208 protein-coding genes, 5 tRNA genes and 2 pseudogenes (2 of these 215 running past the window's edge) are annotated in these 225,955 nt (G+C 65.4%); 108 read left to right on the forward strand and 107 right to left on the reverse strand.

Translation table 11 applies throughout. The features are described 5' to 3' along the window. The 4 genes from ppk1 (IHE49_RS02035) to IHE49_RS02050 form a co-directional block, all read right to left on the reverse strand. Window positions 1-2,006, reverse strand: partial view of a polyphosphate kinase 1 gene (gene ppk1 / locus IHE49_RS02035; RefSeq protein WP_192154442.1) — the 5' portion only. 88 nt of this gene lie to the left of the window's left edge; the window shows 2,006 of its 2,094 coding nt (coding positions 1-2,006); the start codon lies at window positions 2,004-2,006; the stop codon falls past the left edge of the window. Between the two features lie 54 nt (window positions 2,007-2,060). After that, window positions 2,061-3,320 (reverse strand): phosphate regulon sensor histidine kinase PhoR, encoded by a 1,260-nt coding sequence (gene phoR, locus IHE49_RS02040; RefSeq protein ID WP_192154443.1) that lies wholly within the window; start codon window positions 3,318-3,320, stop codon window positions 2,061-2,063. A 237-nt stretch (window positions 3,321-3,557) separates the two neighbouring features. Then, on the reverse strand, window positions 3,558-4,247 hold the full coding sequence (gene phoB, locus IHE49_RS02045; protein WP_192154446.1) for a phosphate regulon transcriptional regulator PhoB: 690 nt from the start codon (window positions 4,245-4,247) through the stop codon (window positions 3,558-3,560). Window positions 4,248-4,330: 83 nt separating this feature from the next. Beyond that, entirely contained in the window at window positions 4,331-5,956 is a 1,626-nt protein-coding gene (locus IHE49_RS02050) for a M48 family metalloprotease (RefSeq protein WP_192154447.1), read from the reverse strand. A gap of 237 nt (window positions 5,957-6,193) precedes the next feature. Here IHE49_RS02050 and grxC point away from each other — a divergent pair, with 237 nt between their 5' ends. The 4 genes from grxC to IHE49_RS02070 all read left to right on the forward strand — a co-directional run bounded on the left by grxC (window position 6,194) and on the right by IHE49_RS02070 (window position 9,441). Next, window positions 6,194-6,457 carry a glutaredoxin 3 gene (gene grxC, locus IHE49_RS02055; protein ID WP_192154448.1) on the forward strand — a complete coding sequence of 88 codons (264 nt, stop codon included), beginning with the start codon at window positions 6,194-6,196 and terminating at the stop codon, window positions 6,455-6,457. Then, window positions 6,454-6,852, forward strand: a complete 399-nt coding sequence (locus tag IHE49_RS02060; RefSeq protein WP_192154449.1) for a carboxymuconolactone decarboxylase family protein — start codon at window positions 6,454-6,456, stop codon at window positions 6,850-6,852. The genes grxC and IHE49_RS02060 overlap by 4 nt, the downstream gene beginning before the upstream one ends. Window positions 6,853-7,155: 303 nt before the next feature. After that, window positions 7,156-8,169 (forward strand): isocitrate dehydrogenase, encoded by a 1,014-nt coding sequence (locus tag IHE49_RS02065; RefSeq protein ID WP_192154450.1) that lies wholly within the window; start codon window positions 7,156-7,158, stop codon window positions 8,167-8,169. A 123-nt stretch (window positions 8,170-8,292) separates the two neighbouring features. Next, a complete protein-coding gene (locus IHE49_RS02070) occupies window positions 8,293-9,441 on the forward strand; it encodes an AraC family transcriptional regulator (RefSeq protein WP_192154452.1) in 1,149 nt (382 codons plus the stop codon). Here IHE49_RS02070 and IHE49_RS02075 read toward each other — a convergent pair. The 10 genes from IHE49_RS02075 to IHE49_RS02120 all read right to left on the reverse strand — a co-directional run bounded on the left by IHE49_RS02075 (window position 9,407) and on the right by IHE49_RS02120 (window position 18,010). Continuing rightward, window positions 9,407-10,795 (reverse strand): serine hydrolase, encoded by a 1,389-nt coding sequence (locus IHE49_RS02075; RefSeq protein ID WP_192154454.1) that lies wholly within the window; start codon window positions 10,793-10,795, stop codon window positions 9,407-9,409. The genes IHE49_RS02070 and IHE49_RS02075 overlap by 35 nt on opposite strands. 17 nt (window positions 10,796-10,812) lie before the next feature. Further along, window positions 10,813-11,280 carry a hypothetical protein gene (locus IHE49_RS02080; protein WP_192154456.1) on the reverse strand — a complete coding sequence of 156 codons (468 nt, stop codon included), beginning with the start codon at window positions 11,278-11,280 and terminating at the stop codon, window positions 10,813-10,815. Window positions 11,281-11,400: 120 nt separating this feature from the next. After that, on the reverse strand, window positions 11,401-11,862 hold the full coding sequence (locus IHE49_RS02085) for a carboxymuconolactone decarboxylase family protein (protein ID WP_192154458.1): 462 nt from the start codon (window positions 11,860-11,862) through the stop codon (window positions 11,401-11,403). A gap of 47 nt (window positions 11,863-11,909) precedes the next feature. Next, window positions 11,910-12,827, reverse strand: a complete 918-nt coding sequence (gene sigJ / locus IHE49_RS02090) for an RNA polymerase sigma factor SigJ (protein WP_192154460.1) — start codon at window positions 12,825-12,827, stop codon at window positions 11,910-11,912. 59 nt (window positions 12,828-12,886) lie between these two features. Further along, window positions 12,887-13,825, reverse strand: a complete 939-nt coding sequence (locus IHE49_RS02095) for an aspartyl/asparaginyl beta-hydroxylase domain-containing protein (protein WP_192155391.1) — start codon at window positions 13,823-13,825, stop codon at window positions 12,887-12,889. A gap of 65 nt (window positions 13,826-13,890) precedes the next feature. Continuing rightward, complete coding sequence (gene thiD, locus IHE49_RS02100; protein ID WP_225578103.1) at window positions 13,891-14,664, reverse strand: bifunctional hydroxymethylpyrimidine kinase/phosphomethylpyrimidine kinase; 774 nt, start codon at window positions 14,662-14,664, stop codon at window positions 13,891-13,893. A 156-nt stretch (window positions 14,665-14,820) separates the two neighbouring features. After that, window positions 14,821-15,114, reverse strand: coding sequence for a GIY-YIG nuclease family protein (locus IHE49_RS02105; RefSeq protein WP_192154463.1), 294 nt, complete (start codon window positions 15,112-15,114; stop codon window positions 14,821-14,823). Window positions 15,115-15,165: 51 nt separating this feature from the next. Further along, window positions 15,166-16,545: a PhoH family protein gene (locus tag IHE49_RS02110; protein WP_192154465.1), complete on the reverse strand. Its 1,380-nt coding sequence runs from the start codon at window positions 16,543-16,545 to the stop codon at window positions 15,166-15,168. 82 nt (window positions 16,546-16,627) lie between these two features. Then, window positions 16,628-17,089: a peroxiredoxin gene (locus IHE49_RS02115; protein WP_192154466.1), complete on the reverse strand. Its 462-nt coding sequence runs from the start codon at window positions 17,087-17,089 to the stop codon at window positions 16,628-16,630. A 360-nt stretch (window positions 17,090-17,449) separates the two neighbouring features. After that, complete coding sequence (locus tag IHE49_RS02120) at window positions 17,450-18,010, reverse strand: ACT domain-containing protein (protein WP_192154467.1); 561 nt, start codon at window positions 18,008-18,010, stop codon at window positions 17,450-17,452. Window positions 18,011-18,093: 83 nt separating this feature from the next. On the opposite strand from IHE49_RS02120, the gene dapA reads away from it, so the two are divergent. Both dapA and IHE49_RS02130 read left to right on the forward strand, forming a co-directional pair. After that, window positions 18,094-19,020 carry a 4-hydroxy-tetrahydrodipicolinate synthase gene (dapA, locus tag IHE49_RS02125; protein WP_192154468.1) on the forward strand — a complete coding sequence of 309 codons (927 nt, stop codon included), beginning with the start codon at window positions 18,094-18,096 and terminating at the stop codon, window positions 19,018-19,020. Between the two features lie 51 nt (window positions 19,021-19,071). Then, entirely contained in the window at window positions 19,072-19,632 is a 561-nt protein-coding gene (locus tag IHE49_RS02130; RefSeq protein ID WP_192154469.1) for a hypothetical protein, read from the forward strand. Window positions 19,633-19,762: 130 nt separating this feature from the next. Here the strand turns inward: IHE49_RS02130 and fdxA are convergent, their stop codons facing one another. Both fdxA and IHE49_RS02140 read right to left on the reverse strand, forming a co-directional pair. Then, window positions 19,763-20,086 carry a ferredoxin FdxA gene (gene fdxA / locus IHE49_RS02135; protein WP_192154471.1) on the reverse strand — a complete coding sequence of 108 codons (324 nt, stop codon included), beginning with the start codon at window positions 20,084-20,086 and terminating at the stop codon, window positions 19,763-19,765. Window positions 20,087-20,605: 519 nt separating this feature from the next. Continuing rightward, window positions 20,606-20,681: transfer RNA gene (locus IHE49_RS02140), tRNA-Glu, on the reverse strand. Window positions 20,682-20,825: 144 nt separating this feature from the next. Here IHE49_RS02140 and pcnB point away from each other — a divergent pair. The 5 genes from pcnB to panD all read left to right on the forward strand — a co-directional run bounded on the left by pcnB (window position 20,826) and on the right by panD (window position 24,908). Next, window positions 20,826-22,178: a polynucleotide adenylyltransferase PcnB gene (gene pcnB, locus IHE49_RS02145; protein WP_192154473.1), complete on the forward strand. Its 1,353-nt coding sequence runs from the start codon at window positions 20,826-20,828 to the stop codon at window positions 22,176-22,178. Further along, on the forward strand, window positions 22,175-22,672 hold the full coding sequence (folK, locus tag IHE49_RS02150; protein WP_192154475.1) for a 2-amino-4-hydroxy-6-hydroxymethyldihydropteridine diphosphokinase: 498 nt from the start codon (window positions 22,175-22,177) through the stop codon (window positions 22,670-22,672). Before pcnB ends, folK begins: the two co-directional genes overlap by 4 nt. 46 nt (window positions 22,673-22,718) lie before the next feature. Next, a complete protein-coding gene (gene panB / locus IHE49_RS02155; protein ID WP_192154477.1) occupies window positions 22,719-23,549 on the forward strand; it encodes a 3-methyl-2-oxobutanoate hydroxymethyltransferase in 831 nt (276 codons plus the stop codon). Window positions 23,550-23,574: 25 nt separating this feature from the next. After that, window positions 23,575-24,420, forward strand: coding sequence for a pantoate--beta-alanine ligase (gene panC / locus IHE49_RS02160; RefSeq protein WP_192154479.1), 846 nt, complete (start codon window positions 23,575-23,577; stop codon window positions 24,418-24,420). 101 nt (window positions 24,421-24,521) lie between these two features. Then, window positions 24,522-24,908, forward strand: coding sequence for an aspartate 1-decarboxylase (gene panD, locus IHE49_RS02165; protein ID WP_192154483.1), 387 nt, complete (start codon window positions 24,522-24,524; stop codon window positions 24,906-24,908). A 244-nt stretch (window positions 24,909-25,152) separates the two neighbouring features. Here the strand turns inward: panD and IHE49_RS02170 are convergent, their stop codons facing one another. The 3 genes from IHE49_RS02170 to IHE49_RS02180 all read right to left on the reverse strand — a co-directional run bounded on the left by IHE49_RS02170 (window position 25,153) and on the right by IHE49_RS02180 (window position 27,773). Further along, complete coding sequence (locus IHE49_RS02170) at window positions 25,153-25,908, reverse strand: MetQ/NlpA family ABC transporter substrate-binding protein (RefSeq protein WP_225578161.1); 756 nt, start codon at window positions 25,906-25,908, stop codon at window positions 25,153-25,155. 180 nt (window positions 25,909-26,088) lie between these two features. Next, window positions 26,089-26,772 carry a methionine ABC transporter permease gene (locus tag IHE49_RS02175; RefSeq protein WP_192154487.1) on the reverse strand — a complete coding sequence of 228 codons (684 nt, stop codon included), beginning with the start codon at window positions 26,770-26,772 and terminating at the stop codon, window positions 26,089-26,091. Further along, on the reverse strand, window positions 26,769-27,773 hold the full coding sequence (locus tag IHE49_RS02180) for a methionine ABC transporter ATP-binding protein (RefSeq protein WP_192155393.1): 1,005 nt from the start codon (window positions 27,771-27,773) through the stop codon (window positions 26,769-26,771). The genes IHE49_RS02175 and IHE49_RS02180 overlap by 4 nt, the downstream gene beginning before the upstream one ends. 78 nt (window positions 27,774-27,851) lie before the next feature. On the opposite strand from IHE49_RS02180, the gene IHE49_RS02185 reads away from it, so the two are divergent. Then, a complete protein-coding gene (locus IHE49_RS02185; RefSeq protein ID WP_192154489.1) occupies window positions 27,852-28,337 on the forward strand; it encodes a glutathione peroxidase in 486 nt (161 codons plus the stop codon). 6 nt (window positions 28,338-28,343) lie between these two features. Here IHE49_RS02185 and dacB read toward each other — a convergent pair whose 3' ends face one another. Continuing rightward, window positions 28,344-29,885, reverse strand: coding sequence for a D-alanyl-D-alanine carboxypeptidase/D-alanyl-D-alanine-endopeptidase (gene dacB, locus IHE49_RS02190; protein WP_192154491.1), 1,542 nt, complete (start codon window positions 29,883-29,885; stop codon window positions 28,344-28,346). Window positions 29,886-29,974: 89 nt separating this feature from the next. Here dacB and IHE49_RS02195 point away from each other — a divergent pair, with 89 nt between their 5' ends. After that, entirely contained in the window at window positions 29,975-30,457 is a 483-nt protein-coding gene (locus IHE49_RS02195) for a peptidylprolyl isomerase (RefSeq protein ID WP_192154493.1), read from the forward strand. 21 nt (window positions 30,458-30,478) lie between these two features. Further along, a complete protein-coding gene (locus tag IHE49_RS02200; RefSeq protein ID WP_192154495.1) occupies window positions 30,479-31,651 on the forward strand; it encodes an NAD(P)/FAD-dependent oxidoreductase in 1,173 nt (390 codons plus the stop codon). On the opposite strand, the gene IHE49_RS02205 is transcribed toward IHE49_RS02200, so the two are convergent. The 4 genes from IHE49_RS02205 to IHE49_RS02220 all read right to left on the reverse strand — a co-directional run bounded on the left by IHE49_RS02205 (window position 31,648) and on the right by IHE49_RS02220 (window position 33,873). Continuing rightward, the gene (locus tag IHE49_RS02205) at window positions 31,648-32,109 is read right to left on the reverse strand and encodes a GNAT family N-acetyltransferase (RefSeq protein WP_192154497.1); all 462 of its coding nucleotides are present in this window, start codon (window positions 32,107-32,109) and stop codon (window positions 31,648-31,650) included. The genes IHE49_RS02200 and IHE49_RS02205 overlap by 4 nt on opposite strands. 106 nt (window positions 32,110-32,215) lie before the next feature. Next, window positions 32,216-33,298, reverse strand: a complete 1,083-nt coding sequence (locus tag IHE49_RS02210; RefSeq protein WP_192154499.1) for a phospholipase A — start codon at window positions 33,296-33,298, stop codon at window positions 32,216-32,218. Window positions 33,299-33,329: 31 nt separating this feature from the next. Then, complete coding sequence (locus IHE49_RS02215) at window positions 33,330-33,497, reverse strand: hypothetical protein (protein WP_192154501.1); 168 nt, start codon at window positions 33,495-33,497, stop codon at window positions 33,330-33,332. Between the two features lies 1 nt (window position 33,498). Next, window positions 33,499-33,873 (reverse strand): hypothetical protein, encoded by a 375-nt coding sequence (locus IHE49_RS02220; RefSeq protein WP_192154502.1) that lies wholly within the window; start codon window positions 33,871-33,873, stop codon window positions 33,499-33,501. Window positions 33,874-34,105: 232 nt separating this feature from the next. On the opposite strand from IHE49_RS02220, the gene IHE49_RS02225 reads away from it, so the two are divergent. Then, complete coding sequence (locus IHE49_RS02225; protein WP_192155395.1) at window positions 34,106-35,275, forward strand: crosslink repair DNA glycosylase YcaQ family protein; 1,170 nt, start codon at window positions 34,106-34,108, stop codon at window positions 35,273-35,275. Window positions 35,276-35,522: 247 nt separating this feature from the next. On the opposite strand, the gene IHE49_RS02230 is transcribed toward IHE49_RS02225, so the two are convergent. Further along, a complete protein-coding gene (locus IHE49_RS02230) occupies window positions 35,523-35,861 on the reverse strand; it encodes a hypothetical protein (protein WP_225578162.1) in 339 nt (112 codons plus the stop codon). A 241-nt stretch (window positions 35,862-36,102) separates the two neighbouring features. On the opposite strand from IHE49_RS02230, the gene IHE49_RS02235 reads away from it, so the two are divergent. From IHE49_RS02235 to IHE49_RS02270, 8 genes are all read left to right on the forward strand, one after another. Further along, window positions 36,103-36,312 (forward strand): cold-shock protein, encoded by a 210-nt coding sequence (locus IHE49_RS02235; RefSeq protein WP_192104674.1) that lies wholly within the window; start codon window positions 36,103-36,105, stop codon window positions 36,310-36,312. Between the two features lie 342 nt (window positions 36,313-36,654). Next, window positions 36,655-36,864, forward strand: a complete 210-nt coding sequence (locus IHE49_RS02240; protein ID WP_077482570.1) for a cold-shock protein — start codon at window positions 36,655-36,657, stop codon at window positions 36,862-36,864. 171 nt (window positions 36,865-37,035) lie between these two features. After that, window positions 37,036-37,935 carry an alpha/beta fold hydrolase gene (locus IHE49_RS02245; protein WP_192154504.1) on the forward strand — a complete coding sequence of 300 codons (900 nt, stop codon included), beginning with the start codon at window positions 37,036-37,038 and terminating at the stop codon, window positions 37,933-37,935. Between the two features lie 54 nt (window positions 37,936-37,989). Then, window positions 37,990-39,048: an NADH:flavin oxidoreductase/NADH oxidase gene (locus IHE49_RS02250; protein ID WP_192154506.1), complete on the forward strand. Its 1,059-nt coding sequence runs from the start codon at window positions 37,990-37,992 to the stop codon at window positions 39,046-39,048. Window positions 39,049-39,060: 12 nt separating this feature from the next. After that, complete coding sequence (locus IHE49_RS02255; RefSeq protein WP_192154508.1) at window positions 39,061-39,930, forward strand: pirin family protein; 870 nt, start codon at window positions 39,061-39,063, stop codon at window positions 39,928-39,930. Between the two features lie 10 nt (window positions 39,931-39,940). Next, complete coding sequence (locus IHE49_RS02260; RefSeq protein ID WP_192154510.1) at window positions 39,941-40,243, forward strand: DUF962 domain-containing protein; 303 nt, start codon at window positions 39,941-39,943, stop codon at window positions 40,241-40,243. Window positions 40,244-40,764: 521 nt separating this feature from the next. After that, the gene (locus tag IHE49_RS02265) at window positions 40,765-41,301 is read left to right on the forward strand and encodes an N-acetyltransferase (protein WP_192154512.1); all 537 of its coding nucleotides are present in this window, start codon (window positions 40,765-40,767) and stop codon (window positions 41,299-41,301) included. Beyond that, complete coding sequence (locus tag IHE49_RS02270) at window positions 41,298-41,624, forward strand: non-heme iron oxygenase ferredoxin subunit (RefSeq protein WP_192154513.1); 327 nt, start codon at window positions 41,298-41,300, stop codon at window positions 41,622-41,624. Before IHE49_RS02265 ends, IHE49_RS02270 begins: the two co-directional genes overlap by 4 nt. Before the next feature lie 66 nt (window positions 41,625-41,690). On the opposite strand, the gene IHE49_RS02275 is transcribed toward IHE49_RS02270, so the two are convergent. After that, window positions 41,691-42,491, reverse strand: a complete 801-nt coding sequence (locus tag IHE49_RS02275; RefSeq protein ID WP_192154515.1) for a MipA/OmpV family protein — start codon at window positions 42,489-42,491, stop codon at window positions 41,691-41,693. Between the two features lie 136 nt (window positions 42,492-42,627). Here IHE49_RS02275 and IHE49_RS02280 point away from each other — a divergent pair, with 136 nt between their 5' ends. The 3 genes from IHE49_RS02280 (at window position 42,628) to IHE49_RS02290 (ending at window position 48,509) form a co-directional block, all read left to right on the forward strand. Next, window positions 42,628-43,326, forward strand: a complete 699-nt coding sequence (locus tag IHE49_RS02280; protein ID WP_192154517.1) for an MtnX-like HAD-IB family phosphatase — start codon at window positions 42,628-42,630, stop codon at window positions 43,324-43,326. A gap of 54 nt (window positions 43,327-43,380) precedes the next feature. Continuing rightward, window positions 43,381-44,781 carry an aminotransferase class III-fold pyridoxal phosphate-dependent enzyme gene (locus tag IHE49_RS02285; protein WP_192154519.1) on the forward strand — a complete coding sequence of 467 codons (1,401 nt, stop codon included), beginning with the start codon at window positions 43,381-43,383 and terminating at the stop codon, window positions 44,779-44,781. Between the two features lie 884 nt (window positions 44,782-45,665). Next, on the forward strand, window positions 45,666-48,509 hold the full coding sequence (locus IHE49_RS02290) for a protease pro-enzyme activation domain-containing protein (protein WP_192154521.1): 2,844 nt from the start codon (window positions 45,666-45,668) through the stop codon (window positions 48,507-48,509). Window positions 48,510-48,986: 477 nt separating this feature from the next. Here IHE49_RS02290 and IHE49_RS02295 read toward each other — a convergent pair whose 3' ends face one another. Together IHE49_RS02295 and IHE49_RS02300 are read right to left on the reverse strand one after the other, a co-directional pair. Next, window positions 48,987-50,219 (reverse strand): beta-ketoacyl-[acyl-carrier-protein] synthase family protein, encoded by a 1,233-nt coding sequence (locus IHE49_RS02295; protein WP_192154523.1) that lies wholly within the window; start codon window positions 50,217-50,219, stop codon window positions 48,987-48,989. Next, complete coding sequence (locus IHE49_RS02300) at window positions 50,219-50,491, reverse strand: phosphopantetheine-binding protein (protein ID WP_192154525.1); 273 nt, start codon at window positions 50,489-50,491, stop codon at window positions 50,219-50,221. Before IHE49_RS02300 ends, IHE49_RS02295 begins: the two co-directional genes overlap by 1 nt. Window positions 50,492-50,586: 95 nt before the next feature. Between IHE49_RS02300 and IHE49_RS02305 the strand changes: the two genes are divergently transcribed. After that, complete coding sequence (locus IHE49_RS02305; RefSeq protein WP_192154527.1) at window positions 50,587-51,657, forward strand: GNAT family N-acetyltransferase; 1,071 nt, start codon at window positions 50,587-50,589, stop codon at window positions 51,655-51,657. After that, complete coding sequence (locus IHE49_RS02310) at window positions 51,650-52,528, forward strand: hypothetical protein (RefSeq protein ID WP_192154529.1); 879 nt, start codon at window positions 51,650-51,652, stop codon at window positions 52,526-52,528. The genes IHE49_RS02305 and IHE49_RS02310 overlap by 8 nt, the downstream gene beginning before the upstream one ends. Before the next feature lie 179 nt (window positions 52,529-52,707). Here the strand turns inward: IHE49_RS02310 and IHE49_RS02315 are convergent, their stop codons facing one another. The 5 genes from IHE49_RS02315 to IHE49_RS02335 all read right to left on the reverse strand — a co-directional run bounded on the left by IHE49_RS02315 (window position 52,708) and on the right by IHE49_RS02335 (window position 56,097). Then, complete coding sequence (locus IHE49_RS02315; protein WP_192154531.1) at window positions 52,708-53,925, reverse strand: DegT/DnrJ/EryC1/StrS family aminotransferase; 1,218 nt, start codon at window positions 53,923-53,925, stop codon at window positions 52,708-52,710. A gap of 13 nt (window positions 53,926-53,938) precedes the next feature. Further along, the gene (locus IHE49_RS02320; RefSeq protein ID WP_192154533.1) at window positions 53,939-54,340 is read right to left on the reverse strand and encodes an EamA family transporter; all 402 of its coding nucleotides are present in this window, start codon (window positions 54,338-54,340) and stop codon (window positions 53,939-53,941) included. Continuing rightward, complete coding sequence (locus IHE49_RS02325; protein WP_192154535.1) at window positions 54,337-54,711, reverse strand: EamA family transporter; 375 nt, start codon at window positions 54,709-54,711, stop codon at window positions 54,337-54,339. The genes IHE49_RS02320 and IHE49_RS02325 overlap by 4 nt, the downstream gene beginning before the upstream one ends. Before the next feature lies 1 nt (window position 54,712). Continuing rightward, window positions 54,713-55,549: an alpha/beta fold hydrolase gene (locus tag IHE49_RS02330; RefSeq protein ID WP_192154537.1), complete on the reverse strand. Its 837-nt coding sequence runs from the start codon at window positions 55,547-55,549 to the stop codon at window positions 54,713-54,715. 158 nt (window positions 55,550-55,707) lie between these two features. After that, a complete protein-coding gene (locus IHE49_RS02335; protein ID WP_192154539.1) occupies window positions 55,708-56,097 on the reverse strand; it encodes a cytochrome c in 390 nt (129 codons plus the stop codon). Window positions 56,098-56,177: 80 nt separating this feature from the next. On the opposite strand from IHE49_RS02335, the gene IHE49_RS02340 reads away from it, so the two are divergent. Continuing rightward, window positions 56,178-56,972, forward strand: a complete 795-nt coding sequence (locus tag IHE49_RS02340; RefSeq protein WP_192154541.1) for a tRNA threonylcarbamoyladenosine dehydratase — start codon at window positions 56,178-56,180, stop codon at window positions 56,970-56,972. A 23-nt stretch (window positions 56,973-56,995) separates the two neighbouring features. Here IHE49_RS02340 and IHE49_RS02345 read toward each other — a convergent pair whose 3' ends face one another. The 4 genes from IHE49_RS02345 to gluQRS all read right to left on the reverse strand — a co-directional run bounded on the left by IHE49_RS02345 (window position 56,996) and on the right by gluQRS (window position 60,650). Continuing rightward, window positions 56,996-57,508, reverse strand: coding sequence for a GNAT family N-acetyltransferase (locus IHE49_RS02345; protein ID WP_192154543.1), 513 nt, complete (start codon window positions 57,506-57,508; stop codon window positions 56,996-56,998). A 27-nt stretch (window positions 57,509-57,535) separates the two neighbouring features. Continuing rightward, on the reverse strand, window positions 57,536-58,885 hold the full coding sequence (locus tag IHE49_RS02350) for a diguanylate cyclase (RefSeq protein ID WP_343227523.1): 1,350 nt from the start codon (window positions 58,883-58,885) through the stop codon (window positions 57,536-57,538). Window positions 58,886-58,963: 78 nt separating this feature from the next. Then, window positions 58,964-59,704, reverse strand: a complete 741-nt coding sequence (locus IHE49_RS02355; protein ID WP_192154545.1) for a beta-ketoacyl-ACP reductase — start codon at window positions 59,702-59,704, stop codon at window positions 58,964-58,966. Window positions 59,705-59,786: 82 nt separating this feature from the next. Next, the gene (gene gluQRS, locus IHE49_RS02360) at window positions 59,787-60,650 is read right to left on the reverse strand and encodes a tRNA glutamyl-Q(34) synthetase GluQRS (protein WP_192154547.1); all 864 of its coding nucleotides are present in this window, start codon (window positions 60,648-60,650) and stop codon (window positions 59,787-59,789) included. Between the two features lie 116 nt (window positions 60,651-60,766). On the opposite strand from gluQRS, the gene htpX reads away from it, so the two are divergent. The 3 genes from htpX (at window position 60,767) to htpG (ending at window position 63,902) form a co-directional block, all read left to right on the forward strand. Then, complete coding sequence (htpX, locus tag IHE49_RS02365) at window positions 60,767-61,669, forward strand: protease HtpX (RefSeq protein ID WP_192154549.1); 903 nt, start codon at window positions 60,767-60,769, stop codon at window positions 61,667-61,669. A gap of 46 nt (window positions 61,670-61,715) precedes the next feature. After that, the gene (locus IHE49_RS02370; RefSeq protein ID WP_192154551.1) at window positions 61,716-61,922 is read left to right on the forward strand and encodes a hypothetical protein; all 207 of its coding nucleotides are present in this window, start codon (window positions 61,716-61,718) and stop codon (window positions 61,920-61,922) included. A 96-nt stretch (window positions 61,923-62,018) separates the two neighbouring features. Beyond that, the gene (htpG, locus tag IHE49_RS02375; RefSeq protein ID WP_192154553.1) at window positions 62,019-63,902 is read left to right on the forward strand and encodes a molecular chaperone HtpG; all 1,884 of its coding nucleotides are present in this window, start codon (window positions 62,019-62,021) and stop codon (window positions 63,900-63,902) included. Between the two features lie 116 nt (window positions 63,903-64,018). On the opposite strand, the gene IHE49_RS02380 is transcribed toward htpG, so the two are convergent. Then, the gene (locus IHE49_RS02380; protein ID WP_225578105.1) at window positions 64,019-64,612 is read right to left on the reverse strand and encodes a hypothetical protein; all 594 of its coding nucleotides are present in this window, start codon (window positions 64,610-64,612) and stop codon (window positions 64,019-64,021) included. Window positions 64,613-64,719: 107 nt separating this feature from the next. Next, the gene (locus IHE49_RS02385; protein WP_192154555.1) at window positions 64,720-65,037 is read right to left on the reverse strand and encodes a 2-hydroxyacyl-CoA dehydratase; all 318 of its coding nucleotides are present in this window, start codon (window positions 65,035-65,037) and stop codon (window positions 64,720-64,722) included. A gap of 120 nt (window positions 65,038-65,157) precedes the next feature. Between IHE49_RS02385 and IHE49_RS02390 the strand changes: the two genes are divergently transcribed. Beyond that, window positions 65,158-66,063, forward strand: a complete 906-nt coding sequence (locus tag IHE49_RS02390; RefSeq protein WP_192154557.1) for an AEC family transporter — start codon at window positions 65,158-65,160, stop codon at window positions 66,061-66,063. Here IHE49_RS02390 and IHE49_RS02395 read toward each other — a convergent pair. Continuing rightward, window positions 66,060-66,692, reverse strand: coding sequence for a trimeric intracellular cation channel family protein (locus tag IHE49_RS02395; RefSeq protein ID WP_225578106.1), 633 nt, complete (start codon window positions 66,690-66,692; stop codon window positions 66,060-66,062). The genes IHE49_RS02390 and IHE49_RS02395 overlap by 4 nt on opposite strands. A 28-nt stretch (window positions 66,693-66,720) precedes the next feature. Here IHE49_RS02395 and IHE49_RS02400 point away from each other — a divergent pair, with 28 nt between their 5' ends. Together IHE49_RS02400 and IHE49_RS02405 are read left to right on the forward strand one after the other, a co-directional pair. Continuing rightward, the gene (locus tag IHE49_RS02400; RefSeq protein ID WP_225578107.1) at window positions 66,721-67,137 is read left to right on the forward strand and encodes an RNA-binding S4 domain-containing protein; all 417 of its coding nucleotides are present in this window, start codon (window positions 66,721-66,723) and stop codon (window positions 67,135-67,137) included. Window positions 67,138-67,251: 114 nt separating this feature from the next. Next, entirely contained in the window at window positions 67,252-67,800 is a 549-nt protein-coding gene (locus IHE49_RS02405; RefSeq protein ID WP_192154559.1) for a response regulator, read from the forward strand. A 139-nt stretch (window positions 67,801-67,939) separates the two neighbouring features. Here the strand turns inward: IHE49_RS02405 and IHE49_RS02410 are convergent, their stop codons facing one another. Continuing rightward, entirely contained in the window at window positions 67,940-68,290 is a 351-nt protein-coding gene (locus tag IHE49_RS02410) for a hypothetical protein (protein ID WP_192154561.1), read from the reverse strand. A 511-nt stretch (window positions 68,291-68,801) separates the two neighbouring features. After that, on the reverse strand, window positions 68,802-69,392 hold the full coding sequence (locus tag IHE49_RS02415; protein ID WP_192154563.1) for a TetR/AcrR family transcriptional regulator: 591 nt from the start codon (window positions 69,390-69,392) through the stop codon (window positions 68,802-68,804). A 107-nt stretch (window positions 69,393-69,499) separates the two neighbouring features. On the opposite strand from IHE49_RS02415, the gene IHE49_RS02420 reads away from it, so the two are divergent. From IHE49_RS02420 to IHE49_RS02430, 3 genes are all read left to right on the forward strand, one after another. Beyond that, complete coding sequence (locus IHE49_RS02420; RefSeq protein ID WP_192154565.1) at window positions 69,500-70,135, forward strand: glutathione S-transferase family protein; 636 nt, start codon at window positions 69,500-69,502, stop codon at window positions 70,133-70,135. A gap of 28 nt (window positions 70,136-70,163) precedes the next feature. After that, on the forward strand, window positions 70,164-70,748 hold the full coding sequence (locus IHE49_RS02425) for a dihydrofolate reductase family protein (RefSeq protein ID WP_192154567.1): 585 nt from the start codon (window positions 70,164-70,166) through the stop codon (window positions 70,746-70,748). A gap of 78 nt (window positions 70,749-70,826) precedes the next feature. After that, entirely contained in the window at window positions 70,827-71,405 is a 579-nt protein-coding gene (locus IHE49_RS02430) for a response regulator (RefSeq protein WP_192154568.1), read from the forward strand. An 82-nt stretch (window positions 71,406-71,487) separates the two neighbouring features. Here the strand turns inward: IHE49_RS02430 and katG are convergent, their stop codons facing one another. Further along, a complete protein-coding gene (katG, locus tag IHE49_RS02435) occupies window positions 71,488-73,647 on the reverse strand; it encodes a catalase/peroxidase HPI (RefSeq protein WP_192154569.1) in 2,160 nt (719 codons plus the stop codon). A 162-nt stretch (window positions 73,648-73,809) separates the two neighbouring features. Next, a complete protein-coding gene (gene mutS, locus IHE49_RS02440) occupies window positions 73,810-76,431 on the reverse strand; it encodes a DNA mismatch repair protein MutS (protein WP_192154571.1) in 2,622 nt (873 codons plus the stop codon). Window positions 76,432-76,505: 74 nt separating this feature from the next. Between mutS and IHE49_RS02445 the strand changes: the two genes are divergently transcribed. The 6 genes from IHE49_RS02445 to IHE49_RS02470 all read left to right on the forward strand — a co-directional run bounded on the left by IHE49_RS02445 (window position 76,506) and on the right by IHE49_RS02470 (window position 82,383). Next, window positions 76,506-77,015, forward strand: a complete 510-nt coding sequence (locus tag IHE49_RS02445; protein ID WP_192154573.1) for a CinA family protein — start codon at window positions 76,506-76,508, stop codon at window positions 77,013-77,015. Window positions 77,016-77,139: 124 nt separating this feature from the next. Next, on the forward strand, window positions 77,140-78,174 hold the full coding sequence (gene recA / locus IHE49_RS02450; RefSeq protein WP_192154575.1) for a recombinase RecA: 1,035 nt from the start codon (window positions 77,140-77,142) through the stop codon (window positions 78,172-78,174). Between the two features lie 393 nt (window positions 78,175-78,567). Beyond that, on the forward strand, window positions 78,568-79,062 hold the full coding sequence (locus IHE49_RS02455) for a regulatory protein RecX (RefSeq protein ID WP_192154577.1): 495 nt from the start codon (window positions 78,568-78,570) through the stop codon (window positions 79,060-79,062). 47 nt (window positions 79,063-79,109) lie between these two features. Then, window positions 79,110-81,761 carry an alanine--tRNA ligase gene (gene alaS, locus IHE49_RS02460; RefSeq protein WP_192154579.1) on the forward strand — a complete coding sequence of 884 codons (2,652 nt, stop codon included), beginning with the start codon at window positions 79,110-79,112 and terminating at the stop codon, window positions 81,759-81,761. A 256-nt stretch (window positions 81,762-82,017) separates the two neighbouring features. Then, window positions 82,018-82,218, forward strand: coding sequence for a carbon storage regulator CsrA (gene csrA / locus IHE49_RS02465; protein WP_192154581.1), 201 nt, complete (start codon window positions 82,018-82,020; stop codon window positions 82,216-82,218). Between the two features lie 72 nt (window positions 82,219-82,290). After that, a tRNA-Ser gene (locus IHE49_RS02470) sits at window positions 82,291-82,383 on the forward strand. A 463-nt stretch (window positions 82,384-82,846) separates the two neighbouring features. Here the strand turns inward: IHE49_RS02470 and IHE49_RS02475 are convergent. Together IHE49_RS02475 and IHE49_RS02480 are read right to left on the reverse strand one after the other, a co-directional pair. Then, entirely contained in the window at window positions 82,847-84,220 is a 1,374-nt protein-coding gene (locus IHE49_RS02475) for a sigma-54 dependent transcriptional regulator (RefSeq protein ID WP_192154583.1), read from the reverse strand. Further along, window positions 84,217-85,920, reverse strand: a complete 1,704-nt coding sequence (locus IHE49_RS02480; protein WP_192154585.1) for an ATP-binding protein — start codon at window positions 85,918-85,920, stop codon at window positions 84,217-84,219. Before IHE49_RS02480 ends, IHE49_RS02475 begins: the two co-directional genes overlap by 4 nt. 261 nt (window positions 85,921-86,181) lie before the next feature. On the opposite strand from IHE49_RS02480, the gene IHE49_RS02485 reads away from it, so the two are divergent. The 8 genes from IHE49_RS02485 (at window position 86,182) to asnB (ending at window position 94,778) form a co-directional block, all read left to right on the forward strand. Then, the gene (locus tag IHE49_RS02485) at window positions 86,182-87,285 is read left to right on the forward strand and encodes a porin (RefSeq protein WP_192154587.1); all 1,104 of its coding nucleotides are present in this window, start codon (window positions 86,182-86,184) and stop codon (window positions 87,283-87,285) included. Window positions 87,286-87,330: 45 nt separating this feature from the next. Next, a complete protein-coding gene (locus tag IHE49_RS02490; protein WP_192154589.1) occupies window positions 87,331-87,792 on the forward strand; it encodes a hypothetical protein in 462 nt (153 codons plus the stop codon). Between the two features lie 171 nt (window positions 87,793-87,963). Then, window positions 87,964-89,052 carry a glycosyltransferase family 9 protein gene (locus IHE49_RS02495; RefSeq protein ID WP_192154592.1) on the forward strand — a complete coding sequence of 363 codons (1,089 nt, stop codon included), beginning with the start codon at window positions 87,964-87,966 and terminating at the stop codon, window positions 89,050-89,052. A gap of 119 nt (window positions 89,053-89,171) precedes the next feature. After that, a complete protein-coding gene (locus IHE49_RS02500; RefSeq protein ID WP_225578108.1) occupies window positions 89,172-90,704 on the forward strand; it encodes a glycosyltransferase family 39 protein in 1,533 nt (510 codons plus the stop codon). A 32-nt stretch (window positions 90,705-90,736) separates the two neighbouring features. Then, a complete protein-coding gene (locus tag IHE49_RS02505) occupies window positions 90,737-90,991 on the forward strand; it encodes a lipid-A-disaccharide synthase N-terminal domain-containing protein (RefSeq protein ID WP_192155403.1) in 255 nt (84 codons plus the stop codon). A 5-nt stretch (window positions 90,992-90,996) separates the two neighbouring features. Then, on the forward strand, window positions 90,997-91,305 hold the full coding sequence (locus IHE49_RS02510; protein WP_192154596.1) for a lipid-A-disaccharide synthase N-terminal domain-containing protein: 309 nt from the start codon (window positions 90,997-90,999) through the stop codon (window positions 91,303-91,305). After that, window positions 91,302-92,825, forward strand: coding sequence for a glycosyltransferase family 39 protein (locus tag IHE49_RS02515; protein ID WP_192154598.1), 1,524 nt, complete (start codon window positions 91,302-91,304; stop codon window positions 92,823-92,825). Before IHE49_RS02510 ends, IHE49_RS02515 begins: the two co-directional genes overlap by 4 nt. Before the next feature lie 42 nt (window positions 92,826-92,867). Continuing rightward, window positions 92,868-94,778 (forward strand): asparagine synthase (glutamine-hydrolyzing), encoded by a 1,911-nt coding sequence (asnB, locus tag IHE49_RS02520; protein WP_192154599.1) that lies wholly within the window; start codon window positions 92,868-92,870, stop codon window positions 94,776-94,778. Window positions 94,779-94,964: 186 nt separating this feature from the next. Here asnB and IHE49_RS02525 read toward each other — a convergent pair whose 3' ends face one another. The 4 genes and pseudogenes from IHE49_RS02525 to IHE49_RS02540 all read right to left on the reverse strand — a co-directional run bounded on the left by IHE49_RS02525 (window position 94,965) and on the right by IHE49_RS02540 (window position 97,116). After that, window positions 94,965-95,324, reverse strand: a complete 360-nt coding sequence (locus IHE49_RS02525; protein WP_192154601.1) for a metalloregulator ArsR/SmtB family transcription factor — start codon at window positions 95,322-95,324, stop codon at window positions 94,965-94,967. A gap of 66 nt (window positions 95,325-95,390) precedes the next feature. Next, window positions 95,391-95,509, reverse strand: a pseudogene (locus IHE49_RS02530) (arsenate reductase ArsC); the annotation flags it as partial. A gap of 12 nt (window positions 95,510-95,521) precedes the next feature. Next, a complete protein-coding gene (gene arsB, locus IHE49_RS02535; protein WP_192154603.1) occupies window positions 95,522-96,610 on the reverse strand; it encodes an ACR3 family arsenite efflux transporter in 1,089 nt (362 codons plus the stop codon). Further along, entirely contained in the window at window positions 96,607-97,116 is a 510-nt protein-coding gene (locus tag IHE49_RS02540; RefSeq protein ID WP_192155405.1) for an arsenate reductase ArsC, read from the reverse strand. The genes arsB and IHE49_RS02540 overlap by 4 nt, the downstream gene beginning before the upstream one ends. 141 nt (window positions 97,117-97,257) lie before the next feature. Between IHE49_RS02540 and arsH the strand changes: the two genes are divergently transcribed. Beyond that, window positions 97,258-98,046, forward strand: a complete 789-nt coding sequence (arsH, locus tag IHE49_RS02545; RefSeq protein ID WP_192154612.1) for an arsenical resistance protein ArsH — start codon at window positions 97,258-97,260, stop codon at window positions 98,044-98,046. A gap of 285 nt (window positions 98,047-98,331) precedes the next feature. Here the strand turns inward: arsH and IHE49_RS02550 are convergent, their stop codons facing one another. The 6 genes from IHE49_RS02550 to IHE49_RS02575 all read right to left on the reverse strand — a co-directional run bounded on the left by IHE49_RS02550 (window position 98,332) and on the right by IHE49_RS02575 (window position 104,769). After that, window positions 98,332-99,255, reverse strand: a complete 924-nt coding sequence (locus IHE49_RS02550) for an HlyD family efflux transporter periplasmic adaptor subunit (RefSeq protein ID WP_192154614.1) — start codon at window positions 99,253-99,255, stop codon at window positions 98,332-98,334. After that, a complete protein-coding gene (locus IHE49_RS02555) occupies window positions 99,252-100,001 on the reverse strand; it encodes an ABC transporter ATP-binding protein (protein WP_225578109.1) in 750 nt (249 codons plus the stop codon). Before IHE49_RS02555 ends, IHE49_RS02550 begins: the two co-directional genes overlap by 4 nt. Next, the gene (locus IHE49_RS02560; protein WP_192154617.1) at window positions 99,998-101,128 is read right to left on the reverse strand and encodes an ABC transporter permease; all 1,131 of its coding nucleotides are present in this window, start codon (window positions 101,126-101,128) and stop codon (window positions 99,998-100,000) included. Before IHE49_RS02560 ends, IHE49_RS02555 begins: the two co-directional genes overlap by 4 nt. Beyond that, entirely contained in the window at window positions 101,128-102,516 is a 1,389-nt protein-coding gene (locus tag IHE49_RS02565; RefSeq protein WP_225578110.1) for an efflux transporter outer membrane subunit, read from the reverse strand. Before IHE49_RS02565 ends, IHE49_RS02560 begins: the two co-directional genes overlap by 1 nt. A 136-nt stretch (window positions 102,517-102,652) precedes the next feature. Beyond that, entirely contained in the window at window positions 102,653-104,086 is a 1,434-nt protein-coding gene (locus IHE49_RS02570) for a sensor histidine kinase (RefSeq protein ID WP_192154619.1), read from the reverse strand. Continuing rightward, entirely contained in the window at window positions 104,083-104,769 is a 687-nt protein-coding gene (locus tag IHE49_RS02575) for a response regulator transcription factor (protein ID WP_192154621.1), read from the reverse strand. The genes IHE49_RS02570 and IHE49_RS02575 overlap by 4 nt, the downstream gene beginning before the upstream one ends. Before the next feature lie 294 nt (window positions 104,770-105,063). Between IHE49_RS02575 and IHE49_RS02580 the strand changes: the two genes are divergently transcribed. Together IHE49_RS02580 and IHE49_RS02585 are read left to right on the forward strand one after the other, a co-directional pair. Continuing rightward, on the forward strand, window positions 105,064-107,334 hold the full coding sequence (locus tag IHE49_RS02580) for a M1 family metallopeptidase (protein WP_343227524.1): 2,271 nt from the start codon (window positions 105,064-105,066) through the stop codon (window positions 107,332-107,334). Window positions 107,335-107,336: 2 nt separating this feature from the next. Then, complete coding sequence (locus IHE49_RS02585) at window positions 107,337-108,212, forward strand: hypothetical protein (RefSeq protein WP_343227525.1); 876 nt, start codon at window positions 107,337-107,339, stop codon at window positions 108,210-108,212. A gap of 158 nt (window positions 108,213-108,370) precedes the next feature. Here IHE49_RS02585 and IHE49_RS02590 read toward each other — a convergent pair whose 3' ends face one another. Further along, the gene (locus IHE49_RS02590; protein ID WP_192154624.1) at window positions 108,371-108,913 is read right to left on the reverse strand and encodes a GNAT family N-acetyltransferase; all 543 of its coding nucleotides are present in this window, start codon (window positions 108,911-108,913) and stop codon (window positions 108,371-108,373) included. A gap of 18 nt (window positions 108,914-108,931) precedes the next feature. Continuing rightward, entirely contained in the window at window positions 108,932-109,396 is a 465-nt protein-coding gene (locus IHE49_RS02595) for an SET domain-containing protein (protein WP_192154626.1), read from the reverse strand. 93 nt (window positions 109,397-109,489) lie between these two features. On the opposite strand from IHE49_RS02595, the gene IHE49_RS02600 reads away from it, so the two are divergent. From IHE49_RS02600 to fghA, 8 genes are all read left to right on the forward strand, one after another. Continuing rightward, window positions 109,490-110,920 (forward strand): M20 family metallopeptidase, encoded by a 1,431-nt coding sequence (locus tag IHE49_RS02600; RefSeq protein ID WP_192154628.1) that lies wholly within the window; start codon window positions 109,490-109,492, stop codon window positions 110,918-110,920. 44 nt (window positions 110,921-110,964) lie between these two features. Continuing rightward, the gene (locus IHE49_RS02605; RefSeq protein ID WP_192154630.1) at window positions 110,965-111,657 is read left to right on the forward strand and encodes a YggS family pyridoxal phosphate-dependent enzyme; all 693 of its coding nucleotides are present in this window, start codon (window positions 110,965-110,967) and stop codon (window positions 111,655-111,657) included. Window positions 111,658-111,898: 241 nt separating this feature from the next. Further along, window positions 111,899-112,708 carry a C40 family peptidase gene (locus IHE49_RS02610; RefSeq protein ID WP_343227526.1) on the forward strand — a complete coding sequence of 270 codons (810 nt, stop codon included), beginning with the start codon at window positions 111,899-111,901 and terminating at the stop codon, window positions 112,706-112,708. A gap of 195 nt (window positions 112,709-112,903) precedes the next feature. Continuing rightward, window positions 112,904-113,566, forward strand: coding sequence for a rhomboid family intramembrane serine protease (locus IHE49_RS02615; protein ID WP_192154631.1), 663 nt, complete (start codon window positions 112,904-112,906; stop codon window positions 113,564-113,566). 14 nt (window positions 113,567-113,580) lie between these two features. Then, window positions 113,581-114,948, forward strand: a complete 1,368-nt coding sequence (locus tag IHE49_RS02620) for an amino acid permease (RefSeq protein ID WP_192154633.1) — start codon at window positions 113,581-113,583, stop codon at window positions 114,946-114,948. A 149-nt stretch (window positions 114,949-115,097) separates the two neighbouring features. Further along, window positions 115,098-115,388, forward strand: a complete 291-nt coding sequence (locus tag IHE49_RS02625; RefSeq protein WP_192154635.1) for a metal/formaldehyde-sensitive transcriptional repressor — start codon at window positions 115,098-115,100, stop codon at window positions 115,386-115,388. A 48-nt stretch (window positions 115,389-115,436) separates the two neighbouring features. Next, entirely contained in the window at window positions 115,437-116,546 is a 1,110-nt protein-coding gene (locus IHE49_RS02630; protein WP_192154637.1) for an S-(hydroxymethyl)glutathione dehydrogenase/class III alcohol dehydrogenase, read from the forward strand. A gap of 368 nt (window positions 116,547-116,914) precedes the next feature. Next, entirely contained in the window at window positions 116,915-117,751 is an 837-nt protein-coding gene (gene fghA / locus IHE49_RS02635) for an S-formylglutathione hydrolase (protein WP_192154639.1), read from the forward strand. 139 nt (window positions 117,752-117,890) lie between these two features. On the opposite strand, the gene rapA is transcribed toward fghA, so the two are convergent. Further along, complete coding sequence (gene rapA / locus IHE49_RS02640) at window positions 117,891-120,740, reverse strand: RNA polymerase-associated protein RapA (RefSeq protein ID WP_192154641.1); 2,850 nt, start codon at window positions 120,738-120,740, stop codon at window positions 117,891-117,893. A gap of 229 nt (window positions 120,741-120,969) precedes the next feature. On the opposite strand from rapA, the gene IHE49_RS02645 reads away from it, so the two are divergent. The 6 genes from IHE49_RS02645 (at window position 120,970) to IHE49_RS02670 (ending at window position 128,241) form a co-directional block, all read left to right on the forward strand. Further along, window positions 120,970-121,587: a GspH/FimT family pseudopilin gene (locus tag IHE49_RS02645; RefSeq protein WP_192154643.1), complete on the forward strand. Its 618-nt coding sequence runs from the start codon at window positions 120,970-120,972 to the stop codon at window positions 121,585-121,587. Next, a complete protein-coding gene (pilV, locus tag IHE49_RS02650; protein WP_225578111.1) occupies window positions 121,584-122,075 on the forward strand; it encodes a type IV pilus modification protein PilV in 492 nt (163 codons plus the stop codon). The genes IHE49_RS02645 and pilV overlap by 4 nt, the downstream gene beginning before the upstream one ends. Continuing rightward, window positions 122,072-123,136 carry a PilW family protein gene (locus IHE49_RS02655; protein ID WP_192154645.1) on the forward strand — a complete coding sequence of 355 codons (1,065 nt, stop codon included), beginning with the start codon at window positions 122,072-122,074 and terminating at the stop codon, window positions 123,134-123,136. The genes pilV and IHE49_RS02655 overlap by 4 nt, the downstream gene beginning before the upstream one ends. Before the next feature lies 1 nt (window position 123,137). Then, on the forward strand, window positions 123,138-123,725 hold the full coding sequence (locus tag IHE49_RS02660; protein WP_225578112.1) for a PilX N-terminal domain-containing pilus assembly protein: 588 nt from the start codon (window positions 123,138-123,140) through the stop codon (window positions 123,723-123,725). Window positions 123,726-123,822: 97 nt separating this feature from the next. Then, a complete protein-coding gene (locus tag IHE49_RS02665; RefSeq protein WP_192154647.1) occupies window positions 123,823-127,749 on the forward strand; it encodes a PilC/PilY family type IV pilus protein in 3,927 nt (1,308 codons plus the stop codon). A gap of 3 nt (window positions 127,750-127,752) precedes the next feature. Then, window positions 127,753-128,241, forward strand: a complete 489-nt coding sequence (locus tag IHE49_RS02670) for a type IV pilin protein (RefSeq protein ID WP_192154649.1) — start codon at window positions 127,753-127,755, stop codon at window positions 128,239-128,241. A gap of 3 nt (window positions 128,242-128,244) precedes the next feature. On the opposite strand, the gene IHE49_RS02675 is transcribed toward IHE49_RS02670, so the two are convergent. Both IHE49_RS02675 and IHE49_RS02680 read right to left on the reverse strand, forming a co-directional pair. After that, the gene (locus tag IHE49_RS02675) at window positions 128,245-128,922 is read right to left on the reverse strand and encodes a Fe2+-dependent dioxygenase (protein WP_192154651.1); all 678 of its coding nucleotides are present in this window, start codon (window positions 128,920-128,922) and stop codon (window positions 128,245-128,247) included. Between the two features lie 211 nt (window positions 128,923-129,133). After that, the gene (locus tag IHE49_RS02680; RefSeq protein WP_192154655.1) at window positions 129,134-131,476 is read right to left on the reverse strand and encodes a catecholate siderophore receptor Fiu; all 2,343 of its coding nucleotides are present in this window, start codon (window positions 131,474-131,476) and stop codon (window positions 129,134-129,136) included. A gap of 230 nt (window positions 131,477-131,706) precedes the next feature. Here IHE49_RS02680 and panE point away from each other — a divergent pair, with 230 nt between their 5' ends. Next, window positions 131,707-132,633, forward strand: coding sequence for a 2-dehydropantoate 2-reductase (panE, locus tag IHE49_RS02685; RefSeq protein WP_192154657.1), 927 nt, complete (start codon window positions 131,707-131,709; stop codon window positions 132,631-132,633). Window positions 132,634-132,751: 118 nt separating this feature from the next. On the opposite strand, the gene IHE49_RS02690 is transcribed toward panE, so the two are convergent. From IHE49_RS02690 to IHE49_RS02705, 4 genes are all read right to left on the reverse strand, one after another. After that, window positions 132,752-134,884: a M13 family metallopeptidase gene (locus IHE49_RS02690; protein WP_192154659.1), complete on the reverse strand. Its 2,133-nt coding sequence runs from the start codon at window positions 134,882-134,884 to the stop codon at window positions 132,752-132,754. A gap of 126 nt (window positions 134,885-135,010) precedes the next feature. Next, window positions 135,011-136,810 carry a M14 family metallopeptidase gene (locus tag IHE49_RS02695; RefSeq protein WP_192154660.1) on the reverse strand — a complete coding sequence of 600 codons (1,800 nt, stop codon included), beginning with the start codon at window positions 136,808-136,810 and terminating at the stop codon, window positions 135,011-135,013. Between the two features lie 108 nt (window positions 136,811-136,918). Then, window positions 136,919-137,581, reverse strand: a complete 663-nt coding sequence (locus IHE49_RS02700; protein ID WP_192154661.1) for a DUF502 domain-containing protein — start codon at window positions 137,579-137,581, stop codon at window positions 136,919-136,921. A 44-nt stretch (window positions 137,582-137,625) separates the two neighbouring features. Beyond that, window positions 137,626-138,681 (reverse strand): tellurite resistance/C4-dicarboxylate transporter family protein, encoded by a 1,056-nt coding sequence (locus IHE49_RS02705; protein ID WP_192154662.1) that lies wholly within the window; start codon window positions 138,679-138,681, stop codon window positions 137,626-137,628. 125 nt (window positions 138,682-138,806) lie between these two features. On the opposite strand from IHE49_RS02705, the gene IHE49_RS02710 reads away from it, so the two are divergent. Together IHE49_RS02710 and IHE49_RS02715 are read left to right on the forward strand one after the other, a co-directional pair. Next, window positions 138,807-139,328, forward strand: a complete 522-nt coding sequence (locus IHE49_RS02710; RefSeq protein ID WP_192154664.1) for a sigma-70 family RNA polymerase sigma factor — start codon at window positions 138,807-138,809, stop codon at window positions 139,326-139,328. Between the two features lie 2 nt (window positions 139,329-139,330). After that, window positions 139,331-139,996 carry a hypothetical protein gene (locus IHE49_RS02715; protein WP_192154666.1) on the forward strand — a complete coding sequence of 222 codons (666 nt, stop codon included), beginning with the start codon at window positions 139,331-139,333 and terminating at the stop codon, window positions 139,994-139,996. A gap of 315 nt (window positions 139,997-140,311) precedes the next feature. Here IHE49_RS02715 and IHE49_RS02720 read toward each other — a convergent pair whose 3' ends face one another. Then, complete coding sequence (locus IHE49_RS02720) at window positions 140,312-141,295, reverse strand: helix-turn-helix domain-containing protein (protein WP_192154668.1); 984 nt, start codon at window positions 141,293-141,295, stop codon at window positions 140,312-140,314. A gap of 423 nt (window positions 141,296-141,718) precedes the next feature. Between IHE49_RS02720 and IHE49_RS02725 the strand changes: the two genes are divergently transcribed. After that, window positions 141,719-142,225 (forward strand): hypothetical protein, encoded by a 507-nt coding sequence (locus IHE49_RS02725; RefSeq protein WP_192154670.1) that lies wholly within the window; start codon window positions 141,719-141,721, stop codon window positions 142,223-142,225. Window positions 142,226-142,358: 133 nt separating this feature from the next. Here the strand turns inward: IHE49_RS02725 and IHE49_RS02730 are convergent, their stop codons facing one another. Together IHE49_RS02730 and trxA are read right to left on the reverse strand one after the other, a co-directional pair. Continuing rightward, entirely contained in the window at window positions 142,359-142,811 is a 453-nt protein-coding gene (locus IHE49_RS02730; protein ID WP_192154672.1) for a DUF4442 domain-containing protein, read from the reverse strand. Between the two features lie 74 nt (window positions 142,812-142,885). Continuing rightward, complete coding sequence (gene trxA, locus IHE49_RS02735; RefSeq protein WP_192154673.1) at window positions 142,886-143,743, reverse strand: thioredoxin; 858 nt, start codon at window positions 143,741-143,743, stop codon at window positions 142,886-142,888. Window positions 143,744-143,855: 112 nt separating this feature from the next. On the opposite strand from trxA, the gene IHE49_RS02740 reads away from it, so the two are divergent. The 8 genes from IHE49_RS02740 to nadD all read left to right on the forward strand — a co-directional run bounded on the left by IHE49_RS02740 (window position 143,856) and on the right by nadD (window position 152,422). After that, on the forward strand, window positions 143,856-144,500 hold the full coding sequence (locus IHE49_RS02740) for a paraquat-inducible protein A (RefSeq protein ID WP_192154675.1): 645 nt from the start codon (window positions 143,856-143,858) through the stop codon (window positions 144,498-144,500). After that, window positions 144,497-145,129, forward strand: coding sequence for a paraquat-inducible protein A (locus tag IHE49_RS02745; protein WP_192154677.1), 633 nt, complete (start codon window positions 144,497-144,499; stop codon window positions 145,127-145,129). The genes IHE49_RS02740 and IHE49_RS02745 overlap by 4 nt, the downstream gene beginning before the upstream one ends. Beyond that, the gene (locus tag IHE49_RS02750; protein WP_192154679.1) at window positions 145,122-146,783 is read left to right on the forward strand and encodes an MlaD family protein; all 1,662 of its coding nucleotides are present in this window, start codon (window positions 145,122-145,124) and stop codon (window positions 146,781-146,783) included. Before IHE49_RS02745 ends, IHE49_RS02750 begins: the two co-directional genes overlap by 8 nt. Then, a complete protein-coding gene (locus tag IHE49_RS02755; RefSeq protein WP_192154681.1) occupies window positions 146,780-147,391 on the forward strand; it encodes a PqiC family protein in 612 nt (203 codons plus the stop codon). Before IHE49_RS02750 ends, IHE49_RS02755 begins: the two co-directional genes overlap by 4 nt. 73 nt (window positions 147,392-147,464) lie before the next feature. Further along, entirely contained in the window at window positions 147,465-150,110 is a 2,646-nt protein-coding gene (leuS, locus tag IHE49_RS02760) for a leucine--tRNA ligase (protein ID WP_192154685.1), read from the forward strand. 5 nt (window positions 150,111-150,115) lie between these two features. Continuing rightward, on the forward strand, window positions 150,116-150,655 hold the full coding sequence (gene lptE, locus IHE49_RS02765) for an LPS assembly lipoprotein LptE (protein ID WP_192154686.1): 540 nt from the start codon (window positions 150,116-150,118) through the stop codon (window positions 150,653-150,655). Then, window positions 150,655-151,671 (forward strand): DNA polymerase III subunit delta, encoded by a 1,017-nt coding sequence (gene holA, locus IHE49_RS02770; RefSeq protein WP_192154687.1) that lies wholly within the window; start codon window positions 150,655-150,657, stop codon window positions 151,669-151,671. Before lptE ends, holA begins: the two co-directional genes overlap by 1 nt. Before the next feature lie 112 nt (window positions 151,672-151,783). Next, window positions 151,784-152,422: a nicotinate-nucleotide adenylyltransferase gene (nadD, locus tag IHE49_RS02775; protein ID WP_192154688.1), complete on the forward strand. Its 639-nt coding sequence runs from the start codon at window positions 151,784-151,786 to the stop codon at window positions 152,420-152,422. A 15-nt stretch (window positions 152,423-152,437) separates the two neighbouring features. On the opposite strand, the gene IHE49_RS02780 is transcribed toward nadD, so the two are convergent. The 3 genes from IHE49_RS02780 to IHE49_RS02790 all read right to left on the reverse strand — a co-directional run bounded on the left by IHE49_RS02780 (window position 152,438) and on the right by IHE49_RS02790 (window position 156,579). Further along, window positions 152,438-153,997, reverse strand: a complete 1,560-nt coding sequence (locus tag IHE49_RS02780; RefSeq protein ID WP_192154690.1) for an FAD-dependent monooxygenase — start codon at window positions 153,995-153,997, stop codon at window positions 152,438-152,440. A gap of 110 nt (window positions 153,998-154,107) precedes the next feature. Then, window positions 154,108-154,725: a peptide-methionine (R)-S-oxide reductase MsrB gene (msrB, locus tag IHE49_RS02785; RefSeq protein ID WP_192154691.1), complete on the reverse strand. Its 618-nt coding sequence runs from the start codon at window positions 154,723-154,725 to the stop codon at window positions 154,108-154,110. Window positions 154,726-154,851: 126 nt separating this feature from the next. Beyond that, on the reverse strand, window positions 154,852-156,579 hold the full coding sequence (locus tag IHE49_RS02790) for a cytochrome c biogenesis protein CcdA (protein ID WP_192154692.1): 1,728 nt from the start codon (window positions 156,577-156,579) through the stop codon (window positions 154,852-154,854). A 64-nt stretch (window positions 156,580-156,643) separates the two neighbouring features. On the opposite strand from IHE49_RS02790, the gene IHE49_RS02795 reads away from it, so the two are divergent. From IHE49_RS02795 to IHE49_RS02835, 9 genes are all read left to right on the forward strand, one after another. Then, window positions 156,644-157,360, forward strand: a complete 717-nt coding sequence (locus IHE49_RS02795; RefSeq protein ID WP_225578115.1) for an RNA polymerase sigma factor — start codon at window positions 156,644-156,646, stop codon at window positions 157,358-157,360. Window positions 157,361-157,365: 5 nt separating this feature from the next. Next, window positions 157,366-158,016 (forward strand): NrsF family protein, encoded by a 651-nt coding sequence (locus tag IHE49_RS02800; protein ID WP_192154693.1) that lies wholly within the window; start codon window positions 157,366-157,368, stop codon window positions 158,014-158,016. Between the two features lie 354 nt (window positions 158,017-158,370). Continuing rightward, window positions 158,371-158,670, forward strand: coding sequence for a pentapeptide MXKDX repeat protein (locus IHE49_RS02805; protein WP_192154694.1), 300 nt, complete (start codon window positions 158,371-158,373; stop codon window positions 158,668-158,670). 103 nt (window positions 158,671-158,773) lie between these two features. Further along, a complete protein-coding gene (locus IHE49_RS02810; RefSeq protein WP_192154695.1) occupies window positions 158,774-159,856 on the forward strand; it encodes a nitronate monooxygenase in 1,083 nt (360 codons plus the stop codon). A gap of 105 nt (window positions 159,857-159,961) precedes the next feature. After that, the gene (gene rsfS, locus IHE49_RS02815; protein WP_192154699.1) at window positions 159,962-160,348 is read left to right on the forward strand and encodes a ribosome silencing factor; all 387 of its coding nucleotides are present in this window, start codon (window positions 159,962-159,964) and stop codon (window positions 160,346-160,348) included. A gap of 298 nt (window positions 160,349-160,646) precedes the next feature. Then, window positions 160,647-161,117 (forward strand): 23S rRNA (pseudouridine(1915)-N(3))-methyltransferase RlmH, encoded by a 471-nt coding sequence (gene rlmH / locus IHE49_RS02820; protein ID WP_192154700.1) that lies wholly within the window; start codon window positions 160,647-160,649, stop codon window positions 161,115-161,117. Window positions 161,118-161,154: 37 nt separating this feature from the next. After that, window positions 161,155-161,649, forward strand: coding sequence for an HXXEE domain-containing protein (locus IHE49_RS02825; RefSeq protein ID WP_225578168.1), 495 nt, complete (start codon window positions 161,155-161,157; stop codon window positions 161,647-161,649). Window positions 161,650-161,680: 31 nt separating this feature from the next. Further along, entirely contained in the window at window positions 161,681-162,130 is a 450-nt protein-coding gene (locus tag IHE49_RS02830) for a GNAT family N-acetyltransferase (RefSeq protein WP_192154704.1), read from the forward strand. 11 nt (window positions 162,131-162,141) lie between these two features. After that, window positions 162,142-162,714, forward strand: a complete 573-nt coding sequence (locus tag IHE49_RS02835) for a Maf family protein (protein WP_192154706.1) — start codon at window positions 162,142-162,144, stop codon at window positions 162,712-162,714. Here IHE49_RS02835 and IHE49_RS02840 read toward each other — a convergent pair. Continuing rightward, the gene (locus IHE49_RS02840; protein WP_192154708.1) at window positions 162,702-163,499 is read right to left on the reverse strand and encodes a CPBP family intramembrane glutamic endopeptidase; all 798 of its coding nucleotides are present in this window, start codon (window positions 163,497-163,499) and stop codon (window positions 162,702-162,704) included. The genes IHE49_RS02835 and IHE49_RS02840 overlap by 13 nt on opposite strands. A gap of 170 nt (window positions 163,500-163,669) precedes the next feature. On the opposite strand from IHE49_RS02840, the gene IHE49_RS02845 reads away from it, so the two are divergent. Beyond that, window positions 163,670-165,208 (forward strand): TerC family protein, encoded by a 1,539-nt coding sequence (locus IHE49_RS02845; RefSeq protein WP_192154710.1) that lies wholly within the window; start codon window positions 163,670-163,672, stop codon window positions 165,206-165,208. Between the two features lie 594 nt (window positions 165,209-165,802). Here IHE49_RS02845 and IHE49_RS02850 read toward each other — a convergent pair. Both IHE49_RS02850 and IHE49_RS02855 read right to left on the reverse strand, forming a co-directional pair. Continuing rightward, window positions 165,803-166,030, reverse strand: coding sequence for a hypothetical protein (locus IHE49_RS02850; RefSeq protein WP_192154712.1), 228 nt, complete (start codon window positions 166,028-166,030; stop codon window positions 165,803-165,805). A gap of 89 nt (window positions 166,031-166,119) precedes the next feature. Further along, window positions 166,120-166,515, reverse strand: a complete 396-nt coding sequence (locus IHE49_RS02855) for an MAPEG family protein (RefSeq protein ID WP_192154714.1) — start codon at window positions 166,513-166,515, stop codon at window positions 166,120-166,122. A gap of 98 nt (window positions 166,516-166,613) precedes the next feature. On the opposite strand from IHE49_RS02855, the gene IHE49_RS02860 reads away from it, so the two are divergent. Continuing rightward, on the forward strand, window positions 166,614-167,495 hold the full coding sequence (locus IHE49_RS02860; RefSeq protein ID WP_192154716.1) for a neutral zinc metallopeptidase: 882 nt from the start codon (window positions 166,614-166,616) through the stop codon (window positions 167,493-167,495). Window positions 167,496-167,565: 70 nt separating this feature from the next. Here the strand turns inward: IHE49_RS02860 and ppk1 (IHE49_RS02865) are convergent, their stop codons facing one another. Both ppk1 (IHE49_RS02865) and IHE49_RS02870 read right to left on the reverse strand, forming a co-directional pair. Further along, window positions 167,566-169,716: a polyphosphate kinase 1 gene (gene ppk1, locus IHE49_RS02865; RefSeq protein ID WP_192154718.1), complete on the reverse strand. Its 2,151-nt coding sequence runs from the start codon at window positions 169,714-169,716 to the stop codon at window positions 167,566-167,568. 219 nt (window positions 169,717-169,935) lie between these two features. Then, window positions 169,936-170,733, reverse strand: coding sequence for a helix-turn-helix transcriptional regulator (locus IHE49_RS02870; protein WP_192154720.1), 798 nt, complete (start codon window positions 170,731-170,733; stop codon window positions 169,936-169,938). Between the two features lie 144 nt (window positions 170,734-170,877). Between IHE49_RS02870 and IHE49_RS02875 the strand changes: the two genes are divergently transcribed. Further along, a complete protein-coding gene (locus IHE49_RS02875) occupies window positions 170,878-172,113 on the forward strand; it encodes an MFS transporter (protein ID WP_192155421.1) in 1,236 nt (411 codons plus the stop codon). 190 nt (window positions 172,114-172,303) lie between these two features. Here IHE49_RS02875 and poxB read toward each other — a convergent pair whose 3' ends face one another. From poxB to IHE49_RS02910, 7 genes are all read right to left on the reverse strand, one after another. Further along, window positions 172,304-174,034: a ubiquinone-dependent pyruvate dehydrogenase gene (poxB, locus tag IHE49_RS02880; RefSeq protein WP_192154722.1), complete on the reverse strand. Its 1,731-nt coding sequence runs from the start codon at window positions 174,032-174,034 to the stop codon at window positions 172,304-172,306. Between the two features lie 223 nt (window positions 174,035-174,257). Beyond that, window positions 174,258-175,286 (reverse strand): UDP-N-acetylmuramate dehydrogenase, encoded by a 1,029-nt coding sequence (gene murB / locus IHE49_RS02885; RefSeq protein ID WP_192155424.1) that lies wholly within the window; start codon window positions 175,284-175,286, stop codon window positions 174,258-174,260. Between the two features lie 10 nt (window positions 175,287-175,296). Continuing rightward, the gene (locus IHE49_RS02890; protein WP_192154725.1) at window positions 175,297-176,334 is read right to left on the reverse strand and encodes a quinone-dependent dihydroorotate dehydrogenase; all 1,038 of its coding nucleotides are present in this window, start codon (window positions 176,332-176,334) and stop codon (window positions 175,297-175,299) included. 141 nt (window positions 176,335-176,475) lie between these two features. Then, entirely contained in the window at window positions 176,476-177,246 is a 771-nt protein-coding gene (locus IHE49_RS02895; protein WP_192154727.1) for a class I SAM-dependent methyltransferase, read from the reverse strand. Between the two features lie 4 nt (window positions 177,247-177,250). After that, on the reverse strand, window positions 177,251-178,027 hold the full coding sequence (locus IHE49_RS02900; protein ID WP_192154728.1) for an SDR family oxidoreductase: 777 nt from the start codon (window positions 178,025-178,027) through the stop codon (window positions 177,251-177,253). 8 nt (window positions 178,028-178,035) lie between these two features. Beyond that, the gene (locus IHE49_RS02905) at window positions 178,036-178,332 is read right to left on the reverse strand and encodes a DUF4190 domain-containing protein (protein ID WP_192154729.1); all 297 of its coding nucleotides are present in this window, start codon (window positions 178,330-178,332) and stop codon (window positions 178,036-178,038) included. Between the two features lie 229 nt (window positions 178,333-178,561). Beyond that, window positions 178,562-180,094 (reverse strand): aldehyde dehydrogenase family protein, encoded by a 1,533-nt coding sequence (locus IHE49_RS02910; RefSeq protein ID WP_192154731.1) that lies wholly within the window; start codon window positions 180,092-180,094, stop codon window positions 178,562-178,564. 115 nt (window positions 180,095-180,209) lie between these two features. Between IHE49_RS02910 and IHE49_RS02915 the strand changes: the two genes are divergently transcribed. Continuing rightward, window positions 180,210-180,286, forward strand: a tRNA-Arg gene (locus IHE49_RS02915). Window positions 180,287-180,989: 703 nt separating this feature from the next. On the opposite strand, the gene IHE49_RS02920 is transcribed toward IHE49_RS02915, so the two are convergent. The 3 genes from IHE49_RS02920 to IHE49_RS02930 form a co-directional block, all read right to left on the reverse strand. Next, the gene (locus tag IHE49_RS02920) at window positions 180,990-181,514 is read right to left on the reverse strand and encodes a hypothetical protein (RefSeq protein WP_192154733.1); all 525 of its coding nucleotides are present in this window, start codon (window positions 181,512-181,514) and stop codon (window positions 180,990-180,992) included. Window positions 181,515-181,792: 278 nt separating this feature from the next. Continuing rightward, entirely contained in the window at window positions 181,793-184,096 is a 2,304-nt protein-coding gene (locus IHE49_RS02925) for a transferrin receptor-like dimerization domain-containing protein (RefSeq protein ID WP_192154735.1), read from the reverse strand. Window positions 184,097-184,194: 98 nt separating this feature from the next. Beyond that, window positions 184,195-185,295 (reverse strand): glycoside hydrolase family 18 protein, encoded by a 1,101-nt coding sequence (locus IHE49_RS02930; RefSeq protein WP_225578116.1) that lies wholly within the window; start codon window positions 185,293-185,295, stop codon window positions 184,195-184,197. A 100-nt stretch (window positions 185,296-185,395) separates the two neighbouring features. Here IHE49_RS02930 and IHE49_RS02935 point away from each other — a divergent pair, with 100 nt between their 5' ends. Together IHE49_RS02935 and IHE49_RS02940 are read left to right on the forward strand one after the other, a co-directional pair. Next, entirely contained in the window at window positions 185,396-185,569 is a 174-nt protein-coding gene (locus IHE49_RS02935; RefSeq protein WP_343227527.1) for an oxidoreductase-like domain-containing protein, read from the forward strand. Window positions 185,570-185,670: 101 nt separating this feature from the next. Further along, window positions 185,671-186,651: an LLM class flavin-dependent oxidoreductase gene (locus IHE49_RS02940; protein ID WP_192154739.1), complete on the forward strand. Its 981-nt coding sequence runs from the start codon at window positions 185,671-185,673 to the stop codon at window positions 186,649-186,651. A 525-nt stretch (window positions 186,652-187,176) separates the two neighbouring features. Here the strand turns inward: IHE49_RS02940 and IHE49_RS02945 are convergent. Further along, window positions 187,177-187,629, reverse strand: a complete 453-nt coding sequence (locus tag IHE49_RS02945) for an FKBP-type peptidyl-prolyl cis-trans isomerase (RefSeq protein ID WP_192154741.1) — start codon at window positions 187,627-187,629, stop codon at window positions 187,177-187,179. A gap of 49 nt (window positions 187,630-187,678) precedes the next feature. Beyond that, window positions 187,679-188,416, reverse strand: coding sequence for a glutathione S-transferase family protein (locus IHE49_RS02950; protein WP_192154743.1), 738 nt, complete (start codon window positions 188,414-188,416; stop codon window positions 187,679-187,681). Between the two features lie 187 nt (window positions 188,417-188,603). Here IHE49_RS02950 and IHE49_RS02955 point away from each other — a divergent pair, with 187 nt between their 5' ends. From IHE49_RS02955 to IHE49_RS02985, 7 genes are all read left to right on the forward strand, one after another. After that, the gene (locus IHE49_RS02955) at window positions 188,604-190,601 is read left to right on the forward strand and encodes an oligopeptide transporter, OPT family (RefSeq protein WP_192154745.1); all 1,998 of its coding nucleotides are present in this window, start codon (window positions 188,604-188,606) and stop codon (window positions 190,599-190,601) included. 75 nt (window positions 190,602-190,676) lie between these two features. Further along, on the forward strand, window positions 190,677-193,304 hold the full coding sequence (mprF, locus tag IHE49_RS02960; RefSeq protein WP_343227528.1) for a bifunctional lysylphosphatidylglycerol flippase/synthetase MprF: 2,628 nt from the start codon (window positions 190,677-190,679) through the stop codon (window positions 193,302-193,304). Then, window positions 193,301-194,128: an AcvB/VirJ family lysyl-phosphatidylglycerol hydrolase gene (locus IHE49_RS02965; protein WP_192154747.1), complete on the forward strand. Its 828-nt coding sequence runs from the start codon at window positions 193,301-193,303 to the stop codon at window positions 194,126-194,128. The genes mprF and IHE49_RS02965 overlap by 4 nt, the downstream gene beginning before the upstream one ends. 54 nt (window positions 194,129-194,182) lie before the next feature. After that, a complete protein-coding gene (locus IHE49_RS02970; protein ID WP_192154749.1) occupies window positions 194,183-194,524 on the forward strand; it encodes a carboxymuconolactone decarboxylase family protein in 342 nt (113 codons plus the stop codon). A gap of 52 nt (window positions 194,525-194,576) precedes the next feature. Next, entirely contained in the window at window positions 194,577-195,647 is a 1,071-nt protein-coding gene (locus tag IHE49_RS02975) for a methyltransferase (RefSeq protein WP_192154751.1), read from the forward strand. Next, window positions 195,644-196,342, forward strand: coding sequence for a 16S rRNA pseudouridine(516) synthase (locus IHE49_RS02980; RefSeq protein ID WP_192154752.1), 699 nt, complete (start codon window positions 195,644-195,646; stop codon window positions 196,340-196,342). The genes IHE49_RS02975 and IHE49_RS02980 overlap by 4 nt, the downstream gene beginning before the upstream one ends. Window positions 196,343-196,750: 408 nt before the next feature. Continuing rightward, window positions 196,751-197,713, forward strand: coding sequence for a Dyp-type peroxidase (locus IHE49_RS02985; RefSeq protein WP_343227529.1), 963 nt, complete (start codon window positions 196,751-196,753; stop codon window positions 197,711-197,713). Window positions 197,714-197,765: 52 nt separating this feature from the next. On the opposite strand, the gene IHE49_RS02990 is transcribed toward IHE49_RS02985, so the two are convergent. Beyond that, window positions 197,766-197,841 (reverse strand) — tRNA-Ala (locus IHE49_RS02990). Between the two features lie 57 nt (window positions 197,842-197,898). Then, window positions 197,899-199,011, reverse strand: a complete 1,113-nt coding sequence (locus IHE49_RS02995) for an HRDC domain-containing protein (protein WP_192154755.1) — start codon at window positions 199,009-199,011, stop codon at window positions 197,899-197,901. Window positions 199,012-199,108: 97 nt separating this feature from the next. Between IHE49_RS02995 and IHE49_RS03000 the strand changes: the two genes are divergently transcribed. Beyond that, window positions 199,109-201,037 (forward strand): formylglycine-generating enzyme family protein, encoded by a 1,929-nt coding sequence (locus tag IHE49_RS03000; RefSeq protein WP_192154760.1) that lies wholly within the window; start codon window positions 199,109-199,111, stop codon window positions 201,035-201,037. A gap of 370 nt (window positions 201,038-201,407) precedes the next feature. Continuing rightward, window positions 201,408-201,803: an HU family DNA-binding protein gene (locus IHE49_RS03005; protein ID WP_192154762.1), complete on the forward strand. Its 396-nt coding sequence runs from the start codon at window positions 201,408-201,410 to the stop codon at window positions 201,801-201,803. A gap of 596 nt (window positions 201,804-202,399) precedes the next feature. Here IHE49_RS03005 and IHE49_RS03010 read toward each other — a convergent pair. From IHE49_RS03010 to IHE49_RS03050, 9 genes and pseudogenes are all read right to left on the reverse strand, one after another. Continuing rightward, entirely contained in the window at window positions 202,400-203,245 is an 846-nt protein-coding gene (locus IHE49_RS03010) for a sulfotransferase (RefSeq protein WP_192154764.1), read from the reverse strand. Between the two features lie 68 nt (window positions 203,246-203,313). Next, window positions 203,314-203,778 (reverse strand): GNAT family N-acetyltransferase, encoded by a 465-nt coding sequence (locus tag IHE49_RS03015; RefSeq protein WP_192154766.1) that lies wholly within the window; start codon window positions 203,776-203,778, stop codon window positions 203,314-203,316. A gap of 90 nt (window positions 203,779-203,868) precedes the next feature. Then, window positions 203,869-204,876 (reverse strand): LacI family DNA-binding transcriptional regulator, encoded by a 1,008-nt coding sequence (locus tag IHE49_RS03020; RefSeq protein WP_192154768.1) that lies wholly within the window; start codon window positions 204,874-204,876, stop codon window positions 203,869-203,871. Window positions 204,877-204,892: 16 nt separating this feature from the next. Beyond that, on the reverse strand, window positions 204,893-207,598 hold the full coding sequence (locus IHE49_RS03025; RefSeq protein WP_192154770.1) for a glycoside hydrolase family 2: 2,706 nt from the start codon (window positions 207,596-207,598) through the stop codon (window positions 204,893-204,895). 4 nt (window positions 207,599-207,602) lie between these two features. Continuing rightward, the gene (locus IHE49_RS03030) at window positions 207,603-208,991 is read right to left on the reverse strand and encodes an APC family permease (protein ID WP_192154772.1); all 1,389 of its coding nucleotides are present in this window, start codon (window positions 208,989-208,991) and stop codon (window positions 207,603-207,605) included. A 314-nt stretch (window positions 208,992-209,305) separates the two neighbouring features. Then, window positions 209,306-212,512, reverse strand: coding sequence for a TonB-dependent receptor (locus IHE49_RS03035; protein WP_192154773.1), 3,207 nt, complete (start codon window positions 212,510-212,512; stop codon window positions 209,306-209,308). Window positions 212,513-212,706: 194 nt separating this feature from the next. Continuing rightward, window positions 212,707-214,992, reverse strand: coding sequence for a family 20 glycosylhydrolase (locus tag IHE49_RS03040; RefSeq protein ID WP_192154774.1), 2,286 nt, complete (start codon window positions 214,990-214,992; stop codon window positions 212,707-212,709). Between the two features lie 38 nt (window positions 214,993-215,030). Next, on the reverse strand, window positions 215,031-216,071 hold the full coding sequence (locus IHE49_RS03045; protein ID WP_343227530.1) for a glucokinase: 1,041 nt from the start codon (window positions 216,069-216,071) through the stop codon (window positions 215,031-215,033). A 218-nt stretch (window positions 216,072-216,289) separates the two neighbouring features. Next, window positions 216,290-216,493 (reverse strand): annotated as a pseudogene (locus tag IHE49_RS03050) (integrase core domain-containing protein); the annotation flags it as partial. Window positions 216,494-216,612: 119 nt separating this feature from the next. On the opposite strand from IHE49_RS03050, the gene IHE49_RS03055 reads away from it, so the two are divergent. Next, the gene (locus IHE49_RS03055; protein WP_192154777.1) at window positions 216,613-217,329 is read left to right on the forward strand and encodes a class I SAM-dependent methyltransferase; all 717 of its coding nucleotides are present in this window, start codon (window positions 216,613-216,615) and stop codon (window positions 217,327-217,329) included. Between the two features lie 626 nt (window positions 217,330-217,955). On the opposite strand, the gene IHE49_RS03060 is transcribed toward IHE49_RS03055, so the two are convergent. Together IHE49_RS03060 and IHE49_RS03065 are read right to left on the reverse strand one after the other, a co-directional pair. Then, window positions 217,956-218,041, reverse strand: a tRNA-Leu gene (locus IHE49_RS03060). Window positions 218,042-218,066: 25 nt separating this feature from the next. Further along, window positions 218,067-218,648, reverse strand: coding sequence for a cysteine dioxygenase family protein (locus tag IHE49_RS03065; RefSeq protein ID WP_192155430.1), 582 nt, complete (start codon window positions 218,646-218,648; stop codon window positions 218,067-218,069). Between the two features lie 190 nt (window positions 218,649-218,838). Here IHE49_RS03065 and IHE49_RS03070 point away from each other — a divergent pair, with 190 nt between their 5' ends. Together IHE49_RS03070 and IHE49_RS03075 are read left to right on the forward strand one after the other, a co-directional pair. Further along, window positions 218,839-220,326, forward strand: coding sequence for an alkaline phosphatase family protein (locus tag IHE49_RS03070; protein ID WP_192154778.1), 1,488 nt, complete (start codon window positions 218,839-218,841; stop codon window positions 220,324-220,326). A gap of 358 nt (window positions 220,327-220,684) precedes the next feature. Beyond that, window positions 220,685-221,311 carry a peroxiredoxin gene (locus tag IHE49_RS03075; RefSeq protein WP_225578118.1) on the forward strand — a complete coding sequence of 209 codons (627 nt, stop codon included), beginning with the start codon at window positions 220,685-220,687 and terminating at the stop codon, window positions 221,309-221,311. Between the two features lie 300 nt (window positions 221,312-221,611). Here IHE49_RS03075 and IHE49_RS03080 read toward each other — a convergent pair whose 3' ends face one another. The 6 genes from IHE49_RS03080 to IHE49_RS03105 form a co-directional block, all read right to left on the reverse strand. Beyond that, on the reverse strand, window positions 221,612-222,064 hold the full coding sequence (locus tag IHE49_RS03080; protein WP_192154779.1) for a hypothetical protein: 453 nt from the start codon (window positions 222,062-222,064) through the stop codon (window positions 221,612-221,614). Window positions 222,065-222,327: 263 nt separating this feature from the next. Then, entirely contained in the window at window positions 222,328-223,443 is a 1,116-nt protein-coding gene (locus tag IHE49_RS03085) for a homoserine O-acetyltransferase (RefSeq protein WP_192154781.1), read from the reverse strand. 1 nt (window position 223,444) lies between these two features. Continuing rightward, window positions 223,445-224,485 (reverse strand): hypothetical protein, encoded by a 1,041-nt coding sequence (locus IHE49_RS03090; protein WP_192154783.1) that lies wholly within the window; start codon window positions 224,483-224,485, stop codon window positions 223,445-223,447. Beyond that, window positions 224,482-224,943, reverse strand: a complete 462-nt coding sequence (locus IHE49_RS03095) for a cytochrome c-type biogenesis protein (protein ID WP_343227541.1) — start codon at window positions 224,941-224,943, stop codon at window positions 224,482-224,484. Before IHE49_RS03095 ends, IHE49_RS03090 begins: the two co-directional genes overlap by 4 nt. Before the next feature lie 110 nt (window positions 224,944-225,053). Further along, complete coding sequence (locus IHE49_RS03100) at window positions 225,054-225,596, reverse strand: DsbE family thiol:disulfide interchange protein (protein WP_192154785.1); 543 nt, start codon at window positions 225,594-225,596, stop codon at window positions 225,054-225,056. Beyond that, on the reverse strand, window positions 225,593-225,955 hold the final stretch of the coding sequence (locus tag IHE49_RS03105) for a heme lyase CcmF/NrfE family subunit (RefSeq protein WP_192154787.1). Its footprint extends 1,617 nt past the window's final position; the window shows 363 of its 1,980 coding nt (coding positions 1,618-1,980); its start codon lies beyond the right edge, outside the window; its stop codon occupies window positions 225,593-225,595. Before IHE49_RS03105 ends, IHE49_RS03100 begins: the two co-directional genes overlap by 4 nt.

Here is a 225,955-nt window from a genome sequence, read left to right on the forward strand (position 1 = left end):
TCGAGCAGCCATGCCTGGGTGTTGTCGGCCAGGCTGTTGGCGAGGGTTTCATCGTAGATGCGTGTGGACAGGTCGGGGTCGCGGATGGGAAAGGCGATCTCGATGCGGCGCATCAGGTTGCGCTCCATCCAGTCGGCACTGGCGCAGTAAAGTTCCGGCGCGCCATCGTTGCCGAACCAGTACACGCGGCTGTGCTCCAGGAAGCGTCCCACGATGGAGCGTACGCGGATGCGCTCGGAGATGCCGGGCAGGCCGGGACGCAGCGTGCAGGCGCCGCGCACGATCAGGTCGATTTCCACGCCGGCCTGCGAGGCGCGGTACAGCGCTTCGATCACGTGCGCTTCGTTGAGCGCATTGAGCTTGGCCACGATGCGTGCGGGGCGGCCGGCGCGGGCCAGCTCGGTTTCGCGCCCGATGCGTTCCATCACGCCGGCGTAGAGCGTGAACGGCGAATGCAGCAGGCGCTTGAGCGCGATGCGCGGGCCCAGGCCGGAGAGCTGCTGGAACACCTTGTGCAGGTCTTCGCCGATCTCGGGGTCGGCGGTCATCAGGCCGATGTCGGTATAGGTGCGGCTGTTGATCTGGTGGTAGTTGCCGGTGGAGAGATGGGCGTAGCGGCGCAGCGTGTCGCCCTCGCGGCGCACGATCAGCATCATCTTGGCGTGGGTCTTGTAGCCCACCACGCCGTACACCACCTGCACGCCGGCCTCCTGCAGGCGCGTGGCGAGGCGGATATTGGCCTCCTCGTCGAATCGCGCGCGCAATTCGATCACCACGGTGACGTCCTTGCCGTGGCGTGCCGCCTCGACCAACAGATCAACCAGCGGGGTGTCCTCGCCGGCGCGGTACAGGGTCTGCTTGATCGCCAGCACGTTGGGATCGGTGCTGGCCTGGCGCAGCAGGTCCACCACAGCGGCGAAGCTCTGGTAGGGGTGGTGCAGCAGCACGTCGCGCTGGGCGATCTGCTCGAACTTGTCGCGGCTGCTTTCCAGCTCGGCGGGGAGCTTCGGGGTGAAGCGCGGGTACTTCAGCTCCGGGCGATCCAGCCAGTCGTAGATCAGCCCGGCGCGGATGATGTTGACCGGGCCGTCGCAGCGGTAGACGTCGGCCTCTTCCAACTGGAAGTTGTGCGTCAGCATCGAGGTGATGGACTGCGGGCAGTCGCTGGCGATCTCCAGCCGTACCGGCCGTGCGTAGCCGCGTCCCACCAGTCCCTCGCTGAGCGCGAGGGCGAGATTCTCGACCTCGGCTTCCTCCACGATCAGCTCGCTGTTGCGGGTGACGCGGAACTGCCAGGATCCGACCACCTTGAAGCCGGGGAACATCTGGTCGACGAAGGCGTGCAGCAGTTCGGCGAGGAACACGAAGTGATCGCCCTCGCCGCACACCTCGGCGGGCACGCGGATGATGCGCGGCAACGAGCGCGGCGCGCGTACCAGCGCCATGTGGCCTTCGTGGCCGAAGGCGTCACGGCCCTTCAGCACCACCGCGATGTTCAGCGTCTTGTTGAGGATGCGCGGGAACGGATGGGCCGGGTCCAACCCCAGCGGCGACAGCACGGGCAGCACTTCGTGCTCGAAATAGCCCTGCAACCAGCGCTTCTGGCGTGTGGTCCACTGCGTACGGGTCAGGATGTGGATGCGCTCGGCGTTCAACTGCGGGCGCAGTTCCTGCTGCCAGATCGCATATTGTTCGGCGACCAGCTCCAGCACGCGGTTGCGGATGCGCGCGAGCAGCTCAGGCGGCGACAGGCCGTCCGGCCCCGGCGCGGCCGAGCCAAAGGCGTGGTGGTGCTTGAGCATCGCCACGCGCACCTCGAAGAATTCGTCGAGGTTGTTCGCCACGATGCTGAGGAAGCGCAGTCGCTCGAGCAGAGGCACCGTGGTATCGCGCGCCATCGCCAGCACCCTGAAGTTGAATTCCAGTGCGGCCAATTCGCGGCTCAGGTAGAGCTCGGGAGCGGAGAGGTCTGGGGGCTTGGGAGTCTGGGCGTCGGTGCGTCGCATGCACGCATTCTGGCGCATGCGCGGTGGTTGGTGCGCGCCGTGGCGTGCAGCGCTTCAGCTTTCGTCGCGGCTGCGCGTGGCCGAAAGCAGGCGCTCGGGCGCGAAGTGGCAGGAGAAAGTGGAGCCGCGGCCCGGTTCGCTTTCGATGCCCAGCCTTGCCTGATGCAGGTTCAGCACATGCTTGACGATGGACAATCCCAGCCCGGTGCCGCCGGTGCCGCGCGATCGACTCGAGGAGACGCGATAGAAGCGTTCGGTGAGGCGGGAGAGATGGCTGGCGGGAATGCCGTAGCCGGTGTCGCTGACCGAGTAGGTCGCACCTTCCGCGCTGCGCCGCCAGCGTATCGCGATGCTGCCGCCGGCGGGGGTGTAGCGCACCGCATTGCTGACCAGGTTGGAGAGCGCGCTGTGCAGGTCCTTGGGTGAGCCGAGCAGGTCGAGGTCGGTGTCGGCTTCCACCGTGACCTGGTGCCGGCCCTGGCTCAGCGCTTCGGCTTCCTTGCGCAGCGTGGCCAGCAGAGGCGCCATCGGCACGCGCTCATCCTCGACGTGGTGCTGGGTTTCCAGCCGCGACAGGGTGAGCAGGTCTTCCACGATCTGGCCCATGCGGCGGGATTGCGCGCGCATCTCGCCGAGCACCGGCGCCAGCGCGGGGGCGTCCTCGGGATCGAGCAGTTCGAGATAGCCGTGGATCACGGTGAGCGGCGTGCGCAGCTCGTGCGAGACGTTGGCCACGAAGTCGCGGCGCATCTGTTCCAGTCGCGTGACATGGCTGGTGTCGCGCGCCAGCAGCACCTGCTGGCGGCGGCCGAACGGCAGCAGGCTCACGCTGATCTGGCTGTCGGGACGGCCCGGCGCCACGGTGTCATGCAGCGGCTCGTGCTCGTCCTGGCGCAGCCAGTCCGCGAGTTCCGAGGCTTGCAGGCGCTGCTCCAGCGATGCGCCGCGGTCGTGCGGAGCGCGCAGGCCGAGCAGGTTCTCCGCCGCGTGGTTGAACCAGCGCACGCGCTGATCGGGATCGAGCAGCACCACGGCGTCGGGCAACTGGCTGGCGGTGCGGCGCAGGTCGCGCAGACTGGAGGCGAGGCGGTGGGTACGCATGACGAGGCGGTCGTGTTTCGCGGTGATGGTGGCCGGCGACATGATGTGACGCGTCGTATGACCGTCCCGCGACAACAGCAAGACGATTTCCGCCACGGCGACAAAGGCCACTCCCGCCGCGATGCGGTCGCCCGCCAGCCAGCCGAGCAGCGCGCCCGCGCACAGGCCGGCAGAGCAGATGACAGGCAGTTTCCAGCGATAGGGAATGGGCATCGAAAGGCAGGGTGTCTGGCTGGCTGGATGTGGAGCTTACAGCGTGCCTACTGATGCGTTCTGCCTGTCATCCCGGCGCAGGCCGGGATCCAGTAGCAATATCGCTTGCTCAAGCCGCACAGTCACTGGATGACTCGCTGCGCTCGCCCCTCCGGGGCTGCCCTGCGGGCGTTCTGCGCGCTTCGCGCTTGTCCGGCCTTCGCCGGAATGACGAGCAAAATGCAGGCGCTGGGTCGCTCAGACGCTTGCGGAGAAGCGATATCCGCTGCCGCGTACGGTCTGCACCATGTCTTCCAGCTTCCACGGCTCCAGCGTCTTGCGCAGGCGGCGTATGTGCACGTCCACCGTGCGCTCCTCCACGTACACGCTGCCGCCCCACACATGGTCGAGCAGCTGTGCGCGCGAGTACACGCGCTCGGCGTGAGTCATGAAGAAATGCAGCAAGCGGTATTCGGTGGGGCCGATGGTCACCGGTTCGTCGCCGGCGAACACGCGATGTGCGGGGCCGTCGATGCGCAGCTTGCCCAGTTCCACCATGCCGTCGCCGTCGTCGCCATGGGTGCGGCGCAGCACCGCCTTGATCCGCGCGAGCAGCTCGCGCGTGGAGAAGGGCTTGACCACGTAGTCGTCCACGCCGGCTTCCAGGCCGTTGACGCGGTCCATTTCCTCGCCGCGTGCGGTGAGCATGATGATGGGGATCTCGCGGCTCAGCTCTTCCTTGCGCAGGCGGCGCGCCAGTTCCAGTCCGCTCATGCCCGGCAGCATCCAGTCAAGCAGGATGAGGTCAGGCACCTGCTCGGAGATGGCGAGCTGGGCGGCACGCGCGTCGGCGGCCTGCATGGCCTCCATGTCGGCCTTGCGCAAGGCGAAGGCAATCATCTCGCGGATCGAGGTCTCGTCTTCGACGATCAGGATGCGTTTGTGCACGCGGAAAGATCCGTTGGACTATGACCGGGATATTGCAATGCAGGAATGTTACGCGGCGATGACATGCGTGTCGCTGCGCTGCGTCATTGCTGCGAGCTGTTACCCGTCGCGGGATTGTCCGGCGTGTCGATCCTGCGCTTGCGCAGCTCCAGCACCAGCGGGGTGAGTTCGGCGATGCGGGCCTGGATACGTGAGCGGGAGTAGTAGCTGAGATCGTTGCGCTTGAGCAGGCGCTGGAGCTGCTCCATCGCGTCGAAGGGACGGCCGGCGTAGTAGCTGGCGTCGGCCCAGGCCTCGCCGGCGCGCTCGCCGTCGCCGGCCTTGTCGCTGGCGCGGGCGTAGGCGGTGTACAGCGCGGGATCGTCGCTGTTTTCCAGCAAGGGGCGCAACAGGTCGGCGGCGGTGGATGCCTGCTGCTTGTCCCCACGGTCGGTGAGCGCGTTGGCATAGGCCAGCGCCACCGCCCGGTTGCGCGGCGACTGCCGGTTGAGCGGCTGGTACAGCGCAAGCGCGGCGTCGCGCTGACCGGCCTGCAGCCGGGCGTCGGCCAGCGCCAGGCTGAGGATCAGACTGCCGGCATGCGCTTTCAGCAACGGCTCGAGTTGCGCCGCGGCTTGCGCGCCACGGTCGCTGCGGGTGAGCGCCAGCGCGTAGCCGTAGCGGTTGACCGGAGTGTCGAAGCCGGCCTTGTTCTTGAGGTTGCCGGCGTAGTAGTCGACCAGCCGCACGGGATTGCCGCTCAACACGCGGGCGCGTTCGCGCATCAGTTCATAGGTATTGAGGCCGCCCGGGCTGGCGGTGTCCGCGCCGAGCCGGATCGGCCCGCGCACGAAGGCTATCGGCGTGGTGATCTGCTCCCACTGGCCGTCGAGCAGGTTGTCGCCGCCGGGGTGCAGTTTCTGTGCGGTGACCAGGGCGTCGGCGCGGGATTTCGCATCGGCGATACGGTCGCTGGTGACCGGGTGGTCCTGCAGGAAGGACGGTACCTGGCCGCCTGCGCCGGTGCTCATCACGTCCTCCATGTGCTGGAAGAACGCGGCCATCGCGTTTGGGTCGAAGCCGGCATTGGCCAGCGTCTTGATGCCGGCGCGGTCGGCTTCGATTTCGTCCTTGCGGGTGAAGTTGATCTCTTTCTGCGCCAGCAGGCCCTGGCCGCCGGCCAGCACCGCGATGGGTGCATCGCCGGCGCTGCGGCCCGCGGCGCCGGCGGCGATCGCGCCCAGCACCACCAGTGCCAGCAGCGGCGCGTCCTTCTTCGAATCCTCGAATGCGCGCTGCAGATGGTTCTGCGTGATGTGGCCGATCTCGTGCGCCAGCACGCCTGCCAGTTCGTCCTCGTTGCGGGTAATGGCGATGAGGCCGGAGTTCACCGCGATGTAGCCGCCCGGCAGGGCGAAGGCATTGATTTCCTCGTCCTTCACGATGAAGAACTGGAAGTGGTCGCGCGGCTTGGCGCAGGCGGCGACCAGCCGGAAGCCGAGATCGTTGATGTACTCGTCCAGCAGCGGGTCGTCCACCACCATGTCCAGCGCGCGCATCTGGCGCAGCATGGAGGCACCGTAGTCCTGCGCTTCCTGCGGCGAGATCAGCGCGTCCGCCGAGCTGCCGAGGTCCGGCAGGCGCGAGTTGTCCTGCGCGCCGGCGGCGAAGGCGAGGCTGGCGAGGATCAGGACGATCGGCAGGCGCTTGACGGGGCGTCGTGGTGCCATGAGGGCGGGTATCTGCGGATAATGTGAAGGGTTGCGACCAAGCATGATCGCGGAGAGCAAACGCGCAGCCAGCCGTGGCCGTACTTCTGCTGCTTTTGCGATCATCCATGATCGCGGGATCAAGCGGGCCAGCCATCCGCGGCTGCACTTTTCAACCATTCAGTTGACCGCTCATGTGGAAGCTTGTTCCAAGGGTTTTTTACCCCCACATTGTGCGCAGGCAACCGGAGTTACGTGATGTCCAAGATCGAAGTCTATTCCACCGCGGTCTGCCCGTACTGCGTGGCCGCGAAGAACCTGCTCAAGTCCAAGGGCCTGGAGTGGAGCGAACTGCGCGTGGACGCCGATCCTGCGCAGCGCGATGCCATGCTGGCGCGCAGCGGCGGCCGCCGTACCGTGCCGCAGATCTTCATCAACGACCAGTACGTGGGTGGTTACGACGATCTCGTCGCGGCCGACCGCAGCGGCAAGCTGGCCGAGCTGCTGGGAGCAAGCGCATGAGCGGCGGACAGGGCGAGAAGGATCGCGTCGCCGAGTTCACCGCGTTCCGCAAGCGCATGAACGAACGCATCCTGGCCGAGGACAACCAGGTGGTGCGGCGTTTCTTCGCGCTGGACACGCAGACCTACAAGCCCGGCGCGCTGGATGTGAAGACCAAGGAGCTGCTTGGCCTGGTCGCCTCGATGGTGCTGCGTTGCGACGACTGCATCAGTTACCACGTGGCGCAGTGCAAGGAGGCCGGGGTGACCCGCGAGGAATTCTTCGAGACTTTCAGCGTGGGTCTGGTAGTGGGTGGTTCCATCGTGATCCCGCACCTGCGCCGAGCCGTGGATTTCCTCGACAAGCTGGAAGAGGGCGAGGCCGCGACCGATGTGGCTTGCGCCGATCACGGCTGACGGCGTAGTTACTCTCCGTGCCGGGGGCGTGCTGACGGGCGGCTCTCGCTCGAAGGGCCGCCCAGTGCGCTCCGCCGGATGCTCGCCGCACGAGATTGCCATGCCACCCCGGTCCTGTCCCTGGAAAGGGAGGCAAGGCGACGTGCCATTTCCCGCAATGCTCCGTGCGAGGATTTTCAACGCTGCGAGCCGGCTCTCGCCTGTTCGCTTCCGTATGGATCGGCGATAATTGCAGCGATACCGATCCCGCCTGCCTTTGCCGCAGCGGGATCGACGGCATTCTTCCCCACGGAGTTCCCCCTCATGAGCAAGACCATCGCGGTGATCCCGGGCGACGGCATCGGCCCGGAGATCATGACCGCCACGCTGCGCGTGCTCGACGCGCTGGACTGCGGCCTCGCCTACGATTTTGCCGACGCCGGCATGGTGGCGCTGGAGAAGCACGGCGACCTGCTGCCCAAGGCCACGCTGGACAAGATCGCCGAGCACAAGGTGGCGCTGAAGGGCCCGTTGACCACGCCGATCGGCGGCGGCTTCACCTCGATCAACGTCACCCTGCGCCGCCACTTCGACCTGTACGCCAACGTGCGTCCGGCGATCAGCTTCCCCGGCACCAAGGCGCGCTTCGAGAACATCGACATCATCACGGTGCGCGAGAACACCGAGGGCGCGTACCTGGCCGAAGGGCAGTCGCTGTCCGAGGACGGCCAGACCGCGGTCTCGATGATCCGCAACACGCGCAAGGGCAGCGAGCGCATCGTGCGCTACGCCTTCGAGCTGGCGGTGAGGAAGGGCCGCAAGAAGGTCACAGCCGTGCACAAGGCCAACATCATCAAGACCGCCTCGGGCCTGTTCCTCAACGTGGCACGCGAAGTCGCCAAGGAATACCCGCAGATCGAGTTCAACGAGATGATCGTGGACAACACCTGCATGCAACTGGTGATGAAGCCCGAGCAGTTCGACGTGATCGTCACCACCAACCTGTTCGGCGACATCCTTTCCGACCTGTGCGCGGGCCTGGTAGGCGGCCTGGGCCTGGCGCCCGGCGACAACATCGGCGAGGGCGCGGCGATCTTCGAAGCCGTGCACGGTTCCGCTCCCGACATTGCCGGCAAGGGCATTGCCAACCCCTGCGCACTGCTGCTGGCCGCGGCCGACATGCTCGACCACCTCGGCATGGTGGCCAAGGGCGACAAGCTGCGCGCCGCGATCCGCGACACCATGACCAACGACCGCGACAGCGTGACGCCGGACCTCGGTGGCAAGGGCAGCACCGAGAGCTTCGGCGAGGCCATCGCGAAGCGCGTCAAGGGCTGAGCGCCGGCCCCATCGACACGCAAGGCCGCGGCGTCGTCCGCGGCCTTGTCGTTTCTGGATCATGCGGATCGGTTGCTAGCATGGACGCCCCATGCTTGCCGCCGCTCTTGTGCAGACCATCCGATGGATATTGCGTTCTGGGTTTTCGTCTACATCGCTGCTGCCGTGCAGGCCGCGCTGCTGGCGCTGGCGTTGTGGCGCCGTTCCGCCAACCGCGAGGCCAATCGCCTGCTCGCCGCATGGGTGGCGCTGGCGGGCATCGATCTGGCGGTGAAGGCGGCCTACTGGCACATGTTGTCGCCGGAGTGGTTTCGCGCCTACCGCTTCGTGGCGCTGTTTCCTTTTTTGTACGGTAGCCTGTTCTTCCTTTATGTGCGGGCGCTGACCCGGGGGCTGGGCTTCCGCTGGCGCGATGTGCGGCACCTGCTCGGTTTCGTGGCGATGCTGCTGGTCACCGGCCATGTGCTGCTGGCGAGTACGGCGCGGTTGCAGGCGATGTCGGCAAGCTGGATTGCGGGCGAGCGTTCGATCGGCCACTGGTTCGACATCGCGTTGTTTCTCTACAGCCTGTCCTATGTGGTAGCGGCGCTGGTTCAGGTGCATCGCTATCGCCGGCGTCTGCGCGAGCGGCGTTCCGACGCCGATCGCTTGTCGCTGCGCTGGATCGACACGATGGCGGCATGCCAGGTCGTGATCTGGTGCATTGCCATCGTGCAGGCCTTGGTGGAGTTGCCAATACTCAATTACGGGCTGCTGTTCGGAGCCATTGCGGGCTGGATCTGCGTGGTGGGCTGGTTCAGCCTGGGACAGCCGCCGCTGGCGGTTGAACCGGAGGTCGAGCCCGTGGGCGACGAAACGGTTGCCCCGGCCACGACCAGCGAACCTGAAGATATGCGTTACGACGTGGTGCAGGCGCGCCTTGCCTCGCTGATGGACGGTGGTGATCCCCTGTACATGGAGCCGGCGCTGACCATCGGCCAGGTGGCAAAGCGCAGCGGCTATCCCGAATACCTGGTGTCGGCAGTGATCAACCGCCGGTTCGGCGGCACGTTCTGGGACTACATCAACCGGCTGCGTGTGGAAGCGGCGCGCGCCTGCCTTGCCGACGCCGGCGACACGCGCAGCATCCTCGATATCGCCTATGCCTGCGGCTTCACCTCCAAGTCCACCTTCAATGCCGCCTTCAAGCGTCAGGTAGACGACACGCCCAGCAGCTATCGCAAGGCCGCCAGGCCGCTCAAGGCTGCGGCTGACGGTGCAGAGCGGCGATGATCGCGGCCACCAGGTCGCCGGTGGCGTCGCCGTAGTCCAGCGAGATGCCCATGCGCACGACCACCAGCCGCTCGGACGGCACAATCACTACGTATTGCCCGAACGCGCCGCGCGCGTAGTACATGTCCTTCGGCAACTGCGGCATGCCCCAGGGGGCGTTCCACACCGGCACCCGGGTGTCGTTCTTGAGGTTCAGCCAGAAGCCCGCGCCATAGCCGGTATCCAGCGTCTGCGAACGGCTGTAGGCCACCCAGCCCTCGGGCAGGATGCGCTTGCCGCCGGCTACGCCGTCGTCGAGATAGAGCTGGCCGAAGCGGGCGAAATCGCGTGCTGTGCCGTAGCTGTCGCTCGCCCCGATCAGGGTGCCGCGGACATCGGTCTGGATGGTGGTGTGGGCCATGCCCAGCGGCGCGAACAACTCCCGCCGTGCGAAGCGCTCAGCGTCCACCGCATTGCCACCGGCTGCGTCGGTGACCATGCGGCCGAGCAGTACGTAGCCCAGGTTGCTGTAACCCCATGTTGTACCGGGTGGGTGGGCCAGCGGCATCCGCGAGGCATAGCCGGCCATGTCGCTCTCCAGAAAGGTCATGCGCGCCATGGGGTTCAACACATTGTCGGTTTCGTCGAAGGGCAGGCCGCTGTCCATGCGCAGCAACTGGTCGACCGTGACCGCATGGTGCGGGTCCCCGGTGGACCGCCAGCCGGGGATTGGCGCGGGCTGTTCCAGGTGCAGCTTGCCTTCACGCACCAGGATGCCGATCAGCGCGCTGGTCAGCGACTTGGTCAACGAATGCGCCCAGATCGGCGTGTCCGGCCCATAGCCGGGGGCATAACGTTCGGCGATCAGCTGGCCGTCGTGCAGCACCACGATGGCCTTGGTATTGCGCGGATGCGCGGGATCGGGTTCGGCGAAGGCGCGGTCCAGCGCATGCTGGATGGTGGGGTCGTCAGCGACCACGGCATGCTCCGGATAGGGACTGGCGATGGGTTCGGGTGCGAAGCCGGCTGCCTCGGGCACCGGGCCGTCGCCATGCATCAGCACGCAACCCAGGCCGGGGCGGAACACTGCGCGTGCGCCGAAGGCACCCAGCACGCTGGCGTGCGCCTCATGTTGTGTGGGATCCACGCGCCAGTGGATTGCCCAGGCGATGCCGCGCATCTGCGGCGCGTGCTGCTCGCGGAACACGCGGTCGGGGTCGACGTGGCTGACGAACGCGGCGTCGCACAGCCCGTGGCTGACCGAACCGGTGGCGAGCAGCATCAAGGGCCGCCCTGCAGTGCCCAACCAGACGGCGCCAAGGAGTATGACGGCCAGCAGGAGGCTGAGGACGATTTTCGGGATGCGTGCAGTCATGAGGCTCTTCCTTCGTTTCACGATTGTGCTGCCGTAGCGGCGACGGATGGGTACGGCCCGATGGCGGACCAGTGCAACAGGGCTGCGCATGCGGCCAGGTTGATCGGCCAACGGGCCCCGGTCGCGTGGACATGGATGGGCAGGCGCGGCAGATCGAACGCCATGCCGGCAGCGAGAGTCAGCCGCCGCGTTAACGCGGCGAAAGTCAGTGCGTCGGCGCGGCCCCCCCGGCGGCGATGGCTGACGAAGTCGCCACCCACGGTGTGGCGCATGCCGTTGCCCATGCAAAACGACCAGGCCACGGCCCGGGTGACCCGTGCTGCGCCGGTGGCGGCAGCGCCCTGCGTGTGTCGTGCCATCGACAGGGCGATGACGGCTACCGAAAGCGCACCGAACGCCGCGATGACAATGCGGCGCGGGAGTCGGCTGCGGATGGATCGTTCGTGCACGCGGCTGCCCTGTTCGTTGGGAGGTGCAGTCAGCATGCAAGGGCGAGCGTCGGGCTTCGTCCGAGGCGGCGGAACCGTACGGCAGCGCGGTTTCCGGAGGTGCGATCCGGCTGGTTCGCACCCGTCAGGCGCCGGCCGGATGCAGCGAACAGGCTCTTAGTGGTGCGCCACAGGCTTGTAGTTGCCGCCCACGGTGCGGGCGGCGATGTTGAGCCGGTTCCAGGTGTTGATCATCCCGATCAGCAGCACCAGGTCGACCACGGCAGCCTCTTCGAAGTGCTGGCGCACCCGCTCGTAGAGCGCATCGGACACCGACTCGTGCGAGGGCAGCTCGGTGAGCTCCTCGGCGAGCGCCAGGGCGGCCTGTTCGCTTTCGCTGTACAGCGCGGTCTCGCGCCAGGCCGACAGCAGGTACAGCCGCTGCTCGGTTTCGCCGGCGGCGCGGGCGTCCTTGCTGTGCATGTCCAGGCAGAACGCACAGCCATTGATCTGCGAGCAGCGCATCAGCACCAGTTCGACCAGCTTGCCGTCCAGGTGGCCGCGTCCGCGGATTTCCTGGCCGAGCTGGATCAGCGGCTGCATGGTGGCGTAGTGGCGTTGGATGGAGAAACGGCTCATGAGGGAATTCCTTCGACAGTTGGGGAACGACGGCCCGAGCAGGCCGTTCATTGCAAGGACGCGTCGGCCGGCGGATTCGTTACCGTCGCCGCCAGCCGTGCGAGCTTGCCTGGATGGCGCAGCGCGTGGATGGCGGTGATATGCTCGCCGTCGCCTTCGACCCAGATGGCGGTGGTCAGCGTGCCGCCGGACCAGGCCAGCAGGGCTGGTGCCCCGTTGAGCGTGAGCATGCTGTAGCGCAGCGGTTGCAGGCGGGTGTTGTGGGCGATCTGCAGATACAGCCGCGCCAGTCGCTCGGCGCCGTGCAGCGGGTGCAGGGTAGCGGCGACCACGCCGCCGCCGTCGCTCACATGTACGGCATCTTCGGCGAAGAGTGCCTGCAGCGATTCCAGCGTGGGTTGTTGCATGGCGGCTACGAAGCGTTGCAGCAGGCGCTGCTGGGCTCGGGCATCCACGCTGAAGCGCGGGCGATCCTCGCGCAGGCGCGCCTTGGCGCGATGCACGCGCTGGCGGCAGGTGTTCTCGGTTATGCCAAGGATGGACGCCGCCTCGGCGTGGCTGTAATCGAATACTTCGTTGAGCAAAAAGGCGGCGCGTTCGTCCGGTCCCAGCCGTTCCAGCAAGGTGAGGAAGGACAGCGTAAGGGTCTGGTTGCGCTCCAGCAGCGCTTCGGGAGTTTCGGCGACGGGCTGTGCATCCTCGTCCACCAGCGGTTCGGGCAGCCACGGGCCCGGGTAATGCGCGCGTTCGGTCTTCGCGCGGCGCAGGCGATCCAGCGCCAGGCGCGTGGTTACCGAGACCAGCCAGGCTTCCGGATCGTCCAGCGCGGCGGTGTCCTGGGCGTGCCAGCGCAGCCAGGCGTCGTGCAGCACGTCCTCGGCATCAGCGGGCGCGCCGAGCATGCGGTAGGCCAGCCCGAACAGGCGTTGGCGGTGCTGCTGGAACAGGGCGGTTTGCGTATCCACGGTGGTCTCCTTGAAGGGATCGCAGCAAGGACGCGCAGACACGCGCTGGCGTTACAGCCTCAGCGCACGAACGGCCACGGCGCGCAGACGATCAGCCACGCCAGCACCAGCATGCCCAGGTATTTCAGCGTGCGGAACAGCTTGGGATGCTTCCTCTTGAACGCGCGGTTGCGCTCGCGGTTGCGCTGGTTGAGTGCGAACACGCGGTTGACGAAGCCGGTTTTCTCCTCCGGCGATTCGGTATTCGGGGAAGCGGTGATCTTGCCCATGAAGGCCCCCACGCGGTGATTGATCGCGTCCATCCAGCGCGTGCGCAGCGGGCGCTCCACATCGGCGAACAGGATCACGCGGGTCTGGTCGGTCTTGTTCTCCACCCAGTGCACGTAGGTCTCGTCGAACACCACGTCCTTGCCATCGCCCCACGCGTGTTCCTCGCCATCGACGAAGATGCGGCAGTCGCGCGAGTTCGGCGTGATCAGGCCCAAGTGGTAGCGCAGCGAGCCGGCGAACGGATCGCGATGCGGATTGAGCCGGCTGTTGGGCGCCAGCGTGGCGAACATCGCCGCCTTGATGCTGGGGATGGATTTCAGCAGCGCCACGGTCTTCGGGCACAAGGCTTCGGCCGAGGCCAGCGGCTCGCCGTACCACTTCAGGTAGAAGCGCTTCCAGCCCTGTTTGAAGAAGCTGTTGAAGCTGGCGTCGTTGCCACTATGCGCCGCGCGGATGTGACCCTCGTCGAACAGCGACAGCGCCTCTTCGCGGATGGCTTGCCAATTGGCCTGCAGGAGATCGAGCTGGGGAAAGCCGCGGCGGTCGAGGATGGGTCGCGCTGGTACTGCGGAAAACGCGTACATCAGCAGGTTGTAGGGCGCGAAGATCGCCGAGTGGTCCACCAACTGGCGGTCGAAGCGCAGCCGCACGCGCCCGCGTAGATGCACCAGCAGCACGCACAGCACGAACAGCAGGATCAGGATCAGCAGGACGAGGCGCGGGGTCATCGGTTCGAAGGGAGTGGGCGACACGCCATTCTACCGCCCCGTCGTGAATGACGCCGGTTGCCGGCCTAGTGCGCCAGTACGCGCAAGGGCGCGCTGCCGGGTTGGTAGCCTTGCGCCAGCGCGCGTTGCACATAGGCCACTGCGCGGCGCACGGCGCTGCGTGGCGATTGCCCCTTCGCCAGCTCGGCGGCCACCGCCGAGGCCAGCGTGCAGCCTGTGCCGTGGGCCTCCAGCTTCAGTCGCAGGTGACGCAGTTCCATCACGCCGCGCGCGTCGAAGTAGCGGTCCACCACGTCGCGGCCGCTGCCGTGGCCGCCCTTGAGCAGCACGCTCTTGGCGCCCAGTTCGCGCAACTCGTTGCCGGCACGCGTGCAGTCCTTCGCGCTGCGGATCGGATAGCCGAGCAGCGCCTCGGCCTCGGGCAGGTTGGGCGTCAGCACGTCGGCCAGCGGGATCAGCTTGTTCACCAGCACCGCGATGGCGCCTTCATCGAGCAGGCGCGCGCCGCTGGTGGCGATCATTACCGGATCGACCACCAGCCACGCCGGCTTGCGCAACGCCATCTCGCGCGCCACCAGCCGCACGATGGCCGCGCTGCCCAGCATGCCGGTCTTCACGGCGCCGATGGGGAAGTCGTCGAATACCGCGGCGATCTGGCTGCGGATGTGCGCCAGCGGTACCGGATGCACGGCGGCCACCCCGCGCGTGTTCTGCGAGGTGATCGCGGCAATGGCCGACAAGCCGTGCACGCCGCGCGCATGGAAGGTCTTCAGGTCGGCCTGGATACCCGCGCCACCGCCGGAGTCGGAGCCAGCGATGGTGAGGGCGATGGGAGGCATGGCATGGGGCATATGGGTGAATGTGGCGTCAGGTGATGGCTGCGACCAGGCATGTGGTGTGGTCGCTGCTGGATTCCGGGCTGCGCCGGAATGACGATCAAAAGCAGAGCACTGGCGGATTTCGTGCTCGTCATTCCGGCGCAGGCCAGAATCCAGTTAGAGCAACGTCGGATAAAGGTCACGCCATCCGGGATTCTCGCCTTCGATCAGCCTCGACTTCCAGGCGCGCTTCCATTCTTTGAGTTGTTTCTCACGGAGAATGCCGGACTCCATCGTTTCATGTAGCTCATACCAGACCAGATCGTGGACGTGATGGTGCGATGTGGAGCTCCGGACGGCTTCGTTGCGATGTTGCCAGATGCGGCCGACCAGGTTGCTGGTGACACCGATGTACAAGGTGCCATTCCGTCGGCAGGCAAGCATGTACACGCAGGGCTGTCGCCAATCCATGGCGTGGTTTCCACTGGATGCCGGCCTGCGCCGGCATGACGATCAAGAGCTCTACAACGCCTCCGAAGCGAAATCCGCCAGCCGCGAGCGTTCGCCGCGCCGCAGGGTGACGTGCGCCGAATGCTCCCACTGCTTGAAGCGGTCCACCGCGTAGGTGAGGCCGGAGGTGGTTTCCGTGAGGTAGGGCGTGTCGATCTGCTCCACATTGCCCAGGCACACGATCTTGGTGCCGGGGCCGGCGCGGGTGATCAGGGTCTTCATCTGTTTGGGCGTGAGGTTCTGCGCCTCGTCGATGATCAGGTAGCGCGACAGGAAGGTGCGTCCGCGCATGAAGTTGAGCGAGCGGATCTTGATGCGCGAGGCGAGCAGGTCGTTAGTGGCCTGGCGGCCCCAGCTGCCGCCTTCCTCGGGGTTGGCGAGCACCTCGAGGTTGTCGGTGAGCGCACCCATCCACGGCGTCATCTTTTCTTCCTCAGTGCCGGGAAGGAAGCCGATGTCCTCGCCCACGCTCACCGTGGCGCGGGTCATGATGATCTCGCGATAGCGCTGCTGGTCCATCACCTGTGCCAGGCCTGCCGCGAGCGCGAGCAGGGTCTTGCCGGTGCCGGCGGTACCGAGCAGGGTGACGAAATCCACGTCCGGATCCATCAACACGTTGAGCGCGAAGTTCTGTTCGCGGTTGCGTGCGGCGATGCCCCAGACATGGTGGTTGGCATGGCTGTGGTCGTCCATCAGCGCGAGCGTGGCTTTGTCTTCGTCCAGCTTGAGCACGCGCAGCTCCACGCCGCCTTCGCCGGGCAGGTACAGGCACTGGTTGGGATACCAGTCCTCGTCTTCGCGGCGTGAAAGCTTGTAGTAGGTGCGGCCGCGCTCGTTCCACGACTCCACTTCCGGGTGCGCGTCCCAGAAGTTCTCGGGCAGCGCGGTGGAGCCGGTGTAGAGCAGGGCGAAGTCGTCCAGCGCGCGGTCGTTCTCGTAGTCCTCCGCGTCGATGCCGTAGATCTTCGCCTTGATGCGGAGGTTGATGTCCTTGCTGACCAGGATCACCGAGCGCTCGGGGTTCTGGTCGCGCAACTCGATCACCGCGGCGAGGATCAGGTTGTCCGCCTTGCCGTGGTTGGCGGTGGTGCGCTGCTGGAAATACAACCGGCCCACCGCGGCACCGCGCTTGAGATTGACGCCCTGCGGATTGGCCAGCTCCAGCCCGTTGCTGATGCCGTGGCCGTTGCCACGCACGATCAGTTCGTTGAGGAAGCGGCTGACCTGGCGGCCGTTGCGCGAAACTTCCGAGCCGCCTTTCTTCTTCTCGTCCAGCTCCTCCAGCACCGTCATCGGGATGAACACGTCGTGTTCCTCGAAGCGGAACAACGAGGTGGGATCGTGCAGCAGCACGTTGGTGTCCAGAACGTAGATGCGCTTGCTTGCGGTCATGCGGCAGGAACCTCGCGTGGGACGAGACGAAGGGAGCGCGGCATCGCGGATGCCGCGGGGAGGATGGCTTGAAGTGGCGCGGTCACTTGGCGGGAATGGCGTCGAGCACGGCCTGCGCGTGGCCTGGCACCTTCACGCCCAGCCACTCGGCGGCGAGCTTGCCGTCCGGGTCGATGAGGAAGGTGCTGCGCACGATGCCCATGTGGCGCTTGCCGTAGAGCACCTTCTCGTGGATCACGTCGAAGGCCTTGCACCAGGTTTCGTCCGCGTCGGATACCAGCGGGAACGGCAGTTCCTGCTTCGTAGCGAAGTTGGCGTGGGACTTCACCGAATCGCGCGAGATACCGATGACTTCGGCGTTGCGCTTCTTGAACTTCGCGTACAGGTCGCGGAAGTCCTTGGCTTCGTTGGTGCAGCCGGGGGTGGCATCCTTGGGGTAGAAATACACCACGATCCATTGGCCCTTGAGGTCGGCGAGTTTCAGCGTGCTGCCGTCGCCGGTGGTGCCGCTCAGGGCGGGGGCCTTCTTTCCGATGTCTGGCATGGTCTCTCCGGAAACCCGGTGGGGTTTCGCTGCTGTGCGTGGAGAGACTAGCGCGATGAATGTTACGGATGACAGCCTTGTCAGGCGGTCATCGGCGGAGCATCCTGAGAGTCTGTTTGCGCGCCCGGCATTGCTTGCCTTGCCGCGGCCGTCAGGTGGCATCGCATGGCGCAGCGCCTGCCTGGTCAATCCGCGTGCTGCCGGGTGGCCGCCGGGGCAGGGCAATCCGAAGGGTCCGTCTGTTTGCCCGCATCCCTGCGTCACTGCTCGTTCCTGGACTGACGTGCGCTCACCCATTCTTCCTTTGGTCCGCGCGCAGGCGGATCCCGGCGCGGGCCATGCGGAGAGCGCAAACAGACTCTAGAACTTCACCGGATCCATGATCGCATCCAGGTTCAGCCCGTCGCACAGTTCCAGGAAGTCGTCGCGCAAGGCGGCGATGTGCACGTCGGCCGGAATGCCAATCGTGAATTGCGCCTGGAACATCTCCGCGCCGGTCTGCATCGCGAGGTAACGGGTGGAGTGCAACTGTTCCACGCTGATGCCCTGCTGGCTGAAGAACTCCACGATTCGCGCCACGATGCCGGGGCGGTCGGCGGAGATGATCTCCACCATGTACGGCAGCAAGTGCGAATTGGGTTCGCGCGGCGTGGTGCGGTAGTGGGCGAGGCGCAGGTTCTCGTCGCGAGCCAGCTTGTTCAGGGCGGTTTCGAGCTTGGCCAGCGCGTCCCAGGCGCCGTTGGCCAGCAGCATGATCGACACTTCGTTGCCTATCGTGGCCACACGCGACTCGGCCAGGCTGCAGCCGGCGTCGGCGATGCGGCGGGTCAGTGCGGTGAGTGGCGAATGGGCGGCCGAGGTCAGTGCGTGGATCAGCAGCTGATTGTCGCTGCCCGAACGGGCGTGGGGCGTCGATTTCAATGGAGTGGCCTGTGCCGGAACCCGCGCGGCGCGGGAATCGCGCCAGCCAGCTTACTTGCCGCTCCTGCAAGCCCGCAAGTAACATGCAAGGCTGGTTTATCAAGCGGTATCCGACCTTGGACATTCGCGGAAGCATCTGCGCGCTGGCCACGCCGTTCGCGCCCGACGGCGCGCTCGACTTGCCGGCGTTCGCGCGCCTGCTCGACCATCAACTCGCCGGCGGCACGCAGGCGCTGGTGGTGGCGGGCTCCACCGGCGAAGCGCACATGCTCGAACACGACGAGTTCGACCGTCTGCTCGCGTTCGCGGTGGAGCATGTCGCCGGTCGCGTGCCGGTGATCGCCGGAACCGGTGAGGCGGGTACCGCGAAAACCGTTGCGGTCACGCGCCGCGCCAAGGCCTTGGGGGCCGATGCTGCGCTGGTGGTGACGCCCTATTACGTGCGCCCCACGCAGGAAGGCATGCGCCGCCACTTCCTCGAAGTCGCCGAGCACGGCGGCCTGCCGGTACTGCTTTACAACGTGCCAACGCGCACCGCCTGCGACCTGTTGCCGGAGACGGTGGCGCAGCTTGCCGGACATCCGGCGATCGTCGGCATCAAGGAAGCGCGTGCCGACGCCGAGCGCATTGCCGCGCTCGCGGAACTTGCGCGCCCGGATTTCGTCTATCTCTCCGGCGACGACGGTACGGCCGGGCAGGCCATGCTGGCCGGTGCCGCCGGTACAATCTCGGTGGTGGCGAATCTGGTGCCAAAGATGTTCCGTGCGCTGTGCGACGCGGCCATCGGTGGCGACCGGGCTGCCACGGTACGTTGCGATGATGCGTTGGCACCCCTGATGCAGGCGTTGAACTGCGCACCGAACCCGATTGCGGTAAAGGCCGGCCTGCCGGAGCTGGGGTTGGGTCTGGCGTTGCCGCGGCTGCCGTTGGTGGAGCTGGCCGAAGGCCCGGAGCGTGCCCGTTTGCGCGAGACACTGTCCACTCTGGCATCCTTGGCACGCGCTGCCTGATCGAAAGCCGCCTAGGCGGCCATCAACGAACCTTCCACGGAAAACCCTTGCATGAAGAAATCCTCGCTACTCGTGACCCTGCCGGCATTGGCCCTCGCAGGCCTGCTGCTTTCCGGTTGCGGCATGTTCCGATCCACGAAATCGTGGGAAACGGCCAAGCAGGAGTCCCCGCTGGAAATCCCGCCGGGCATGGACACGCCGCCGGCGACCGCTGCGCTGGTGATCCCGCCGCCGGGTTCGGGCCAGATCCAGCCTGCGCCCATACCCGGCGCGATCTCCGATGCCTTCGTGGTGTCCGGGTCCGTCGACGGCGCCTACCAGAAGGTGGGCCAGCTGCTGGCTGCCACTGGCAGCGCAGGCCAGGTGACCAGCCATGACGACAGCGCACACAGCTATACGGTGAATGTGGTGGGCGGCGAAGCGGTGGCGAAGAAGCGTGGCTTCTTTAGCCGCATGTTCCACCACGACAAGAGCACGGCCGACACCGCCACGCATGTGGTGCAGGTCACGGTGAACCCCAGCGGAAACAGTGCCAGCGAAGTGCGCGTGCAGGGTGACGAAGGCGCGGTCGCCAAGCTCATCGACGCGTTGAAGAAAGGCATTGGCAGCTGATCGCTGATCCGCCGATATTCCTGCAAACGAAAATGCCGCCCATCGGGCGGCATTTTTGTTGAGCAGCGCGCCAGTGTGGCTGCCCGTCTGATCTTCGCGATCCTGGATGATCGCAAGGCGATTCCGGTTCTTAGCGCTGCAGCAGCTCGAGCTTGTCCGGCTTGCCTTCCCATTCCTTCGCGTCGGCCAGGCCGTCCTTGCGCTCGGTGATCACCGGCCACGCCTTGGCCAGCTCGGCGTTCAGTGCCACGAAACCTTCCTGGCCGCCGGGCACGTCGTCTTCCGGATAGATCGCGTTGATCGGGCACTCCGGTTCGCACAGCGTGCAGTCGATGCATTCGTCCGGGTCGATCACGAGGAAATTCGGGCCTTCGTGGAAGGCATCGACCGGACAGACTTCCACGCAGTCGGTGTACTTGCACTTGATGCAGTTGTCGGTGACGACGAAGGTCATGGGTGGCGCTCTTGCGGTTGGGCGTTGGCAAGTATGACCGCAATGCGCGTCGGGTGAAAAGTCGCGGCCGCGACTTGTGCGCGATCTTTTCGCCCACTGGCGGGAATGGAGTTGAGCGAGGTTTTTGCTTGCGTGCTCTCCAGGGCGGCAACGCGGATTCGGTTGCATGCGAGCGCTCGAGTTCCTGTTTCTTTGCCGCGTATGGACCGGAAAGAAGGGACTGGAGAAACGGCTGGCTTCAATCCGCCGGGATTACAAATAGCTGTGTCGAGGAGGTCGGAGCCGCCCCGCCTATGCGATAGACGGCGCTGCCACGCCGCGCAGTATCCGATAGCCGAGGTAAAGGCAGTTGCCGTAGCGGCAGCTGCAAAAACAAACGGCACGATCGCTTGATCGTGCCGGCTGTTCCTGAGAAGTACGGCCATGGATGGCCGCGGTTGGCGCTCGGGCGGAGCGGCTGCCAGAAGCTTGCCACTTCGCCACGCCAGGCGGCGATTCCGGACGAATCGCACAAATAAATGGCGCTCCCAACGAGGTTCGAACTCGTGTTCCCGCCTTGAGAGGGCGGTGTCCTAGACCGCTAGACGATGGGAGCGCAGTCTTACGGAGCGCGGTAGTATAGCGGAATTGTTACGCTCGGCAATGCCGCGGCGATGACGGCTATCATCCACGGCTTGCAGGCCGTCGCGCCGTCGCGAAGCGGCGTGCCGGACAAGTACCCGCCAGGAATCCCAGCCGCTTGAATCCCGAAGCCAGGAACGACGCCAGGCCCGCGCTGCGCATCATCCCGCGCGAGCAGCACACGATTTCCCGCAAGAACATCAGCAAGGCCGCGCTGCGCGTGCTGTACCGCCTCAACGAGGCGGGCTACGACGCCTTCCTGGTCGGCGGCGCCGTGCGCGATTTGCTGCTGGGGGGCCGACCCAAGGATTTCGACGTGGCTACCAACGCCACGCCGGACGAGGTGAAAAAGCTGTTCCGCAACTGCCGCCTGATCGGCCGCCGCTTCCGCCTGGCCCACGTCGTGTTCGGGCCGGAAATCATCGAGGTGGCCACCTTCCGGGGTACCGGCGAGGAAGAGGGGGCGGAGGGCGAGCGGCACATCGTCGACGGCCGCATCGTGCGCGACAACGTGTGGGGCTCGATCGAGGAGGATGCGCTGCGTCGCGACTTCCGCGTCAATGCGATGTACTACGGCGTCAACGATTTCTCGGTGCGCGACTACGTGGGCGGCATGCAGGATCTCGAAGACCGCGTGCTGCGCCTGATCGGCGATCCGGTCACGAGGTACCGCGAGGATCCGGTGCGTATGCTGCGCGCGGCGCGGCTGGCCGCCAAGCTCGGCTTCACCATCGATGCGGCCGCCTCCGCGCCGTTCGCGGAGCTGGGCTCGTTGTTGCTGGAGGCCTCGCCAGCGCGCCTGTTCGACGAGTCGCTGAAGATGTTCCTCGCGGGACATGGGCTGAAGAGTTTCCGCATGCTCGAACAATGCGGCCTGTTGCAGTTCCTGTTCCCTGCCACGGCGCGTGCGCTGAAGCGCGGCGACGAGGCACTGCGCGCGCTGGTCGAGCAGGGCCTGGCGAACACCGACGAACGCGTGGTGGAGGGCAAGTCGGTGACGCCGGCTTTCCTGTTCGCCGTGCTGCTGTGGGGCGAGGTGCGCGATCTGGCGCACCACCAGATCGCCCGCGGCAAGGATGCCAATGAAGCCTGGACGCAAGCCGCGATGCAGGTGGTGGCCGAGCAGTGCCAACGCGTGGCGATCCCCCGGCGTTTCACCCTAACCATGGAAGAAATCTGGTCGCTGCAGCCGCGCTTCGAGCAGATCCAGCGCAAGAAGGTGCTGCGCCTGCTGACGCATCCGCGGTTCCGCGCTGCGTTCGATTTCCTGCTGCTGCGCGCGCACGAGTCGTCGGCGATCCGCGAGCTGGGCCTGTGGTGGGATCACGCGCAGCAGTTGCCGCACGACACGCTGGCGGCGGCCTTGCCGACACACGGCGGCGGCAACGATCCCGAGATGCCCGCGGCGGCGACCAGCCCCGCGCGCAAGCGGCGCCGGCGCAAGCCTTCAGCGAAATCGAAACCGGTGTGACCGCCGCCTACGTCGCATTGGGCAGCAATCTGGGCGATCCGCGCAGGCAGGTGCTGGATGCCGTGGATGCGCTGGCAGACCTGCCAGGCACACGGCTGCTCCGCCGCTCACGCCTGTACCGCACGCCACCGTGGGGCGTGCTGGAGCAGCCGTCCTTCGTCAACGCCGCCGCCTTGCTGGAAACCAGCCTCCAGCCGCACGCGTTGCTGGAGGCCTTGCTCGCCATCGAGCAACGCGCCGGTCGCGTGCGCGCCGAACGCAACGGGCCGCGCACCCTGGACCTCGATCTGCTGCACATGGCCGGCGTGCAGCTCGATGGTGCCAGCCTGACGCTGCCGCATCCGCGCATCGCCGAGCGCGCCTTCGTGCTGTTGCCGCTGGCTGACCTGGCGCCAGACCTCGTGTTGCCGGGTCAGGGTCGCGTGGCCGACCTGCTCGCCGTGGTGGATGCGCAAGGCTGCGAGTGCCTGGACGAAGGCCGGCTGGCCGAATGATGCGGCGCAGCGGATAATCGACGGACTCCTGATTCGAGACAACATCGTGTACGTGGATCCCGCCACTGTTCCAGCGCGCAAACCGGTCACCGTTCCCGGCCTGCATGCCATGAAGGCCGAAGGCCGTCGCATCACCGTGCTCACCGCCTACGACTACAGCCTCGCCGCGCAGGTGGAACTGGCCGGCATCGACGTGGCACTGGTGGGCGACTCGCTGGGCATGGTGGTGCAGGGCCACAAGAGCACCTTGCCGGTGACGCTGGACCATATGGTCTACCACACGCAGGCGGTGGCGCGCGGGCTGTCGGCCACGCTGTTGGTGACCGATCTGCCGTTCATGGCCGACCGCGATGTTTCGCACGCCTTGCAGGCCGGTGCGCGGCTGGTGGGCGAGGCGGGCGCGGCGATGGTGAAGATCGAGGGTGCCGCACCGCACATCCTGGAGGCGATTTCCGCGCTGGTGGTGCGCGCGATCCCGGTCTGTGCGCACCTGGGCCTCACGCCGCAGTCGGTGCACAAGTTCGGCGGCTTCCGCATCCAGGGCCGCGAGCAGGAAACGGCCGACCGCATCTTCGCCGAAGCCCAGGCCGTGCAGGCCGCGGGCGCGGACCTGCTGGTGCTGGAGGGCGTGCCCACCGCGCTGGGCACGCGGGTGACCCAGGAACTGAAGATTCCGGTGATCGGCATCGGCGCCGGCCCGGACTGCGACGGCCAGGTGCTGGTGATCCAGGACATGCTTGGCATCACGCCGGGCAAGCGGCCCAAGTTCAGCAAGGATTTCCTCGCCGGCCGCGATTCTGTGGCGGCTGCGCTCGCCGCCTATGCGGCCGACGTGCGAAGCGGAGCTTTCCCCGCCCCCGAGCACTGCTTCAACTAAGCCTCCATCGACCGAGAAACACGCCATGCAAACCGTGCAAGACGCTCCGGCGCTGCGCGCCGCCATCCGCGGCTGGCGCTCCCAGGGCCAGACGGTCGGACTGGTGCCGACCATGGGCAACCTGCATGCGGGGCACCACTCGCTGCTGAAGCTGGCGCGCGCGCGCGCCGACCGCGTGGTGGCCACGGTGTTCGTCAACCCCACCCAGTTCGGCCCGAACGAGGATTTCGAGCGCTATCCGCGCACCCTGGTGCAGGACCAGGCCGGCCTCGCGGAGCATGGCTGCGACCTGCTGTTCGCTCCCGAAGTGGCCACCATGTACCCGTTCGGCGCCGCGCAGAGCGTGAGCATCCACGTGCCGGGCATCACCGACACGCTGGAGGGGGCGCATCGTCCCGGCCATTTCGACGGCGTGGCCACCGTGGTGTGCAAGCTGTTCAACCTGGTGCAGCCGGACCTGGCCGTATTCGGCCAGAAGGATTTCCAGCAGCTCAAGGTGATCGAGCGCATGGTGCGCGACCTCGGCTTGCCGCTGAAGGTAATGGGTGCGCCCACACTGCGCGCCGACGACGGGCTGGCGCTCAGTTCGCGCAACCAGTACCTCTCCGAAGCGGAACGCAGGCAGGCGCCGCTGATTCGGCAGACCCTGCAGCAGATGCGTGACCTGCTGGACAAGGGGCACGCGCGGCGCATCATCGAGGAAGCCGCGCAATCGAAGCTGGAGCGGGCGGGTTTCCTGCCCGACTACGCGGTGATCCGCCGCGCCGAAGACCTGTCCGAGCCGGCTGACGGTGAGCGCGAGGGGCTGGTGGCGCTGATCGCCGCGCGGCTGGGCACCACGCGTTTGATCGACAACCTTCCGTTTGACTGAATCGCCCCCATTTCCGGGCCATAATCGCTGATGTTGCAGTGCAATGTCGGCAGTTCGATAATGCGCATCGACGCGGGACGTCCCCGCAGGAAATCGAAGTCATGCACCTGAACATGTTCAAGGCGAAGATCCATCGCGCCACTGTCAGCCACGCCGAGCTGCACTACGAAGGCTCGATCGCCATCGACGGCAACCTGCTCGACGCCGCGGGCATCCGCGAGTACGAGCAGATCCATGCCTGGGACATCGACAATGGTCAGCGCTTCGTCACCTATGCGCTGCGTGCCGAAGAAGGCTCGGGCATCATCTCGGTGAACGGCAGCGCCGCACGCAGCGTGCAGGTGGGCGACCTCATCATCATCGCCGCGTTCGCGCAGATCGACGAGAAAGAGTTGGCGCAGTTCCAGCCCACCTGCGTCTACGTGGACGAGAAGAACCGCATCACCCACACCAATCGCTCGATCCCGAAGCAGATGGCGGCCGCCTGAGCGACGGTTGACCTGGGGCGCCCCCCTCTCTGCTTGGGGGGCTTTTGCATTTCGCCCGTCATTCCGGCGCAGGCCGGAATCCAGCGACGGCATGGCTTAAATGATGAGTGCGGGTTGCCGCTGGACGACTCGCTGCGCCCGCCCCTTCAGGGCTGCCGTACGGGCGTCCTGTGCGCTTCGCGCTTGTCCGACCTCGCCGGGATGACGATCATCCGTGCGCGAGCGGCGCTCACCCGGCAGCGGCTCAGAACGCAGGCAGCACCGCGCCCCGGTACTTTTGCTCGATGAACGCCTTGATCGCCGGGCTGGTCAGCGCCTGCGCCAGCTTCTGCACGCGCGGGTCGTTCCGGTTGTCGGGGCGACCCACCAGGTAGTTCACGTAAGGCGAATCCTTGCTCTCGATCAGCAGTGCATCCTTGGTGGGGTTCAGGCCTGCCGCCAGCGCGTAGTTGGTGTTGATCAGCGCCAGGTCCACTTCGTCCAGCGTGCGGGGCAGCATCGCCGCCTCCAGTTCCTTGAACTGCAAGTGCTTCGGGTTCGCCGTGATGTCCTTGGGCGTGGCCAGCGCGTTGGCCGGATCCTTCAGCGTGATCAGGCTGTTTTTCGCCAGCAACAACAGGGCGCGGCCCTCGTTGCTGGGGTCGTTCGGCAGCGCCACGGTGGCTCCGTCCGGCAACTGGTCGATGCTCCTGATCTTGCGCGAATAGGCGCCGAACGGCTCGATGTGTACGCCCACGACAGGCACCAGGTTGGTGCCGTGCTCGCGATTGAAGGCGTCGAGATAGGGTCCGGTCTGGAAATAGTTGAGGTCGATGTTCTTCTCGGCCACCTGCGTGTTCGGCTGCACGTAGTCGGCGAACACCTTGATCTCCAGCTTCACGCCTTCCTTCGCAAGGATGGGCTGTGCCTGCTTCAGGATTTCCGCGTGCGGCACGGCGGTCGCAGCCACGACCAGCGTGTCAGCATCCTGCTTCGGCGCGGAGCAGGCCGCGAGCAACAGGGCGACGGCCGCGGCGCCGGCGACGCGCAACGCGCTCCTCACGAGGGTTTGCGCGCCACGCCAGCGAGCAGCAGCAACGACAGAATGGCGGAGAGGGAGGCGAGCAGCAGCATGGATCATGGCGGTTTCCGGGAGGAGTTCCAGACTAGATAGCCAAACCTTGGCGGGGAAATAACCAGATCAGTGGCGCTTATAACGCGCCACGATGCGGTCACCCATCATCTGCAGCAGCTGCACCAGCACCACCAGCAGCGCCACGGTAACCAGCATGTAGTCGGATTTGTAGCTGAGGTAGCCGTAACGATAGGCCAGGTCGCCCAGGCCGCCGGAGCCGATCGCGCCGCCCATCGCGGTATAGCCCACCAGGGCGATGGCGGTGACCGTGATGCCGGCGGCGATGCCGCCGCGCGCCTCGGGCAGCAGCACATGGCGTACGATCTGCCAGGTGCTGGCGCCCATAGCCTGCGCGGCTTCGATCACGCCCTGTTGTACCTCGCGCAGCGCGGTTTCCACCAGTCGCGCGAAGAACGGCGCGGCGCCGATCACCAGCGGCGGGATCGCGCCGCGTACGCCCAGCTTGGTGCCCACCAGCGCGTAGGTGACCGGCATCAGCACGATCATCAGGATGATGAAGGGCACCGAGCGCAGCACGTTCACCAGCAGCGAGACGACACCGTAGAACTTCGGCATCGCGCGCAGCTGCCCCTTGCCGGTGAGGTAGAGCAGGACGCCCAGCGGCAGGCCGATCAGCACGGTGAGCGCCAACGAGCCGCCAAGCATCAGCAGGGTGTCGATGCAGGCATGGCCGAGTTCGCCCCAGTCGTCGATGTTGGGGAACAGGCTTTGCAGCGGCGAGGCGATCATGCGCCCATCTCCTCGATCTCGATGCCGGCTGCGCGCAGGGCGACCAGCGCGGCGTCGGTGTCCGCGCCCTCCAGCGCCAGGGTGAGCTGGCCGTAGGGCAGGTCCTTGATGCGGTCGATGCGGCCGGCCAGCAGGTTGAAATCCACGCCGTGCTCGCGCATCACGCGGCTCAGTACCGGCTGCAGCGTGGCGCCGCCGCGGAAGGTCAGCCGCATCACGCGGCCGGCGACTCCCGGCGCCTGCGCCGTGGCAGCTTCCTCGGGCAGTGCCTCTTCCACGAAGCGCCGCGTGGTGGCATGCCGGGGATGCAGGAACACGTCGGCCACCGTGCCGCTTTCCACGATGCAGCCGGCATCGAGCACCGCGACGCGGTCGCAGATGCGGCGCACTACGTCCATCTCGTGGGTGATCAGCACGATGGTGAGCTTCAGCTCGCGATTGATCGATGCCAGAAGGTCGAGCACAGAAGCCGTGGTCTGCGGGTCGAGTGCGCTGGTGGCCTCGTCGCACAGCAGGATGTCGGGGCGGTTCGCCAGCGCGCGCGCGATGCCCACGCGCTGTTTCTGGCCGCCGGAGAGCTGCGAAGGGTATTTGCCTGCATGCTCGCTGAGGCCGACGCGCGCGAGCAGTTCGTCCACGCGTTCGCGGACCTTCTCCGCATCGCGTTCACCGGCAAGGCGCAGCGGGAACGCCACGTTGTCGGCTACGGTCTGCGAGGCAAGCAGGTTGAAGTGCTGGAAGATCATGCCGATGCGCCGCCGCTGCGCGCGCAACGCGGGTTCGGGCAGCGCGGTCATCTCGGTGTCGCCGATCAGGATGCGTCCGCCGCTGGGCCGTTCCAGCAGGTTGATCAGGCGGATCAGCGTGGACTTGCCCGCGCCGGAATGGCCGATGATGCCGAACACCTCTCCATCCACGATGTCGAGGTTGAACGGCTGCAGCGCGGGAACCTCCCGGCCGTCCACGCGGTAGGACTTGTGTACGTCGAGGAAGCGGATCACGGAAGTCATGGCGTCGGGTCGGGCGAGTATTCTACCCGCTGTCCGGCCTTCCATACGGCCATACACGAGGATCACGCGATGAGCGACATCTATGGCTTCAGCGCCCGCGACATCGAAGGCAACGAGCGTTCGTTCGCCGAATGGCGGGGCAAGACCCTGCTGGTCGTCAACGTGGCCTCCAAATGCGGCTTCACGCCGCAATATGCCGGGCTGGAAAAGCTGTGGCGCGAATGGCGCGAGCGCGGCCTGGTGGTACTGGGCTTCCCTTGCGACCAGTTCGGCCACCAGGAGCCGGGCGACGAGGCGGAAATCCGCAACTTCTGCAGCACCAGCTACGACGTGAGCTTTCCGATGTTCGCCAAGGTCGAGGTGAACGGCGCGAATGCGCATCCGCTGTACAAGTGGCTCAAGAGCGAGGGCAAGGGCATCCTCGGCAGCGAGGCGATCAAGTGGAACTTCACCAAGTTCCTGGTCGATGCCCAGGGGCAGGTGGTGAAGCGCTATGCGCCTACCGATACGCCGGAAAAGATCGGCAAGGAGCTGGAGTGCCTGCCCGGCACGTGAGCTGACTCAGTCGCTGCCGCGCCAGCCGGCCAGCAATTGCACAATGGCATCGACGTCGTGGTTGGCCGACGGCTCGCCGTCATCGCGACGGTAGTTGTTGAGCATGATCGTGAAGGCGAGTCGCTGGCCGTCCGCCGCGGTGACGTAACCGGCAATGCAGTGCACGTAGGCCATGCTGCCGGTCTTGGCATGCACGTTGTCGGTGGCAGCGCCGTCGCGCATCCGCCATTCCAGCGTGCCGTCCACGCCGCCCACCGGGAGCATGGCCTGCAATGCGCCTGCCCACGGCTGCATGGCGATGACCTGCAGCAGGCGCGTCATTGCGGCAGGTGTCACCAGATCGCTGCGCGACAGGCCGCTGCCTTCCTCCATCAGTACCGATGACGGCGCGATGTCGATGCGTTCCAGCAGGTCGTGCAGCGCGCGCAACCCCCACGCTTCGCTGCTGAGGAAGCCGATGGGCGCGCCAGGCTGGTTTGCAGCCACGGCCTGTGCACTGACGCCGTCCAGTTGCAGCAGGTTCTGCAGATAGAGGTTCTGCGAGCGCTTGAGACCCTGGGCGAGGATGCCGCTCACCGGCGGCGACAGCACTTCGGCCAGCACCTTCGCGTTGGCACGCAATGCATCGTCGCGTTCCGGCCACGCGAGCACGCGCAGGCCGCCGGTCAGCCGGATGCCGTGGCGTGCCAGTGCCGCGCGCAATTCCTCGCCCGCTTGCTGCGCCGGGTCGGGAATCGCCAGCTGGTAGGTTCGCGTCGCCGCGCCTTCGGCAATGCTGCCGAAGGCATGCAGCAGCGCATCGCCGGGAGCGCGATAGAGATTGAAGTCGTCGGGCGTCCGTGGTGGCGAAGTAGTCAGCGTGCTTGCCAGCGGCGGTGCCGCCGCGCCGGGGGCGAAACTCAGTTGTGGCGGTTGGCCGGCAACGGTGGCGGGCGTCACGGTCAGCGCCACGGTGTTCTCGTGCACGCTCAGCGCCGAAGCCGGTGCGGCGAACCAGCCCAGCAGGTCACTGGCTTCCCAGCCCTTGCCCAGTGGCGGTCCGGAAAAATATGTGGCGTCGGCGACCAGGTCGCCATGCACCTCTTCGATGCCGCGTGCGGCCAGCTGCGCGGCAAGGTCATCCGCCCAATCGGGATTGGCGCCCGGTGTGCCCAGCGTGGGATCGCCCATGCCGTACAGCAGGAGTGGACCATCCAGCCTTGCGTGGCGGATGGGGGCGGCCGAGAGCAGACGCGTGGGGATGCGGGATTGTGGGTCGAGCGTTTCCATCGTCAGCGCCGCAGTGAACAGCTTGGCGGTGGATGCCGGTTCGAACAGCTTGCCGGACTGGTGCGCGTACAGCGTGCGGCCGCTGTCCAGCGACGCCACGGCGATGCCCCAGTCGGCGGCGGCGTAGCGTGGTTGGCGGATGACCGCGTCGATTTGCGTGCTCAGCGAACGGCGGCTTTGCGCAGCGACAGGCGCGGTGTCGGATGCCGCCGCCGAGAGCGCGGCGCACGGCAGGGTCAGCGGGCACAGCAGCACGGCGATCCACAGGGCGGCTTTCATGAGCGGAGTATCGCAAAGTCGCCATCTGCTAGGCTTGTATGCTCATGCCGGCACGAAACCGGCTCTTTTACCGATACCGGAACACCGTCATGCAGATCGCCAAGAACTCCGCCGTCACCTTCCACTACACGCTCACCGACGACGACGGCCAGGTCGTCGACAGCTCCGCCGGCCGCGAGCCGCTGGCCTACCTGCATGGCCATGGCCATATCGTGCCGGGTCTGGAGAAGCAGATGGAGGGCCGCCAGATCGGCGACAAGTTCGACGCCCACGTGGAGCCGGAGGAAGGCTACGGCGTGCGCCACGAGGAACTGGTGCAGGAAGTGCCGCGCGAGGCGTTCCAGGGCGTGGCCGACATCCAGCCCGGCATGCAGTTCCAGGGCCATGGCCCGCAGGGTGTCATCAACGTCACCGTGACCAAGGTCGAGGACGACAAGGTGCACATCGACGGCAACCATCCGCTGGCCGGCAAGCCGCTGCATTTCGCCATCGAAGTCACCGGCGTGCGCGAAGCCAGCGACGAAGAGCTGTCGCACGGCCATGTGCATGGCGCAGGTGGCCATCACCACTGACGCACGATCATGCAGGGACGCATGAAGATCGCCATCGTGGGTTACGGCGCCGCCGGTCAGGCGGCGTCGTTGTTTCTGGCCGGACAAGGGCATCGCCTGAGTGTGTTCGAGCAAGCGAGCGCGCCGGGGCCGGTGGGCGCGGGCTTCCTGCTGCAGCCCACCGGACTGGCGGTGCTGGCCCGGCTCGGCCTGCACGAGCAGGCGCTGGCGCAAGGCCAGCGCATCGAGTCGCTGCATGGCTGCAACACGCGTGGCCGGCAGGTGATGGCCATGCGCTACGCCGACCATGCGCCGGATTGCTTCGGCCTGGGCATGAGCCGCGGCAGCCTGTTTTCCCTGCTGCGCGATGCCTATGCCGAGGCCGACGATATCCATGTCGGCACACGCATCGTCGGCGTGGATGCCGAAGCCGGCCTTCTGTTCGACGAACACAGCGGAAGGCACGGCCCGTTCGACCTGATCGTGGCCGCCGATGGCGCAGGCTCGCGTTTGCGTGCTGGCCTGCCTGGGCTGGCCGCGCGCGACGTGGTCTATCCATGGGGTGCGGTGTGGTGCCTGCTGCCCGCCGGGGACTGGGCGCATGCTGATACTTTGCAGCAGCGCTACGCCGGCGCGCGCGAGATGATCGGCCTGTTGCCGGTGGGGCACCGTGTCGACCGCGACGGTCGCTGGTTGACCTTCTACTTCAGCTTGCCGGGCGAGCAAGTGGATGCTTTCGATGCTGTGGCGCTTTCACGCCTGCAAGCGCGGGTAGCGGTGCTGTGGCCCGAGGCGTCGCCGCTGCTGGCCCGTATCGACGCGCCGGAGCAGTTGCATCGTGCGCGCTATCGCGACGTGGTGATGCGGGTGCCGCATCGCGGTCGCGTGGTATTCCTCGGGGATTCGGCGCATGCGATGAGCCCGCAGCTTGGCCAGGGCGTGAACATGGCACTCCTGGATGCGCAGTCGCTGGCGGATGCATTGACCGCACACGACGACCTCGCACTCGCCTTGCGTGCGCATGTGCGCACGCGTCGCCGCCATCTGCAGGTGTACCAGTCCATGAGCCGCTGGCTCACGCCGCTGTTCCAGTCGAAGCACGACCGTCTGGCCCAATTGCGCGATCTCGCCTTCGGACCGTTGGGCCGCTTCCCGCTGGCGCGCGGGCAGATGCTGCGCATCCTCACGGGTACCAAGCAGGGCTGGTGGCGCTAGAGCATCTTGCGGTAAACGACGAAGCCCGATTTCTCGGCGACCTGGTCGTAGAGCCGCATCGCGGTAGCGTTGCTCTCATGGGTCTGCCAGTACACGCGCGGCGCGCGCGCCGATTGCGCGAGTTCGTAGACGCGCTCGATCAGGGCGCGACCCGCGCCCAGGCCCCGCGCGGCCGGCGCCGTGAAGAGGTCCTGCAGGTAGCAAGTCGGCGCGATCTGGATCGTGCTGCGATGGAACAGGTAGTGCGCCAGGCCGAGCAGCGCGCCGTCGCGTTCGGCCACCAGTGCATGTACGGGTTCGTCGGGATCTTGGAAGCGCGCCCAGGTGGTGCGGGTGATCTCTTCCGGCAGGGCAGTGGGGCCGCTGCGGCCGTAGAACGCGTTGTAGCCGTCCCACAAGGGTCGCCACGCGGCATAGTCGTCGGCGATCACGGGGCGGATCGATAGCGTGTCGTTCATGGATTGCTCGCGATTGCGTGCCTTGTTGAGGAGTGCGACCAAGGATGGCCGCGGCTTGATCCTCGCGCTCATGGATGAGCGAAAACTAGCGAGAGGGTGCGATTGCTCAGTACCAATCGAGCAACGACACCCCCACGCCGAAATAGGTGGCGTTGTGGTTGTAGTCGATCATGCTTTCGCCGTAGCCCTTGAACAGTTCCATATAGCCGCGCAGGTTGCCGGCGATCGGAAAACTCCAGGTGAAGCGCGCGGCGCCGTGGTTGTCGTCGCCGAGGCTCAGCGAGTCGCGCAGCATCAGGCCGAATTCCTGCCCGTTCCATTCGTGGATGATCTGCACGTCGGCGCGGCCCATGTATTTGCTGATGTCCGGATTGTCGTCGTCGCTGCGCGCTTCGGGAATCCGCCACCACGGGCGGAACACGATGGTCCAGCCGGGGCGCTCGAAGCCGAAGTCGGCGATCACGCGGTTCCAGCTGCGCGAGAGCGGATTGCTGCGGCCGTTGGACTGATGGTCGACGCCAATGCCGAACATGTGACCGTCCCAGCCCAGCAGCTGGTAGTTCGTGTCGAACACCAGCAACGCCTCGGGCTCGTAGTCGGTCTCGCGGAACGGGCGCGATATCTCGGCGTTGTACACCTGCCAACGCGAGCTTTGGGTGTAGCCCACCCACAGGTCGCCCACGTCGCCGAACACTCCTTGCCATATCTTGGTCTTGAGGCTCAGCTGGAATTTTCCCTCGACGTTCTGCAGCTGCTGGGGCGTCTGCACGGTGTTGTCTGGGTTCGGGCTGTGCGGCATGTTGTTCTGGTTGCTGGTGGCAAACACCGGCATCGCGTACACCGGCTGGTAGCCGCGCAGGTTGAAGGTGCCGAGCTTGCTCTGGGGGGACAACTCCCAGCGGCTGTCCAGCAGCGACATGGGCGTCGATACCTCGGCGGATTCCGGTGCAGCGACCGTGGCTTGTCTGTCGTGGGCGAACACGCCGGCATTCGCTGCGGCGGGCTGATCCTTGCGCTTCTGCGCGCTCGGCAACCGGTCGCGCCCGGTGGCGCGGTCGTAGCAGGCCAGTCGCTGCGAGTCGCTTTCGATCGCGGTGCAGGCACGGATATCCAGCGGGTTGGGATTTTGCGCGTGGCAGATGCCGGCGGCGAAAGCGCCGATCAAAAGCAGGAGGCGAAGCTGTTTCATGACGACTCCGTCGCACGGATGTGCGTGAAGTCTAGGCCATGTGCGGCGATGGCTCTCCGATCAGCGACGCAAATCGCCGGGGCGAACCTGGCATCGCGGCAACGGCCTCGCGCAGGCAACTTCCAAGGCCGAATTTTATGGATGGTGGTTGCAAAAAAAAATCGGCCGCATCGAATGCGGCCGATTTGAATTCCAGCATGTCACTGCATCTGCTTCACCCACGCTTCGTACTGCGTTTTGTTGATGCGCTGGGCACCATGGCTGGCGTTGAGAAAGTCGTTGGCCAACGGCGGGTAGGCGGCGGCCTGCTCCTCGGTGATCGACTTGCCGCCGCCGGAGAGCTGGCTGAAGGGGGGCGCCGGAGCAAGCTGCGGTGCGGCAGGCGGCACGCTGCGCACGGTCACGTCGGGCGGCGGCATCGGCGCCGGCGCGGCCGTTTGCGCGGGTGGCTGCTGCATGCTGTCTTGCGACGGTGGCGGCTGCGTCTGGCCGGTTTGGTCTTGTGCGAAAGCCGCGCCAGCGAAGATCAGGGTGGCGGTAGCGAGAACGGGCAACAACGCGTTGCGTGCTTTCATGATCATTTCTCCATGCCAGAATGTCTGAGGGAGCGCAGGCCCTGCTGGCGATCACAGGCGGTATCAGGCATCGGCCCGGCTCGTGATCGACCCTAGCAGAGGTAGCGTAAATGCCATCGCAATACTCTTGTGGAGCTGGCGTGAAGGCGGTGTGTCGTTGAACGCGGCTTCAGCAAGCGCGATCCCGTTGAGCCTGTCGCAGGCACGTGCGCTGCAACTGCATGCGCAAGGGATGCTGCAGGCGCCGCGCCGCAAACCGCGTCGCGAGGACGTGGTGGCAGCCATCGAGCGCATGCGTCTGCTGCAGATCGACTCCATCCACGTGGTCGCGCGCAGCCCGTATATGGTGTTGCACTCGCGCCTTGGCGATTACCCGGTGGCGTGGCTGGACGAGGCGCTGGGCGACGGCCGCATCGCCGAGTGCTGGGCGCACGAAGCCTGCTTCGTCGGCGCCCGCGATCTCGCCGTGCATCGTGCATGGCGGGAGCGCGGCAGCCATTGGGCACAGCGCCATGCCGAGCGCATGCATCGCGAACACAAGCCGTCGATGGACGCGCTGCTTGCGCGCATTCGTGGGGAAGGGCCGGTGCTTGCCTCGGATTTTCCGCGCGAGGATCGCGGCGTCTCCGGCTGGTGGGAATGGAAGCCGGAGAAACGCTGGCTGGAAGCATGGTTTGCGCTGGGCGACCTGATGGTGACGCGGCGCGAACGCTTCCAGCGCGTATACGACCTCGCCGAGCGTGTGCTGGCCACGCTCGATCCACCGTTCTCCCCCAGTGAACTCGATACGGAACAGCTGCGCCGGCACTTCATCCTCGACAGCGTGCGCGCGCTGGGCATCACGCAGGCGCGCTGGATCGCCGATTACTTCCGACTCAAGCCGGCAGTGACGTCGCGCGAGTTGGCTCCCCTCCTGGCCGAGGGCGAACTGCTGGAAGTGGCGGTGCGCGGCTGGGACGCTCCAGGCTACGTGCATCGCGAACATGCCACTGTGCTGGAGCGGGCGCGCGGCGGACGCCTGCGCGCCACGCACACCACGCTGCTGTCACCGTTCGACCCTTTGGTGTGGGATCGCGCCCGTGCGCTGGCGATGTTCGATTTCGATTATCGCATCGAATGCTATGTGCCTGCGCCGAAACGGCGCTACGGCTACTACGTACTGCCGATCCTGCATCGTGGCGCGCTGATCGGTCGGCTGGATGCCAAGGCGCATCGTGCCGAAGGGGTGTTCGAGATCAAGGCCTTGTTTCTGGAGCCTGCTGTGGAACCCTCGCCGCGCCTAGCCGGGGAGTTGGCTGCAGCTATCGTGCGCACCGCAAATTGGCACGGTACGCCGAGGGTCCGTCTGGGGCGTTGTCGGCCGGCGGCGTTGGGGGCGATGTTGCGGGCTGAGTGGAAGTAGATTCGGCTGGTCACCGGGCTTCCGCTTTTCTTCCATTTGGGAAGTGAGGTGCAGGCGATAAAACGCTTTCGGTCACTGTGGGTGGACGAGCTACTTTCTTGTGTATCTACGCCCGCACCGGAATGCGTGCGAATGGCGAAGAGAAGGAACTCGGGTGCCGGCAGGTGTCCGAACCGCCTTGTGGCTTGCGAAGACGGCAAATCATGCAGGGACTCCTCAGCTTAAAAGCGAAGGAACCTCCGCCAGCTCAACGCGCCCCCGCCGCAATCGGCGTATCACAAGAACGCCCCTGCAGGTTCTGGCTCATCTGGTTGGCCAGCAGCCGGCAACGCGCATCCAGGTAGGGGCGTGCCTGCGGGCTTTGCGAAGCCTGCAGCAAGGTGTCGCGCATGGCCTGGTAGCGCGCCTGCAGCTGATCCGTCGGGTAGATCCCCGCTGCGCGATGGCAGGCCAGGTAGCTGGACAGATAGGCATCGCAAGAGGCTACGCCGGTAGCGGCGACCGGGGGTGGTGCGGCCGGGCGCGGTTTGGTGGTGGCGCAGCCGGCCAGCAGCAGGCCGGTGCACAGCGGAAGCAGCGGGCGCATATTCAAGCGGCAATCCTCGGTGCGGGATGGCCGATTCTCGCATCGGACGGTATCGCGCGGTTATCGGTTATCATGGTGGGACTGCGTTTGCCGGGGTCGCCAAGCACCGGTGACCCGATGCAGCCGATCCACGATCTGCCTCATCAGTTCACCCCGGGGTTGTTTTCCTTTGCACACCAGTAAGCCGGCTTCCGCATTTCGCGGCGGTCGAGTCTCTTTTTACCCATGTGGAGTGATTCAAATGTCTGATCGTCAGATCGGTACCGTCAAGTGGTTCAACGACGCCAAGGGCTTCGGCTTCATCGCCCGTGACAACGGCCCGGACGTGTTCGTGCATTTCCGCGCGATCACCGGCAACGGCTTCAAGAGCCTGCAGGAAGGCCAGAAGGTCAGCTTCAAGGTGGTGCAGGGCCAGAAGGGCCTGCAGGCCGACGAAGTCAGCGCCGCCTGATTGCCTGCAAGCGTCAAACGAAACCGGGCGGCAACGCCCGGTTTTTTTGTGCCCGGCATCCATGGCGTACGCCTCTCGGGCTTCGCCAGCACGGTTTCGAAAATCGCTTCCGGCGACTTTTTATGTCCGTGGCAGTCTTTTTTTAGGAGCTGCTTGACACTTCCCTCGCATTCCTGAATTTCCGTTATGCTTGGATTACTGCGTCTGCTTGGCCACGTGCGTGCCCGGTGTGGAACCGTTTCGATTCCATGTCGCTACACCCGACCCCGGCATGCCCAGTAAGCCGTCGGCCCTAGGGAGGTCGATTCGTCTCAAGCGTCTGGATTTGGATCGGAGTGAGTCATGTCGGATCGTGAAACGGGTACCGTCAAGTGGTTCAACGACGCCAAGGGGTTCGGCTTCATCAGCCGCGAGAATGGCCCTGACGTGTTCGTGCATTTCCGTGCCATCACCGGCACGGGCTTCAAGAGCCTGCAGGAAGGCCAGAAGGTGACGTTCAAGGTGGTGCAGGGCCAGAAGGGCCTGCAGGCCGAAGAAGTCGCTCCGGCGTGATCGCTGCCTTGCAAGCGGAAAGGGCCGGCGCAAGCCGGCCTTTTCTTTTCTGTTGCGACGGTCCTTGATCGCGAAGATCAAACGGGCGGCCGTCCATGGCTGGCCGTTGCCTTTGCAATCATCCTTGATCGCTAGGATCAAATGGGCGGCCATCCACGGCCGCACTTTTCAATGAGCCCCACAACCGCTACTGAACCCACCGTGCTGCCGCTGACGATGGCCGACGGCGCGCGCGCCGAGCTGCTGTGCGTGGCACCGGATGGCGAACCGCGCGACGCCGTGTTCTGGCTGCCGGCGATGGGTATGCCGGCCAAGCATTACTTGCCGCTGGCTGCCGCGCTGGCGGCGCGGGGCGTGGCGGTGGCACTGCACGAATGGCGTGGTATCGGTTCCAGCAGCCTGCGCGCCAGCCATCGCTGCAACTGGAGCTATCGCGAGTTGCTGCAGCTCGACCTGCCTGCCGGCATGGCCGCCTTGCGTGCGCATTGGCCGCAGGCACGCGCGTGGGTGGGCGGTCACAGCCTGGGAGGGCAGCTGGCTTGCCTGTATGCCGCGTTGCATCCGGGCGACATGGCGGGCATCGCACTCGTGGCCAGCGGCGCGCCGTACTGGCGGCGATTCCGCCACGGCACGCTGGTCGGTATGGCCTATGTTTTGGCGCCCCTGCTGGCGGCACTGCGTGGGCACCTGCCCGGTCGGCGCATCGGTTTTGGTGGCAACGAGGCGCGCGGTGTCATTGCCGACTGGGCGCGCAGCGGGCGCACCGGCCGTTATGCGGCAGCGGGCATGGCCGAGGATTTCGAACAAAGGCTGGCCGCGCTGGAACTGCCGGTACTGGCGCAGCGCATGCGCGACGACTGGCTGGGCCCGGCCGCCTCGCTGGACTGGCTGCTGGGAAAGATGCCGCATGCCTTGCGTCGGCACAAACAGGTTACGCCCGACGATCTCGGGGGCGCCCCCGCTGATCATTTCAGCTGGATGAAGGCACCCGGCAGCATCGCTGCGCGCATGGTCGAATGGATCGCCACAGACGACGCGGTGTTCACAACACCGCACCATTCCAGCCCTTGATGTAGCTGCATCATGCCGGCACTGTAGGTGTTTCCTCTCCCCGCCGGTCGCCTGATGAAACTGTTCGAACCCTTCCCGCAGCGCAGCCTGAGCCTCCGCAACCGCATCGTGGTGTCGCCGATGTGCCAGTACTCCGCCATCGACGGAGTGCCCGACCACTGGCATCTGGTGCATCTGGGCAGCCGCGCGGTAGGCGGCGCGGGCGTGGTGATTGCCGAGGCCAGCGCGGTGTCGGCCCAGGGGCGCATTTCGGCGGGCGATACCGGCATCTGGAATGAGGCCCAGGTCGCGGCATGGCAACCGATTGCCGCCTTCATCGCTGGGCAGGGCGCGGTGCCCGGCGTGCAACTCGCGCATGCCGGCCGCAAGGCCAGTGCGCAGCGGCCCTGGGAGGGCGGAGGTGCGCTCGCGGCGGGGCAGGGCGCATGGACCACGGTGGCGCCATCAGCATTGCCGTTCGACACGGGTTGGCACGTGCCGGTGGCGCTGGATGCTGCGGGTATCCGTCAGGTGATCGCCGATTTCCGCGCCAGCGCGCAGCGCGCGTTGGCCGCCGGTTTCAGGCTGATTGAACTACATGCCGCGCACGGCTATCTGCTGCACCAGTTTCTGTCGCCGCTGAGCAACCGGCGCGACGACGCCTATGGCGGCAGCTTCGAGAACCGCACGCGATTGCTGCGCGAAGTGGTCGCTGCCGTGCGCGAGGTATGGCCGGAGGAGTTGCCGTTATGGCTGCGCATTTCGGCCACCGACTGGGCCGAGGGCGGCTGGGATGTGGAGCAGAGCGTGCAACTGGCGCGCGGGATGACGGCGCTGGGTGTAGACCTGGTCGATGTTTCCAGTGGCGGACTGATACCGCATGTGAGGATTCCGGTGGGGCCTGGGTACCAGGTGCCGTTCGCCGCGCGCGTGCGCCGCGAGGCAGGTATCGCCACCGGCGCGGTGGGCCTCATCACCGAACCGAAACAGGCCGCCGACATCGTGTCGAACGACGAGGCCGACGTGGTGCTGATTGCGCGTGAGAGCTTGCGCGATCCTTACTTCCCACGTCGCGCCGCACAGGAACTGGGTGCGCAGCTTCACGCGCCGGTGCAATATCAACGCGCCTGGTGAAGGGAGCAATCGATGGACGCGCAACCCATCCTGATCGACGGACGCCTGCACGATCTGGGCGACGGCTTCACCGTACGGCGTCTGCTGCCGGTACTCGACGCCCGCCACGTGGGGCCGTTCGTGTTCTACGACCATATGGGGCCGGTGGACTTCGCGCCCGGCCGTGGCATGGATGTGCGGCCGCATCCGCACATCGGGCTGGCCACCGTGACGTGGCTGTTCGACGGCACGGTTCGTCATCGCGACAGCCTGGGCAGCCTTGCCGACATCCGTCCCGGCGCGGTGAACTGGATGACCGCCGGCCGAGGCATCGTGCATTCCGAACGCACGCCACCGGAAGTGCGCGCCACCGGCCAGCGCATGCACGGCATCCAGGTTTGGGTGGCGCTGCCACGAGGGCAGGCGGAGGTCGCACCCGAGTTCCATCATCATGAGGCGGATGCGTTGCCGCGCATCCGGCAACCCGGTGTCGAGCTGGTGTTGATCGCCGGCACGGGCTGGAGCGTGGCGTCGCCGGTGAAGGTGTTTGCGCCGATGTTCTTCGCCGAGGCGCGACTTGATGCCGGCGCTGAACTCGCCCTGCCATCGGAACATGCCGAGCACGGCGTGCACGTGATAGAGGGCGAATTGTCATGGGGCGACCTGACCGTGGTCGAGGGGCGGATGGCAGTGCAGTCGGGCGCGGCACCGAGCATCAGGGCGAACCGCGCCAGCCGCGTGATGCTGTTCGGCGGCGCACCGCTGGATGGCGAGCGCCACCTGTGGTGGAACTTCGTAGCCGCCAGCACCGAACGCATCGAACAGGCCAAGGCCGATTGGCGCGAGGGACGCTTTCCCGTCGTGCCCGGCGACGAGCAGGAATTCATCCCGCTGCCGGCTTGAGGAAACCGAGATGGCCGAATTCGCCAGCTTTCGCGCGTTCTATCCCTACTACCTTGGAGAACACGGCAACCGCCTGTGCCGCCGCTGGCATTTCGTGGGTAGCACGCTGGTGTTGCTGATCCTGTTGCTGACGATCGCAAGCGGGCGGCTGGCGTGGCTGTGGCTGCTGCCGGTGGCCGGCTACGGTTGCGCTTGGATCGGCCACTTCGTCTACGAGAAGAATCGCCCGGCTACCTTCCGGCATCCGCTCTACAGTCTGATGGGTGACTGGGTGATGTACTCGCAGATGCTGCGCGGGAAGGTGAGTTTTTGAGAGCCTCCTCAAAGGCTCCAACTTGCACCGCCATCCTAACGGATGGGAGCTGGGGAATGCCGCTCCCGCCGTCGCAAGGGATGGCGCGGCTTCGGCTGACCGCCAACGCCAGAATTTCTTCTCTTTGCTGGCTCACACCACCACAGAAACAGTGGCGAACAGCGAAGCCGACTTGAAGCGGGTAGCGCAGGGTACCCGGAGTCAGCGGAAGAGACTAAGAGAAACGGCCCGATTCATCCGTCGATGCTGCGAGCGGGCTGTAACGAGGACATCGGAACCATTACTGCCTATGCGATGGACGGTGCGCACACGACGCCGTATCTGGAAACTGAGGGCTTCCCCGCGGCTCATTCCAACGAGGCGATTTTCGACAGCTGAAGGGCCATCAAGCCGAGATCCAGTAGCGTTGCTCCGAGTACTGCCTGGCGCTACCTCTTTTCTCCGCGCCCAGAAGCAAGAGCATCAAGTGATCTTGAACTGGTTCTAATGCGCGCGCGGGTTGCTGGCTTTAACATTCGCGCATGTCCGAACCCGCTCCCCTCCGTTTCCGCCCGGCCATCGCGGCCGATGTTTCCGCCATCGTGGCGCTGGTCGAATCCGCTTATCGCGGCGACTCCGGCCGCCGCGGCTGGACGACCGAGTCCGACCTGCTGGACGGCCAGCGCACCGATGTTGCAGGTGTTTCCGCCTTGCTGGACCAGCCGCATGGCGTAGTCCTGCTGGCCGAGCGCGACGGTGTGCTGATGGCCAGTTGCCATGTGGAGCGGCAGGGGGATTCGGGCTACTTCGGCATGTTCGCGGTCGATCCCTTGCGCCAGGGCGACGGCTTGGGCAAGGCGGTGCTGGCCGAAGCCGAGCGCATCGCGCGCGAAGAGTGGCAGTGCCGCGCGATGCACATGACGGTGATCGTGCAGCGTGCAGAGTTGATCGCCTTCTACGAACGCCGCGGCTACCGCCGTACCGGCGAATTCCAGCCATTCCCCTACGGCGACGAGCGCTTCGGCATTCCGCGCCGCGACGACCTGCGTTTCGAGGTGTTGCGCAAGGACCTCGCATGAACCCGGCGGCCGAAGGCTGGGTGCGCGTGGGCGCGCGCAGCGAGTTGCTGCCGGGTGAGTTCAGGGTGGTGTTCGACGGCGACACCCCCATCGCCGTGTACAACATCGACGGCGACCTATATGCCGTCGAGGACGTCTGCACGCACGACGGTGGCGATCTCGCCGGCGGCGAGGTGCACGGCTTCGAGGTGGAATGCCCGCGCCACGGGGCGCGTTTCGATCTGCGCACCGGCGCGGTGACATGCCCGCCGGCGTACGAGCCGATCGCGTGCTTTCCCGTGCGCGAGGAAGACGGTGCGATCTGGACGCGCGACGACCGCTGAGAGGGAGTTTTTGCGATTGCCCTCGATCGCTGAGATCAAACGGGCGACCGTCCCTGGCCGCATCTTTCAGAAGTGGTAGACGAAGGCCAAGGATTCGGAAGGCTGGTTGCGTGAGCCGAACCGCGTCACCAACGGGCTGCTGCCGGCATCGCCCAGCAGGCGTTCCCAGCTCAGCGCCAGTGCGAGACCGGTGTGCTGGCTGGTGGGGACGAACAGGTCGTATTCCAGCGAGGTCGACTGGCTGCCGGCGCCGGGGCGCCAGGTAGGCACGGCAAGCCCCTTGGCTTGCGCTGATGTGATACCGAAGAAGCGATCCATGGCCGCGCCGTTCATCGCCTGCCAGCGCAGCTCGAAGGAATGCTGCAGCAGCCAGATCGGCGGCAGATCCCACTCGCCGTAGACATCGAAGTAGGCTCCCGCACCGTCGATGTCATGACTGAGGTCGGTGCCCACGTCGACCTGCTTCGTGAGCTGCCACTCCAGGTAACCGCCCGACGTGAGGCGTGGCGACAGCGGCGCGATTCTGCCGCGCAGGACGCCGAGGTCTTCGCTATCGCGCCCCCACTGGTAGTCGCCGTAAAGGCCGCCATGCAGCACCGGGCCGCCAATCAAATCGAGCTGCAGGCCATCCAGCGTGGACAGGCTGAGACAGTTGGGGATCTCGATGTCGACGAAGGGGATCGGCTGGTTGCGCGCGTCATGGGCGCCGGGCCACGCCGCCATGCGCTCCATGCCGGTACCGATGGCGTAGGTCGGCTGCTCGCCGTCGTCGGCACGGCAGTGCCGCGCCCATGGCAGGCCGATGAGCAGGCAGGCGGACAGGACAAGGCAACGGAGCAGGCCCGTAGTCGGGGATAGGCGGGTCATGGGGGCGGCATGATAAAGCCGAACGGGCGGTTTGCCGCCTGGCGGGCTGCGGGTTGTTCGGTACCCGTTGGGGGAAAGGGCGCCGAAAGGCAGGGTTTCTAACCTGCCTGTCATCGTTGATAGGTGTGGATTCCCGATGTCCCCGTCTGGCTGGACCATTCTGTGTGATTTCGACGGCACCATTTCCGTCGAAGACGTGATCGACTCGCTGCTCGATCGCTTCGGCCGTCCCGGTTGGGAAGTGCTGGAGCAGGACTGGCGTGCCGGTCGCATCGGTTCGCGCGAATGCATGTCGGGCCAGGTCGAGCTGCTGCAGATGACGCGCCCGGAACTGGACGAGCACCTGCGCGAGCTGTGGATCGATCACGCCTTTCCCGGCTTCGTGGCGAAGGCGCGCGAGCTCAATGTGCCGATCCGTATCGTCAGCGACGGGCTCGATTACGCGATCCACCAGATCCTCGGCCGCTACGGCCTGGACGACCTGCCGCTGGCCGCGAACCATCTTTCGCCCGCCACGCCGCCGAAGCAGTGGCAGCTCACCTCGCCGTTCCAGGCCGAGGGCTGCCGCAGCGGCACCTGCAAGTGCGCCTGCGTGGCCCAGGCCCGTACCACGGGCGCGAAGACCCTGCTGATCGGCGACGGCGCCTCGGACTTCTGCGCGGCCGACCGCGTGGACTTCGTGTTCGCCAAGCATCGCCTGATCGAGCACTGCCGCGCCGCCGGCATCCCCTATATGCCGATCACCGGCTTCGAGGATGCGCTGGAATACCTGCCGCGACTGCTCGACGGCACGTTGGTGCATCACGCGCGCTATCACGAAGCGGCGGCGGCCTGATCGGCCGCCTTGCTGCTTGCTGCATCCCTCAAAACCGTTCCCCGGAATCCGACCATGAACATCGACAAGAACGCCGTCGGTTTCATCGACGACGCGCAATTGCTCGCCGACGAGGCCAAGTACAGCTCCTTCGGCGACACCGTGCATTACGTTGACCCGCCGAAGATCTTCCGTCACGGCGAAGGCAGCTACATGTTCGACACCGCCGGCACGCCGTTCCTCGACCTGCAGATGTGGTACTCGGCAGTCAATTTCGGCTACGGCAACAAGCGCCTTAACGACGCGCTGAAGAAGCAGATCGACGTGCTGCCGCAGGTCGCCAGCCAGTACCTGCACCAGACCCGCATCGAGCTGGCCAAGACCATCGCGCTGGACGCGAAGAAGAAGTTCGGGCTCGACGGCCGCGTGCACTTCAACGTCGGCGGCGCGCAGGCGATCGAGGATTCGCTGAAGCTGGTGCGCAATGCCAGCAACGGCAAGAGCCTGATGTTCGCCTTCGAAGGCGGCTACCACGGTCGCACGCTGGGCGCCTCCTCGATCACTTCGAGCTACCGCTATCGCCGCCGCTTCGGCCACTTTGGCGAGCGCGCGATGTTCCTGCCGTTCCCGTATCCGTTCCGTCGCCCCAAGGGCATGACGGCTGAAGAGTATTCCGACAGCTGCGTGCGCCAGTTCGAGCGGCTGTTCGAAACCGAATACAACGGCGTGTGGGATCCCAAGACCGGCCAGTGCGAATACGCCGCGTTCTACGTCGAGCCGATCCAGGGCACCGGCGGCTACGTGTTGCCGCCGATGAATTTCTTCAAGGGCTTGAAGAAGGTCTTGGACAAGTACGGCATCCTGATGGTGTCGGACGAGATCCAGATGGGCTTCTGGCGCACCGGCAAGCTGTGGTCGATCGAGAACTTCGGCGTGACGCCGGACATTGTCGTGTTCGGCAAGGCGCTGACCAACGGCCTGAATCCGCTGTCCGGCCTGTGGGCACGCGAAGAGCTGATCAACCCCACCGTGTTCCCGCCGGGCTCCACCCACTCCACCTTCAACTCCAACCCCCTGGGTACTTCGCTGGGTCTGGAAGTGATCAAGATGGGCTACGAGCTGGATTACGAGACCACCGTGCCGAAGAAGGGCGCGCACTTCCTCGAAGGCCTGCGCGAGCTGCAGAAGAAGCACAAGGAAATCGGCGACGTCGATGGCCTCGGCCTCGCGCTGCGCGCCGAGATCTGCACCGAAGACGGCTTCACGCCGAACAAGGCGCTGCTCGACAAGATGGTCGACATCGGCCTCGCCGGCGACCTGGAGCACAACGGCAAGAAGATCGGCCTCGTGCTGGACGTGGGCGGCTGGTACAAGAACGTGATCACGTTCGCGCCGTCGCTGGACATCACGCACGAGGAGATCGATCTGGCGATGTCGCTGCTGGATCAGTTGCTGACGAAGGCCAAGAAGGGCTGATCGTCGGTCGCGTGACACAAGCAAAAGGCCCGACGGGAAACCGCCGGGCCTTTTGCTTTCGCCCTCCTCTCTTTGGAGAGGGTGGGGTCCACGCGATGGCCGGATCTCCCGTTGGCCGCTTGTGGGGAGGGTGTGTTTTTGCTCCTGCGTCCTTGTCAATCTTGGGGGCGCAGCGCCGCCACAGTCAGGGTTACTAGGCTGAAGTAATTCGAGGGAACGATGCCAGGCGACGTCGCGTCTCTTAGGGACTCCCCGATTTCCATGAGGGGGAGCTGTAGGCTAGCCCATGACGCGCCGGCCTTCTTGACTGCGGCTGCCACGTATCCCACGATTCGATAGGGTAGATAGACCGAACCGGGGCGGTCATGAAACGGATATTCACGATGCCACGTGCCTTCATTTTCGACCTGAAGCAGGATCATTGGGTGAGACGGGAAAGGCCTCTTGTGCACGCGCCAGATTGCGCGTATCTGTCCGTGATGAAAGCCCACGCAACGTTACCAGCTAAGGAAGCGGGGAGCCTGGGTCGATGTTTTAATAACCGGCTTGGTTCTGCCTCTTGGTTCAGTCAAGTAGCTGGTGCTATCGGTCTGAACATGCCGCTTCGAATTGATCAGAGGGAAACAGGGTGCGCACTTGGCGTCGCGTCCGGTTGCATTCTGGAAAGCCATCCACTTGGATGCTCTTAATCGTCTCGCGATCTCATCGCACAGGAATACCGTCAAGGATCCCATCTGGATCAGCTGAAAATATATGAGGTCGAGAGATTTCTTTTTAGCTCGGGATATCTGGGGTCTTGGCAGTTTGGTGGCACAAGGCCCGCTTTCGGATATTTCTTTTGGCAACGGGATCAAGACGTAAACGCTTTTAAGGACTAAAACACCATGGACAATTACGAGGCGAAGATGTTCAGCGGACGGCGCATTAAAAATCTTGTGGTGGCAGCAGTTTTTGCGGCGTTGGCCAATTCAATGAGTATTGAGGCGAAGCCGGTGGCTGGCGACATCACGGCTTCCGCCAGCGCGAAGATGGAGGTTTTGCATCCGGCCGCGATCTTGGAGCATGGTGACAAGACTGTGGGCCTGCTGGATGTTTCGCAGCCCATACACGTGGTGATCCCCCTGAAGCTGCGCAACGAACAACAGCTCGATCAGTACATTGCCAAGCCTGGTTTCAGGCCGCTGAGCTCCGGGCAGTTCCAGATGCTTTACGCACCCACCAAAGAACAGGCACAGGCGGTAGCCGATTACCTTGTCAAGGCCGGCTTCAGCAACGTGAAGATCGCTCGTGGCAACACCTTGGTGGAGGCTGATGGTCGTGCCGATACGGCAGAGGCCGCATTTAGTACGTCGTTTGTGCAAGTTAAAACGCATGACGGGCGCGACGCCTTTGCCAACAGCAGTGCCGTGCAGATACCGGCGAGCTTACGGGATAGCGTACGTGCGGTGCTCGGCATGCAGAACGTGCATATTTTCCACGCAATGACTCGCCATTACGATCCGGTCGCGGTGCACGCTATGGCTCCGCAGGTAGCCGCATCAGCTGAAATGATCGGGCATCCGCCTTCCGATTTTCCTGCCATTTACGGCGCCAGCGGCATGCCTAACGTGACGTCCGTTCCTGTGGGTTCAATCTCTGCCGGGCCGATGGCCAATGTCCTGAACGATCTGAAGTCGGTGGACCCTGGCGTCACGATTACTCTCATGGGAGACACCAGTGTCGGGAACGGCAGCGGTAGCAACAGTAGTGATGACGAATTTGATCTCGACAGTCAGACTATTATCGCATTCACGGGGGTGAAGCAGTATTACTTCTACGTGTCCAGTTCAATGAGCGATGCCGATCTCGAGGCCGACTTTGCTCGGGTGGTATCGGATAATGTATTGAAGGCTATCGATATCTCAATGGACGAATGCGAGACCGATGCGCGTTCAGACGGTGCGGTAGCTTCCATGGACGCCACGTTCAAGCAAGCGGTCGCGCAGGGACAGACCTTTTTTGTGTCGGCCGGCGACAATGGGCCCAATGGATGCGGCGATATGCCCGGATCAAGCTGGCCGGCGAGTTCACAATACGTGACGGCGGTCGGTGGTACCGAGCTCTTCACCAGTCCCAGCACTACCCTTCAACAAGAACAAGTATGGAGCGACCTCAATGGCACGACCGTCGGTGGCCCAAGCCTCTTCGAGCCGATACCCGGCTGGCAGCAAGGTGTTGCTGGCATCACCAACCAGACCTATCGTGGCGTACCCGATATCGCGTTCGATGGGGATCCCAGTAGTGGCGCACTGATCACTGTTGATGGCAACGCGAATCAGCAGATCGGTGGTACCAGTCTATCGGCACCACTCGCGGTAGGCATGTGGGCACATGTGCTGCAGGCCAACGGTACGGCTCTGGGTTTCGCTTCGCCGGTGATCTACAAAACTGCACAACCGCTGGGGGTCAACTACTACAGCGGTTTCAACGATGTGAACTACGGCAACAATTTTACTTATGACGCCGTTCCCGGTTGGGATTACACCTCGGGCTGGGGCAGCATTCAGGTCGCTCAATTTGCCAGGTTGGCAGCCAACGCTAACTACACTTCCAGTGCTCCATTCGTATCTTTCGCCACGCTTCCTGCATTACAGGTGACAACGCCCATTCCGGGAAGTACGCATACGCCGGGTGATTTCAACGGCGATGGCGTGTCCGATATCGTGTGGTTCAATCCTTCGCAGAGCCAGGTCGGCCTCTGGACCATGAGTGCATTGGCACCGAATGTTGGCACCAGTGTGACACGCACTGGGCTGAAGAGTTTCAACGTAGCGCCTGGTTACTTCATCGGTGCCGTGGGTGATTTCAATGATGACGGCTATGCCGACCTGGTCTTTACCAGCGCCAATCGCGACCTCTATCTGTGGACCAACAATCAGCAGGGGGGATGGGTGGCCCAGCGAATCAGCACCAGCAGTTATCCCAGCCAATGGCAGCTCATCGGCGCCGGCGACGTAGATGGCGACGGTCACGATGATCTGCTTTGGCTCGATCCCTCGGGATGCAAATTCGGCTACTGGACGATGAACGGTGCCACGGTTACCGGGTCCCACACGATCAATGTCGCGTGTGGCTATTACCCGATCAGTATCGGCTATTACACGTCGTCGAATCGATTGAGCATCATCTGGACGAGTGCCGCCCACGATTTGTACGTTTGGGACAGCACTGGCGGAACTACCGGCGGCACTACGGGCAATGGCTTCAATGCATACAGCCTGACTTCCGCGTTGCCCGCGAACAGCCACATCATGTCCATCGGTGGTGGTTACCAAGGGCAGAACATGGGTCTTCAGGTGCTCTCGCTCTCCACCGATGGCACTTATGACCTGGTGCAAGGTCTTCTTCTTTCGCGCTCTTTCGATGCCAGTGGCAACCAGACAGGTATCCAATCGACCTACGTCTTTGACAACATGAATCCGGATTACATCGGTTCGGTGGGTTACGTCATCGCCGGCAACGGAGTCAACGACACCGGGGTTTACGACATCGATCCGTACAAGATGCTTATAGGTACGGGCGGTTTGTATAGCGTTGGTAGTGCTTTCTATACCGGCAACGCCTCTGCGTACCCGATTCCTGTAGACGGCGGCTGTACCGTTGGTGCTGGCTACTGTTGGCAGTATCCCGCGGGCTGGTGGGTTGTCGGGGCACCTTTCAATGGTGCGGCGGCACCACCTTGGCGGTGAGTTGTTTGCAGGAAAAGCCAGGGTGCATTTCTACGAGCGAGAAAATGCACCCTGAGCCCGGGCTAGAAAAGGTATCGGGTAAAGCGCTCGTACTATGGCGTTGCACTGAAGGTGGTGCGACGCAGCGCTTTGCATCTGGCGCGCAGGATGTGCGCTGCTTTTCGGGAACCCCTCGACGACGACAAGACACGGATGATTATGCCGTGTATCGGGCCTCGTTCATGGACAGACGGAAAGCGCTGCCGAGGAGTGGTGCTCTTTGCTCTTCGGCGGAGGCACGCAAAGACTGGGTGGCACGTGCGTCGTCAACAAACTCTCGGGAGTTCCATTTTGGGAACGTGTAGTTGACGGGAAGCTTGCGCCGACAGATTCATTGATTGCTTTGTCGCTTGCGTCAGAGCGAAGGCATTGGACTCCTGTTTTCGCGGAAATGACGCTTCAACGGTAAAGCTAGAAGTCTTGTTTAAAATGTTCCCATCAAGGCGCCCGCTTCAACGCCAACACGGCATTGAGCCCGCCAAACGCAAACGAGTTGCTGAGCACCGCCCGCACCTTCATCTCGCGCGCCACATTCGGCACATAGTCGAGATCGCAGGCCGGGTCGGGCTTGTCCAGGTTCGCGGTAGGCGGCACCACGCTTTCGCGCAGCGCGCCGATTGCGGCGACCAGCTCCAGCGCGCCGGAGGCGCCCAATGCGTGGCCGTGCATGGACTTGGTGGACGACACCGCCAGCTTGTCGGCATGCGCGCCGAAGGCGAGGCGGATCGCGCGCGTCTCGGTGCTGTCGTTGGCCTGCGTGCCGGTACCGTGGGCGTTGATGTAGTCCACGTCTTCGGGGTTGAGTTCGGCTTCCGCCAGCGCCTGGCGCATTGCGGAAGCGGCGCCGTCGGCGCTGGGCATCACGATGTCGCTGGCGTCCGCGCTCATGCCGCTGCCGGCGAGTTCGGCGAAGATGGTGGCGCCGCGCGCCCGTGCGTGTTCCAGCGATTCCAGCACGAAGATGGCGGCGCCTTCACCCAGCACCAGGCCGCGACGGTTGGCGCTGAACGGGCGGCAGGTGTCGTCGGACAGCACGCGCATGGCTTCCCACGCGCGCAGTGCGCCGTAGCTGAGGCAGGCCTCGGTGCCGCCGGTGACGGCCACGTCGGCCATGCCGAAGCGGATCATCTGCGCTGCCTGGATGATCGCGTGGTTGGCCGAGGCGCAGGCGCTGGCCACCGCGTAGGTGGCGCCGCGCAGGCCATAGGCGATGCTGATCTGGCTAGCGGAGGCATTGGTCATCAACCGTACGATGGTGAGCGGATGAGTGCGGCTGGCCTTTTCCGCGTACAGCCGGCGGCTCTGCTCGTCCTGGGTGGTTTCGCCGCCCACGCCGGTGCCCACAATCACTGCCGTGCGTTGGCCCAGGCCATCGCGGGTGAAGTCGATGCCCGAGTGCGCGATGGCCTCGCGCGCCGCATGCAGCGCGAACTCCGAGGTGCGGTCGAGCAGGGGCAGGGTGCGTTCGTCGATGCCGGTGGCCGGGTCGAAGCTTTCCGGCACCTGTGCGGCGATCTTCACGCGCAGCACTTCGCCGTCCTTGTGGCGCAGCGGGCCGATCGCGCAGCGACCTTCGCTCAAGCCGTGCCACAGGGCTCTGGCGCCCACGCCCTGCGGGCTGATCGCGCCCATGCCGGTGATGACGACGCGGCGTGTCTCGATGGTGGGCATTACTTGCCGCCTTCGCCTTCGGCGGCCTTTTCGTCCAGCGCCTTCTGCACGGCGTCGACCAGGCTCTGCGCGGTGTCGCTGTCGAAGTTGGCGCCCTGCTGTTCGGGGAAGTGGATGTCGAAGTGTTCCTCGATGTCGAAGATCAGCTCGATGGCCTCCAGCGAGGCGACGCCCAGGTCCTTCAGCGTGGACTCGGGCGTGACGTTCGCCACGTCGACCTTGGCCTGCTTGGCGATGATCTCGAACACTTGCTGCTGGGTCGTTCCGGGCATGACGGAGTCCTCGGTGGCGGGCGACAATGGAAGGCCGGCGCAAGGTGTGCCGGTCAAGCTCCTGACCCGCACAGTCTAGGCAAACTCGCTTACTCATGCCTTTCATTTCGCAACTCGAACCGGATGCGCTGCTCGAGGCGTTCATGGCGCAGCCACCGGTCGGCTTCACGGCCGGGCGCTCGCCGCAAGGCATGCCGGGCTTCGTGGCGCCGTTCGACTTGCTGACCACGGCGGACGATGAACTGCGCAAGCGCGTGGCCGGGTTGCCGTTGTACCGGCACTGGAGCCGCCTGCTGCGCTGGCGCACGCGCTTCGCCGGCAGCACGGTGACCGAATACGCACCGCTGCCGCCGGGCGTGCCGCCGGCCGAACTGGCGAAAGGCTTGAAGTCCGCATGGGCCCGCGAGTGCAAGCTGCTCATCGTGAAGGACATCGCACAGGATTCGCCGCTGCTGACCGAGGCCGAGAACACCCATGCGCGCGCCTTCGCCGACGCCTGCGAAGCGGAGGGTTTCGTGCTGCTCGAGGGGCAGGCACTGGCATGGGTTCCCGTCGACTTCGGTTCGGACGACGAGTACCTGGCGAAACTCAGCTACAGCCGCCGGAAGAACATCCGCCGCAAGCTGCGCTCGCGCGCCGATCTCGACATCGAGGTCGTACGCACCGACGACGCCCGCTTCCACGACGAGGCCACGCTGGCCGCGTACTACGCGCTGTTCGACAACGTGTATGCGCAGAGCGAGATCCATTTCGACCGGCTGGGCCTGGACTACTTCCGCCTGTTGCTGCAGGACGGTGGCAGCGGCGGTGTGGTGTTCGTCTACCGCCATGCTGGCAAGCTGATCGGCTGGAACCTGTGCTACGAGCACGGCGGCAAGCTGATCGACAAGTACATCGGCTTCGCCTACCCCGAGGCGCGCGAGCACAACCTGTACTTCGTGAGCTGGATGCACAACCTGGGTTACGCGCGCGAACGCGGTTTGACGCACTACGTGGCCGGCTGGACCGACCCGGAAGTGAAGTCCTTCCTAGGCGCCAGCATGACCTTCACCCGCCACGCGGTATACGCGCGCAACCCCGTGCTGCGGGCGCTGCTGCGCAGGTTGGGCGGCCATTTCGAGAGCGACCGCAGCTGGCAGGAAGCTTCGGAGAAAGACGATGAATGACGCTGCGCATCGCCCGGTCGTGCTCGACATCGACCGCTCGGTGGGGCCGCTGGCCGATGGCCTGGTGCTGGATCTGTCCGAGTGGCAGGAAGCGATCCGCTTCGGCTGTTCGCTGGCCACCATGCGCCGTTTCCGCAGGCTGCTGGATGCGCAGCTGCCTGCATGCCATGGCACGGTATTCACCGGCTCCGGCGATTTCCATCACCTCAGCTGGCCTTTGATCGCGCGGCTTGCACCGGCCACGCCCATCCAGGTGGTGGTGCTGGACAACCATCCCGACAACATGCGCTTCCCGTTCGGCGTGCACTGCGGCTCCTGGGTGCGCCGGGTGGCCGCGCTGCCCTTCGTCGACCACGTGCACGTGCTCGGCATCACGTCCCACGACATCGGTGCCGGGCATGCGTGGGAGAACTACCTCACGCCACTGCTGCGCGGCAGGCTCACCTACTGGAGCATGGGCGTGGACACAGCCTGGTCGCGCCGGCTGGGCATTGCGCGTGCATTCCGTGGTTTCGACACGCCGGATGCGCTGGTCGACGGCTTCGTCGAACATCAGCGTACGCAAACCCTGCCGAGCTATCTCACGATCGACAAGGATGCGTTCGCGCCTGAAGTGGCGCACACCAACTGGGACCAGGGTCGCCTGCAGCTCGATCACGCATTGACCCTGATCGCCAGCCTGCGCAACGGGCTGGCTGGCAGCGACATCAACGGCGAGGTTTCACACTACCGCTACAGCACGTGGTGGAAGCGCAAGCTCTCCGCGATGGACGAGCAGCCCGCGATCGATCCCGCCCAGGTCGCCGGCTGGCAGGCGCAGCAGCATGCGTTGAACCTCAAGCTGCTGGACGCCATCACGGCAAAGCGGTAGCAACGCACCCTGCGGGTGATGGCTTTTGGCTTCTGCCCACCATTCCTGCGCAGGCCGGAATCCAGCGACCACGTGGCATGCAATGGCCGTGGCGGCAACTGGGTGACCTGCTTCGCTTTCCTGAGGCTCCCCGCGCCAGCGCCTGGGTTACGGGTAACCCCAAGGGGTCCTCAACAAGATCAGGCTTTGCGAAGCACCGTTTCCAACACGCCGCAGATCGCATCCATGTCCGACTCCGTGAGCCACGGGCTGTTGCCGATGGTGAGGCTGCGCGCGGCGAAATCGCGGGCGTTCGGCACATCGACCGCGGGCACGATGCCGCGCAGATAGGCGTAGTCGGGCAGGGCGTGGATGAACAGGCGGCTCACACCGAGGCCGGCTTGCCAGAGCTGTTCCAGCGCGGCGTCGCGGCGCCCCTGGTCGGGCAGCAGCAACATGAAGAACGGCCACGTGCCTTGCGCGCCGGCGGGGTCGTCCAGCACCTTGACGCCTGCAATGGCACGCAAGCGAGGCAGATAGCGCTGCGCACGCGCCGTGCATTGTTCGATGAAGGAAGGCAGCCGCGTGGCCGCATGCGCGCCGACGGCTTGCCGCCAACGGCCTACGGAGTGCAAAGGAAGCGGCAATGAAAAATCGTCGCCGACCGCGGCTACCGGATCGCCACGGCGCAGCGAACTGCGCAACGGATTGCCGTAGGCGAGGCGCAGGCCCCGTGGGCGGTACAGCGCGGCGTAGCCAAGCAGTTCTGCACTGCGGCGTAGTTCCCAGCCTGGCTTGAACGGGGCGATGCGCCTGGCGGTGCGCTGAAGGCGTTCGCGTAATTCGGGATCGCGTGCGACGAACAGGCCACCTTCGTAGATCGACAGCCCTTTGCCTGCAGCCAGGCTGAAGAAGCCGAGGTCGCCGGCAAGGCCCACGCTGTTGCCTTCGCGCCGCGCACCCAGTGCCTGCGCGGCATCCTCGATCACGAAGGCGCCGACGTTGTTGGCCACGGCCAGCGCGTCGTCCACGTCGGCCACGCGGCCGGCGAGGTGAGTGGGCAGGATCGCCAGCGTGCGCTCGTCGCAGGCTGCGCGCAGCGCATCCGGGTCCATGTCGTAATGGCCGGGGCGCAGGTCGCAGAGCACGGACTCCAGCCCGGCCTGATGCACGGCCATCGGCACCAATGGGCAGGTGTAGGCGGGCATCACCACGCGACGGCAGGCGGGCTTGAGTTCGCGCAGCGCGGCCAGTGCGATCAGCAATGCGGCGGTGCCGGAGCAGGTGAGCGCCAATGGCGGCGTGCCGAGCTGTGCGGCGACGTCGGTGGCCAGCGATGCCCTGCCGGGGCGCAGGTCGGCCAGCTTCAGCGGCAGGCCGGCGGTGGGTGGCAATTCGTGGCGGCGACGGGGCAACATGCGCGCGGCGGAGTCAGGCTTCGCCTTCTTCCGGCACGTGCTCGCGGCTCTCGGCGAAGCCGAGGCAGACGATGCCGGCGACGATGGCGATGGCGCCCAGCACGTGCGGCAGCCTGAGCGGCTCGTTGAACAGCCATATCGACAACAGCATCACCGATACCACTTCCAGGTGCGAGGCGGCGAAGGCGGGGCCGATGGGCGCGTGCTTGAGCAGGGTCATCCAGGTGAAGAAGGCTCCGACGTAGCCGATCACAGCGCCGTACACCCACGGCCTCCCGAACAGCCGCAACAGCCAGGCAGTGTTCGCTTCCACCGGCAGCGCGTGCATGCCGGCGTACTTGAAGCTGATGGCGCCGACCGAGTCGAACAGCACCAGCACCAGGAAGCCGATCAGGTAGAACCAGCCGCGCTTCATCCGCCGACTCCCACGATCGCCACGCCAAGCGTCACCAGCAGGATGCCGGCAACGCGCATGCGGGTGAGCTTTTCGCCGAACAGGAAGCGCCCGGCCACCATGATCGCCACGATATTGATCGAACCGAGCAGGATCGCTTCGGAGAGGGGAAGCAGCGAGAGGAAGGCGATCCAGATCAGGAATTCGATCACGTAGCTGGCGATGCCCAGCCAGATCCACGGTCGCCGTGCCATGTACAGCCAGCGTGCCAGCCCGTCGCCGGCATTGGGATCGCCGGCGGCTGCCTTGAAGGCGAGCTGGCCGCCGGTGTCGAGCACCACGTTCAACACCCACAGCAGGGCGATGAGCGGAGTGATGGAACCCGTCGGCATGTCAGGCGGCAACGCGCTGGCAGATGTCGGCCGCGGCGACGCGGTCGAAGAACGCGGCGGAACGCTCGATCAGGGTACGGCGTTCCTTGTCGATGGTGATCATGTGGTAGCTGTCATCCAGCAACAGCAGCTCGACCGGCGCGCTCACTTCGCGCATCACCAGTTCGGCGTTCTTGATGCTGGCCACGTCGTCCTCGCTGGCGTGTGCCACCAAACAGGGCGCGGTGACCTGCGAAAGCTGGCGGCGCACGGTGGCCGACAGCTCGTACATCTCGGCCAGCGAATACCACGGATTGCCCGGCAGCCCGGCGGCGGCGCTGTCGCCGCCCAGCATCGCCGCACTGACCTGCGCGCGCAGGCGCTCGTCGCGGATGCCGTAGGGCGGCTGTTCCATGAAGCTGCGGTTGCGGCCGATGCCGAGCTTCTTCAGCAGCGGCAGCAGGAAGGACATGCGCGCCGTGCGCGGGATGCTCCAGCCGTCATAGCGGAAGGTGGCGCCGTACACGCCCACGCCGGCGATCTGATCGGGGCGGTCGGCGGCGAGCTTGAGCGAGAGCAGGGCGCCCATCGACAGGCCGCCCACGAACAGGTGGTCGACCTTTTCGCGCAGCGCGTCTGCCGCGCGCTCCACGCTGGCGTACCAGTCGTGCCAGCCGGTGGCGAGCAGGTCGTCAGCGTTGCCGCAGTGGCCGGCCAGCTGCATGCCGTGCACGGTGTAGCCGGCGCGGTTCAGCCCCTTGCCCAGCAGCTTCATCTCCATCGGCGTGCCGGTGAGGCCGTGGATCAGCAGAACGCCGCTGCGGCCGCCTTCGAAGAAGAAATCGGTCTGTTGGATCACGTGGGGTACCCGGGAAAAGTCAGGCCGCAGTGGCGGCATTTCACGGATAAAGGGTGGCAGCAGGCGGTTTCTTCAGTCTTTCGGGGGCAGCTCTTCACCAGCAACGACGCGTTTCTTGGGGGGCTTGCCGGGCCCCTTGTCACTTCGCGAAAAGTGCTTCAGCGGTATTTCTGGTGGCAGCTCTGGCAAGCCTCGCCCACCGGCTTGAGCGCCGTGGCCAGCGATGCGCAGGTAGCGGGTGCGGCGGCGACGGCCTGCTGGAGGGTCGTCTGCAGCTTGTTCGCGGCGTCGGTGAAGCCCTGGTCGGCGATGCCGAACGTGGGCACGATGTCGGTGGCCGTGGACTGCAGGCGCAGCAGATGCAGCTGGATTTTCGCCGCGTCGCACTGCTGCGATTTCATCGCCTGCTTCAATTCGCCAGCGTGGTAGCCCAGCGTGTGCATCACCGCCTTGGGCATGGGGTTGCGCGCAGCGAGCGCATTCATCACTTGGGACGTGCCGATCACGCCGATGGCGAGGCCGAGCAGGATCAGGAGCGCTGCACGCATTGCGGTAATCCTTGATTGGGAGGGGCGAGCATAACCCGGCCGGCGATAGAATCTCGCGTCTCGCAGCAAGGTCACGCCCCATGAGCGACATCGCATTCCCCCACGAACGTTTCGCCGGCGTCGAGCGCCTGTACGGCATCGGCAGTGTGGCGAAGCTGGCGCAGCGCCACGTTTGCGTGGTGGGCGTAGGTGGCGTGGGGTCGTGGGCGGCCGAGGCGCTGGCGCGCACCGGAGTGGGGCGACTCACCTTGATCGATGCCGACGAGGTCTGCGTATCCAACACCAACCGCCAGATGCATGCGCTGGATGGCGAGTTCGGCAAGCCCAAGGTGGGCGTGATGGCCGCGCGGCTGCATGCGATCAATCCGGCCTTGCGACTGGAAGGCATCGAGCGCTTTCTCACCACCTCCACGCTGGACGAGCTGCTGGACCGCGGTTACGACGCGGTGCTGGACGCCTGCGACGCCTTCCGCGTGAAGCTGGAGATGATCGCGTGGTGCCGCCGTCGCAAGCTGCCCATCGTCAGCGTGGGCTCGGCCGGAGGGCGCACCGATCCCACGCAGATCCGCGTGCGCGACCTCTCGCGCACCGAACACGACGCGATGTTCAGCCTGATCCGCAAGAAGCTCCGCACCGACTTCGGCTTTCCGCGCAACCCGGATCGCTACTTCGGCGTGTCGGCGGTCTATTCGCTGCAGAACGTGCAATACCCGCAGCCCGACGGCACCGTGTGCGGCAATCGCCCGCCCGGCGGCGACGCGTTGAACCTCGCCTGCGGCGGCGGCCTGGGCGCGGCGACGCACGTCACCGGCGCGTTCGCATTCGCGGCGGTGGGCAAGGTGATCGAGAAGCTGCTGGCGGAACACGAGGCCTGATCCGCGCTGCCACGGGCATTCCGTCAGGGAGCGTCGCTTCCGCCCGCCAGCCACTTGTACATGACGTGGGCGTCGACGAGGCCTGCCTGCGGATGGCGGAATGCCTTCGGCAACGTACCGACGATGTCGAAGCCTTGCTTCTGCCACAGGCGGACAGCGCTGCGGTTGGTCGACACCACGGAGTTGAACTGCATCGCCAGGAAGCCCAAGGCTACGGCCGTGGCCTGGGAGTGTTCGCACATCAGCGACGCGATGCCTTGGCCGCGCGCCGCCTTAGCTACCAGGTAGCCGCAGTTGCACACATGCGAACCGTGGCCTGGCTGGTTGGGCTTGATGTAGTACGAGCCGACGATGGCGCCGGATTCGTCGCAGGCCACGAAGGTGGCCAGGGGCAGCTTGATCCACAGGGCGAAGATTTCGTCCTCGCTGGCATCGGGCGGGAAGGTATAGGTGTCGCCCACCGCGAAGACGGCATGGAGCAGCGGCCACAGCAATGACCAATCGGATGCTTCGAAGGGGCGGATCGATACGGCCATGGCGATCAGGCGTCCGGTTCGTCGAAGTCAGCCCGGGATCGATTTGTCCGAGGCGTGGGTGCGGTTGCCGCCAGCCTTTTTGGCCCGATACATGGCGTGATCCGCGGCCTTGCCCAACTGCTCGCTGTTCTCGCCATCGAGCGGGAACGTAGCCACACCGATGCTGGCCGACATGCGGATCATCTGGCCTTGCAGCAGGAACGTCTGGGTCAGCGTGGTGCGGATCCGCTCCGCGATCTCAATGGCGTGCGCGGGCGCGGCCAACGCATCGAGCAGCACGACGAATTCGTCGCCGCCGATGCGCGCCGCGGTGTCGTGCTCGCGCAGGCAGCCGCGGATGCGGGCGGCGACTTCGCAAAGCAGCAGGTCGCCGACGGCATGGCCATGGAGGTCGTTGACCTGCTTGAAGCCGTCCAGATCGATATAGAGCAGGGCCGCCAATGTCTTCGCGCGCGCCGCACTCACCAGCGTGGCCTGCAGGCGGTTGTGGAACAAGGTGCGGTTGGGCAGGTCCGTCAGCGGATCGTGCAGGGCGAGGTGGTGCAGCTGGACCTGGTCCTGCTTGCGCTCGATTACGGTGCCCAGCTGGGTGGCGACGAACTCGAGCAGCTCGGTGTCGGCCTTGGTGTGGCTGCTTTCACCTTGGCGCTCCACGACCAGTGCGCCGATCGGGTTTTCCTTTGCGTACAGCGGCACGCCCAGCCAGTTCGAGCCGCCGGTGGTCGATTGCACGGCCTTGTTGCTGCGGATCACCTCGGCGGCAAGGTTCCCCGCGGTGGGGGGCGCCTCGCCGCCGCAGGCCGCATAGGGAACTTCCAGGCGACCATCCGCCGGGTTCCGCAAGGCGACGATGAAGCTGGTCATGGGCAGGATGCCACCGACGATCTGGTGCACTTGCCCGAAGACCGCAGGCAGGTCCTGCGCCGCGTGCGCCGTTTCGGAGATCGCGTGCAGCGCCAGGCGCATCGACTCGGCACGCTTGAGTTCGGTGATGTCGCGGGCAACGGCGATCCGCACACGGTCGACCTCGGACCAGCGTGCCGACCACATGATGTGCACAATCCGGCCGTCCTTGCGCACGTAGCGGTTCTGGAAATTGGACGCATGCTTGCCGTCCATGATTGCCGCCGCGGTGCGCAGGGTGACTTCGCGATCCTCGGGGTGCACCAGTTCGATCATGCGCCTGCCGATCACCTCGTCGGGGGCGTAGCCGAAGATGCGTTCGAAAGCGGCACTGACGAATACATAGTGCCCTTCTGCGTCAACGACACAGATGGCATCCAGCAGCAGGTCGAGGATTTTCCCCAGCGGGGCGGAGACAGGCGTTTCCATCAGGGTCCGGCGCGGCACGGCATTCGTGTCGGGATCGAGAAGCACGGGGCGTGCCATCGAATTGGCATTGCGCCTGGGCGAGGCAGGCCCAGCTGAATCTGCCTCGCCCAGTGAGTCTGGCGATCACCACCCCATGTAATGACCGCCGTTGATGGCAAGGTTCGCGCCAGTGATCCATGCCGCGTCGTCACCGGTGAAGAAGGCTACGGCGTGGGCGATTTCGTCGGGGCGGCCGAGGCGTCCCACCGGGATCTGCGCCACGATCTTCGCACGCACGTCCTCGGGCACGGCCATCACCATGTCGGTACCCACGTAGCCAGGCGAAACGGTGTTGACGGTGATGCCGAACTTGGCATTTTCTTGCGCCAGCGAGATGGTGAAGCCATGCATGCCGGCCTTGGCGGCGGCGTAGTTGGCCTGGCCGTACTGGCCCTTCTGGCCGTTGATGGAGCTGATCTGCACGATGCGGCCCCACTTGCGGTCACGCATGCTTTCGATCACCGGGCGGGTGACGTTGAAACAGGCGTTGAGGTTGGTGTTCAGCACTTCCGTCCACTGCTGGTAGCTCATCTTGTGGAAAGTGGTGTCGCGGGTGATGCCGGCGTTGTTGATCAGGATGTCCACCGGGCCGCATTTGCTTGTGATCTCCTGGATCATCGCCTCGCTGGAAGCGGGTTCGGAGACGTCGCCGGACACCATGCAGACGTCGATGCCGTCATCGGCCATGGCCTTGCGCCACGCTTCGGCTTTCTCCGCATTGCGGTAATTGGTGGCGACCCGATGCCCTTGTCGGGCGAGGTAGCGCACGATGGCGCTGCCGATGCCGCCGGTGCCGCCGGTGACCAAAGCCGTGCGTTGCGTCATGTCGAGTCTCCTTGGGGATGATGGCGGGCGCATGGCGCGCTGGTCGGCGACCGGCGTTGGCCCACCGAGGATTTATAACTGTTCAGATGACAAAGCAACCACTGCGTTGCCGCATATGGGTCGGATCGAAACGGGACAGGGCGGCAGCCAGCACTTCCGGCGCATCGGCGGCATCCGCCGGTACCAGCTGGCCGAGGAAGCCCAGTGCGCCGCGCAGTGCCGACAGCGGGTCGGCGGGATCGACCGGCAAGTCTTGCGTCGACTTGGACAGCTTGCGCCCCTGCGCATCCAGCGCCAGCGGCAGGTGCAAGTAGCGCGGCGTGGGCAGGCCCAGCAGCCGCTGCAGGTGGATCTGCCGCGGCGTGGAGTCGAGCAGGTCGCAGCCGCGCACCACGTCGGTGATGCCTTGGTACGCATCGTCCACCACGCAGGCGAGCTGGTAGGAATACAGGCCCTCGACACGGCGTATCACGAAGTCGCCCGCGGCTTCGCGCAGGTTCTGTCGTTGCGGGCCCTGCAGGGCGTCGTCGAAGGCGATGTCGATGTCCGGCGTGTGCAGCCGCCATGCGGGTTCGCGGCCTGAGTCGGGCGCGCTGGCGCAGCGGCCGTCCCGGTGCGGCCCGCTGGCGGCCAGTTCGCTGCGGCTGCACCAGCAGGGGAAGACCGCGCCGATCCTGCGCAGGCGGGCGAAGGCGTCGTCGTAGGCGGCCTTGCGTTGCGACTGCAACTGCACCGGCTCGTCCGCGACGAGGCCGAACGCAGGCAGCGCGTCGAGGATGGCGTTCGCCGAGCCGGGAACCTCGCGTGGCGGATCGATGTCTTCCATGCGCAACAGCCATTTGCCACCGGCATGCCGCGCGCACAGCCAACTGCCCACGGCGGCGACTAGCGAGCCGAAGTGCAGCTGGCCGGTGGGCGAGGGGGCGAAGCGTCCGCGGTAGTCCATCGCGGAAGTCTGCCCATCCGCGAGGCCGCTGGCGAGTGGTGGCGCCCGATGCTTGAAAACAGGCCACCACGCCTACACTCATCGCCAAGATCCTCGTGACTGCCAAAGAGACAGCCATGCGCCGCGTCATCCTGTTCCTCGGTACCAACCTCGCCGTACTGTTGCTGCTCGGCATCGTCTGCCACCTGTTCGGGGTGGATCAGATGGCCGCCACCCAAGGGCTTGGCGGCAGCACCGGTCTGCTGATCTATGCCGCGGTGTTCGGTATGGGCGGCGCCTTCATTTCGCTGGCCATGTCCAAGTGGATGGCCAAGATGACGACCGGTGCCCAGGTCATCGCGCAGCCGGCAAACGAAACCGAGCGCTGGTTGCTGGACACCGTACGCCAGCACGCGCAGAACGCCGGCATCGGCATGCCCGAAGTGGCGATCTACGACGCTCCGGAAATGAACGCGTTCGCTACCGGCATGACCAAGAACAGCGCCATGGTGGCGGTGAGCACCGGCCTGCTGCAGCAGATGGATCGCGAGCAGGTGGCTGCCGTGCTGGGCCACGAGGTCGGCCACGTCGCCAATGGCGACATGGTGACCATGACCCTGATCCAGGGCGTGTTGAATACCCTGGTGATCCTCGCCGCGCGCGTGGTCGGCCGGCTGGTGGACAGCTGGTTGTCCGGCGGTCGCGACGACAACCGCGGCGGCACGGGCATCGGCTATTTCGTTACCGTGATGGTGCTGCAGTTGGTGTTCGGCCTGTTCGCCTCGATGATCGTGATGGCCTTCTCGCGCTGGCGCGAATTCCACGCCGATGCCGCCGGCGCGAAGCTGGCCGGCCGCGGCGCGATGATCTCCGCGCTGCAGCGGCTGCAGGCCGACCACGGCGAAAACACCCTGCCCAAGACCCTGGCCGCGTTCGGCATCTCCGATCGCACGGGCAGCGGCTTGCAGCGTCTATTCCTGAGCCATCCGCCGCTGGACGAGCGCATCGCGGCGCTGCAGAACGCGACGCCGCACGCCTGATACTTGCCAGTCTGCCGTCCACATGGTGCCAGAAGGGGGGCGCGTCGTGAGTAAAGTCAAGACTTTGTTTGTTTGGGCCGGGGTCGCCCTTGTGGCGATTGGTGTGCGTGGGATCGTTGTCAAAAGCCTGACCGACGGATGGCGATTGGGTTCGAAAACCACCTACACGGGAATCGCTGCCGTCTGGGCGGGCATCGCCTACGTCGTCGGTGGATTGCTGTTCATCTGGCTTGGCATCAAGGTCTATGGATGACCGTCATGATGCCCGGCTCCTGCTGGCGACCTGCAACGTAACCACGTGAAAATCAGGTCGATATTCTTTAACGCTACTTTTTGAAATCCTGCCTCCATGACCACTACCGAAACCCGCAAATTCGAAGCCGAAGTCGCCCAGGTGCTGCACCTGGTCACCCATTCGCTGTACTCGCACAAGGAGATCTTCCTGCGCGAGCTGATCTCCAACGCCTCGGACGCCTGCGACAAGCTGCGCTTCGAGTCGCTGGGCAAGCCCGAACTGCTGGGTGGCGACAGCGAACTGCACATCGACGTGAGCTGGGACGAAGCCGCGCGCACCATCACCGTGCGCGACAACGGCATCGGCATGACGCGCGAGGAAGTGGTGGCGAACATCGGCACCATCGCCAGCTCGGGCACGCGTCGCTTCCTCGAGGCGATGAGCGGCGAGCAGAAGGCCGATGCTCGCCTGATCGGCCAGTTCGGCGTGGGCTTCTATTCCGCTTTCGTGGTGGCCGACAAGGTCACCGTGCTCACCCGTCGCGCCGATGCGCCGGCAGGCGAGGGCGTGAAGTGGGAAAGCGACGGCAAGGGCGAGTACGTGCTGGAGCAGGTCGAGCAGGCCGGGCGCGGCACGGCGGTGATCCTGCACCTCAAGGCCGACGAGGACGAGTTCCTCAAGGCCTGGCAGTTGAAGTCGCTGATCCGCAAGTATTCCGACCATGTGGCTTTCCCGATCCGCATGCCGAAGGACGAGTCCGACAAGAACGGGGACGGCAAGCCCACGGGCGAGTGGGAAACCGTCAACGACGCTTCCGCGCTGTGGACCAAGCCGAAGTCGGAGATCAGCGACGCGGACTACATCGGTTTCTACAAGTCGCTGGGCCACGACTTCAACGATCCGCTGGCCTGGACGCACAACCGCGTCGAAGGCAGCCAGAGCTTCACCACGCTGCTGTACATCCCCGAGCAACCGCCGTTCGACCTGATGATGGGCGGACGCGACGAGCGCAAAGGGCTGAAGCTCTACATCAAGCGCGTCTTCATCATGGACGCGGCCGAGGAGCTGCTGCCGAACTACCTGCGCTTCGTGCGCGGCGTGGTGGACGCCGATGATCTGCCGCTCAACGTCAGCCGCGAAATCCTGCAGCACAACCGCCAGCTGGAGCGGATCAAGGCCGCCTGCGTGAAGCGCGTGCTGGACCTGATCGAGAAGCTGGCCAAGGACGAGCCGGAAAAGTTCGTCACCTTCTGCAAGGCCTTCGGCAACACGCTGAAGGAAGGCATCAGCGAGGACGCGACGAACCGCGAGCGCATCGCCAAGTTGCTGCGCTTCGCCTCCACCAAAGGTGATGGCGCGAAACAGACGATATCGCTGGACGACTACATCGGCCGCATGGCGTTGGGTCAGGACGCGATCTGGTACATCACTGCCGACAGCTACGTCGCCGCCGCCGGCAGTCCGCAGCTCGAGGCGTTCCGCGCCAAGGGCATCGAAGTGCTGCTGATGTTCGACCGTATCGACGAATGGATGGTCGGCTACCTCGGCGAGTACGAAGGCAAGAAGCTGCGCAACGTCGCCAAGGGCGAGCTGCCGTTGGATGAGGCCGACAAGCAGAAACAGGAAGAAGCCACCAAGCAGGCCGAGCCGCTGCTCAAGAAGCTCAAGGAACTGCTCGGCGATCGCGTGGGCGACGTGAAGGTTTCAGCACGGCTCACCGACTCGCCCTCGTGCCTCGCGCTCAGCGATTACGAGATGGCCCCGCACCTTGCGCGCCTGTTGCGCGAAGCCGGACAGGAGTTGCCCGAGAGCAAGCCCACGCTGGAGATCAATCCGCAGCACGCTTTGCTCAAGCGCGTCGAGAGCGAAACGGACGAGGCGAAGGCTGGAGATCTGGCCACGTTGCTGCTGGAGCAGGCCGAGATCGCCGCTGGTGCGCAGTTGGCCGATCCCGCGGCTTTCGTGCAACGCATGAACCGGGTGCTGCTGAACGCCTGAGCGCGTGGAATTCCGCACAACAAAAAGCCCGTCGCTTGCGACGGGCTTTTTGTTGTGATCACCATCGTCTTGGCAGGTGCCCGAAATCGCCGCGTGCGATTCCTGCCTGCGCGGACTCACCGTGTATGGCTGGACTGCGACGAAGAAGAGGTGTTCGAAGTATTCGGGCTGTTGTAGGTCGCGTTCTGGACCGCCGGCGTGGCGGTGGGCGGCGAAGGCCGATTGCTGCCCCGGTAGTTTGGCTGGTAGCCGCCGTGGTAATGCTCCATAGGCATGAAGCGCCTGCCGCTCGGGAAGCGGTCGCGGCTGGCCAGCGCAAGACGGTCGCCGTCGAGATGCACCCAATACCAGCTGCCCGGCGGCACGAGTTTGGTCGAGACATAGGCGAAGTGGGCATTGTAACTGCCTGCGCCGTTCGGTTCGGCCTGCAGGGCCACGTTCATCACGAACTGGCTCGGTATCGGCTTGCCGTTTTTTCCGATAGCCGGGGCATGGATCATTTCGTCGAGATTCGCGTTCAACAGGCGCGTCATCGCGGGCGGCAGTTCGTAAGCAGGCGAGGCTTCGGTGACCTTGCCGTGGGCGTCCACCCGAACGAGCACCGGCTCGACCCGGTGGGGAAACCGGTTGAGGGACATCGAATCGTTGGCGATAGCTCCGGTGCTACCAAGAAGTGCGACGACTGCGACAGAAAGCAACTGCGTACGCATGTCCATCTCCTTGTGACAGTGAGTGTTTCCTATCTACGCCGCGTCCATGACGGGGTCAAGTGAAGGGAAATTCATGCCCGAGGTGACGTTGTGGCAACAGTGGTTGTTCAGGTTTCGACGGTCTTTCTGCGCCGTGGTTTCTTCTCTGTCGCAACCAGCAGCTGCTGCAGGTAAGCGATGCCTTCCTCCTCGGGAAAGAAGGCCACCACGTCGCCTACGCTCAGCTGGTAGCGCTCACGCAGGGCGAGGAACTCCTCGCGGGCGCGGGCGACGCGTGCAGCTTCCGCCGCCTTCTTGCCCAGGGGCTTGGCCTTCGGCTCGGGCTTGGCTTCGGGCTTTGGCTCGGCTTTTGGCTCGGGTTTGCCTTGGTCGAGCGCGGAAAGCTCGGCCTGGAACTGGCGGAAATCGTAAGGCTTGGAATTCATGATGCAGGCATGGTGGTGCGGAGATGGCTTATTTTCGCATGCCAACGCCTTGTACGACGGCCTTCCGGTGTTTGGCGGGATCCCGTCTAATGCGGTGCTGGTTCTTACGAAGCCTAGCCGATGAGTGCCCTGCTGCTGCTGTTCGTTTGTTTGGCCCTGGGCGCGGTGGTGCGTCGTCTCGCGCAGCCGCCGGCCGGGATCGTGCATGGCTTGAACTGGTGGGTGATCAACATCGCGCTGCCGGCGCTGGTGCTGGAACTGATCCCGGCGGTAAAACCCAATGTGCAACTGTGGTTTCCGGTGGTGGCGACCTGGGTGGCCTTCTTCGGCGCATGGCTGCTGTTCGCTTGGCTGGGGCGACGGTTGGGCTGGTCGCGCGGGCGCATCGGCGCGCTGGTACTGGTGTGCGGATTCGGCAACACCTCGTTCATGGGCTATCCGATGCTGCAGGCGTTGCATGGGCAGGCAGGGCTGGCGCTGGCCGTGGTGGCCGACCAGCTCGGCTGTTTCCCCTTGCTCGCCTCGGCCGGGGTGCTGGTGGCCGGCATATATGCGGGGCGTGCTGCCGAGCCATGGCAGGTCGTGCGCAGGATCTTGCTCTTCCCTGCCTTCCTCGCTTTGCTGGCGGGTGTGGTGGTCGGCTTGCTGGGCGGCTGGCCTGGTCCGCTCGCGGGCGTGCTCCATTCGCTTGGCGGCACGCTGACGCCCTTGGCGCTGTTCTCGGTGGGCCTGCAGTTCCGCTTGCAGGCGGTCCGCCACCAGCTTGGACCGCTGGTCTGCGGACTGGGCTGGAAACTGCTGCTGGCGCCAGCGTTGTGCTGGTTGCTGGGCGCGGCCGCGGGGGTGAGCGGTCTGGTGCTGACCACGGGCGTGTTGCAGGCCGCGATGGCGCCGATGATTTCCGCGGCCATCCTCGCCGACGAGCATGGATTGGATCCGGAGCTGGCGAACACCGTGTTGGGTGCCGGCATCGTGCTGTCGCTGCTCACGGTGCCGCTGATGAACCTGTGGTTGCCGGCAGGTTAACCGACGGGATGCAGCCGCGGCAGATGCCAACCCCAGAGCACCGCACCCATGCGCAGGCCAAGAATGACCAGCACGCCAGCGGTGATGGCCCAGCTTGACCGCAGACCGGCGGCTTTCAACAGCAGATAGACCACGATCCCGGCGACGGCTGCGCTGGCATAGATGTCCTGGCGGAAGATCAGGGGCACCTGCGCACTCATCATGTCGCGCAGCATGCCCCCGGCGGCACCGGTCATGGTGCCCATCAGCACCACCACGATGGGCGAGTGCCCGTCGGCCTCGGTCACCTGCGCGCCGCTGATGGCGAACAGGGCCAGGCCCAGCGCATCGGCCACCAGCAGGGCGTGGCTCAGCGGCGGCAGGCAGGCGCTCCAGAGCATGGAGAGCAGGGCGGCCGCCGCGATCACCACGAGATAGCGCGCATCGCGTATCCAGAAGATCGGATGGCGATTCAGCAACAGATCGCGCAGCGTGCCGCCGCCGATCGCCGTGATCGTCGCCAGTGCCAGCCCGCCCAGCAGATCCATGCCGGTGCGCGCTGCGGTCAGCGCGCCGCTGACCGCGAACACGGCGACGCCTGCCAGGTCCAGCAGATAGAGCAGCAAGCGTGAATTCCGACTGTCGGCCATGGCTGGGCTCCGCGGGGATCGGGCGATAATGCCATCGATGAAAGCCACCCATGCCGATGATCCGACCGAGATGCGCGCCGACGTGTGGCTGTGGGCCGCACGCTTCTTCAAGACGCGCAGCCTCGCCAAGCAGGCTATCGACGGCGGCAAGATCGACGTCAATGGCGGTGGCTGCAAACCGGCGAAGTCCTTGCGTGCGGGCGATCTGCTGAAGATCAGCCGCGGTGAGGAAAAGCTGGAAATCGAAGTGCTGGCCTTGGCCGACAAGCGTGGGCCGGCCAGTACGGCGCAGGCGTTGTACCGCGAGAGCGAGACGAGCCGCCTCGCGCGTGAGGCGCGGCATGAGCAACGTCGCCTGGTCGGCACGCAGGCGCCGCGTCAGCGGCCGGACAAGCACGCGCGCCGTGAACTGCGTCGCTTTAAAGACGACCCGGGCAGCTTTTGAGTCGTCCCTGAGCAGTGCATCGCAGATTGTGCGGAAACTCTGCCGCACCATGCGCGGCAATGTCGGTAGGCGCTCAAGCGCAATCCGACTCGGCGTAGCCAGGGGAGCATCGCAATGAACGGCATGGGTTTCTTCAAGCGTTGGCTGGGTGGTACCGGAGATTCGGCGCAACGGCCGGAAGTTCGGCGGCAGGCAACGCAGGGCATGCGCATGCTGGTGGTGGACGACTCGCCGACGATCTGCGCGGTGCTTGGCCGCATGCTGGAGCAGGACGGTTACGCGGTACAAAAGGCCGCCGACGGCGAACGCGCGCTGGAACTGGCCAGAGCCGAGGCGCCCGAGCTGATCTTCCTCGACATCGTGCTGCCGGGCATCAACGGCTTCGCCGTGCTGCGGGCGTTGCGCCACGATGCGCGCACCGCGCATATACCCATCGTGATGATCAGCGGCAATCCCCAGGCCACCGAGCAGTTCTACGCGCAACGCTTCGGCGCCGACGACTTCATCAAGAAGCCGTTCGGCCGCAACGACGTAACGAGCAGCATCGACCAGCTGGTCCGTTCGGGGCGGTTGCCGGCGCGCGACGTCGCATTCGAGCGGGCCGCCGCGCTAGACCTTCAGAAGGGCGTCCACGTGGCTGGTCTGGCCAGCCTGGCCACCTGACCGGCAACGCAGGTTTTGTCGACAGCGAAAAGCCCGGGGGACACAGGCCCCCGGGCTTTTTTTCCGACAGGTCACCGCCATTGCATTCCGGTCCGCCGCCCTTGCGGGCAACGGACCGGAATCAGGCGACGGCAGGGACTCAATGCTTCTGCTTGTAGATGTGGCGGCTGTCGCGGTTCTCGGAGCGGTTGAGGTTCTTCTGCTCCTGCTTGGTCAGGTGGCCATTGTGCTTGGCCTCGTCCACGCTTTCGCGGCGCGCGATGTTCGCATCATGGGATTCGTCGCGGGCGGCCTGCTTCTGCGTCATGGTGCCGTTCTTCAGGCCGTTGTTGATGCGGTTCTGCTGGTTGGTCAGGCGGTTGTTGACCTCGTTGACACGCGGGTGGCCCGGCACATCGGTCTGCGGGGTGGTCTGCGCCATCGCCTGGCCGGAAATCATGGCGGCGCCGATGACCAGGCCAAACAGGGCAATCTTCGACTTTGCATTCATGGCAATTTTTCCTTCGAGTGAGCGGATTTGCTGTAGTGGTATCCGCCGCTTCGCCGTTGCCGGGGAAAGCAGCACACATGCGTTGAGTGGGCCAGCATTTTCACTGTCTAGCCGATGGATTCCTCCCGCATCCTGCCCCATCGGGTGCCCTTGACTCACGCAGTTGCCGATAACGAGCCGCCGCCATCGGTGTTGACAGCCATTCCGGTGAAGATTTTGTTCGGTTCAGTTTGCGCATAGCTTTCGCTGTCTGTGTCTGTGTCTGTGTCGGTGACGGCAGGCGGCGAATGTCGCAGTGACCCTTCCATAAGAAGCCATTCGGTCACGCCGGAGCGCGGGGCGGCGTCGAGGCGTGGGTGGAGCCGGAACGGCTGTCGTGTCCGGTCGAAGTGAGGGCGCAGGCGGATTGCGATCCTTGCCTTGCCGGTGAGGTGCCCGGCATGGCGGCCTTAAGCGTTCCGGTGGCGCCGGCGAGCGGAGGAAGTCCGAGAAACCTGCGGCGCCGCGTGGTTCAGTCGATCAGGTCGTGTGCCGTGGCACGCGTTGCCGCACGTATTTCCTCGCGGAAAGCGTCGTCCTCGATGGTGCGTGCCAGCACCATGCCGCCGACGCACAGCGCAGCGAGGGCCAGTCCGTGCCGCCGAGCGACGTGTGCGTCGGCAGATGCATCGGCGCTCTGGGCAAACATGCCGGCCATGCGTTCCAGCAATCCGCGATAAGCGTGTTTCACGCCGGGGCTGGCGCGCGCCACGTCGGACGGCAGGGCGATCATCGGGCAGTGCCCCTCGATGTCGTCCAGGTGTTCGCGGGAGAGATAGACGTCGACCATCTGGCGGGCGAATGCCGTCCCGCACCGCCCCGAATCGAAGTTCAGCTCCGGCCAGCGATCGGCCGGGTTGAAGTCCTGGTAGGCCGCCACCGCTTCCACGAACAGTTCCTCCTTGGTGCGGAAGTGGTTGTAGAAGCCGCCGCGGGTGAGCTTGGCGCTGGCCATGATCTCGTCGATCGAGACCTCGGTGAAACCCTTGCGGTTGAACAGCACACGGGCGCACTCGACGATGCGTGAGCGGATCTGCTGCTTGTGTTCGGCGCTATATGGCATGGCGGTCTCCTCCGGTACCGGCACAGCGTAGCGCCGAGGCTGAATATGTTCTTGAACATATATAGATACGACGCAGACTGTGCTCCTCCATCACCGAGGAGCACCCCATGAAGCTGTACTACGCCGAGACCTTCAACCCTCGCCGAGCCTGTGCCGTGGCGCGGTATCTCGAATCGCCGGTCGACTATGTGCGTGTCGATCTCGCGCGCGGCGAGCACCGCCAGCCGCCGTATCTCGCGCTGAATCCGAACGGCAAGGTGCCGCTGCTGGTCGATGGCGAGCTGCACCTGTGGGAGGCGGACGCGATCATGGTGCATCTGGCGACGCTGGCCGGCTCGGACCTGTGGCCAACCGTTCCTACGCTGCAGGTCGAGGTGTTGCGCTGGCTGTCCTGGAACCAGGCGCACTTCCTGCGGCACGGCGGTGCGCTGTATTTCGAGCATCTGATCAAGCCCTGGCTGGGCCTGGGCGAACCCGATGCGGCCGCCGTGGCGGAGGCCGAGAAGTTCTTCCGGCATTTCGCGGCCGTCCTCGACGCGCACCTGGCCAAGCGCGAATGGCTGGTGGGCGACCGGCTCGGCGTGGCGGATTTCGCGGTTTCCACTCCGTTGGGCTGGGCGAAGGAAGCCCGCTTGCCGCTCGAGGGCTTCGAACATCTTGCGCGCTGGCATAGGCAGTTGCAGGCCATGCCGGCGTGGCGTGAACCCTTCCCGAGCACGACTGCCGTCGGCGCCGCGGCCTGATCCCATTCACATCATCCGGGTATCCATTATGCGCAGGCTCATTGCATTCGAAATGGTGACGCTGGACGGTTGTTACGCCCGCACGGACGGCGACTTCGGCTGGACCCACCGGCGGGAACGCGACGCGGAGTGGGATGCTTTCGTGCAGGGCAACGCAGGCAGTGGCGGTGAACTGGTGTTCGGGCGCGTCACCTATCAGATGATGGCGTCCTGGTGGCCCTCGTCAGCGGCGGCGCAGAACGAACCGCTGGTGGCCGAACGCATGAACGCGGTGCCGAAGTTCGTCTGCTCGCACACGCTGGATGAGGCCGAATGGAACAACACCACACTGCTGCAAGGCGATGCAGTGTCGCGACTGCAGACGCTCAAACGGGAACCCGGAGCAGACCTGGTGATCCTCGGTAGCGGCCGTTTGGTGGCTTCGCTGGGGCACGCCGGGCTGATCGACGAGTACCAGCTGGTGATCATCCCGATCGTACTGGGCCGCCCGGGGAGGTCGCTGTTCGGTGGTTTCGACGTCGCGATGGATCTGCGCCTCACCCAGTCGCGGCGTTTCGGTAACGGCAACATGCTGCTCTGCTACGAGCCGCAGGTACGCGCGGCGAAGCCTTGAGTCTGTTCGCTTGCGTCCGCCCGTGCCGACGCGGAAACTGCGTCGACGCGGGCGCCTTCGCCGGCGAAGGGGCAGGGGATGGCTGGTTTTGGTTTGTTCAAGCGGCTGGTTGGCAGCGAGCGTCGCCTCAGCGAGCCTCGCGTGCGTGCGCCGGTGGCCACCCGTGTGCTGGTGGTGGACGATTCCGCGACGATTCGCGCGGTGCTGGGCAAGATGCTCGCGCAGGACGGCTATGAGGTGCTCAAGGCCGAAGATGGCGAAGCCGCGCTGGCGCTGGCGCGGAGCGAGCAGCCGGCGTTGATTTTCCTCGACATCGTGTTGCCTGGCATGTCCGGCTTCGAGGTGTTGCGTACCCTGCGGCGCGAGGCCGCCACCCAGCATGTTCCCATCGTGATGATCAGCGGCAACGTGCAGGCTACCGAACAGTTCTACGTGCAGCGTTACGGCGCCGACGACTTCATGAAGAAGCCGTTCGGTCGCGAGGAAGTGTTCGAGCGCATTTGCCAATTGGTGGTGGCCGGGCGCCTGCCGGCGCGCACATCGACCACTGAGCCCGGGCTGCCGCACGGAGTGAGCCAGGCCGAATGGGATGCGATTCCCGATATCGCGATGCCGGACGAGGCGCACGCGGCGCCGCCGGCCCTTGGCAATTCATAGGCGCCTCGGGTCGCCAGGCAATGGAAAAGGAAACCGGTGTCGCGTGACGCCGGTTTCTTTATCTGCAACGCCGCGCCGCAGATCAGGCCAGATCGAAACGGTCGAGGCTCATGACCTTGGCCCACGCTGCCACGAAGTCGCGCACGAACTTCTCCTTGCCATCGGAGCTGGCGTAGACCTCGGCCAGCGCGCGCAGCACCGAGTTCGAGCCGAATACCAGGTCGACGCGGGTGCCGGTGTACTTCGTCACGCCGGTCCTGCGGTCGCGGCCTTCGAACAGGTCGCCGGCTGGCTTCCATTCGGTGGCCATGTCCAGCAGGTTGACGAAGAAATCGTTGCTGAGCACACCGGGGTTGCCGGTGAACACGCCGTGCGCGCTGCCGTCATGATTGGCGTTCAGTACACGCAGGCCGCCGACCAATGCGGTCATCTCCGGTGCGGTCAGGGTGAGCCGTTGCGCCTTGTCGATCAGCAGATGCTCGGCAGGGACATCCGATTTCGCCTTGAGGTAGTTGCGGAAACCGTCGGCATACGGCTCCAGATAACCGAAGGATTCGACGTCGGTCTGTTCGGCGCCGGCATCCACGCGGCCCGGCGAGAACGGCACCTCGACGGCGATGCCCGCCGTCTTGGCCGCCATCTCGATGCCCACGCCGCCGGCCAGCACGATCACGTCGGCCAGCGAAGCCTTGCCGGAGGCCTTCTGGATTTCTTCCAGCTTCGGCAGCGCCTTGATGACCAGCGCGTTGACCGCCCAGTCCTTCTGCGGAGCCAGCCGGATGCGCGCGCCGTTGGCGCCGCCGCGCTTGTCTCCGCCGCGGAAGGTGGAGGCCGAAGCCCAGGCCAGCGAAACCAGTTGCGACACGGTCAGGCCTGAGGCGGCGATCTTCGCCTTGAGGTCGGCGATGTCGGCGGCGCTGGGGTGATGCGTGGCCTTGGGCAGAGGGTCTTGCCAGAGCAGATCTTCCGTCGGCACTTCCGGACCGAGGTAGCGCGCCTTGGGGCCGAGGTCGCGATGGGTCAGCTTGAACCACGCGCGCGCATAGGCGTTGGCGAACGCCTGCGGATCGTCGCGGAAATGGCGCGAGATTTTTTCGTAGGCGGGATCGAAGCGCAGCGACAGGTCCGTGGTGAGCATGGTCGGCCGGCGCTTCGGCGAATCGGCGGTGGGGCCGGGGATGATCGCGTCGCTGCCCTTGGCGACCCACTGATGCGCGCCGGCCGGACTCTTTTCCAGCTCCCACTCGAAGTCGAACAGGAACTTGAAGAAGTCGTTGCTCCATTGCGATGGCGTGCGCGTCCAGGTGACTTCCAGGCCGGAGCCGATCGCATCCTTGCCCTTGCCGCTGGCGAACGTGCTGGCCCAACCCAGGCCCTGCTGCTCCAGCGAGGCGGCTTCCGGCACGTCGCCGACGTGGCTGGCCGGCGCGGCGCCGTGGGTCTTGCCGAGGGTGTGGCCACCGGCGATCAGCGCCACGGTTTCCTCGTCGTCCATGGCCATGCGCGCGAAGGTCTCGCGGATGTCGTGTGCGGCGGCGAGCGGGTCGGGGTTGCCGTCGGGGCCTTCCGGATTCACGTAGATCAGGCCCATCTGCACGGCGCCCAGCGGATTGTCGAGCGTGCGCTCGCCGGGCTTGCCGTGCGAATAGCGGCTGCCCGGCGTGCTGCTCGCCGCCAGCCATTCGGTTTCGTTGCCCCAGGACACGTCGAGGTCGGGTTCCCACACGTCCTCGCGTCCCGCGGCGAAGCCGAAGGTGCGGAAGCCGCTGGATTCCAGTGCGACATTGCCGGCCAGCACGATCAGGTCGGCCCAGGAAATCCGCTGGCCGTATTTCTGCTTGATCGGCCACAGCAAGCGGCGCGCCTTGTCGAGGCCGACATTGTCCGGCCACGAATTGAGCGGGGCGAAGCGCTGCTGCCCGCGCCCCGCGCCGCCGCGCCCGTCGCCGACGCGGTAGGTGCCGGCGCTGTGCCAGGCCATGCGTATCATCAGGCCGGCATAGCTGCCGCCGTCGGCGGGCCACCAGTCCTGCGAATCGGTCATCAGCGTCAGCAGGTCCTTCTTCAGCGCGGTGTAGTCGAGTTTCTTGAATTCGTCGCGGTAACCGAACGTCTTGCCCAGCGGACTGGATTTTTCGGAATGCTGGCTCAACAGGTCGAGCCGCAACTGGTTCGGCCACCAGTCGCGGTTGGTGGTCCCGGTGATCGTCTGGTGGAAGGGGCACTTCGCTTCGGCGGACATGGGCTCTCTCCTCGTGCGTGGGGTGGCCCGAACCAATCTACGCAGCTCCAGCCATTCGTGGAATTCGAATATTCCAATACCGGCGATAGTGCGAGACTATCGTCTGGCGTGAAGCCGCGAGTATGTCGGGCAGGCCGTGATGGAGAGGTGTCGATGCCGCTCTCAGCGCAGCTGCTTGAGCCGGTAGAGCGCTTCCAGCGCGTCACGCGGCGCCAGCGTATCGGGGTCGATGGCATCCAGCGCATGTTCCACCGCCGAGGGCGCCGACGGAGCGAACAGGCCGAGCTGCGGCGAGGCATCGGCGGCAGGTGCCGGTGCGCCGACGTGCGCATGCATGCCGTGCTCCAGTTCCGCCAACGTGCGCCGGGCATCGGCGATCACTGCCTTCGGCAGGCCGGCCAGTGCCGCCACCTGCAGGCCGAAGCTGCGGTTGGCAGGGCCTTCCTTCACTGCGTGCATGAACACCAGTTGCTCGCCGTATTCGACGGCGTCGAGATGCACGTTGGCGATGCCGGAAAATTCGTTGGCGAGTTCGGTCAGCTCGAAATAGTGTGTGGCGAACAACGTGAAGGCCCGGCTCGTTGCGGCCAGATGCACCGCTGCAGCGCGCGCCAGCGCTAGGCCGTCGTAGGTGCTGGTGCCGCGGCCCACTTCGTCCATCAACACTAGGCTGTGCGCAGTGGCGTTGTGCAGGATGTTGGCGGTTTCGCTCATCTCCACCATGAAGGTGGACTGGCCGCGCGAAAGGTCGTCGCCCGCGCCGATGCGGGTGAAGATGCGGTCGACAGGACCGATCACGGCGCGGCTGGCCGGCACGTAGCTGCCGATATGGGCGAGCAGCACGATCAGCGCGTTCTGCCGCATGTAGGTGCTCTTGCCGCCCATGTTGGGGCCGGTGATGACCAGCATGCGGCGGGCGTCGTCGAGGGCGAGGTCGTTCGGCTCGAACGGTTCCTCGCGGACCTTTTCCACCACGGGGTGGCGGCCGCGCTCGATGGCGATGCCGGGTTCGTCGGCGAGTTCCGGCACTGCCCAGTCCAGCGTCTCGGCGCGCTCGGCCAGCGTGGCCAGCACATCCAGTTCCGCGATGGCGGCGGCAGCCTGCTTGAGCGGTTCCAGTTGCCCGGTGAGCGTGTCGAGCAGCGCCTCGTACAGCGCGCGCTCGCGCATCAGCGAGCGTTCCTTCGCGCTGAGTACCTTGTCCTCGAACTGCTTGAGCTCCTCGGTGATGTAGCGCTCGGCGTTCTTGGTGGTCTGGCGGCGCGTGTAGTGAGTAGGCGCCTTGTCCGACTGCGCCTTGCTGATCTCGATGTAGTAGCCGTGCACGCGGTTGTAGCCCACCTTGAGCGTGGGGATGCCGCTGGCAGTCTTCTCGCGTTCTTCCAGTTCCACCAGGTACTGGTCGGCGTGGGTGGACAGCCGGCGCAATTCGTCCAGCTCGGCGTCGTAGCCGTCGGCGATGACGCCGCCGTCGCGTTGCAGTACCGGTGGCTGCGCCACGATGGCGCTTGCAAGCAGGGCGGCACTATCGGCGTGGTCGCCGATACGCTTCACCAGCGATTGCAGCAACGGAGCGGGCTCTTGTTGAAGAGTGCGGCCATGGATGGCCGCTTCTTGATCTTCGCACTCATGGATGAGCGCACTGATTACGGGCGCTGCCAACAAGCCATCACGCAAGGTGGAGAGATCGCGCGGCCTTGCCGAACGCAGCGCCACACGCGCGAGAATGCGCTCCAGATCGCCGATGCCGCGCAGTTGATCGCGCAATGCCTCGTACTGGCGGTTGTCGATCAGCGCGCCGGTGGCGTGATGGCGCGCACGCAGCACCGCGCGCGAACGCAGTGGCCGGTTGAGCCAGCGGCGCAGCAGGCGCGCGCCCATCGGCGTCACGGTTTCGTCCAGCACGCCGAGCAGGGTGTGTTCGGTGCGGCCGCTGGGATGCGTGTCGAGTTCCAGGTTGCGGCGCGTGGCGGCATCCAGCGCGATGGTCTCGCCGGCGGATTCCACGGCCATGCCGCTGAGATGCGGCAGGGCGCTCTTCTGGGTTTCCTCAACGTAGCCGAGCAGACAGCCGGCGGCGCCGATGGCCAGCGGCAGCTGGTCCACGCCGAAGCCGCCGAGGTCGCGCGTGCCAAAGAAACGGTTGAGTTCGCGCCGTGCGGCGTCGCTCTCGAAATGCCATGGGGGCCGCTTGCGCAGGCCGGGCAGTGCGGAAACCAGCTTCGGCCAGGCCACGCTTTCATCCACCAGCGTCTCGGCCGGCTGCAGGCGCGCGAGTTCCGCGGCCAGCGCTTCGACGCCCGGCACTTCGCTGAGCAAGAAACGGCCGCTGGAGAGATCCACCCAGGCGAGACCGTAGCCGTCCTTCGCGCCCGCGCTGATCGCCAGCAGCAGGTTGTCGCGACGCTCCTCCAGCAGCGCGGCGTCGGTCACCGTGCCCGGCGTGACCACGCGCACCACCTTGCGCTCCACGATGCCCTTGGCCAGCGCCGGGTCGCCGATCTGTTCGCAGATCGCCACCGACTCGCCCAGGCGTACCAGCTTGGCCAGGTAGTTCTCCACCGCGTGGTAGGGCACGCCAGCCATCGGGATCGGTGCCCCCGCCGACTGCCCGCGCTGGGTCAGCGTGATGTCCAGCAGCCGTGCCGCCTTGCGCGCATCGTCGTAGAACAGCTCGTAGAAATCGCCCATGCGGAAGAACAGGAGCACGTCGGGATGCGCCGCCTTCGCGGTGAGGTACTGGCGCATCAGCGGGGTGTGCAGGGAGAGATCGTCTTGGCTCATGCGTAATTGCGCGTGGGTGGAACAGGGTGGCCGATCCGCGTTAACGTGCCGGTCTTGAAGAGCGGGAGTCTCGCATGGAGTTGTCGTCTGTTCCTACCGATGCCGAATTGCGCGGGCTGGCGCAGGCAGTGGCGGACGAGACCCAGCGCCAGCGGCTGATGCTGGTCACCGCCGAATCGTGCACCGGCGGCTGGATCGCCAAGACGCTCACCGACCTGCCGGGCAGTTCGGTGTGGTTCGCCGCCGGCGTGGTGACCTACAGCTACGAGGCCAAGCAGGCGCTGCTGGGTGTCGATCCGCGCACGCTGGAGCGTGTCGGCGCGGTGAGCGAGGAGGTCGCACTGCAGATGGTTGCCGGCGCGCTGGCCCGTTTCGGCGCCGGTGTGACGGTGGCAGTCACCGGCATCGCCGGCCCCAGCGGCGGCACCGCGGACAAACCGGTGGGCACCGTCTGGATCGCCTGGAAGCGGCGCGGTGGCTATGCCCATGCGCAACTGTTCCAGTTCGCCGGCGACCGCGAAGCGGTGCGCCGCCAGACCGTGGCCGCCGCGCTCGCCGGCCTGCGGAAAACCCTGACCGAGTGAGGCGTTGCCTGCCGACGGTAAGGCTTGACCGGTGTGGGATACTTCATGTTCGCCGTGATCGCAGCCCGTGAGATGCAGCCCGGGCATCATGGCCCCACATTCGCAGCCAACCGGAACCAAGACGATGGATGACAACAAGCGCAAGGCGCTCGCCTCTGCCCTCGGCCAGATCGAAAAGCAGTTCGGCAAGGGTGCCGTGATGCGCATGGGCGATCGCACCAACGAGGCGATCGAAACCGTGTCCACCGGTTCGCTGGGTCTGGACATCGCGCTGGGCGTGGGTGGCCTGCCGCGCGGCCGCGTGGTCGAAATCTACGGACCGGAATCCTCGGGCAAGACCACGCTCACCCTGCAGGTGATCGCCAACTGCCAGAAGAACGGCGGCACCGCGGCCTTCGTCGACGCCGAGCATGCGCTCGATCCCACCTATGCCCAGAAGCTTGGCGTGAACGTGGACGATCTGCTGGTCTCCCAGCCCGACACGGGCGAACAGGCGCTGGAAATCGCCGACATGCTGGTGCGTTCCGGTGCGGTGGACGTGGTGGTGGTGGATTCGGTGGCTGCGCTCACGCCCAAGGCCGAAATCGAAGGCGAGATGGGCGACTCCCACGTCGGCCTGCATGCCCGCCTGATGAGCCAGGCGCTGCGCAAGCTCACCGCCAACATCAAGAAATCCAACTGCCTGGTGATCTTCATCAACCAGATCCGCATGAAGATCGGCGTGATGTTCGGCAGCCCCGAAACCACCACCGGCGGCAATGCGCTGAAGTTCTACGCCTCGGTGCGCCTGGACATCCGTCGCACCGGTGCGGTGAAGAAGGGCGAAGAGGTCATCGGTTCCGAGACCCGCGTCAAGGTGGTCAAGAACAAGGTGGCGCCGCCGTTCCGCCAGGCCGAGTTCGAGATCCTCTATGGCGAAGGCACCTCGCGCGAAGGCGAGATCATCGAGTTGGGCGTGGCGCAGAACCTGATCGACAAGTCCGGGGCCTGGTACAGCTACAAGGGCGACCGCATCGGCCAGGGCAAGGAAAACGTCCGCCAGTTCCTCAGGGACAACCCCGCCGTCGCCAACGAGATCGACGCCGAGCTGCGCGTCCGCCTGCTGGTGAGCAATGCAGGCAAGGCTTCGGCCTCCGAGGAGGCGCTGGAAGAAGCCTGATCGCATTGCGCCTCCGCCCCGCGGAGGCGCAATCCTCGGTCTTCAGATACGGCGCGGTGTGGCCGCATGGCAGGTCGTATCGCTGTGAGTCGATCCGAAGTCCTCGACACAGCCTGCTCGTAGGTCCGACGTCAAGTCAGGCCACTTCTCTTGGTTCCTTCTCTTGACTCGGGGCATTCCCGGATCGAGTCCGGGACAGGCTCTGCCCTCTGCCCTTCGGGCCGGCTTCGCTGTTCGCCGCCGCTCCTGCGGTGGCGTGCGCCAGCTAAAGAAGGAACTCGGACGCTGGCAGGCGGCCGAAACTGCCCTGTCGCTTGCGGCAGGCGTTCGAAAGTCCGCCGCAGGCGAGCTAGCCTGGGGCAAATGCCGAATTTGGCGATACGGCAAGCTCCCATGAAGCGCAAGCAGAGCGACAACACCGGCAAACCGCGCTCCAGCGCCTACGACAAGGCACTGGGCCTGCTGGCCCGCCGCGAGCAGTCGAAACGCGAACTCCGCCGCAAGCTGGATCAGGGTGGCTACGCCGGCGAAGAGTCTGACGCAGCCTTGGCCAGGCTGGGCGAGCAGCATTACCAGGACGATGAACGCTTTGCCGCCATGCTCCTGCGCAATCGCGCTTCGCAAGGCTACGGCCCCGCGCGCATCCGCATGGAGCTGAAAACCCACGGTTTGGCCGATGCGGCGATCCGCCGCCTGCTGGACGAATCCGAAGTGGACTGGCAGGCGAGTGCTGTCAACCAGCTACGCCGCCGCTACGGCGGCAAGGCCGCCGCGGATCGCGAGGAGCAGGGGAAGAGGGCGCAATTCCTCCTGCGGCGCGGTTTTTCCGCCGCCACGGTAAGATATGCGACCCACGCCGAAGTGGACGAAGCCGACGAGGAGACTTGATCGCGGCGGAGTAGCGGCGTACCTCCTCGCAGCCATTGCCGTCACGAATGAAAACCGCCGACATCCGTTCAACCTTCCTCGACTTTTTCCGCGCGAAAGGCCACACCATCGTGCCCTCCGCGTCGTTGGTGCCGGCCAGTGACCCGACTTTGCTGTTCACCAACTCGGGCATGGTGCCGTTCAAGAACGTGTTCCTGGGCAGCGAAAAGCTCTCCTATGTGCGTGCGGCCGACGTGCAGCGCTGCCTGCGCGCGGGCGGCAAGCACAACGACCTGGATGCCGTGGGCTACACCGCGCGCCACCACACTTTCTTCGAGATGCTGGGCAACTGGTCGTTCGGCGACTACTTCAAGCGCGAAGCGATCACCTGGGCATGGGAGCTGCTCACCCAGGTGCTCAAGCTGCCGCCCGAAAAGCTCTGGGTCACCGTCTACCACACCGACGACGAGGCCTACGACATCTGGCACAAGGAAGTCGGCGTGTCGGCCGAGCGCATCGTGCGCATCGGCGACAACAAGGGGGCGCCGTTTGCTTCCGACAACTTCTGGCAGATGGCCGACACCGGCCCCTGCGGTCCGTGTACCGAGATCTTCTACGACCACGGCGCGGACGTGGCCGGTGGCCCGCCCGGCTCGCCCGACGAGGACGGTGACCGCTACATCGAGATCTGGAACCTGGTGTTCATGCAGTTCGATCGCGCGCCCGACGGCACGCTGTCGAAACTGCCCGCGCCCTGCGTGGACACCGGCATGGGCCTGGAGCGCCTGGCCGCCGTGCTGCAACACGTGCATTCCAACTACGAGATCGACCTGTTCCAGCACCTGATCAAGGTGGCGGCGGAACTGACCGGCACGAAAGATCTCGCCAACCAGTCGTTGCGCGTGATCGCCGACCACGTGCGCGCCTGCTCGTTTCTGATCGTGGATGGTGTGCAACCCTCCAATGAAGGGCGTGGCTATGTACTGCGTCGAATCATTCGTCGAGCGATTCGCCACATTTATAAATTGCACGGGCTAAGCGCGGACGGATATTTCTGGCGCATGGTCCAGCCATTGGTTGAAGAAATGGGTGAGGCTTATCCCGAGCTCATTGAGCGGCAACAATTTGTCGAAGAAGTCCTTAAGGCGGAGGAGAGATCCTTCGCTCAAACTTTGGACTCGGGGATGATGCATCTTGAGAGCTACCTGCATCAGAGCAAAGGACACCTGACTGGAGAACACCTTTTCCTCCTTCATGACACTTACGGATGTCCGCCCGATTTGATTGCGGACGTAGTTCGTGAACGAGGGACGAAGGTCGACGCGGAGGCTATGGCCGGTTACGACGTGCTAATGAACGAGCAGCGCGAGCGCGCCCGCGCCGCGGGCAAGTTCGAGGCCAAGGGCCAGATGCCGGCGGAACTCGCCAGCCAGCTCGCACCCACCGTCTTCCTCGGCTACGACGCTTTGGCTGCGACCGGAAGCAAGGTGCTGGGCATCGTGCGCGATGGCCGCCAGGTCGGACAGCTCGACGAAGGCGAACAGGGCTTCGTGATACTCGACCGCACGCCGTTCTACGCCGAATCCGGTGGCCAGGTGGGCGATACCGGTACGTTGTCGCAAGCCGGCGGCCGCTTCGAGGTGGCCGATACATTGAAGATGGGCGGCGTGTTCTTCGGCCATGCCGGCACCTGGCATGGCGTGCAGCCGCTGAAGACCGGCGACGTGGTGGACGCGCAGGTTGACACCGCACGCCGTCAGTCCATCGTGCTCAACCATTCCGCCACCCATCTGCTGCACGCCGCGCTGCGCAAGGTGCTGGGCACGCACGTCACGCAGAAGGGTTCGCTGGTGGCCCCCGAGCGCCTGCGCTTCGATTTCGCCCACCACAAACCTCTGAGCCGTGGAGAGCTCGCCGAGGTGGAGGCCCTGGTCAACGCCGAGGTGCGCCGCAACGCGGCCGCCGAAGTGCGCCACATGGCCTACGACGACGCCATCGCCTTCGGCGCCATGGCACTGTTCGGCGAGAAATACGGTGACGAAGTGCGCGTGCTGAAGATGGGCGAGTTCTCCACCGAGCTGTGCGGCGGCACCCACGTGGGCCGCACCGGCGACATCGGTCTGTTCAAGGTCGTGGCCGAGTCCGGCGTGGCCTCCGGCGTACGCCGCATCGAGGCGGTCACCGGTGCCGGCGCGTTGGCCTTCGTGGGCGACGAGGAGCGTCGCCTCGGCGAGCTGTCGCACCTGCTTTCCAGCAGCGGCGACGATGCCGTCGAAAAGCTGCGCCAGTTGTTCGACAAGCAGAAAAAGCTGGAGCGCGAGCTGGAATCGCTGCGCGCCAAGGCGGCCGGATCCGCCACGGCTGAGCTGGCCGGCGACGCACAGGATGTCCAAGGCATCAAGGTGGTGGCCGCCAGGTTGGAGGGGCTGGACGCCAAGGCCTTGCGCGATAGCGTGGATCAGCTCAAGCAGCAACTGGGCGACTGCGTGGTCCTGCTGGCGGGTGCGGCGGACGGTCGCGTCTCGTTGATCGCCGGCGTGCACGGCGGCGCGCTGGGCCGCATCAAGGCCGGCGACGTGGTTGCGCACGTGGCAAAGCAGATCGACGGCAAGGGCGGCGGTCGGCCAGACATGGCGCAAGGCGGCGGCATTGACGCGCCCGACCTGTCAACGATCCTGGCGGGCCTGCCGCTGTGGGTTTCGGACCAGTTGAGGGCCTGAACAGGGTATTCATTGCGATGAGTAAAGGCGTACTCGTGCGCATTGCGCCAAGGATGGATGCTCGTTAGTATCGTTCGAATCCCCACGGTTGCAGTTTGCGGACAATGAATGATTGCCGCGGCAGGTAGCCGGGATGGTGAGCCGGGAAGGCGGTAGGGCCTTCGACGGATCGATCGTCGAACTGTAGTGATGGAGGCTCAGGGGTGAGGCGCCATCGTCTGCAGGTCTGGAACCAGGAACCAATGGAGCAGCAACCATGTTGATTCTGACCCGCAGGGTTGGCGAAACCCTGATGATCGGCGACGAGGTGACCGTCACCGTTCTGGGCGTGAAGGGCAATCAGGTGCGCATCGGTATCAATGCGCCCAAGGACGTTGCCGTGCATCGCGAAGAAATCTACCAGCGCATCAAGAGCGGCCACGAGCCGGGCACTGGGCACGGCGACGAAAACCACTGATCCACGGCCTTCGGGCTTTACGCCGAGTCGACCGGCAGGTATCCTTGCCGGCTCGCAGCGACACCAAATCCCGGAGAGATGCCCGAGTGGCCGAAGGGGCTCCCCTGCTAAGGGAGTATAGGGTCAAAAGCCTTATCGAGGGTTCGAATCCCTCTCTCTCCGCCAGTACTGCGAAGCCCCTGTTTTACAGGGGTTTTTGCTTTTTCGAGGCTGGGTTTCGTCGCTCCGCACTGAGCTGATATGCGTACTCCAGTTATCTCCGATTGGCACCCTTAGGCATCTGGCACTTTCGACAGAGATTTGTCTTCGCATCAAGAACGTGAGACAGGCAGGCGTGAAGTGACTCGCAGCCTTCGTCCACTGGAATTGCTGACGGCGCATCAGCATGCGTTAGACCTAGCCCGGGTTGACCTCGATGCTTCGATCAGCGCCGCCCCGTTGCGTTCTGCTTTCAATGACAAGGCCCTGAGGACCCAGGGAGTCCGCTACGCCTCTCGGCTTCCTGGCTGCACCTGGGCACCGGTCGTCATGCATTCCCGGACCACGCCAGCGGAGGATCTTGGCTAGAACTTCCGCCAGAACTTGGTCAATTTGTTCGCGGCCATTGGCGGGTGCCGGGCAATCCGGTCTAGCTCTCCACCTTATATGTCTTGAGCTTGTACCAGAGGGTCCGTTCGCTGATGCCAAGCAGGCGGGCTGCTGCCGCCTTGTTATTGGCGCTACGCGCCAGCGCTGATTTGATGAGTCGACATTCGAGTTCTTCGACTTGAGCCTTCAGGTTGAGGGAACCTTCATTGTCGACAAGCGTGACGGGTGGTGCGGAGCGGCTGGGCGGCTGATGGACCAGCTCCACCGGCAGATGCGCCAGGGTGATCTCTTCGCCACGGCACAGAACAACCGCGCGCTCCATGATGTTCTCGAGTTCGCGCACATTGCCGGGCCATTCATAAGCTTCGAGACGCTGCAGCACATGCGAATCCAGGCTGGGCACGGCACGACCCAGCTCCAGCGCATGTTTGCGTAGAAAGTGATTGGCCAGCAGGGCGATGTCACCTCGGCGATCGCGAAGTCCTGGCACATCGATGCGCACGACGTTGAGGCGGAAATACAAATCCCGCCGCAACGCGCCGCTTTCCACCGCTTGCTGCAGATCCCGGTTGGTGGCCGACACGATCCGCAGATCCACCGGAACCGTTCCGTTGGCTCCCAGCCTTTCAATGCACCCTTCCTGCAGCACGCGCAGCAACTTGACTTGCAGGTTGGCGGGCATCTCGGTGATTTCGTCGAGAAAGATCGTGCCCGTGCTGGCCAGCTCGCATTTCCCGACGCGATCGCGCACGGCGCCGGTAAACGCACCTTTGACATGTCCGAAAAGCTCGCTCTCCAGCAACTCTGCCGGGATGGCTGCGCAGTTGATCGGCACGAACAAGCCCGTCCGACCAGAGGCTTCGTGGATGGCGCGTGCCACCAGCTCCTTGCCTGTGCCGGTATCTCCGACAATGAAGGCATTGCTGCGTGTTGACGCCACCTGGCGGATCAGCTCGTAGAGCGATTGCATGGCGACGCTTGTTCCGACGAAGGCACCCCAGCCGCGCGAAACCTCCTCGCGCAGGAAGCTGTTCTCGCGCTGCACAGCCTGCATGGCCAGCGCCCGGGTGACCGCCATTTCGACGGTCTCCATTTCGAATGGGCGAATGATGTAATCGACCGCGCCGAGCTTCATGGCCTCTACGGCCGTTTCGATGGTGCCATAGGCCGTCATCACGATGACGGGAACGTCCATGCCCCGCTCGCGCAACGCGGCGAGCAGGGCAATGCCGTCCATGCCCGGCATGCGCAAGTCGGTCAGGACCAGGTCGACAGCTTGTTTTTCGACAATGGACAGCGCCGCGGCCCCGTCCGCGGCTTCGGACACGATATGCCCCATTGCCTTGAGCGACAGCTCCAGGATGCGCCGCATCTTGGCTTCGTTGTCGACTATGAGGATGCGCTTGGCGCTCATCGATCCTGCCTGTTCATTGCAAAGGTGAGATTGAAGGATGCCCCGGCCCACGGGCTTTCGCCCACGGCGATCTCGCCACCATGCACATGCACGATCTGTTGCACGATGGTCAGCCCGAGGCCGATGCCACCTTCGCGGCGGCTGAAAAAGGGATCGAAGATGGCTTGCCGAAGTGCGAGGGGTACGCCGGGTCCGTCGTCCCTCACGGAAATCTGCAATACCGGACCGTCGAGTCGCGTGGCAATCTGCACGTGTCCATGGTCGCCGACAAATGCGAGTGCGTTCAGTACCAAGTTGAGCAGTACCTGCATGATCTGCTCCCGGTCGCACAGGAAGATCAGTTCTGGCTCGGCGAAGCTGCAGGAGAGCGAAACATCTGCCTTCTCGGCCCGCGACGCCAGAATGCTCAGCACACTGTCGATGATGGCATGCAGATCGTGCGGTCTGAAATCCGGTTGCGTCGGGCGCGCGCATTCGAGCAACAGGGTCACCAGGCGATTGAGCCGCTCGGTTTCGCTGAAGATGAAGCCGATGAGCTCGCGTTCCCGCTCCCCCAGTTCGGGTTGCCGCTGCAACAGCTGCGCTGAATTGCGCAGGATGCCGAGAGGCGTGCGTACTTCGTGCGCCATGATCGCCGCCATTTCCCCCACGACCGCGAGCTTGCCTGCGCGTACGACCTGCTCGCGCGACTTCGCCAAGTCATCGATCATCTCCGCGTAGGCGTGATGCAGCTCCTTGAGTTCGAGGATGTTGGTGGCTGGCAATGGCACCAGGGCTACGTCGCGTTGACGGAAGCTGCGCGTGAAATCGGTGAGGGTCATGATCGGCAAGGCGATGCGATGGGCCAGATGCGAAGAGATCCACAGACCGGCGATCAGGGTCAGCACGAGAACCACCAGCATCGCCCACAACAAGCGCCATATCGGCCCGAAGGACACAAGAGTGGGCTCCACCATCACGATGTGCCAACCTAGGCCCTGGAATTGCTGATAGCCCTCGGATCTGGCCACGCCTACCAGAACCGTGCCGTAGCCCAGCACGCCGCCATCGCGCACGTAAGACACGGCACCATGATCAGGCAGGCGCCAGTTCAGCGTCAGTCGACCCACATCGATGCGTGCGCGCAGCGCGGCAGACGCCGCGATCACGTGGCCATTTTCATCAAGCAACAACAGGCTCCGCGGCCCGTGGTCAACGGCATCGTCCAGCAGTTGCTGTGCGACATGCCGGTCGAGCACGGCATAGAGATAGCCAAGGCTGCCTTCACCGAATGCATTGGGGATCGCCGTGCGCAAAAGGGTCGTTCCGCCATCGGCATCGGGAACCCGTGCCAGGCTCACGCCGCCGAGCCTGTCGCCGGGAATGACGCGCCAGGACCTGGCGACCGGCGCCATCGTCCCGATATAGGCCGCTTGGCTGGCCGCGACCACCCGCCCATATTCGTCCGTGCACAGCAGGGCAGTGTAGGCACTTCCCTGTCCTGCATGCAGGTCCGAAAGAAAGTGCGACAAGCGCTTGTCCACGTCGTGGATGCGGATGTCCTGCATGACCTCCAGCCCGCTCCACACGCGCATGTTCTCGATATGGGAGAACAGCAAGGTATCGATGCGCTGCATGACCGTGCTGGCGCCGAACCGGAGGTTCGCCGCGATCTCCGTTCTGAGCGCGGTGCGGAACTGGTAAAACGACAACGCGCCCACGACCAGCACCGTGCCCAGCAGAGTCCAGAACAGCAGGCGAAAAAGGGCGGCTCGTATTGTCAATTGAATGCCGTCGCGTGAGGGTGGTACTGGGGGCGCCCATGGTCAGGGGTGCTGTTTTGCGGTCTCCTATCCCAGTGTCGCAGAATTCGTGCGGCGCCGATCCGACATGGGGAGTGCGCCTTCCTTGAGGTTTCGCATACTCGACGACATGGCCCATACGTGTCGGCTCCGCTCCATGCACTTGCCGGTAACAACTCCATGAACAGGTACCTGTGCCGCTTTTTGCGCTATGGCGTGGCCGCCTTGCTGTTCGGGCTTGCGCACGCATCGGTAGCCGTGGCTGCCGACAGTGGCAACGCAAGCAGCGTTTGGCAACCGGCCCCTTACACGCTGGGCCAGGGCCTGTACTTCCCCGGCACGGGGCTGCGGATAGGCGGTTACGCGGACTTCAACTTCTATGACGTCCAGGGCACCAAGACCAGTTACAACGTCCACGACTTCAGCCTGTTCCTGACCCAGGACATCGGGGCACAGTGGCAGTTGTTCACCGAGATCGACGCTGCCAACCCGGTGACCAGCCGGGGACGCACCGATGTCGACGACGCCGAGCTGGATGTCGAGCGCCTGTACGTCGACTACCACGCAAACCCGTACGTCAACTTCCGCTTCGGCAAGTTCCTCACCCCCGTCGGCGAGTGGAATCTGGTGCATGCCGACCCGCTGACCTGGACGATATCGCGACCGCTTTCGACGTCGGCGGCCTTCGCGCTCCATGCTACGGGCGCCATGATGTTCGGCACGCTTCCCGTGCATGGGAACGACCTCGATTACTGGGTGTTTGCCGACGACACGAAGAACCTAAGGATCGGCGACGACCAGGACAATGCGTACACCAATTTCGGTACGACGGAGACGCTGCAAAACAATTTTCGTCAGGCAGTCGGTGGCCGGGTGCTGTACCACCTGTTCGGGGATTCGCTGAGCGTCGGCGCTTCTGCCCTCAGCTACGAGCTGGAATCGCCTCGCGACAAGTACTTTCTGAGCGGCCTCGATTTCAGCTGGACCACGCATTACATCGATTTCACCGGCGAGGCCATCTATCGCAGCAGCACCGACCGTCGACCCGACGAACGCGGCGGATTCGTGCAGACAGAAATACCGCTGTGGCGCCGGTTCTACCTGATCGAGCGCTACGAGCGCTACCGCTCCTCGACACCGGAGCAGACCAGCACCATCCGCACCACGGCCATCAACTTCAAGCCGATCGAAGGCATCGTCCTGAAGATCGAATACCGTGACGGCAACCACAACCTGCTGCTGGCCCCCACCGGCTGGCTGGCCTCCGCCGCGATCCTGTTCTGACGAGCCATGCGCGGACGCATCCGGCAATGGTTGGAACGACTGGCCATGGGGGGCCTGCTGACGTTCGCCCCGGCGTCCTGGGCTGCATCGTCGCAGATGGCCATCATTACCGCGCCCGATGCGCCTCAATTGACCTTCAATCAGGACACGCTGCGCAACGTCTACCTGAAGAGGATCTTCGTGGACGACCATGGTCGGAGGCTGACCCCGGTCAACCTCCCGAGCGGAGATTCCCTGCGTGACGCGTTTGCGCACGCGATCCTGCACATGGACGGTGTGCAACTCCAGGATTACTGGAACAAGCAGTACTTCCAGGGTGTGAGTCCACCCTACGTGCTTGCGTCGCCCGATGCCGTTGTCCAGTTCGTGGCGAAGACGCCAGGTGCGATTGGCTACGTGGCGGCATGCCAGGTGGACGCGTCGGTACGTGTGGCGATGACCATCACGCTTCCATCCAAGCCGGGCAATGAACTGCCGGCGTGCCCGGAGCGTCACGCGTCACCCTGAAGCACGCGTCGGCACGCCAATTCGTGCAGACAAATTTTGCAGACTGCATGCCGGCCCGTCTCGAAAGGAGGGCGTCTTTTCCATGTGCATCAAATAGTTGTGCCAATGGCACGGAATTCGCTGTGCGCGTAGCAACAGCGTCCGTCCCATCCACTTCTACGTTGGTGCCGCTTGAATCAGATTCTGACTCGCCGCTGCGATACCCCGCTTCCACGCAAGGGAGTCTTCCGCATCCTGATCTGCCGGCCCAACCATCGCCTTGGCAACACCGTTCTGCTGACGCCACTGATCAGCGAGCTCGAACGGCACTACAAGGGGGCGGAAATCGATGTCATTTCGGAGGGCGACATCGCCAAGGAAGTGTTCGCCAGCTTCTTCAGCGTGCAGAACGTGTATTGCTTGCCAAAACGTGGCTTCAAGCATCCGCTTCCGTTCCTGCGGCTGATTCGACGCGTGCGCGGAACGCATTACGACCTCATCATCGATCCCTGCGTCGGCTCCGGCTTCAGCAGGACGCTGACGCGTCTGCTTCGGGGCACGTACAAGCTCGGCTTCAGCGACAACCCGAAACGCGATGGCTTGACCCATGCGGCGCCGACCGACATCGCGGGGCAACACATGGCCAAGCGGCCGGTGAATTTGTTGCGCTGGGCCCTGGAACTTGAAACCACCCGTCAGGACAGCGTGCCCACGCTCGACATTCGATTGACCGACCCGGAGATGGATAGCGGCCGCCGCGCAATCAACCAACTGCTGTCCGAATCCCGGCAAACCACGTCCCCTCCGGTGGTCGGCGTGTTCGCCAATGCCACGGGCGAAAAGCGGTATCCCATGTCGTGGTGGCGCGAGTTCATCGACACCTTCAAGCTGCTTTGCCCGACGGCCAGCATCATCGAGCTGATTCCCATGCATGGGCGTTCGATGCTGGGCGCGGAGTGGCCAGCCTATTACTCGTCCGACATACGCCGCATGGGCGCGGTGATGGCAGGCGTGGATCTCATGATCACCGCCGACTGCGGCGTCATGCATCTCGCCGTGGCGTCGCGGACGGCAACCATAGGCATGTTCTGCGTCACCGATGCGTCCGTGTACGCACCTTACGGACAAGGCAACTGCCCGCTCCAGACCCCCGGCCTGACGGCGCGCCAGGTGGCTTGCCGGGTGGTGGAGAACTACTCTCAACTGCTGGGGCGCGACGCAAGCATGCCTGCGTCCTCGCGCCATGACGACGTGTCCTTGCGGCAAGCGCTGGCGCCATGATCCCGTCGCGGCCGCCAGGCCACGTTCTTTCACGTGAATCCATCGCGCGACTACTGCCCTATGTTTGGTTGCCGCTCTGGGGCGGCATGGCGCTGGTTGCCATCTTCCAGCATGGCCCCATGCCCATGTATTCGACACGGACGCTTTCCGTGGCGTGGGAGATGTGGCTTCACCACAGCATCCTCGTGCCGTACCTCAACGGCCTCCCCTACAGCGACAAACCGCCGTTGCTGCTATGGCTGATTCAGCTGGGCTGGGCCGTGGCCGGCGTCAATGATGTCTGGCCACGCCTGCTGGAGGTGCTGCTGGGCGCCATCGAGCTGCTGCTTGCATGGCGCCTGGCACGCAATCTGTTTCCGCAGGACACGCGCATCGCGCACGCCACCGCGTGGATCCTGCTGGCCTTCACGTACGGGTTCCTGTTCGGCCTGCAGGTCATGTACGAAGTGTTGATGGCCGATTGTGTCCTGGCTGCTCTGCTGTGCCTGGCACCAGCCGTGCACGGCAGGGCCCCGCATTTCGGTGGATTCCTGCTAGCCCTCGGCCTCGGCTTGCTGACCAAGGGACCCGTGGTGCTGTTGCATGCCGGCGTGCCCTGGTTGCTTGGCCCGCTGTGGAGCGAATGGGCGCGACAGAACCGCCGCAAGTGGTATCTCCATGGCGGCATTTGCTGCGTAGCTGCTTGCGCCGTGCTTATGGCGTGGGCGCTCCCGGCGGCATGGATCGGCGGCAAGTCGTACCAGCGCATGCTGCTGGTGCACCAGACCGCGGGCCGCGTGGTCGACGCCTTCGCCCACGCACATCCGTTCTGGTGGTATCTGCCGTTGCTCCCTGTGCTGGCATTTCCGTTTACGCTCTGGCCTCGCGTGTGGGTTGCGTTGCTGCGCTGGCGTCTTCCGCTGGATCCCGGTGCGCGCTTTCTCCTTGCGTGGCTGATCCCGGTACTGCTTGGCTTCTCGGTCATCAGCGGCAAGCAGGCGTACTACTTGCTGCCCGAGTTCGCTGGCATGGCGATGGTGATGGCGGTCGCGCTCGCCCGTGCCGAGGCATCGGGTGCGGTGTGCAGTCGCTGGCTGTCGCCCTGGCCGCTTGCCCTGTTGCTTGCGGCAACAGGAGTGGCCCTGCTCGGGCTGGATAGGCTAGTTGCCCGCCATGCACTGTCCGATCCGTTGTATCCCGTCATGGCCTCCCACAGCCCGCCATTCGGCGTGTTGTATCTGCTGTTGGCCCTGGTTCTGGCCGTGCCTCGCAAGGGTGAGCTCTATCGCGTGGCGGGCGTGGGGCTCGTGGCAGCCGTAGCGGCGAACGGCCTCTTCAGCCTGACCTTGTGGCCGGCCTACGACTTCGCACCCGTCAGTCATCTGGTGGCCGAGGCGCAACGGGAAAATCGCCCCGTAGCCAGCTTCGAATCGAACGATGGCCAATACACCTTCCTTGGCCGCCTTACCCGACCGGTCGAACAGCTGCACAGCACGAATGCGCTGCAGCAGTGGTCGGGCGAGCATGCCAATGGACTCGTCATCGTCTATCCGAAACGGCTGAGCGAGGCGGATCACTCGCAGGCGATCTACGTCCAGCCGTTCCGCGGCATATCGCTGGCCGTTTGGCCGGCGCAGGCCCTGGCAAAAGCTTTGCCGCAGGAGGATCTGTGACTGGAAACGGCGCCCTCTGGCTGGTCGTTGGCATGGGCAGCCAATTGGTTTTTTCGTCGCGTTTCCTCATGCAATGGATCTACAGCGAGTGGCGACGCGAAAGCAGCATTCCCATGTCGTTCTGGTATGCGAGCGCCGCGGGGAGCATCGGTCTCCTTGCTTACGCCATCGAGCGGCGCGACCCGGTGTTCATCGTCGGGCAGGCCACGGGGCTGTGCGTGTATTGCCGCAACATCCAGTTGCGCCGGCGCGAAGCGCGCGCCGATATCGCGGAGGCTTCGCGATGAACCACATGGATGCTCGATCCGTCTGGTTGGCAGTCGGCCTGCTGGGTCAGGCGTTGTTCGGCGCACGCTTCGTCGTGCAGTGGTTGCACAGCGAGATGCTCGGCAAGAGTCGTTTCCCACGAGCGTTCTGGCAGATCAGTGTCGCCGCCGGCATGCTGATTCTTGCCTATGCCATCCATCGGCGCGATCCGGTTTTCATTGCCGGGGAGGCGATGACGCTGGCGATCTTCTGCCGAAACCTGCAGCTGATCGGCCGCAGTACGTCGACCAAGGCTGCGACGGAGCGCCACCCCGTTCCCCGGAGTGCGCCATGACCGGAAGCGTCGACGTACGCGTCGTCGGCAGAAGTGCCGCTGCATTGCGACCGTCGCAGGCACTGCTGTGGATCGTTGCCTTGGGTCTTCTTCTCGGCTTCGCCTTCCAGGGCTCGCGCGGATTGTGGGGGCCGGACGAAGGGCGCTACGTGGATGCCGCACTGCAAATGCTGGACTCGGGCAATTACATGGTGCCGTCCTACAGTCCGGCCGAACTCAACTTTTCCAAGCCGCCGCTGACGTATTGGGTCATCGCCGAATCCATGCAGTTGTTCGGGCGAAACACCTGGGCGGCCCGACTGCCTTATGCGCTGGCCTACCTCGCCACGCTGCTCGTCCTGTTCGCGATGGGGCGCAAGGTTTGTCCGTACAAGCCGTGGTTGCCTCCGCTGGTATACGCCACCTCCATCTTCACCTTCCTGACGTCGAACATCATCAGCACGGATGTGTTGCTGACCTTTGCCGAGGGCCTCGCCGCTCTCGGATACATGATGTTTGCGTGGCCCGGTTCCGCGTCAGAGTCGCGGCATGGCCGCTGGTTGATGTGGCTTGGGTTTGGCCTCGCGTTTCTCACCAAGGGGCCGCCTGGCCTGCTCCCATTGCTGGCGGTCATTGCCTTCACCGTGCTGTGTGAGGGCTGGCGCGCCGTGGGCCGCCTGTTTGCGCCCGCCGGCCTGTTGGTGTTCCTGGTGGTCGGTTTCACCTGGTATGCCCTGGCGATTTCCCGATATCCGTGGCTGTTCCATTACTTCATCCATGACGAGGTTTATGGACGGATCTTCACGCATATGTACGTGCGGCACTCGGGAGCCTTCGGCTGGATCCTGGTTTACGCCCCCGTGCTGATATTCGGCAGTTTGCCGTGGTGGGGCGGTGCAGCGGGTGCGGTCAGGGCAGCGGCAAGCCCCTCGTCGTGGAGGATGTGGCGGGCGACGCATTCGATCCACCTGTTCCTGCTCTTGTGGGTCGCCATTCCCTTCGTGATTTTTTGCCTGGCGAAATCCCGGCTTCCGTTGTACCTGCTTCCGCTGTTCCTGCCGTTGGCCTTGCTCGTGGCGTCGCGCATGGCGCCGACGTTCGATCTTGCGCTCCGCCGCAACGCGCTTCTGCTGGCCGCGTGGCTGGTGGTTCTGCTGGTGATCAAGGCCTTGCCCGCCCATGGCTACGGCGCGGACATCGACGATGGCGTTGGCTCGCGGGAAGTGGCGGCGACCACCGCCGGCATCGGTTACCGCGCACTCGTGTTCGTGGAGAGAGCCACCGACGGCTATGCCATCGAAGAGCAGACGCCATGGGGCATGCGCTTGTACCTCGACAAGCCCGTCTACGGCGTTCGTTGGATGGATGCGGACGCAGCCATGCAGATATGCGGCGCCATCAAGGCGCAGGGCCAGTCGTTGCTGCTGGTCGATCACACCATCCCCCGGCGGGATCTCGACGATGCATTGGGTCGCTGCCGCGCGTCGATCACGCCGGTCGGCGCGTGGCGCAAGGACCTGTTGTTCGTCGCGGGCATCTGACGCGCCCGGCCTTCACCCGCAATCCACCAGGAACTGGCGAACATGTGCGGCATTGGCGGCGTCTTGATGAATCACCACGATGGCTCCCATGAGGCGATCCTGCGCCAGGTGCAGGCCATGCTCTCGGCGATGCGGCATCGCGGTCCCGACGGGCAAGCCGAATACGTCGACGAAAGCGTCGGCCTGGGTGCCAACCGGTTGGCGATACGCGGTGTCGATCAGGTGCAACCCCCGCTGTTCGTCCACGAGTCCGGCGTGGTCGTGGCTTGCAACGGCGAGATCGACAACCACCGCGCCCTACGTACCTCGCTCGCCGCGCAAGGACACGTGATCGGTTCGAGCAGCGACATCGCCGTCATCGCACCGCTCTACCTCGAGAAAGACCTTGGTTTTCTCGAACACCTCGATGGCGTGTTCGCGATGGCGTTGTGGGATCCCCGGAAAGGGCGCCTCATCCTTGCCAGGGACCGCACCGGGGAAAGGCACCTGTACTACGCCGTGTCCGCGCAAGGCATTTGTTTTGCATCGGAGTTCGCTGCATTGCAGGTCGCTGTACCGGCGCATGCGGCGATGGACCGGCAAGCGCTGGGACACTACCTGCGGTCGGGTTATTGCCCGTCACCGAGGACACTGCTTTCCCAGCAGTTCAAGGTTTGTCCCGGCGAGATGATCGTGCGGGAAAGAAACAGGACGCGCTACACGCGCTACTGGGCGCCTCCCATCGGCAGGAGACAGACTTCTCCGCCCAGCGCATCCGCATTTGACGCCATCTTCCGCAATGCGGTCGAGCGACAGACCGATGTCGACGTGGATTACGGCGTGCTGCTCAGCGGTGGACTGGATTCGTCGCTCATCACGGCCGTGACGCGCAGGGTGCGGCCGGCGCACCGGCTCAGGGCTTACTGCGTCCGCTTCGAGGAAAGCTCCTTCGACGAAGGAAGCGGCGCGCAAGTTGTCGCCCGCATGCACGGCTGTCCGCTGACTACGGTTACGCTCGGCGCAGCCGAGGTGCCGCAGATGCTCAGGCATCTCGTCCGCACGACGGGGGAGCCATTGGCCGATCCGGCATGGTTGCCGCTGTTTTCGGTAACCGGGCACGCATCCCGCGATGTCAAGATGCTGCTTGCCGGTGAAGGCGCGGACGAATTGTTCGGCGGGTATCCGACGTATCTTGGTGCGTTGTGGTCGTCGCAATACGGCAGGCTGCCGGCAACCCTTCGCAGGGTGGTCCGGCGCGTTGTCGATGGGCTTCCCGTAAGCGACAAGAAAGTCGCCTTGTCCTTCCTGCTCAAGAAGTTCGTCGACGGACAAGCACACGATGGCCTGACACGACATCTGCTCTGGAACGCGAATCTGTCGCCGGAGTGGATCCGGCGGCTGGGCATGGACTGCCCGATGGATCAGGCCGAGCACCATGGGCTGCCTCTGCTCGACCTGGTTCAAAGCTACGATTTCGAGCATTCACTGCCTGATGCCCTGATGGCTAAGGCCGACCGCGGCGGGATGTGTCATGGCCTGGAGATCCGGGCGCCGTTTCTCGACCGGGCGGTGATCGAATACGCGAGCACGTTGCCGATAAACGCCAGGATCAAGCGGCTTCGCACCAAGGTTTTCCTGAAGAACTATGCGCGTCGCTATCTGCCGCCGGAAATCATCGAGCGCCGAAAGCGCGGCCTTTCTGTGCCGCTTGGCCAATGGTTGCGCGGACCTCTTCACGGCTGGGCAACGGGAAGGTTGCTGAGCGAGGCTCTCTGCAACGTTGGCATCCGGACGGACGCGGCCCTGGCGCTGATGGAGGAACACATGCAGCGAAGGGGAGATCATGCGCGCGGCCTATGGAACCTCATCGTGCTTTCCGAATGGCTGGAATGGGCCAAGGAAGCTCAGGGAGAAGTCACTCCAGTGCACGAACTGCCGACACAGGCGGCACCCTTGTGCGCGTCTTCGTTCTGACAACAGAAACCTGACTCTTCCGGCGTCGCCGGCGTTGTCCGATACGTCGCCCGGGTGCTTATTGTGATCCGGAAATCGATGGGTTTCGTGCCCGTCATCCCGGTGCAAGCGTGAATCCAGCGCCTTCTATAGCGGACATTTTGAAAAAGCCCTTAGGTCACTCTCGGCTTTCCGCAATGGCGTTCTTCAGGCTGGCTTGACGTCCCGCTTGCGCGCGCTTGTTACCTGGGCCGCACTCTTGGACGGCGCGCAGGTCTTGCCGGTGGCGCAGCAGCAGTTTTCGGTGAGATAGCCGATCAAATCGTCCATGGTTGCCATCGAGGCCGCGTAGTAGATGAAACGGCCTTCCTGCCGGCTGGTGATCAGGCCGGCATGCACCAGTTCCTTCAGGTGAAAGGAAAGCGTGGTGTTTGCAACGCTCAGACGCTCGGCAATCGCGCTCACGACCAGGCCATCCGGCGCATGCTCGACCAGCAGGCGATAGATGGCCAGGCGGGATTCCTGGGCCAAGGCGGAAAGAACCGTGATGGCTTGCTTGGTCTGCATGGTGGTGCGGGTGTTCCTCTGGGGCTTGGCCAGTGTACGGGGACACGCTGTCGGCTGACTCAGGCGGCCTGCGAACGGGCTTCGGAATCCAGCCCTTCACCGCGATGGTTCGTGATGGCCTCGGCGAGGATGCTGCGGGCGGAGTTCCCGGTGCACACGAACAGGACGCTGTAATGACCTTGCATGGCGCTCTCCGGTCAGACAGTCTGGGCTTCGTACCAGCGCCTGCTGGTGGTGACGATGCGGACCACGGACAGCATCACGGGTACCTCGATCAGCACGCCCACTACGGTGGCGAGTGCCGCGCCCGAGTGCACGCCGAACAGGCCCACCGCCGTGGCGACTGCCAGCTCGAAGAAGTTGCTGGCGCCGATCAGGGCCGACGGTGCCGCAACGCAGTGCGGGACGCGGAACGCGCGATTGAGGACGTAGGCCAGCGCCGAATTGCCGTAGACCTGGATCAGGATTGGCACGGCCAGCATGGCGATCACCAGCGGCTGGGCGAGGATCTGCTGCCCCTGGAAGCCGAACAGCAGCACCAGGGTCAGTAGCAACGCGCCAAGCGAGATCGGTCCCAGCCGAGCCAGCAGGCGCTGGAGTGCGTTCGGACCACCGTGAGCCAATACGACACGACGCAGCACGGCGCTGATCAGCACCGGCACGACGATGTAGAGCACCACCGAGAGGATCAGGGTGTTCCACGGCACGGTGATCGCCGAGATGCCGAGCAACAGCCCGACGATGGGCGCGAAGGCCACCACCATGATCGCGTCGTTCAAGGCCACCTGGCTCAACGTGAAGTTGGGCTCGCCGTTGCACAGGTTGCTCCACACGAAGACCATCGCCGTGCAGGGTGCGGCCGCCAGCAGGATCAGGCCCGCGACGTAGGAGTCCAGCTGGTCGGTCGGCAGCCACGGCGCAAACACGTGGCGGATGAAGATCCAGCCCAATAGCGCCATCGAGAAAGGCTTCACGGCCCAGTTGATGAAGAGCGTGACGGCGATGCCTTTCCACTGGCGGCGCACGCCACTCAGCGCGCCGAAGTCGATCTTCAGCAACATGGGGATGATCATCAGCCAGATCAGCACGGCGACAGGCAGGTTGACCTGCGCCAGCTGCATGCCGCCCAGTCGCGCAAACGTATCGGGCAGCAGGTGTCCAAGCAGGGTGCCTGCGACGATGCACAGAAGTACCCAGACGGTGAGGTGGCGCTCGAAGAAGCCAATGGAGTTTTTCGCATGAGCGGCGGCCGAGGCTTCGCCTGCAGGCTGGGATGTCGCGCTCATGCGGCGTCCTCGCCTTCGTCGGTGATGCTGCCGATATGATCCAGCGCCTGCTTCAGGGCCGCGCGATCCATCGTCTCCACCGGCAGGTCGACCAGGGCTGCGATCCGGTAGAGGATGAGCGTGTGTGCGCGGCGGAACGCTTCGAGCAGGGCGTCGTGGCCGTGCGCAGCCGCCGGATCGGGCAGGCCCCAGTGACTTTTGACGAAATCGCCGAAGAGCACCGGGCAGGCCTCGTTGGCCGCGTTGTCGCACACGGTGATGACGATATCGAGCGGCGGCGCTCCTTCTTCCGTAAAGCGATCCCACGACTTGCTGCTCAGGCCGGCGGTCGAAATGCCCGCGGCCTGGAGTTCATCCAATGCGTAGGGATTGACCCGCCCCGTGGGCTGGCTGCCGGCGCTGAACGCCTCGAAGCGGCCCTCGCCCAGGTGATTGAGCGTGGCTTCGGACAGGATGCTGCGGGCGGAGTTGCCCGTGCAGATGAACAGAACGCGGCAGGGGTTCATGACGGCTCTCGTGCAAGTACATGGATCGCAGGGCAAGGAGAAATGCCTGCGCTGCAGGCGTTCATCACCTTCGTGCGGGCGCATTGATTCGACATTTCTATATTCATAGAATCGTTTCTTCAATGCAATGCCGGATCTGCCATGACCGACGAACTCCCGCACATCGATTCCGCGCTGCTGGACACCCCCGACCTCGCGAAACTGGCACTGCCGACGGGCGCCGATCATCCGCCGCGCATCCTCATCCTGTACGGCTCGCTGCGACCGCAATCGTTCAGCCGGAAGCTTGCCCTGGAAGCGGAGCGTATCCTCCGCCGTTTTGGCGCCGAGACCCGCGTGTTCGATCCGCACGAGCTGCCGATCCTGGACAGCGTGCCAGGCAGCCATCCCAAGGTGCAGGAGCTGCGTGCCCTGTCGCTGTGGTCCGAGGGTCAGGTCTGGGTCAGCCCCGAGCGGCACGGCAACCTCACCGGCGTGTTCAAGAACCAGATCGACTGGCTGCCACTCGAAGACGGCAGCGTGCGCCCGACGCAGGGACGCACGTTGGCGGTCATGCAGGTCTGCGGCGGCTCGCAGTCGTTCAACGTGGTGAACGCGTTGCGCGTGCTGGGCCGTTGGATGCGCATGGTGACGATTCCGAACCAGTCATCGGTCGCCAAGGCATGGCAAGAATTCGATGAGGACGGCCGCATGAAACCCTCGCCGTTCTACGACCGCGTGGTCGACGTGATGGAGGAGCTGTTCAAGTTCACCTTGCTGGTGCGCGATCGCAGCGACTATCTGGTAAGCCGCTACAGCGAGCGCAAGGGAGCCGCCCATGCCCGCGCACTCTCGATCGCGGCGGCGGTCGCCGAGGTTACTGCGGCAGCCGCTCCCATCGAGGAGGTGAGCCTGCTTCGCCGTGCCTGTTGCGCCGGTGGAGCGTGTTGATCCCGACGATGTGCGGAGTTCAGGTCAGTCCGATCGATGTTCATGCGCTGACCGGGTAAATCAACTTCAAGCTACCGGTTCCATCGCTTGTCCCGGGCTCTTTGCTTGATCCATCTGTTCCGGTCGGGTCGCATCGCGTCCCCATGATGCTCATCGCTGTGTACGCCACGATGGAGCGCGACCTTTTTCCGCCAGCATGAAGCTGTGCCAGGTGTGGTTTTATGCTGGCCAGGTGCACGGCGCACGGCGGCATCCGTGCCGACGCTCATGCATGGAGTGCGCTGCTCAGTGCTTGTCTGCAGCAATGAATCGCACGATCACCCGTTGCCCGATCCGCAATTGCTGCTCGGGCTGGTCGAAGGCAAGCACGCATTCCACCGTGCGCGCGTTGGCGCGGGTCTGCGGGTCGTTTTCCAGCGTGGACGGCCCATAGACCTGACCAATGCGCAACACGTGGGCGTTCCAGTGGCCGCTCTCGGTGTCGTCGTTGTCCGACACCTCGGCGGCCATGCCCGGATGCACGACGCCCACGAAGCTTTCGTTGAGTTCGGCGCGCACGATGCGCGGCTTGTCGGGCAACAGGGTGAACAGCGCGTCGGAGGGCGACACGCTGGCGCCGGGCTGGGCGGTGACGTGCACCACGGTCGCATCGAAGGGCGCGCGAAGGCTGCGTTGGGCCAATTCGTATTTCATCTCGGCGAGTTTCTGCGCGGCCATGTCCGCAGCGGCCTGGTCGGCGTCCTGTTCGGCGTCGAGCTGGTTGCTGGCTTCGCGCGCGTCGTCCGCGCTCTGGCCATCGCCGGCGCCGGCAGTGGCGGCGGCACCGAGGCGTTGCGCACGCAGCTTGGCGGCGGCCTGCTTGACGGCCAGCAGCTTGAGCTGGGCCTGGGCCTGTTCGAGTTGCGCCTGTGCGGAATCCACCGCGAGCTGGGCAGGACGGGTATCCAGTGCAGCCAGCAACTGGCCTTGCTTCACGACGTCTCCCTCGTGCACGGCCACGTTGGCCAGCACGCCTTCGCGCGGCATGCTGAGCGTGAGCAGGCCGCCCTCGATATCCACGCGGCCGCGCGCCACCGCGGCGTACTGGCTGGCGGTGTTGTTCGCGGGCGGCTCTGCGCTCTTCGAGCAGGCGGCGAGCGCGAGCGTGGCGGCCAGCGCGCATCCGGCGAGGCGCAAGGGCGACGGCAGGCGAAGGGCGGTTGGCGTCATGGCGGGTTTTCCTTGAGGGCGACCGCATCGCGGCGGCTGTCGCTGAGGATGCGGCCATCCTCCATCGCCAGCACGCGGTCGGCGTGCGCGACCAGGCGCGGGTCGTGGCTAACGCACAGCACGGTGGTGCCATGGATGCGGGCGATGGTGTGCAGGATGTCGATGATGGTCTGGCCGTTTGCGGCGTCCAGTGCGCTGGTGGGTTCGTCGGCGAACAGCAGCTCCGGCTCCTTGGCCAGCGCGCGCGCGATCGCCACGCGCTGCTTTTCGCCGCCGGAAAGTTCGGAAGGTCGCAGCTTGATTCGATGGGTCAATCCCACTTCCTCCAGCGAGCGGAGTGCCCGTTCGCGAGCCTCACGCTTCGAAAGACCCATGTGGTTGAGCGGCAGCTCCACCTGCTCTTGCGCGGTGAGCGCGGGGAACAGGTTGAAGCCCTGGAACACGAAGCCGGTGTGCTGCAGGCGGAAATGCTCCAGCGCGCGCAGGTCGAGCTGGCCCAGTTCGCTGCCCAGGGCATGCACGCGGCCGCTGTCCACCTTCTGCAGGCCGCTGAGGATGGCCAGCAAAGTGCTCTTGCCGCAACCGGACGGGCCGGAGATCAGGGTGAGTTCGCCCGGATCGATGCTGAGCGACAAGCCGTTCAGCACCTGCGTGTGCAGCTTGCCGGACACGAAGGCCTTGCACACGCTGTCGGCTTGCAGCACCGGGGCGCCTGGCGTGGCGTTGACCTGGATCATGGCATTCATCGCAGCAGGGTCGCCGGATCGATGCGACGCATGCTGCGCATCGCCGCCATGCCCGAGACCGCCGCCTGGCCCATCACCAGAGCGATGCAGGCGAGCGCGGCCAGCGGGCCGAGCGTCACCGGCACATCTTCGGCGCGTGCCGCGAGCAACAGCACCACCCCGAGCACGGTGGCGCCGACGAGGCCCAGCGCGCCTACCCAGAACGCCTGTTCCAGCACTACCTTGCGCAGCGCGCCCACGCCCACGCCCAGCGCATTGAGCGTGGCGTACTCGCGCACCGAGCCTTGCACCGCGCCGACCAGGGTCTGGCTGGTGATCACCGCGCCGACCAGGAACACGATGCCGGCCAGGAACAGCACACCGGCGCCGGCGCCGGTGTCGAACAACCAGTAGCGCACCGAACGCCGCGCGAAATCGGCGGAGCTCCACGTGGTATAGGGACCGAACGCGGTGCTGCCGCGCAGACGAACTGCCACGGCGTCGGCTTGGGTGGGATCGCGCAGTTTGGCGACCAGATAGGTGGGGCCATTGTCGGCGGCGTCGGTGTCGAGCCGGCGCGCGGTGTCCAGCGAGGCGATCACGTTGATGCCGCCCAGTCCGCGCAGGCCACTGCTCACGCCGACCACGCGCACGCGCTGACCGTTGATGGTGGCGGTGCGGCCCAGCGCCACACCGAGCTTGTCGAGGTCCGCGCGATCCACGATCACCGCGTCAGGTTCGGCCAGCCGGGCACGCAGGTCGGGCGGCAACACCCTGGAGAACATCAGGCCGGCGGCGGCCGGGTCGATGCCGGAGACGAACACCGACACGCCGCCGGTATCGCCCGTGCCGCGCCAGTCGCCGTCGATCCACTCGTAAGGTTCCACGCGTGCCACCGCCGGATCCAGCAGGATGCGCGATTCCACGTTGGCGTCGATCGAGCGCCCCGAGCCCACGCTCTGCGTCCCGGGGAACCCGATCCATACGTCGGCCGACGAGCCGGTGATGTACACGCTGGTGGCGCCGAAGATGCCCAGCACCAGCGCCAGCTGCAGCAGTTGCAGCAGCCCGGCGAAGCCGACGGCGAGGATGGCGGGCAAGAAGCGCCGCCATTCGTACACCAGCGTCTTGCGCGCCAGGGCCACCATCAGTGTGTTGCTCCCGCGGCATCGGTGGACTTCGCGTCGGGCGCCTCGTCCGCCGGCAGCGGTGCGCCGCCCAGGGCCTTGAACAACGCCACGTAGGCGAGGCTGTGGCTGGCGCGGGCATCGGCCAGTTCGATGGCGGCCTGCGTGGCGGCAAGTTGGCTGTCGGCCAGCGCCAGCGGACTGTCAAGTTGCAGCTTCACGCGGGTCTGCAGCGCGTCGCCTGCACGTTGCAACGCCTGCCAGGCTTCCAGGCTGTGCTGCTCGCGCTGCTGTTGCTGTTGCAGCGTGCCCAGCGCGGTCTCCACTTCGGCTACGCCTTGCAGCACGGCCTGGCGGTAGGCCAGCACGCTGGCTTTCAGCTCGTGCGACTTGGCGTGTTCGTTGGCCTTGCGCAGGCCCCAGTCGAACAACGGCATGTCGAACATCGGCCCCATCGTGACCAGGCCGTTGTCCGAGGTGTGCTTGCGGTTGTTGTTGAGGTCGCTGGCCCAGACCATCGAGGCATCGAGGCCGAGCTTGGGAAAGCGGTCGGCATGCGCCACGCCCAGCTCGCCGGCGGCGCGCAGCACATCGGCCTCGGCACGCGCGATTTCGGGGCGCGTGCGCAGCAGGTTGGCCGGTGTGCTGGGCAGTTCCCATGTGCCGAGTTGCGGCTGCAGGCCAGCCTGCAGCCAAGCCGGATCGGGGTGGTTCTGGCCCGCCAACACGGCCAGCCGCTGCGCGGCTTCGTTGATGGCCTGGCGCGGCGCGGCCAGTGCGGCCTGTGCCTGCGCGACGGTTGCGACGGCCTGATCCACCGCGTCGGTGGGCGCCAGCTGCAGGTGCTGGCGGATCTTCAGCAGGTCGAGCTGATGGGCATGCAGGTCGCTGGCCTGTTGCAGCAGGGTCTCCTGCTGCTGCGCGGCGCGCAGTTCGATCCAGTTGCGCACGACCTCCGCCACCAGGGTCACGCGCGCCGCCTGCAGGTCGGCCATGTCGGCATCGAGCTGGCCCTGCGCTTCGCGCCGGCTGCCTTGCGCACGTCCGAACAGGCCGAACTCCCAACTGGCGTCGAAGCCGGCCACCAGATACGAGGCGCTGGCATCGGGGTCGATCACCTGGTCGGTGCTGGCTTTGAGGTAAGGCAGGTAGGGAGCACCGGAATGCTGCTGCAGCACCCGCGCGGCGCGCACCCGCTCGACTGCCTGGGCCACGTCGAGATTGTGCGCAAGCGCCTGGTCGACCAGGGCGTTCAGGGCGGGATCGTCGAAGGCGCGCCACCAGCTGCGCAGATCGGTGGGAGCCGGCGCCTGCGTCGCCGCCGCATGCTGCCATTGCGCCGGAATCGGCGGCTCGAGCTTCGGCATCGACACCGAGCAGCCGGCCAGCGCGATGACCGCAGCCAGCAAGCTTGTGCGCCAGCCTTGGCGCGTTGCGATGTCGGATCGGATCAGAGCCACGGTCAGGTCACACAACAGTGGAGGGATGGGGAACGGATAACGACCGTGCGGAGCTGCCAAGGATACAGGGCGGGCGCCGAAGCTGTCAGCGCGTCGCCGGCGCTTCGGCCTGCGTAGCAGCGACGTGACCCCGGCGCGGCGCGGGGAATCGCACTTCCACGCATAGTCCGTGTTCCTCCGCCAGGCGGTAGATCACCTCGGCGCGATGGCGTTCGGCGATGCGCTGCACGATGGCCAGCCCCAGTCCGCTGCCTTCCTCGCTGGTGCCCGGCGCACGGAAGAAGCGTTCGCTCAGGCGGGGTACCAATTCGGGTGGCACACCTGGGCCATTGTCCTCCACCATGAGGTTGGCACCGCCGTCGGTGCGCGCCTGCAGGCTCACCGTGACGGTGCTGCCGCGGCCGGCGTAGCGAATGCAGTTGTCGATGAGGTTGTCCAGGAGGTCGTGCAAGCTTGCAGCATGCCCATGGATGCTTAGCGCTTGCTCAGGACCCTGGTAGCCGAGGTCGATACCGGCGGCCAGCGCATCGTGTACGCGCTGCGTCACCGCCTCGGGAACCCAGCGTGCGAGATCCAGCGGCACGTGTTCCACGGTTTCGGTGGAAGGCGCCTGTGCGCGGGTCAGCGCCAGCAGCTGCGCGGTGGTGCGCGCGGCGCGCTGGTTGAGGCGACGGATGTGGGTAAGCGCTTCGCGCACGTTGGCCGGATCGGGATCGGCGAGCGCGCGTTCCACGTGCAGGCCGAGGCCGGTGAGCGGCGTGCGCAACTGGTGCGCGGCGTCGGCAATGAAGCGGTCGTGCAGCGCCAGCATGCCGCGCAGGCGTGCGAACAATGCGTCGATGGTGCGGGTGAGGGGGAGGATTTCCTGTGGTACGTCCGGGCCGCCGATGGGCGTGAGTTCGTGGTTGCGGCGCGCAAGCCGCCGGGTCAGCGGGTCGAGCACGCGCAGGCCGTGGTTGACGCCGAACCACACCAGCGACAGCACGCACACGATCAACAGCGACTGGGTGAGGATCGCCAGGTACAGAATGCTGCGCGCTTGCGCATGGCGATCGCTGAGGGTCTCGGCCACGGTGATGACGAGGACGTCGCCGGGGTGGCCGTTCCATGGTGCGGTCAGCGTGACCGCGCGCAGCGGATGATTCTCCATGCGGGTGTCGAACAGCTCGGGTTTGGCGCCCATCGCCGGAATCCGCTGTGCCTGTGGCAGTTGGCCATTGCCGGCGACGAGGCCACGTTGGCGACTGACCACACTGAAGTAACCATCGCCGTTGGGGTCGTACTGCAGCAGGAAGCGCGCTTGCGGACTCAGCTCGCCGCTCAGCTGCTCGCTACCCATCATTTTGGCCAGCGTCAGCGCGTCGTTGCCGAGGTCACGGTCGTGTACGTGGTTCGCATAGCCCAGCGCCACGCCGTAGGTGAACAGGATGTCCAGCACCAGCAGGATGGTCACCGGGATCAGCAGAAAACCCAGCAAACGGCGGCGCAGGCTGGGGCGGCGGGCGGGAGCCTGGCTCACGTGCGGTCACCGTCGGCCGGACTTTCTTCCAGCAGGTAGCCCAGGCCGCGGATGGTGCGCACCCCGGTGCCGCTGCCTTCGAGCTTGCGGCGCAGACGATGGATGGCGATGTCCAGCCCGTTGTCGGTGAGCTCCTCGTCCCAGCTGCATAAGGCTTCGATCAGTTGCGCGCGGCTGGTGACGCGGTCGGCGCGCATGGCCAGTGCCTCGAGCAGGCCGAACTCGCGGGCGGTGAGTTCCAGCGGCTCGTCGTCCAGCCACGCGCGATGGCCGGGCAGATCCAGCCGTAGCCGGCCGATCTTCAGCTCGGGCACGCCCTGGCTGCTGCTGCGGCGGAGCAGGGCGCGCACGCGTGCCTCGAACTCGCTGAGCTCGAAGGGTTTGACCAGGTAGTCGTCGGCACCGAGGTCGAGTACGCGGATGCGTTCGTCCAGGCCGTCGCGCGCCGTTACCACCAGTACCGGCGCGCTGCCGCCGCGGCTGCGCAGCCGGCGCAGCACTTCGCTGCCGTCCAGTTGCGGCAGACCCAGGTCCAGCACCAGCAGGTCGTAGTCGTGCTCGCGCAGCGCGGCGTCCGCCAGCTGGCCGCCGGCCACATGATCCACGGCGTGGTTGCTGTGGCGCAACGACGCGCAGATGCCTTCGGCGATGGAGGGGTCGTCTTCGGCCAGCAGGATGCGCATGCGGTTCGGGTTCCGTTCGTCGGCATGAAGGGGTGCACAGCTTGCCATGCGCCACCTGTCCAGTAGCTTAGAGCCTGCACGCGATTCCGCATGGGGCCTCGGCAAGGCGGCGCGGACGGCTGCCCGTCTACCGGCGTGTTCTCGTTCTTCAATGAGCCCGTTCGCAAACGGCTTCCCGTGCAGGCTTATGCAGGAGCCGGGCAGGATCTTTCCGTCGTCAAGGCATGACCTTTGGCCTATGACGGCGATGCCACGCTGCGTGCACGCTGGCGAATCACTCGCGGGGAGAGCGCAATGGTGTCGATCAGGGGCAGGGGCGGGCTGTGGCTTGCCGCAGTGGCCATGGGCTGGTGCGCGACCGGTGCTGGCTTTGCGCAGCAGGCACCCGTAGCAGCGGGAAGCATGGTGGCGTCGCCCGCGGCAAGTACGGTGACGGCTGCGCTGGAGCCGATCCCGTTTGCGCCGGCGCATCAGACCATCATCACCACGCCAAGCGCGCCGACCGCCTGGGGCGGCGCACGCACCGGCCAGGAGGCAACACTGTCCGACCGCGTGGTGAGCTACACCATCAATGCCAGCCTCGATGCGGCCAAGCACCAGGTGGCCGGCAAGGAACACATGACCTGGCGCAACCGCAGCGACCGCCCGGTCAGTCATGTCTATTTCCATCTCTACCTCAATGCATTCGAGAGTGATGGCAGCACCTGGTTCACCGAGCGCAAGGTGCTCACCGCGCATGGCCGCTCACGGGGCAATGCGGAGCTGAAGGACGGACAATGGGGCTGGGTCCGCCTGCAGCGCGTGACGCAGGGCGATGCGGAGCTGAAGGACGCGATGCAGGCAGGTGCGGCGCTGAAGTGGAGTTTCGTGCATCCCGATGGCGGCCCCGACAGCGACCACACCGTGGTGCGCATCGACCTTGCCCAGCCGGTGCCTGCAGGTGCCACGCTGGCGCTGGACATCGATTTCCTCAGCCAGCTGCCGCGGGTGGTGGAGCGCACCGGCTGGTGGGGCGACTTCAACCTGGTCGGCCAGTGGTTTCCCAAGATCGGCGTGCTGGAACTGGCGGGCGAACGCGGTGCCACCGCGCCGCGCTGGAACGTGCACGAGTTCCACTTCAACAGCGAGTTCTACGCCGACTTCGGCAGCTACGACGTGCATCTCGACGTGCCCAGCGACTACACCGTGGGCGCGGTGGGCCAGCTGCAGGGCGAGCCGCAGGCGGCGAACGGTCGCACCACCTACCATTTCATGCAGGGCGATGTGCACGATTTCGCCTGGGTGGCCGCCAAGGGCTACAAGACGATGGACGGCACCTATACCGGCGCGGGCAGCCCGCCGGTGGCCGTGCGCGTGATCTATCCGACCGAATACGCGGCCAGCGCCGCGCCCACGCTGAAGTCCACCATCGACGCGCTGGGCTATTTCTCGCAGACCATCGCGCCCTATCCCTACCACACGGTCACCGCGGTGATACCGCCGTACAACGCGGACGAGGCGGGTGGCATGGAATACCCGACCTTCTTCACGTCCGAGGGCTACAAGGAGGTCACGCCGGGCACCCTCAGCCAGTACGGCAGCGACTTCGTGAACATCCACGAATTCGGCCATGGGTATTTCTACGGCATCCTCGCCTCCAACGAGTTCGAGGAGCCGATGCTCGACGAGGGCATGAACGAGTATTGGGACGACCGCATGATGCGCGAGCGCAAGCAGGACCTCGTGCTCGCCACGCCATTCATGAAGTGGCTGGGTGTCGCGCCGGCAATGAGCGGATTCCAGATGGAGCGCCTGGGCGCGCAATTGCAGCGCCCCGAGGATCCGCTGGCGCAGAACAGCTGGGACAGGCTTTCCGGTTCCAGCTACGGCACGGTGTACACGCGCACCGCCACGGCGATGCATGATCTCGAACAGCGCATCGGCGAGCCGGTGATGCAGAAGGCCATCCGCCTGTACTACCAGCGCTGGAGTTTCCGCCATCCCTCGGTGGCCGACCTGCGCCAGGCACTCGTCGACGGCTCGGGCGATGCCAAGGACGTCAACGAGATCTTCGACGAGGTGGTGTATGGCACGGCACACATCGATGACCGCGTGATCGACATCGACACGAACGAGGTGCTGCCGCCGTCCGGCGTGATGTGGAAGGACGGCAAGCCGATGGCCGACCAGGCTGCGTTGGACAAGCAGGTCGCCAAACAGCGCGAGGATTGGAAAAAGGCCCATCCCGACGCCAGGCCTGGCGTCGGCGGGCCGTTCCCCTGGCACAGCACGGTGACCGTGTTGCGCGACGGCGCACGCGTGCCCGAGACCTTGCATGTCATCTTCGCCGACGGCAGCCACGAGGATGTGCGCTGGGATGACGATCGCCGTTGGGCGCGCTTCGAATTCGAGAAGGCCAGCAAGGTGGTGTCCGCCGAGCTTGATCCCGCCCAGCAGGTTTACCTCGACGCCAACAAACTCAACGACAGCCTCTCGACCAAACCGAACGGCGCTGCTTCCAGGCGCTGGACGGCCGACGCGGCCGCGTTGCTGCAAACCCTCTACTCGATGCTGGTGACGCTGTGATGATGGCCAGGACGACTGCCCCGCGCGCCGGCTTCGGCGCCCTGTTCTCCGCGATGGCTGAGGCCGTGCAATGGCGTTTGCTGCTGCTGTGGCTGCTGCTGATGTTGCTGCCGGCCACGATGGTGGCGCTGCCGCTGTGGCGCTCGCTCGCGAACCTGCTCGACCACTCCGTGCATGCCGATGCATGGGCACGGCACTTCGATCCCATGATGTTCGGCGATGCGATGTTCGCGATGGGTGGGCACGTCGCGTGGCTGAGCGGTGCTTCCTTGCTGGGTCTGGTGTTTGCCCTGCTGCTGTCGCCCTTCCTCAACGGCATGGCGGTGGGCAGCGGACGCGCCGGGCGCAGCCTCGATTTCGGCGCGTTGCTGTTGAGCGGCTGGATCGAATACGGTCGCATGTTCCGCGTGATGTTGTGGTCGCTTTTGCCCTATGCGGTGGTGATCCTGGTGGCTGGCGTCGCCATGCACATGGCCGACAAGCATGCCGATCAGGCGGTGCTGGAGTCGCAGGCCGATGCCTGGCAGCACGGTGCGCAATGGGTGCTGCTGGTGGTGTTCGTGCTGATGCACGCCATCGTGGAATCCACCCGCGCAGCCTTCATCGCCGATTCCGGTTTGCGCTCCGCCACCCGCGCCTTTGGCCGCGGCATTCGGCAACTGCTGCGCCGCCCATTGAAGACACTGCTGTTCTACCTGGTAGTGAGCCTGGTTGGCCTGGTGATTGCCGGTGTGTTGGGCATCGCGCGTATCCACACCACGGCGGCGGATGGCGGCTTCTGGTTGGGACTTTTGCTCAGCCAGTTGATCGTGGTGGTGCTGGGGTGGATGCGCATCGCGCGGCTGTTCGCGCTGGCGCGGCTGGCGCCGGCGCGTTGACGTCGTCTGTTTTCCACTGTTTCCACCTGCTGAGAGTGAAGCTCGGGCGCCGGCAGGCGCTCGAGGCCGCTCTGTCGCTCACGGCAGGCACCGCAAGCGAATCGGGCCACTGAAGCAAAACTGTCGCAGAGCACCTGCTCACGGAAGATGGAGGCCTCTCAACCGCAAGCGACGCGGCGGATCTCCCGATGCGGTGGGTAATACGCAAACACATGCGTATCGCACCCGTAGAAATCCCGATCCTCGATGTGTTCGCCGCCAAGGCGTTCGGCCACGCGGTCGGAGGCTTCGTTGCCCACCCGCACCAGGCTGATCACGCGCTGTGCGCGCAACTGGTTCCAGGCGAAGTCCAGCACCGCGGTGCCAGCTTCGGTGGCGTAGCCATGGTGGCGGTGCTCGGGCTTGAGCATCCAGCCCAGCTCCAGGTCAGGCCAGCCTTCGGGCTGGAACAGGCCGGCGCGGCCGATGAACTCGCCGGTGGCCTTCAGTTCCAACGCCCACATGCCATAGCCGCGCAATTGCCAGTGGCCCAGCAGCATCGCCAGCGAACGCCAGGCGTTGGTGCGGTCCAGCGGCTGGCCATCGCCGATGTAGCGGGTGCTGGCCGGGTCGGCCAGCATCGTGGCGTAGTCGTCGAAATGGCGCTCGGTGAGCGCAGTCAGGCGCAGGCGCGCCGTCTCGATGGTGGGAATGTTGATCATGTCAAATTCAGAAGCAAATCACGTGCCTTCGAGCAACGCCGCTAATGCGCGGGTGCTCGAAGCGAGGCTTTCCGTCCAGGACAAGCCGACGATTGTCTCACCAGTTGCTGCATCCGCAAAATCCTCGGTCTCGCCGGGGGGGAGCAGGTGGCGGTAGTCCACGGTGATCTCGCTGTCCACGGGCAGGTCGGCCAAGGCGAACACGAAGCCGAGATGCCATAGCCCGTTGGGCTGGAAACTATGGTTGATGTAGCACTCGTCGGGCCAGTCCGGCGACACGGTGTAGCGGTCCTCGAACCAGCGCGCGCTGGCGTACTTCAGCTTGGCCAGTTCCGGCAGGTCGAATTCGGCGTGCCGGAAGGTCTGGTTGATGGCGTCGGGCGCGGTGAGGATGCTGCCGGCGCGCACCGTCTCGTCGAGAAAGAGGCCCTTGCCTGCACCGGGGATGCGTGAGGCGGCGATGTGGTAGCGCGGCAGGATCATGGCGGGACCGGTCGGAGCGGGGCGCCAGTGTAGGGCAGGCTTGCATTGGCGGCTTGCTAGAATGTCCGTCTTCCCCACGTTTCCGGAGTGCCCATGGATACCGCCCGCCTTTCCCGCTTCGTCAGCGGCCTGTGGGACGAGGAGATCGTGCCCAGGCTGGTGGAATACATCCGCATTCCCAACAAGTCGCCGATGTTCGACAAGGACTGGAAGGCGCACGGTCATATGGACGCGGCGGTGAAGCTGATGAGCGACTGGGCGCAGTCCAAGCTAGCCGCGTTGCCGGGTGCCACGCTGGAGGTGGTGCAGCTGGAAGGGCGCACGCCGCTCATCTACATCGAGGTGCCGGCTACAGGCGCCAGCAACGACACCGCGGTGCTGTACGGCCATCTGGACAAGCAGCCGGAGATGACCGGCTGGGCCGAGGGCCTGGGTCCATGGACGCCGGTGCTGAAGGGCGACAAGCTTTACGGACGCGGTGGCGCGGACGACGGCTACGCCATCTTCGGCTCGCTGGCGGCATTGCTGGCGCTGCGCGAGCAGGGCGTGCCGCATGCGCGCTGCGTGATCCTGATCGAGGCCTGCGAGGAATCGGGCAGTTACGACCTGCCGTATTACGTCGACCACCTTGCCGCGCGCATCGGCAACCCGTCGCTGGTGGTGTGCCTGGACTCGGGCTGCGGCAACTATGAGCAGCTCTGGCTCACCACCTCGCTGCGCGGCATGACCGGCGGCAACCTCACTGTGCAGGTGCTGGAAGAGGGTGTGCATTCGGGCGACGCCTCGGGCGTGGTGCCATCCAGCTTCCGCATCCTGCGCGAGATCCTGTCGCGGCTGGAGGATCCGGAAACCGGCACGATCAAGCCGAAGGAGCTCTACGTCGAGATTCCCGCCCAGCGCGTGGAGCAGGCGAAGCACGCGGCCACCGTGCTGGGTAGCGACATCTACAGCAAGTTTCCCTGGGCTGAAGGCATGCAGCCGGTCACGCACGAGCTACCGGAGCTGGTGCTCAACCGCACCTGGCGCCCGCAGCTGGCGGTCACCGGCATCGGCGGCATCCCGCCGCTGGACAGCGCCGGCAACGTGCTGCGCCCGTTCACCGCGGTGAAGCTGAGCCTGCGCGTGCCGCCTACGCTGGACGCGAAGAAGGCCGGCCAGCTCCTCAAGCAGTTGCTGGAAAAGGACCCGCCCTACGGTGCCAAGGTCAGCTTCGACCTGGAGAAGGACGGCAGCGGCTGGAATGCGCCGGCGCTGTCGCCGTGGCTCGCCCAGGCGGTGGACGAGGCGTCGATGAACCAGTTCGGCGCACCGGCCACCTACATGGGCGAGGGCGGTTCCATCCCGTTCATGGGCATGCTGGGCGAGAAGTTCCCCCAGGCGCAGTTCCTGATCACCGGCGTGCTGGGTCCGCACTCCAACGCGCATGGCCCCAACGAATTCCTGCATATTCCCACCGGCAAGAAGGTGTCGGCGGTGGTGGCCGAGGTGGTGGCCAAGCACTATGCGCAGGGCGCGAAGGACTGATGCGGTTTTCTCCCTCTTCCCGCTGGGAGAGGAGGTAAAGGCTCATGGATCATTCCCACCTCGCTGCCAACTGGGCCGACGTCCGCCATCGCGTGGACGAGGCCTGCCGCGCTGCCGGGCGCGATCCCGCCGAAGTCTCCATCCTGCCTGTCAGCAAGACCTTCGACGCCGACGTGGTGCGTGCGGCGGTGGCGTTGGGTCTGCGCCGTTTCGGCGAGAACAAGGTGCAGGAGATCCGCGACAAATCCGGCCCGCTGGCCGACTGCGGCATTGCCTGGGTGGTGATCGGTCACCTGCAGACCAACAAGGCCAAGGAAGTGGCGCGGCTGGCCAGCGAGGTGCAGTCGCTGGACCGTATCGAACTCGCCGATGCATTGCACCGCCGCCTGCAGGCCGAAGGGCGCCGTCTGGACGTGCTGGTACAGGTGAAAACTTCCCCCGAGGAAAGCAAGCATGGCCTGTCGCCCGATGCATTGCCGGCCTTCCTGGACAGCCTCGCGCACTACGAGACCTTGCGCGTGCGTGGCCTGATGACTCTCGCCACCCATAGCGACGACCCGGCCGAGGTGCGCGCCTGCTTCCGCGAACTGCGGGAGCTGCGCGATACAGCCCAGGCGCAAGGCCATGACCTGCCGAGGCTTTCCATGGGCATGAGCGGCGATTTCCCGTTGGCGATCGCCGAAGGCGCCACCGAAGTGCGCATCGGCAGTGCGATCTTCGGACGCCGCCCGGTGTAGGCCGATCTTTGAAACAAATCGGAAATCCGACCCGAAACCCCCGGTTTCGGGTCGGATTGGACAATTTTCGGAAGAATCTGCCGTTTTTCGGATGTGACGGGTGTATCGGTTGTTTGCGAACGACAGAGTTCAGTTAACCTCGATCCAACAACCTCGCGGAACCGTCTTGGTAAGTTCACCCCTTCGTCACGTCACCCGCACGTCAGGTGGCGCCTCCGAGAACCGTAGGGGTTACCGCCTCATGCCAATCCAGCGATTGACCGGTGTTGCCGCGCTCGTTCCGATGCTGCTGCTGGCCACTCCTTCGCATGCGACGACCCATCGCGTCCTGAAGCACCACACCCAGTCCCGCCGTTCCCATGTCGTTGCCAAAGCCTCGGTCGACAATCATTACTCGCAGGTTCCCGGCGTTCTCGCTTCCCCGCTGTCGCTGAATCCGTGGTTTGCCCTCAGCCCGATGCCGGCCCTGGCCTCGCCCAACCTGGCGGGTTTTGGCGGCAATGCGGCGCCGGCCTTCGGCGTCGAGCACAGCGTGCTCGCACCGGTAGCCGCTGCTCCGGCCGTGGCCGAAGTCGCGAAGGCGACCGAAGGTCAGGCGGAGGGTGATGCCGACATGCAGGTCGACAACATCAGCGACCTGCGCAAGTCCCTGATCGACCTGGCGATGAACCTGCGCAACGTGCGTTACGTGCGCGGCGGCAAGAGCCCGTCCACCGGCTTCGATTGCAGCGGTTTTGTGCGCTACGTGTTCGCTCACGCGATCGGCGTGCAGTTGCCGGCCAATTCCGCCTCGCAATTCCTCGACGGTCTCAAGGTGAATCGCGCGGACATGAAGCCGGGCGACCTCGTGTTCTTCCATACCGGCGGTCGTCGTCACGGTGGCATCAGCCACGTGGGCATCTACATTTCCAACGGCCAGTTCATCCATGCGCCGACCTACGGCAAGCGGGTGCAGATCTCCAGCCTCGATGAGGCCTACTGGGCCAAGCGCTTTGTCGGCGCCAAGCGCCCAGACGGCATGCTGGCGCTGACCGGTGGCGGCAACGGTTGATCCTGGCCGCATCGCCATTCGTTGAAGCCGCCCGCGTGGCGGCTTTTTCATGGCGCGCATCCAGGTGCGCCAGTCTGTGGACACGTTGCGGGCGCGCAAAACGGTAATCCTGTCGTTTTGTCTTGGGGCTGTCCGAGCATGGCGAGCGACCGACGCAGACGTTACGCTAGCGCATTGCCTCTATTGCACTTCTGCATGCCCAATCTTCCGCCGGTTACCCGCAATCTGCTGATCGCCAATGTGCTGGTGTTCGCACTGCAATTGTTCCTGCACGACGTGGACACCCTGGCGCTGAGCCGGTACTTCGCTTTGTGGCCGCTGGGGCCGGACGTGACCGGTGCGGTGGCGGGCGGCCAGGTCATCACGGTGGGCTTCCGGTTCTGGCAGGTGGTCACCTACGCGTTTATGCACGGCGGCTACACCCACATTCTGTTCAACATGATGGCGCTGTACATGTTCGGCGGGGTGATCGAGCGTACCTTCGGCGCACGCAACTTCACCGTGTACTACTTCGTCTGCGCGGTCATCGCAGCGGTAGCACAGCTGCTGGTGGTGAAGTTCTTCACCCACGGTGTCTATCCGACCATTGGCGCTTCGGGCGCGATCTTCGGCCTGCTGCTGGCCTTCGGCATGCTGTACCCGAAGGAGAAGGTGTTCCTGATCTTCCTGCCGATCCCGATGCCGGCGTGGCTTTTCGTGATCGGCTATGCGGCGGTGGAACTGGTGCTGGGCGTCACCGGCACGCAGGCCGGCGTGGCGCATTTCGCGCACCTCGGCGGCATGGTCGGCGGCTATGTCATGATCCAGTACTGGCGCGGCCGCCTGCCGCTGAAACCGAAGCGCCAATTGCTGCGCTGATTACAGGGAAACGCATGAGCCAAGACCTGCAGCGCCGCCTCACGCCGCGCCACATCACTTTCATGGCGCTGGGCATGTGCATAGGCGCCGGGCTGTTCCTCGGTTCGGGCAGCACGATCAAGCTGGCCGGGCCGTCGGTGCTGTTCGCCTACCTGATCTGCGGCGCGATGATCTTCATCATCATGCGCGCGTTGGGCGAGATGGCGGCGCACGAGCCCATTGCCGGCTCCTTCAGCGCCTATGCGCACAAATACCTCGGGCCGTTCGCCGGTTACCTCACCGGCTGGAACTACTGGATCCTGATGATGGGCGTAGGCATCGTCGAGAGCACGGCGGTGGGCATCTACATGAAGACCTGGTTTCCCGCTTCGCCGCAGTGGATCTGGGCTTTCGCCAGCGTGGCGATGATCGGCGGACTGAACCTGCTGGCAGTGAAGGTGTACGGCGAGCTGGAGTTCTGGTTCTCGCTGATCAAGGTGCTTACCGTGGTGCTGATGATCGCCGGCGGTTTCGCGATGATCTGGCTAGGCTGGGGCAACCACGGCACGCCGGTGGGCCTGTCCAACCTGTGGACGCACGGCGGCTGGTTCCCGCACGGCGTCACCGGCATGGTGCTGGCGTTGCCGGTGCTGGTGTTTTCTTTCGGCGGCATCGAGACCATCGGCATGGCGGCAGCCGAGGCCGCACAGCCGGAATGCACGATCCCGCGCGCGGTGAACTCGGTGATCTGGCGCATCCTGATCTTCTACATCGGCTCGCTGTTCGTGATCATGGCGATCTATCCGTGGAACGAGCTGGATGCGAACAGCAGCCCGTTCGTCACCACCTTCGCGCGGCTTGGCATTCCCAGTGCGGCGGGGCTGATCAACTTCGTGGTGATTACCGCGGCGCTGTCCAGCTTCAACTCCACCACCTTCAGTGGCAGCCGCATGCTGCACAGCCTCGCCACCAAGGGACAGGCGCCAGCAGCAATGGGCCGCACCAGCACGCAAGGCGTGCCGGTGCGCGGCGTGCTGGTGACGATGGCGTTCCTGCTGTTCGGCGTGCTGATGAACTACCTGGTGCCTGGGCGCATCTTCGGCATGATGATGTCCATCCTCGCGTTCAACACCGTGTGGACCTGGGGCATGGTGCTGGTGGCGCACTGGAGCTTCCGTCGCCGCCAGGCGCAGCCGCTGGGTTTCCGCCTGCGCGTGTGGCCGCTGTCCAGCGTGGTGTGCCTGGCCTTCCTCGCTTTCGTGTGGGTGATGCTGGGCTACAGCCCCGATACCCGCGTGGCGCTCTACGTGGGCGTGGCATGGATCGCGCTGCTCACCGTGGCCTATTACGCGTTCGGTATCGAGCGGCGCATGCGGCAGGTCACTGCATCGGGCGTAGCCTGACTCCGGCATAGGTTCGCTTCGGCATCCCATCCAAAAGCGCGCGGCGCGGGCCGTGCGCTTTTTTCATGCGCATCGTTCGTCCGCACCTTCGCCCTGGCTGTGATGACTAGATGGCCTATACTCCCCCTGAGTATCAGAGGCGAACGTCCATGCCGTACTCGACTCACGAGAAGAAGCGGGCACTCGTGCGCGTGCGCCGTATCGACGGTCAGCTGGACGCGCTGGCGCAAGCGCTGGAGCAGGAGGTGGACTGTGGCGCCGTGCTGCAGCAGATCGCGGCGATCCGCGGCGCGGTGAACGGGTTACTGGGCGAGGTGCTGGAAAGCCATCTGCGCGCCAGCCTCGTACCCCGTGCAGGACCTAGGCGCCGCGCGACAAAAACAAATGACGCGGCGGCAATGGAGCAGACCATCGCCTTGCTGCGCACTTATCTCAAGTAGCCGGCGGTTGCGTCGGCTGAACCATCGATTCCCTGCAGGAGTACCGCCATGAAATCCCGTGCCGCCGTCGCCTTTGCCCCGGGCAAGCCGCTGGAGATCGTCGAGATCGACGTGGCCCCGCCGAAGAAGGGCGAGGTGCTGGTGAAGATCAGCCACACCGGCGTCTGCCACACCGATGCGTTCACGCTATCCGGCGACGATCCGGAAGGCCTGTTCCCCTGCGTGCTCGGCCACGAGGGTGCGGGCGTGGTGATGGAAGTGGGCGAGGGCGTCACTTCAGTGAAGCCGGGCGACCATGTGATTCCGCTGTACACGGCCGAATGCGGCGAATGCCTGTTCTGCAAGAGCGGCAAGACCAACCTGTGTGTGGCTGTGCGCGCCACCCAGGGCAAGGGCGTGATGCCGGATGGCACCACGCGCTTTTCGTACAACGGCCAACCGATCTACCACTACATGGGCTGCTCCACCTTCAGCGAGTACACCGTCGTCGCGGAAGTGTCGCTGGCGAAGATCAATCCGCAGGCGGATCACGAGCAGGTCTGCCTGCTGGGCTGCGGCGTCACCACCGGCATCGGCGCGGTGCACAACACCGCCAAGGTGCAGGAAGGCGACAGCGTGGCGGTGTTCGGCCTCGGCGGCATCGGCCTGGCCGTGGTGCAGGGCGCACGCCAGGCGAAGGCGGCCCGCATCATCGCGGTCGACACCAACCCGGCCAAATTCGAGCTGGCGCGTTCGATGGGCGCCACCGATTGCGTCAACCCGAAGGATCACGACAAGCCGGTCCAGCAGGTGATCGTGGAGATGACCGGCTGGGGCGTGGACCACAGCTTCGAGTGCATCGGCAACGTCAACGTGATGCGCGCGGCACTGGAATGCGCGCATCGCGGCTGGGGCCAGAGCATCATCATCGGCGTGGCCGGCGCAGGCCAGGAAATCGCCACGCGCCCGTTCCAACTGGTCACCGGCCGCAAGTGGATGGGCACCGCGTTCGGCGGCGTGAAGGGCCGCAGCCAGTTGCCCGGCATGGTGGAGGACGCGATGAAGGGCGAGATCGAGCTGGCGCCGTTCGTCACCCACACCATGGCACTGGACGGAATCAATCACGCCTTCGAGCTGATGCACGAAGGCAAGTCGATCCGTTCGGTCATTCATTACTGACGGCAAGCCCATCTCCTCCAAGGAGCGAGATGGGAGTGAGGATATGGATGGAGCGCTGCGCTTCGACCGTAAGCTCACCTAGTGTTGGGCGCCGTCATGCGGCACATCCATGTACCTCATCCTTCGGGCGGTTTTCGCCGGGCAAATCGGCTTCCCTGCCGATTTGTCTCCCGAAGGGAGAAGGAGCAGTCGAGGCGGCTCGGATTAAACGGCTTCTTGCTCGTCATTCCGGCGAAAGCCGGGGTCCGTCGCCTGCAACGCCTCGAATGCAAAGCCGCTGGATTCTTGCTTGATCAGCCATTCGGCAGTTGAGAAGCGCCTCCAGGGATGACGAGCAAAATCAAAGCTTTCTTGATAGGGAGAATCCTATGAACCTTGAGCGCATCGAACACCGCGCCTGCTTCGGCGGCTGGCAGGACGTGTACCGCCACGACTCGGCTGTCCTGGGCTGCACGATGAACTTCGCCGTCTACCTGCCGCCGCAGGCGGGGCAGGAGCGACTGCCGGTGCTGTACTGGCTGTCGGGCCTCACCTGCACTGAACAGAACTTCATCGCCAAGGCCGGCGCACAGCGCTACGCGGCCGAACATGGCGTGGTCGTGGTGGCGCCGGACACCAGTCCGCGCGGCGAGGGCGTGGCGGATGATCCGGCGTATGACCTAGGCCAGGGTGCGGGCTTCTATCTCAACGCCACCGAGCAGCCATGGGCGGCGCATTACCGCATGCGCGACTACGTGGTGGACGAGCTGCCTGCGCTGGTGGAGGCCAATTTCTCCGTCAACGATGCGCGTGGCATCAGCGGACATTCGATGGGCGGGCATGGCGCGCTGACGATCGCCCTGGGCAATCCGGGGCGGTACCGCAGCGTGTCGGCGTTTTCACCCATCGTTGCACCCGCAAAGGTGCCCTGGGGCGAGAAGGCCTTCTCGGCTTATCTCGGTCCGGACCGTGCGCAATGGGCACGCCATGACGCCACCGGGCTGCTGAAGACGGCCAGCGAGCGGTTGCCGCTGCTGGTAGACCAGGGTGAGGTCGATGAATTCCTCGCCACGCAGCTCAAGCCGGAATTGCTGCGCGAAGCCTGCGCGAAGGCGAACCATCCGCTGACCCTGCGCCTGCATCCAGGCTACGACCACAGCTACTACTTCGTGGCCAGCTTCATCGGCGAGCACATCGCCTGGCATGCGCGGGCGATGAAAGCTTGATGGAGCCCTGATTTCGCTCGTCATCCCGGCGCAGGCCAGGATCCAGCAGCAGTGTCGCTTGAGTGAGTTTGATCGCCACTGGATCCCGGCCTGCGCCGGGATGACGAACAGGGAGCGCGGAGCCGATGGTGTTCCGCGATCAGCGCAGCGCGAGGAAATCCGCGCTGACCACGAAGCGCACCGCGTCCAGTCGCAGGCGCGATTGCGGCAACGCGGTCAGCAGGGCGTCGCGTTCGGCGGCCACCGTGGCGATCTCCGCGGCACTGATCGAAGGGTTCACCGCAAGCAGTGCATGCAGGCGTGCCAGTTCCGCATCCAACGCCGCGGCTGCTTCGGCCGTGGCCTCGTCTATCGTGGCCTGCGCGCGCGCGCGCGCGGCGGCCTCGGCTTTCTCGAGCATCGGCGGCACCAGCTTGGCGAGGAACTTGCGGTAGCGCGGCACTTCGATGTTGCGGTCGGCGGCCTTGCGCAGTGCGATGTCGCTGGGCTGGAAATCCGTTCGCTCGGCGAGCCGGGTGTCGATGGTGATCGTGATCGGCAGCGCGGGCAGGAAGCGCTCCGCGTCGAGCCGGCGGTCGGCCACGCACTCCAGCACAAACACCGTCTGCAGCAGTGCGCTGCGCGGCGGCAGCGCATCGTCCACCATGAAGGCGGCGTTGCCCTGTTCGCCGGAGAGCGCGAGGTCGAGCGCGCCGGCGACCATCGGGTGGTCGAGCCGCAGCAACGGCAATTCCTCGCGCGCCAGCGCCACGGCGCGACTGAAGGTGGCCGACTGCGGGCCTTCGGCGAAACCGGGCAGGGCGTCGGTGGAGAGGTATTGCGGGTCGAGCAGCAGCACCTTGCCGCCCAGTTCCTCGGCATGGATGCCATAGCCTTCCAGCAGGCGTTGCACGAAGGCATCGCGCGCGGGGTCGTCGTCCTCGCGGCGGAACGCGCGCTCCAGCTCGTCCGCGTGCGGGTCGCGGCTGGCCGCCAGTTCCAGCAGGTGGTCGCGGCCGGCACGGATCAGCTCGGCCATCTGCTCGTGCGCGGCGCGGGTTTCGGCGAGCAGCACGTCCAGTTCCTGGTCGCGGTCATCGTCGCCGCGTGCATGCTGGCCGGCGAGCTGCGCCAGCGTGTCGCCAAAACGGCGAAGCAGTTCACGGCCGTCGGCGGGGCTCTGCCGGAACGCGTCCACGCCTTCGTCGTACCAGCGCGCCAGCACGTGCTGCGCGCTGTCGGCCACGGCGAGGATGTGGATGCTGATGTCGTGGCTCTGGCCGATGCGATCGAGGCGGCCGATACGTTGTTCGAGCAGGTCGGGGTCCAGCGGCAGGTCCCACAGCACCAGGCGGTGGGCGAACTGGAAGTTGCGACCCTCCGAACCGATCTCGGAACACAGCAGCAGGCGTGCACCGTCGGGTTGGGCGAAGTAGGCCGCGTTGCGGTCGCGCTGCACGATGCCCAGCCCCTCATGGAAGCGCGCGATGCCGGCGCCGGTGCGCGTGCGCAGGGCTTCTTCCAGGGCCAGCACCTTGGCCTGGCTGCGGCAGATCAGCAGGAACTTGTCTTGCGGATGTGCATCGAGCAATTCGACCAGCGCGTTTAGGCGTGGATCGTTCGTGTAGTCGTGTTCCAGTGCCGGTGACGGTTGCTGGATGTCGGCGTGGAACTCGGCGAGCAGCGACTGGCGCGTGGCTTCGTCCAGATTGCCGGCGTCCAGCACCTGCCATTGCGGCACGCGTTGCGGGAAGCCGCCGATGCCGGCGCGGCGGTTGCGGAACATCGCACGGCCGGTGCCGTGGCGATCGATCAGCGCGGCGAGGATTTCGCGCGCGTGCTCGGGCCTGGTGGTGTCGGCCAGGCGCGCCTCAAGCGTTGCGTCGGCTGCGAAGGCGGTGCGCAGCATGGTGCGCTCGGCTTCGTCCAGCGCCTCGCCGTCAAGCAGCTTGTCGGCCACCTGCGACAGCGGCTGGAAGCGTTCGGCTTCGGCGAGATAGCCGTCGAGGTCGTGGTAGCGCTGCGGATCGAGCAGGCGCAGGCGGGCGAAATGGCCGCTGCGGCCCAACTGCTCCGGCGTGGCGGTGAGCAGGATCACGCCGGGTGTCCTCGCAGCCAGCTGTTCCACCAGCGTGTAGCGTGGGCTGGCGGCTTCCGGCGCCCATGCGAGGTGATGCGCCTCGTCCACCACCAGCAGATCCCATGACGCGTCCAGCAATTGCTGCGCGCGCTTCGGATTCGCCTCGAGAAAGGTGAAGTCCGCGATCACCAGTTGCTCGTCTTCGAACGGGTTGTCGGCGGACGCATCTTCGCCGGCCGACGTGAGCGCTTCGCAGCGCTCCTCGTCGTAGATGGCGAAGCTGAGGTTGAAACGGCGCAGCAGCTCCACGAACCACTGGTAGACCAGCGTGTCGGGCAACAACAGCAGTACGCGCGAAGCGCGGCCGGTGGCGAGCTGGCGCGCCACGATCATGCCGGCCTCGATCGTCTTGCCCAGGCCAACCTCGTCGGCCAGCAGTACGCGGGGCGGCCGACGCGCGGCGGCGATGCCTGCCACGCGCAACTGATGCGGAACCAGGCCGATGCGTGCGGCGCCAAGACCCCATGCAGGCGAGCGGCGCGCCTCGGCGCGGCGGCGCAGGCCTTCCACGCGCAACTCGAACTGCGCCACGGCATCGGTGCGGCCGCCGATCAGGCGGTCGTCGGCCTGGCTCACGCTCTGCTCGTCGTCGAGCTGCCCCTCGTGCAATTCGCGGCCCTCGCCGCGATAGATCAGCAGCTCCTCGCGGATCTCCACCTGCTCGACCAGGAACGCGATGCCCTTGCCGGCCACGCGCTGCCCGGCACGGAACTCCGCGCGCACCAGCGGGGCGGAATCCATCGCATAGGGCCGCAGCACGCCTGCCCTGGCGAACAGCACCTGCACGCCGCGCCCTTCCACGCGCAGCACGGTGCCGAGGCCGAGCTCGGGCTCGGCGGTGGAGATCCAGCGTTGACCAGGTACGAACATTGCACAGCCATGTCGATTCAGGGGGGGCAATTATCCGCGCTGCGGGGCGGGATGGACAGCGAAGGCGCGACAAAAGGCCTTGTGAGCTATCGCTGCATTGCGGGATATTCATCACATAGGTACGGATGCACGGTTCCGCTTGTCGGTCAAATTTGTCCGCTGATCGCCTGACATCTAGCGCCAGCGCCCGTGGTGTGTAGATTGCACAGTTGCAAACTAAGGGGGATCCATGCGCGTTCCGTCGCAATCACGAAGCGTTCCGGCTATCGGCACGCCATGTCGCGCCCGTGGCTTCACCATCGTCGAACTGATGATCACGATTGCCGTCGCGGCAATCCTGCTGGTGATCGCGGTACCGAGCTTCAACAAGATCATCAACACCAATCGGCTCAATGCTGCGGCCAACTCCTTGATCGGTGCGCTCAACACTGCGCGCATGGCAGCGATCCAGCAAAACGCCACGGCTCAATTCTGCAGCAACGTGGCAGCTACCAACAAAACTGGCTCCACCGATACGTTGGGCGTCGCGTGCAACACGAATACCGGGGAGGTCTTCGTGTTCTCTGCCGGCGCAACTTCCGCCACTCAGTTGACAGCCCCGCCACCCGAGTTGAGCGTTTCTTCGATACAGATCCATGGCACTGTCGCGGCGATCCGTTACAACAGCCAGGGCCTGGGCTACGCGCCCGGTTCGACCACACCCTTTGACAGCTCGACGGGCGGTGTGGTGGTGGATGTCTGTTCGACGGCGCTCAGTAGCAACAACCATATCCAGATCAGTATGGCTGCCGGCAGCATCGTCAGTACCACTACCACTAGCAACACCGGCTCGGATACCTGCCCATGATGCAGCGCGCGCAAACAGACATGTTGGGGCGCAGCCGCCAGTCGGGCGTGGGCCTCATCGAGGTATTGATCGCTGTGCTGGTGTTATCCATCGGTTTCCTAGGCATTGCCGCGTTGCAGGCGCGCTCGCTGTCGATGAACAACAGTTCGATGGCGCGCAGCATGGCCACCATAGACAGCTATTCCATCCTTGATGCCATGCGTGCGGATCTGACCAACGCACAGAGCGGCACCTACAACACTGCGACCCCGCTAGCAGCCAATGCCTGCCCCACAACTACCGATACGTTGGCCCATACGCAGCTTACTCAATGGTGCAACCAACTGGCTGCCGGGCTTGGTGCATCCGCCAGCACCACTGGCAATATCAATTGCACGGGGACATTGGGTATCTGCACCGTCACCGTGACGTACGACGACAGCAAGTCCAGATCCTCTGCCGCGGACACCACGACCATGCAGACCGTCACCACGCAGGCCATGCTATGAGCCGCCGCCTCGCAAAAGCTCTTGCCGGCTTTACCCTGATCGAATTGATGGTGGCCATGCTGCTGGGGTTGATCGTCATCGGCGGCGTCACCAGCGTTTTTCTTGCCAATCAGCAGGTCTATCGCACCAATGCCGCGCTGGGGGATGTGCAGGATGGTACGCGCATGTCGTTCGAGATGCTTGCACAAAACATCCGCGAAGCCGGGCTTCTTGGCTGCGGCAACAATGGGCAAGTGACCAACGTGTTGCCGGAGAGCCCCGCCAATGGCGGTACGGCATGGTGGGCCAACTGGAACAACAACCTTATGGGCTACGGTGCAGGCACGGCAGCCAATCCGGCGCTTACCGTTGGGACTGCGACGGGGAATCAAGTGTCGGGCACCGATTCACTGGCTGTCCTGAGTGCGGCGGACCTCGGTCTGAGCATCAACACCCAAGCCGTTTCAACCACGTCCTTCACACTCAATGGCACCAGTAGTGACCTTGCCGCTAATAAGGTCATGATCGTGTGCGACCCTTGGGAAGCCACCATCTTCCGCGCCAGCAGTTATACCTCGGGCGCGAAACCAGTCATTGGCTATGCCTTGACCTCAGGCAGCACGACCGACAATACCTCCACCAATCTGCGTCCGTACAACACGGTAGGCGGTGTTGCTGCGACTTACGCTGCAAATTCGCCTATCGCGACGCTTGCGGCAGGTGTCTGGTACATCGGCTACAACCCCGTCGGGAACGGCAGCACATCGTTGTACCTTGCCAGCGTGGACACCACGACGGGCGCCGTCACGTCGCAGGAAATGGTGCGTGGCGTCACTGCTATGAGCATCAAGTACAACCTGCTCAATACGACCAGTTTCGTGACGGCGTCCGCCGTAGGGGCCAGCAATTGGTCGTCGGTGGTTGCGGTGCAGATCAGCCTGACCGTGCAACAAACCAGCACCGCAAACGCAGGAGTCAGTGCCAACGCCGGTACCTATACCGGCACGGGCACTACTGCTGCCGCTGCACCGATTCAGCGCAGCTACACCATCACTTCCACTGTGCGCAACCGGGTGAACTGACATGAGCCTGTTTCTCTTGCGTGGCTTGCAGCATCGCTCTCGTCAGCGCGGCGTGGCCCTGGCGGTGGCAATGATCCTGCTATTGGTGGTCACTCTCGTGGGCCTTGCAGCGGTGAGCGGCACGCTCATGCAACAGAAGATGTCGGCCAACTTCTACGATCGCCAAACCGCGTTCCAGTCCACCGAAGCGGCGATGCGTCAAGCAGCACTGGCCATCCAGGCGACCACAACGGCGGCGCCAGCCGGATTCTACGACTGCTCGACCCCTGCCGGAAGCAGCACAGCCGCCAATTCGTGCCTGTCCAATCCGTTTGTCGACACCAACGTACCGAGCAGCAATATCACCACCGTAGCGACCACTGCGTACAACGCTGGCAACATGGTGGCCAGCAAGCCACAGTACATCGTCCAGTATATGGGCAACTTCCCGACGCCCGTGCCCCCGGTGAAGCAAACCAGCCACACGTCGTATGGCGGCTCGTCGGCCAAGCCGACGGCAGATTTCTATCGCGTCACTGCTCGCAGTGGCGACCCGACAGTCATTGGCGGTCGCGCTTATGTGGTGCTGCAGTCAGTGTTCCGTAACTGAGCAATGTAAATAACCCTGTCCTGGCCGAAATAGTCTGGGCATGGCACGAATGAACTTGCGCGCGTCGCACGCTGGAAAGTCTGGAAGGGGTAAATCCATGAATAAACACGTCAGCTGGGCCCTGCTTGCGTTAGCTGCCACCTTGGCGGCGACCTTGGCAGGCGGCAATGTGTCCGCCAGCCCCGCGTCCTCGTCCACTACGACCTCCTCTTGTGGGCAGGCCGGTGGCACGTGCAGTGAAGATTTCACGGGTGCGTCGGCCAGTCTGTCATGGACGACCTTGGGAACGACCGGCAGTTCAAGTTCAAAGAATGCCTGCCTCACGGCGGGTAATGGCTCAGGATCCATCCAGGCATGCCCAAGCAGCTTCAGCTATACGAGTGGAAGTACGACGACCACGTATACTCTTCCCACGAACGAAACGACGGTTGGCCAAGGCGCGCTGCTGCTAACACCCGCCTTGAACTACCAAACCGGCGCCATCCTATCGGCGTTCAATCCGTTTCCGCTGAGCCAGGGCATCAACATTACCTTCACCACCTATACCTTCGGTGGCGATAGCGGTGGTACGGCCAAGAACGGTGCGGACGGCATCACCTTCATCCTGACGGATGGCACTAAGGCTACCCCGACGACGACCGGCGGCAACGGCGGCGCCATGGGGTATGGCTGCTCGAATGCCAATGCCGGCACCTATCAGGGTATTGCCAATGCTTACCTTGGCCTTGGTATCGACGAATACGGTAACTTCCTCAACAGTGGCAATTGGGTGGCAGCAACTTCGGGTGGGGGCGCACCAACGAACGCCATCGTCCCGAATGTCACCCAGGTAGTGAATGGAAAGACGTATTACTGGGTATACGGCGACAACAGCAGCGGTGGCATCTACAACTCCAACGATACCTTCAATAGCGAAGGATCGACAGCCAACGGCACTAACTCGTGGGGCGGGACGGGCAGTTCGCAATACCAGCCGGAGCGCATCGGCTTGCGTGGCTCGGGAAATACCACTTGGGCGGCGCTGCAAACGCTGAATTCCACCTATTATTCGGGGACTTCGCCCAGTTCGAGCAAGATCTATTCGGCCTGTCAATCCGGAAAATACGTTTCGGGTGGCAGCGGGACCGGTACCAATCCATACACATACACTGTGCTTCCTGCTGGCAATTACGCTGCGATTACCGGGGGATATGCCGTGTTGCCCGGTGGATTCTGTACACCATCGAGCACTAATACGGCCACTTGCCAGGCATCCGGCTACACAGTGGGTTCGCAGCTGATCGCGAACGAGACATCGGGCGTCACGCGCAATCCCACGACATCATCATCGGGAGCCGCGAATCCGCTGGCTTGGCCGATCACCTATCAGCTGAAGATTTCGGCTGGTGGATTGCTCAGTCTTTCCTACAGCTACAACGGCGGCGCCATGACGCCGGTGATGAGCAATACCAATATCACGTTGAGCAACGGTACCTTGCCGGCTTCGCTGCGCTTTGGTTTCTCGGCGGGTACAGGTGGCGACTACAACGTGCATGAGATCACCTGTTTCAAAGCTTCGCCATTGACCTCCACCAGTAGCGCGGCGGCCAACACCATCCAGTCAGGTCAGTACAAGACGGGTACGCAGATCTATTTGGCCAGTTATTCCGCCAGCCCTTGGTGGGGCAGCCTGCAGGCCATTCCGCTGGTCGTGAGCAGCAGTGGCGGTCTGATCGCCAGCAACACCGCTACTTGGGATGGCAAATGCACGCTGACTAGCGGCTGGTGCGACACCATGGGTACGAACAGTAGTGGCAATCCGGTCTACAAGGTTACTGCCACGAATGGATTCGTGGCTCCAGAAAGCCGCGTACTGGTGACCGCGAAGGGCAACGATGTGACTACAAGTGGGTCCGGCGTGGGCTTCTCGATGCAGCAGGCTTTGACCAGTTATCCCTCGGCCGTGCAGACCGCATTCACCGCGGCAGCCACCACAGACAGCGCACCTGCAACTTCCACCGCTCCGGCCATCACCATGACTGGCCAAAACGTTCTGGGCTGGTTGCTTGGCCAGCGATGCAACGAGCAGCTCTACAGCACCACGCAATCCACCAATGGTCCGTGGATGTACACGGGGGGCGCCTGCTCCACTACGACAGCCGCGGGAAACCTGAACTCGCGTACTTATGTGCTGGGCGACATCATCGACTCCAGCCCCACTTGGGTAGGCGCGCCGGTGGTAGGCCAGTACAACAATACCTTCATCGATGGCCTCTACGGCTCTGCTGTCACACCGCCGGAAAATCAAAGTGGGGCGCAAACCTACGCCACGTTCGTCAGTAACTACGCGACACGCACCAACGTGGTGTACGTGGGTAGCAACGATGGTTACCTGCATGGTTTCGAGGCCGGCTATTTCAATACCAGCAGCAGCAGCGTTACCTGCGGGTCGACGGCGGTCGTTAGCAGCTTCAGCGATCCTTGTGGCACCGGCGCCGGCAGCAACGATGGAAAGGAAGTGATCGGTTACATGCCATACAACGTGCTGCTTACTCAGGCAGCTCAGCTCGCCAATCCGCTTGGCACGCACCAGTACCTGGTGGACGCCACGCCTGGCGTGGGCGACCTGTTCTACGGTCAGAGTTGCACATCAGGCATTTGCTCCGGCGGCAGTTGGCACACCTGGCTCGTGGGTGGCGTAGGTTCCAACGGCAAGGAGGTCTATGCGTTGGACGTGACCAATCCGACCAACTTCTCCACCACCAACGCCGGCTCGCTCGTGATCGGCGACTGGACCAACGCCACCCTACCGAACCTCGGCAATACTGTGGGGACGCCTTCCGTCGTGCGCATGCATAACGGCCAATGGGCGATCATCTTCGGCAATGGCCTAAATAGCGGCCAGAGCGCTGGTGTTTACATCGGCCTTGTGAACTCGAGCACCAGTGCGGTGTCATTCTTGTTCCTGAATACCGGCGTGGGTTCGAGCACCGTCAAGAACGGCATCGCCTACGTCACTCCGGTGGATCTCGATGGTGATGGCATCGTGGATTACCTCTACGCTGGCGACCAGCAAGGCAATGTGTGGCGCTTCGATGTGACCAGCAAGACTGCCAGTGGTTGGAGCGTTTCGAACTTTGGCGGCACGGCATCCACCTGCAGCAACAGCAGCAACATCACCAATGGCACCGTGAACACTTCCGCCTGTTCACCTCTGTTCACCGCGTCGACCACGACGACGACCAACGGCACCACCACCATTACCCCGCAGCCGATCACCACGGGCATTGTCACGGCCACCATCCAGACAAATGGTGTGAGCCGCAACATGTTGTATTTCGGCACGGGTCAGCAGACGCCGCAAACTGGCAACTCGGCTGTGACGTACGCGCCCGCATCCACCGGTTCCAGCGCCACCATCCAGCAGCAGGCGTTCTATGGCATCTGGGACTGGAACATGAGTGGCTGGAACAGCGCGTCCAGCACGCAATTCGCATCGCAAACGGGCACCTACAGCATTTCGACCAGTAACCTGCAGGCAATCACTTCCACGAGCACGACGGTAACCGGCCAAGGCCAAGTCACCGGGTACCGCACCTTGTCCGCCGCCACCACTATTTGCTGGGCCGGAAGCAGTACTTGCTCACCTGCTTCAAGCAATACGCAATACGGCTGGATGTACAATTTGCCAAGCACCAACGAGCAGATCATCTACAGCCCAACCATTATCCAGGGGGCGGTCGTAGTGAACACCGCTATTCCGCCCGCCTCGTCGACCACCCAATGTACGGCGAATACCCAGACAGGGTGGACGATGGCTTTCGACGCAACCAGCGGTGGTGCTTTGACGCAAGGGTTCTTCCCGAGTTTCAATAACGCCAGCGGGGTGCAGGCTAATGCCGTCGGTACGCCAACTGCTTTGGTCTACAACGGCCAGACCTACCTAGTGTCCCAAACTGTCACGGGCGGCGCGTTTGTCCAGCGAGTGACTCCCCCGAACAACAACAGCCCGGCTCGTGTTTCATGGCGTGAGATCAGGAATTGAGTAATGAGTATCGAGCATTTGTCCAAATCACAACGCGCCGCTTTCGGTTTCAGTCTTTTGGAATTGATGATTGTGGTAGCGATCCTCGCGATCCTTGCGGCGATCGCGATCCCCTCGTACCAGAACTATGTGGTCAAGACTAATCGCTCGGCGGCCGAGGGTTGCATGTCCCAGTACGCGAACTACATGGAACGGTTCTATACCACCAATCTGCGCTATGACCTGATACCTCCCAGTTCGGGAACCGCGGCCGGCACGCCAAATCCTGTCACTGGCACAACGCCAACGTTGACACTGGATTGCGCAACTACCGCGCAGACTGGCAGCAACTACGCTTATACCGTCCCGGCAGTTTCGACAACGGGCTATACCATCCAGGCCACGCCGATCAATGCACAGCTCACGCGCGATACACAGTGCGGTACGCTGAAATTGAACCAGATTGGTACGCGTCAAAGTGCCGCTACTGCGGCCCAATGCTGGGGCGGCTGAAGCTCAGTTCTCCGCCCATTGCCTTAGCAGGTTGTGATACGTACCGGTAAGTTGCAGCACGGCGTCGCGGTCCGCACCGGTGGCGACGAGGCGCTGGATCGAAGCATCCAGCTCGAACAGCAGACGACGGCGACCGTCGTCGCGCACCAGGCTTTGCACCCAGAAGAATGCGGCGATGCGTGCGCCGCGTGTCACCGGTTGCACGCGGTGCAGGCTGCTCGCGGGGTAGATGATGGCGTCGCCGGCAGGAAGCTTCACCTCGTGCTCGCCGTAGGTATCGCTGACGATCAGTTCGCCGCCGTCGTACTTGTCCGGTTCGCTGAGGAACAGCGTGCAGGAGATGTCGCTGCGCAACTGCTCGCCGTTGGGCAGCGCCATTACCGAGCCGTCGACGTGCATGCCGTATTCGCCGCCGCCCTCGTAGCGGTTGAAGCGTGGCGACAGCGTGCGCAGGGGCAGGGTGGCGGCGTGGTAGAGCGGATGCTTCGCCAGCGCGGTGAGCACCGTTTCGCCCAGTTGCCTGCGCAGCGGCGAGGCGTCGGGCAATTGCACGTTGTGTTTCACCTGCGCGCCCTGCGCTCCTACGGTTTCACGGCCGTCGGTCCATTCGGCAGTATCCAGCGCAGTGCGCAGCTGTTTGAGCTGTTCGCGGTCGAGGATGTCGGGGATGTGCAGCAGCATGGGGATGTTTCTCGACGTAGGCTGCCGGATGGCCAGGATTCGTTCGTGCCGAGCGTAGCTTGCGCTGGCAGGCAAAGTCGAAGCGTCACGTGTGCCAGGATCCCTCGACTTCCCTGCTGCACTGAGTGTGGCCATCCATGGCAACTCTCTGCGCCGCGCCCTCGGTGCTACGCCCAGGGCAAACGGTTGCAGCGGTTAAGCCGCTTCTTCATCAGAAGTGGAAGTTCGCCGTCAGCATGCCCGAACGCGGCGTGCCCGGGATATAGCGGTAGCCACTCTTGTTGATTGCCGCGACATAGGTCTTGTCGAGCAGGTTGTAGAGATTGAGCTGCAGGTCGAAGTGCCGGTTGATGGTGTAGGTGGCCATGGCGTCGAACACCCAGTACGACTTGGCGTACTGCGGCGTGCCGATGGCGCTGTCGGCGCCGCGCTGCATCTCGCCGGAGTAGCGCGCACCGCCGCCGATGGTGAGGCCGAACGGCAGGCGGTAGGTGGTCCAGCTGGTGAAGGCGCTCTTGGGCGTATAGGCCAGTGCGTTGCTGCCATCGACGGCGGGCGCCGAGGTGCTGGTGGCGCTGCTGACGCCTCCATTGCTGAGGCTGGTGTGCATGCTGGTGAAGCCGGCATTGACTGCCCAGTTCGTGGTGATCTGGCCGACCGCGGTGATTTCCACGCCCTGCACGCGCTTCTGGCCGATCTGGTAGTACAGCAGGGTGGTGGGGTCCTGCTCCAGGTCATTGCTGACGGTGGTGCGATAGAGCGCGGTGGTCAGCAGCAGGCGTTCGTCGAACAGGTTCCACTTGGTGCCCACTTCGGCGGTGCGCGCCCGTTCCGGTTCGAGCATGGGGTTGTCCGCGCTGTTGACGGAGCTGCTCAGGGAGAGGCTGTCGCCGCCGGGCGGTTGTGCGGAGGTGGATAGTGCTGCGTAGACGCTGCCGTTTGTCGCCGGCTTGTAGATCAGCGCGAGCTGCCAGCTGGTGAGGTTGCCGGACGTATCGGCAGCGAGGCCGGGCACGATGGTGCCGGTAGCCAGCTTGCCGCAGACTGGCGCGTTTTTGCCGCCGCAGGCGACGGTGCTGTCGAAGTCGGTGTCGTAGTGGTCGAGACGCGCGCCGGCATTGACCTGCCATTGCTCGCCGAACTTCAGCGTGTCGAACAGGTAGGCGGCTGCCGTGTTGGTCCTGCCGCTGGTCCAGCCGCCGTTGGGGCCATAGAGCAGCGCGGTGCCGACATCGGGATCCGGATCGTACAGATTGGCCGCGGGCCAGGTGCTGCCGTTGAGCGCGGCGAGCGTGGTGGTGTTGAGCTTCTCCTGGCTCAGTTCGATGCCGGTGCTGAGGCTGTGGCTGATCGCGCCCGTATCGAAGTTGGCGGCGAGGTTGAGCTGGTTGGCGACGATGCGGTTGATCTGGTCCTCGAAATTCGGATTGCTGCGCGCCAGCGTCCAGGTGGACGGATCGGCCGGGTTTGGCGTCAACAGATTGGCGGCGGTGGCCGTGAACGAGGTGAGCAGATAGTTCTCCTGCGTGCGGCCCCAGCGCAGGGTGTCGTGCAGCGTCACGTTGTCCGAGAAGTCGTGCTGCAGGATCGCGGTGAACATGTTCTCGACGACATGATCATGATCCTGGTCGGTGCCGTAGAAGTTGCTGGGATCGACAGCCGGCGCACTGGCGATGAACGGGCGCGTGGGATCGGGCGAGGAGTAGCCGGGCAGGCCGACGGTAGGCACGCCGCCATCGGGCACGTTGTCCTGCTTCACGTGCAAGAAATCGAGGTACACGCGCGTGGACGTGTTCAGCCCCAGGGCCAGCGAGGGCGCCACGCCCCAGCGATCGTTCTCCACGTCGTGGCGGCCGGGCACGCCGCTGTTCTGGTCGAGCACGTTGAGGCGGAAGGCGGCGCCGTTGCCGATCTGCTGGTTCCAGTCGGCGGTGGCGCGTTTCTGGTCATAGCTGCCGTAGGACACCGAACCGGACGCGGCATCCTTCAGCGTAGGCTGCTTGGTCACCATGTTGATGGCGCCGGAAGGTGCGGTACGGCCGTATTCCGTGCTGTCCGGGCCTTTGGTCACCTCGATCTGCTCGATGTTGAACACGTCGCGGGAGATGGTGTTCAGGTCGCGCACGCCATCCACGAAGATGCTGCTGGTGGTGTTGAAGCCACGCATGTAGACGGCGTCGCCGGTATTGGTGGAGCCGTTCTCGCCCAGGAAGAACGTGCCCACGCCAGGCGTGTTGCGCAGCGCTTCGGTGAGTGTGGTGGCGCCTTGTTGCTGGATCAGGTCCTTGCTGATGACCTGGATGGTTTGCGGCGTGTCCACCAGCGGCTGGGTGAACTTGGGCGAGGAGAGTTGCGCGGTGGTGGTGGTGCCTTCCACCGTGACGCCTTGCAGGTGTTTGGCCTGGGAAGTTTGCGCATCGGTGGTGGGCGACGAGGCGTCGGTCGCCATGGCGGGCAAGGCCAGCGCAAGGCCGGTCGCCAGCGTGGCGGCGGTGAGCGGAGAGGCGGCAACGCGGCGCGCCACGGGATGCTTGCGGCTCTTGACGAAATCCATCGGTGAAACGCTCCACGGCAGTTCGGAACAGGGGGCGCAGGGTGGTGCTGCCTTCGCATGTCGCGATGGCGCGGTTGCCCCGTGCGGATCGGCGGCGAGGTTAATTCAAACAAGAATGATTCGCAATAAATGCGTGCGCGATTCAGGCGCGCAACGGATCTCGGGCGGCTCGGCAGCGGCGAATCGTGGCGCTACGCTTGAACGGACTTAGTCACAAGGAAACCAGAGCAATGCGCATCCTGATCGTGGGCGCCGGCGCCACCGGCGGCTATTTCGGCGGCCGCTTGCTGCAGGCAGGGCAGGACGTGACCTTTCTGGTGCGCGAGCGGCGAGCGGCGATGCTCGCGCAGCATGGCCTGCGCATCCGCAGCGCGACGGGCGATGCGGACATGGCAGCGCCGCCCACGGTCACCGTGGCCACGCTGCGCGCGCCATTCGACCTCGTCCTGTTGAGCTGCAAAGCCTGGGATTTGCCGCAGGCTATGGAGGACATCGTGCCCGCCATGGGCGAACAGAGCACAGTGCTGCCCGTGCTCAACGGCATGCGTCAGCTCGATCTGCTCGATGCGCGCTTCGGCGCCGCCCGCGTGCTGGGTGGGCAATGCGCCATTGCCGCCACGCTGGACGACGACGGCACCGTGCGCCATCTCAACCGCACCCACAGCCTCGGCTTCGGCGAGCGCGACGGCAGCGATTCGGAGCGCGTGCGACGCATCGCGCAGGCGATGGCAGGCGCGAACTTCGACGCGCGCGCCAGCCGTCATGCCGTGCAGGACATGTGGGACAAATGGGTGTTCCTCGCCGCCCTTGCCGGCATCACCTGCCTGATGCGCGCGCCGGTTGGCGACATCGTGGCCGCGACAGGCGGTCGCGAGGCCACGCTGGCCCTGCTCGACGACTGCCGCCGCATCGCCGTCGCCTGTGGCCACGAGCCAGGCGCGGCGGTGATCGAACGCGCCCACGGCCTGTTGACCGAGGCCGGTTCCACGTTCAGCGCCTCGATGCTGCGCGACCTCGAGCACGGCAGTCGCGTCGAAGCAGACCACGTGCTCGGCGATCTGCTGGCGCGTGGCGAAGCCCATGGCGTGGCCACGCCGCTATTGCGCCTCGCGTACGCACATTTGAAGGCTTACGAAGCGCGCAGGGCGCGCAGTTGAGGCGGCTGCCGTTGCATGGTTGAGGAGTGCATGCAGCGCGCATAAAAAAGCGCCGCGCTTGTGCGCGGCGCTTGAAAGTGCACGAACCGCGACGACAAGCGCCGCGGTTCGGAGGGTGTCACCAGATCTTCACCTGCTTGTCGCCCGAACGCACCATCGCATCGCCTGGCTTGCACTGGAAGGCAGTGGCGAAGGCAGTCATGTCCGACGGCGAAGCGATCGCGCGGATCGCGATCGGCGAGTGCGGATCGGTGTTGAGGCGCAGCTCGGCCGCCTTCTCGCGCATGCTGCCGCGCCACACGCGCGCCCAGTTGAGGAAGAAGCGCTGGTCCTGGGTGTAGCCGTCGATCTTCTGGTCGGCCTCGGACGGGTCCTTCTTCAGCGCGGTCTGCAGCGCCTCGTAGGCGATGTTGAGGCCGCCCAGGTCGGCGATGTTCTCGCCCAGGGTCAGCTTGCCGTTGACGTGCAGGTCCGGCTTGTCCTTGATCGGCGCGTAGCCGTCGTACTGGTCCACCAGCGCCTTGGTGCGCTCGTCGAACTGCTTCTTGTCCTGCGGCGTCCACCAGTCCTTCTTGTTGCCGTCGCCGTCGAACTGGCTGCCCTGGTCGTCGAAGCCGTGGCTGGATTCGTGGCCGATCACCGCGCCGATGCCGCCGTAGTTGATCGCGTCGTCGCCCTTCGCATAGAAGAACGGCGCCTGCAGGATCGCGGCCGGGAAGTTGATGGTGTTGGTGCTGGGGTCGTAGTAGGCGTTGACCGTCTGCGGGGTCATGCCCCATTCCTTGCGGTCGGTCTTCTTGCCGATGTGCGAGAGGTCGTACTGGTAGTTGTACTTCTGCGCCGCCTGCAGGTTGGCGTACCAGTTGTCCTGGCTGATGGTGAGGCCGGACCAGTCGCGCCACTCGCCCTGATCGGGATAGCCGATCTTGGGCAGGAACTTGTTCCACTTGTCGACGGCCTTGGCCTTGGTGGTGTCGCTCATCCAGTCCAGGTGCTCGATGCGGTTCTTCAGCGCGTCGCGCACGTTGGTGACGAGTTCCTCGGCACGCTGCTTGGCTTCCGGCGTGAAGTACTTGGCCACGTACAGCTCGCCCAGACCCATGCCCATCGCACCGTTGACGTCGCCCAGCACCTGCTTCCAGCGCGCTTTCTGCTCGGGCGTGCCGGACAGGGTCTTGCCGTAGAAGTCGAACTTGTTGTCGCGGAAGGTCTTGGACAGCGCATTGGAGGCGTCGTCGATGGTGTGGAAGCGCAGGTAGGCCTGCCACTCGGACACCGGCGCGCCGGTCAGCAGCTTGTCGAACTCGGCGAAGAACTTCGGCTGCGACAGCGAGAAGCCGTTGTCGATGGTCACGCCCTGGGCCTTGAAGAACTGTTCCCAGCTGAAGTGCGGGGTGACCTTGTCGGCGTCCTTGACGCTGACGAAGTGGTATTGGTTGTCGAGGTCGCGCATCTCGGTGGGCGCCAGCGAGGCGCCGGCCAGCGCCGTCTCGAACTTCATCACCGCGTCGGCCTGCTGCTTGGCGTCGGCCTCGGCCACGCCGGCCAGTTCGAGCGTCTTGGCGATATAGGCGACGTACGCAGTGCGCAGATCCTTGTACTCGGGCTTGAAGTAGTAGTCCTTGGTGGGCAGGCCCAGGCCGCCCTGGTTCGCGAAGCCTATCTGCTGGGTGGCGTCCTTGAAGTCCGCGCCGGAGCCGAAGCTGAACACCTGGCCGTCGCCATCGGCGGCGTCCTGGTTGAGGAAGTTCACGATGTCGGCGGTGTTCTTCAGGCCGTCGATGGCGGCGAGCTTGGGCTTGACCGGGTCGAAGCCGGCCTTCTCGATCGCGGCGTCGTCCATGCCCGACTTGTACAGCCAGCCGATCTTCTGCTCGACCGAGCCGGCCTTGGCGCTGTCGGCGCCCTTGGCGGCGTCCTCGACCAGCTGGTGCTGGTCGTCCAGGCTCTTTGCGTACAGTTGGACAAAGGATCCCCACATGGGGTAGTCCGACGGGATCGGGTTGGCGGCGACCCACTTCGCGTTGACGAAGCTGTTGAAGTCCGTGCAGGCCTCGGTGCTCGCGCCCAGTTCGCTGACGTCGAACACGCTGGTCGGTGCGGCGGCTGCAGCGGTGGTGGCGGCAGGGGCAGGGGCGGTGGCCGCCTTGGCCGGTGCCGGTGCGGCGGCCTGCTCGCTCTTGCCGCAGCCGGTCAGCGCCAACGCGACAGCGGCTGCCAGCGCCAGGGGCTTCAGGAATTGCTGGGTCATGGACTTCCCTCTCTTTCGTGTGTGGTGCCGCCGTGGCGGCGTCTGCGTGTGCTGGCCGGGCCTCGGTGGTTACCCCCTCCGACCATGACCGCCCACGCTAGGTCGTTCGTCATGGTCGGCACAGTGTCAAAGGTCAGGGGTGGGGCTGGCAATGGGCAGCTGCCGGAGCCCGGCCGCGTCCAGCCGCAGCACCGGATAAGCCCCCACGTCCTGCACCGCATACCACGGCGAATGGCGGAAGAAGAAATCCAGCCGCGCGTAACTGTTGGCGGCGAAAGCCGGGTCGTCGTGCAGCTTCTTGTCGAACGCAGCTTTCAGTGCCGGGTCCTTCGCCAGCATGTCGCGCGCCAGCCTTTCCAGCACCCGCGGTTCGCCGTATTCCTTGGCTTCGAAGATGGCGTCGAGATAGCCCCACTGCAGCAGGGAGTCGGGGGCTTGCGGTTCCAGCAGTTCGATGGCCACGTTGGCGGCCCGTTGATCCATGGGGACGACCACCGAGCCGGGCGGCAGGGTGACGGTGCGCTGCACGCTGGCGAGCTTGAAGTCGCGCAGCATCAGGTGGCCCTCGAAAGGCTTCGTCGCCCATTTCGGATCCTCCAACTGGTAGCCCTCGGCGGTGATCGTCATGGCGTGGTCGAGGCGCCGATAGCGGATGCCGTGCGCATCGAGCCTGTCGATGATCGTCGTCCACTGCGCGGGCACCACGTAGGCGGCGGGTGGCGTGACGGAAAGGTCGGGCAGCAGCCCGTTCCAGTTCGGTATGTCGTAGGTTTTCGGTGTGTGCGGGTCGTATTGGATCCAGGTGCCGCCGGAGATGTCGCTGCGGGTCAACGTATATGCGTAGCCTTTCAGCTCGTAGGGCGTCGAAACCGGGTCGGGCTTGAAGGTGAGCGGCACGCTGGCATGCGCATCGTGTGCGCGGGCGATGGTGTCGGCATCGGCCTTGGCGGTGGCTTCGAGCAGCGCGGCAGGATGCGCGTCGATATCGGCCAGCATCAGTTCGATCAGGTCGTATGCCGCCTGCACGCGTACCGCGTAGGGTTTGAGCATGTGCGTTTCGATCAGCAGCGCGGGCCGGTTTTGCAGCGCCGCATAGCCGGTGGAGAAGCGCGGACCGGAGCCGAAATTCTCGATGCCCTTGGTGGGATCAGCGCCGTCCTTGAACTCCAGGTAGATCGAGGCGAGATGGCCGCGCCTGTCGTACGCAGGCATCACGGTGTCGGTAAGGTGCTTCTGCCAATCCGCGAGCACGGGAGCCAGCTTGTGCGGATCCTCGGTGTACCAGGTGAGGTCGTACTGGTAGTCCGCACCGTCGGTGGTGTGCACATCCACCAAGAAGTCCGGCAGCCATACCTGCCACAGCTTCAGCCATGCGCGCATTTCCGGCGCGTCGGCCTTTATGTAGTCGCGGTTGAGGTTGAGGTATTGCGACTGGCCGCGGAAGCCCATGCTCTGCGGGCCGTTCTGGTTGATGCGGTTGTACGGCGAGCTGTGTTCGTGGCCGTCCACGCTGAACACCGGTATATAGACCAGCACCGAGTGGTCGAGCAGGCGCGGGTACTTGCCGGTGACGGCGAAGTCGCGCAGCAGCATCAGTCCGGCGTCCTTGCCCTCGATCTCGCCGGGATGGATGCCGGCCTGCACCAGCACGACGGGCTTGTGCGCCGCACGCGCGGCCTCTGGCGTGAACGTGCCGTTGCCGCTGGCGATCACCACCGTCATCGGCCGGCCTTCCGGCGTGGTGCCGAAGGTTTCCAGTCTGATCTTGCCGGGCGCGGCGTGTTGCAGCCGTTCGAGGTACGCCAGCGTGTCGGCGTAGCTCGGCGTGGTGCGGAAGTGCGCGGCTTCGGCGGGCGTGGTCCAGTCGGTGGCGTGCGCGCCGGTGGCGGCGAACGCGAGCAGGGCGAGCAATGACCATTTGGGCATGTGGATTTCCCCCAGTCGGGTGGTTTGCGCAGGAGCGCACCCTGTGCGCGATTGCTTTGTGCTCCGAACGAAGCGAAAGGCAATCGCGCACAGGGTGCGCTCCTGCAGTCAGGGTGCGTGGTCGGGCAGGCGCTGTGGCGCCGGCAGGCTGTCCGGTGCCACTGCGCCGCCGGAGATGATGAAGGCCATCGCCTGGTCCATCGTCCAATCGGTGGGCGTGAGTTCGCTCATCGGCACCAGTTCCAGGTAGCCGCCGGTGGGATTGGGCGTGGTGGGGATGTACACCGCCGCCATCTCGCGGCCGGTGCCTTCCTCGATCAGTGTGCGGGTGACGAAGCCCACCACCTTCATGCCCGGCCGCGGGAAATCCACCAGCACCACGCGCTGCGTGCCTCCGGGTTTGTTCTGCAGTACCGCGGTCAGCTTCTTGGTGCCGCCGTAGATCGTCTGCACCAGCGGTATGCGCTGCAGCAGGGCGTCGAAGGCATCGAGCAGGCGCCGGCCGATCACGCGGTTCGCCAGCCAACCCACGGTGTACAGGCCGCCCAGCGTCAGCAGCAGGGCGAGCACGAACACCAGGCCGCTCTTGTTGAGCGTATCGGCGGCGTGTGGAGCGACCAGCCTCAGCGTTTCCGTCAGCGCTGCCACCATGGGGGCGCCGATGCCAGCCAGCAGGCCCAGCACGAACTTGAACACCAGCACCGTGACCCACAGCGGCAGGAAGGTGAGCAGACCAGTGATCAGGTAGCGTTTGACTCGAAGCGGGGGCATGGCGATGCACAGGTGAAGAGGGAGGGCCCATTGTAGGGAACGACTCAGTGTTGCGCGTGCGTGCCATGCCGCAGTCCCTTGCGGTACAGCCGGCGCAGGCCGATCAGCGCCACCAGCAGCCACAACGCGAGGCTCGCGTACACGCCGGCGGCGGGGATCGCCAGCAGGAAGTCGGCGTGCAGTGCCTGTGCCAGTTCGAACGTACCCACGGTGTACATGCCGATCGGGAACACGATGTCCCAATCATCCGTCTCGTAGCGCAGCGGCACGTGGCGCCACACGTGCCGCCACACCTCCAGGATCACCAGCAGCGGAATCCACCAGGTGGCGGTGGCCCAGAAGAACAGCGTGAAACCCTTCACGAACGGCAGCAGCTCGGTCAGCGCGCCGCGCGCTGGCGCGTGGATCACGATCAGGCTGCCGGCGAGCGTGGTGACGGCCAGCGCGCCCATGTCGATCCAGTACGGCGGGGTGAACTCGCGCGCGCGCAGCGGGAAGAACACCATGCGGTACACCACCAGGGTGATGATCAGCAGATACAGTGCCGCGCCCAGCATGTACAGGCTCAGCGCCATGAACTGGAGGCGATCAGGGTCGGCTCGGTTGGCCGCGACCAGGGTCAAGAGTGCCGACAACGCCTGGGTGGACACCACCGCCACCAGCCAGCCGCCATTGATGCTGCGGGTGAAGCCGGGCTTGAAGCGCGCGGTGATGGTGGCGGCGAAGAACAGATAGATCAGCACGAGCCACAGCGCCGCGCCGGCCACCGACAGTACTGCCGCCAGCATGGGCAGCGGACGGACCAGCACGCACTGGCTGCCCAGCACGCAGGTGGCTGCGGCCAAGGTGAGGAAGCCGGCTCCGCGCGAAGGATCGGTGAAGTCTGCCACCACTTCGTGGCGGAAGCGCGCCAGCCGCAGCAGGCTCAGCGCCAGCAGCCACGCATAGGTCAGCAGGTTGAGCACGAACAGCGCCTGCGCCAGCCGCGGCAGGCCGTGCTGGCTGGCGTCCACCGACACGATGCCGGTGGCCATCACCAGCGCAAAGCAGCCCGGGTCGAGCCGGCGCACGCGGATCAACAGGTTTTCAGCCAGTGCCATGCGGTTCTCCGCAAGCCCATTGCGGCGATTATGCGAGCCGCTGGCGTCATCGCCGGGTGACGCACTGTGATTTTTTCCGTGCCCGTGCGAATCATGCTGGCAACGACGGGGATGCGTGGACGGACATGGGCGGCAAGGCAGACCAGCAACGTTTCGAGGCACTGTGGCGCGAACACCGGGGCATCGTGTTCAAGGTGGCCGGCGTCTACGCACGGGGTGCCGAAGAGCGGCTCGACCTGGCGCAGGAGATCGGCGCGCAGCTGTGGCGATCCTTCGCGGCTTTCGACGAGCGGCGCGCGAAGTTCAGCACCTGGCTATACCGCATCGCACTGAACGTGGCGATCTCGCACCTGCGCCGCGCCGGCGGCGAGGCTGTGCGCTTCGAGCCGTTGGACGATGCGCATCTGGAAACCATCGCGGGCGAACCGGCCGTGGAGCCGGACGAACGTCTCGACGCGCTGTACGCCTTCATCGGCGAGCTGGATGCGCTCAACCGCGCGCTGATCCTGCTGTACCTGGAAGACCGGAGCTACGCCGAAATCGCCGAAGTGCTCGGCATCAGCGCCACCAACGTGGCCACCAAGATCAATCGCATCAAGACCCGGCTGCGCGGCCGGATGACCGCCGCGGCCACCACCGGAGCATGACCATGGAACTCGACGAGATGAAGCTTGCGTGGCAGACGCTGGGCCGGCAACTGGAACGGCAGAACGCGTTGAACGAACAGTTGTTCCGCCAGGGACAGGCCGATCGCCTGCGCCGCCACCTGCGGCCGCTGGTGTGGGGGCAGTCGCTGCAGATCGCGCTGGGTATCGTGCTGATGCTGTGGGGCATCAGTTTCTGGTCGACGCATGTGGGCCTGTGGCAGGCGATGGCCTGCGGCATCGCCATGCAGGTATTCGGCACGCTGGCGCTGATCTTTCCGGCGCGGCTGCTCTCGATGCAGCAAGGCGTTGATTACGCCGCGCCGGTGCTGGAGATCCAGCGCCGCTTGGTGCAGATGCGCGCATGGCGGGTGAAGGTGGAGGCGCCGGTGTTCGCCGTGCTGGGCAGCGTGATCTGGATTCCTGCGATGCTGATGCTGATCCAGTACGACTGGGATCGGATGGGCCATCCCGACTGGTGGTGGCGTGCTCCCGGCCTGGCGACATGGATGCTGCTGAGCGGAGCCGTTTCGCTGGGTGTGGTCGCGCTGGCCTATGTGATATTGCGCAGGCTCGGCCATCGCCGCTGGCTGGAGAACAACTTCGCCGGCAACGCCATCGTGAAGGCCGAATCAGCGTTGCAGGAGATCGCGCGATTCGAGCGGGAGTGAGGCGTGCGACCCGTGACGCGTCATCGCCTGCGCAATCGACAGGCCGACTCGCACGAAACGAGCGCCTCGTAGGCGGCGTCCAGTTCCACCCGCGAATCGCGGGGAAGGTAACCGATGTGCTCACTAGGGCTGCGCACGATGTCGACAGGAGTCTCGGGACGCTTCGTGGAAGCAGCGGGGGCGATAGGCGAGTTCGTGGTGTCCATGGGCTTCGTCGAGGTGATGTTGACGACGATGGACGTTAGCTCTCGCAACCGACGAGGTAATCGGGCGCGATGGACAAATGGACGGTCGAAGCCGCCATATGCCGTTGCCTCAGAACACCGCGACATCGACGGCCTGGAAGCGCTTGCGGAAAGTGGCCGGCGTCAGTTGCGTGTGACGGGCGAACAGGCGGGAGAAAGTCGCGACGTCGAGATAGCCCACTTCGGCGGCCACCTGCGCCACGCCCAACGTCGTCGTTTCCAGCAGCAGCTTGGCTTTCTCGATGCGCAGGTCGTGCAGCAGGTCCAGCGGCGAACACCCCGCTTCTGCGCGGAATCTTCGCAGCAACGTGCGGCTGGAGAGGTTGAATGAGGCAGCCAGCGCACTCAGCCTGTAGCGTTCGGCGAGACGCTGCTCGAACCATGCACCGACCGCGCGCGCGAAGGACTCCTTGCGCTTGTGGCCCAGTCGGCGGTCGAGGTAAGGCGCCTGGCTGCGCGGTCCCTGGTCGATCAGGCTGAAACGGCCGACGGCGCGAGCCAGGCTGCTGCCGGCGCAGTCGCGGATCAGCTGCAGGGCAAGGTCGCCATATGCCGTGAAGGCGCCCGACGTGACGATTTCGCCCGCGCGCACCAGCACGGCGTCGGGCAACACTTCGACGCGGGGATAACGCCGCGCCATTTCGCCCGCCAGCGCCCAGGCGGTGGTGGCTTGCCGCCCATCAAGCAGGCCGGCATCGGCAAGCAGCAGACTGCCGCCGCAGATGGAGGCGACCTTGCGTTGCTCGGCCGCGCGGCGGATGAGTGCTTTCTCCGCATCGAGGGCGGCCAATGCCGCGGTGATTTCCTCGCTGCCGCTGAAGTCGAAGGCCGGCACCACCAGCAGATCGAATGGCGCGGGCGCGACGACTGACAATTGCGCACCACCGGCGAGGCGCACCGTGCCGGCACGCGTGCCGATGATGGCCACAGAGAAGGGCGCCGGTGCGTCCGGCCTGCGCATCGCACTGATGCGATTGGCAACCAGCAAGACATCCGACAGGCCAAGCACTTCGGCGCCCATGCATCCGTCATAGGCAAGAATGGCGACACGCACGGCGGCTTCCAGTGGTGATGGTGGGCCAAGCGTGGCGCTTTCGTTCGGCACGTCAAGCGCCCTGTGCGCGATTCGATGCGGATGGCGAGATCGCCTGTCGATATGTCGCCATTGCCCCATGACGCCATCGTGCCGGCCACCTACGCTGCTGGCGCAGTTCGTTCCATCGCCGATTCCTCGCCGATGGCGACGATGCGGGGCCTGGCGGCAGCTTCAGGGCGACCGGCTTGGTTGTCTTCGCGATCTGTGAATGCTTCGCGAGGCACCTGCGGACGTAGATGCCCGCATGGCCGACGGTGCCGGCACGGACGCAACGCAGCTTTGCGGCCTGTTTCGCGCTGCCTGGCAAGCGCCCGCTGGTCAGTCGGCGCCGGTTGCCCTGCGGCTCGCTACGGCCGCTTCCTTTTTCAGTGGAGAAACATCATGGAAAACCTTGGCGAGAAGCCCGCACGCCTGTTGCTGCGCGCGACATTGTTCGCAGGCACGCTCGATTTGCTGTCAGCCATGGCCTATGTGCTGATCGATGGCAGGAATCCGCTGGCGGTGCCTGTCGGCATTGCCTCGGCCGTATGGCCGGGGGCATTGAAAGCGGGCGCGCCGGCGCTGGTGGTCGGCGTGCTGTTGCATTTCGCCATCATGTTGGCGATGGTCGCCGCGTACGTGATGGTGGCGCGTCGGTTGCCGCGGCTCGCCGCGAGGCCGGCAATTTCCGGCACGCTGTACGGCATGGCGCTGTGGGCGGTGATGAACCTCATCGTGCTGCCGCTGCGCTGGCCTGCACTGTTTCCGCACGTCACCGTCGTCTCGTTCGCCGAGCAGATTTTCAGCCATGTCGTGCTGGTCGGTCTGCCGCTGGCCTGGATGACGCGCAATTCGTTGCTGGGAACCGGTCGCGTGGGCTCTTTCGGCGAACTGCCGCAGGCCGGTTGAAACGCCGCGCATCCTCGCTGACGGCGTTTTCGTCATGCCGGCTTTGGCCATCAGGGACGGCGTCATCCTGTTCTACGAGGGCTGGAACCTTGCCGAGACATGACTCCCGCAGCAGACAGGTTCGCTGCAGGGGTCAGCGCGCCCGCGGCTTCAATCGCACGTAGACCTGTTTGCGCACGCGTGCGATTACCTCGCCGGAGGCGGTGGTGATCTCGTTCTCGAACCAGCGCAGCACCTTTTCGCCCTTGGCCGCGGCGGCGCGCAGTTCATCGAGAGTGGTGTCGTCGAGCTGGAACTGGGCGTAGACGTCCTCGCGGCCGGGCGCCACGAAATCGATGGCGGCGGCTTGATCCCAGACGTAGTAGTCGGGGCCGAGGCGATGCATCGCCAGCAGCATCCAGAACGGGTCGACCATCGCGAACAGGTTGCCGCCGAACTGGCTCTTGACGTAGTTGCGGTTCCACGGACGCAGGCGCAGCACGATCGTCGCCCGGCTGTAGTCCTCGCTGAGCGACTGTACGCGGATGCTGTTGAACAGGAACGGCGGCCAGAGATTCATCAGCCGACGGAAAGTGGATGCACGCATGAAGGCACGGAACAGCGGGAAGTGTTCCGTACTTTAGCGTATGGAGTGGATGGCGGCCAGACGTGCCGCCCTCATCAGAACAACAAAGATGCCATGCGCCGGCGGTACCGGCTTACCAGTTCGGCATCGTCCAACGTGGCGAAGGCGGCGATCAGGCGCTTTTTGGCAGCGCCGTCGTTCCAGTCGCGTGCTTTTTCGAGGATGGCGAGGAACTGTTCCAGGCCGGTGCCCGGATCGTTGCCCAGCAGCAGGCGTACGCCAAGCAGGTCGCGGGCTTCCCAGTCGGCTGGGTTGGCGGCGATGCGCTGCTCGAGTTCGGCTTGCGCGGGGGCGTCTTTCAGCGCGCGCGCCAATTCCAGCTGATGGCGCAGGCGCACGGCGCGGGCGTCGGTGGCGAGATTGGCGGGCAGGGCGTCGAGCTCGCTGGCAGCGGCGTCGCTGTGGCCGGCCTGCGCCAGCGCCGTGGCGAGATCGAGTTTGAGCTCGGCACGGTCGGGTTCGGCAGCGATAGCCTGCTGCAGGCGATTGATCGCCGCTTCAGGCGTTTCGGCGGGCAGCTCGACTTCTTCTGTTTCGCCTTCCAGCACTTGCACATGGCGTTCGAGGAATTCACGCAACTGGCCCAGCGGCAGCGCGCCGGCAAAGCCGTCGGCGATCTGGCCGTCTTTCACCAGCACCACGGTGGGCACGCTGCGGATGCCGAACATCGTGGCGAGCTGCTGGTTCTTGTCCACATCCACCTTGCCGAGGCGGAACGCGCCCTTGTATTCGGCGGCGAGTTGCTCCAGCAACGGGCCCAGCGTCTTGCAGGGGCCGCACCACGTGGCCCAGAAATCCACCAGTACCGGCGTATCCAGCGAGGCGTTGAGCACGTCGGCCTCGAAATTCTGTTCGGTAACGTCGAAGACGTGGTCGAGAGTGGCGTCGGTCACGGCGGATTCCGTTCGTGGATGAATGAAGATTGGTGAAATGGAGTGCGCGAGCCAGCATATCAAGCCCCTGCGATGTCGCCCGTGATGCAGCCGGATTTGCGAGAATCGCCAGATGGATCTGTCCCCAACGGATGCACCCGACGACGCGACGGCGGCGCAGGCGCTGCTGATCTGCGAGCACTGCGACACCGTGTATCACCGACGCCCGCTGGCGAAAGGCGAGGGGGCCGAGTGCGCGCGTTGCGGAGCGGTGCTGGAGCGTTGCCGCGGCATGCGTGCGAACGGCCTCCTGGCGCTGATCCTGACCGCGCTGGTGGTGTTCGCGCAGGCCACGCTATGGCCCATCGTGACGCTGGGTCTCAACGGCCAATACGTGGATGCCACGCTGTGGGACGTGATCCACACCATGTGGCTGGACCAGTCGCAGGTGGTGGCGGTGCTGGCGGCGCTTACGCTGTTCGTGTTCCCGCTGTGCAAGATCTTCGCGCTCGGCTGGCTGCTGCTGTACGCACGCAGCGGCCGTCGCGCGCCGGGCTTTCGCCCGCTGATGGTGGCGATGCACCACCTCGGCCCATGGACGATGAGCGAGGTGTTCGTGCTGGGCGCACTGGTTTCCATCGTCAAGGCGCACCTGTATTTCGACGTGCTGCCCGATCCGGGCATCTATGCGTATGCGGGATTGATGCTGTTGATCACGGTGTTTGCAGGGGTGGACCTGAGCCGGCTGTGGGACGAGACGCGCGAGGAGTCGCCATGAGCACCTTGCCGCGCGCCACCGAACTGGGCCTGATCGGCTGTCATGTCTGCGGCCAGGTGTGCCGTGCGGTAGACGAGGGCGACGGCGTCCTGGCCTGCCCTCGTTGCGGCTCGTCCTTGCACCGGCGCAAGCCGGCGGTCTATGCCCGCTGCTGGGCGCTGCTGATCGCCGCGTTCCTGATGTACGTTCCCGCCAACGTGCTGCCGATCATGCGCACCGCGAGCCTGGGCGACATCGACGACAACACCATCCTCAGCGGTGTGGTGGAGTTGTGGGTGAAGGGTTCGCCTGGCCTGGCGGTGATCGTGTTCTGCGCCAGCATCATGGTGCCGATGCTGAAGTTCCTTGCATTGAGCACGCTGCTCATCACCTGCCGCCGCGGCAGCAACTGGGCGCGGCGGCAGCGCGCGCAGCTGTATCGGTTGGTGGAGCTGATCGGCTACTGGTCGATGCTGGACGTGTTCGTGGTGGCGCTGCTCACCGCGCTGGTACGCTTCGGCTACTTCAGCCTGGTGGAGCCGTTGCCGGGTGTGGTGTTTTTCGGCCTTACCGTGGTGCTGACCATGTTCGCCTCGATGTGCTTCGATCCCCGGCTGATCTGGGATGGCAAGGAAGATTCCGATGACTGACGAGCAAGCCGGCGCCTTGCCGCGTCCCGTGCTGCGCAAGCGGCGCAGCACCCCCTGGCTGATCTGGCTGGTGCCGGCGCTGGCCGCAATCGTGGGCCTGTCACTGGTGGTGAACGCCTGGCTGCAGGCCGGTCCGGTGATCACCATCAGCTTCCAGACCGCGCAGGGGCTGGCCGAGGGCAAGACACCGGTGAAGTACAAGGAGGTGGTGATCGGCAAGGTGGACAAGATCCGCCTCAGCAGCGACCGCAGCCACGTGCTGGTGAAGGTGGCGCTGGAGAAGAGCGCGGGATCGTTCGCCACCGAAGGCACGCGCTACTGGGTGGTGCGTCCGCGCATCGGGCTGGGTGGCGTCTCCGGCGTGGATACGCTGTTCTCGGGCGCCTATATCGGCGCCGATACCGGCGATTCGCAAACGCCGCAGGAGGAGTTCAAGGGCCTGGAAATCCCGCCCGCGGTGACCCATGGCGAACCGGGCAAGAGCTTCGTCTTGCATGCCGACGACCTCGGTTCGCTGGACATCGGTTCGCCCGTGTACTTCCGCCGCATGCAGGTGGGGCGCGTGGTGTCCTACCAGTTGGACAAGGACGGCAAGGGCGTGACCTTCGCGGTATTCATCGACAGCCCGAACGACCGCTACGTGGACAGCGGAACCCGCTTCTGGAACGCCAGCGGCGTGGATGTCTCGCTGGGTGCGGACGGCCTCAAGCTCAACACGCAGTCGATCGCCGCCGTGCTGGCCGGTGGCGTGGCCTTCCAGGATCCGGGTGGCCCGCACGACGATACGCCGGCGGGCGACGGCACCGGTTTCCAATTGTTCGCCGACCAGGCTTCCGCGATGGCGCCGCCGGACGGCGAGCCGCATTACATCCGCATGCGCTTCGACCAGTCGCTGCGCGGGCTGGCGGTGGGCGCGCCGGTGGAGTTCCTCGGGATGAACTTCGGCAGGGTGGTGTCGATCCGCATGGACTACGACGAGAAGGCCCATCGTTTCCCGTTCATCGTCGGTGCCGTGATCTACCCCGAGCGGCTGGGCCAGGCGCACGACAAGCTGGTGGCGCTGGCGAAGCAGCACGGCGACAACGCCGACCTCTCGCACATGGTCGGCACCCTGGTCGGCCACGGCCTGCGGGCGCAGGCGCGCACCGGCAACCTGCTTACCGGCCAGCTCTACATCGCGATGGACTTCCTGCCGAATGCGCCGAAGGCAAGCTACGACCCCGATGCGCGACCGCTGGAAATTCCCACCGCACCCGGCAGCTTCGACAAGCTGCAGGAGCAGATGGCCGATATCGTGGGCAAGCTGGACAAGATTCCGTTCGACCAGATCGGCAACCACCTCAACGACTCGCTGGCCAACCTCGACGCCACCCTCAAGCAGGTGAACGGCCAGACCCTGCCGGCGCTCAACGACACCTTGCACGACGCCCGCAAGACGCTGGGCGCGGCGAACGACACGTTCTCCACCGACTCGCCGCTGCAGCAGAACCTGGGCAACACGATGCAGGAACTGCAGCGCACGATGCGTTCGCTGCGCGTGCTCACCGATTACCTCGGCGTGCATCCCGAGTCGCTGTTGCGCGGCCGCCAGGCCGATCCCGCGCCTGCCGTGCAGAAGCAACCCGCCGCCCAACCGAACAGGAGCCAGCCATGAGCCGCCGGCATGCTTGGATATTCGCCGGCGCCCTGGCGCTGGCTCTTGCCGGTTGCGCTTCCGCGCCGATGCATTACTACACGTTGACGACGCAGGGCGCCCCTGCGGTGCGCATCGCTCCTGTGCCCTATCCGTTCGAGCTTTCGCCCGTGAACGTGCCCGCCCAGGTGGATGTGCCGCAACTGGTGGTGCGCACGGGCGGGCAGGGCATGCAGCCATTGAATGACCAGCGCTGGATCGCCCCGCTGGGCGACGAGATCCACAGCGCGTTGTCCGCCGACCTGGCCAGCGCGCTGGGTGTGGCGGACATGGGCGGCCTGCCCGGCAACGGCCAGCCGCGCCTGCGCATCACCCTCGATGTGCGCCGCTTCGAGTCGGTGCCTGGCGACCACGCATTGATCGAGGCCGCATGGAGCCTGCACCTGGCAGGCACCTCCGGCGGCCAGGACGCACTGTCCTGCACCAGCCTCGTCAACGAACAGGTGGGGGCTGGCTACGATGCGCTGGTGGCCGGCCACCAGCGAGCGCTGGCATCGTTGGCCAACCGCATCGCCGCCGCCGCACGGGCCTACGAGGCCGGCAACCGGCCTGGCTGCCCTGCCGATTGAGACCGCTGCCGGCGGGGAACGGCGGCCATTCTGCTAATCTGACCCGTTCTCCCGGCAGCCCGCTCCAGACCCAATGCAAGACGTCCAAGAAGCCAGCAAGAACGAAACCGAATACCAGCCGCAGGCGGTGGAAGCCGCCGCCCAGCAGTATTGGAGCGCGCAACGCGCGTTCGAGGTGAAGGAAGACCCGGCGCGGCCGAAGTTCTACTGCCTCTCGATGCTGCCGTATCCGTCGGGCGCGCTGCACATGGGCCACGTGCGCAACTACACCATCGGCGACGTCATCAGCCGCTACCAGCGCATGCAGGGCAAGAACGTGCTGCAGCCGATGGGCTGGGACGCATTCGGCCTGCCGGCCGAGAACGCGGCGATCAAGAACCGGACCGCGCCGGCCAAGTGGACCTACGCCAACATCGAGCACATGCGCGGCCAGCTCCAGTCGCTGGGCTATGCGATCGACTGGAGCCGCGAGTTCGCCACCTGCCGTCCCGACTACTACCGCTGGGAACAGTTGATGTTCACCCGGTTGATGAAGAAGGGCATGGCCTACCGCAAGAATTCGGTGGTGAACTGGGATCCCATCGACCAGACCGTGCTCGCCAACGAACAGGTGGTGGACGGCCGCGGCTGGCGCTCGGGCGCGGTGGTGGAGAAGCGCGAGATCCCGCAGTGGTTCCTGCGCATCACCGATTACGCGCAGGAACTGCTCGACGGCCTGGACACGCTGCCCGGCTGGCCCGACGCGGTAAAGACCATGCAGCGCAACTGGATCGGCCGCAGCGAGGGCCTGGACATCCACTTCGCGGTGGAAGGCGGCGCCGAGCCGCTCACCGTGTTCACCACGCGCCCCGACACCCTGATGGGCGTCACCTTCGTCTCCATCGCGGGCGAGCATCCGCTGGCGCTGAAGGCCGCGCAGCACAATCCGCAGCTCGCTGCCTTCCTTGCCGAGCTGAAACAGGGCGGCGTCTCCGAAGCCGAGCTGGAAACGCAGGAAAAGCGCGGCATGGCCACCGGCCTGTTCGCTGTCCATCCGGTCAGCGGCGACAAGGTGCCGGTGTGGGTCGCCAACTTCGTGCTGATGGGTTACGGCACCGGCGCGGTGATGGCGGTGCCCGGCCACGACGCGCGCGATTTCGAGTTCGCCCACAAGTACGGCCTGCCGATCCGGCAGGTGATCGCCGCCGGCGACGAAACCTACGACGCCGCGCATTGGCAGGAGTGGTACGGCGACAAGACCCGCGCCGACATGCGCGTGATCAATTCCGGCGCAATGGACGGCAAGGATTACCGCGCCGCCTTCGACTACATCGCCGGCGTGCTTGAAGCGGCCGGCAAGGGCCAGCGTCGCGTCAACTGGCGTCTGCGCGACTGGGGCGTCAGCCGCCAGCGCTACTGGGGCTGCCCGATCCCCGTCATCTACTGCCCGAAGTGCGACGCGGTGCCGGTGCCGGAGGACCAGTTGCCGGTGGTGCTGCCCGAGGACGTGGCGGACGCGTTTGCGAAGGCCGGCGGCGTGCAGTCGCCGATCAAGGCCGACCCCGAGTGGCGCAAGACGACGTGCCCGCAATGTGGCGGCGCCGCCGAGCGCGAGACCGACACCTTCGACACCTTCATGGAGTCGAGCTGGTACTACGCGCGCTATACCTCGCCGGGTGCGGACGCGCAGGTGGACGAACGCGCCAACTACTGGCTGCCGGTCGACCAGTACATCGGCGGCATCGAGCACGCCATCCTGCATCTGCTGTACTTCCGCTTCTACCACAAGCTCATGCGCGATGCGGGCCTGGTGAAGTCGGACGAGCCTGCCCGCAACTTGCTGTGCCAGGGCATGGTGATTGCCGAGACGTTCTACCGCGACAACGCCGACGGTTCGAAGGATTGGATCAATCCCGCCGACGTGGAAATCCAGCGCGACGACAAGGCGCGTGTAGTTGGCGCGTTGCTCAAGACCGATGGCCAGCCGGTGAAGATCGGCGGCACGGAGAAGATGTCGAAGTCCAAGAACAACGGCGTCGATCCGCAAGTTATGGTGGGCAAGTACGGTGCCGACACGGTGCGCCTGTTCTCCATGTTCGCGGCGCCGCCCGAGCAGTCGCTGGAATGGAACGAGGCCGGCGTGGAAGGCATGGCGCGTTTCCTGCGCCGCTTCTGGCGCGAGGTCACCACGCATGCGGCACAGCCGGACCACCCGGTGGTCGACCCGGCGCAACTCAATGCCGAACAGAAGACCCTGCGCCGCCAGTTGCACGAAGCCATCCAGAAGGTGAGCGACGACTTCGGCCGCCGCCATTCCTTCAATACCGCCATCGCCGCGCTGATGGAGCTGCTCAATGCGGTGAACAAGTTCGCCGACATGAGCGAGCAGGGGCGCGCCGTGCGCCACGAGGTGCTGGAAACCATGGTGCTGCTGCTGAACCCGGTGGTGCCGCACGTCAGCCATCACCTGTGGCAGGTGCTCGGTCATGCCGAGGCCGTGCTGGAGGACCAGCCCTGGCCGGGCGTGGACGAAGCCGCGCTGGTGCGCGACAGTCTCACCCTCGCCGTGCAGGTCAACGGCAAGCTGCGTGGCACCATCGAGGTGCCCGCCAACGCCGGCAAGGAAGAGGCCGAAGCGCTGGCGCTGGCGCAACCGCACGTGGCTGCCTTCCTCAAGGAACTCACCGTGCGCAAGGTGATCGTGGTGCCCGGCAAGATCGTCAACATCGTCGCAGGATGAAATCCATGAACCGCATGCTTCGTGTCGCGCCGCTGCTCGCCATCGCCATCGCGCTTTCCGCCTGCGGCTTCCATCTGCGCCGCAACGCCGCGTTGCCGCCGGCGATGAGTCGCGTGCATCTCGTCGTCACCGGCAGCAGCGAGTTGCAGCGCAAGCTGAGCCGCGCGCTGGAGAACGCCAAGGTCGATGTCGAGGACGAACCCGGTCCTGGCATTGCGGAACTGCACGTGCCGGTGGCTTCGTTCGGTACCCAGTCGCTCACCCAGGGCGGCTATGTGCGCATCACCGAATACGCGGTGCGCATGCACACCGAGTTCAATCTCACCGCTGGGGACGGCACGATTCTGGTGCCGCACCAGAGCATCGACATGCAGCACGAATACAGCTACGACTCCACCGACACCGTGGGCAACGCCTCGGAAGTGCAGCAGCTCCAGAGCAGCCTGGTGGAAGACACGGTGCAAGCCATCATGTTCCGCCTCGAAGCCGCGGGGCGGCACCCGCAGGTTGTGCCGGCGCCGGCGTCCACCACCGGCAAATCCTGATGCCACTCGCCCCGGCGCAATGGCAGAGGGCGCTGGCCGGCGATCAACTGGCGCCGGTCTACCTGCTTGCGGGCGAAGAACTGCTGGTGCTGGAGGCCGCCGACGCACTGCGCGTGCGTGCGCGTCAGCTGGGTTACACCGAGCGCGAAGTGCTCGAAGCCGGGCCGCATTTCGACTGGGACGACCTCGCGCGTGCCGCTGCAGGCATGTCCTTGTTCGCCACCCGCCGCCTGCTCGACCTGCGCCTGCCTACCGGCCGTCCAGGCGTGGATGGCGCCAAGGCGATCACCGAGTTTTGCGCCAACCCGCCGCCCGACGTCACCTTGCTGGTCACCGCGATGGAATGGAGCAGCAAGCATGATGGCGCATGGAGCAAGAAGCTCGATGCCGCGGGCACCATGGTGGTGTTCAACGCACCCAAGCCCAGCGAATGGGCGGCGTGGATAGGCGCGCGACTCGCCTCGCGCGGCCTCGGCGCCACGCCTGACGCCGCGGCGTTGCTGGCCGAGCGCGTGGAAGGCAACCTGCTGGCTGCCGCACAGGAAGTGGACAAGCTTGCCGTGCTGCGTGCGGGCGACAGCAGCCGCATCGATGCCGACGCGATGGAAAGCCTGGTCGCCGACAGCGCCCGCTACGACGTATTCAAGCTCACCGATGCCGCGCTGGCGGGAGAGGGCGCGCGTGCGTTGCGCATTCTCGCTGGCCTGCGCGCCGAGGGTGACGAGTTGATCGCCATGATGGGTTGGGTGGTGAACCAGCTGCAGCTTGCCCTGCGCCTCGCCAACGCGCCGGATCTTGCCGCGCAGGCGCGCGCCGAGCGCTTGTGGCCGGCGCGCGAGCAGCTGTTCCGCAAGGCGTTGCGGCGCGCGCCGCGCGAACACTGGCTGGCTTGCCTGGCCCGGGCTTCGCGGATTGACCGCATCGCCAAGGGACGGGAACAGGGCGAACCTTGGCGCGAGGCCGAGCGCCTGATCGCGGCGATGGCCGAACCGCGGGTGGCACGGGCGCTCGCATGATCGCCATGCCGTCTGCTTCGCTCCCTCTCCACGCCGGGGTGAGTGGTGGGTGCTCGCGACAATCCTTCATGATCGCACTTCGGCTCGCGCCAGTTGCAGCGGAGGTCGCGCGATGAGCGCTCGCCCGCTTGCGGTCTTCGGCGGCACCTTCGACCCCGTGCACATCGGCCATCTCACCGTCGCCTGGGAGGCTGCCGAGCTGCTGGATGCGGAGGTAAGGTTGATGCCGGCCAACGTGCCACCGCACCGGGCGGCGCCGTTGGCTTCTGCCGCGGAGCGGGTGGCGATGCTGCGCGCGGCGCTGGCCGGGCAGTCGCGGCTGGTGCTGGATGCACGCGAGCTGGAGCGCGACGGACCTTCGTACACCATCGATACGTTGATCGAGCTACGCGCAGAGCAAGATGACCGCCCACTGGTGCTGTTGCTTGGCGCCGATGCGTTTGCGGGATTGCCGACATGGCACTGTTGGCGCGAATTGTTCGACGTCGCACATATCGGCGTGCTGAGCCGGCCGGGTGTTCCAGCGGCGCTTTCCGACGAGTTGCTGCATGAGGTGGTGCCGCGCCGTAGCAATGATGTCGATGCTCTACGCCATCAGCCCGCCGGCATGGTGATCGAGCTGACGGTCACGCCGCTGGAAATCTCCGCGACGCGCATCCGTGAGTTGCTTGCCGCTGGGCGCGATCCCCGTTACCTGCTGCCGGCAGGTCTGTTCGACACCCCCGCATTGCTGGCGCCTTATCGCGACTAGTCGTCCGTGGTTCGCTCATTGTTTTTGCATGCCGTGTGCATGCATGTAGTCGTGCAAACGCCGCGGATCTTGGTCAGGAGCGGCAAGCGCGACGTAACCATCGGGGCGAATCAGGTAGAACCCATCGCGTTTGAAGCCGGCGCGTTTCATGTCGGCGTTCCACGCGAATACATGGATCGAAAGCTCGTGCTCGGCACATGTCGCACTCAGATCCGCGTGTAATGCACCGTAGACATGCACCTGCCACGCCAACGATTCGAGCGGGCCGAAATTGTCGGGCTGCATATTGTCCCATGCCGTTGGGACGCGGACCCATGGCAAGCGATCGCCTCCATGCACGGCACCGGCCTTGCCTGCACTCAGCCTGCTGTGCCGATATTCGATGCCGATTTGCGACATCGTGCGGAACAGAAGTCGCCGCATTGGCGACCATCGGAACAACAAAGGTGCAATCACTGGAATCAGCTGCGTGCGGACAAGCCGTGCGAGCCGGCCTTCGCTGGTGGCCAGGGTAAAGCCACGATCCGTCGTGGCAACCAGCCGACGGGCAAACCTGATTCGTTCAACCTCGTAGGTATCGAGCAGGCTCTCGGTGGCGTGTTGGTTCGACACGGCGGCAAGTTTCCATGCCAGGTTCACTGCATCGCCGATGCCGGTATTCATGCCCTGGCCGCCGGCCGGACTGTGGATATGCGCGGCGTCGCCCAGCAGAAACACACGCCCCTGCCGGAACGACGGCGCCACCCGGTGATGCACGCGGTAGGTCGAGAACCAGTTCACCTTCACGACGTCGAGTCCGAGATGTGCGATCGCGCGTGGACTGATATCGTCGAACGTCAGCTCGCCGTTTTCATCGGTGGGTTCGCGCACGGTGCCGACCAGGCGTACGCAGCCCTGTTCCTTGAGCGGGAAGACCGCGAGAAAGTCGGCGTCGTCGAGATCGATATGCAGCTCATGATCGGTGGTCGGGCCATGGGCTTGTATGTCGGCGACGTAGAACCGCTGTGTGTAAGTTCCACCGGGAAAGGTGAACCCCAACCCATTCCTGACCGCCGAGCGCGCGCCGTCGCAACCGGCAAGATAGGTCGCGTGACAGATCGCCTCCGCACCATCGGACTGCCTGAGCTTGGCGCGCACGCCGTCACGCGACTGGTCAAAAGCGAGCAGCTCGGTCTGACGCTCCACCGTCACTCCCAGCGCCTCCAGCCGTTTGATCAGCAGTCGTTCGTGGGCGTCCTGCGGAAAGACCAGTCCGAACGGAAACGGGCTCAGGCCGTTGCCGATCTGCCCGAAAGGCACCCGTGCGGCCTTGCTGCTCCTGACCCACAGATTGACGCCGGCAATCTGGACGCCGCGGCTGACAACCGCATCGGCCACGCCGACCTGCCGGTAAAACTCCAGCGTGCGCGATTGCACCGCCAAGGCACGCGAGGTGCTTCCTGCTTCGGTGGTCTTGTCGATGATCCGTACGGCAATGCCGAGCCGGGTCAGCCACAGCGCCAGCACGAGGCCGGTAGGACCGGCGCCGACGATCAGCACTTGGGTGTCATGGGCATCGGATCGTGCAGCTTGCATGGCGCAGGCCCGGTCGATGATCGCGAGATATCGAGCATGCCATAGCGAACCGCAGCGAGCGACCAGTATCGGGCACGCGTCTATCCTTCCAGCCGGCGGCGTGCGTCAGCTCATGCCGTCCTCGGGATAAACCGCAACGCCACCGAGTTCATGCAATAGCGCAACCCCGTCGGCTGCGGCCCGTCGTCGAACACGTGGCCGAGGTGGCTGTCGCAGCCGGCGCAGCTGACGGCGATGCGCTCTATGCCGAAGCTGTCGTCGCGGGTTTCGATCACGTTGCGTTTCGCGATGGGGCGCCAGAAGCTGGGCCAGCCGGTGCCGGAGTCGAATTCGGTGGTGGCGTTGTAGAGCGCGGTAGCGCAGGCGACGCAGCGGAAGAGGCCGGGTTGCGCGGGGCGTTCGTGCGGGCCGCTGAAGGCGCGTTCGGTGCCGGCGCGCCGCATCACGTCGAATGCCAGCGGCGACAGGCGCGATCGCCATTGCGCGTCGGTGAGCACCAGTCGCTGTACCTGCCGGACACCGAGGTCGCGGCCATCGTCGGAAAAGCATTCCAGGGCCACCTCGCCGGGCTGGTCGTGGACCAGCGCCGGCAGACCGCCCCCGGCACCGGCCGCAAGCAGGCGGGGCAGGGCGATGCTGCCGCCGACGGCGAGCAGGGCACCGCCGCCCAGCGCGGCGCGCAGGAAACGGCGGCGATCCATTGCAATGGTTTCGTCGATGCGGGACATGGCGACCTCCGATGACGCGAGTGCGGATGGAAGATCCCGGTAGGAGCGCACCTTGTGCGCGATTGCCTTGTGCTTTGATCAAGGCAGAAGCATTCGCGCACAAGGTGCGCTCCTGCCGGATGTGGTTCAGCCGAAGGTGAAGGCGTAGGCGTGTATGCCGGGGTCGAGGAAGGTGATGGTGAACGTGCGTTCGCCGTTGCCGTGCGCCTGGCGCACCAGCTGGTACAGGCGCTGTTCGGTGACGGTGCCGTTGCCTTGCGCATCGGTGTCCATGCCGTGGTCGGCGCCGGGTGCCTGGCCGTCGAGCGTGATGCGGAAACGAACCGGCCTGCCGTCCTTGCCGGGGCCGAGCACGAGGTGCAGGTCGCGGCCGCGGAAGCGGTAGGTGATGGAGCCGTCCGTCATGTCCGATGTGGCGCTCTGCGGCTGCACGACCCAGCGGCCGGCGAGCGCCCACTGGTTGGCGGCGAGTTGCGCGGGCGTGCGGTAATCGTAGGCCTCGTCGTGCGCGACCTGGCCGCTGGCGAAGTTCTCGGAGCGCGCGTAGCCCACGTAGGTTTCCGGCGAGCGGTCGTCGTCGTTCGAGATGGCCGCTTCCGCACCTTTCGCACCGGGCTGCACGTAGCCGGCGGGCAGATTGGTGTTGCCGGCTTCGGCGAGCAGTTGGCGGATCACGTCCTCGTCTTCGGCGTAACCGCCTTCGCCGAAGCTGTGGTGGCGGATGCGACCCCGCGTATCGATGAAGTATTCCGCCGGCCAGTATTCGTTGTTGAAGCCCTGCCAGATCGCGTAGTCGGAATCCAGCGCCACCGGGTAGCGGACGCCAAGCCGTTGCACGGCGGCCTGCACGTTGGCCGGATCCTTCTCGAAAGCGAATTCGGGCGAGTGCACGCCGATCACCACCAGGCCGTGATCCTTGTACTTGTCGTACCAGGCTTCGACGTAGGGCAGCGAGCGCAGGCAGTTGATGCAGGAATAGGTCCAGAAATCCACCAGCACCACCTTGCCGTGCAATGCGGCGGGCGTGAGCCGTTTGCTGTTGATCCACCCGGTGGCGCCGGTGAGCGAGGGCAAGCTGCCTTCCACCGGCAATGCCTCGCCGGGCTTGGTCGCAGGCGAGGCTGCGGCGGCGGGCATCGGCTGCACGGCGGCGATCAGTTTCTGCTCGAGGCCATTCGTGCTGGCCAGGGAAACGCGGGTGAGCAGGCCCGTGTCCGCGCCCATCGCGATGGCACCCACACCGGCCAGTACCAGTGCGCCCAGCGCACGGCGTACCCACTCGCCCGCACCCAGCGAGCGCTTCATCAGCGCGAACACCCGGCCGCCCACGGCCAGGGCCAGGGCCAGCGAAGTGGCGGCGCCCAGCGCGTAGGTGAGCAGCAACAAGGTGGTGGTGACGCTGGCGCCCTTGAGCGCCGCGCCGGTCAGCAGCAGGCCGAGGATGGGCCCTGCGCAGGGCGCCCACAGCAGGCCGGTGGCGATGCCCAGGCCTACGGAACCCCAGATCGATCCGTTGTCATCGTCGGTGCGTTGAGAGAGCTTGTTGCCCAGAGCCACGAATGGCCGCGTCAACCACTCCGCGACATGCGTGGAAAGCAGGGTCAGGCCAAGCAGGGCCAGCACCACCAGGGCCACCGCGCGGCCGTACTGGTTGGCGTGCACCGCCCAGCCGCCACCCACGGCAGCCAGCGTGGCTACCAGCGCAAACGTAAGCGCCATGCCGATCAGCATCGGCAGGCCGCTCTTCAGGAACGGACGGTCGGCGCGCGCGAACACGAAGGGCAGCACCGGCAGGATGCAGGGGCTGAGGATGGTCAGCGCGCCGCCGAGGTAGGCAAGGATCAGCAGGAGCATGGTGGTGGTCCGTTGGGGTGTGTGCCGGTGATTCGCTGCCACGTCGCGGATGGTTACATCCCGCATGCAAGGTAACCGTGACGCCCGGCGTAGCGAATTGCCGGATGGAATCACCTTATGGGACGAACAACCCTTGACCGCCGATGGCACCTTGGTATGGGATGGCGGCTTCGCCCCGTCATCGGATTACCGCGCCTCCGTGTCTGCCGAGCCAGCCAGCGCCAACGAACAGGCCGAGCGCCAGCGCGCCGCCTGGATGGCCGCCGCGCAGGCGGGAGACCGCCGTGCCTACGAGCGCGTGCTGGCCGATTCGGTGGCGCTGATCCGGGCAGTGGCGCGCCGCCAAGGCATGGGCGTGGATGGGCTGGACGACGTGGTGCAGGAGACCCTGCTCACCGTGCACCGCGTGCGCCACACCTACGATCCAACGCGTTCCTACGACGCCTGGCTCGGCGCCATTGCCGGGCGCCGCGCCATCGATGCGCTGCGCGGCCAGGGCCGGCGCGGCCGGCGCGAACTGCACGACGACATCGCGCTGGACCAGCACCCTGACCGTGACGACGCGAGCATGGACGCCGAACGCAACCAGCAGGCGCGGCGCCTGCGTGAGGCCATCGCACAATTGCCCCCCGGCCAGCGCGAGGCGGTGGAGCAGCTCGGCCTGCGCGAGCAGTCGCTGGCCGAGGCGGCTGCGCACACCGGCCGCAACACCGGTGCGCTGAAAGTGAACCTGCACCGCGCCCTGAAAGCCTTGCGCGACCGCCTGAACGGAGATTCCTGAGCACCATGTCCGAGCCACGCCACCAAGCCCTGATCGACGCGCTCGGTGCCGAGCTGGTGCCGGTGCGGCGCCTGCTGCCGCCGTGGCTGCGCACCGTGGGCTGGCTGGCGCTGGTTGCGGCGTTCGCGGCGCTGCTGTTTGCGCATTATGGCGATGCACCCATGCTGCGCCGTTGGGCCGGCGCACCAGACCTCGCCTGGGCCGCGTTCGGCGCGGTGCTCACCGCGATCACGGCGGCCTGGGCGGCGTTCACGCTGGCCGTGCCGGGGCGTTCGCGCGCCTGGGCCTGGCTGCCGTTGCCGCCCGCGCTGTTGTGGATCGGCGCCAGCGGTCTGGGCTGCCTGCGCACCTGGCTGGCACCGGGCCCCAGCATCGTCACGTTGCATCAGTCCGCGGACTGCCTGGTCTTCATCATCGGCTTCTCGATTCCGTTGTCGGCGCTGCTGGTGTGGCTGTTGCGCCGCGCCTGCCCGTTGCGCCCGCTGCTGGCCGCGTTGCTGGTGGGCCTGGCCAGCGCCGCCGCTTCGGCCTGCCTGCTGGAGATCTGCCACGCCTACGATGCGGCCGCCACCGACCTGCTCACGCATGCGCTGGCGGTGGGCATCGTGGTCGCGGCGAACACGGCGATGGGCGGGCGGCTGCTGTCGCGGCATTGAGAGCCTGTTCACGATCTCCAAGTGCCCCGCGTTGCCATCGAGTGGTCGTCAGGTGGTGGCGCGTGGCGCAGCGCCTGACTGGCTGTCAGGTCAAGCCGCGCGCTGCCGCATGGCGGCCACTCGATGGCAACCCATAGGGCCGGGTCTGTTTGCCCGCATGCCGGCGTCATCACTCAGTCGTGGACGGACGTCCACTCCCTCCTTCTTCCTTGGCCTGCGCGCAAACAGCTCTCGGCGCGGGGCGCTTGGAGATCGTGAACAGGCTCTGATGTAACCGGCGGCGCGTCCGTGGCGAAGGGGAGGGTGGAGGTGGCGTGACCGCTTCCGTCCCTTTCCTCACTCAAGGATCCACCCATGAACACACGCACGCTTGCCGCCCTTGCGCTTTCCGTTGCGGTCGCTGCCTTCGCCGTCGCGCCCGCCTTCGCGCAGGATGCCATGCCCGCCAGTGCCGGCACGGCGATGTCGCACGACGCGATGCAATCCAAGGATGCGATGAAGGGTTCCATGAACAAGGACGACATGATGAAGAAGGACGCGATGAAGTCCGGCGCGATGAAGTCCAAGGCGATGAAGTCCGACGCCACGATGAAAAAGGACGACGCGATGAAGATGAAGCCGAGTACCGGCAATGCCATGAGCAGCGGTGGCTGATGCACGGGCGGCATGGCGGGCAAGCCACCCGCCATGCCGCGTTTCACGCCATGCGGGCGAGGCGGGCGGATAATCGCGTGATTCTCCGCAACGGATCACGCGCATGGCCTCTTTCGCACAGCAGCTCGGAATCGAACACCCGCTGATCCAGGCGCCGATGGCCGGCGCGAGCACGCCGGCGCTGGCCGCGGCAGTCTCGGAGGCCGGTGGCTTGGGCTCGCTGGGCGTGGGCTATATCGAGCCGCAGGCGATCCTCGATCAGGCCGCGCAGGTGCGCGCGCTCACCGGTCGACCGTTCGCGCTGAACCTGTTCGTGTTGCCCGACGACTTCGAGCCGGATATGGCGGCCGTGGCGCGTGCCCGCGCGCGGCTGGACGCGCTTATGGAGCGCGAGGGACTCGAGGTGCGCACCAGCCTGCCAATGCGCTGGGCACCCCGCTTCTCCGAACAGTTCGCCGCGCTGTGCGAGGCGCGGCCCGCCGTGGCCAGCTTCGCGTTCGATCTGCTGACGCCGGCGCAGATGCAGGAAATCAAGCGTCGCGACATCTACGTGGTCGGCACCGCCACCACGGCAGCGGAGGCGCGCGCCTGGGCCGAGCGCGGCGCCGACACGGTATGCGTGCAGGGGGGCGAGGCGGGTGGGCATCGCGGCGGGTTCCTGCATGCGGGCGAGACGCCGCTGATCGGCCTGTTCGCGCTGATTCCGCTGGCAGTGCGCGCGGTCGCGGCGAGCGGTAGGGAAATCCCGGTGATCGCCGCCGGTGGCATCATGGACGGCGCGGGCATGCTCGCTGCCGAAGTGCTGGGCGCCGCGGCCAGCCAGCTCGGCACGGCCTTCCTCGCCTGTCCGGAGTCGTCCGCGGCGGAAGCGTGGAAGCGCGATCTGGCGACAGCGGAAGACCATCGCATAGCCACCATCCGCAGCTTCTCCGGCCGCGCCGCACGCGGCCTGCGCAACCGCTACGTCGAGGCGATGGAAAGCATGGCGGACGAACTGCCGGCCTATCCCGTGCTCAACGCGCTCACCGCGCCCCTGCGGCGCGCGGCGGCCGCGGCCGGTCGCGCCGATCTCGTTTCCGAATGGTGCGGCCAGGCTGCTGCGCTGGCGCACCCACAGCCTGCCGCCGAACTGGTGGCGCGACTGATGCACGAATACCGGCTGGCGCGGCGGGCGCTGGCGCATTGATGGCCCAGACAGCGCGTATGCCGCCTTGACCTGCGCCGACACGACGGGCGTTATACTGCCGCCGCGCCGCTCAGGCGCGTGACTCCGTACCGAGGCATCCCCACCTTGAGCACTAGCCGCAAGACCAAGGCCGACACCACGGCCGAACTGCGCAAGACCGTCATCGCAGCGCTGGAAGAACTGAAGGCCAAGGACGTCCGCGAAATCGACGTGCGCGGCAAGACCTCCATCGCCGACCTGCTGGTGATCGCCTCCGGCACTTCCGCACGCCACGTCAAATCCATCGCCGACGAAGTGGTGAAGTTCGCCAAGAAGGCGGGCGTGATGCCGCTGGGCGTGGAAGGCGAACAGGAAGCCGAATGGGTGCTGGTGGACCTGGGCGACGTGATCGTCCACGTGATGCTGCCGCGCATCCGCGAGTTCTACGGCCTGGAACGGCTGTGGACGGTGGGCGACCGTGAGCCGGATGTCGATGCGGCGAGCGCGGGGTGAGCACCCGCTTTTCCTCCTCTCCCTTGCGGAGGGGATGCAGCTTTTCTCCCTTCCATCGGCGGAACGGGCGCAGCTTTTCTCCCTCTCCCCTAAGGGGAGAGGGCCGGGGGGAGGGGCGAATTTTGCGATGCCCTTTCCACGAAGCGGACAAGCGCTTCGATGGTTTTTCCCGCCGGCCCCGATCCCTCACCTCGATCCTCAAAGCTGCGGTCATCCATGGCTGCTCCGCGCGTGACCCGAGGGGGAGAGGAGGCGAACGCGGGCGCTGCGCGCCGACTTTTATCGTGGGACAGCAATCATGCGCGCGCGCCTGATTGCTGTCGGCGAGCGCATGCCCGCCTGGGTGGCGGAAGGCTTCGCCGAGTACCGCAAGCGCCTCTCGCACGAATTGCCGCTGGAGCTGGTCGAGCTGAAACCCGGTGTGCGCGGCAAGGGACGTGACGATGCGAAGGCGATCCTCGACGAGGGCACCGCGATACTCGCCACGCTGCCGCGCGACTGCCACGTCGTGGCACTGGACGGCCGCGGCAAGACCTGGTCCAGCGAAGACCTGGCCGCGCAACTCACGGCATGGCGCATGTCGGGGCGCGAACTGGCCTTCCTGATCGGCGGCCCCGATGGCCACGCGCCCGCGGTGCTGTCGCGCGCCGACCAGCGTTGGTCGCTGGGTCCGCTCACCCTGCCGCACATGCTGGTGCGGCTGGTGCTGGCCGAACAGCTGTACCGCGCCACGACCATCGTGGCGGGGCATCCCTACCATCGGGCCTAGTCCGCCCATGTCGCTGCCGCTGCCGCTGCTCGGCTGACTGTTCGCGTTCGGGGTGGTGGCCCACGACACCGAGGAAGCATGGTTGCTTCCGTCGTGGCCAGGGCGTCCGCGGTTCCGCCGGGCGAACGTGGAGGCCGCTTCGTTCCGCTTCGCCGCTGCGGTCCTGTCGCTGGTTGCGCTGCTGGCCGCGTGGCTCGCAGATGTCGGCGGCGCGCACAGCCTGGGCGCATATTTCATCGCAGGTTACGCCACGGCCATGGTGCTGAACGTGTTCCTGCCGCATGTCGCCGCGACGGTGGCCTTGCGTGCCTACGCGCCGGGCACAGCCACCGCCTTGTTGTTCAACCTGCCGCTCGGTGGCTGGCTCGTGTATCGATCGCTGGCCGAGCACTGGATCGAACCATCCGCATTCGCCGTGTCCGGCCCGTTGACGGTGCTCGGCATTGCCGCCCTTGGCGCGGCGCTGCTTTGGCTGGGCAACCGGCACGTGGCTGCAGCGGGCAGGCGTTCATCGCAGGACGGCATGCGGTAGGCTCGGCAGTCGTTTCCATTGCGGAGTTGCCATGACCTCCCTCGTCCGCCCTGCCACCCTCCACGACCTCGATGCATTGGTGCCGCTGTTCGACGGCTATCGCCAGTTCTACGGCAAGCCGTCCGACGAACAGGGCGCGCGCGAATTCCTCACGGCGCGCTTGCGCCTGAACGAATCGCTGATCCTGCTGGCGCGCGATGGGCACGGCGTCGCGCAGGGTTTCACCCAGCTCTATCCGCTGTTCTCCTCGGTACGCATGGTGCGCACCTGGCTGCTCAACGATCTGTTCGTGGCCGCGCACGCGCGCCGGCAGGGCGTGGCGAAGGCGCTGCTCGAAGCGGCGGCAACGCATGCGAAGAAGCTGGGCGCGGCCAGCCTGTCGCTGTCCACCGCGCACGACAACCTGCCGGCGCAGACCTTGTACGAATCGCTGGGCTGGCAGCGCGACCTGCAGTTCCGCGAATACAGTCTCGTGCTTTGAAGGATCGCAGGATGCTCTATCTCGCCTCGCAATCGCCACGTCGTCGCGAATTGCTGACACAGCTCGGGATCGATTTCCGCGTGATCGACGTGGATGTGCCCGAATTGCGTGCTGCGCAGGAGTCGCCGCGCGAGTACGTGAACCGTGTCGCCCGCGACAAGGCGCGTGCCGGGTTGGCTGCGCTCGCAGAAGCGGCCGGTGCCATGGTGCTGGGTGCGGATACCGAGGTGGTGCTGGACGACGAAGTGTTCGGCAAACCGCGCGACGCGCAGGACGCTGCAACCATGCTGCGTCGCCTTTCCGGTTGCACGCACGCGGTGATTTCGGCCGTGTGGCTGCTCGATGCGCGTGGCGAGCGCAGCGCCTGCTGCGTGTCGCGCGTGCGTTTCGCGGAACTGGACGATGCCGCCATAACCGCCTATGTCGCTACCGGCGAATCCCTCGGCAAGGCTGGCGCCTATGCCATCCAGGGACGCGGTGCGACCCTGGTCGAGCATCTGGAAGGCAGCTATTCCGGCGTGATGGGCCTGCCGCTGTTCGAGACCGCGCAATTGCTGCGCGCGGCGGCGATCTATCCGGGTTGATGCAGCGACGCGAACAGCGCCGCCATCGCCAGCAGGTTGTTGCAGCCGTGGGCAATCACCGCGGGCCACAGCGAACCCGAGCGCAGCCGGAGCCACGCGAGCGCCACGCCCAGCAGCGCGAGATTGGGCAGTGCGTACCACAGCCAGTGCAGGTCCGGCAGGTGCACCAGCGCGAACAGCACGGCGCTGACCAGCACGGCCCAGGCGGTGCGCAAGCGGCGCAGCAGGGCGGAGAGCAGCACGCCACGGAACAGCAGTTCCTCCACCAATGGGCCGGCGCTCGCCACCACCAGCGTCAGCGCGATGCCGAAGCCGAGGCTGGTGTCGCCGCCCAGTTGCTTCACATCCTGCGGCACGGCGTGGCCGTGTGCGATCAATTCGGTGAGCTTGCCGCCGACCCAGGGCATCGCCAACCCCACCACCACGGCAACGGCACACCAGGCCGCGGTGGGCACGGTAAAGCCGAAGCCCGGCGGTTGCGCTCGCGACCACAGCGGCGGCCAGAAGCGCCGCGCCAGCCACAGCGTGGCGGCGGCATCGGCAAGCAGCACGATCATCACCAGGGAGCTCTTGACGTCCGCGTCCGCCATCGCGGCATGCACATCGCTTATCGCGGCATGGTGATGAGCCAGGCCGATGGCCATGCCCAGCAGCAGGACCACCAGCATGCCGATGGCCACCTGCAGCGCGAAATACAGCACGATCATGCCCAGCGCGTGGCCTATCTCCGGCAGGCGCGTGCTTGCAGGCGGCATGGGCGAAGGGCTGAAGCGCGGTGCATCCATCGGGCGGTGAATCCTTGCGCCTGGTGGACGAAACGCCGGAGCGCGCGGCGCCGCATTCCGTGCAGCCATCTTGGCGGCTGCGCGCGGGCATTGGCAATGCGCCGTCCGGCACGGTGCCGCTTGTATAGTGGGCTGCATTTCCCGCCACGATGGCGCCGGCGTACGTCCGCATGTTCGAATTCGACTGGTTGATCGATCCCACCGCCTGGGCCGGTCTCCTCACCCTGGTGGTGCTGGAAATCGTGCTGGGCATCGACAACCTGGTATTCGTCGCGATCCTCTCCGACAGGCTGCCGTCGCAACGGCGCGACCACGCGCGCCTGCTCGGCCTCGGACTCGCCCTGGTGATGCGCCTTGCGCTGCTGGCGGCGATGTCGTGGCTGGTCCGGCTCACCGCGCCCATCGTGGAGTGGCACGGCCTGTCGCTGTCGTGGCGAGACATCATCCTGCTCGCGGGCGGCGGCTTCCTGCTGTTCAAGGCCACGCTGGAACTGCACGAACGCCTGGAAGGTGGCGACGAGCATCGTTCCGAAAGCCGTGCGCAGGCACGCTTCTGGCCGGTGGTGGTGCAGATCGTGGCGCTGGACCTGGTGTTCTCGCTGGATTCGGTGATCACTGCGGTAGGCATGGCCAACCACCTTTCGGTGATGATGATCGCGGTGGTGATCGCGGTGCTGCTGATGATCCTGGCGAGCAAGCCGCTCACCGCGTTCATCAACGCGCGGCCGACGGTGGTGATCCTGTGCCTGTCCTTCCTCCTGATGATCGGCTTCAGCCTGGTCGCCGAAAGCCTAGGCTTCCACATCCCGAAGGGTTATCTGTACGCCGCGATCGGCTTCTCCATCGTGATCGAGGCGCTCAACCAGACCATGCGCCGCAATCGCCGGCGCAGCCTGCTGGCCAGCGCGCGTACGTTGCGCGAGCGCACGGCGCAGGCGGTGCTGCGCCTGCTGGGTACCGGCAGCACGGAGGAAGAGGCGGTCCCGGCTGCCGCCGCCGGAAACGGCGCGGTGTTCGGCAAGGACGAGCTGGCGATGGTGCAGGGCGTACTCGACCTGGCGCATCGCCCGGTGCGTTCCATCATGACGCCGCGCCCGGAAATCAGCTGGATCGACCCGCGCGAGGACGCCGCCAAGCTGCGCGCCGAAGTCGCTGCCTGCGGCCATCACTGGATACCGCTGGCGGCCGACGACCTCGACCAACTGGTCGGCGTAGCCACTTCGCACGACCTGCTGGCCAGCCTGCAGGAACACGGCCACATCGACGCCGAGCGTGTGGTGCGCAAACCGATGACCGTGCCGGCATCGCTGAGCGTGCTGCGCCTGATCGACGAATTCCGCCGTTCGCCGCTGCAGGTGGCGCTGGTGGTGGACGAGTACGGCAGCGTGCTCGGCCTGGTCACGCCGGCAGATGTGCTGGCGAGTATTGCCGGTGAGTTTTCCGAAGCGGGCGACGGGGATCCGGCAGCGGTGCGCGAGGCCGATGGTTCGTGGTTGCTGGATGCCAGCCTCGATTTGCGCCGGGTGGAGCAGTTGCTGGGTCATCGGCTGGGCGGGGATGACAGTTTTTCCAGCCTCGCAGGATATGCGTTGCAACAGCTGGGGCGATTGCCCGCAGTGGGGGAGCGGTTTGCCAGTGAAGGGTTGAGGTTTGAGGTGGTGGCGATGGATGGAGCGCGTATCGAGCGCTTGCGTGTCGCGACTGCCTAGCGTTCGATCAAGTCTGTTGGTGCTTTGCGCTGCTCTTTTTTTTGATGTGGCAGGGTGTGTTGGCATCCGCGAACGCCATCTTCCCGCTTGCGGGGGAGGGATTGGGAGAGAGAGCTCTTGCCTCCAGGATCATGCGAGTTTCAGAGCAGTTTCGTGCCGTTGCCGCGGCGCGAGTTACTTTTCTCTTGTCTCTTGCGTGGCCAAGTGAAAAGTAACCACACGCGCGTAAGGAACGCGCGTGAACGGCGCAGCCGGCCCGAAGGGCGGAAGGCAGGATGCCTGGGGTAAAAGAGAAGGCCGCCCCGGTGCGGTGCTCTCCGGGCATTCCCGGATCAGGTCCGGGACAGGCTCTGCCCTCCGAGTCCGCGAGGCGTGGCCGGGCTTTTCGGCCGGGTTCCTGCCCGGTCGAAAAGGCGTTGCCCTCCATGGCAACGCCCGCTGCGCGGCCTGATCGGCCACGCTTCACCACCGCATAGGAGCCCCTGAAAAAGCAGCGCGCTCCTGCGCGCAGAAGCAACAGCCAGAGCGGTGGTTCGCTGCTTTGAACGCTGTAGTTAAGCGACGCGCGGAAGGCGCGTTCGCTTGAATGAGTGATTAGGCATCCGTCACGTCCGACGTAGCGCGGGCACGAACGCGGATCTTGGCGATGGAAACCCAGGTTTCCTTGCTTGGGTTTAACTCAGGATACGCTTGAATGGCTGGATTGATTGTCTCATCCATGATGGCGGACATCGCTCGGCCAATGCCGAGCTTGATCTCTCGATGGAACTCGTCCGGTACTCCTTCGAGTGCGCCGTTGAGCGCGTGGTCTAGAGCGGCCACAGCATCAATTCCACCGTCCCGGAGCGACTGTGCGCAACTAAGAGTCGGAAGCTTCATCTAGACGGTCGTATTGTGAGATTTAAGGGGCTTTAGCCGACAAGCAAGGCGCGGACCAGACCCGCCAGCGCCATCAGCAGCGTTGCTGCCCAGCCCACCATGCCCAGCGCGAAGCCGCCGCCGCGACGGGCGGCATCCTGCAGGTAGGCCAGCGCGTACCAGACGCGGCCGACGATCCATACCAGTCCCGCCACGCCGGCCCAGCCGCCGTAGCCGTAGTGCACGGCCACCCACAACGTGGGCAGGAACAGCAGTACGGCTTCCAGGGTGTTCATCTGCACGCGATAGGCGCGCTCGAAATCGGGATGGCCGCTGATGGCGGGCGCCTTGATGCCGTATTTGCCGCGCGCGCGGCCTACCGCGAACATCGTGCCGAACTGCAGCAGCACGGCAAGCAGGACAACCAGGGCGGGCAGTTGCTGGAGCATGGCGCGTCTCTTCGGGAAAGGTGTACCACTGTAGCGGTTTGGCGCGGGGGCGCGCGAGGCGCTATCGTCGTTGCGGGCATCCATGCGGGAGGGGCGACATGGACTGGCAGAAGGGCGAGAACAGCGACAACGTCGAGGAAGGCAGCGGTGGCGGTGGCGGCGGAGGTTTCCAGCCGGGCGGGGTCCATCTAGGCCTGGGCGGCTTGCTGATCCTCCTGGTGCTCAGCCTGATCTTCAAGCGCGATCTGATCACGCCTTTTCTGGGTGGCGGCGTGGGGGTGCAGCAGACCTCCGGACAGACGCAGCCCACGCGGGCCGTCAGTTGCCAGAATCCCGGCGACGGGCAGATCGCGTTCGCCTGCCACATCATGGGCTCCACCGAGAAAACCTGGGGCGACTACTTCGCCGCGATGGGCAAGACCTATGTCGATCCCAAGCTGCACCTGTTCCAGGGCGAGGTAGCCACGGCGTGCGGTGCCGCTTCCACCGCGGTGGGGCCGTTCTATTGCCCGGGCGACCGGAAGGTCTACCTCGACCTCGGCTTCTTCCAGGAACTGCAGGACCGCTTCCACGCTTCCGGCGATTTCGCGCGGGCCTACGTGATTGCGCACGAAGTCGGCCATCACGTGCAGAACCTGCTCGGCGTGTTCGACAAGGTGCGGCAACTGCAGCAGCAGGGTTATCCGATGGACGGCGCCGACGGCCTCTCGGTGCGGCAGGAGCTGCAGGCCGACTGTTTCGCCGGCGTGTGGGCCAACCGCACGCAGCAGCGGCTCGACTGGCTGCAGGCGGGCGACGTGGAATCCGCGCTCAATGCGGCCAGTGCGGTTGGCGACGACACCCTGCAGAAGGAAACCGAGGGCCGCGTGATGCCCGACACCTTCACACACGGCACCTCGGCGCAGCGCGTGAAGTGGTTCAAGGCCGGCATGCAGAGCGGCGACATCAGGAGCTGCAACACGTTCGCGGGCGAGCCGTGAGGACACGCCAAGGGTGATCAGGTATTCCTTGCCGTAACCCCGCGGCAGCCAGCGGAGGCGCTGTCGTTGCTCACGCGTGCACGTCGCAGAGCTTCATCAGCAACTGCTGCTGGGCGTCGTGCAACGCTTCGCCGGGGCCGCATGTGGCGGGGCGATAGCTTCCGTCGGCCTGCAGGTCGGCCGCGCCGATGTTGTCTTCCAGGTAAAGCTGCAACGCCGCGTGGATGCGCTGCTGCAGCTTGCGGCCTTCGATGGGGAAGGCGCATTCCACGCGGCGATCCAGGTTGCGCTCCATCAGGTCCGCACTGGAGAGATAGAGCGTCGGGTCGCCGGCATTGGCGAACCAGTAGGCGCGGCTGTGTTCGAGGAAGCGGCCGATCACCGAGCGCACGCGGATGTGTTCCGACACGCCGGGTACGCCGGGTCGCAGGCAGCACATGCCGCGCACGATGAGGTCGATGCGTACGCCGGCGATGCTGGCCTTGTACAGCGCGCGGATGACCTTGGGCTCGGTCAGCGCATTGACCTTGATGATGATCTGCGCCGGCTTGCCCGCCGCGGCATGTTCGGTCTCGCGACCGATCAGTTCCAGCAGGGTTTTCTTCAGGGTGAACGGTGCCTGCAGCAGCTTCTTCATGCGCAGCGCCTTGCCCATGCCGGTGAGCTGGCTGAAGAGCTTGTGCACGTCCTCGCACAGCGCTTCGTCGGAGGTGAGCAGGCTGTAATCGGTGTAGAGCCGCGCATTGCCGGTGTGGTAGTTGCCGGTGCCCATGTGCGCGTAGCGCACCAGCTCGCTGCCCTCGCGGCGCTGGATCAACATCAGCTTGGCGTGGGTCTTGATGCCCACCACGCCGTAGATCACCATCGCGCCGGCCTGCTGCAGGCGCGAGGCTAGCGAGAGGTTGGATTCCTCGTCGAAGCGTGCGCGCAGTTCCACCACGGCGGTCACTTCCTTGCCCGCGCGCGCCGCGTCCACCATGGCGTCGACGATTTCCGAATCCGCGCCGGTGCGGTACAGCGTCTGCTTGATCGCCAGCACCTGCGGGTCCTTGGCCGCCTGCCGCAGCAGTTCCACCACCGGCGTGAACGACTCGTAAGGGTGCAGCAGCAGCACGTCCCGTTTCGCGATCACCGCGAACAGATCCTCGGCGTGCTTCAGCAGCTTGGGCAACGCGGGTACGAAGGACGGGTACTGCAGCGCGGGGTAATTCACCTTGCTGGCGATGCTGAACAGCCGCGCCAGGTTCACCGGGCCGTTCACCTCGTACAGTTCCGATTCGGCAAGGCCGAACTGTTTCAGCAGGTAGGTGCTGAGGTTTTTCGGGCAGTTGTCCGCCACTTCCAGCCGCACCGCGTCGCCGAAGCGGCGCGAATACAGTTCGCCGCGCAGCGCCAGTGCCAGGTCTTCCACGTCCTCGGGATCGAGCGCGAGGTCGGCGTTGCGGGTGAGCCGGAACTGGTAGCAGCCCAGTACGTTCATGCCGGGGAACAGCTCTTCGGCGTGAGCGTGGATGATCGAGGACAGCAGCACGTAGCAGTCGCCGTGCCCGGCGACATCGGCGGGCATCTGGATCAGGCGGGGCAGCACGCGCGGTGCCGGCACCACGGCGAGTCCGGAGTCGCGGCCGAACGCGTCCACGCCGTCCAGCTGCACGATGAAGTTGAGGCTCTTGTTGACCAGCAGCGGGAACGGATGGGTGGGATCCAGCCCGATCGGCGTCACCAGCGGCGCCACCTCCGCGCGGAAATAGTGGCGTACCCATTGCCTCTGCTTCTGCGTCCACTCGTCGCGTCGCGTGATGCGGATGCCGTGCGTGGTCAGTTCCGGCAGGATGCGCTCGTTGAGGATCGAGTACTGCCGCTCGATCTGCCGGTGGGCGATCACGCCGATCTCCGCCAGCACCTGGCGCGGCGCCATGCCATCGACGCCGGGGAGTTCGCGCTCCAGCGCGATCTGGCCCTTCAGCCCCGCCACGCGGATCTCGAAGAACTCGTCCATGTTGCGCGAGAAGATCAGCAGGAACTTCAGCCGTTCCAGCAGCGGCGTGCGTTCGTCCAGCGCCTGGTCGAGGACGCGCGTGTTGAACGCGAGCAGCGACAGCTCGCGGTTGATGTACAGCCGGCGCTCGCCGAGGTCGGGCGTGGTTGCTTCGGTTGCGTCATTGGCCGCCGGTGCATCGATGGCGACTGGCGTGGGCTTGCGGGGAGCGCGTGAGCTCATGGGGTCGTGTCCGTGGGGCGCCTGCGGCGCCTGATGCTGCGGGCATGGTAACCCTCGGCGGCTCATGCGCTTCAGGCACGGGTGTGGCGACTTTGACCAAGGTTCATGACGGAGGGATGACGTGTCTTTGCCTTCGGCAGGAACACACCCCGTAGGCGAATCCTTCTGCTCCGATCAAGCATCAGAGCCATCGCGCACAGGGTGCGCTCCTGCGGTCGATCAATGTGCACGACCTTCGTGCCCCTGCTTCGCCAGATACTGGCTAGGCGGTGCCCCCAGGGCGCGGCGGAATGCGGCGCTGAAGGCGCTGGCGCTGGCGTAGCCCAGGTCGATCGCGACGGTGGTGACCGGTTCGCCGCCGCCGAGCCGGCTCAGCGCGGTCAGCAGGCAGGCCTGCTGGCGCCATGCGGCGAAGCTCATGCCGGTCTGTCGGCGGAACAGTCGGGTGAAGTGGCGCCGGCTCATGCCGGCCTTGTGCGCCATCGCGTCCACGTCGATCTCCAGTGCGGGCGCGGCGAGCAGGGCACGGCACAGCCTGCGCAGGCGCGGCTCGTCGGGCAGCGGCGTGTTCAGCGGCAGCACGGGCATCATGCGGATCTCGTCCAGCAGCAGCGCCATCACGCGGCCGTCGCGGCCGTCCAGCGCGTATTCCAGCGGCAGGTCCACCGCCTCCAGCAGCAAGGCGTGCAGCAGCGGGGACACCTCGATCACCTGGCAGTACGCGGGCAGGCCCGCGGCATCGGCGGCCTCGCGCCGCACATAGATGCTGCGCGTGGAGACCTCGCCGCTCATGCGCACCTCGTGCGGCACGCCCGGCGGTATCCACAGCGCGCGTCGCGGCGGCACCACCCAGCTGCCGCGGTCGGTCACCGCGCTCATCACGCCGGTGGCCGCGTACAGCAGCTGGCCACGGCGGTGCGCGTGGGCGGGCAGCACGTAGCCGGCGGCGTAGTCGTTGCCGGCGGCGACTACGTCGCGCGGCGCGTTTTCGTAGGCATCGACGGGGGTGTGTCTCATAAGAGCCCGCTCCAATGGCCCGAATTCTACAGATTGTGACCCGGCGGCGCATGCGGGCCGCCCAAGGGCGGTTTATCGTGCGCGCAGCGATGGATGCAAGGCATGCCATCGCGATCTTTCCCCAAGATCCCAGACGGTTTCCCCATGCAGACCCGCGTCGACGCCATTCCCCTGAACCCTGCCGCCAACCCGCCCGCGGCCACGGAGGAACGTACCCAATTCACCGTGCTGGGTGCGATCAGCTTTTCGCACCTGCTCAACGACATGATCCAGTCGCTGATCCTGGCGATCTATCCGCTGCTGAAGAGCGGCTTCCATCTCAGCTTCGCCCAGGTCGGCCTGATCACGCTGACCTACCAGGTCACCGCTTCGCTGCTGCAGCCGCTGGTGGGCATGGCGGCCGACCGTCGCTCGATGCCGTATTCGCTCGCCGCCGGCATGGGCTTCACCCTGTGCGGCCTGTTGCTGCTGGCCTATGCGCCGAATTTCCCGGTGCTGCTGTTCGCGGCGGGGCTGGTCGGCACGGGTTCCTCGATCTTCCATCCGGAATCCTCGCGCGTGGCGCGCATGGCGTCGGGCGGGCGCCCGGGCCTGGCGCAGTCGGTGTTCGTGGTGGGTGGCAACTTCGGCGCGTCGCTGGGGCCGCTGCTGGCGGCGTGGATCATCGTGCCGCACGGGCGCGGCAGCGTGGCGTGGTTCGCGCTGGCGGCGCTGCTGGCCATCGTGGTGCTGGTGCAGATCGGCCACTGGTATGCGCGGCATGCGGGGCGCGTGAAGGCGCGCGCGCGCCGTGCGCCGGTGCGCGAGCTGTCGCGCGGCATGGTGCTGTTCTCGCTGTTCATCCTCACCGTGCTGATCTTCTCCAAGTATTTCTACATCGCGAGCATCAGCAGCTATTACACGTTCTACCTGATGCACACCTTCGGCGTGTCGGTGCAGGATGCGCAGGTGCACCTGTTCGTGTTCCTCGCGGCGGTGGCGGCGGGCGTGCTGATCGGCGGCCCGCTGGGCGACAAGGTGGGGCGCAAGTGGGTGATCCTCGGCTCCATCCTCGGCGTGGCGCCGTTCGCGCTGATGCTGCCGCATGCCAACCTGTTCTGGACCAGCGTGCTCAGCGTGGTGATCGGTCTGGTGCTGGCTTCGGCTTTCACCACCATCATCGTGTTTGCGCAGGAGCTGGTGCCGGGGCAGCTTGGCATGATTTCCGGCGTGTTCTATGGGTTGGCCTTCGGCATGGGCGGTTTGGGGGCTGCGTTGCTGGGCAAGCTGGCCGATTTGCAGGGCATCGGCTATGTCTATCAGTTGTGCGCATGGCTGCCGTTGATCGGCGTGTGCGCGATTTTGTTGCCGGATATCGAGAAGCCGGCCAAGAAAGGGTGATGTTTTACCCGTAGTCTGGCCGCTACTGTCCATCATTCCGGCGAAGGCCGGAATCCAGTTACGACCACGCTAATCCTGGCCATGAGGCCACTGGATGACCAGCTTCGCTGTTGTGAAGCGCTTCCGGCCTTCGCCGGGATGACGGGCGAGATCAGATCCCGTGGTCGTACCTGAGTGAGGCTTTGTTCTTTCAGCGGCGCAGATTGCTGCGGGCCAGTTCGATCAGTTCGTCGCCGCGGCCGTTCATCACGGTGCGGAGCGCCCACAGACTGAAGCCCTTGACCTGTTCGAGCTGGATCTTCGGCGGCATCGACAGTTCCTGCCGGTTGGTGCGTACGTCGACCAATGCGGGGCCGTCGTGCGCGAAGGCTTCGCGCACTGCGCTTTCCAGGTCGCCGGGATCTTCCACGCGCACGCCGTGGATGCCTATGGCTCGCGCCATGGCGGCGAAGTCCGGGTTGTCCAGCGACACGCCGGTAGGCAGGAAGCCGGCGGCCTTCATCTCCAGCTCTACGAAGCCCAGCGTGCCGTTGTTGAACACCACGATCTTCACCGGCAGCTTGTGTTGGATCAGGGTGAGCAGGTCGCCCATCAGCATTGCGAAGCCGCCGTCGCCGGAGAGACTGACCACTTGGCGCTGGGGAAACGTGGTCTGTGCGCCGATGGCCTGCGGCATCGCGTTGGCCATCGAGCCGTGCACGAAGGAGCCGAGCAGGCGGCGCTTGCCGTTCATGTGCAGGTAGCGCGCGGCCCAGATCGTGGGCGTGCCGACGTCGCAGGCGAACACCGCGTCCTCGCTGGCGAGCTGGTCCACCACTTTCGCCACGTATTGCGGATGGATGGGTTTTTGGCCGGGCTTGCCAGTGGCGAGTTCGTCCAACCCTTCGCGCGCCTTGCGGTAGTTGGCGAGGCTGGCCTTGAGGTGGCTGTCGTCGCGCACGGGCTTGAGGCGCGGCAGCAATACCGCGACGGTGGCACCCACGTCGCCGACCACGCCCAGATCGAGCTTGCAGCGGCGACCCAAGTTCTCTCCGCGCAGGTCGATCTGGCAGATCTTCGCGTCGCTGGGGAAGAACTGCCGATAGGGGAAGTCGGTACCGAGCAGCAGCAGAGTGTCGCAGTCCATCATCGCCTGGTAGCCGGAGCTGAAGCCGATCAGGCCGGTCATGCCGACGTCGTTGGGGTTGTTCCACTCGATGTGTTCCTTGCCGCCTAGCGCGTGCACCACCGGTGCCTTTAGCGTGTCGGCCAGGTCCATCACCAGGTCGTGCGCGCCGGCACAACCGCGCCCGCAGAACAGGGTGATCTTGCGGCCACCGGACAACAGTTCGGCCAGCTTGTCGAGCTGGTCGGGCGAGGGAACCACCACAGGCGCCGAGGGCAACAGACTGGCGGTATTCGCGACCGGACCGGAGGACTCGGCCAACGCGACGTCGCCCGGTATCACCAGCACAGACACACCGCGCTGCGCGACCGCTGTGCGCACCGCGATCTCGACGGCGCGATGGATCTGGCTGGGGCTGCTCACCAGTTCGCAGTAGTGGCTGCATTCCTGAAACAGATTCTGCGGATGGGTTTCCTGAAAGTAACCGCTGCCGATTTCCACCGAGGGGATGTGCGCGGCGATGGCAAGCACCGGTGTGCGCGAGCGTTGCGCGTCGTAGAGGCCGTTGATCAGGTGCAGGTTGCCAGGCCCGCAGGAGCCTGCGCAAACCGCCAGCTGGCCGGTGAGTTGCGATTCGGCGCCGGCGGCGAAAGCGGCGGCTTCCTCATGCCGGTAGTGGATCCAGCTCATCTCCTTGCGCTGGCGCAACGACTCCGTGATGCCGTTGAGGCTATCACCCACCACGCCGTGGATGCGGCGCACGCCGGCGTTGGCGAGGGTTTCGACCAGCACGTCGGCGACGTTGCGGATGGCCATGAGGCGCTCCTGGGGCGGGGAGCGTCCATGCTGGCATGGGGGTTCTTCGGGTGACGTGAAGGGGGATATGCACGGCATGTAGCGAAGCCATGCTTTTGCTCGTCATTCCGGTGCAGGCCGGAAGCGCTTCACAACAGCGAAGCTGGTCATCCCGTAGTTTCATGGCCTGATTGGACGTTATCGCCACTGGATCCCGGCCTGCGCCGGATGACGAACAGGCTGATCAGCGTGCGCCAACCACGACCGGCTCGGGTTCCAGATGCACACTGAACTTCGCGTGCACGGTGGCGATCACGTGTTGCGCGAAGGCCCACAGTTCGCCGCCGCTGGCGTGGCCGTGGTTCACCAGCACCAACGCATGGCGGTTGGAGATGCCGGCGTCGCCTTCGCGTTGGCCCTTGAGGCCGGCGGCTTCGATCAGCCATGCGGCGGAGAGCTTGCTGCGGCCGTCGGGCTGCGGCCATGCGGGCAGTTCGGGGTGCTCCTGCTTGAGCACAGCGGCTTGCGCGGCATCGACCACGGGGTTCTTGAAGAAGCTGCCGGCGTTGCCGATCACCGCGGGGTCGGGCAGCTTGCGCGTGCGCAGGTGCACCACGGCTTCGGCGACGTGGAACGGCGCGGGCTTGGCCACGCCCATGCGCGCCAGTTCCTCGCGGATGCCGGCGTAGTCGAGCCTGAGTTCGCGCGAGCGGGGCAGGGCAAAGCGCACGGCGGTGACGATGTAGCGGCCGGGCTCGCGCTTGAACAGCGAGTCGCGGTAGCCGAACGCGCAGGTGGCGCGGTCGAGCTGGGCGACGCGATGCTCGCGGGTGTCCCAGGCCTCCACGCTCTCGATGAACTCGGCGACCTCGGTGCCGTACGCGCCGATGTTCTGGATGGGCGCGGCGCCCACTGTGCCGGGGATCAGGATCAGGTTTTCCAATCCTGCGTAGCCCTGGCCCAGCGACCAGCGCACGAAGTCGTCCCAGCGTTCGCCGGCGGCCACCGCGATGCGTGCGACGTCGCCGTCGTGCTCCACCTGCACGCCGCGGGTTTCCATCGCCAGCACGGTGCCGTCGAAATCGCCGGCGAGCAGCAGGTTGCTGCCTTCCCCCAGCACCAGCAGCGGCGCGTGGCGCACGGCAGGAAAGCCCAGCAGCTCGGGCAGCTTGCTGGCGTCGCGCAACTCGGCCAGCAACTTCGCGCGGGCGTTCACGCGCAGCGTGTTGCGGTTGGCGAGCGAGGCGTTTTCGGTGAGCGTGTAGCCGCCCATGTCGGTCTTTTCAGGCGGCATGCGAGGTTTCCTGTTGACGGCGGATCTCATCCACACATTCGGCGATCAGGCGCGGGCCGCGGTAGATCAGGCCGGAGTAGATCTGCACCAGGTTGGCGCCTGCGTCGAGTTTTTCCGCCGCGTCGCTGCCGTCGAGGATGCCGCCTACGCCAATGACGGGTATGCGTTCGCCCAGGCGGCGGCGCATACCGCGCAGCACGTCGGTGGAAAGCGCGAACAGCGGTTTGCCGGACAGGCCACCGGTTTCGCTGCCGCGCGGATCGTCGGCCACCAGCGCACGGTCGACGGTGGTGTTGGTGCAGATCACGCCGTCGATGCCGGTGGCGAGCAGGGTTTCGGCGATGCCGTCCTGTTCGTGTTCGGAAAGATCGGGCGCGATCTTCAGCAGCATCGGTTTGCGCTTGCCGCTTTGCGAGCCAAGCTGTTCCTGCCGCTCGCGCAGCGTGGCGACGAAGCGGCGCAGCGTGGCCTCTTCCTGCAGGTCGCGCAGGCCCTGCGTGTTCGGTGAGGAGATGTTCACCGTGATGTAGGTGGCACGGTCGTACACGCGGTCGAGGCACAGCAGGTAGTCGTCCACCGCGTGCTCGTTCGGCGTGTCCTTGTTCTTGCCGATGTTGATGCCAAGCACACCGCGGTAGCCGGACTTGTCCACGTTGCGCACCAGCGCGTCGACGCCCGCGTTGTTGAAGCCCATGCGATTGATGATGGCCTCGTGCTGCGGCAGGCGGAACAGGCGCGGCTTCGGGTTGCCCAGCTGCGGCCGCGGCGTCACCGTGCCCACTTCGACAAAACCGAAGCCCAGCGCGCCCAGCGCGTCGAGGTGGTCGGCGTTCTTGTCCAGGCCGGCAGCAAGGCCGACGGGGTTCGGGAACCGGATACCGAAGGCTTCCACCGGCAGTTCGTCGGCAGGCCTGGCGACGAAGCGCATCAGCTCGCTGCGATGGGCCACGTCCAGGCCATAGAGGGTGAGGCCGTGTGCGGTCTCGGCGTCCAACGCGAACAGCAGCGGGCGGAGCAGGTCGTACATGAGGTGTCTCGAAGTGTTTCGGTGAAAATAGTTTGACCGATCGGTTTTTTTGCTCGTCATTCCTGCGAAAGCAGGAATCCAGTGACTATGGTTTTCAGGAAATTACAGTCGCTGGATCCCAGCTTTCGCTGGGATAACGAGCTAAGACTGAAGCGTACCCACGATGATGCGCGTGTCGTAGTCGAAGCTGATGCGGCTGTCCTGCTGGCAGTGCTCGAACAGCTCGCGCAGCGCGGCGATCATCGGCACGTGCTGCGGATGGCCTTCCTTCGGTGCATAGGAAGACGACATCAGGCGCCCGCGCAGCGCATCGAAATCCAGCGACTGTTTGTGTTCGAAGCGCACGGTGCCGCGCCAGCCAGCGCCGAACCATGCACGCATGCTGTCGTCGTCGGCATAGCGTTCCGCCACGCTGGTGTAGTCGGTGCCGTAGCGTTGCAGCAGTGCTTCGTAGCCTTCGAGGAAGGGTGTGCCGGTGAGGCGGCGCGAGTTCCAGAAGATCGCGGCGAGGCCGCCCGGACGCAGGATGCGCGCGAACTCGCGGCGCGTGGAGGCGGGGTCGAACCAGTGGAAGGCCTGCGCCACCGTCACCAGGTCGACGCTGCCATCGGGCAGGTGAGTGGCGTCGGACGTGCCGTCGACGGCGCGGAAGCGCGGGTTACCGCCCAGCCAGGCGAGCGCCGCGTCGCGCATCGCCGCGTTCGGCTCCACCGCGGTGACGTCGTGGCCGGCATCGAGGAAGAGCTTGCACGAGATGCCGGTGCCCGCGCCCACGTCGGCCACCTTCCACGCGGGCGTGACGCCTTGTTCGCGATGCAGCCAGTCGAGCATCGCGGTGGGGTAGTCGGGGCGATAGCGCACGTAGTCGGCGACGCGGTCGCTGAAGCGTTCGGTGCTGTGCAGTTTGCTCATGGCATCAACCTGAGAGGTTCTGGCCGCCGTCCACGCACAAGGTCTGGCCGGTGATCCATCCGGCCCAGGGCGAGGCGAGGAACAGGGCGGCGTGGGCGATTTCCTCTGGCTTGCCGTAGCGACCGAACGGAATCTTGGCGAGCGTGGCGGCGTACAACTCGGGCTCTTCGCGCTTGCGCCGGTCCCACAGGCCGTCGGCGAATTCGATGGAGCCCGGCGCGATGGCGTTGACGCGGATGCGCTGCCCGGCCAGCTGCATCGCTTGCGAGGTGGTGTAGTGGCTGAGCGCGGCCTTCATCGCGGCATAGGCGGAACCGTTGCGGCGCGGATGGAAGGCGGCGATGGAACTGGTGTGCAGGATGCAGGCGTGCGGCGAGCGCTGCAGGTATGGCAGCGCGCACCGCGATGCGCGCACCGCGGCCATCAGGTCGACGTTGAAATTCGCCAGCCACGCCTCGTCGTCCTCGCTGAAGCCGTAGCCCGAGGCGTTGTTCACCAGCACGTCGATGCCGCCCAGCGCGTCTGCGGTGGAGTCGATCCAGGCGGCGATGGCGTTTGCGTCGCCAAGGTCGCAACTGGCCGCGTGCGTCGCGTGGCCGAAGGCAGCGAGTTCGTCGTGCGTGGCCTTGAGCGCCTCTGCGCCGCGTGCGCAGATGGATACGTCCGCGCCGGCTTCCGCGAAGGCCAGCGCGATGCTGCGGCCGATGCCCTTGCTGCCGCCGGCGACGGCGATGCGCCAGCCGTGGAAGTCGAAAAGCGGGGTGGCGTGTGCGTCAGGCATCGGTGACGTCAGTGCCAATGCGCGAAGCCCAGGCCGAAGATCAGCATCGCGATGATGAAGATCACCACCAGCACGCTGACGGTCAGTTGCACGTAGCCCAGCACCAACCCGGCGACGGCCATGCCATCGCCCTCCATGCGCTGGTCGATGGGCGCACGGCGGATTTCGCCACGCGCCAGATGGCCGCAGATCACCGCGATCAACGCGCCGACGAAGGGCAGCATCACCCAGGCAAGGATGCCGAACACCAGGCTCACGATGGCCATGGAGCTGGTGGTGCTGCGTTGGGGCGGCTGGTAGCTCACGGCGGCGATCCTTGAAAGGTGAGGCCCTTCCCTGCAAGGGCAGGACAGCGCACATGACTCCGAAGGCCTTCGCATTTCTGCTCGTCATTCCGGCGAAGGCCGGAATCCAGCGACATCGTGGCCTGATCAGGCGTTGAAGCCATCGGATCCCGGCCTGTGCCGGGATGACGAGCTGGGCGCGTTCGGATGGGCCATGTGCGACAGCCCGCCTTGAGAGAGGTGCGATTGCTTACAGATCGAACTTGATGCCCTGCGCCAGCGGCAGCGAATCGGAGTAGTTGATGGTGTTGGTCTGGCGGCGCATGTACGCCTGCCACGCCGTCGAACCCGACTCGCGGCCGCCGCCGGTTTCCTTCTCGCCGCCGAACGCGCCGCCGATCTCCGCGCCGCTGGTGCCGATGTTGACGTTGGCGATGCCGCAGTCGCTGCCGGCGGCGGACAGGAAGGCTTCCGCGCGCTTCAGGTTGGTGGTGAAGATCGAGGACGACAGGCCCTGCGGCACCGCGTTCTGCATGTCGATGGCGTCCGCGATGTCGCGGTACTTCATCACGTACAGGATCGGCGCGAAGGTCTCGTGCTGCACGATCTCGGCATCATTGGTGAGGCCGGTGACGATGGCCGGCAGTACGAAGTTGCCGGGGCGCTCGATGGCGGCGCCACCGGTTTCCACCTTGCCGCCCGCGGCCTTGGCCTTGGCGATGGCGTCGAGGTAGGCGGCCACGCCTTCCTTGCTGTTGAGCGGGCCCATCAGGTTGGCCGGGTCGGTGGGATCGCCGATCTTGCCTTCCACCTGCTTGTACGCGGTGATCAGCTTGGCCAGCACCTCGTCGTACACCGACTCCTGCACGATCAGGCGGCGCGTGGTGGTGCAGCGCTGGCCGGCGGTGCCCACCGCACCGAACACGATGGCCGGGATCGCCAGCTTCAGGTCGGCGGTCTCGTCCACGATGATGCAGTTGTTGCCGCCCAGTTCCAGCAGCGAACGGCCCATGCGCTGCGCCACGCGCTCGCCGACCTGGCGGCCCACCTTGGTGCTGCCGGTGAACGAGATCAGCCCCACGCGCCTGTCGTCCACGAACTGCTGCGCCAGCGCGCTGCCGGCGTCGTTGAACAGGAAGAACAGGTCAGGGAAGCCGGCCTTCTTCAGCGCCTCGTTGCAGATCTTCATCGAGGCGATGGCGGACAGCGGGGTCTTGGGCGAGGGCTTCCAGATGCTGATGTCGCCGCAGATCGCCGCGATGAAGCTGTTCCACGCCCACACCGCCACCGGGAAATTGAACGCGCTGATGATGCCGACCAGGCCAATCGGGTGCCACTGCTCGTACATGCGGTGGCCGGGGCGCTCGCTGTGCATGGTCAGGCCGTACAGCTGGCGCGACAGGCCCACGGCGAAATCGCCGATGTCGATCATCTCCTGCACTTCGCCGTCGCCTTCCGGCTTGGACTTGCCCATCTCCAGCGCCACCAGCGAACCCAGCGCGTCCTTGTGCGCGCGCAGCGCGTCGGCGCACAGGCGGATCGCCTCGCCGCGGCGCGGCGCCGGCGTGGTGCGCCACACCTTGAAGGCGGCCTGGGCGCGCTCGACGATGGCGTCGTAGTCGGCCTGCGAGGAAGCGTTCACGCGGCCCAGCACCTCGCCGGTGGTCGGGTTCACCGGCTCCAGCACGCCGGCGCCCGTGGTCTTCGACCACTCGCCGTTGCCGAGATAGGTGCCGGAATTCGTCTCGGTCAGGCCGAGCGCGGAGAGGATGCTGTGGGACATGCGGACTCCAGTGCCGGACGCGTGCGTGCGCCCCGTTTCAAAAGGGGGATTCTAGCAGGGGCGGCCCCGCGGCCGGTTCCGGAGGGGGCGCGTTCCATGCCAGAATCCGCGCCTCGGCCCCGTAGCTCAGCTGGATAGAGCATCCCCCTCCTAAGGGGAAGGTCGCGCGTTCGAATCGCGCCGGGGTCACCAGATGCGATGAAGGCCGGCGAAAGCCGGCCTTGTTGTTTTGGAGGGCGAAGCTGCCAGCGATGCTTGAGCCAATTGGTGGCGAAGCCGTCCACCTCGAACGAATTGTCCGCTCACCTGCTATCTCGTCTCGTACTGGAAAGTCATGCTTACGAGCGATGGGCGAGCCTGCCCCTCCTGTTCCGCAGGAGACCATTCCGTCTCAAGTATCTGCTGACGTTCTTGAGGATTCAGCTTTATCCCGGTGGGATAGGAGACCTCCGTGGCCTCCGCTTTTCCCGTAGCGTCGAGTGCGACGACAACACATACGAGGCTTGTCATTGCCTGGCGGTGGAGCGACCCGGCAACTGTTACCGGAAGCGTCGAGAGGATCTTTGGCTGCTTGTCGGCGGTCGTGGCCAGGATGTGATCCGGAAGTTGCTTTTGAAAGACGGCCAAAAGCGGGGCCTTGTCACAAGAAATGATGGGGCGATCCAGGCGGCTCGCATTGACTGCGCCGCTAGCGATGATTAGCAATGACGCTGCGAAAATTCTAGTCATGTGGTTCAGCTTTGGAGTTATTAAGTGGCGCCGATGACATCCACAAAAGGTGTCGGGACAACTCATGCGAAAATGTCCCTGACACCTTTTTGTACTTTTTCTGCCTATCGCTAGAGTTAAGCGGCGGCGAAGCCATCCGCCTTGAACGGATAGTTAGCTATCGACCTCACAAGCCGCGCTTCTTGCGCTCTTCAAGAATTTGAGTTTTGTTGGCGACGACCCACTCTTTTAGATTTTCCAACCCAGAGCGAGTTTGTTGCCATTGTTTGGCATAAGTGATCTTGGACGTGAATTTGTTATCGTTGGCAGCGTCCCAGTCCAGAGCACGACCCATTTGCTTTACCCAAGAATCGGGATCTGCACCTGCCCAACCATTGATTACAGATCCGGCCGACTCATGCAGCGAAGCGAATAATGCAGGATCACCGTCGGGTGGAAGATTCGGATTCGCAGCAAGATAGAATCGGTATCGAATTTCGCCAACGTAGAACCAGAAAACTGCATCCTCTTTGGCGCCTTCGTGGAAAAGTCTGGTCGCATAAACGTAGTAGTTTGACGGGTGGGATGCAGGAAGCTCCTGCTCTGCCTGTTGGTGAGACGGCGTGGCAGGGTCTTTTGGTTGAAGTTGCGCGCAGCCATACAAAGTTGCAAATACGAGGAGGAAAAGGCAGAGCAGAGGAGTTCTACGCACAGATGGGCTCCAAAGACAGCTAACTTAAATTCGGTTGTTGAATGAAGCCTTGTTCCGCAGCCAAGCCGGCGATATGGACTCCAGTCATCGCGCGCTTTCCACACAAATCAAAGACTTCCCCTGATCGCGCCGCCTATTCTTGCCGTCTAATCCTGCAGCCTTTCCTGAGGATGGCGAACACGTAGCGATCCTCTCACTGGAAACCGGTGCCGGCAAGCAAGTCGGGGCAGGGCGGTTGGCGCCGTCCATGGCGCTTTGCACAGCCGCGCTCAACGCGGCTATTTCAGCATCCCAGTAAGCCGATCAAGCTGCGCCCGATACCCATCCAGTACCTTGGCCGTGACCACCGCATAGCGATCCGCTTCATCCCACCGCCGCGCCTCCAGCGCCTCGCGCACGCCGGGCACGGTCTTGACGCCATAGCCAGTGAGCATCCCGGGCGCATAGATCATGTGCCGAAACCAGGTGCGGCCGGGCAGGCCGTCGGGGCTGGTGAGCGACTGCTCCATGCGGCCCATCAGCGCGTTCAGGGCGTTGCGCTGGGCATCGGTGAGGTCGAGTCCGCTGGCGGCGCGGGCGTGGTAGGCGGCTTCGTACGCCTGCGCGCTCTGCTTCAGCTTCTGCGCGGCATGGTCCAGCGGAGCGAGATCGATCGCTGGTACATCGGAGTCCCGCGCGGGCGGTGCCAGCGGGTGGCTGGGGTCGTCGGCGAGGGCGAAGGCGTGCTGGTCGAGCAGGCGGTGTTGTTCGTCGGTGGCCTTGCGCGTGGTATCGACCAGTTCGTGCAGCTGCTTCACGTAGCGGTCCAGCGTGTCGCTGAAGTCGCTGAAGCGCAGCGGCAGCACGCTGGCGTCGGCAGTGCGCAGCACGATGTGGCCGGCGACCTTGGACAGTGCTACGCCGTATTCGAACGTGGGGTCGCCGAAGCGCGCGTAGTGGTCGAAGGAGTCGTAGGCCGAATGGTAGACGGGTCCGTTTTCGTCCTCGCCGCCGAAGCCGAGGTCGAGCGAGGCGATGCCCAGGTGTTCGAGGAAGGCGCTGTAGTCGGAGCCGGAGCCCAGCGCCTCGATCGGCAGGTCGCCGCCGCCGGCGGCGAGTTTGGCGTCGTCCTTCGCGCGTGCGCTTGCGCCCTTGGCCGCGCCTTCCACCTGCATGCGCGCGCGCAGGCGTTGCTGCACGCTCACGTGGGTTTCCGGATCGGTGACGCCGGCGGCGACCTGGTTCACCAGGTGCTGCAGCGAGTGGCTGCCGCCGGCGCCGAGGAAGCCGCGGCCGTTGGTGTCGGAATTGACGTAGAGCACGGCCTTGGCCTGGAGCTCCTGCGCGTGCGTCTCGGCCCATTCGGTGGAGCCGAGCAGGCCGGGTTCCTCGCCGTCCCAGCTGGCGTAGACGAGGGTGCGCTGCGGCCGCCAGCCCTGCTGGTACAAGGTGCCGATGGCCTTGGCCTCGGCCAGCAGCGCCACGTTGCCGGCCAGCGGATCGAAGGCGCCGAACACCCAGCCGTCGTGGTGGTTGCCGCGGACGATCCACTGGTCGGGTTCGCTGGAGCCCTTGAGCGTGGCGATCACGTCGTAGACGAGCTGGCGGCCCCAGTTCGACTCGACCACGAGATGTGCTTTCGCGGTGCCGGGGCCGATGTGGTAGGTGAAGGGCAGCGCGCCGCGCCAGTCGGCCGGCGCCACCGGGCCGCCCAGCGATTGCAGCAGCGGCGTGGCGTCGGCGTAGGAGATCGGCAACACCGGGATCTTCATCAGTGTCTTGGCGTCTTTCAGCGCCAGGTGCTTGGCGCCGGGCACCGAGCCGTAGCCGGGCGTGGTGGGGTCGCCGGGGTACACCTGCATGTCCGCCACCGAGCCGCGCTGCACGCCGTCGGCGGGACGCCAGCCGCCCTCGGGGTAGGTGTCGCCCTGGTAATAGCCGTCGTCGCGCGGGTCGGAGTAGATCAGGCAGCCCAGCGCGCCGTGTTCCTGCGCGAGCTTGGGCTTGAGGCCGCGCCAGCCGCCGCCGTAGCGCACGATCACGATCTTGCCCTTCACGTCGATGCCGCGCCGGGCCAGCGCCGTGTAGTCGTCGGGCATGCCGTAGTTGACGTAGACCAGCGGCGCGGTGACGTCGCCGTCGGCGCCGTAGACGTTGTACGGCGGCAGCGCGCCTTGCTGGATGGCCGAGGTGGCGTCGCCGGGCAACGGCGGCTCGTTGAGCTTGGCGGTGAAGGGCTTGGGGCCCAGCAGCTGCAGCGATTCCTTCTTCGGCGTGGGGTAGAGCACGTCGAAGGTTTCGATGTGCGCGTCCCAGCCCCACTCGCGGAACTTCGCCAGCATGAAGTCGGCGTTCGCCTTGTCGTGCGGGGAGCCCACCTGGTTGGGCTGCGAGGACATCTGCTTCAGCCACTCGCGCTGGTCGGCGGGATTGAGCAGGGCGTCGAAGCGTTGTTCGAGGGTTTGTTCCTGCGTGGCGCCAGTGCTGGTGAAGCCGAGCATGGCGCCGCTGGCCTGGTCGCTGGCCGGTGTGGCGGCTGCCGTGGCGAAAGTGGCGAGCAGGCAGGCCAGGGCGCAGGCCGGGCGGATGTTCGTGCGTGTCATGTGGAACTCCCCTTGGCGTGGTTGCCGCGTGATGCGCGGTAGCGGGCATGAAGCCCTCCCCTTGAAGGGGAGGGGAGAAGCGGATCGTGCAGAGATGTTTATTGCAGGCCTTGCCACACCGCATGCAGCAATTCGTCGGTGGGATCGCTGCTCTGTTCCCAGTACATCAGCCCGCCGAGGTGCTGCGCCTTCACGTACGCGCCCTTCGCAGCGATGGATTGCGGATCGTCGTAGGTGATGAAGCGATGCGTCTGCTCATTCCACAGATACGGCGCCTCGGCCTTCGCGTCCCAGTAGCGCACGTAGCCGTTGTGGTTGATGAAGTCGGCCTTGAGTTCCGGCCAGTCGTGGCCGCCCTGGTAGTGGCCGTATTTCTGGAACATGCCGTGATGGGCGGGATCGACATCGGCAAACTCGCGGCCGTAGAACGCTACGCCCGGCACCAGCTTGGCGGCCGGTACGCCGGCGGCGAGGAACTGCCGCACCGCGCGCGACAGCGTGCGCGCATCGGCGGGCGCGAGTTCCGACGCGTGCAGGCCGGTGTGGTTGCAGGTGGTCGGCGTCATCACGTTGCAGAAGTCGTAGGTCATCATGTTGAACCAGTCCAGCGACGGCGCGACGGCGGCGAGGTCGATGCCGTCCACGAACGGGCCGTCGGCGGCGGCGATGGTCAACAGGTAGTGCTTGCCGTGGCCGGCTTTGTCCAGCGCGGCGCGCAGCGCCTTCATCAGCGCGGTGAAATGTTCGCGGTCCTGCGGGTTGGAGGCGATGCCGGATTCGTGGTGGCCGGGGTATTCCCAGTCCACGTCGAGGCCGTCGGCATGCGTGTCCACGAGCAGCGCGGCGGCGCTGTCGGCGAAACGCTGGCGGCTTTCCGCGGTCATCGCGGCCTCGGAGAAACCGCCCACGCTCCAGCCGCCCACCGACACCATTACGGTGAGGTTCGGGTGTGCGGCCTTCAGCGCGATGCGTTGCTGCAGCAGGGCGAGGGCTGCGGGATTGAGCGTCACACGGCCATCGGCCGGGTGCGCGAACGCGAAGATCAGGGTGTCGATGCGGTCCACGTCGGCCGCGGGAATCGGATGGTGCGCGGTGTCGTAGGCCACCACGCGATAGTGTTCGGGGCCGGCGTGTGCGATCAGTGGGCAGGCGAACATCGCCAGCAGAGAGAGCAAGGGGAGGCGAAAGCGCGATGGCATCGTGGGAGTTCCGCAACGGGGGAACTCCGATCATCGCAGCGCTTCGGCGGCACGGCCAGTGCGAATTACACTGCGCTCCGGATTTGCCCGAGTGCCACGCGTGAGCCCAACCGACAGCCCCGACGACCCGCGTCCCCAGCCGCCGCCCGAACCCGATCCCGGCGAGTGCTGCGGCAACGGCTGCGACCCTTGCATCTACGACTTGTACAACGATCAACTGACGTACTACCGCACCGCACTGGCGGCGTGGCTGGCGCGGCATCCCGACGCGTGAGCTTTGCAGCCCTCCCTTGAAGGGGAGGGTGCACGACCGCCGCATTGGCAAGCGCGCTTGCCGCCCCCAGATCGGCAGCCATCGTGCCCTTGGATGCCGCCATGATTCCGTTTTCCGTACTCGACCTTGCGCCGATCACCGTGGGCAGCGATGCCACGCAGGCGTTCCGCAACACGCTGAACCTGGCGCAGCTCACCGAGCGGCTGGGCTACACGCGCTACTGGCTGGCCGAGCACCACAACATGCCGGGTATCGCCAGCGCGGCGACGGCGGTGCTGATCGGCCATGTGGCCGCCGGTACCTCGACCATCCGCGTCGGCGCGGGCGGCATCATGCTGCCGAACCATGCGCCGCTGCAGGTGGCCGAGGCGTTCGGCACGCTGGCCGCGCTGCATCCGGGGCGGATCGACCTCGGTCTCGGACGCGCGCCTGGCACCGACCAGGCCACCGCACGGGCGCTGCGCCGCTATTACGAAAGCGCCGACGAATTTCCGCAGGACGTGGTGGAGCTGCTCGGCTATTTCGAGCCCGCCACGTCGGGGCAGACGGTGCGCGCCGTGCCCGGTGCGGGCAGCGAGGTGCCGGTATGGATACTCGGCTCCAGCCTGTTCGGCGCGCGGCTGGCCGCGCAGCTCGGCCTGCCGTATGCGTTCGCCTCGCACTTCGCGCCCGACGCGATGGACGAGGCGCTGGCGTTGTACCGAGGCGACTTCAAGCCTTCGGCGCAGCTGGCGCAGCCTTACGCCATGCTGGGCATCAACGTGGTGGCGGCTGGCAGCGATGCCGAGGCGCGGCGTCTGTTCACCACGCAGCAGCAGAGCTTCATCAATCTGCGCCGCGGCCAGCCTGGATTGATTCCACCGCCGATCGACGACATCGAGTCGTATTGGACGTCGACGGAAAAGTTGATGGTGGAGCGGGCGCTGGCGTGTGCGGTGGTGGGGGACGCTTCAACCGTGAAGCAGGGGCTTGCGGAGTTCATTGCGCGGCACAAGCCGGATGAGCTGATGATCACCAGCAATGTGTTTGATCATGGGTTGCGGCGGCGGTCGTATGAGGTGGTGGCCGCTGCGCGCGGGTAGCTCGCTTGGTGCGTCCAAGTTGTGACTCCCCTCGCCCGCTTGCGGGAGAGGGGTTGGGGGAGAGGGTGCTTTTGCTTTAGCTGTGTTATCGCAAGCGACAAAGCGGTTTCGTGCGCCTGTCGGCGCCCGAGTTACTTTTCTCTTGCGTGGCCAAGAGAAAAGTAACCAAAAGAGAAGGCTACCCCGCGGTGGCGCTCTCCGGGCATCCTGCCCTCCGAGTCCGTGAGGCGTGGCCGGGCTTTTCGGCCGGGCTCCTGCCCGGTCGAAAAGGCATCGCCATCCCTGGCGATGCCCGCTGCGCGGCCTGATCGTCCACGCCTCACCGCCGCCGAGGGCCCCCGGGTAGAGCAGCGCGCTCCCAGCGCGCAGAAGCAACAGCCGAAGCAACGGCAGAAGCAACGGCAGAAGCAACAGCAGAAGCAACAGCAGAAGCAACAGCGGAGGCTGTGCGTCGCGAGATTTGGGCTGCTGCGCTTGTCTCCCTCCCCTGCTTGCAGGGGAGGGTTGGGGTGGGGTGCCTTGTGCTTACTGCGTCACGCCCACCAGCTTCACGTCGAACACCAGCGAGGTGTTGGGCGGGATCACGTCGCTGGCGCCGCGGGCGCCATAGCCGAGTTCGGCGGGGATCAGCAGGGTGCGTTCGCCGCCCACGTGCATGCCGGTCACGCCCTGGTCCCAGCCCTTGATGACCTGGCCCTGGCCCAGCGGGAAGGAGAACGCCTGGTCGCCGTGGTCGTCGGTGCTGTCGAACTTGCTGCCGTGCTTGTCCTTGGCGCGGTCGTCGTACAGCCAGCCGGTGTAGAGCACCTGCACCGTCATGCCCGGTTTCGCCTCGGGGCCGGTGCCCACCTTGGTATCCACTTCGGTGAGCTTGTCCACCTGGCCGTGGCCGGCCGGTTCGGGTGACGGCGGGATGCGGTTGCAGGCGGCGAGGGCGACGGTGGAGACGGCGGCGAGCAGGGTGAGGCGATGGCGCATAGTGGGTATCCGCGATGACGATTCGCCATCATCGCAGATCGCCCGTGCTTCAGGCCGCCAACGCCTGCTGCCATGCGTGTGCCGGGTAGTAGAACCGCATCATGCGTGCCACGTAGGCGACCAGGTTCGGATGGCGTTCGGCGGCCGCGCGCAACGGCGTGTCGAAGAACGGGGTGAGGATGGCGGCGAGCACGGCGAAGCCGATGGCGTCCACGGCATGGGGCCGGTCGCCGAACAGGTAGTCGTGCTCGCCGAGCAGCACGGCCAGCGCGTCGATGGAGCGCGTGCCCAGTTCCGCGATCTGTTCGCGCGAGTGGCGGCCGAGGCCGTGGGCGTGCAGTTCGTTCTGCTTGGCGGCCTGCAGGTTGTCGCGCAGTTGCTGGCGCATTTCCTCGGGCGCACGGTCGACGAAATGCGCCGGGCCCTTGGCAAAATTCTCGGCGTCGACCCAGCGGAACCACACCATCGCCCAGTACAGGTGGTCCTCCAGCAGGCGCTCGACGGCCCATGCCTCGGCGCGCTGGCGCGCATCGAGGCCGGCATCCAGGTCCAGCGCGTATTTGCGCTCCAGGTGGGCGCGGATGAAGCTGGAGTCGCAGACGATCTCACCCGCGTCGTCGATGTAGGGCAGCTTGCCCTTGGGCGCTTCCGGCGGGATGGCGAACACCTTGCGGTAGGGCAGGCCGGCCATCTGCAACTGCACTTCGGTCTTGGTGACGAAGGGGCTGGGGTCGGGCAGGCCGAAGGCGGGGGCGCAACCGTACAGGGTGATCTGGGACGTACTCATCGCTGGGCTCCTCGTGTGGATGCAGCGCAGCCTGCCGGGGGGCTGCTGACAGCCTGTTGTCAGCAGTCGCCGTCGCGCCGGCGTCGCCGCGACCGGGCCCTACGGCGGTCGGAGGCCGGCCGCAAGATGGGCAGGGAGGGCCAATCCACGCTATCTTGCGCGGCAGCATCCACCGGGGAGTCCCATCGTGAAGCCATCCGCACCCAGCGCATCCTCGCGCGCTGAACTGACCCTGCGTGGCCTGGTCATCGGCATCGTCATCACGGTGGTGTTCACCGCGGCCAACGTGTTCTTCGGTCTCAAGGCCGGCCTGACCTTCGCCACCTCGATCCCGGCGGCGGTGATCTCGATGGCGATCCTGCGGGCGATGAAGAACTCCACGATCCAGGAGAACAACATCGTGCAGACGGTGGCCTCGGCCGCCGGCACGCTGTCCTCGATCATCTTCGTGCTGCCGGGCATGATCATGATCGGCTGGTGGGCCGACTTCCCGTTCTGGACCTCGTTCGCCATCTGCGCGCTGGGCGGCATCCTGGGCGTGATGTATTCCATCCCGCTGCGTCGCGCGCTGGTGACCGATACCGATCTGCCGTATCCGGAAGGCCTGGCCTGCGCCGAAGTGCTCAAGGTGGGCACTGGCGACGACGCGGATGCCGGCAGCGCGGAAGAGAGCCGCGCAGGCCTGCTCGCCGTGCTGTGGGGCTCTATCGTCTCGGCCGTGTTCGCCGTGGTGGTCGCCACGCAGGTGTTCGCGTCGGATTTCGTGCGCAATTTCCGCGTGAACGACAAGGGTGCGGTCAGCGGTTTCGATTTCAATCTTTCCTTCGCGCTGTTTGCCATTGGCCATCTGGTGGGCCTGTCGGTGGGTATCGCGATGCTCATCGGCGCCGTCATCGGCTGGGGCTGGGGCGTGCCGCATTACTCGGTGCTGGGCGACATGAGCCAGTCCGTGGCAGACCTCGCCAACGGCACCTGGAGCCACAAGGTGCGTTTCGTCGGTGCCGGCGCCATCGGCGTATCGGCCATCTGGACCCTGGCCAAGCTGGTGAAGCCGGTGATCACCGGCCTGACTTCGGCGATGGCGGCTTCGCGCGTGCGCAAGGCCGGCAACGCCGATTCGCTGCCGCGCACCGAGCGCGACATCCCGATCGGCATCGTGGGCCTGATCACGCTGGCGTGTTTCGTGCCGATCGCCTGGCTGCTCGGCTACTTCGGTTCGATCAGCGGCCTGGGCGACCAGGTCGCCGTGCTCGCCATCGGCGGTGTGGCCTTCGTGGTGCTGATGGGCTTCTTCGTTTCCACCGTGTGCGGCTACATGGCCGGACTGATCGGTTCGTCCAACAGCCCGCTGTCGGGCGTGGGCATTCTCGTGGTGATCGCCGCCGCGCTGCTGCTGGTGGCGTTCGTGAAGCCGCATGTCAGTCCGGAAGAAGGCAAGGCACTCGTGGCGTTCGCGCTGTTCATCACCTCGGTGGTGTTCACGGTGGCGGCCATCGCCAACAACAATCTGCAGGATCTCAAGACCGGTCAGCTCGTCGATGCCACGCCGTGGCGCCAGCAGGTGGCGCTGGTCATTGGCGTGATCGCCGGCGCGGCGGTGATTCCGCCGGTGTTGAACCTGCTGAACAAGGCCTACGGCTTCGTGGGCGTGGCCGGCGTCGGCGCGCATGCGTTGCCGGCCCCGCAGGCGGGCCTGATTTCCGCGCTGGCGCAGGGCGTGATCACCAACAACATCGACTGGAGCCTGATCATCACGGGCATCGGGATCGGCGTCGGCATCATCGTGATCGACGAAATCCTTGCGCGCACGACCCGGAACATGCGCGTGCCGCCGCTGGCGGTGGGCCTGGGCATCTACCTGCCGACCGTCAGCACCTTGATGGTGGTGGTGGGTTCGGTGGTGGGCTGGCTCTTCGATCGCCGCGCGGATCGTCGTTCGAAGAAGCCGGAGGCCACCAAGCAGCTCGGCGTCCTGCTTGCTTCGGGCCTGATCGTGGGCGAGAGCGTGATGGGCGTGGTCATCGCGTTCATCGTCGGCTTCTCCGGCAAGGCCGCGCCGCTGGCGCTGGTGGGCGAGAGTTTCGGTGACGCGGCGCAGTGGATCGGCGGCATCGCGTTCGTGGTCCTGGTGGCGGTGATGTACCGCTGGATCGCGCGCATGGGCCAGGGCACGTCCGCGCGCTGACCGCGGCGACGCTGTTCACCGCCTGCAACACGGCGTGCCTTAAAATCGGGTGTCCCCAGGGAAAACGAGCGTCGCGTGGAGCAGCAGGAAAAAGTCGAGCAGGTGCCGCGCGCGGATGATGCCTTGAACCCGATCAGCCCGCGGGTGGCGGTGCTGCGCCGCGTGGCCGGGCCGTTGATGTCGGTAGGCCTGCTGGTGCTGGCGCTATGGGGACTGCGCCAGTTCGCACGCCACGTCACCTACCAGGAAATCCGCGAGTACGTCGCCAGCGTGTCGCGTACGCGGCTGCTGCTGGCGATCGTGCTGACCATGCTGGGTTTCGGCGTGATGTCGCTGTACGACCGCTTCGGCCTCAAGTCGATCGGCCGGTCGATGCCGTGGCAGCGGGTCACCCTGATCTCCTTCATCAGCTATGCCTTCAGCAATGCGGTGGGCATGTCGTTCCTGGTGTCGGGTTCGATCCGCTACCGCTTCTACCTGCAGAACGGCCTTTCCACCGCCGAGATCGCCAAGCTGGTGCTGTATTGCACGCTGAGCTTCTGGTTGGGCCTGCTGGCGTTGACCGGCGTGACCCTGCTGGTGGAGCCGCTGCCCGCGCTGGTGCAGATCGGCGAGTGGCAGATCCACATGAGCCGCTGGCGGATCCCGCTGGCCGTCGCGCTTGCCGCGGTACCGCTGGCATGGATCTTCGGCGGCTTCATCCGCAAGCCGATCAAACTGTGGCGCTGGCGCGTGCTGCTGCCGCGGCCGCTGTCGGCCTTGCGCCAGGTATTGGTGGGTGCGCTGGACTGGTGGCTGGCGGCGGCGGTGATGTACGTGCTGATGCCGGACAGCCTGCACGCCAGCTTCGGGCATTTCCTGGCGATCTTCGTGATCGCGCAGATCGCGGGCCTGATCAGCCACGTGCCGGGCGGCCTCGGCGTGTTCGAGACGATGATGCTGGCCTGCTTCCATGTCACCAACGACAAGCACCTGGCCGCACCCATTCTCGGCGCGCTGGTGATGTTCCGCGTCGTCTACTACCTGATGCCGTTGTGCGCGGCGACCATGCTGGTGCTGCAGCGCGAGGCGCGCGGTCTTCGGCGGCAGTCGCTGTGGTCGCCGTGGTTCACCGGTCTGCTGCCTTCGTTCTTCGCCGGGCTGACCCTGGTGTCGGGCGCGGTGTTGCTGTTCTCCGGTGCCACGCGGGCGTTGCCGGAGCGCATGGAAGTCCTGCGCGACGTGCTGCCGCTGTCGGTGCTGGAGGTTTCGCACTTCATGGCCAGCGTGATCGGCATGCTGCTGCTGATCCTCGCGCGCGGCCTGCAGCGGCGGCTGGACGTGGCCTACTGGGCGACCCTGGTGCTGCTGGTGGTGGGCGCGGTGTTCTCGCTGCTCAAGGGCATCGACTACGAGGAAGCCTCACTGCTGGCCCTGCTGGCGATGGCGTTGGGGCCGGCGCACCGTCTGTTCTACCGGCGCGCGTCCCTGCTCAGTGCCAGCTTCTCGGTGGGCTGGATCGTGGCGATCCTCGCGGTGTTCGGCTGCGCGACCTGGCTGGTGATGTTCAGCTACAAGCACGTGGAGTACAGCAACAGCCTGTGGTGGGAATTCAGCTTTCACCAGGGTGCATCGCGCGCACTGCGTGCGCTGGTGGGTGCGGCGGCGGCGGGCCTGCTGTTCGCGCTGGCGACGCTCATCAAGCCGCAACGCCTGCGCCGCGATCCGCCCAGCGAGGCGGAGCTGGAGCGCGCGCTGCCGCTGATCCGCAACTTCCATTCCGCCCAGGCGCACCTGGCGTTGATGGGCGACAAGCACCTGCTGTTCGATGCCGACGGCAAGGCCTTCCTGATGTACGACACCGGTGGGCGCAGCTGGGTGACCATGGGCGATCCGGTGGGTGAGGACGAGGATGCGCGGCGCGAGCTGGTGTGGAGTTTCATGGAGCAATGCGAGCGCGCGGGCGGCTGGCCGGTGTTCTACCAGGTCAGCCCGGCCGACCTGGACATGTATCTCGAAGTGGGCATGAACCTGCTGAAGATCGGCGAGGAAGCGCGCGTGCGGCTGGAGGACTTCAACCTCGACGGCAAGTCGAAGAAGACCCTGCGCGGCACGGTCAACAAGCTCAGCCGCGACGGCCTGCGGCTGGAGATCGTGCCGGCGGACGCGGTGGCGCCGCTGCTGCCGCGGCTGAAGCAGATTTCCGACGCCTGGCTGGGCGACAAGAACGCACGCGAAAAGCGCTTCTCGCTGGGTTCGTTCGATCCGCGCTATCTGGTGCGCACGCCGATGGCGCTGATATGGCAGGGCGAAACCTTGCTGGCCTTCGCCAACCTGTTCCTCACCGAGACGCGCGAGGAGGCCTCGCTGGACCTGATGCGCTTCGTGCCCGAAGGCCCGTCCGGCATCATGGATTTCCTGTTCATCGAACTGATGCAGTGGGCGAAGCAGCACGGCTACCGCTGGTTCAACCTCGGCATGGCGCCGCTGGCCGGTCTCACCAGCCGTCGCCAGGCGCCGTTGTGGAACCGTTTCGGCGCGCTGGTGTTCGGGCGTGGCGAACGCTTCTACAATTTCCAGGGCCTGCAGCGCTACAAGGACAAGTTCGACCCCGAGTGGGAGCCGCGCTACATGGCCGTGCCCGGCGGCATCGCGCTGCCGGTGATTCTTACCAACGTGGCCAGCCTCATTTCCGGCGGCATCACCGGGGTCGTGCGTCGATGAGCAAGTCCCAAAGTGGCAGCAAGAGAGGCAAGTGGATCATGTGGTCAGGCGTGGGTGCGTGTGTGCTGGGACTGGCGCTGCTGGTGTGGACACCGTTCTCCAAGCCCAGCCTGGAGGATTCCACCATCGTGCTCACGCCGGCGGCCGGCGTGCAGGCGCCGGCGGGCAAGGGCGATGTGCTCACCATCCTGTATTCCGGCGACGGCGGCTGGGCCGATCTCGACAAGCAGCTCGGCGGCGCTTTCGTGGCGGATGGCATCCCGGTGCTGGGCATCAACGGGTTCAAGTATTTCTGGCGCAACCGCGATCCGGACCAGGCTGCCGCCGAGCTCGACGCGCTGATGACCAAGTACCTGACCCAGTGGCACAAGCGCCGCGTGTGGCTGGTGGGCTTCTCCTTCGGCGCCGACGTGCTGCCCACCCTCATCGACAAGCTCAGTCCGGCCAATCGCGCGCGCATCACCCAGTTGGTGCTGCTCTCGCCCAGCCACGACACCAGCTTCGAGATCCAGTTCGAGGGCTACATGATCACGCAGGGGCGCTTCAAGGCCTTCGTGAAGACCGTGCTGGAGAAATTCAACAAGGTGGAGCACTACGATGCGCTGCCGCCGCTGGTCGCGCTCAAGGACCAGTTCCCGGTGGTCTGCTACTACGGCAGGGACGAGGCCGACGACGCCCTGTGCACCGACCCCGGCCTGCCCGCCTGGGTGACGGTGCACGCCAAGAACGGCGACCACCATTTCGAGGGTGGCTACCAGCCGCTGGCGGCACAGATGGTCGAGGAAATGCCGGCGCAGGCGGCGGGTACCAGCACGGGTCATTAACGCTTCCTCGGCGACACTGTCGCCCGTTCCATGGCTCGGGAGAGGAGGCACGTCATGCTTGATTGGCTCGCATACCGCAAAGAACTGCTGGGGCGCATCGGCGAGATCGGCAAACTGAGCCCCGGCACGCTCGCCGGCTACCAGACCTTGTCCAGGGCGGGCGCCGAAACCGGCCATCTGGACGCCAAGACGCGCGAACTGATCTCGCTGGCGGTGGCCGTCACCACCCGTTGCGACGGCTGCATCACCGTGCATACCGGCGAGGCGCTGAAGCACGGCGCTTCGCGCGAGGAGATCGCCGAAGCATTGGGTGTAGCCGTGGCGATGAACGCCGGCGCCGCGCTGGTGTACTCGGCACGCGTGATGGATGCGGTGAGTCAGCACGGCGCTGCCTGAGAGTCGCGCTCACCGCCTACAATACGCAGCGACTCCCCGATCCGGATCTGCTGTGAGTGCTGGCGGTTTTTCCGCGGCCGCGCCCGAAGCGGCGCTGGCCGCCCTGTGCGTGCCCTTCGACACCGGCGTGCTGCGGTTGCCGACCGATGGCCAAGCGCTGTTCCTGCGCGCCCGTGCGGGCGTGCAACTGCGCGAACTGGCGCAGCCCGGCTGGCTGTGCGAACAGAGCTTCCTGCCGTTTGCCGACGAACTGGCGCGTTGCGGCCTGCGCGTGGGCGAGCCGGCCGAGGGCGAAACCTTCCCGCTCGTGCTGCTGCTGCCGCCGCGCCAGCGCGACGAGGCGCGCGCCCTGTTCGCCCATGCGCTGGACCATCTCGCGCCTGGCGGGACGCTGGTGGCCAGCATGGCCAAGGCCGAAGGCGCGAAGTCCGGCGAGGCGGACCTGGCCAAGCTCGTGGGCGCGGTGGGCAATCTGTCCAAGCATCATTGCCGTGTGTTCTGGAGCACGCCGGAGCCGCAGGCCGTCGACCGACTCCTGCAGGACGAATGGCGCGCGCTGGACGCGCCGCGCGAAACCGCCGACGGCTGGTGGAGCCGCCCCGGCCTGTTCGCATGGGATCGCGTGGATCGCGCTTCCGCCTTGCTCGCCGCGCATTTCCCCGGCGACCTGCACGGCCGCGTGGCCGACCTCGGCGCGGGCTACGGTTACCTCGCCACGCAGCTGATCGCGCGTTGCCCGCGCATCACCGCACTGGACTTGTACGAAGCGGAAGCGCGGGCGCTGGAACCCGCCCGCCGCAACGTGGCAAACGCGTTGCGCATGGTCGGTCGCGAGCTGCCGGTGAGCGTGCACGGGCACGACGTCACGCGCGGCCTGCCGCGCCGCTACGACGCCATCGTCAGCAATCCGCCGTTCCATCTCGGCCGCGCCGACCTGCCGGAACTCGGCCGCGCCTTCATCACCAGCGCCGCCGACGCGCTGGTGGAGTCGGGGCGCCTGCTGATCGTGGCGAACCGCCACCTGCCTTACGAGGCCTTGCTCGCCGCACGCTTCGCCGATGTGCGGCAGCTCGCGCTGCAGGACGGCTTCAAGGTGATCGAGGCGAGGAGCCTGCGCGCATGAAACTGGTCAAGCTGATCGCCAATCTCGGTTACGGCAGCCGCAAGGACGTGGCGTGGATGTTCCGCGAGGGCCGCATCACCGACGCCGCTGGCGAGGTGCTGTACGCCGACGACAAGGTGGAGCACGCGCAGATCCACATCGACGGCGAGCCGCTCGATCCGCCGCCAGGCCTGGTGCTGATGATGCACAAGCCGCTGGGCGTCACCTGCTCGCGCAAGGATCCCGGCCGGGTGGTCTACGACCTGTTGCCGCCGCGTTACCGTATTCGCGAGCCCACGCTCTCCACCGTGGGCCGCCTCGACCGCGATACCTCGGGCCTGCTGCTGTTCACCGACGACGGCGCGCTGCTGCATCGGATCATCTCGCCCAAGGCCGAGGTGACCAAGGTCTACGAAGCCACGTTGGCGCAGGATCTGCGCGGTAACGAAGCGGCGCTGTTCGCCAGCGGCACATTGCTGCTGGAATCCGAAACCACGCCGCTCGCGCCTGCCAGGCTGGAAACGCTCAGCCCGCGCCACGCCCGTCTTACCGTCACCGAAGGTCGCTACCATCAGGTGCGCCGCATGTTCGCCGCCACCGGCAACCATGTCGAAACCCTCCAGCGCGTGGCCGTCGGAGCGCTCGCGTTGGGTGAACTGGCTCCGGGCGGGTGGCGCGCGCTTGATGCGGATGACGTTGCATGCATCTTTGCGTAGCAGGGACTCCGGACAGGCAAGCGAAGGCCTCTCGGGTGCGAATTCGCATCCTGGAGGAGAGGCGGTTCATCGACCTTCGCCGCGAGTGAGGCTCTGTCGGAGAAGGGGAGGGGGAAAGTGCGCCTGGGTTGCCCCGAACAACCTGCCTGCAGTCCGTCACGGTTGCGCAAGCAGGAGGCGCCTGCAGCGGCGAAACGGGCCTTCCAGGGTCGCTGTGTTCAACCGTTTGACGGTGCTGCATGATTCGCGCCTGCTGCTCGCTAGACCACCTTCCGGGTGTACTCGCGAGGTCCGGCATGCGCCGGGATGGCGGGCAGAATCGGGCTTCCTGGCAAGATGCATTGAACGGCACCGGATCTCATGGCCGGTTCGCGGCCTCGTTTCCAACACACCCCAAGGACCATCGACGTGCGCTACGCCAATTCCCAGCCCGTGACCGGCAAGCTCACGCAGTCCGCCATTTTCCTGGTGATGACCCTGAAGGCGGGGGCTGAGCATGACGCGGCGGTCAAAGGACTCTGCGCCGACCTGTCCTCGCTGTTGCGTGCGGTCGGGTTTCGCGCCCAGGAAGGGTGCCTGTCGTGCATCATGGGGTTCGGCTCGGAGGCCTGGGATCGGCTGTTCGGAAAGCCCAGGCCTGCGGAACTGCATCCGTTCCGCGAGATCCGCGGGGTCCACCACGCCGTTTCCACGCCGGGCGACCTGCTGTTCCATATCCGCGCCAACCGGATGGATCAGTGCTTCGAGATGGCCAGCGCCATCATGGATCGGATCGGCGGCGCCGCGACCGTGGTCGACGAGGTGCACGGCTTCAAGTATTTCGACGAACGCGACCTGCTGGGCTTTGTCGACGGCACGGAGAATCCGGTCGACCAGGCGGCCGTGGACGCAACAATCATCGGCGACGAGGATCCGGGCTTTGCAGGCGGCTGCTACGTGATCACGCAGAAGTACCTGCACGACATGCAAGCCTGGAACGCATTGCCGGTCGAGTACCAGGAGGGCGTGATAGGCCGCAAGAAGCTGTCCGACATCGAGCTGCCGGAGCATGCCAAGCAGCGCTATGCGCACAATGTGCTGACCAACATCGAAGAGAACGGACAGCAGCTGCAGATCGTGCGGGCGAACATGCCGTTCGGCGAGATCGGCAAGGGCGAGTTCGGCACGTATTTCATCGGCTACGCGCGCTCGCCGACTCGCATCGAGCGCATGCTCGAGAACATGTTCGTGGGCCTTCCTCCCGGCAATTACGACCGGTTGCTCGACGTGAGCAGGGCGGTGACCGGCTCGCTGTTCTTCATCCCGGCCGCGGCCTTCCTGGACGATGTGTCCGACGACGCGCCGGCCGGTGCGGCAGGCGGCGCGAACTAGGCTGGGCCCAGCGTCATAAAAAATGCCGCCCGGAGGCGGCATTTTTGTTTCTTGGTGGAGCCAGGGAGGATCGAACTCCCGACCTCGTCATTGCGAACGACGCGCTCTCCCAGCTGAGCTATGGCCCCGAAAGGGAAGGCGAATAATAGCCACTCGGATTGGGGCGGGCAAGCCTCGCGGCCCGCTCAACCGGGCAGCAGGGCGGGCAGGCGTTCGCGCAGTACCTGGCCGCGCCAGCCGTCGAGGAAGTCCGGCCATTCGGCGGTGACCACGTATTCCTCCAGCACCTTGCGCGGACAGAGCAGTCCTGCAGGCAGCTCGAGTTCGGCGGCGCGTTCGTCGACCAGGGTCTTCATCGCACCCAGCGCCTTCTTCGCTTCGCCTTGCGGATGGGCGGGTATCGGCTGGGTGGTGGCGACTTCTTCCGCTTCGAGCGGTTCGCGGAGCAAGGCGAACAGTTCGCTGCGCTGGGCGCTGCGCAGGGCGCGCTGGCCGCGTCCGCGCTGTTCGAGTTCGGCGAGGCTGGCGGGTGGTTGCTGGGCGAGGCTCATGGCAAGCGCATCGTCGAGCAGCCACGGTCGCGGGCGGTCCAGCGTGCGTGCGCTGCGGTCGCGCCACAGCAGGACCCGGCGCAACAGGGTCTGCTGTTCCGGCGACCACTCGGCCGCGCCGCGCAATGCCCGCTGCGGTTGCGGGTCGCCGTCACGGTGGCTGGCGCGGCGCTTCAGGCGTTCGCAGTCCTCGGCGAACCAGTCGCTGCGTTCGCGCTGGCGCAGTCGTTCGGCGAGCTGGGCATGGATGGATTCGAGGTACACCACGTCCAGCGTGGCATAGCTGCGCTGCGAGGCGGTGAGCGGGCGCTGCATCCAGTCCGAGCGCGTCTCGCCCTTGTCCAGTTCGTCGCCGCAGAGTTCCGCGACCAGCGCGCGGTAGCTGATGCCCAGCCCCATGCCGACGAAGGCGGCGGCGATCTGGGTGTCAAACAGCACGCGCGGACCGTCGGGCAGCATCGGCGCCAGCGTCTCCAGGTCCTCGCCGGCGCTGTGCATCACGGTCACGGCGTCGCCGTTGCCCAGCCTGGGCCGCAGCGCATCGTCGATCGCGAAGGCTAGTGGATCGACCAGGGCGTGGCGACCACGGCAACCCAACTGCAACAGGGCCAGCTGCGGATGGAAGCTGTCGCGACGCATGAATTCGGTGTCCAGGCCGACCACCGCCTCCGTCGGCACGTCGTCCAGCCAGGCTTGCAGCGTGGCGCGGTCGGCGATCCAGTCGGCGGTGGCATTGGGCAGGGACATGTTTTCCTCGAAATCGCAGGGCGCGGATTGCCCCGCCATCGGTCGTGGCATAAGGTGGGCGGACGACGATAGCAGGCCGATCCGGGAACGCCTAAACATGCCGAGCAACAGCATGCTGCAACGCCAACGTACGCTGGGCGGCGTGTTCGGCATATTCGTGTTGGCTTTCGGGCTGGGGTACCACTTCTTTCCGGGTCTGTTCCACGCCGAGCCGGTCGAGGTCGTGCGAAAGGTCGTGCCGATGCTGCCGGTGCTGCCCGGGCACACCGCGGCGGTGGACGAGCTGGCCGACGACCAGTTGAACGCCGGACCGCCGATCACTCTCGCGCCTACCGAGGTGATCGCTGCGCGGCTGAAGCACGAGCACACGAAGTTGCCAAGGCAGTTGACGGCCGATACGCCGCAGGTGCGCGCATTGCTGAATCGCGCCGACAAGGCGCTTGCCGCCGGCCATCTGATGGGCGACCCGGACAGCGCTGCCGCGCTCTTCCTGCAGGCGGCGAAGGACAAGCCCGACAGTCGCCGCGCCGCGCAGGGCGTGATCGAGGTGCGCTCGCGGCTGGTGGCGCAGATCGAGCGCGACATCGCGCTGGGCAATGCCGAGGATGCGGGCGACGGATTGGCGACGCTGCAGCAATTGCCCGACAGCATGGACGACGCGTCGCGTCTCGCGGCTGCGCTCAAGACGCTCACCGAAGTGCGTCCGCTGCTGGCGAAGGCGGCGGGCTTGCTGCAACAGGGCAAGGCGGACCAGCCGGTCGGTCGCAGCGCGCTGGACATCTACCGGCAGGTGCAGCGGCTCGATCCGCAGAATGCGGTGGCGGAGCAGGGCGTCCTCGACGTGCAGCACGCCGTGCTGGATCGCGCGCTGGCCGCGGTGGCGCAGAACGACTTCACCAGCGCCGACAAGGTGCTGGCCGAGGCACAGCTGATCCATCCCGGTTCGCAGCAACTGCACGACGTGCGCCAGCGCGTGGACGACATGCGCACGTCGCGTGCGCGTGCCGTACTGGACCAGGCGCGCTCCGCGCTGGATGCAGGCAACCTCCCGATGGCGGCGCAGCTTGCCGCACAAGCGCGTGCAGTGAGCCCGCAACTGGCCGACCTCGCCGCGTTCGACCAGCAACTGCTCAACGCGCAGCTCTACGACAACCACAAACCGGGCCAGGTGTTCAGCGACCGCTACGTCGACGTGACGGGGCAGTCGCCGGCGATGGTGGTGGTCCCCACCGGCAGCTTCCTGATGGGGGCGACCAGCGATGGCGGCGCGGCGGAACAGCCGCAGCACAAGGTCAACATCGCCCAGGGCTTCGCGATGTCGCGCAGCGCGATCACCGTAGGCCAGTACCGCGAATTCGTCAGGTTGAGCGGTTACGTGCCGGACTCGGTGAAGCGCGGTGGCGCCAGCGTGTACGACGAACGCAGCGGCACCATGCACGACGACAGCAACGCCAACTGGCAGGACGACTACGCTGGCAACAAGGCGGCCGACAACCTGCCGGTGGTCAACATCTCCTGGGGCGATGCCAAGGCCTACGCCGACTGGCTGAGCAAGCGCACCGGCAAGACCTACCACCTGCCCAGCGAAGCCGAATTCGCCTATGCGCTGCGCGGCGGCACCACCACGCGCTACTGGTGGGGCGACGGCACGCCCAAGGGCAAGCTGGAGAACCTCACCGGTTCGCGCGACCGCTCGCCCAGCGGCCGGCGCTGGAACAACGCGTTCCGCGACTACGGCGACGGCTACTGGGGGCCGGCGCCGGTGATGAGTTTCGCGCCCAATCCGTTCGGCCTGTACGACATGGGCGGCAACGTTTCCGAATGGACGGCCGACTGCTGGCACGACAACTACATCCGCGCGCCCCTCGATGGCGGCGCATGGCTCAACCCCGGCTGCAGCGTGCGCGTGCTTCGTGGCGGATCGTGGGGAAGCTCGCCCGACCAGGCGCGCTCGGAATGGCGGCAAGCTGCCGACGCCGGCCTGCGCAGCGGGCGCATCGGTTTCCGCATAGTGCGCGACCTGTAAACAAGAGCCTGCTTACCGTCTCTGCATGGCCTGCGTTGCCTTGCCGTGGCCGTCAGGTGGTGGTGCATGGCCAGCGCCTGACTGGCTGGCAGGCCAAGCCGCGCGCTGCCGCATGGCGGCCACGGCAAGGCAATCCGAAGGGCCGGGTCTGTTTGCCCGCATGCCGGCGTCATCACTCAATCGTGGACGGACGTCCACTCCTTCGTTCTTCCTTGTCCTGCGCGCAAACAGCTGCCGGCGCGGGTCATGCAGAGGCGGCAAACAAACTCTGATGCGCCGCAACTACACCAAACACCTAAATTTCGCGTAGATTGTGCAGGCCGAATGGCCGTCGCCTCGTTGGAGGCGGTGCCCCAATCACCATAGATGGATGCCCATGGCTACCAAGACCACTGCCAAGAAAGCCCCCGCCAAGGCCGCCAAGCCGGCGCCGAAGGCTCCCGCCGCCGTCAAGCCGATCAGCGATTCGCTGAGCAAGTCCGGCCTGATCGCCCACATCGCCCAGCACGCTGGCGTCGAAGCCAAGCACGTCAAGGCCGTGCTCGCCTCGCTGGAGCACGTCGTGCTCGGCTCGCTGCACAAGAAGGGCGTCGGCCAGTTCACCCTGCCGGGCCTGTTCAAGGTCAACGCGGTGAAGGTGCCGGCCAAGCCGAAGCGCACCGGCATCAACCCCTTCACCAAGCAGGAACAGGTGTTCGCCGCCAAGCCGGCCACCGTGAAGGTGAAGGTGCGCCCGCTGAAGAAGCTGAAGGACGCTGCGCTCTAAGCGCTGCCACCACGCCGCCCGCGATGCGGGTGGTGCGGTTCCGGATACGACAAAGGCCGCGCAAGCGGCCTTTGTTTTTCGTGGCAATGGCATGCCATGGAGCCTGTTCACATGCCACGCATAACCGGCACCGATAGCTGTTTGCGTGCAGGCCAAGACAGCAGGTCTGGCTCCTGGTCGCTGGATGACCAGCTTCGCTGTTGTAGAGCTCCTCCGGCCTGCGCCGGAATGACGAGCAAGAAATGCAGAGCGAAGTGCCGCAGGCTCCCGCCCTCGGTTTCCGGATACGGCGCGGTGTGGCCGTCCCGCCAATCGCGTAGGCGGGAGTAGTTCCCAACTCCTCGATACAGCCTGCTTGTAATTCCGGCGGATTGAACCAGGCCGTTTCTCTGGGCTACTTCTCCTTACTCCGGGCATCCTGCCCTCCGCCCTTCGGGCCAGCTCCGCTGTTCGCCACCGCTCCTGCGGTGGCGTGGGCCAGCAAAGAGAACTAGCCCGGGCGCCGGCAGGCGACCGAAACCGCTCTGTCACTTGCGACAACGCAAAACATCTCCCCGCAAATGGAAGCAGGCGGATTCAAAGCCGCGAACAGCCCCCTACACGATGGGCACCTGGTTGACGTTGTTCTTCGGATCCATCCAGAACGCCTCGTTCGCGAAGCGGCCGAAGATTTCGCGCGGCAGGATGGGCTGGTGTTCGACCGCCTCCACTTTGCGGCGCACGGTGTGCAGGCCGGGCATGCCCACGCGGGCATCGAACTCGTCCGCGTGGTATTCGACGTTGTCGAAATCGTGTTCGAACCAGGGTTCGTCGAGGAAGCGGTAGATCGCGCGCATCGCCGTGGCCGGGTCGCGTACAAGGTTTTCGTAGGTCAGCAGCAGCAGATGATCCTGCGCGTGCTGGCCGTAGAAGGCGTCCTTGGTGGCCTGATAGGCGAAGCCCACCATGCCGCGCGGGTCGGTCAGCGCCTCGATGCGCGAATAGACGGTGGTGTTGGTGTCGAAGCGGAACACCTTGCTGACGCTGACCGGCTGCCTGCGCACCAGCCGTTCCATGCTGTCCAGCACCCATGCCAGCTGGCGCACGCAGGCGATCACCTTCACGCCGGGGAACAAGGTATCGAGCAACTGCATGCGGCTGCACCACAGACGACTGGTGTCGAACACCACGCCGGCGTCCGCCTGCACGGAATAGAAGTTCTCCACCAGCCCGCGCTGCAGCGCCACGCGCTGCTCGTCGGAAACGTCGAACGAGAAATCGTTCTTGCTGCTCGCCTCGGCGATCACCACGCCCATGATGTCGGCCAGCGGGCTGGTCATGCCGGCGCGGAAGCGCGGGTTCTGGTTGAGGATGGCGGCCAGCAGCGTGGTGCCGGAACGCGGCAGGCCCGAGATGAAGTGGAACTTCCGTGGCGGCTTGCTGGCGTCAGGTGCGGTGGACATGCCGGTGGCTTCCTCTTGATGGCTTGAATCGACCGATAGGTGTCGGCCCGTCCGGGTGGAAGGAAGGGTCAGGCCTGTCCAATCGTTCTTGTGAAAAACACGCTGAAGTCGTTGGGAGAATAATCACCAAATGGCCCGCTGCGTACAAAGCCGGCCTGCGCGTACAGCGTATGCGCCGGGACGAAGGCCGCCGTGGAGCCTGTTTCCAGGCTCACCCTTGAATAGCCTCTGCGTCCGGCCTCGGCCAGGATGGCATCAAGGATTTTCCGGGCCACGCCTTTGCGCAAATGTCCTGCGGCGGTGCGCATGGATTTCACTTCGCCATGCGTGGCATCGAGTTCCTTCATGGCGCCGCAACCCAGAAGTTCCGCTTCGTCCCAGGCGGTCCAGAACATAACCTCCGGCACCTTCAGTCTGGACAGATCCAGCGCAAACACGTTTTCGGGAGGGGAATGGGCATGCATGCCGGCCAGATGTTCCCGAAGAAGGGCATGAACCTCCGGATGGGTCAAATCATCTACGACGACTTTCACGTCATGCTCCGCTTGACCATGCCTGACTGAAGCGGTCGGCCGCGGCAAGGTGCCCGGCTTGGGTGACCCGGTGGATGCTACGCGGGCCGTTCAAGGCGCGGGCGCCGTCGAGGCGCGGATGCGCATTTCGTAGCCGACCTCGACCATCGTGGCGTCGCCCTTGCCCTGCACGCGCAACAGCAGTTCCTCGGTGGCGCGTCTGCCCATTTCGCGCACGGGCTGGTGGATGGTGGTCAGCGGCGGCCATACCTGGGTGGCGATGTTGGTGTCGTCGAAGCCGCAGATGGAGATTTCGCCGGGCACGGAAACGCCGGCTTCGGCGGCGGCCCAGATCGCGCCGGTGGCCATGTCGTCGTCGGCCGCGAAGATGGCGGTGGGTCGCTGCTTCAGCGCCAGCAGTTGACGTGCGGCCGCCACGCCCGATTCGAAGGAGAACTCGCCCTGCACCATGTACTTCGGGTTTTCTTTCAGGCCGGCGCGCTGCATGCCGTCGCGGAAGCCGGCGAGGCGCCAGACGCCGCCGCCGTGCTTGGGGTCGCCGATGATGTGCGCGATGCGGCGATGGCCCAGCGCCACCAGGTGCGCCACCATCGCCGCGGCGGCCTCGCGCTCGCGCAGCATCACGCCGATGCAGTCCTTGGGGTGGAGCGGGGCGATCGAGGCAAACGGCAGGTCGTGCCTGCGCAGGTGGTCCAGCAGTTGCGGATGGTCCGTGATGGGCGGCGTGAGGATCAGGCCGTCGGGCCGGTGCCGCGACAGGATGTCCTCGACGCGCTCCACCAGGTCCGGTGACGTCGAGACCAGCGGCTGCACCATCATGCTGTAGTGCTGCGCCTCGCAGGCCTCCAGCACGCCGGCCTGCACTTCCATGATGTAGCTGGGCGAGAGGTTGTCGTAAAGCAGGCCGATCATGAAAGAGCGGTTGGTCGCCAGGCTGCGCGCCGAAGTGAGCGGACGGTAGTTGAGCTCCGCCATGGCGGCCAACACGCGTTCGCGCACGGCGTCGCGCACGTTCGGCTCGTTGTTGAGCACCCGCGACACGGTTTTCTTCGAGGTACCTGAAGCCCGGGCGACATCGTTGATGGTCACGCGCGACATGGGGTGCTGTCCGTATTCAATGCGTGGTTTCCTGCGCAGCAGCCGGGATGCTTCGGGTTGGAACGTTCCAGCCGCTCACTTCGACGACCGGGCCTGCGGTCCCCTGTGCTGCGTAGCGTGCGGTCAGCACGACGGATTCGCCGGGCCACAGCGTAACGTCATTGTCGTTCCACACGACCGGCAGCGCGAGAGCGCCGTGCGCGCCGCGCCGGATAGACACGTGCTGGAACAGCGCCACGGCCGCGGAAGACGCGGGCACCGACAGCGTGACCGTGGTGACCTCTTCGTCGCCGTCATGCCGCGTCGTTGCGCGAACTTCGCTCGTTGCGGCCGGCAGGGACTTCAGCGCGGTGAGATCCGCGTACTGCGTCAACGGTGTGAGGTACCAGTTCGAATGGTCCCAGTCGAGCTTGTCCGCCTGGGTGGAAAGCCAATAGACGTTGCGGCTGACGGGCTTGCCGTCGCCCGATGCGAGCCCGAGCTCGACGAAGTAGGTGCGCGACAGACCTGCCATCGCCGGCAGCGTCGCCAGTTGCCGCGTGTGGTTGCCGGCAAGGTCGATGCCCTGCAGGTGCTTCTGGTAACGCACGCTGCCGTCCAGGTTGCGCACGCGGATGTCCGCCTGCAGACCGTGCACATCGTCCAGTGCATGGTTCACCAGCACGATGGCGTTCGAGTCGTAGGAATACTGGATATGCAGTGGCTCGTTGGCCTTCTTCGCGCCGAAGTATGCGCCTGCCGGATTCATGTAGTAGTCGTACAGGTGCCAGTGCAGCGAGGGCCAGGCGTTGTTGAGCATCCAGTAGATCACGCCGGTGGACGGATTGGCCGCATCCATGTGCGCGTTGAATGCCTCGAACTGTGCACGCACATTGTCGTAGTTGTCGAGCTGGGCCTTGGCGACGTAGTCGGCGAGATCGGTGGGCGCGCCGTAACGGTGTGCGAGGGCATTGTCGAACGGCGTCAGCACCGCGAACGGCGACCACGCGGCGGAGGCGTGGTATTGCCGCAGCTCCGGGTATTTCCACAGCGCTTCCTGTTCCTGCGGTGACAACATGCGTTGCAGGTCTTCCAGCCGAGGAATGGTGGCGCCGGCACTGACCTCGGAGGCGAAGCCGAACGCGCCGCCCAGCTTGTCAGCGTACCAGTAGGCGGGCGGAATCCAGTCGTAGGGACCGGCCATCTTCATGCCGGAAGGGCCGGTTTCGGCAGTCCCCTGATCGGAGGCGGCAGCGACGATCGGCAACGCCCAGTCTGCAGCGCGCAGGGTATCGACGTACATCTTCGCGATGGCCGGCGGCGGTGCGTTGTCGCTGCCGATCAGGAAGCCGATCACCGAGGGATGGTTGCGCAGCAGGCGCGCTTCACTGGCCATCGAGTCCTCGGCCACCTTTTCGTCGGCGGCGTCCCAGGGCGCGCCGCCGGTCTTGGCGGCGGACTCCCATTTGTCGCAGCACTCCCAGCCCGCGAGTATCAGGATGCCGTCGCGGTCGGCGAGGTCGTAGAAATGCTGGTCCTCCAGCTTGCCTTCGCTGCGGATGGTATTGAGGCCCAGATCGAGCACGTAGCGGAACTCGGCTTCCATGCGCGCCGGATCGCTGCGCAGGAACATGTCCGGCGCCCAGCCCGCGCCGCGGATCAGCAGCGGCTGGCCATTGACGAAGAACTGGCGGTAGCCCTGTTTGGTGAGGCTGGAGCGCACGCTGCGTATGCCGAACGTTGCGTCGGCCTTGTCGGAGGTTGCGCCATCGACTGCTGCAGTCATGTCGAGCCGGTACAGCGGGTGTCCGCCCATGCCGACCGGCCACCAGATCCTTGGATGGTCCAGTGCAAGACCGGCATTCGTCTTGGGCGAGAACGAAACCACCTGCATCTGCCCGGGGGCGAGATGGATGGTCTGCTGCAGCGCAATGCCCGCCACGGTGCCGGTGATCGTCGCGTCGTGCGCCGCCGTGTCGAGGTTCCTCGCTTCCACCTTCACGGTCAGGTCGGCATGCGAGAGATCGGGCGACAGCGACGGGATCACCTGCGGCCAGCGCAGCTCGACCGGGCCGGTCTGCACGATGTCCACGCCGCGCCACGGGCCCATGTTGTTGTCCGGCGGCGTGGGGTTCCAGTCCACCCAGCTCGTCGTCAGCGCCATTCGCGGGTCGGCCGGATGTACGTCGAGGGCGACGGTGTTGTCGCCTGCATGCGTCCACCGCGTCACGTCGATTTCGTGGACGGGGTAGGCGCCGGCGACGGCGGCATGGTCGGCAACCAGATGGCCGTTCAACCACACATCGGCGCTGGCGATGATGCCGCTGCTGCGCAGCAGGGTGTGCAAGCCTTTTGCGCTTGCCGGCAGCACGAATTCGCCGCGATACCACCATGGAGTCACGAACAGGGTGCCGCTGGAGTCGGGCACCTGCACCGTACCCAGGTTGTCGCTGTGGAACACGTCTTTGTACGTGCCGTTTTCCAGCAGCCCGGCCATGACGGTGGCGCGCCCGCTGACCGGGTACCAGCCCTTGGTGGGGAAACCGCTCGAGGAGATTTCGGCGCCGCCTTGCTGCGCCTTCGCGCTGTCCTGGATCAGCCAGTGGCCGATGGCGGTGCTGGTGCCGGCGCCGCCGGCCAGTTGTGCGGTGGCATAGGTCGCCTGGGCATGGGCGGGCGCGGCGGATGCCGCCATGGCCAATGCAGTCACCGTGCAGAGTGCGTGCTTGAATGGGGTTCGCATGGCGTCAGGGTTTCCCGAGATAGGCTTCGTGTATTTCGACAGGTGCGAACGGCCACGACCGGTTGGCCCTGGCCCAGATCGCGAACACCACGAGTCCGGCGAATATCCACACGCCGGACAGGATCAGCGACAAGGTGGACGCTGACACGTACACGTAGATCCAGCCCAGCAGCGCGATCGCGCAGGGCACGGGATAAAGCCACTGCTTGTACGGGCGCTCGAGCGTCGGCTGGCGCTTGCGCAACACCACCAGCGCAGCGATCTGCGCCACCGACTGCACGATGACGGTCGCGGCCAACAACATGTTGATGACTTCGGTGAGGTCGAAGAACGTGCCGATGGCCGTCGCCACGCCCATCGTCAGCAATGCCACATGCGGAAAGCCGTGCCTGGCATGCAGGCGGCTGAACACGGACAGGAAAACCTTGTCCTGCGCGGCCTGGAACGGCACGCGCGAGCCGCCCAGCAGGCCGGTGAATACCGAGGCGAATGCGGTCACGATGATGAGCAAGGTCATCACGGCCGCGGCCAGGTGTCCCCAACTGCGCTCCACTACCAGCGAAGCCACGGACTTGGACTGGGCGATTTCCTGCCATGGCGCCACGCCGAGCACGCTGATGTTGAGGGCGAGGTAGACGACCATCATCGCGATCACCGAGACGATGATGGAGCCGGGCATGGTGCGTCCCGGGTTGCGCAACTCGTCGCCGATGTAGGCGGTGGTGTTGTAGCCGAGGTAGTCGTAGATGCCGATGACCAGTCCCGCGCCCAGCCCCATGAAGAACTTGCCGCCGAACATGCCGGCCGGATAGGTGAAGGCGTAGCTCGCGTTGAAGTGCGAAAAGCCCGCTGCCGCCACGCCGATAACGGACACCAGCATGATGACCCACAGCGCGATGGTGATCGCGCGCACCGATTCGATGCGCCGGTACAGCATCCAGGTGACAAGGCCGGTCGCCACCAGTCCGATGAGGTGCACCGGCCACCAGCCAAGACCGGGGAAGAAGAATTCGAGGTACTCCACCATCCCGATGATGCCGGTGGACATCAGCAGGGGAATCGCCAGCAGCATCGTCCAGATGAACAGGAAGGGCATCAGTTTGCCGGTGCGGTACTGGAACGCTTCGCGCAGGTAGACATAGGTGCCGCCGGAGCCCGGCATCGCCGCACCGAGCTCGGCCCAGACCAGACCGTCGGCCATGGCCAGGATGGCGCCAGCGATCCAGCCGATCACCGCCTGCGGGCCGCCCATCGCGGCGACCATGATGGGGATGGTGATGAACGGCCCGATGCCGCACATCTGGGTCATGTTGATCGCGGTGCCCGAGAACAGGCCGATGGAGCGATGGAAGCCGTTGTCGCGAACGGGCTGTGGCGCGCTGGAATCTTGCATGGTGGCCTTGGTGTTTTGCGCGATGAGTTGTTCTGCTTTTTGCTCGTCATCCCTGCGAAAGCTGGGATCCAGTGTCTATGATTGCTTGAATGCAAAGGCGCTGGATGATTCGCTTCGCTCACCCCTTCGGGGCCAGCCTTCGGCTGTTCAACGCCCGCAAGGCGGCCTTTTGTCCTGCTTGCGCAGGAATGACGAACAAGAAGCCGAATGCTTAGGCAAGTCCGAACCCTCTCTCCCAGCCCCTCTCCCGCAAGCGGGAGAGGGGAGGAAGACCACGAGCAGCGAGGGGGGACTGCTCGGGAGAACCACTCAAATCACCACTGGCCGCGTATGCCCAGCATGACCATGCGCTCGGAGTACTGGGAGTGCGAGGCCTGATCGGGCCATACGAGGTAATACTTCTGGTACTCGTTGGTGAGGTTGGTGCCGTCGAGGAAGATCGTGGCGTACTTGTTGAGCTTGTACGACACCGATGCGTCCAGATACTTTTGCGGCGCTTCGTACATTTCCAGGCCGGTGATGTTGCCCACGTCCTCCTCCACCGCACGGCGCGAGCGATAGTTGTAGGCAAGGCGCGCTTCGAAGCGGTTGTCCTGATACCACACGATGAAGTTGCCGGACTTGGTGGAGTTGTCCTGGAACGGAATTTTCGCGCCGGACAAATCCCGCAGGCCCGTGTTGCTGGGCGCGTAGGTGGCGTTCACCTCGATACCCGTCTTGGACAGGATGCCGGGCAGGAAGGTGAAGCCCTGGCGGTAGTCGTACTCCGCGCCCTGGATGCTGTTGCCGCTGCCTTGTACGGGTTCCTGGATCGTAATGCAGTGGTCGCGCACCACGCCGTCCTCGTCCGGGTAGCCGCAGTTGGTCACGTTGCCGTTGACGATGAAGCTCTCCATGTTGATGCGGAACAGCGCGAGGCTCATCATGCTGGTGGGGTTCATGTACCACTCAAGCGATGCGCCATAGTTGGTGGAGCGCCACGGGTTGAGGTTCGGGTTGCCCGCAGACTGCCCGCTGGAGACGCGATAGAGCGGCCCCTGCGGCGTTTCCATCAGCGAGTAGTTCAACTGCAAGCCGCCGGACCACTGGCTCAGATCCAGCGGCATCATGTTCTTGGAGTAGGCGAGGCGGAACTTCAGGGTGTCGGTGATATCCAGCGAGAAATTGGCCGAGGGCAGCACGTCCTGGTAGCTGCGGTCGGTGATGGACGTGCCGTTGGGGGCCGACACGTCGCCATAGGCGCCGGGATCGCCGACGAGGTGCTGTGTCACGTTGAGGTCGGTGTGGATCATGCGCACGCCGACGTTGCCGCTGTACGGCATGTCGCCGATGGTTCCGCTGAAATCGCCTTGCATGTAGCCGGTCAACTCGCGCAGGCCCACGCCCCATGTGGTGCTGGGGTCGTCCGCGATGACGGTGTCTGGGTAGAGCGACTTCCAGTATGAAATGGGGTTGATCAGCGCATTGGGATTGACCGCCCAGTAGTTGATGCCGGAGCCGAGCAGGTTGGTGTATTCCTTCCAGTTGCTCGACAGCGGCGCGGCCGTGTTCGGCATCGAGATCGCGGACAGCGGTCCCGCGCGGTAGTAACCCTCGGCGTTGCCAGCGGTGCACGAGCCGGTGTTCATCACCACATCGGCGCCGACGTAGCGCACCAGGCAGCCGTTCGGGTCGCTGGCGCCCATGCCGGCATACACCGGCGTCTCCAGTGTCCAGCCGAGGTTGTTGGCGCTGCGGACGCTGTCGCGCAGGCCGAACTCGAGCTGGATGCCGTCCTGGAAATCGTACTTGCCGTCGAAGCGCAGTGCGTTGAGGCTCACCTGGCGGTCGTAGTCGCCGGAGGACTCAATCGTCTTCATCGTCCAGCCGGCCGGGTTGGCGAAATCGTTGACCATCGTCTGCGGCATGCTGATGGTGAGGTAGCGGCCGCCGAAGTTGGCGATGATCGGAATGGTGTTCTGCGGTATGCCGTTGGCGTTGAACACGCGGTCGCCGCCGAGTTGCGACGGATAGATCATCGTGGTGCCCGGCGTGGTGCTGCCGTCGCTCAGCACGTTGGGCCACAGGCCGCCGTCGGAATCGGAAATGTTGAGATCGGTTTCCACGTTCGACTGGAACGCCGTGTCGTGCACGCCGCGCAGGCCGAAGGTGAACGAGCCGCCGTTGTCGTAGTCCAGCTGCAGGTTGAAGTTCTTTGCGTTCGAGCTTTTCTGCGTGATCTGCGAGAACGACTCGACGTCGCCGGGCCACTTCTCGTACACCTGCGTGGTGTACAGCTGCGAGCCCTGCCAGCCCGGTTGCGGCGTGCCGTAGGCGCCGAGCGCGGGACTGCCGGTATTGCGCGACTGCAGCGGCACGTAGGTCGCGCCCTGCCAGTCGGTGGAGTTGAACTGGATGCCAGCGTTGGTATCCCACTCGCGCTGCTGCGAATAGAAGAAATCGCTGGTCAGGCTGAAGCCGTTGCCGAGGTCCGCCTGGAACGACACGTTGCCGGACTTGCGCTTGCGCTGGGTGATGGTGTCGTAGAGGCCGATGTTCTGGCTGCCCATGAACACACCGTTGGACTTGCCGTCGCCGTTGACGTCCACGCTGCCGTCGGCGTTCTGGTGTATCTGCGAGGGAATGGGGGCGCCGTTCCACGAGGTCAGGAAGCCGCCGTAGCCGCCTGCACTGGTGGCGTTCTCGCCGTTCAGCACCACGCCGTACTGGTCGAGGCCTTCGGTGGAGTTTTCGCGCGTGGTGTTGGAGAAGTCGGCGGAGACCAGCAGGCCCCACTTGCCGTCGTCGTTGTACGAGATCAGACCGTTGGCCTCGGGGCCCCAGCGGTCAGTGGTACTGCCGCGCTCGCCGTTGGTGGAGTAGCTGTAGGTGAAGCCGCTGGGCAGGTCCCAGGGGCGGTAGGTGTGCAGGTCGACCGCGCCGCTGATGCCGCCGTCGGTCTCGTTGGCCGTGGTCGACTTGACCACGTCCACGCCGTGGAACAGCGTGGAAGGCAGCATGGTGAAGTCGGGCTGCTGCGAGTCGATCTGGTCCGCCGTGATGAACACCTCGCCGTTCAACATCGTGCCGACCTGCGGCAAGCCGCGTACAGAGACTGACGTGCCTACGCCGGCATCGCGGTCGATCTGCACGCCGGTGACGCGTTGCAGGGAGTCGGTGATGGTGGTGTCGGGCAGGGCGCCGATGTTCTCCGCCGTGATGCTGTCCTGGATGTTCGGCGCTTCGCGCTTCACATCGATCGCGCGTTCCTGCGAGGCGCGCACGCCGGAGACGTTCACGGTGGCCAGCGTGACCGCATTCTTTTCCGCGGTCGTGGCTTTGTCCTTGGTATTGGCTTTCTTGGCGTTGGCCGATGAAGCCGCTGACGTCGTTGGTGCAGTTTGCGCTGCGGTGGTCTGCGTTGCCTGGCCATCCGCCTGGACATCGGCGAACGGTGTCGCGGCGGCCGACGTCGACACGACGGCGAACAGCGACATGGTGATGGCAAATGACAGGGGATGCTTGTGATGTACGGTGGACATGGGCCTTAACCTCAGTTGTTGATGCCTGTCGAACCTCAGGTGCTCCGCGGTATTCCGATACGCGTGTAATCCGGCGGCGTCAGCGATTCCGTGTGTCGTCGTGATGCAGCCTCTCGATCTCCCAGGCCATGGCTTCGCGGGCCATTGCCGTTCCCTCCGGTGTCACTGCGCGGGGCATGCGCCCCGCGTTCCGCCTATTTCGAAAACGCCATTCGCGCCAACGCCCACTGGCCATCCCGCGGATCGCCCGTAGCGAAGATGCACAAGTCGCGGACGCCGGTGCCCATGGGCAACGCTACGTCTGCATCGAGATGGATCTGCCCCGTGGTCCCTGCCGCATGTGCCAACGGCAGGCTGGCAAGCAGCGGTCCCGAGCAGCTGCCGGCGTGGATTTCGAACTCGCCGGCGGTACTGGCCTTGTGGCGCACGACTGCATCCTTGGCCTCGTCGCCGAAGCGCCATGCCATGCGCTCGACGGTCAAGACGACGTGCCCGATGCCATCCAGCGAAGCCTGCGGCCACAGCCAGCACGCGTTGCCGATATCCACCGCGTAGACCGGTCGCGGCCCCTGCGTGGGGCGGCGGCCATCCAGGCGCGAAGCCGGCTGCCCGGAACAGGTCGCGAGCGCGCTGCTGTCGCGGGCCAGCAGGGTTGTTTCGTCCAGCGCCTGTGTGCGCGGTGCGGCGAGCTCGAAGCCGTCCGGCGCGAACGTCGCCGCCTTCAGGCTGGTCTTGCCGGGCAGCGTCAGCGGTCGGACATACGGTGCGGAGCGGTTGGTAGGTGCGGAGCCATCCGTGGTGTAACGAATCGTGCCGAAACCAGTCTGGTTGGACAGTTCGACCTGGAACGTGCCGCTGGTCGCGGCGGCCACATGGAAGGCCGGGGCGAACGCACTGTCCGCGTAGTCGATGCCCAGTGCGCGGTAGCGTGCGAGTTCGGCCGGCATGCGTTGCAGGAAGCCGTTCCAGTCGTGCGCGCCCGCAGGCGACCAGCCGAGTTCCGAGAGCGCCGTAATGCGCGGGAACACCGCATGCTGGTCATGCGCGAAGGTCGCCATCTGCTCGGTCCACAGACCGGCCTGCACACCGATGATGCGCTGGGCTTCGCCTGCGCCCGCACCGTGCGGGATGACCGCTGTGTCATAGGCCTGGCGCAGCGTTGCCGCAGGAGGCGGACCCGCCCATTCATCGGGCAGGTCGGACTGGTAGTGGTCGAAGTACAGCGACTCCTGCGGCGTCATCACCACGTCGTGGCCTTGCCTGATCGCTTGCAGCGCCACGCGTTCGTCGTCGTCGCCGTGCCACGACATCACCACTTGCGAGGCCGGCAGCGTCGCGCCGGCGACCAGTTCGTCGTCCCAGCCGACCGGTGTGCGGCCGTTCTTCACGAGATGGTCGGCGAGCTGGCCGATGAACCAGCCTTGCAGCTGGTCCATGTTCGACAGCCCCAGCCTGTGCATCTGCGCGCGCACTTCGGACGATGCGTTCCATTGCTGCTTGTCGGCCTCGTCGCCGCCGAGCGAGATGTACTTCGACGGGAACAGCCGCATCACTTCGTCGAGCACGTCGTCGACGAAGCGCAAGGTTTTTTCGTTGGGATTGAGCAGCCACGGGCTGACGCCCCATTCAGTCCATACGGCCGGACGCTGGCCGGTGACGCCCAGCCAGGGGTAGGCGGCGATGGCTGCCTGCGAATGCCCGGGGAGGTCGATTTCTGGCACCACGTCCACGAAGCGCTCGCCGGCATAACGCACGATGTCGCGCACCTCGGCTTCGGTGTAGTAGCCGCAATAGGGTTTGTCGGCGGAGCCCGTCAGTTCGGCATCGAGTCCAACCGCCTTGCGGCAGGCGCCGACTTTCGTGAGCTCGGGATACTTGGGAATCTCGAGGCGCCAGCCCTGATCTTCGGTCACGTGCCAGAGCAGCACGTTGAGCTTGCTGAGCGACATCCAGTCGATCAGCTTCTTGATGTCGGCGGTGCCCTGATAATGCCGTCCCGAGTCGAGCAGCAAGGCGCGCCAGGCGAAACGTGGCTGGTCGTCGATGATCCCATCCGCGACGTCGGCCGGCGCGCCGCGCGTCCAGCCGGGCGGTGTCAGCAATTGCCACAGGGTGACGCTGCCGTAAAAGATGCCGCGTGGCGTGCGCGCGATGACTCGGATGCCTTGATCGTTCACCGCGATGCGATAACCGGCATCGCCCGCGGCATCGGCATGCGGATCCACCTCGAAGGTGATCGCTGGATGCGCGCCGGCCGTCGTCGCCATGCGCAGACGTAACCCGCGGGTATTGGCGACCAGCTGCATGAAGCGATCTGCGATGGGTTGCAGATCGGCGCCGTGTACTGCGACCTCGGCGCCGTCAGCGATTTTGAACGAGCCGGCCGCTGCCGGCTGCATCCGGGCCGGCAGCGGCATCAGCGACCACGCGGGCGTCGCGGGCACGGCAACGGCGACGCCGGTGGTCGCCAGCCAGGTCATGGCCATGTACCGGAAAAGCCTGGATGGCGCGACGTGGTTCATGCGACCCGCTCGCTTGCCATGGCGTTGCCCGAGGCATTGCGTCGCAGATACCAGCGCGCCGCACCCAGCACGCCGTGGCGACCGTGCTCCGTCACCCATACCGGTACCTGCGAGAGCAACGCATGTGCGCTGCGTCCATGCAGGAAGCGTTCTTCAAAGGCACTGTGCGCGAGCAGCTCGAACATGGAGGAAAGGAAGCCGCCGGCCAGGTACACGCCGCCGGTAGCCATGAAGGCCAGTGCAAGGTTCCCGGCAAGACTGCCCAGCGACGCACAGAAGATTTCCACGGCTTCCGCGGCACGCGCATCGCTGCAGGCGGACGCTGCGGCGGTGACGGCTTCGGGCGTGGTGTGTTTCGGGGATTCCCCGCACAAGGCGCACAGGGCCTCGTAAGTGGTCAGCAGGCCGGGGCCCGAGACGATACGTTCGAACTCCACATAACCGCCGTTCGGGGCGAGGTGCGCGAGGATTTCGCGCTCGCGAATCGAGTTCGGCGCGAAATCCATCTGCCCGGCTTCGGTGGTCACCACCAAGCCACCATTGGGACCGGGTATGCGCGCCGCGGCGCCAAGGCCCGTGCCAGGGCCGATCACCAGGCTGGGGCCATGCCCATGCGTGCCCGGCCCGCAGAGATGGCGGCCGCCGCGGGCCAGGCCGCCGTCGAGGGCGTAGCCCAGTGCCTCGAAATCGTTGAGTACGGCGACATCTTCCAGGGCCAGCACCTGGCGCAATTCCGACAGGCGGATAGGCCAGGCGAGGTTGTCGTTCGCGACCTCGTCGCCCATGGGTTGCCCCGCGCAAGCCAGCACGCAGTGCTTCACGGGGGCTTGCTCGGCATCGATGAAGGCGCGCAGCAGTTCCGACAGATTCGGGTAATCCGCACACACGAACTTCCGATAGGCGAGCGTCTCGGCCCCGTGGCTTTCGCCGTGTGCGGCGCGCATCAGCGCAACACGTGCATGCGTGCCGCCGATGTCGGCGGCCAGAAACGGCGTCGTCGGTATTCCCGCCAGTCGATCCGGATGGTCGATTGCCACGTCCAGCGCGCTCCCCCGCAATGGATTCGCCATCAGCTTGAAATGTTTCTGACACCGGTGTCAAGCGGTGGCGCAACATGGGCGGAATTGCCCCTGAGAAGGGCGGCTTCACGGATCAGGCGTGCGCGAGAGGTTTGCTGGCAGGCAACTCCGGGCACAGAAAAGCCCGCAAATACGTGGGCTTCTGGACTTTTCGTGTGGCGTCCTCGTTTTCCGAGTCATTCGGAAGTAGAGGTGGGCGACGATGCCATGGCATAGGCGACGGGCGAGAGTCCCGTGAGTGCACGACGGGGTCGTTGATGGTTGCAGTGACGACGCCAGTCCTCGGTCATGCGCCGAACATCGTGCAGGCTGGTGAAGACGTAACGATCCCGTACCTCGATACGGAAGGTCCGGTTGAAGCGTTCAATGTAGGCGCTGCGGGTGGCGACTGAAACGAAGAGGCTTGGGCATTTGCCGCCCCGACCGACTGGAGATCTCATCCCGTAAAAGTGCGCCTCATGCCATACTGTTCTTTCGTGAAACATGGAAGGGACGGCGGATGGGACTGTTTGGTCGGAAAAAAGCGACGGATGCGGAAAGCCTTGGCCTCGGGTTGCCGCCTGGTGGCGACCATTATCGTGCCTTCGTGGGGCCGCCCGAGGACTATGATCTCGTGTCCGCAATGACCTTCAACTTGCTGACCTGCCTTGGGCTTCGTCAGCATCATCGCGTGCTTGATGTGGGTTGCGGATCACTTCGCATCGGTCGACTGCTTATTCCCTACCTCAACGCCGAAAACTACACAGGCGTTGAGCCGAATGAATGGCTGATCCAAGGTGGTATCACCCAAGAGCTTGGCAAAGATCAAGTCGCCATCAAGCGCCCGACTTTCCACATTTCCGATAACGCGCGTGATCTCCCTGCTGATGCGAAGTTCAATTTCGCGTTCGCGCAATCCATCTTCAGCCACTGTGGGCCTGATCTCTTTTCGCAATGGCTGCATGAGATTTCCGAACGTCTTGCCGATGACGGTGTGCTCGCGGGCACCTATCTGATTGCCGAGGAAGACTGTGCACTGTCCGGTTGGATTTATCCCGGCTGTGTGTACTACCGCGCCGAGACGGTCGCACGCATGGCGGAAGAAGCTGGGCTGAAGTTCATGGTGCTGGATTGGAGGCATCCGCGACAGACATGGGCGCTTTTCAGCAAACCTGGTTTCGATGTTTCGTGGATCAGAGCCGGGCAAGTTTCTTGGAATGATCTGATGTCGCGTTGAACGCGCGATGTGCTGCACTTCAGCATCAACGACGGCGAGGCGTGAGCGCGCCCGCTCACACTGAATTCGCCCGAGCTATAAGGCCATCGTTCGATGGCCGTCAGCTGCAGCCGACGCGCGTGAGTCAGGCGCGGGCCGATGAATGAGCGCTGGCGCTCCCCCTGCTTCAATCACTGAGCGGATTACGTCGGTCACGGCCAAAGCTCCTTTGGCTCATGACCGTGCGCGACCATAGTCATCGTTGGCCACTTGAGCCTGTCCCCTGGGGTTTGGCATAACCGCAAACCCAGCGCTTCACCTGGGCAAAACTCGTGACATAGTCGGGGCCTAGATGCTCCGGTGCTTTCCCCGGGCGGAAAAAGGATCTCCCGCTCGTGCCTACTGCCGTTGAGCCTGCAAAAGGGTCGAGCGGCATAAAGCGACCTTGACTCAGGTGTCGTCGTCGATCCGGTGAAAGCGCTCCACGATGATCGTGGCGAAAAGGATCGCTGAGCATCAGGCAACGGCAGTTTACGCCGGGCGCCTAAGTTTACAGACGCCGCTCAGTCGCTGGGGCGCCTCGAATTGCGGATCAAAAAAGCCTCCTGTTGGAGGCTTTTGTATTCTTAACTTTTTGATTTCTCACATGGTACCGGTGATAGGACTCGAACCTACACACTGTCGCCAGTAGCGGATTTTGAGTCCGCCGCGTCTACCATTCCGCCACACCGGCATGTGAGCAGCGCATTATGCCGGGATCAGTGCACCGGGTCGAGGCCCAGCTGGCGTTCGCAGCGTTCGTAGCCATTGTTGCCGGACAGCGGCTGGAATACGGCGCAGTGGGTCATGTTGCCCGAGTAGATGTGCAGGCTGACAGCGATGTCGTGGTCGCTGGGATTGCGAATGGTGTGGTACTCGTGCGGCGGGATCAGGCTGCCGGCGGAGCCGGGGCCGGCCTGCACGGAACCGACGGGCTGGAAGCGACAATGGCCCTCGGCATCGTCCATCCGCTCGTACTGCACCACGTCCAGTGCGCCGCGCCACACGCCTTCCACGCACCACATGCCGGCGTGGTCGTGGATCGGCGTGCCCTGGCCCGGGCCCCAGGTCATCGCCACCACGCAGTAGCCGTGGTCGTCGCTGCGGTACAGCTCGCGGCGCGCATAGCGGCCTTCGGCGGTTTCCAGCACGCATTCGGGCAGCTGGATTTCGTTGCCGCGGATCAGTTTGCACAGGCTGTTGCGCAGGCTGTCGGTGATCGCGGGTGTGCTGGCCTGGATGACAGCCGTATCGATGGCGTCGATCAGCTGGCGACAGCCGGGAAATTCGGTGGTGAGCATGGTGACTCCACGCGTGGCGTGAAACGGTTCGGTCATTATAGATTCGATGGTCGGTAATGACGAATGGTCATGAGCGGCCCAACTGCATCGGGGTGTTCAGGAACGGACGCGGGAATGTCGCAATGCGCTTGTACCGTGGTTAATCAGAGCATGCCTATGCTCGACGGGAACACGGCTTCGAGGTGACGCCATGGGCACGCATGCGAAACGCGGAAGCGGCAAAAAGCCGACCGGGAAACAGCCATCGGGTGCGCAGGGTGCGGCTGCGGGCGGCCTCGGTGCGATCAATTACATCGTTGTGTTGATGCTGGAGAACCGTTCGTTCGACCACATGCTCGGATTTCTGTACGCCGATGCGAACAATGTCTCGCCTGCCGGCCACGCGTTTGAAGGCCTTACCGGCAAGGAATCAAATCCCGACGGCGCAAACGGCACGAACGTCACGGTATCGCAGATCCAGCCGGGGGCGGCGAACGCCTACTTCCTGCCCGGTGCCGATCCCGGCGAAGGTTACGTGGCGACGAACGCGCAATTGTTCGGCAGCAATGCGCCCCCGGCGCCTCCGGTGGCGACCAATGCAGGTTTCATCAACAACTTCGCCGCCACGCTGACCTGGGAGGCTGCGGAAAAGCAGTCGATTCTCGCAGGCACCGTCGCCACCGACATCATGGCGATGCATACGCCTGCCAGCCTGCCCGTGCTGTCGACGCTCGCCCGCGGTTTCGCGGTGTGCGACCAGTGGTTCGGTTCGGCGCCCACCGAGACCCTGCCCAACCGCGCCTTCGTGCATGCGGCGACTTCGCAGGGCCACATGGACGACAAGACCAAGTCGTTCACCGCGCCGACGATCTACGGCCTGCTTTCGCAACACGCCATCGACTGGATGATCTACGGCTACGACGCCGACCCGCTGACCCGGCTGACCTTCAGCGATACCGCGAGCGCGGCGGATACGCACTTCGGCTTGTTCGCCGATTTCCAGGCCGCGGCCAAGCAAGGCCAACTGGCCGCGTATACCTTCCTCGAGCCCAGCTGGGGATCGAGCGGCAACAGCCAGCATCCCAACTACGATGTCGCGCTCGGCGAACAGCTGATCCACGACGTCTACTACGCACTGCGCAACGGGCCGGCCTGGAACGAAACGCTGCTGATCGTCACCTACGACGAGCATGGCGGCTGCTACGACCATGTGCCGCCGCCGACCAACGCTGTGCCGCCCGATGCCACGGCCGGCGAGTTCGGTTTCGACTTCAAGCGCTTCGGACCGCGCGTGCCCTCGTTGCTGGTTTCGCCCTGGATCGCAGCGGGCACGGTGTTCAGGGTGCCAATGGGTGCGATGCCGTTCGACCACACTTCCATTCTCAAAACGGTCGAGCAGCGCTGGGGTCTGCCGGCGCTGACCGCGCGCGACGCGGCGGCGTCGGACGTCGGCGGCGTGCTCACGCTCGCCGCGGCGCGCACGGACGATCCACTCTCCGGGGTCGTGGTGCCCGTGTCGACGGGAACGAACCCCGCCGCCGGGAAACCTTCGCATTTGCAGGAGGTGTACGCCGATCTCGCGGCAACCTTGCCGGTCGCTGCTACCGGGCCTGATCGCACGGCACTGCACACCGAGGACGACTACAGGACGTACATCCGCCGGCGCGTGGCCGCATGGAAGGCGCAGAGAGAGCGTTGAGAACCCGGGCAGGGATTCCGGGTGGATCGGGCATCGAGCAAGGCAAGCGCCGGGTACCCTGTTGGTGCGGACCGTGGGTGCCAGAGGTGCCTGCAGCTATCCTGGAAATGTCCGCTTTCGACCGGCTGAATCCGCGACCCGAGGTGTCACTTCAATGAAACGGCCCAGGTGGTCCCTGTCGACATCCAGGCGGATGAGGGCCTGACTGCCTTTGCCACCCGTGACGGATACGACTGTCCATGTCGATGGGAGAGTAACTTTAGGGTCGAGTCCGACGAACCACTGAAGTAGTTCAACCCGCAAGAACTTTGCGCGGGGCAATCCGCGCAAAGTCGATGCACACACGAGAGGATCGCAAATGAAGACGCGTATTACGGGATCGATGGCCGCGGTCGCCTTGCTGGCGTCGCTGACGGCACTGCCGGCGCTCGCCGCGCTCAAGCCCGGTGCGACGGCACCGGACTTCACTGCCGAGGCGAGTCTTGCCGGCAAGGATTTCAGCTTCTCGCTTGAAGGGGCTCTCAAGAAGGGGCCGGTGGTGGTGTATTTCTACCCATCGGCGTACACCGGCGGCTGCGATCTGGAAGCGCATAGCTTCGCCACCGAGAAGGCCAAGTTCGACGCCGCCGGCGCCACCATCATCGGTGTGTCCGCCGACAGCATCGAGCGGCTGAATGCCTTCTCGTCGGATCCGCAGTACTGCGCCGGCAAGTTCCCGGTAGCCTCCGACCCCAGTGGCAAGGTGGCGGCTTTGTACGACCTCAAGATGACGGCGGCGCAGGCCGGCATCAACGACGTGCGTGGGGTGGCCATCGATCATGGTTTCATCTCGCGCACCACATTCGTGATTGCCAGTGACGGACGGATCGTCGCCACGCTGTCGTCGGAGGCGGACCACCTGCGACCCGACCAGCACGTGGCACGGTCGCTGGCCATCGTGCAGGGCATGCGGTCAGGCAAGATGCCCATGACGGGCGGGCACTGAACAGGCCAGTCCGCTGAATCGGAGCGGGTGGCAGGTGTTCTGGGTGGATTTCGCGATGTGAAACGCGAGCTTGCCCGGGATACCTGTCTGGCGCTGCCGACGCGAAACTGATGTCCGCTTCCCCAAAAGCGGACATCGGCATTTTCGGAGGCAAGAAATGTCGGAGGAAGCGCATTGACCAGCCGTGTCATCCGCATTTCTGTGGTTGTACTTGTTCGATGTGTGCTCGGGTTGTCCATGCGGTGCAGCAGGACACGAAAAAATCGTCGGAATGAGCCCAGTCGCCGAGGGTGCCACGCGTCAATACGAAACCGATTCGACCTTGCCGTCGGTGTTGAAGCTTACGTAGTGTGTTGGAGCCTTGCGCTCGAAGTCCGGTGAGGTGGCGCCCGCCCAGGTGGCATCGATTTTTGCCTGCAGCATTTGATTCGTGCAGGTCTGGGTATTTCCAATGGTCGAGCCTTCCTTGACCTCACAGCGGTAGCCGGCGGCAGCGACTTCGTCGCGAGACATGCCGACGACGATCAGGCCGTGCTCTACATCGATGTTGTACGCGCTATCGGGGTGCGCGCTGACGTAGTCTTCGCGCCCCTTGCTAACGGACTGCATGATGGCGGCATCGTCAGCGCGAATTTTGTTCACGGAAGAGGGGTCCGGGGCTGTCGAATTCGACGGCGGCGGCATGCAGCCGGCCAGTAGACCACTGGCAACTGCATAGAGCGCGACGACGTATCGAGTGGCGAACATCTTCATGGTTTTCCCCTGCGTGAATGCTTGGTTGGAACGGCCGATGCCAGGCAAAGGGTGATGAAAGAGCTCCAACGACTCAACATTACCGCGTGGACGCTCCTCCAGACCGAAGAGGGCTTGGTGAAGACAGTCGCCTTCAAGACGACGTGATGGCAGCGCCCGATTTCACCCCGTAGCTGACCTTTCGGATAGCCTGGGTTGGACAATAGCAGCAGGGTGAACAACACCAGCGTATTGTTCAGGTCGCTGCCGCAATCTCACGAGACTCAAGGCCTCGCCAGGAAGCCGCCGATCGCGCGGCTGTAGTTCTCGATGTCGACCAGGAAGGCGTCGTGGCCCTGCGGTGAGTCCAGCGCCACGAAGTCCACGGCGGCGCCGGCGGCGGCGAGGCCTTCGGCGATCTGTTCCTGCTGCTCCAGCGGGAACAGGATGTCGGTGCTGACGCCGATCACCAGTGCGCGTTCGACATGGATGCGCCTGAGGCCTTCCATCACGTTGCCGTCGCCGTATTCGGCGATGTCGAACCAGTCGCTGGCGCGTGACAGGTAGAGGTAGCTGTTGGGGTCGAAGCTGCGCACGAAGCGGCGGGCGTGGCCTTCCAGATAGGACTCCACCTGGAACTCGAAGCCGAAGGGTTGTTGCTCCTCGCGTTGCTCGGCATCGAGGCGGATGCGCGCGAAGCGGCCGTTCCATTCCATCGCCGAGCGATAGGTGATGACGCCGAGCTTGCGTGCGATGCTCATACCCATGTCGGGATAGCGTTCGCCGTCGCCATGGATGTCGTATCCGCCATTGGCCCAATTGGGGTCGAGCCTGATCGCTTCGCGCTGCAGCGAGCGGATGGCGATGGCGAAGGGCTGCGCCTGCGGCGCGGTATCCACGCTGACATGGGCGCGAACCGTGCCTGGGTGCAGCAGCATGTAGGCCAGTGCAGCCATGCCGCCCATCGAGCAGCCGACCAGGCAGGCGAGGCGTTCGATGCCGAGCATGCGCACCACTTCGTGCGCCGCGTTGGCCACGTCTTCCAGCGACAGCTCGGGGAAGTCCAGCCGGTAGGCCTCGCCAGTGGCGGGATTGATCGAAGCGGGGCAGGTGGAGCCCTTGTCGCTGCCCAGCGAGTTCACGCAGATCACGAACCAGCGGTCGGTGTCGATGGCTTTGCCGGGACCGGCCATGTCTTCCCACCAGCCCGCGGCGGGATCCTCCGCGCTGGACGTCATGTGTGCGCTGGGCGAGAGGCCGGTGAGTACCAGGACGGCGTTGTCGCACGCGGAGTTGAGCGTGCCCCAGGTCTCATAGGCCACGCGTGCGTCGTGCAGTACGCCGCCGCGCTTCATGGCGAAAGGCGAGGGCAGCTTGCAGTAGCGGCGTGCGTCGGCCATCTCAGTGGACCTTGTCGATGGTGATGGCGATGGGCGTCCTGCGGTCGGTGTCCACGACGCCGGCGCTGCCTTCGAGGTCACCCGGCTGTGCGATGGGCTGGCCGTCGTGGCTGATGCGCGCCGCCACGATCACGCGCGCCACCGAGGAAAGTTTCAGTTCCGGCGTCATCGCCATCGTGTCGCTGAGCGTGACGGTGGTGGGCAACGTGCCGGCGGCGAGCTTGGCCACGGCCAGCGGCATCGGCGGACCGCTCACGGCGCGGGCGAACACGTAGAGCTGGTCGCCGGCCTGCAGCTTGTCCTTGAGCGCGGGAGCAATGCTCACCTGTACCGTCAGCATGGCGCCGGTGCTGGCGGCGGCCGCGGGCTCGGTGGAAGATTTGATGCCGGCGCGGGCATCGGCGTTCGCGATCTGTTCCGCCACGGCCTTGGCCACGGTCGAGCCAGGCTCCAGCAAGGGCTGCAGCTTGCGCCACGTGGCGGAGGCGTCCGCGTATTGCGCGTGCTGGAACTGACTGATGCCGAGCAGCCACAGTGCGCGCTGGCTGTCCGGCTGCAGTTCCAGCGCGCGATGCAGCAGGTCGAGGGCGCGACCGTCGATCTGATGATCGTCGCGCGCCATCGAATCGGTTTCGGCCCAGCCCACCATCGCGGCCACGTCGTCCGGAGTGAGCTTCAGCACGTGGTCCCAGGCGTCGCGCGCGTCGGCGGGCTGCTTGAGTGCGGTAGTGGCTTCGGCCAGCAATGCCCAGCCTTGCGCATCGTTCGGCTGCTGCCGGAGATGCTCGTGCAGTTCGGTCAGTGCCTGCTCGAAGTCCATCGGCTTCGGCGCGGCGGCCACCCCGTTGAGGGTCGCGGGCGCGCCGACATGCAGGTACAGCCCGAGTGTGACTAGAGGGAGCAGCAGGGCGATGCCCAGCGCCAGCGCGAACACGCCGCGTGGACGACCGTTGCGACGGCCTTCGCGCAGCAGGGGCACCAGCAGCAGGGCCAGCGCCGTCGCGAGCATCGCGGCGGCGACCAGATAGAACGCAAGCTTCACCAGTCATCCCCCGCATCGGCCGGGTCCGTGCCGGCCCGTTCCGTGTTGGCCATGTTGCCGTCGTTCGCGCCGGCGGCAATGCGGCGTCTGCGTACCGTCACCGCCACCACCAGACCACCGGCCAGCAGGATCGCCAGCGGACCGAACCACAGCAGCCACGTGCCGGGTTGCAGCGGCGGGTCGTACAGCACGAAGTCGGAATAGCGATCCACCAGGTACTGCTTGATCTGCGCGTCGGTCTTGCCCTGCTGCATCAGCTGGAACACTTCCAGCCGCAGGTCGCGCGCGAGGTCGGCGTTGGAGTCGGCCAGATCTTCGTTCTGGCAGACCATGCAGCGCAGCTGCTTCGTCAGGTTCTGGAAGCGCACTTCCTGCGCATGGTCCTTGAACGGCAGCGGCTCGATGGCGCCGGTGGCGGCGAAGGCGTGGCCGGCGAAGATCAGCAGTGCCAGCAGCACGAAATGTAGGAGCGCACCCTGTGCGCGAAGGCTTTTGGCTTCGGCCGCACCAAAGAACCATCGCGCACAGGGTGCGCTCCTGCGCGAGGCGAGTCCGGGTAGACGCGGCTTCACGGCGCCTCCCGCTTCACGGCATCGATCGCCGGTTGCAGTTCCTGCGCGATCACCTCGGGCGTGAGCGGGCCGATGTGCTTGTAGCGGATCACGCCCTTGGCATCGATCAGGAAACTCTCCGGCGCACCGTACACGCCGAAGTCGATGGCGGTGCGGCCGGGCTGGTCGGCGATCACCAGGTCGTAAGGATTGCCGCGGTCGCGCAGCCAGGCCTTGGCGTCGTCGGGCGCGTCCTTGTAGTCGTAGCCCACCAGCACGATGCCGAGCCGGCGGCCGTCGCTCATCAGCACCGGGTGCTCCTCGGCGCAGGCCACGCACCAGCTGCCGAACACGTTGAGCAGGTAGGGCTTGCCGAGCAGGCTGGCCTTGGTGACGTTCTGCTCCGGCGCATCCAGCTTGGGCAACGCAAAATCGGGCGCGGGTTTGTCGATCAGCGGCGACGGCACGTAGCGCGCGTCGTGCCAGGTGTTCCACCAGATGCCGAAGCCGAACAGGCCCACCAGCGCCATGAACACGATGAACGGCACGAAGCGCTTCATGCCGGCGATTCCTGTGGCGAAGCTGCCACGACGGGCGCAGCAGCTTCGGCAGCGATGCGCTTGATGCGGAAGCGGCGGTCGCCGGCGCAGACGAAGCCGCCCAGCATCATCAGCAGGCCGCCGCCCCAGATCCAGCGCACGAAGGGCTTGTAGTACAGCCGCAGCGCCCAGGCGCCCTCGATGTCATTCGCGTCCATCGGCTCGCCCAGCGCCACATACAGGTCGCGGAACACGCCGGCGTCCACCGCCGATTCGGTCTGCACCTGCTCGTGCGAATAGGTACGCTTCTGCGGGCGCATCGTTGCCACGGTGGCGCCGTCACGCAGCACGGTGACCACGCCCTGGTCGGCGTGCCAGTT

The organism is Rhodanobacter sp. 7MK24, from assembly GCF_014842995.1.
Taxonomy (GTDB): Bacteria; Pseudomonadota; Gammaproteobacteria; order Xanthomonadales; family Rhodanobacteraceae; genus Rhodanobacter_A.

Bases quoted from the DNA above. Each gene is read 5' to 3' on its own strand.
- IHE49_RS02790 (WP_192154692.1), bottom strand. From the start codon at position 156,579: ATGCTCCTGCTGATCCTTGCCTACCTCGGCGGCGCGCTGACCATCCTC.
- csrA (WP_192154581.1), top strand. From the start codon at position 82,018: ATGTTGATTCTGACCCGCAGGGTTGGCGAAACCCTGATGATCGGCGAC.
- pilV (WP_225578111.1), top strand. From the start codon at position 121,584: ATGATGCAGCGCGCGCAAACAGACATGTTGGGGCGCAGCCGCCAGTCG.
- IHE49_RS03020 (WP_192154768.1), bottom strand. From the start codon at position 204,876: ATGTCGCGCGTGACCATCAACGATGTCGCCCGGGCTTCAGGTACCTCG.
- IHE49_RS02490 (WP_192154589.1), top strand. From the start codon at position 87,331: ATGGGGGGCCTGCTGACGTTCGCCCCGGCGTCCTGGGCTGCATCGTCG.
- IHE49_RS02295 (WP_192154523.1), bottom strand. From the start codon at position 50,219: ATGCCCACCATCGAGACACGCCGCGTCGTCATCACCGGCATGGGCGCG.
- IHE49_RS03030 (WP_192154772.1), bottom strand. From the start codon at position 208,991: ATGCAAGATTCCAGCGCGCCACAGCCCGTTCGCGACAACGGCTTCCAT.
- IHE49_RS02085 (WP_192154458.1), bottom strand. From the start codon at position 11,862: ATGAGCCGTTTCTCCATCCAACGCCACTACGCCACCATGCAGCCGCTG.
- IHE49_RS02550 (WP_192154614.1), bottom strand. From the start codon at position 99,255: ATGACGCCAACCGCCCTTCGCCTGCCGTCGCCCTTGCGCCTCGCCGGA.
- IHE49_RS02335 (WP_192154539.1), bottom strand. From the start codon at position 56,097: ATGCGTGCAGCGCTCCTGATCCTGCTCGGCCTCGCCATCGGCGTGATC.
- IHE49_RS02585 (WP_343227525.1), top strand. From the start codon at position 107,337: ATGGCCAGGACGACTGCCCCGCGCGCCGGCTTCGGCGCCCTGTTCTCC.
- IHE49_RS02615 (WP_192154631.1), top strand. From the start codon at position 112,904: ATGCCCAATCTTCCGCCGGTTACCCGCAATCTGCTGATCGCCAATGTG.
- arsH (WP_192154612.1), top strand. From the start codon at position 97,258: ATGACCGACGAACTCCCGCACATCGATTCCGCGCTGCTGGACACCCCC.
- recA (WP_192154575.1), top strand. From the start codon at position 77,140: ATGGATGACAACAAGCGCAAGGCGCTCGCCTCTGCCCTCGGCCAGATC.
- IHE49_RS03055 (WP_192154777.1), top strand. From the start codon at position 216,613: ATGGGACTGTTTGGTCGGAAAAAAGCGACGGATGCGGAAAGCCTTGGC.
- IHE49_RS02485 (WP_192154587.1), top strand. From the start codon at position 86,182: ATGAACAGGTACCTGTGCCGCTTTTTGCGCTATGGCGTGGCCGCCTTG.
- IHE49_RS02610 (WP_343227526.1), top strand. From the start codon at position 111,899: ATGCCAATCCAGCGATTGACCGGTGTTGCCGCGCTCGTTCCGATGCTG.
- IHE49_RS02925 (WP_192154735.1), bottom strand. From the start codon at position 184,096: ATGACACGCACGAACATCCGCCCGGCCTGCGCCCTGGCCTGCCTGCTC.
- IHE49_RS02430 (WP_192154568.1), top strand. From the start codon at position 70,827: ATGGCTGGTTTTGGTTTGTTCAAGCGGCTGGTTGGCAGCGAGCGTCGC.
- IHE49_RS02910 (WP_192154731.1), bottom strand. From the start codon at position 180,094: ATGTCCCACAGCATCCTCTCCGCGCTCGGCCTGACCGAGACGAATTCC.
- panE (WP_192154657.1), top strand. From the start codon at position 131,707: ATGCGCATCCTGATCGTGGGCGCCGGCGCCACCGGCGGCTATTTCGGC.
- IHE49_RS02340 (WP_192154541.1), top strand. From the start codon at position 56,178: ATGAGCGACATCGCATTCCCCCACGAACGTTTCGCCGGCGTCGAGCGC.
- IHE49_RS02080 (WP_192154456.1), bottom strand. From the start codon at position 11,280: ATGCTGACTGCACCTCCCAACGAACAGGGCAGCCGCGTGCACGAACGA.
- IHE49_RS02445 (WP_192154573.1), top strand. From the start codon at position 76,506: ATGGAGTTGTCGTCTGTTCCTACCGATGCCGAATTGCGCGGGCTGGCG.
- IHE49_RS02310 (WP_192154529.1), top strand. From the start codon at position 51,650: ATGAATGACGCTGCGCATCGCCCGGTCGTGCTCGACATCGACCGCTCG.
- IHE49_RS02115 (WP_192154466.1), bottom strand. From the start codon at position 17,089: ATGCCAGACATCGGAAAGAAGGCCCCCGCCCTGAGCGGCACCACCGGC.
- katG (WP_192154569.1), bottom strand. From the start codon at position 73,647: ATGTCCGCCGAAGCGAAGTGCCCCTTCCACCAGACGATCACCGGGACC.
- IHE49_RS03000 (WP_192154760.1), top strand. From the start codon at position 199,109: ATGCCGAGCAACAGCATGCTGCAACGCCAACGTACGCTGGGCGGCGTG.
- IHE49_RS02395 (WP_225578106.1), bottom strand. From the start codon at position 66,692: ATGGCCGACAGTCGGAATTCACGCTTGCTGCTCTATCTGCTGGACCTG.
- IHE49_RS02255 (WP_192154508.1), top strand. From the start codon at position 39,061: ATGGACGCGCAACCCATCCTGATCGACGGACGCCTGCACGATCTGGGC.
- IHE49_RS02210 (WP_192154499.1), bottom strand. From the start codon at position 33,298: ATGAAACAGCTTCGCCTCCTGCTTTTGATCGGCGCTTTCGCCGCCGGC.
- IHE49_RS02890 (WP_192154725.1), bottom strand. From the start codon at position 176,334: ATGTACGACCTGCTCCGCCCGCTGCTGTTCGCGTTGGACGCCGAGACC.
- IHE49_RS02425 (WP_192154567.1), top strand. From the start codon at position 70,164: ATGCGCAGGCTCATTGCATTCGAAATGGTGACGCTGGACGGTTGTTAC.
- IHE49_RS02780 (WP_192154690.1), bottom strand. From the start codon at position 153,997: ATGCAAGCTGCACGATCCGATGCCCATGACACCCAAGTGCTGATCGTC.
- IHE49_RS02060 (WP_192154449.1), top strand. From the start codon at position 6,454: ATGAGCGGCGGACAGGGCGAGAAGGATCGCGTCGCCGAGTTCACCGCG.
- IHE49_RS02095 (WP_192155391.1), bottom strand. From the start codon at position 13,825: ATGACCCCGCGCCTCGTCCTGCTGATCCTGATCCTGCTGTTCGTGCTG.
- IHE49_RS02230 (WP_225578162.1), bottom strand. From the start codon at position 35,861: ATGCGCCCGCTGCTTCCGCTGTGCACCGGCCTGCTGCTGGCCGGCTGC.
- IHE49_RS02540 (WP_192155405.1), bottom strand. From the start codon at position 97,116: ATGAACCCCTGCCGCGTTCTGTTCATCTGCACGGGCAACTCCGCCCGC.
- IHE49_RS02645 (WP_192154643.1), top strand. From the start codon at position 120,970: ATGCGCGTTCCGTCGCAATCACGAAGCGTTCCGGCTATCGGCACGCCA.
- IHE49_RS02400 (WP_225578107.1), top strand. From the start codon at position 66,721: ATGCCATCGATGAAAGCCACCCATGCCGATGATCCGACCGAGATGCGC.
- IHE49_RS02235 (WP_192104674.1), top strand. From the start codon at position 36,103: ATGTCTGATCGTCAGATCGGTACCGTCAAGTGGTTCAACGACGCCAAG.
- IHE49_RS02660 (WP_225578112.1), top strand. From the start codon at position 123,138: ATGAGCCTGTTTCTCTTGCGTGGCTTGCAGCATCGCTCTCGTCAGCGC.
- IHE49_RS02840 (WP_192154708.1), bottom strand. From the start codon at position 163,499: ATGGATGCACCGCGCTTCAGCCCTTCGCCCATGCCGCCTGCAAGCACG.
- IHE49_RS02980 (WP_192154752.1), top strand. From the start codon at position 195,644: ATGAAACTGGTCAAGCTGATCGCCAATCTCGGTTACGGCAGCCGCAAG.
- IHE49_RS02900 (WP_192154728.1), bottom strand. From the start codon at position 178,027: ATGCCTGACGCACACGCCACCCCGCTTTTCGACTTCCACGGCTGGCGC.
- IHE49_RS02930 (WP_225578116.1), bottom strand. From the start codon at position 185,295: ATGCCATCGCGCTTTCGCCTCCCCTTGCTCTCTCTGCTGGCGATGTTC.
- IHE49_RS03085 (WP_192154781.1), bottom strand. From the start codon at position 223,443: ATGGCCGACGCACGCCGCTACTGCAAGCTGCCCTCGCCTTTCGCCATG.
- IHE49_RS02345 (WP_192154543.1), bottom strand. From the start codon at position 57,508: ATGGCCGTATCGATCCGCCCCTTCGAAGCATCCGATTGGTCATTGCTG.
- gluQRS (WP_192154547.1), bottom strand. From the start codon at position 60,650: ATGGACTACCGCGGACGCTTCGCCCCCTCGCCCACCGGCCAGCTGCAC.
- IHE49_RS02800 (WP_192154693.1), top strand. From the start codon at position 157,366: ATGTCCGAGCCACGCCACCAAGCCCTGATCGACGCGCTCGGTGCCGAG.
- rapA (WP_192154641.1), bottom strand. From the start codon at position 120,740: ATGTTCGTACCTGGTCAACGCTGGATCTCCACCGCCGAGCCCGAGCTC.
- IHE49_RS02970 (WP_192154749.1), top strand. From the start codon at position 194,183: ATGCTTGATTGGCTCGCATACCGCAAAGAACTGCTGGGGCGCATCGGC.
- IHE49_RS02185 (WP_192154489.1), top strand. From the start codon at position 27,852: ATGAGCGACATCTATGGCTTCAGCGCCCGCGACATCGAAGGCAACGAG.
- IHE49_RS02805 (WP_192154694.1), top strand. From the start codon at position 158,371: ATGAACACACGCACGCTTGCCGCCCTTGCGCTTTCCGTTGCGGTCGCT.
- IHE49_RS02995 (WP_192154755.1), bottom strand. From the start codon at position 199,011: ATGTCCCTGCCCAATGCCACCGCCGACTGGATCGCCGACCGCGCCACG.
- IHE49_RS02675 (WP_192154651.1), bottom strand. From the start codon at position 128,922: ATGCTGCTGCACATCCCCGACATCCTCGACCGCGAACAGCTCAAACAG.
- IHE49_RS02205 (WP_192154497.1), bottom strand. From the start codon at position 32,109: ATGAACGACACGCTATCGATCCGCCCCGTGATCGCCGACGACTATGCC.
- poxB (WP_192154722.1), bottom strand. From the start codon at position 174,034: ATGGCCATCCGCAACGTCGCCGACGTGCTGGTCGAAACCCTCGCCAAC.
- IHE49_RS02380 (WP_225578105.1), bottom strand. From the start codon at position 64,612: ATGCGTACGCAGTTGCTTTCTGTCGCAGTCGTCGCACTTCTTGGTAGC.
- fdxA (WP_192154471.1), bottom strand. From the start codon at position 20,086: ATGACCTTCGTCGTCACCGACAACTGCATCAAGTGCAAGTACACCGAC.
- IHE49_RS03035 (WP_192154773.1), bottom strand. From the start codon at position 212,512: ATGTCCACCGTACATCACAAGCATCCCCTGTCATTTGCCATCACCATG.
- murB (WP_192155424.1), bottom strand. From the start codon at position 175,286: ATGGGCGGCTACACGCTCACCGAAAACGCCTCGCTCGCCAACCGCAAC.
- IHE49_RS02755 (WP_192154681.1), top strand. From the start codon at position 146,780: ATGAGCCGCCGGCATGCTTGGATATTCGCCGGCGCCCTGGCGCTGGCT.
- IHE49_RS02860 (WP_192154716.1), top strand. From the start codon at position 166,614: ATGGACTGGCAGAAGGGCGAGAACAGCGACAACGTCGAGGAAGGCAGC.
- IHE49_RS02240 (WP_077482570.1), top strand. From the start codon at position 36,655: ATGTCGGATCGTGAAACGGGTACCGTCAAGTGGTTCAACGACGCCAAG.
- IHE49_RS02290 (WP_192154521.1), top strand. From the start codon at position 45,666: ATGGACAATTACGAGGCGAAGATGTTCAGCGGACGGCGCATTAAAAAT.
- IHE49_RS02625 (WP_192154635.1), top strand. From the start codon at position 115,098: ATGCCGTACTCGACTCACGAGAAGAAGCGGGCACTCGTGCGCGTGCGC.
- IHE49_RS02250 (WP_192154506.1), top strand. From the start codon at position 37,990: ATGAAACTGTTCGAACCCTTCCCGCAGCGCAGCCTGAGCCTCCGCAAC.
- IHE49_RS03080 (WP_192154779.1), bottom strand. From the start codon at position 222,064: ATGAAGATGTTCGCCACTCGATACGTCGTCGCGCTCTATGCAGTTGCC.
- IHE49_RS02655 (WP_192154645.1), top strand. From the start codon at position 122,072: ATGAGCCGCCGCCTCGCAAAAGCTCTTGCCGGCTTTACCCTGATCGAA.
- IHE49_RS02075 (WP_192154454.1), bottom strand. From the start codon at position 10,795: ATGACTGCACGCATCCCGAAAATCGTCCTCAGCCTCCTGCTGGCCGTC.
- IHE49_RS02195 (WP_192154493.1), top strand. From the start codon at position 29,975: ATGCAGATCGCCAAGAACTCCGCCGTCACCTTCCACTACACGCTCACC.
- IHE49_RS02070 (WP_192154452.1), top strand. From the start codon at position 8,293: ATGGATATTGCGTTCTGGGTTTTCGTCTACATCGCTGCTGCCGTGCAG.
- IHE49_RS02315 (WP_192154531.1), bottom strand. From the start codon at position 53,925: ATGTTGCCCCGTCGCCGCCACGAATTGCCACCCACCGCCGGCCTGCCG.
- IHE49_RS02700 (WP_192154661.1), bottom strand. From the start codon at position 137,581: ATGCCCCCGCTTCGAGTCAAACGCTACCTGATCACTGGTCTGCTCACC.
- thiD (WP_225578103.1), bottom strand. From the start codon at position 14,664: ATGCCTCCCATCGCCCTCACCATCGCTGGCTCCGACTCCGGCGGTGGC.
- IHE49_RS03025 (WP_192154770.1), bottom strand. From the start codon at position 207,598: ATGCGAACCCCATTCAAGCACGCACTCTGCACGGTGACTGCATTGGCC.
- IHE49_RS02325 (WP_192154535.1), bottom strand. From the start codon at position 54,711: ATGCCGACGGGTTCCATCACTCCGCTCATCGCCCTGCTGTGGGTGTTG.
- IHE49_RS02355 (WP_192154545.1), bottom strand. From the start codon at position 59,704: ATGACGCAACGCACGGCTTTGGTCACCGGCGGCACCGGCGGCATCGGC.
- IHE49_RS02830 (WP_192154704.1), top strand. From the start codon at position 161,681: ATGACCTCCCTCGTCCGCCCTGCCACCCTCCACGACCTCGATGCATTG.
- IHE49_RS02200 (WP_192154495.1), top strand. From the start codon at position 30,479: ATGAAGATCGCCATCGTGGGTTACGGCGCCGCCGGTCAGGCGGCGTCG.
- IHE49_RS02855 (WP_192154714.1), bottom strand. From the start codon at position 166,515: ATGCTCCAGCAACTGCCCGCCCTGGTTGTCCTGCTTGCCGTGCTGCTG.
- IHE49_RS02600 (WP_192154628.1), top strand. From the start codon at position 109,490: ATGGATACCGCCCGCCTTTCCCGCTTCGTCAGCGGCCTGTGGGACGAG.
- IHE49_RS02620 (WP_192154633.1), top strand. From the start codon at position 113,581: ATGAGCCAAGACCTGCAGCGCCGCCTCACGCCGCGCCACATCACTTTC.
- IHE49_RS02475 (WP_192154583.1), bottom strand. From the start codon at position 84,220: ATGAGCGCCAAGCGCATCCTCATAGTCGACAACGAAGCCAAGATGCGG.
- dacB (WP_192154491.1), bottom strand. From the start codon at position 29,885: ATGAAAGCCGCCCTGTGGATCGCCGTGCTGCTGTGCCCGCTGACCCTG.
- IHE49_RS02225 (WP_192155395.1), top strand. From the start codon at position 34,106: ATGCTGCAGGCGCCGCGCCGCAAACCGCGTCGCGAGGACGTGGTGGCA.
- IHE49_RS02630 (WP_192154637.1), top strand. From the start codon at position 115,437: ATGAAATCCCGTGCCGCCGTCGCCTTTGCCCCGGGCAAGCCGCTGGAG.
- IHE49_RS02745 (WP_192154677.1), top strand. From the start codon at position 144,497: ATGAGCACCTTGCCGCGCGCCACCGAACTGGGCCTGATCGGCTGTCAT.
- IHE49_RS02410 (WP_192154561.1), bottom strand. From the start codon at position 68,290: ATGAATGCAAAGTCGAAGATTGCCCTGTTTGGCCTGGTCATCGGCGCC.
- IHE49_RS02110 (WP_192154465.1), bottom strand. From the start codon at position 16,545: ATGACCGCAAGCAAGCGCATCTACGTTCTGGACACCAACGTGCTGCTG.
- dapA (WP_192154468.1), top strand. From the start codon at position 18,094: ATGCAAGGCTGGTTTATCAAGCGGTATCCGACCTTGGACATTCGCGGA.
- IHE49_RS02275 (WP_192154515.1), bottom strand. From the start codon at position 42,491: ATGACCCGCCTATCCCCGACTACGGGCCTGCTCCGTTGCCTTGTCCTG.
- IHE49_RS02680 (WP_192154655.1), bottom strand. From the start codon at position 131,476: ATGGATTTCGTCAAGAGCCGCAAGCATCCCGTGGCGCGCCGCGTTGCC.
- grxC (WP_192154448.1), top strand. From the start codon at position 6,194: ATGTCCAAGATCGAAGTCTATTCCACCGCGGTCTGCCCGTACTGCGTG.
- IHE49_RS02105 (WP_192154463.1), bottom strand. From the start codon at position 15,114: ATGGATTGGCGACAGCCCTGCGTGTACATGCTTGCCTGCCGACGGAAT.
- IHE49_RS02665 (WP_192154647.1), top strand. From the start codon at position 123,823: ATGAATAAACACGTCAGCTGGGCCCTGCTTGCGTTAGCTGCCACCTTG.
- IHE49_RS02420 (WP_192154565.1), top strand. From the start codon at position 69,500: ATGAAGCTGTACTACGCCGAGACCTTCAACCCTCGCCGAGCCTGTGCC.
- IHE49_RS02300 (WP_192154525.1), bottom strand. From the start codon at position 50,491: ATGCCCGGAACGACCCAGCAGCAAGTGTTCGAGATCATCGCCAAGCAG.
- IHE49_RS02580 (WP_343227524.1), top strand. From the start codon at position 105,064: ATGGTGTCGATCAGGGGCAGGGGCGGGCTGTGGCTTGCCGCAGTGGCC.
- htpX (WP_192154549.1), top strand. From the start codon at position 60,767: ATGCGCCGCGTCATCCTGTTCCTCGGTACCAACCTCGCCGTACTGTTG.
- fghA (WP_192154639.1), top strand. From the start codon at position 116,915: ATGAACCTTGAGCGCATCGAACACCGCGCCTGCTTCGGCGGCTGGCAG.
- IHE49_RS02320 (WP_192154533.1), bottom strand. From the start codon at position 54,340: ATGAAGCGCGGCTGGTTCTACCTGATCGGCTTCCTGGTGCTGGTGCTG.
- IHE49_RS02595 (WP_192154626.1), bottom strand. From the start codon at position 109,396: ATGATCCTGCCGCGCTACCACATCGCCGCCTCACGCATCCCCGGTGCA.
- IHE49_RS02260 (WP_192154510.1), top strand. From the start codon at position 39,941: ATGGCCGAATTCGCCAGCTTTCGCGCGTTCTATCCCTACTACCTTGGA.
- IHE49_RS02050 (WP_192154447.1), bottom strand. From the start codon at position 5,956: ATGGCACCACGACGCCCCGTCAAGCGCCTGCCGATCGTCCTGATCCTC.
- IHE49_RS03010 (WP_192154764.1), bottom strand. From the start codon at position 203,245: ATGTCCACCGCACCTGACGCCAGCAAGCCGCCACGGAAGTTCCACTTC.
- leuS (WP_192154685.1), top strand. From the start codon at position 147,465: ATGCAAGACGTCCAAGAAGCCAGCAAGAACGAAACCGAATACCAGCCG.
- IHE49_RS02730 (WP_192154672.1), bottom strand. From the start codon at position 142,811: ATGCGTGCATCCACTTTCCGTCGGCTGATGAATCTCTGGCCGCCGTTC.
- IHE49_RS03075 (WP_225578118.1), top strand. From the start codon at position 220,685: ATGAAGACGCGTATTACGGGATCGATGGCCGCGGTCGCCTTGCTGGCG.
- IHE49_RS02690 (WP_192154659.1), bottom strand. From the start codon at position 134,884: ATGACCCAGCAATTCCTGAAGCCCCTGGCGCTGGCAGCCGCTGTCGCG.
- IHE49_RS02525 (WP_192154601.1), bottom strand. From the start codon at position 95,324: ATGCAGACCAAGCAAGCCATCACGGTTCTTTCCGCCTTGGCCCAGGAA.
- IHE49_RS02265 (WP_192154512.1), top strand. From the start codon at position 40,765: ATGTCCGAACCCGCTCCCCTCCGTTTCCGCCCGGCCATCGCGGCCGAT.
- IHE49_RS03065 (WP_192155430.1), bottom strand. From the start codon at position 218,648: ATGCTCACCACCGAATTTCCCGGCTGTCGCCAGCTGATCGACGCCATC.
- IHE49_RS02725 (WP_192154670.1), top strand. From the start codon at position 141,719: ATGGAAAACCTTGGCGAGAAGCCCGCACGCCTGTTGCTGCGCGCGACA.
- msrB (WP_192154691.1), bottom strand. From the start codon at position 154,725: ATGTCCCGCATCGACGAAACCATTGCAATGGATCGCCGCCGTTTCCTG.
- IHE49_RS02695 (WP_192154660.1), bottom strand. From the start codon at position 136,810: ATGCCCAAATGGTCATTGCTCGCCCTGCTCGCGTTCGCCGCCACCGGC.
- IHE49_RS02965 (WP_192154747.1), top strand. From the start codon at position 193,301: ATGAGCAAGTCCCAAAGTGGCAGCAAGAGAGGCAAGTGGATCATGTGG.
- htpG (WP_192154553.1), top strand. From the start codon at position 62,019: ATGACCACTACCGAAACCCGCAAATTCGAAGCCGAAGTCGCCCAGGTG.
- IHE49_RS02945 (WP_192154741.1), bottom strand. From the start codon at position 187,629: ATGCGCCATCGCCTCACCCTGCTCGCCGCCGTCTCCACCGTCGCCCTC.
- IHE49_RS02875 (WP_192155421.1), top strand. From the start codon at position 170,878: ATGCAGACCCGCGTCGACGCCATTCCCCTGAACCCTGCCGCCAACCCG.
- IHE49_RS03005 (WP_192154762.1), top strand. From the start codon at position 201,408: ATGCCCATGGCTACCAAGACCACTGCCAAGAAAGCCCCCGCCAAGGCC.
- IHE49_RS02870 (WP_192154720.1), bottom strand. From the start codon at position 170,733: ATGAGACACACCCCCGTCGATGCCTACGAAAACGCGCCGCGCGACGTA.
- mutS (WP_192154571.1), bottom strand. From the start codon at position 76,431: ATGAGCCAAGACGATCTCTCCCTGCACACCCCGCTGATGCGCCAGTAC.
- IHE49_RS02245 (WP_192154504.1), top strand. From the start codon at position 37,036: ATGAGCCCCACAACCGCTACTGAACCCACCGTGCTGCCGCTGACGATG.
- IHE49_RS02810 (WP_192154695.1), top strand. From the start codon at position 158,774: ATGGCCTCTTTCGCACAGCAGCTCGGAATCGAACACCCGCTGATCCAG.
- nadD (WP_192154688.1), top strand. From the start codon at position 151,784: ATGAGCGCTCGCCCGCTTGCGGTCTTCGGCGGCACCTTCGACCCCGTG.
- phoR (WP_192154443.1), bottom strand. From the start codon at position 3,320: ATGCCCATTCCCTATCGCTGGAAACTGCCTGTCATCTGCTCTGCCGGC.
- IHE49_RS02750 (WP_192154679.1), top strand. From the start codon at position 145,122: ATGACTGACGAGCAAGCCGGCGCCTTGCCGCGTCCCGTGCTGCGCAAG.
- IHE49_RS02845 (WP_192154710.1), top strand. From the start codon at position 163,670: ATGTTCGAATTCGACTGGTTGATCGATCCCACCGCCTGGGCCGGTCTC.
- IHE49_RS02605 (WP_192154630.1), top strand. From the start codon at position 110,965: ATGGATCATTCCCACCTCGCTGCCAACTGGGCCGACGTCCGCCATCGC.
- holA (WP_192154687.1), top strand. From the start codon at position 150,655: ATGCCACTCGCCCCGGCGCAATGGCAGAGGGCGCTGGCCGGCGATCAA.
- IHE49_RS02950 (WP_192154743.1), bottom strand. From the start codon at position 188,416: ATGAGTACGTCCCAGATCACCCTGTACGGTTGCGCCCCCGCCTTCGGC.
- IHE49_RS02220 (WP_192154502.1), bottom strand. From the start codon at position 33,873: ATGAAAGCACGCAACGCGTTGTTGCCCGTTCTCGCTACCGCCACCCTG.
- IHE49_RS02270 (WP_192154513.1), top strand. From the start codon at position 41,298: ATGAACCCGGCGGCCGAAGGCTGGGTGCGCGTGGGCGCGCGCAGCGAG.
- IHE49_RS02895 (WP_192154727.1), bottom strand. From the start codon at position 177,246: ATGAGCAAACTGCACAGCACCGAACGCTTCAGCGACCGCGTCGCCGAC.
- IHE49_RS02710 (WP_192154664.1), top strand. From the start codon at position 138,807: ATGGGCGGCAAGGCAGACCAGCAACGTTTCGAGGCACTGTGGCGCGAA.
- IHE49_RS02280 (WP_192154517.1), top strand. From the start codon at position 42,628: ATGTCCCCGTCTGGCTGGACCATTCTGTGTGATTTCGACGGCACCATT.
- panC (WP_192154479.1), top strand. From the start codon at position 23,575: ATGCAAACCGTGCAAGACGCTCCGGCGCTGCGCGCCGCCATCCGCGGC.
- IHE49_RS02415 (WP_192154563.1), bottom strand. From the start codon at position 69,392: ATGCCATATAGCGCCGAACACAAGCAGCAGATCCGCTCACGCATCGTC.
- IHE49_RS02835 (WP_192154706.1), top strand. From the start codon at position 162,142: ATGCTCTATCTCGCCTCGCAATCGCCACGTCGTCGCGAATTGCTGACA.
- IHE49_RS03040 (WP_192154774.1), bottom strand. From the start codon at position 214,992: ATGACCTGGCTGGCGACCACCGGCGTCGCCGTTGCCGTGCCCGCGACG.
- IHE49_RS02285 (WP_192154519.1), top strand. From the start codon at position 43,381: ATGAACATCGACAAGAACGCCGTCGGTTTCATCGACGACGCGCAATTG.
- asnB (WP_192154599.1), top strand. From the start codon at position 92,868: ATGTGCGGCATTGGCGGCGTCTTGATGAATCACCACGATGGCTCCCAT.
- IHE49_RS02740 (WP_192154675.1), top strand. From the start codon at position 143,856: ATGGATCTGTCCCCAACGGATGCACCCGACGACGCGACGGCGGCGCAG.
- IHE49_RS02795 (WP_225578115.1), top strand. From the start codon at position 156,644: ATGCAAGGTAACCGTGACGCCCGGCGTAGCGAATTGCCGGATGGAATC.
- arsB (WP_192154603.1), bottom strand. From the start codon at position 96,610: ATGAGCGCGACATCCCAGCCTGCAGGCGAAGCCTCGGCCGCCGCTCAT.
- lptE (WP_192154686.1), top strand. From the start codon at position 150,116: ATGAACCGCATGCTTCGTGTCGCGCCGCTGCTCGCCATCGCCATCGCG.
- IHE49_RS02670 (WP_192154649.1), top strand. From the start codon at position 127,753: ATGAGTATCGAGCATTTGTCCAAATCACAACGCGCCGCTTTCGGTTTC.
- IHE49_RS02130 (WP_192154469.1), top strand. From the start codon at position 19,072: ATGAAGAAATCCTCGCTACTCGTGACCCTGCCGGCATTGGCCCTCGCA.
- IHE49_RS02065 (WP_192154450.1), top strand. From the start codon at position 7,156: ATGAGCAAGACCATCGCGGTGATCCCGGGCGACGGCATCGGCCCGGAG.
- IHE49_RS03070 (WP_192154778.1), top strand. From the start codon at position 218,839: ATGGGCACGCATGCGAAACGCGGAAGCGGCAAAAAGCCGACCGGGAAA.
- IHE49_RS02575 (WP_192154621.1), bottom strand. From the start codon at position 104,769: ATGCGCATCCTGCTGGCCGAAGACGACCCCTCCATCGCCGAAGGCATC.
- IHE49_RS02405 (WP_192154559.1), top strand. From the start codon at position 67,252: ATGAACGGCATGGGTTTCTTCAAGCGTTGGCTGGGTGGTACCGGAGAT.
- ppk1 (WP_192154718.1), bottom strand. From the start codon at position 169,716: ATGAGCTCACGCGCTCCCCGCAAGCCCACGCCAGTCGCCATCGATGCA.
- IHE49_RS02385 (WP_192154555.1), bottom strand. From the start codon at position 65,037: ATGAATTCCAAGCCTTACGATTTCCGCCAGTTCCAGGCCGAGCTTTCC.
- IHE49_RS02555 (WP_225578109.1), bottom strand. From the start codon at position 100,001: ATGAATGCCATGATCCAGGTCAACGCCACGCCAGGCGCCCCGGTGCTG.
- IHE49_RS02390 (WP_192154557.1), top strand. From the start codon at position 65,158: ATGAGTGCCCTGCTGCTGCTGTTCGTTTGTTTGGCCCTGGGCGCGGTG.
- IHE49_RS03100 (WP_192154785.1), bottom strand. From the start codon at position 225,596: ATGAAGCGCTTCGTGCCGTTCATCGTGTTCATGGCGCTGGTGGGCCTG.
- panD (WP_192154483.1), top strand. From the start codon at position 24,522: ATGCACCTGAACATGTTCAAGGCGAAGATCCATCGCGCCACTGTCAGC.
- IHE49_RS02560 (WP_192154617.1), bottom strand. From the start codon at position 101,128: ATGGTGGCCCTGGCGCGCAAGACGCTGGTGTACGAATGGCGGCGCTTC.
- IHE49_RS02305 (WP_192154527.1), top strand. From the start codon at position 50,587: ATGCCTTTCATTTCGCAACTCGAACCGGATGCGCTGCTCGAGGCGTTC.
- IHE49_RS02505 (WP_192155403.1), top strand. From the start codon at position 90,737: ATGGGCAGCCAATTGGTTTTTTCGTCGCGTTTCCTCATGCAATGGATC.
- IHE49_RS02940 (WP_192154739.1), top strand. From the start codon at position 185,671: ATGATTCCGTTTTCCGTACTCGACCTTGCGCCGATCACCGTGGGCAGC.
- rlmH (WP_192154700.1), top strand. From the start codon at position 160,647: ATGCGCGCGCGCCTGATTGCTGTCGGCGAGCGCATGCCCGCCTGGGTG.
- IHE49_RS02215 (WP_192154501.1), bottom strand. From the start codon at position 33,497: ATGCTGGAATTCAAATCGGCCGCATTCGATGCGGCCGATTTTTTTTTG.
- alaS (WP_192154579.1), top strand. From the start codon at position 79,110: ATGAAAACCGCCGACATCCGTTCAACCTTCCTCGACTTTTTCCGCGCG.
- IHE49_RS02515 (WP_192154598.1), top strand. From the start codon at position 91,302: ATGACCGGAAGCGTCGACGTACGCGTCGTCGGCAGAAGTGCCGCTGCA.
- IHE49_RS02705 (WP_192154662.1), bottom strand. From the start codon at position 138,681: ATGGCACTGGCTGAAAACCTGTTGATCCGCGTGCGCCGGCTCGACCCG.
- IHE49_RS02175 (WP_192154487.1), bottom strand. From the start codon at position 26,772: ATGATCGCCTCGCCGCTGCAAAGCCTGTTCCCCAACATCGACGACTGG.
- IHE49_RS02500 (WP_225578108.1), top strand. From the start codon at position 89,172: ATGCCCATGTATTCGACACGGACGCTTTCCGTGGCGTGGGAGATGTGG.
- IHE49_RS02590 (WP_192154624.1), bottom strand. From the start codon at position 108,913: ATGATCAACATTCCCACCATCGAGACGGCGCGCCTGCGCCTGACTGCG.
- IHE49_RS02455 (WP_192154577.1), top strand. From the start codon at position 78,568: ATGAAGCGCAAGCAGAGCGACAACACCGGCAAACCGCGCTCCAGCGCC.
- IHE49_RS02715 (WP_192154666.1), top strand. From the start codon at position 139,331: ATGGAACTCGACGAGATGAAGCTTGCGTGGCAGACGCTGGGCCGGCAA.
- IHE49_RS02510 (WP_192154596.1), top strand. From the start codon at position 90,997: ATGGATGCTCGATCCGTCTGGTTGGCAGTCGGCCTGCTGGGTCAGGCG.